202 protein-coding genes, 11 tRNA genes, 7 pseudogenes and 3 riboswitches (2 of these 223 only partly in view) are annotated in these 228,948 nt (G+C 72.4%); of the genes and pseudogenes, 105 read left to right on the forward strand and 115 right to left on the reverse strand.

Translation table 11 applies throughout. The features are described from left to right. Positions 1-193, forward strand: partial view of an SAM-dependent methyltransferase gene (locus OHA72_RS59075; protein WP_327004844.1) — the 3' end only. 614 nt of this gene lie to the left of the window's left edge; the window shows 193 of its 807 coding nt (coding positions 615-807); its start codon lies off the left edge, out of view; it ends in the stop codon at positions 191-193. Continuing rightward, positions 190-1,116 carry an RNA polymerase subunit sigma-70 gene (locus OHA72_RS59080; RefSeq protein ID WP_327004845.1) on the forward strand — a complete coding sequence of 309 codons (927 nt, stop codon included), beginning with the start codon at positions 190-192 and terminating at the stop codon, positions 1,114-1,116. Before OHA72_RS59075 ends, OHA72_RS59080 begins: the two co-directional genes overlap by 4 nt. Here OHA72_RS59080 and OHA72_RS59085 read toward each other — a convergent pair. Next, positions 1,104-1,694, reverse strand: a complete 591-nt coding sequence (locus OHA72_RS59085) for a TetR/AcrR family transcriptional regulator (RefSeq protein WP_327004846.1) — start codon at positions 1,692-1,694, stop codon at positions 1,104-1,106. The two genes, OHA72_RS59080 and OHA72_RS59085, sit on opposite strands and share 13 nt — an antisense overlap. Positions 1,695-1,757: 63 nt before the next feature. Between OHA72_RS59085 and OHA72_RS59090 the strand changes: the two genes are divergently transcribed. Further along, a complete protein-coding gene (locus OHA72_RS59090; RefSeq protein WP_327004847.1) occupies positions 1,758-2,696 on the forward strand; it encodes a hypothetical protein in 939 nt (312 codons plus the stop codon). 58 nt (positions 2,697-2,754) lie between these two features. Here the strand turns inward: OHA72_RS59090 and OHA72_RS59095 are convergent, their stop codons facing one another. Next, on the reverse strand, positions 2,755-4,347 hold the full coding sequence (locus OHA72_RS59095; protein ID WP_327004848.1) for a trypsin-like peptidase domain-containing protein: 1,593 nt from the start codon (positions 4,345-4,347) through the stop codon (positions 2,755-2,757). Between the two features lie 81 nt (positions 4,348-4,428). Continuing rightward, positions 4,429-4,758 (reverse strand): hypothetical protein, encoded by a 330-nt coding sequence (locus OHA72_RS59100; protein WP_327004849.1) that lies wholly within the window; start codon positions 4,756-4,758, stop codon positions 4,429-4,431. 16 nt (positions 4,759-4,774) lie between these two features. Here OHA72_RS59100 and OHA72_RS59105 point away from each other — a divergent pair, with 16 nt between their 5' ends. After that, positions 4,775-5,485: an SMI1/KNR4 family protein gene (locus OHA72_RS59105; protein ID WP_327004850.1), complete on the forward strand. Its 711-nt coding sequence runs from the start codon at positions 4,775-4,777 to the stop codon at positions 5,483-5,485. Positions 5,486-5,690: 205 nt separating this feature from the next. Then, complete coding sequence (gene tsaA, locus OHA72_RS59110; protein WP_327004851.1) at positions 5,691-6,101, forward strand: tRNA (N6-threonylcarbamoyladenosine(37)-N6)-methyltransferase TrmO; 411 nt, start codon at positions 5,691-5,693, stop codon at positions 6,099-6,101. 71 nt (positions 6,102-6,172) lie between these two features. Here the strand turns inward: tsaA and OHA72_RS59115 are convergent, their stop codons facing one another. From OHA72_RS59115 to OHA72_RS59125, 3 genes are all read right to left on the reverse strand, one after another. Beyond that, positions 6,173-7,492, reverse strand: a complete 1,320-nt coding sequence (locus OHA72_RS59115) for a class I SAM-dependent methyltransferase (RefSeq protein ID WP_327004852.1) — start codon at positions 7,490-7,492, stop codon at positions 6,173-6,175. Continuing rightward, positions 7,489-8,856: an FAD-binding oxidoreductase gene (locus tag OHA72_RS59120; protein WP_327011883.1), complete on the reverse strand. Its 1,368-nt coding sequence runs from the start codon at positions 8,854-8,856 to the stop codon at positions 7,489-7,491. Before OHA72_RS59120 ends, OHA72_RS59115 begins: the two co-directional genes overlap by 4 nt. A 160-nt stretch (positions 8,857-9,016) precedes the next feature. Continuing rightward, on the reverse strand, positions 9,017-10,384 hold the full coding sequence (locus OHA72_RS59125; protein WP_327004853.1) for a condensation domain-containing protein: 1,368 nt from the start codon (positions 10,382-10,384) through the stop codon (positions 9,017-9,019). An 80-nt stretch (positions 10,385-10,464) separates the two neighbouring features. Between OHA72_RS59125 and OHA72_RS59130 the strand changes: the two genes are divergently transcribed. Together OHA72_RS59130 and OHA72_RS59135 are read left to right on the forward strand one after the other, a co-directional pair. Beyond that, positions 10,465-11,103 (forward strand): class I SAM-dependent methyltransferase family protein, encoded by a 639-nt coding sequence (locus OHA72_RS59130; RefSeq protein WP_327004854.1) that lies wholly within the window; start codon positions 10,465-10,467, stop codon positions 11,101-11,103. A 70-nt stretch (positions 11,104-11,173) separates the two neighbouring features. Beyond that, entirely contained in the window at positions 11,174-12,262 is a 1,089-nt protein-coding gene (locus OHA72_RS59135; RefSeq protein WP_327004855.1) for a baeRF3 domain-containing protein, read from the forward strand. Positions 12,263-12,292: 30 nt separating this feature from the next. On the opposite strand, the gene OHA72_RS59140 is transcribed toward OHA72_RS59135, so the two are convergent. Next, positions 12,293-12,859, reverse strand: a complete 567-nt coding sequence (locus OHA72_RS59140; RefSeq protein WP_327004856.1) for a TetR/AcrR family transcriptional regulator — start codon at positions 12,857-12,859, stop codon at positions 12,293-12,295. Positions 12,860-12,942: 83 nt separating this feature from the next. Between OHA72_RS59140 and OHA72_RS59145 the strand changes: the two genes are divergently transcribed. Further along, positions 12,943-13,560: an NAD(P)-dependent oxidoreductase gene (locus OHA72_RS59145; RefSeq protein ID WP_327004857.1), complete on the forward strand. Its 618-nt coding sequence runs from the start codon at positions 12,943-12,945 to the stop codon at positions 13,558-13,560. Positions 13,561-13,704: 144 nt separating this feature from the next. Here OHA72_RS59145 and OHA72_RS59150 read toward each other — a convergent pair whose 3' ends face one another. The 4 genes from OHA72_RS59150 to OHA72_RS59165 form a co-directional block, all read right to left on the reverse strand. After that, a complete protein-coding gene (locus OHA72_RS59150; protein ID WP_327004858.1) occupies positions 13,705-15,474 on the reverse strand; it encodes an ABC transporter substrate-binding protein in 1,770 nt (589 codons plus the stop codon). Between the two features lie 265 nt (positions 15,475-15,739). Then, positions 15,740-16,171, reverse strand: a complete 432-nt coding sequence (locus tag OHA72_RS59155) for an RpiB/LacA/LacB family sugar-phosphate isomerase (RefSeq protein ID WP_327004859.1) — start codon at positions 16,169-16,171, stop codon at positions 15,740-15,742. 17 nt (positions 16,172-16,188) lie between these two features. Continuing rightward, positions 16,189-16,779, reverse strand: a complete 591-nt coding sequence (locus OHA72_RS59160; RefSeq protein WP_327004860.1) for a hypothetical protein — start codon at positions 16,777-16,779, stop codon at positions 16,189-16,191. A 21-nt stretch (positions 16,780-16,800) separates the two neighbouring features. Further along, positions 16,801-17,748 carry a DMT family transporter gene (locus OHA72_RS59165; protein ID WP_327004861.1) on the reverse strand — a complete coding sequence of 316 codons (948 nt, stop codon included), beginning with the start codon at positions 17,746-17,748 and terminating at the stop codon, positions 16,801-16,803. Between OHA72_RS59165 and OHA72_RS59170 the strand changes: the two genes are divergently transcribed. Both OHA72_RS59170 and OHA72_RS59175 read left to right on the forward strand, forming a co-directional pair. After that, on the forward strand, positions 17,747-18,247 hold the full coding sequence (locus OHA72_RS59170) for a GntR family transcriptional regulator (protein WP_327004862.1): 501 nt from the start codon (positions 17,747-17,749) through the stop codon (positions 18,245-18,247). The two genes, OHA72_RS59165 and OHA72_RS59170, sit on opposite strands and share 2 nt — an antisense overlap. Next, positions 18,160-19,131, forward strand: a complete 972-nt coding sequence (locus OHA72_RS59175; protein WP_327004863.1) for an aminotransferase-like domain-containing protein — start codon at positions 18,160-18,162, stop codon at positions 19,129-19,131. The genes OHA72_RS59170 and OHA72_RS59175 overlap by 88 nt, the downstream gene beginning before the upstream one ends. A 46-nt stretch (positions 19,132-19,177) precedes the next feature. On the opposite strand, the gene OHA72_RS59180 is transcribed toward OHA72_RS59175, so the two are convergent. After that, on the reverse strand, positions 19,178-23,458 hold the full coding sequence (locus OHA72_RS59180; protein ID WP_327004864.1) for a discoidin domain-containing protein: 4,281 nt from the start codon (positions 23,456-23,458) through the stop codon (positions 19,178-19,180). A 501-nt stretch (positions 23,459-23,959) separates the two neighbouring features. Between OHA72_RS59180 and OHA72_RS59185 the strand changes: the two genes are divergently transcribed. Continuing rightward, on the forward strand, positions 23,960-25,237 hold the full coding sequence (locus OHA72_RS59185; protein ID WP_327004865.1) for an ROK family protein: 1,278 nt from the start codon (positions 23,960-23,962) through the stop codon (positions 25,235-25,237). Here the strand turns inward: OHA72_RS59185 and OHA72_RS59190 are convergent. Further along, a complete protein-coding gene (locus OHA72_RS59190) occupies positions 25,215-26,330 on the reverse strand; it encodes a cytochrome P450 (RefSeq protein WP_327004866.1) in 1,116 nt (371 codons plus the stop codon). The two genes, OHA72_RS59185 and OHA72_RS59190, sit on opposite strands and share 23 nt — an antisense overlap. 104 nt (positions 26,331-26,434) lie before the next feature. Between OHA72_RS59190 and OHA72_RS59195 the strand changes: the two genes are divergently transcribed. Then, positions 26,435-27,064 (forward strand): alpha-ketoglutarate-dependent dioxygenase AlkB, encoded by a 630-nt coding sequence (locus OHA72_RS59195; protein WP_327011884.1) that lies wholly within the window; start codon positions 26,435-26,437, stop codon positions 27,062-27,064. Between the two features lie 83 nt (positions 27,065-27,147). Continuing rightward, complete coding sequence (locus tag OHA72_RS59200; RefSeq protein ID WP_327004867.1) at positions 27,148-27,513, forward strand: STAS domain-containing protein; 366 nt, start codon at positions 27,148-27,150, stop codon at positions 27,511-27,513. Between the two features lie 837 nt (positions 27,514-28,350). Here OHA72_RS59200 and OHA72_RS59205 read toward each other — a convergent pair. Beyond that, entirely contained in the window at positions 28,351-29,853 is a 1,503-nt protein-coding gene (locus tag OHA72_RS59205; RefSeq protein ID WP_327004868.1) for a dolichyl-phosphate-mannose--protein mannosyltransferase, read from the reverse strand. A 68-nt stretch (positions 29,854-29,921) separates the two neighbouring features. After that, complete coding sequence (locus OHA72_RS59210) at positions 29,922-31,334, reverse strand: MFS transporter (protein ID WP_327004869.1); 1,413 nt, start codon at positions 31,332-31,334, stop codon at positions 29,922-29,924. Between the two features lie 70 nt (positions 31,335-31,404). Between OHA72_RS59210 and OHA72_RS59215 the strand changes: the two genes are divergently transcribed. Further along, positions 31,405-31,974: a TetR/AcrR family transcriptional regulator gene (locus OHA72_RS59215; RefSeq protein WP_327004870.1), complete on the forward strand. Its 570-nt coding sequence runs from the start codon at positions 31,405-31,407 to the stop codon at positions 31,972-31,974. A 19-nt stretch (positions 31,975-31,993) separates the two neighbouring features. On the opposite strand, the gene OHA72_RS59220 is transcribed toward OHA72_RS59215, so the two are convergent. From OHA72_RS59220 to OHA72_RS59240, 5 genes are all read right to left on the reverse strand, one after another. Further along, a complete protein-coding gene (locus tag OHA72_RS59220; protein WP_327004871.1) occupies positions 31,994-33,205 on the reverse strand; it encodes a leucine-rich repeat domain-containing protein in 1,212 nt (403 codons plus the stop codon). A gap of 10 nt (positions 33,206-33,215) precedes the next feature. After that, positions 33,216-34,109 carry a carbohydrate ABC transporter permease gene (locus OHA72_RS59225; protein WP_327004872.1) on the reverse strand — a complete coding sequence of 298 codons (894 nt, stop codon included), beginning with the start codon at positions 34,107-34,109 and terminating at the stop codon, positions 33,216-33,218. Positions 34,110-34,116: 7 nt separating this feature from the next. Continuing rightward, a complete protein-coding gene (locus OHA72_RS59230) occupies positions 34,117-35,025 on the reverse strand; it encodes a carbohydrate ABC transporter permease (RefSeq protein ID WP_327004873.1) in 909 nt (302 codons plus the stop codon). Between the two features lie 4 nt (positions 35,026-35,029). After that, complete coding sequence (gene ngcE / locus OHA72_RS59235; RefSeq protein WP_327004874.1) at positions 35,030-36,442, reverse strand: N-acetylglucosamine/diacetylchitobiose ABC transporter substrate-binding protein; 1,413 nt, start codon at positions 36,440-36,442, stop codon at positions 35,030-35,032. A 255-nt stretch (positions 36,443-36,697) separates the two neighbouring features. Continuing rightward, complete coding sequence (locus OHA72_RS59240; protein ID WP_327004875.1) at positions 36,698-37,072, reverse strand: hypothetical protein; 375 nt, start codon at positions 37,070-37,072, stop codon at positions 36,698-36,700. Positions 37,073-37,084: 12 nt separating this feature from the next. Here OHA72_RS59240 and OHA72_RS59245 point away from each other — a divergent pair, with 12 nt between their 5' ends. Then, entirely contained in the window at positions 37,085-37,276 is a 192-nt protein-coding gene (locus OHA72_RS59245) for a hypothetical protein (RefSeq protein ID WP_327004876.1), read from the forward strand. Here OHA72_RS59245 and OHA72_RS65415 read toward each other — a convergent pair. Further along, positions 37,213-37,725, reverse strand: a pseudogene (locus OHA72_RS65415) (BadF/BadG/BcrA/BcrD ATPase family protein); the annotation flags it as partial. The gene OHA72_RS59245 and the pseudogene OHA72_RS65415 overlap by 64 nt on opposite strands. 35 nt (positions 37,726-37,760) lie before the next feature. Here OHA72_RS65415 and OHA72_RS59250 point away from each other — a divergent pair. Together OHA72_RS59250 and murQ are read left to right on the forward strand one after the other, a co-directional pair. Continuing rightward, positions 37,761-38,675, forward strand: coding sequence for a MurR/RpiR family transcriptional regulator (locus OHA72_RS59250; RefSeq protein WP_327004877.1), 915 nt, complete (start codon positions 37,761-37,763; stop codon positions 38,673-38,675). Beyond that, the gene (gene murQ / locus OHA72_RS59255; RefSeq protein WP_327004878.1) at positions 38,672-39,574 is read left to right on the forward strand and encodes an N-acetylmuramic acid 6-phosphate etherase; all 903 of its coding nucleotides are present in this window, start codon (positions 38,672-38,674) and stop codon (positions 39,572-39,574) included. Before OHA72_RS59250 ends, murQ begins: the two co-directional genes overlap by 4 nt. A 3-nt stretch (positions 39,575-39,577) precedes the next feature. On the opposite strand, the gene OHA72_RS59260 is transcribed toward murQ, so the two are convergent. Further along, positions 39,578-40,702 (reverse strand): hypothetical protein, encoded by a 1,125-nt coding sequence (locus tag OHA72_RS59260; RefSeq protein ID WP_327004879.1) that lies wholly within the window; start codon positions 40,700-40,702, stop codon positions 39,578-39,580. Positions 40,703-41,017: 315 nt separating this feature from the next. Here OHA72_RS59260 and OHA72_RS59265 point away from each other — a divergent pair. From OHA72_RS59265 to OHA72_RS59330, 14 genes and pseudogenes are all read left to right on the forward strand, one after another. Then, positions 41,018-41,090, forward strand: a tRNA-Trp gene (locus OHA72_RS59265). Between the two features lie 154 nt (positions 41,091-41,244). Further along, positions 41,245-41,317 (forward strand) — tRNA-Ala (locus OHA72_RS59270). Positions 41,318-41,322: 5 nt separating this feature from the next. Then, positions 41,323-41,394, forward strand: a tRNA-Phe gene (locus OHA72_RS59275). Between the two features lie 9 nt (positions 41,395-41,403). Next, a tRNA-Gln gene (locus OHA72_RS59280) sits at positions 41,404-41,474 on the forward strand. 9 nt (positions 41,475-41,483) lie between these two features. Next, positions 41,484-41,561: transfer RNA gene (locus tag OHA72_RS59285), tRNA-Thr, on the forward strand. Positions 41,562-41,570: 9 nt separating this feature from the next. Then, positions 41,571-41,643 (forward strand) — tRNA-Thr (locus OHA72_RS59290). An 81-nt stretch (positions 41,644-41,724) separates the two neighbouring features. After that, positions 41,725-41,797 (forward strand) — tRNA-Leu (locus OHA72_RS59295). Between the two features lie 12 nt (positions 41,798-41,809). Further along, positions 41,810-41,881 (forward strand) — tRNA-Arg (locus OHA72_RS59300). Positions 41,882-41,886: 5 nt separating this feature from the next. After that, positions 41,887-41,960, forward strand: a tRNA-Pro gene (locus tag OHA72_RS59305). Positions 41,961-41,969: 9 nt separating this feature from the next. After that, positions 41,970-42,042: transfer RNA gene (locus OHA72_RS59310), tRNA-Lys, on the forward strand. Between the two features lie 54 nt (positions 42,043-42,096). Beyond that, positions 42,097-42,169 (forward strand) — tRNA-Val (locus tag OHA72_RS59315). 366 nt (positions 42,170-42,535) lie between these two features. Further along, positions 42,536-42,847 (forward strand): annotated as a pseudogene (locus tag OHA72_RS59320) (MFS transporter); the annotation flags it as partial. Between the two features lie 92 nt (positions 42,848-42,939). After that, the gene (locus OHA72_RS59325) at positions 42,940-43,767 is read left to right on the forward strand and encodes a YbfB/YjiJ family MFS transporter (RefSeq protein ID WP_327011885.1); all 828 of its coding nucleotides are present in this window, start codon (positions 42,940-42,942) and stop codon (positions 43,765-43,767) included. Then, positions 43,757-44,107, forward strand: coding sequence for a hypothetical protein (locus OHA72_RS59330; protein ID WP_327004880.1), 351 nt, complete (start codon positions 43,757-43,759; stop codon positions 44,105-44,107). The genes OHA72_RS59325 and OHA72_RS59330 overlap by 11 nt, the downstream gene beginning before the upstream one ends. Positions 44,108-44,124: 17 nt before the next feature. Here the strand turns inward: OHA72_RS59330 and OHA72_RS59335 are convergent, their stop codons facing one another. Genes OHA72_RS59335 through OHA72_RS59345 form a run of 3 tightly spaced genes read right to left on the reverse strand, consistent with a single transcriptional unit; the run spans position 44,125 to position 46,813 of the window. Continuing rightward, positions 44,125-45,027, reverse strand: a complete 903-nt coding sequence (locus OHA72_RS59335) for a GlxA family transcriptional regulator (RefSeq protein ID WP_327004881.1) — start codon at positions 45,025-45,027, stop codon at positions 44,125-44,127. Continuing rightward, positions 45,027-45,599 (reverse strand): isochorismatase family protein, encoded by a 573-nt coding sequence (locus OHA72_RS59340; RefSeq protein ID WP_327004882.1) that lies wholly within the window; start codon positions 45,597-45,599, stop codon positions 45,027-45,029. Before OHA72_RS59340 ends, OHA72_RS59335 begins: the two co-directional genes overlap by 1 nt. Further along, a complete protein-coding gene (locus OHA72_RS59345; protein ID WP_327004883.1) occupies positions 45,596-46,813 on the reverse strand; it encodes an MFS transporter in 1,218 nt (405 codons plus the stop codon). Before OHA72_RS59345 ends, OHA72_RS59340 begins: the two co-directional genes overlap by 4 nt. Before the next feature lie 75 nt (positions 46,814-46,888). On the opposite strand from OHA72_RS59345, the gene OHA72_RS59350 reads away from it, so the two are divergent. Together OHA72_RS59350 and OHA72_RS59355 are read left to right on the forward strand one after the other, a co-directional pair. Beyond that, positions 46,889-47,674, forward strand: coding sequence for a methyltransferase domain-containing protein (locus OHA72_RS59350; RefSeq protein WP_327004884.1), 786 nt, complete (start codon positions 46,889-46,891; stop codon positions 47,672-47,674). 29 nt (positions 47,675-47,703) lie between these two features. Further along, the gene (locus tag OHA72_RS59355) at positions 47,704-48,039 is read left to right on the forward strand and encodes a hypothetical protein (RefSeq protein WP_327011886.1); all 336 of its coding nucleotides are present in this window, start codon (positions 47,704-47,706) and stop codon (positions 48,037-48,039) included. Here the strand turns inward: OHA72_RS59355 and OHA72_RS59360 are convergent. From OHA72_RS59360 to OHA72_RS59370, 3 genes are read right to left on the reverse strand one after another with little or no spacing between them, the layout of a single operon-like run. Further along, positions 48,030-49,550 (reverse strand): precorrin-2 C(20)-methyltransferase, encoded by a 1,521-nt coding sequence (locus tag OHA72_RS59360; RefSeq protein WP_327004885.1) that lies wholly within the window; start codon positions 49,548-49,550, stop codon positions 48,030-48,032. The genes OHA72_RS59355 and OHA72_RS59360 overlap by 10 nt on opposite strands. After that, positions 49,547-50,173 (reverse strand): precorrin-8X methylmutase, encoded by a 627-nt coding sequence (locus OHA72_RS59365; RefSeq protein WP_327004886.1) that lies wholly within the window; start codon positions 50,171-50,173, stop codon positions 49,547-49,549. Before OHA72_RS59365 ends, OHA72_RS59360 begins: the two co-directional genes overlap by 4 nt. Beyond that, entirely contained in the window at positions 50,170-51,357 is a 1,188-nt protein-coding gene (locus OHA72_RS59370) for a ferredoxin-like domain-containing protein (RefSeq protein WP_327004887.1), read from the reverse strand. Before OHA72_RS59370 ends, OHA72_RS59365 begins: the two co-directional genes overlap by 4 nt. A 45-nt stretch (positions 51,358-51,402) precedes the next feature. Further along, a riboswitch (cobalamin riboswitch) is annotated at positions 51,403-51,588 on the forward strand. A gap of 39 nt (positions 51,589-51,627) precedes the next feature. Between OHA72_RS59370 and cobN the strand changes: the two genes are divergently transcribed. Continuing rightward, positions 51,628-55,182: a cobaltochelatase subunit CobN gene (gene cobN / locus OHA72_RS59375; RefSeq protein ID WP_327004888.1), complete on the forward strand. Its 3,555-nt coding sequence runs from the start codon at positions 51,628-51,630 to the stop codon at positions 55,180-55,182. A gap of 12 nt (positions 55,183-55,194) precedes the next feature. Here cobN and OHA72_RS59380 read toward each other — a convergent pair whose 3' ends face one another. The 7 genes from OHA72_RS59380 to OHA72_RS59410 form a co-directional block, all read right to left on the reverse strand. After that, the gene (locus OHA72_RS59380; RefSeq protein WP_327004889.1) at positions 55,195-56,292 is read right to left on the reverse strand and encodes a Gfo/Idh/MocA family protein; all 1,098 of its coding nucleotides are present in this window, start codon (positions 56,290-56,292) and stop codon (positions 55,195-55,197) included. Further along, on the reverse strand, positions 56,277-56,894 hold the full coding sequence (locus OHA72_RS59385; protein WP_327004890.1) for a ThuA domain-containing protein: 618 nt from the start codon (positions 56,892-56,894) through the stop codon (positions 56,277-56,279). The genes OHA72_RS59380 and OHA72_RS59385 overlap by 16 nt, the downstream gene beginning before the upstream one ends. After that, positions 56,891-57,727, reverse strand: a complete 837-nt coding sequence (locus tag OHA72_RS59390) for an NAD-dependent epimerase/dehydratase family protein (protein WP_327004891.1) — start codon at positions 57,725-57,727, stop codon at positions 56,891-56,893. The genes OHA72_RS59385 and OHA72_RS59390 overlap by 4 nt, the downstream gene beginning before the upstream one ends. Continuing rightward, positions 57,724-61,650, reverse strand: coding sequence for a discoidin domain-containing protein (locus OHA72_RS59395; RefSeq protein ID WP_327004892.1), 3,927 nt, complete (start codon positions 61,648-61,650; stop codon positions 57,724-57,726). Before OHA72_RS59395 ends, OHA72_RS59390 begins: the two co-directional genes overlap by 4 nt. A 118-nt stretch (positions 61,651-61,768) precedes the next feature. Then, positions 61,769-62,674, reverse strand: a complete 906-nt coding sequence (locus OHA72_RS59400) for a carbohydrate ABC transporter permease (RefSeq protein WP_327004893.1) — start codon at positions 62,672-62,674, stop codon at positions 61,769-61,771. Further along, positions 62,671-63,633 (reverse strand): carbohydrate ABC transporter permease, encoded by a 963-nt coding sequence (locus OHA72_RS59405; protein ID WP_327004894.1) that lies wholly within the window; start codon positions 63,631-63,633, stop codon positions 62,671-62,673. The genes OHA72_RS59400 and OHA72_RS59405 overlap by 4 nt, the downstream gene beginning before the upstream one ends. After that, complete coding sequence (locus OHA72_RS59410) at positions 63,633-65,012, reverse strand: ABC transporter substrate-binding protein (RefSeq protein WP_327004895.1); 1,380 nt, start codon at positions 65,010-65,012, stop codon at positions 63,633-63,635. The genes OHA72_RS59405 and OHA72_RS59410 overlap by 1 nt, the downstream gene beginning before the upstream one ends. A 120-nt stretch (positions 65,013-65,132) precedes the next feature. Between OHA72_RS59410 and OHA72_RS59415 the strand changes: the two genes are divergently transcribed. Further along, positions 65,133-66,443: an enolase C-terminal domain-like protein gene (locus OHA72_RS59415; RefSeq protein ID WP_327004896.1), complete on the forward strand. Its 1,311-nt coding sequence runs from the start codon at positions 65,133-65,135 to the stop codon at positions 66,441-66,443. 9 nt (positions 66,444-66,452) lie between these two features. On the opposite strand, the gene OHA72_RS59420 is transcribed toward OHA72_RS59415, so the two are convergent. Both OHA72_RS59420 and OHA72_RS59425 read right to left on the reverse strand, forming a co-directional pair. Beyond that, on the reverse strand, positions 66,453-67,601 hold the full coding sequence (locus OHA72_RS59420; protein ID WP_327004897.1) for an ROK family transcriptional regulator: 1,149 nt from the start codon (positions 67,599-67,601) through the stop codon (positions 66,453-66,455). A 141-nt stretch (positions 67,602-67,742) separates the two neighbouring features. Beyond that, positions 67,743-69,104 carry a pyridoxal phosphate-dependent decarboxylase family protein gene (locus OHA72_RS59425; RefSeq protein WP_327004898.1) on the reverse strand — a complete coding sequence of 454 codons (1,362 nt, stop codon included), beginning with the start codon at positions 69,102-69,104 and terminating at the stop codon, positions 67,743-67,745. 233 nt (positions 69,105-69,337) lie between these two features. On the opposite strand from OHA72_RS59425, the gene OHA72_RS59430 reads away from it, so the two are divergent. The 6 genes from OHA72_RS59430 (at position 69,338) to OHA72_RS59455 (ending at position 74,892) form a co-directional block, all read left to right on the forward strand. Then, entirely contained in the window at positions 69,338-69,919 is a 582-nt protein-coding gene (locus OHA72_RS59430) for a hypothetical protein (RefSeq protein ID WP_327004899.1), read from the forward strand. Between the two features lie 212 nt (positions 69,920-70,131). Next, the gene (locus OHA72_RS59435; RefSeq protein ID WP_327011887.1) at positions 70,132-72,309 is read left to right on the forward strand and encodes a pectate lyase-like domain-containing protein; all 2,178 of its coding nucleotides are present in this window, start codon (positions 70,132-70,134) and stop codon (positions 72,307-72,309) included. Positions 72,310-72,390: 81 nt separating this feature from the next. Next, positions 72,391-73,131 carry a cobalt-precorrin-6A reductase gene (locus OHA72_RS59440; RefSeq protein ID WP_327004900.1) on the forward strand — a complete coding sequence of 247 codons (741 nt, stop codon included), beginning with the start codon at positions 72,391-72,393 and terminating at the stop codon, positions 73,129-73,131. Between the two features lie 12 nt (positions 73,132-73,143). Next, positions 73,144-73,968 (forward strand): PHP domain-containing protein, encoded by an 825-nt coding sequence (locus OHA72_RS59445; RefSeq protein WP_327004901.1) that lies wholly within the window; start codon positions 73,144-73,146, stop codon positions 73,966-73,968. A gap of 184 nt (positions 73,969-74,152) precedes the next feature. Then, the gene (locus OHA72_RS59450; RefSeq protein WP_327004902.1) at positions 74,153-74,392 is read left to right on the forward strand and encodes a hypothetical protein; all 240 of its coding nucleotides are present in this window, start codon (positions 74,153-74,155) and stop codon (positions 74,390-74,392) included. 20 nt (positions 74,393-74,412) lie between these two features. Then, positions 74,413-74,892 carry a hypothetical protein gene (locus tag OHA72_RS59455; protein WP_327004903.1) on the forward strand — a complete coding sequence of 160 codons (480 nt, stop codon included), beginning with the start codon at positions 74,413-74,415 and terminating at the stop codon, positions 74,890-74,892. A gap of 719 nt (positions 74,893-75,611) precedes the next feature. Here OHA72_RS59455 and OHA72_RS59460 read toward each other — a convergent pair. The 5 genes and pseudogenes from OHA72_RS59460 to OHA72_RS59480 all read right to left on the reverse strand — a co-directional run. Then, positions 75,612-76,004, reverse strand: a pseudogene (locus OHA72_RS59460) (cobaltochelatase subunit CobN); the annotation flags it as partial. 1,365 nt (positions 76,005-77,369) lie between these two features. Beyond that, the gene (locus OHA72_RS59465; protein ID WP_327004904.1) at positions 77,370-78,119 is read right to left on the reverse strand and encodes a hypothetical protein; all 750 of its coding nucleotides are present in this window, start codon (positions 78,117-78,119) and stop codon (positions 77,370-77,372) included. Between the two features lie 156 nt (positions 78,120-78,275). Next, positions 78,276-79,688 (reverse strand): ricin-type beta-trefoil lectin domain protein, encoded by a 1,413-nt coding sequence (locus OHA72_RS59470; RefSeq protein ID WP_327004905.1) that lies wholly within the window; start codon positions 79,686-79,688, stop codon positions 78,276-78,278. 169 nt (positions 79,689-79,857) lie between these two features. Beyond that, a complete protein-coding gene (locus OHA72_RS59475) occupies positions 79,858-81,054 on the reverse strand; it encodes an ROK family protein (RefSeq protein ID WP_327004906.1) in 1,197 nt (398 codons plus the stop codon). A gap of 80 nt (positions 81,055-81,134) precedes the next feature. Beyond that, on the reverse strand, positions 81,135-82,217 hold the full coding sequence (locus OHA72_RS59480) for a hypothetical protein (protein ID WP_327004907.1): 1,083 nt from the start codon (positions 82,215-82,217) through the stop codon (positions 81,135-81,137). Positions 82,218-82,394: 177 nt separating this feature from the next. Here OHA72_RS59480 and OHA72_RS59485 point away from each other — a divergent pair, with 177 nt between their 5' ends. Then, a complete protein-coding gene (locus OHA72_RS59485) occupies positions 82,395-83,201 on the forward strand; it encodes a LamG-like jellyroll fold domain-containing protein (RefSeq protein WP_327004908.1) in 807 nt (268 codons plus the stop codon). Positions 83,202-83,256: 55 nt separating this feature from the next. On the opposite strand, the gene OHA72_RS59490 is transcribed toward OHA72_RS59485, so the two are convergent. Further along, positions 83,257-84,681 carry an MFS transporter gene (locus OHA72_RS59490; protein WP_327004909.1) on the reverse strand — a complete coding sequence of 475 codons (1,425 nt, stop codon included), beginning with the start codon at positions 84,679-84,681 and terminating at the stop codon, positions 83,257-83,259. Positions 84,682-84,778: 97 nt separating this feature from the next. Here OHA72_RS59490 and OHA72_RS59495 point away from each other — a divergent pair, with 97 nt between their 5' ends. Beyond that, on the forward strand, positions 84,779-85,339 hold the full coding sequence (locus OHA72_RS59495) for a TetR/AcrR family transcriptional regulator (protein ID WP_327004910.1): 561 nt from the start codon (positions 84,779-84,781) through the stop codon (positions 85,337-85,339). Positions 85,340-85,387: 48 nt separating this feature from the next. After that, complete coding sequence (locus OHA72_RS59500) at positions 85,388-86,071, forward strand: TraB/GumN family protein (RefSeq protein WP_327004911.1); 684 nt, start codon at positions 85,388-85,390, stop codon at positions 86,069-86,071. Between the two features lie 43 nt (positions 86,072-86,114). Here OHA72_RS59500 and OHA72_RS59505 read toward each other — a convergent pair whose 3' ends face one another. Together OHA72_RS59505 and OHA72_RS59510 are read right to left on the reverse strand one after the other, a co-directional pair. Then, on the reverse strand, positions 86,115-87,035 hold the full coding sequence (locus OHA72_RS59505) for a class I SAM-dependent methyltransferase (RefSeq protein ID WP_327004912.1): 921 nt from the start codon (positions 87,033-87,035) through the stop codon (positions 86,115-86,117). Then, positions 87,035-87,325, reverse strand: a complete 291-nt coding sequence (locus tag OHA72_RS59510; protein WP_327004913.1) for a hypothetical protein — start codon at positions 87,323-87,325, stop codon at positions 87,035-87,037. Before OHA72_RS59510 ends, OHA72_RS59505 begins: the two co-directional genes overlap by 1 nt. Before the next feature lie 56 nt (positions 87,326-87,381). On the opposite strand from OHA72_RS59510, the gene OHA72_RS59515 reads away from it, so the two are divergent. From OHA72_RS59515 to OHA72_RS59525, 3 genes are all read left to right on the forward strand, one after another. Next, entirely contained in the window at positions 87,382-88,017 is a 636-nt protein-coding gene (locus OHA72_RS59515; protein WP_327004914.1) for a TetR/AcrR family transcriptional regulator, read from the forward strand. Positions 88,018-88,160: 143 nt separating this feature from the next. Continuing rightward, positions 88,161-88,418, forward strand: coding sequence for a hypothetical protein (locus tag OHA72_RS59520; RefSeq protein WP_327004915.1), 258 nt, complete (start codon positions 88,161-88,163; stop codon positions 88,416-88,418). 108 nt (positions 88,419-88,526) lie between these two features. After that, entirely contained in the window at positions 88,527-88,991 is a 465-nt protein-coding gene (locus OHA72_RS59525; protein WP_327004916.1) for a hypothetical protein, read from the forward strand. Positions 88,992-89,031: 40 nt separating this feature from the next. Here OHA72_RS59525 and OHA72_RS59530 read toward each other — a convergent pair whose 3' ends face one another. Beyond that, the gene (locus OHA72_RS59530) at positions 89,032-89,787 is read right to left on the reverse strand and encodes an AraC family transcriptional regulator (protein ID WP_327004917.1); all 756 of its coding nucleotides are present in this window, start codon (positions 89,785-89,787) and stop codon (positions 89,032-89,034) included. 53 nt (positions 89,788-89,840) lie between these two features. Here OHA72_RS59530 and OHA72_RS59535 point away from each other — a divergent pair, with 53 nt between their 5' ends. Together OHA72_RS59535 and OHA72_RS59540 are read left to right on the forward strand one after the other, a co-directional pair. Next, a complete protein-coding gene (locus OHA72_RS59535) occupies positions 89,841-91,082 on the forward strand; it encodes an MFS transporter (RefSeq protein WP_327004918.1) in 1,242 nt (413 codons plus the stop codon). A 333-nt stretch (positions 91,083-91,415) separates the two neighbouring features. Next, on the forward strand, positions 91,416-93,008 hold the full coding sequence (locus OHA72_RS59540; RefSeq protein WP_327004919.1) for a hypothetical protein: 1,593 nt from the start codon (positions 91,416-91,418) through the stop codon (positions 93,006-93,008). Here the strand turns inward: OHA72_RS59540 and cobM are convergent. The 5 genes and pseudogenes from cobM to OHA72_RS59565 form a co-directional block, all read right to left on the reverse strand. After that, the gene (gene cobM / locus OHA72_RS59545) at positions 92,988-93,728 is read right to left on the reverse strand and encodes a precorrin-4 C(11)-methyltransferase (RefSeq protein ID WP_327004920.1); all 741 of its coding nucleotides are present in this window, start codon (positions 93,726-93,728) and stop codon (positions 92,988-92,990) included. The genes OHA72_RS59540 and cobM overlap by 21 nt on opposite strands. Next, positions 93,725-95,275, reverse strand: a complete 1,551-nt coding sequence (gene cbiE / locus OHA72_RS59550) for a precorrin-6y C5,15-methyltransferase (decarboxylating) subunit CbiE (RefSeq protein WP_327004921.1) — start codon at positions 95,273-95,275, stop codon at positions 93,725-93,727. The genes cobM and cbiE overlap by 4 nt, the downstream gene beginning before the upstream one ends. Then, positions 95,266-96,604 (reverse strand): annotated as a pseudogene (locus OHA72_RS59555) (cobyrinate a,c-diamide synthase). The gene cbiE and the pseudogene OHA72_RS59555 overlap by 10 nt, the downstream one beginning before the upstream one ends. Beyond that, positions 96,598-97,200 (reverse strand): cob(I)yrinic acid a,c-diamide adenosyltransferase, encoded by a 603-nt coding sequence (gene cobO / locus OHA72_RS59560; RefSeq protein WP_327004922.1) that lies wholly within the window; start codon positions 97,198-97,200, stop codon positions 96,598-96,600. Before cobO ends, OHA72_RS59555 begins: the two are co-directional and overlap by 7 nt. 2 nt (positions 97,201-97,202) lie before the next feature. Beyond that, the gene (locus OHA72_RS59565) at positions 97,203-99,251 is read right to left on the reverse strand and encodes a VWA domain-containing protein (RefSeq protein WP_327004923.1); all 2,049 of its coding nucleotides are present in this window, start codon (positions 99,249-99,251) and stop codon (positions 97,203-97,205) included. Positions 99,252-99,307: 56 nt separating this feature from the next. Then, positions 99,308-99,433: riboswitch (cobalamin riboswitch) on the reverse strand. Positions 99,434-99,531: 98 nt separating this feature from the next. Between OHA72_RS59565 and OHA72_RS59570 the strand changes: the two genes are divergently transcribed. Further along, a complete protein-coding gene (locus OHA72_RS59570) occupies positions 99,532-99,777 on the forward strand; it encodes a hypothetical protein (RefSeq protein WP_327004924.1) in 246 nt (81 codons plus the stop codon). A 27-nt stretch (positions 99,778-99,804) separates the two neighbouring features. Here the strand turns inward: OHA72_RS59570 and OHA72_RS59575 are convergent, their stop codons facing one another. Beyond that, complete coding sequence (locus tag OHA72_RS59575; protein WP_327004925.1) at positions 99,805-100,551, reverse strand: copper resistance CopC family protein; 747 nt, start codon at positions 100,549-100,551, stop codon at positions 99,805-99,807. 85 nt (positions 100,552-100,636) lie between these two features. Here OHA72_RS59575 and OHA72_RS59580 point away from each other — a divergent pair, with 85 nt between their 5' ends. Then, positions 100,637-101,098 carry a hypothetical protein gene (locus OHA72_RS59580; RefSeq protein WP_327004926.1) on the forward strand — a complete coding sequence of 154 codons (462 nt, stop codon included), beginning with the start codon at positions 100,637-100,639 and terminating at the stop codon, positions 101,096-101,098. 5 nt (positions 101,099-101,103) lie between these two features. Next, positions 101,104-102,339, forward strand: a complete 1,236-nt coding sequence (locus tag OHA72_RS59585) for a hypothetical protein (RefSeq protein WP_327004927.1) — start codon at positions 101,104-101,106, stop codon at positions 102,337-102,339. A 230-nt stretch (positions 102,340-102,569) separates the two neighbouring features. Here the strand turns inward: OHA72_RS59585 and OHA72_RS59590 are convergent, their stop codons facing one another. Next, a complete protein-coding gene (locus tag OHA72_RS59590; protein WP_327004928.1) occupies positions 102,570-103,736 on the reverse strand; it encodes an MFS transporter in 1,167 nt (388 codons plus the stop codon). A gap of 404 nt (positions 103,737-104,140) precedes the next feature. Between OHA72_RS59590 and OHA72_RS59595 the strand changes: the two genes are divergently transcribed. Next, positions 104,141-104,617 (forward strand): hypothetical protein, encoded by a 477-nt coding sequence (locus tag OHA72_RS59595; protein ID WP_327004929.1) that lies wholly within the window; start codon positions 104,141-104,143, stop codon positions 104,615-104,617. Between the two features lie 83 nt (positions 104,618-104,700). On the opposite strand, the gene OHA72_RS59600 is transcribed toward OHA72_RS59595, so the two are convergent. Beyond that, positions 104,701-105,114, reverse strand: a complete 414-nt coding sequence (locus OHA72_RS59600; protein ID WP_327004930.1) for a hypothetical protein — start codon at positions 105,112-105,114, stop codon at positions 104,701-104,703. A 217-nt stretch (positions 105,115-105,331) separates the two neighbouring features. Here OHA72_RS59600 and OHA72_RS59605 point away from each other — a divergent pair. Both OHA72_RS59605 and OHA72_RS59610 read left to right on the forward strand, forming a co-directional pair. Continuing rightward, positions 105,332-106,168 (forward strand): annotated as a pseudogene (locus tag OHA72_RS59605) (SDR family oxidoreductase); the annotation flags it as partial. A gap of 72 nt (positions 106,169-106,240) precedes the next feature. Further along, positions 106,241-106,555, forward strand: coding sequence for a nuclear transport factor 2 family protein (locus tag OHA72_RS59610; RefSeq protein WP_327011888.1), 315 nt, complete (start codon positions 106,241-106,243; stop codon positions 106,553-106,555). Positions 106,556-106,573: 18 nt separating this feature from the next. Here the strand turns inward: OHA72_RS59610 and OHA72_RS59615 are convergent, their stop codons facing one another. Beyond that, positions 106,574-107,413, reverse strand: a complete 840-nt coding sequence (locus OHA72_RS59615) for a LysR family transcriptional regulator (RefSeq protein ID WP_327011889.1) — start codon at positions 107,411-107,413, stop codon at positions 106,574-106,576. A gap of 101 nt (positions 107,414-107,514) precedes the next feature. Here OHA72_RS59615 and OHA72_RS59620 point away from each other — a divergent pair, with 101 nt between their 5' ends. Beyond that, complete coding sequence (locus OHA72_RS59620; RefSeq protein ID WP_327004931.1) at positions 107,515-108,237, forward strand: SDR family oxidoreductase; 723 nt, start codon at positions 107,515-107,517, stop codon at positions 108,235-108,237. Positions 108,238-108,249: 12 nt separating this feature from the next. On the opposite strand, the gene OHA72_RS59625 is transcribed toward OHA72_RS59620, so the two are convergent. Further along, positions 108,250-108,900 carry a response regulator gene (locus tag OHA72_RS59625; RefSeq protein WP_327004932.1) on the reverse strand — a complete coding sequence of 217 codons (651 nt, stop codon included), beginning with the start codon at positions 108,898-108,900 and terminating at the stop codon, positions 108,250-108,252. After that, positions 108,890-110,947, reverse strand: coding sequence for a sensor histidine kinase (locus OHA72_RS59630; RefSeq protein ID WP_327004933.1), 2,058 nt, complete (start codon positions 110,945-110,947; stop codon positions 108,890-108,892). Before OHA72_RS59630 ends, OHA72_RS59625 begins: the two co-directional genes overlap by 11 nt. 174 nt (positions 110,948-111,121) lie before the next feature. On the opposite strand from OHA72_RS59630, the gene OHA72_RS59635 reads away from it, so the two are divergent. Further along, positions 111,122-111,757 (forward strand): hypothetical protein, encoded by a 636-nt coding sequence (locus OHA72_RS59635; RefSeq protein WP_327004934.1) that lies wholly within the window; start codon positions 111,122-111,124, stop codon positions 111,755-111,757. 3 nt (positions 111,758-111,760) lie between these two features. Here OHA72_RS59635 and OHA72_RS59640 read toward each other — a convergent pair whose 3' ends face one another. Continuing rightward, positions 111,761-112,345 (reverse strand): TetR/AcrR family transcriptional regulator, encoded by a 585-nt coding sequence (locus OHA72_RS59640; RefSeq protein WP_327004935.1) that lies wholly within the window; start codon positions 112,343-112,345, stop codon positions 111,761-111,763. 95 nt (positions 112,346-112,440) lie between these two features. Between OHA72_RS59640 and OHA72_RS59645 the strand changes: the two genes are divergently transcribed. Next, entirely contained in the window at positions 112,441-112,923 is a 483-nt protein-coding gene (locus OHA72_RS59645) for a MarR family winged helix-turn-helix transcriptional regulator (protein WP_327004936.1), read from the forward strand. Next, positions 112,920-114,488 carry an MDR family MFS transporter gene (locus OHA72_RS59650; RefSeq protein ID WP_327004937.1) on the forward strand — a complete coding sequence of 523 codons (1,569 nt, stop codon included), beginning with the start codon at positions 112,920-112,922 and terminating at the stop codon, positions 114,486-114,488. Before OHA72_RS59645 ends, OHA72_RS59650 begins: the two co-directional genes overlap by 4 nt. A gap of 158 nt (positions 114,489-114,646) precedes the next feature. Here the strand turns inward: OHA72_RS59650 and OHA72_RS59655 are convergent, their stop codons facing one another. The 3 genes from OHA72_RS59655 to OHA72_RS59665 all read right to left on the reverse strand — a co-directional run bounded on the left by OHA72_RS59655 (position 114,647) and on the right by OHA72_RS59665 (position 116,559). Beyond that, on the reverse strand, positions 114,647-115,063 hold the full coding sequence (locus tag OHA72_RS59655; RefSeq protein ID WP_327004938.1) for a hypothetical protein: 417 nt from the start codon (positions 115,061-115,063) through the stop codon (positions 114,647-114,649). Between the two features lie 5 nt (positions 115,064-115,068). Beyond that, a complete protein-coding gene (locus OHA72_RS59660) occupies positions 115,069-115,875 on the reverse strand; it encodes an SAM-dependent methyltransferase (protein ID WP_327004939.1) in 807 nt (268 codons plus the stop codon). A gap of 87 nt (positions 115,876-115,962) precedes the next feature. Further along, on the reverse strand, positions 115,963-116,559 hold the full coding sequence (locus tag OHA72_RS59665; protein WP_327004940.1) for an ATP-dependent Clp protease proteolytic subunit: 597 nt from the start codon (positions 116,557-116,559) through the stop codon (positions 115,963-115,965). A 165-nt stretch (positions 116,560-116,724) separates the two neighbouring features. Here OHA72_RS59665 and OHA72_RS59670 point away from each other — a divergent pair, with 165 nt between their 5' ends. Beyond that, positions 116,725-117,225 carry a chemotaxis protein CheX gene (locus OHA72_RS59670; protein ID WP_327004941.1) on the forward strand — a complete coding sequence of 167 codons (501 nt, stop codon included), beginning with the start codon at positions 116,725-116,727 and terminating at the stop codon, positions 117,223-117,225. Between the two features lie 18 nt (positions 117,226-117,243). Here the strand turns inward: OHA72_RS59670 and OHA72_RS59675 are convergent, their stop codons facing one another. Both OHA72_RS59675 and OHA72_RS59680 read right to left on the reverse strand, forming a co-directional pair. After that, positions 117,244-119,577, reverse strand: coding sequence for a putative bifunctional diguanylate cyclase/phosphodiesterase (locus OHA72_RS59675; protein ID WP_327004942.1), 2,334 nt, complete (start codon positions 119,575-119,577; stop codon positions 117,244-117,246). Positions 119,578-120,015: 438 nt separating this feature from the next. Next, a complete protein-coding gene (locus OHA72_RS59680) occupies positions 120,016-120,681 on the reverse strand; it encodes a class I SAM-dependent methyltransferase (protein ID WP_327004943.1) in 666 nt (221 codons plus the stop codon). A gap of 117 nt (positions 120,682-120,798) precedes the next feature. Here OHA72_RS59680 and OHA72_RS59685 point away from each other — a divergent pair, with 117 nt between their 5' ends. From OHA72_RS59685 to OHA72_RS59695, 3 genes are all read left to right on the forward strand, one after another. Then, entirely contained in the window at positions 120,799-121,146 is a 348-nt protein-coding gene (locus OHA72_RS59685) for an MmcQ/YjbR family DNA-binding protein (protein ID WP_327004944.1), read from the forward strand. A gap of 171 nt (positions 121,147-121,317) precedes the next feature. Beyond that, positions 121,318-121,812 carry a sigma-70 family RNA polymerase sigma factor gene (locus OHA72_RS59690; protein ID WP_327004945.1) on the forward strand — a complete coding sequence of 165 codons (495 nt, stop codon included), beginning with the start codon at positions 121,318-121,320 and terminating at the stop codon, positions 121,810-121,812. Between the two features lie 3 nt (positions 121,813-121,815). After that, on the forward strand, positions 121,816-122,643 hold the full coding sequence (locus OHA72_RS59695) for a hypothetical protein (protein WP_327004946.1): 828 nt from the start codon (positions 121,816-121,818) through the stop codon (positions 122,641-122,643). 93 nt (positions 122,644-122,736) lie between these two features. Here OHA72_RS59695 and OHA72_RS59700 read toward each other — a convergent pair whose 3' ends face one another. Next, the gene (locus OHA72_RS59700) at positions 122,737-123,528 is read right to left on the reverse strand and encodes a class I SAM-dependent methyltransferase (protein WP_327004947.1); all 792 of its coding nucleotides are present in this window, start codon (positions 123,526-123,528) and stop codon (positions 122,737-122,739) included. Positions 123,529-123,579: 51 nt separating this feature from the next. Here OHA72_RS59700 and OHA72_RS59705 point away from each other — a divergent pair, with 51 nt between their 5' ends. The 4 genes from OHA72_RS59705 (at position 123,580) to meaB (ending at position 129,468) form a co-directional block, all read left to right on the forward strand. Continuing rightward, the gene (locus tag OHA72_RS59705; protein ID WP_327004948.1) at positions 123,580-124,470 is read left to right on the forward strand and encodes a tetratricopeptide repeat protein; all 891 of its coding nucleotides are present in this window, start codon (positions 123,580-123,582) and stop codon (positions 124,468-124,470) included. Between the two features lie 120 nt (positions 124,471-124,590). Beyond that, positions 124,591-126,372 (forward strand): methylmalonyl-CoA mutase family protein, encoded by a 1,782-nt coding sequence (locus OHA72_RS59710; RefSeq protein ID WP_327004949.1) that lies wholly within the window; start codon positions 124,591-124,593, stop codon positions 126,370-126,372. Between the two features lie 74 nt (positions 126,373-126,446). Further along, entirely contained in the window at positions 126,447-128,498 is a 2,052-nt protein-coding gene (gene scpA / locus OHA72_RS59715; protein WP_327011890.1) for a methylmalonyl-CoA mutase, read from the forward strand. Continuing rightward, complete coding sequence (gene meaB, locus OHA72_RS59720) at positions 128,491-129,468, forward strand: methylmalonyl Co-A mutase-associated GTPase MeaB (protein WP_327004950.1); 978 nt, start codon at positions 128,491-128,493, stop codon at positions 129,466-129,468. The genes scpA and meaB overlap by 8 nt, the downstream gene beginning before the upstream one ends. Positions 129,469-129,502: 34 nt before the next feature. On the opposite strand, the gene OHA72_RS59725 is transcribed toward meaB, so the two are convergent. Further along, positions 129,503-129,721, reverse strand: coding sequence for a ferredoxin (locus OHA72_RS59725; RefSeq protein WP_327004951.1), 219 nt, complete (start codon positions 129,719-129,721; stop codon positions 129,503-129,505). 140 nt (positions 129,722-129,861) lie between these two features. Here OHA72_RS59725 and OHA72_RS59730 point away from each other — a divergent pair, with 140 nt between their 5' ends. Then, positions 129,862-131,271, forward strand: coding sequence for a condensation domain-containing protein (locus OHA72_RS59730; protein ID WP_327004952.1), 1,410 nt, complete (start codon positions 129,862-129,864; stop codon positions 131,269-131,271). 941 nt (positions 131,272-132,212) lie between these two features. Here OHA72_RS59730 and OHA72_RS59735 read toward each other — a convergent pair. Further along, positions 132,213-132,686 (reverse strand): HPF/RaiA family ribosome-associated protein, encoded by a 474-nt coding sequence (locus tag OHA72_RS59735; protein ID WP_327004953.1) that lies wholly within the window; start codon positions 132,684-132,686, stop codon positions 132,213-132,215. A gap of 214 nt (positions 132,687-132,900) precedes the next feature. Continuing rightward, a riboswitch (cyclic di-AMP (ydaO/yuaA leader) is annotated at positions 132,901-133,038 on the forward strand. Between the two features lie 3 nt (positions 133,039-133,041). On the opposite strand from OHA72_RS59735, the gene OHA72_RS59740 reads away from it, so the two are divergent. Further along, positions 133,042-134,058, forward strand: coding sequence for a coiled-coil domain-containing protein (locus OHA72_RS59740; RefSeq protein ID WP_327004954.1), 1,017 nt, complete (start codon positions 133,042-133,044; stop codon positions 134,056-134,058). On the opposite strand, the gene OHA72_RS59745 is transcribed toward OHA72_RS59740, so the two are convergent. After that, complete coding sequence (locus tag OHA72_RS59745; RefSeq protein WP_327004955.1) at positions 134,055-134,909, reverse strand: LysR family transcriptional regulator; 855 nt, start codon at positions 134,907-134,909, stop codon at positions 134,055-134,057. The genes OHA72_RS59740 and OHA72_RS59745 overlap by 4 nt on opposite strands. Before the next feature lie 192 nt (positions 134,910-135,101). Between OHA72_RS59745 and OHA72_RS59750 the strand changes: the two genes are divergently transcribed. Beyond that, positions 135,102-135,773 carry a cyclase family protein gene (locus tag OHA72_RS59750; protein WP_327004956.1) on the forward strand — a complete coding sequence of 224 codons (672 nt, stop codon included), beginning with the start codon at positions 135,102-135,104 and terminating at the stop codon, positions 135,771-135,773. Beyond that, positions 135,770-136,045, forward strand: coding sequence for a CBU_0592 family membrane protein (locus OHA72_RS59755; RefSeq protein ID WP_327004957.1), 276 nt, complete (start codon positions 135,770-135,772; stop codon positions 136,043-136,045). The genes OHA72_RS59750 and OHA72_RS59755 overlap by 4 nt, the downstream gene beginning before the upstream one ends. Here OHA72_RS59755 and OHA72_RS59760 read toward each other — a convergent pair. The 10 genes and pseudogenes from OHA72_RS59760 to OHA72_RS59805 all read right to left on the reverse strand — a co-directional run bounded on the left by OHA72_RS59760 (position 136,006) and on the right by OHA72_RS59805 (position 154,915). After that, entirely contained in the window at positions 136,006-137,379 is a 1,374-nt protein-coding gene (locus OHA72_RS59760) for a hypothetical protein (RefSeq protein WP_327004958.1), read from the reverse strand. The two genes, OHA72_RS59755 and OHA72_RS59760, sit on opposite strands and share 40 nt — an antisense overlap. 24 nt (positions 137,380-137,403) lie before the next feature. Further along, positions 137,404-140,934, reverse strand: a complete 3,531-nt coding sequence (gene dnaE, locus OHA72_RS59765) for a DNA polymerase III subunit alpha (protein ID WP_327004959.1) — start codon at positions 140,932-140,934, stop codon at positions 137,404-137,406. 196 nt (positions 140,935-141,130) lie between these two features. Next, a pseudogene (locus OHA72_RS59770) lies at positions 141,131-143,118 on the reverse strand (hypothetical protein). After that, positions 143,115-144,260 (reverse strand): VWA domain-containing protein, encoded by a 1,146-nt coding sequence (locus OHA72_RS59775; RefSeq protein ID WP_327004960.1) that lies wholly within the window; start codon positions 144,258-144,260, stop codon positions 143,115-143,117. The pseudogene OHA72_RS59770 and the gene OHA72_RS59775 overlap by 4 nt, the downstream one beginning before the upstream one ends. Continuing rightward, the gene (locus OHA72_RS59780; RefSeq protein WP_327004961.1) at positions 144,257-146,737 is read right to left on the reverse strand and encodes a DUF5682 family protein; all 2,481 of its coding nucleotides are present in this window, start codon (positions 146,735-146,737) and stop codon (positions 144,257-144,259) included. Before OHA72_RS59780 ends, OHA72_RS59775 begins: the two co-directional genes overlap by 4 nt. A gap of 10 nt (positions 146,738-146,747) precedes the next feature. Further along, on the reverse strand, positions 146,748-147,821 hold the full coding sequence (locus tag OHA72_RS59785; protein WP_442788795.1) for an ATP-binding protein: 1,074 nt from the start codon (positions 147,819-147,821) through the stop codon (positions 146,748-146,750). Positions 147,822-147,841: 20 nt separating this feature from the next. Next, on the reverse strand, positions 147,842-148,888 hold the full coding sequence (locus tag OHA72_RS59790) for a DUF4132 domain-containing protein (RefSeq protein ID WP_327011891.1): 1,047 nt from the start codon (positions 148,886-148,888) through the stop codon (positions 147,842-147,844). Beyond that, a complete protein-coding gene (locus tag OHA72_RS59795) occupies positions 148,858-151,515 on the reverse strand; it encodes a hypothetical protein (protein ID WP_327004963.1) in 2,658 nt (885 codons plus the stop codon). Before OHA72_RS59795 ends, OHA72_RS59790 begins: the two co-directional genes overlap by 31 nt. After that, positions 151,512-153,392: a DUF4132 domain-containing protein gene (locus tag OHA72_RS59800; protein WP_327011892.1), complete on the reverse strand. Its 1,881-nt coding sequence runs from the start codon at positions 153,390-153,392 to the stop codon at positions 151,512-151,514. Before OHA72_RS59800 ends, OHA72_RS59795 begins: the two co-directional genes overlap by 4 nt. Beyond that, entirely contained in the window at positions 153,392-154,915 is a 1,524-nt protein-coding gene (locus OHA72_RS59805; protein ID WP_327004964.1) for a hypothetical protein, read from the reverse strand. The genes OHA72_RS59800 and OHA72_RS59805 overlap by 1 nt, the downstream gene beginning before the upstream one ends. Positions 154,916-155,086: 171 nt before the next feature. Here OHA72_RS59805 and OHA72_RS59810 point away from each other — a divergent pair, with 171 nt between their 5' ends. Further along, positions 155,087-155,452 (forward strand): MmcQ/YjbR family DNA-binding protein, encoded by a 366-nt coding sequence (locus tag OHA72_RS59810; protein WP_327004965.1) that lies wholly within the window; start codon positions 155,087-155,089, stop codon positions 155,450-155,452. A 20-nt stretch (positions 155,453-155,472) separates the two neighbouring features. On the opposite strand, the gene OHA72_RS59815 is transcribed toward OHA72_RS59810, so the two are convergent. Beyond that, positions 155,473-155,595, reverse strand: a complete 123-nt coding sequence (locus OHA72_RS59815) for a hypothetical protein (RefSeq protein ID WP_327004966.1) — start codon at positions 155,593-155,595, stop codon at positions 155,473-155,475. Between the two features lie 106 nt (positions 155,596-155,701). Between OHA72_RS59815 and OHA72_RS59820 the strand changes: the two genes are divergently transcribed. The 8 genes from OHA72_RS59820 to OHA72_RS59855 all read left to right on the forward strand — a co-directional run bounded on the left by OHA72_RS59820 (position 155,702) and on the right by OHA72_RS59855 (position 163,516). Further along, a complete protein-coding gene (locus OHA72_RS59820; protein WP_327004967.1) occupies positions 155,702-156,496 on the forward strand; it encodes an AfsR/SARP family transcriptional regulator in 795 nt (264 codons plus the stop codon). 133 nt (positions 156,497-156,629) lie between these two features. Next, on the forward strand, positions 156,630-157,439 hold the full coding sequence (locus OHA72_RS59825) for an ATP-binding protein (protein ID WP_327011893.1): 810 nt from the start codon (positions 156,630-156,632) through the stop codon (positions 157,437-157,439). 93 nt (positions 157,440-157,532) lie between these two features. Further along, on the forward strand, positions 157,533-158,279 hold the full coding sequence (locus OHA72_RS59830) for an NUDIX hydrolase (protein WP_327004968.1): 747 nt from the start codon (positions 157,533-157,535) through the stop codon (positions 158,277-158,279). Then, a complete protein-coding gene (locus tag OHA72_RS59835) occupies positions 158,276-159,223 on the forward strand; it encodes a BUD32 family EKC/KEOPS complex subunit (protein ID WP_327004969.1) in 948 nt (315 codons plus the stop codon). Before OHA72_RS59830 ends, OHA72_RS59835 begins: the two co-directional genes overlap by 4 nt. Positions 159,224-159,238: 15 nt before the next feature. Then, the gene (locus tag OHA72_RS59840) at positions 159,239-160,201 is read left to right on the forward strand and encodes a hypothetical protein (protein WP_327004970.1); all 963 of its coding nucleotides are present in this window, start codon (positions 159,239-159,241) and stop codon (positions 160,199-160,201) included. Positions 160,202-160,203: 2 nt separating this feature from the next. After that, a complete protein-coding gene (locus tag OHA72_RS59845) occupies positions 160,204-161,421 on the forward strand; it encodes an adenylosuccinate synthetase (RefSeq protein ID WP_327004971.1) in 1,218 nt (405 codons plus the stop codon). 88 nt (positions 161,422-161,509) lie between these two features. Next, positions 161,510-161,905, forward strand: a complete 396-nt coding sequence (locus tag OHA72_RS59850; RefSeq protein WP_327004972.1) for a hypothetical protein — start codon at positions 161,510-161,512, stop codon at positions 161,903-161,905. A 570-nt stretch (positions 161,906-162,475) separates the two neighbouring features. Next, the gene (locus tag OHA72_RS59855; protein ID WP_442788399.1) at positions 162,476-163,516 is read left to right on the forward strand and encodes an IS30 family transposase; all 1,041 of its coding nucleotides are present in this window, start codon (positions 162,476-162,478) and stop codon (positions 163,514-163,516) included. A 363-nt stretch (positions 163,517-163,879) separates the two neighbouring features. On the opposite strand, the gene OHA72_RS59860 is transcribed toward OHA72_RS59855, so the two are convergent. Next, positions 163,880-165,646 (reverse strand): DEAD/DEAH box helicase, encoded by a 1,767-nt coding sequence (locus OHA72_RS59860; protein ID WP_442788456.1) that lies wholly within the window; start codon positions 165,644-165,646, stop codon positions 163,880-163,882. 91 nt (positions 165,647-165,737) lie between these two features. Between OHA72_RS59860 and OHA72_RS59865 the strand changes: the two genes are divergently transcribed. Then, the gene (locus OHA72_RS59865) at positions 165,738-166,175 is read left to right on the forward strand and encodes a hypothetical protein (protein ID WP_327004974.1); all 438 of its coding nucleotides are present in this window, start codon (positions 165,738-165,740) and stop codon (positions 166,173-166,175) included. Here OHA72_RS59865 and OHA72_RS59870 read toward each other — a convergent pair. The 4 genes from OHA72_RS59870 to OHA72_RS59885 are packed head-to-tail and all read right to left on the reverse strand — an operon-like array spanning position 166,162 to position 169,512. Next, positions 166,162-166,701 carry an RNA 2'-phosphotransferase gene (locus OHA72_RS59870; RefSeq protein ID WP_327004975.1) on the reverse strand — a complete coding sequence of 180 codons (540 nt, stop codon included), beginning with the start codon at positions 166,699-166,701 and terminating at the stop codon, positions 166,162-166,164. The genes OHA72_RS59865 and OHA72_RS59870 overlap by 14 nt on opposite strands. A gap of 8 nt (positions 166,702-166,709) precedes the next feature. Further along, positions 166,710-166,841 (reverse strand): hypothetical protein, encoded by a 132-nt coding sequence (locus OHA72_RS59875; RefSeq protein WP_327004976.1) that lies wholly within the window; start codon positions 166,839-166,841, stop codon positions 166,710-166,712. A gap of 17 nt (positions 166,842-166,858) precedes the next feature. Next, positions 166,859-168,091, reverse strand: a complete 1,233-nt coding sequence (locus tag OHA72_RS59880) for a bifunctional 3-(3-hydroxy-phenyl)propionate/3-hydroxycinnamic acid hydroxylase (RefSeq protein WP_327004977.1) — start codon at positions 168,089-168,091, stop codon at positions 166,859-166,861. A gap of 14 nt (positions 168,092-168,105) precedes the next feature. Continuing rightward, a complete protein-coding gene (locus OHA72_RS59885) occupies positions 168,106-169,512 on the reverse strand; it encodes a cellulase family glycosylhydrolase (protein WP_327004978.1) in 1,407 nt (468 codons plus the stop codon). 162 nt (positions 169,513-169,674) lie between these two features. On the opposite strand from OHA72_RS59885, the gene OHA72_RS59890 reads away from it, so the two are divergent. Further along, complete coding sequence (locus OHA72_RS59890) at positions 169,675-170,169, forward strand: YciE/YciF ferroxidase family protein (protein ID WP_327004979.1); 495 nt, start codon at positions 169,675-169,677, stop codon at positions 170,167-170,169. 55 nt (positions 170,170-170,224) lie between these two features. On the opposite strand, the gene OHA72_RS59895 is transcribed toward OHA72_RS59890, so the two are convergent. Both OHA72_RS59895 and OHA72_RS59900 read right to left on the reverse strand, forming a co-directional pair. Then, entirely contained in the window at positions 170,225-170,983 is a 759-nt protein-coding gene (locus OHA72_RS59895) for a S1 family peptidase (RefSeq protein WP_327004980.1), read from the reverse strand. 58 nt (positions 170,984-171,041) lie between these two features. Next, positions 171,042-171,815: a putative protein N(5)-glutamine methyltransferase gene (locus OHA72_RS59900; RefSeq protein WP_327004981.1), complete on the reverse strand. Its 774-nt coding sequence runs from the start codon at positions 171,813-171,815 to the stop codon at positions 171,042-171,044. 30 nt (positions 171,816-171,845) lie between these two features. Between OHA72_RS59900 and OHA72_RS59905 the strand changes: the two genes are divergently transcribed. The 3 genes and pseudogenes from OHA72_RS59905 to OHA72_RS65420 form a co-directional block, all read left to right on the forward strand. Further along, entirely contained in the window at positions 171,846-172,814 is a 969-nt protein-coding gene (locus tag OHA72_RS59905) for a zinc-binding dehydrogenase (RefSeq protein ID WP_327004982.1), read from the forward strand. Next, complete coding sequence (locus tag OHA72_RS59910) at positions 172,811-173,533, forward strand: methyltransferase domain-containing protein (RefSeq protein WP_327004983.1); 723 nt, start codon at positions 172,811-172,813, stop codon at positions 173,531-173,533. The genes OHA72_RS59905 and OHA72_RS59910 overlap by 4 nt, the downstream gene beginning before the upstream one ends. 53 nt (positions 173,534-173,586) lie before the next feature. After that, positions 173,587-173,712, forward strand: a pseudogene (locus OHA72_RS65420) (hypothetical protein); the annotation flags it as partial. Positions 173,713-173,904: 192 nt separating this feature from the next. On the opposite strand, the gene OHA72_RS59920 reads toward OHA72_RS65420, so the two are convergent. Further along, positions 173,905-175,149 carry an MFS transporter gene (locus tag OHA72_RS59920; protein WP_327004985.1) on the reverse strand — a complete coding sequence of 415 codons (1,245 nt, stop codon included), beginning with the start codon at positions 175,147-175,149 and terminating at the stop codon, positions 173,905-173,907. A gap of 22 nt (positions 175,150-175,171) precedes the next feature. Continuing rightward, positions 175,172-176,518, reverse strand: a complete 1,347-nt coding sequence (locus tag OHA72_RS59925) for an aspartate aminotransferase family protein (protein ID WP_327004986.1) — start codon at positions 176,516-176,518, stop codon at positions 175,172-175,174. Positions 176,519-176,597: 79 nt separating this feature from the next. On the opposite strand from OHA72_RS59925, the gene OHA72_RS59930 reads away from it, so the two are divergent. Further along, on the forward strand, positions 176,598-177,212 hold the full coding sequence (locus OHA72_RS59930) for a pyridoxamine 5'-phosphate oxidase family protein (RefSeq protein ID WP_327004987.1): 615 nt from the start codon (positions 176,598-176,600) through the stop codon (positions 177,210-177,212). A 53-nt stretch (positions 177,213-177,265) separates the two neighbouring features. Here the strand turns inward: OHA72_RS59930 and OHA72_RS59935 are convergent, their stop codons facing one another. Genes OHA72_RS59935 through OHA72_RS59945 form a run of 3 tightly spaced genes read right to left on the reverse strand, consistent with a single transcriptional unit; the run spans position 177,266 to position 179,378 of the window. Continuing rightward, complete coding sequence (locus OHA72_RS59935) at positions 177,266-177,520, reverse strand: DUF4240 domain-containing protein (protein ID WP_327004988.1); 255 nt, start codon at positions 177,518-177,520, stop codon at positions 177,266-177,268. Beyond that, positions 177,517-177,972: a hypothetical protein gene (locus tag OHA72_RS59940; protein WP_327004989.1), complete on the reverse strand. Its 456-nt coding sequence runs from the start codon at positions 177,970-177,972 to the stop codon at positions 177,517-177,519. Before OHA72_RS59940 ends, OHA72_RS59935 begins: the two co-directional genes overlap by 4 nt. Further along, a complete protein-coding gene (locus OHA72_RS59945; RefSeq protein WP_327004990.1) occupies positions 177,969-179,378 on the reverse strand; it encodes a M48 family metallopeptidase in 1,410 nt (469 codons plus the stop codon). Before OHA72_RS59945 ends, OHA72_RS59940 begins: the two co-directional genes overlap by 4 nt. Positions 179,379-179,478: 100 nt before the next feature. Here OHA72_RS59945 and OHA72_RS59950 point away from each other — a divergent pair, with 100 nt between their 5' ends. The 3 genes from OHA72_RS59950 to OHA72_RS59960 are packed head-to-tail and all read left to right on the forward strand — an operon-like array spanning position 179,479 to position 182,368. Next, positions 179,479-180,441, forward strand: a complete 963-nt coding sequence (locus tag OHA72_RS59950) for a hypothetical protein (RefSeq protein WP_327004991.1) — start codon at positions 179,479-179,481, stop codon at positions 180,439-180,441. 50 nt (positions 180,442-180,491) lie between these two features. Then, positions 180,492-181,781: a sensor histidine kinase gene (locus OHA72_RS59955; RefSeq protein ID WP_327004992.1), complete on the forward strand. Its 1,290-nt coding sequence runs from the start codon at positions 180,492-180,494 to the stop codon at positions 181,779-181,781. After that, positions 181,733-182,368, forward strand: coding sequence for a LuxR C-terminal-related transcriptional regulator (locus OHA72_RS59960; protein WP_327004993.1), 636 nt, complete (start codon positions 181,733-181,735; stop codon positions 182,366-182,368). Before OHA72_RS59955 ends, OHA72_RS59960 begins: the two co-directional genes overlap by 49 nt. On the opposite strand, the gene OHA72_RS59965 is transcribed toward OHA72_RS59960, so the two are convergent. After that, the gene (locus OHA72_RS59965) at positions 182,358-182,777 is read right to left on the reverse strand and encodes a hypothetical protein (RefSeq protein ID WP_327004994.1); all 420 of its coding nucleotides are present in this window, start codon (positions 182,775-182,777) and stop codon (positions 182,358-182,360) included. The genes OHA72_RS59960 and OHA72_RS59965 overlap by 11 nt on opposite strands. A 106-nt stretch (positions 182,778-182,883) precedes the next feature. Between OHA72_RS59965 and OHA72_RS59970 the strand changes: the two genes are divergently transcribed. Then, the gene (locus tag OHA72_RS59970) at positions 182,884-183,759 is read left to right on the forward strand and encodes a PfkB family carbohydrate kinase (RefSeq protein ID WP_327004995.1); all 876 of its coding nucleotides are present in this window, start codon (positions 182,884-182,886) and stop codon (positions 183,757-183,759) included. Here OHA72_RS59970 and OHA72_RS59975 read toward each other — a convergent pair. The 8 genes from OHA72_RS59975 to OHA72_RS60010 form a co-directional block, all read right to left on the reverse strand. Further along, the gene (locus OHA72_RS59975; protein ID WP_327004996.1) at positions 183,734-184,867 is read right to left on the reverse strand and encodes an ABC transporter substrate-binding protein; all 1,134 of its coding nucleotides are present in this window, start codon (positions 184,865-184,867) and stop codon (positions 183,734-183,736) included. The genes OHA72_RS59970 and OHA72_RS59975 overlap by 26 nt on opposite strands. 17 nt (positions 184,868-184,884) lie before the next feature. Next, a complete protein-coding gene (locus OHA72_RS59980) occupies positions 184,885-185,643 on the reverse strand; it encodes an ABC transporter permease (protein ID WP_327004997.1) in 759 nt (252 codons plus the stop codon). After that, entirely contained in the window at positions 185,640-186,398 is a 759-nt protein-coding gene (locus OHA72_RS59985) for an ABC transporter ATP-binding protein (RefSeq protein WP_327004998.1), read from the reverse strand. Before OHA72_RS59985 ends, OHA72_RS59980 begins: the two co-directional genes overlap by 4 nt. Positions 186,399-186,483: 85 nt before the next feature. Then, the gene (locus OHA72_RS59990) at positions 186,484-187,344 is read right to left on the reverse strand and encodes an ABC transporter permease (protein WP_327004999.1); all 861 of its coding nucleotides are present in this window, start codon (positions 187,342-187,344) and stop codon (positions 186,484-186,486) included. Continuing rightward, positions 187,341-188,351, reverse strand: a complete 1,011-nt coding sequence (locus OHA72_RS59995; RefSeq protein ID WP_327005000.1) for a TIGR03842 family LLM class F420-dependent oxidoreductase — start codon at positions 188,349-188,351, stop codon at positions 187,341-187,343. The genes OHA72_RS59990 and OHA72_RS59995 overlap by 4 nt, the downstream gene beginning before the upstream one ends. A gap of 3 nt (positions 188,352-188,354) precedes the next feature. Continuing rightward, a complete protein-coding gene (locus OHA72_RS60000) occupies positions 188,355-189,839 on the reverse strand; it encodes a CoA-acylating methylmalonate-semialdehyde dehydrogenase (RefSeq protein ID WP_327005001.1) in 1,485 nt (494 codons plus the stop codon). Between the two features lie 16 nt (positions 189,840-189,855). Beyond that, a complete protein-coding gene (gene hydA / locus OHA72_RS60005) occupies positions 189,856-191,259 on the reverse strand; it encodes a dihydropyrimidinase (protein ID WP_327005002.1) in 1,404 nt (467 codons plus the stop codon). Beyond that, positions 191,256-192,095: a nitrilase-related carbon-nitrogen hydrolase gene (locus OHA72_RS60010; protein ID WP_327005003.1), complete on the reverse strand. Its 840-nt coding sequence runs from the start codon at positions 192,093-192,095 to the stop codon at positions 191,256-191,258. Before OHA72_RS60010 ends, hydA begins: the two co-directional genes overlap by 4 nt. 144 nt (positions 192,096-192,239) lie before the next feature. Between OHA72_RS60010 and OHA72_RS60015 the strand changes: the two genes are divergently transcribed. Together OHA72_RS60015 and OHA72_RS60020 are read left to right on the forward strand one after the other, a co-directional pair. Continuing rightward, the gene (locus tag OHA72_RS60015) at positions 192,240-193,628 is read left to right on the forward strand and encodes an aminotransferase-like domain-containing protein (protein ID WP_327005004.1); all 1,389 of its coding nucleotides are present in this window, start codon (positions 192,240-192,242) and stop codon (positions 193,626-193,628) included. Between the two features lie 20 nt (positions 193,629-193,648). Continuing rightward, positions 193,649-194,521 (forward strand): CPBP family intramembrane glutamic endopeptidase, encoded by an 873-nt coding sequence (locus OHA72_RS60020; RefSeq protein WP_327005005.1) that lies wholly within the window; start codon positions 193,649-193,651, stop codon positions 194,519-194,521. Here OHA72_RS60020 and OHA72_RS60025 read toward each other — a convergent pair. Next, positions 194,518-195,621, reverse strand: a complete 1,104-nt coding sequence (locus OHA72_RS60025; RefSeq protein ID WP_327005006.1) for an acetate/propionate family kinase — start codon at positions 195,619-195,621, stop codon at positions 194,518-194,520. The two genes, OHA72_RS60020 and OHA72_RS60025, sit on opposite strands and share 4 nt — an antisense overlap. A gap of 18 nt (positions 195,622-195,639) precedes the next feature. Here OHA72_RS60025 and pta point away from each other — a divergent pair, with 18 nt between their 5' ends. Further along, positions 195,640-197,712: a phosphate acetyltransferase gene (gene pta / locus OHA72_RS60030; protein ID WP_327005007.1), complete on the forward strand. Its 2,073-nt coding sequence runs from the start codon at positions 195,640-195,642 to the stop codon at positions 197,710-197,712. Then, positions 197,709-198,059 (forward strand): VOC family protein, encoded by a 351-nt coding sequence (locus tag OHA72_RS60035; RefSeq protein ID WP_327005008.1) that lies wholly within the window; start codon positions 197,709-197,711, stop codon positions 198,057-198,059. Before pta ends, OHA72_RS60035 begins: the two co-directional genes overlap by 4 nt. A gap of 11 nt (positions 198,060-198,070) precedes the next feature. Here OHA72_RS60035 and OHA72_RS60040 read toward each other — a convergent pair whose 3' ends face one another. Together OHA72_RS60040 and OHA72_RS60045 are read right to left on the reverse strand one after the other, a co-directional pair. Further along, on the reverse strand, positions 198,071-198,820 hold the full coding sequence (locus tag OHA72_RS60040; RefSeq protein WP_327005009.1) for a M23 family metallopeptidase: 750 nt from the start codon (positions 198,818-198,820) through the stop codon (positions 198,071-198,073). 1,119 nt (positions 198,821-199,939) lie between these two features. After that, entirely contained in the window at positions 199,940-200,689 is a 750-nt protein-coding gene (locus tag OHA72_RS60045) for an AraC family transcriptional regulator (RefSeq protein WP_327005010.1), read from the reverse strand. A 66-nt stretch (positions 200,690-200,755) separates the two neighbouring features. Between OHA72_RS60045 and OHA72_RS60050 the strand changes: the two genes are divergently transcribed. Beyond that, positions 200,756-201,319: a TIGR03086 family metal-binding protein gene (locus OHA72_RS60050; RefSeq protein WP_327005011.1), complete on the forward strand. Its 564-nt coding sequence runs from the start codon at positions 200,756-200,758 to the stop codon at positions 201,317-201,319. Between the two features lie 43 nt (positions 201,320-201,362). Here the strand turns inward: OHA72_RS60050 and OHA72_RS60055 are convergent, their stop codons facing one another. Further along, complete coding sequence (locus OHA72_RS60055; protein ID WP_327005012.1) at positions 201,363-203,048, reverse strand: protein kinase domain-containing protein; 1,686 nt, start codon at positions 203,046-203,048, stop codon at positions 201,363-201,365. Positions 203,049-203,163: 115 nt separating this feature from the next. After that, a complete protein-coding gene (locus tag OHA72_RS60060; RefSeq protein ID WP_327005013.1) occupies positions 203,164-203,694 on the reverse strand; it encodes a MarR family winged helix-turn-helix transcriptional regulator in 531 nt (176 codons plus the stop codon). 140 nt (positions 203,695-203,834) lie between these two features. Between OHA72_RS60060 and OHA72_RS60065 the strand changes: the two genes are divergently transcribed. Next, positions 203,835-204,431: an FMN-dependent NADH-azoreductase gene (locus tag OHA72_RS60065; protein ID WP_327005014.1), complete on the forward strand. Its 597-nt coding sequence runs from the start codon at positions 203,835-203,837 to the stop codon at positions 204,429-204,431. A 6-nt stretch (positions 204,432-204,437) separates the two neighbouring features. Here the strand turns inward: OHA72_RS60065 and OHA72_RS60070 are convergent, their stop codons facing one another. Further along, a complete protein-coding gene (locus tag OHA72_RS60070; protein WP_327005015.1) occupies positions 204,438-204,833 on the reverse strand; it encodes a MerR family transcriptional regulator in 396 nt (131 codons plus the stop codon). 37 nt (positions 204,834-204,870) lie between these two features. On the opposite strand from OHA72_RS60070, the gene OHA72_RS60075 reads away from it, so the two are divergent. Then, positions 204,871-205,659, forward strand: a complete 789-nt coding sequence (locus tag OHA72_RS60075) for a sporulation protein (RefSeq protein ID WP_327005016.1) — start codon at positions 204,871-204,873, stop codon at positions 205,657-205,659. A 68-nt stretch (positions 205,660-205,727) separates the two neighbouring features. Beyond that, a complete protein-coding gene (locus OHA72_RS60080) occupies positions 205,728-206,429 on the forward strand; it encodes a bifunctional nuclease domain-containing protein (protein ID WP_327005017.1) in 702 nt (233 codons plus the stop codon). 19 nt (positions 206,430-206,448) lie between these two features. Here OHA72_RS60080 and OHA72_RS60085 read toward each other — a convergent pair whose 3' ends face one another. Both OHA72_RS60085 and OHA72_RS60090 read right to left on the reverse strand, forming a co-directional pair. Beyond that, positions 206,449-207,882, reverse strand: coding sequence for an SDR family NAD(P)-dependent oxidoreductase (locus OHA72_RS60085; protein WP_327011894.1), 1,434 nt, complete (start codon positions 207,880-207,882; stop codon positions 206,449-206,451). 388 nt (positions 207,883-208,270) lie between these two features. Continuing rightward, positions 208,271-209,413: an MFS transporter gene (locus OHA72_RS60090; protein ID WP_327005018.1), complete on the reverse strand. Its 1,143-nt coding sequence runs from the start codon at positions 209,411-209,413 to the stop codon at positions 208,271-208,273. A gap of 77 nt (positions 209,414-209,490) precedes the next feature. Here OHA72_RS60090 and OHA72_RS60095 point away from each other — a divergent pair, with 77 nt between their 5' ends. From OHA72_RS60095 to OHA72_RS60120, 6 genes are all read left to right on the forward strand, one after another. Next, positions 209,491-210,807, forward strand: coding sequence for an NAD(P)/FAD-dependent oxidoreductase (locus OHA72_RS60095; protein WP_327005019.1), 1,317 nt, complete (start codon positions 209,491-209,493; stop codon positions 210,805-210,807). Positions 210,808-210,898: 91 nt separating this feature from the next. Next, on the forward strand, positions 210,899-211,687 hold the full coding sequence (locus OHA72_RS60100) for a lytic polysaccharide monooxygenase (RefSeq protein ID WP_327005020.1): 789 nt from the start codon (positions 210,899-210,901) through the stop codon (positions 211,685-211,687). After that, a complete protein-coding gene (locus OHA72_RS60105) occupies positions 211,684-212,280 on the forward strand; it encodes a DUF305 domain-containing protein (protein WP_327005021.1) in 597 nt (198 codons plus the stop codon). Before OHA72_RS60100 ends, OHA72_RS60105 begins: the two co-directional genes overlap by 4 nt. 293 nt (positions 212,281-212,573) lie before the next feature. Beyond that, entirely contained in the window at positions 212,574-212,819 is a 246-nt protein-coding gene (locus OHA72_RS60110) for a hypothetical protein (RefSeq protein WP_203851168.1), read from the forward strand. A 201-nt stretch (positions 212,820-213,020) separates the two neighbouring features. Beyond that, on the forward strand, positions 213,021-215,030 hold the full coding sequence (locus tag OHA72_RS60115) for a glycoside hydrolase family 6 protein (RefSeq protein ID WP_327005022.1): 2,010 nt from the start codon (positions 213,021-213,023) through the stop codon (positions 215,028-215,030). 82 nt (positions 215,031-215,112) lie between these two features. Beyond that, positions 215,113-216,360, forward strand: coding sequence for a hypothetical protein (locus tag OHA72_RS60120; RefSeq protein ID WP_327005023.1), 1,248 nt, complete (start codon positions 215,113-215,115; stop codon positions 216,358-216,360). 73 nt (positions 216,361-216,433) lie between these two features. Here OHA72_RS60120 and OHA72_RS60125 read toward each other — a convergent pair whose 3' ends face one another. The 3 genes from OHA72_RS60125 to OHA72_RS60135 form a co-directional block, all read right to left on the reverse strand. Next, complete coding sequence (locus OHA72_RS60125) at positions 216,434-218,200, reverse strand: GMC oxidoreductase (protein WP_327005024.1); 1,767 nt, start codon at positions 218,198-218,200, stop codon at positions 216,434-216,436. Positions 218,201-218,323: 123 nt separating this feature from the next. Then, the gene (locus OHA72_RS60130; RefSeq protein WP_327005025.1) at positions 218,324-220,138 is read right to left on the reverse strand and encodes a hypothetical protein; all 1,815 of its coding nucleotides are present in this window, start codon (positions 220,136-220,138) and stop codon (positions 218,324-218,326) included. 33 nt (positions 220,139-220,171) lie between these two features. Then, entirely contained in the window at positions 220,172-221,734 is a 1,563-nt protein-coding gene (locus OHA72_RS60135) for a sugar transferase (RefSeq protein WP_327005026.1), read from the reverse strand. Positions 221,735-221,954: 220 nt separating this feature from the next. Here OHA72_RS60135 and OHA72_RS60140 point away from each other — a divergent pair, with 220 nt between their 5' ends. Continuing rightward, positions 221,955-223,175: an LCP family protein gene (locus OHA72_RS60140; RefSeq protein WP_327005027.1), complete on the forward strand. Its 1,221-nt coding sequence runs from the start codon at positions 221,955-221,957 to the stop codon at positions 223,173-223,175. A gap of 364 nt (positions 223,176-223,539) precedes the next feature. On the opposite strand, the gene OHA72_RS60145 is transcribed toward OHA72_RS60140, so the two are convergent. The 5 genes in view from OHA72_RS60145 to OHA72_RS60165 are tightly spaced (at most 46 nt apart) and all read right to left on the reverse strand, a layout consistent with a single transcriptional unit that may run on beyond the window. Further along, positions 223,540-224,943: a glycosyl hydrolase family 28-related protein gene (locus OHA72_RS60145; protein ID WP_327005028.1), complete on the reverse strand. Its 1,404-nt coding sequence runs from the start codon at positions 224,941-224,943 to the stop codon at positions 223,540-223,542. 46 nt (positions 224,944-224,989) lie between these two features. Next, the gene (locus OHA72_RS60150) at positions 224,990-226,207 is read right to left on the reverse strand and encodes a hypothetical protein (protein ID WP_327005029.1); all 1,218 of its coding nucleotides are present in this window, start codon (positions 226,205-226,207) and stop codon (positions 224,990-224,992) included. A gap of 3 nt (positions 226,208-226,210) precedes the next feature. Further along, complete coding sequence (locus OHA72_RS60155; RefSeq protein ID WP_327005030.1) at positions 226,211-227,599, reverse strand: O-antigen ligase family protein; 1,389 nt, start codon at positions 227,597-227,599, stop codon at positions 226,211-226,213. Continuing rightward, positions 227,596-228,756 carry a glycosyltransferase gene (locus tag OHA72_RS60160; RefSeq protein WP_327005031.1) on the reverse strand — a complete coding sequence of 387 codons (1,161 nt, stop codon included), beginning with the start codon at positions 228,754-228,756 and terminating at the stop codon, positions 227,596-227,598. The genes OHA72_RS60155 and OHA72_RS60160 overlap by 4 nt, the downstream gene beginning before the upstream one ends. A gap of 8 nt (positions 228,757-228,764) precedes the next feature. Continuing rightward, positions 228,765-228,948: the final stretch of a glycosyltransferase gene (locus OHA72_RS60165; RefSeq protein ID WP_327005032.1), read on the reverse strand. It continues 935 nt past the right edge of the window; 184 of the gene's 1,119 nt are visible here — the last part of the coding sequence; its start codon lies beyond the right edge, outside the window — the gene reads right to left on this strand; the stop codon is at positions 228,765-228,767.

Genomic DNA, 228,948 nt, shown 5'->3' on the forward strand with positions numbered 1-228,948 from the left:
GGACCTGTACGTGCGCACCGGCACGCCGCTGGTGCTGCGCGACCGGGAGGCGATCCTCGACCTGTTCGACGGCTGGGAGGTGCTCGACCCCGGGCTGGTCCACCTGCCGCTGTGGCGCCCCGACCCCGGCGACCCGCCGGTCGGGGACCCCGGCACCTACGCCGCCGTGGCCGCGGTGGGTGTCCGGCCGTGATCTCCGGACCCGACCTCGACGCGCACCGGGTGGCCCTCACCGGCTACTGCTACCGCATGCTGGGCTCCGCGTTCGACGCCGAGGACGCGGTGCAGGAGACGATGCTGCGGGCCTGGCGCGCCGCCGGCCGGTTCGACGAGCGTCGCGGCAGCCTGCGGACCTGGCTGTTCTCGATCGCCACGAACGTCTGCCTGGACGTGCTGCGTGCCGCCGGCCGCCGCGCCCTCGCCGTCGACCTCGCCCCGGCCGGCGCGCCCGGCGGGGACTTCGGGGCGCCGCTGCCGGAGTCCGCGTTCGTCGGTCCCGTCCCCGACGGCCGGGTCCTGCCGGCCGGCGATCCGGCTGAGCTGGCCGTGCAGCGGGAGACGATCCGGCTCGCGTTCGTCGCGGCGCTGCAGCTCCTGCCGCCGAAGCAGCGCGCGGTGCTGATCCTGCGCGAGGTCCTGGCGTGGTCGGCGGCGGAGGTCGCCACGCTGCTGGAGACGTCCGTCGCGTCGGTCAACAGCGCCCTGCAGCGCGCCCGCGCCGCCCTGCCCTCGATACCGCAACCGCGCCACGAAGGGGAGCTCGACCAGGAGCTGCTGGACCGGTACGTGCACGCCTTCACCAACCACGACGTCGACACGCTGGTGACGCTGCTGCACCAGGACGCGACGATGTCGATGCCGCCGTTCTCGTGGTGGCTGTCGGGCCGCGACGCGATCGGCGCGACGATGCGCGCCTCGGACGCCTGCCGCGGCGACGTGCTGCTGCAGGTGCGGGCCAACGGCGGGCCGGCGTTCGGTCAGTACCGCGACGGCCGGCCCTTCGCACTGCTCCTGCTCACCGGCGGCCCCCTCATCACCTCGTCGGTCGCGTTCCTGGGCCGCGCGGACCTGTTCCCGCTGTTCGACCTGCCCGCCGGCCTCGTTCACGCCACCTGATCCAAGGCGCGGGCCAGGGCGGCGTACGCGGTCTCGGCCTCCGCCCGCACGGCGGCGCGCACGGCGCCGGGGTCGTCGCCGGCACGCATCCGGTCGCGGATCTGCGCGTGCAGGGCCCGGTCGACGCCGGCGAGCACCGCGGCCCGCCACCGCGCACCGCCGAGCGCCTCGGCGAGGGCCTCCTCCGCCCGTTGCGACAGCAGGCGGGCCCGCGCCTGCAGCGCCGCCGAGTCCTCCACGACCTGCCAGAACGCGCCCACGTCGGGGCTCAGGCCGAGGGTCGGCTCGCCGCGGTCGAGCTCGTCGAGGAACAGCCGGCGCACCGCCGCGACCGGCGACTCCCCCGGCCCGCGGCCGCGCACCGCGCCGGCGAGGCGCTGCACGACCTCGTCCTGCCGGTCGAAGAACAGATCCTCCTTGGTCGGGAAGTAGTTGAACGCGGTGTTCACCGAGACCCGCGCCGCGTCGGCCACCTCCGCGACCGTGACCCGGTCGAATCCCTTGGTCAGGAACAGGGCGAGTGCCGCGTCCGCGATCGCCGTCCTGGTCGCCGCCTTCTTCTCCGCCCTCAGTGCCACGCCCACAATCATAGCGTCACATCAAATTTGGTGTCACACCAAGTTTCGCCGTACCGTGGCGGCATGTTGCACTTCGGGATCTATCCGGGCGGCCTCGGCGCCGATCTGAACGGCGTGGTCACCCCGGGGCCACGCGAGGACGCGGCCCGCATCGACGAACGGCTCGACGAGCTGAGGCCACACCTCGTCCGCGGTTACGTGCACTACAGCGACGCGCTCGGCGGCCATCAGGAGGCGCCGCCCCGACCGGCCCGGCACGCGACCAACGGCCGGCGGCTCGACCTGGTGGCCTGCTTCCACGAGCCCGGCGAGGACCTGAGCGGCTGGCTGGCGTTCCTGCGCGGGCTGGTCCGGGAGCACGGCGACACCCTCGCGACGCTGCAGGTCGGCGAGGAGGCCAACCACGACGGCCCCGGCGGCGACGGCGGGTTCCCACAGGTGCGGCGGGCGATCGTGGAAGGCGTCCTGGCCGTGCGCGACGAGGTGGACCGGCTCGGCCTGGACGTGCTGGCCGGCTGCAACTCCACCCCCGTGTTCGACCCCTCGCAGGAGTTCTGGACCGCCCTGGGCCGGCTCGGGGGTCGCGAGTTCATCGACGCCCTCGGCTATGTCGGCCTGGACTTCTTCCCAGACGTTTTCCGTCCGGTACCGGTGGGCGCCTTCGGCGGCGCCGTGGCGGCGGTGCTGCGCGGGTTCCGCGAGCGCAGCCTGGCCGCGGCCGGCGTCCCGGCCACGACACCGATCCACGTGACCGAGCATGGCTGGGCGACCGGCCCGGACCGTTCCTACGCGCGCCAGGCCGACGTCCTGGAGTCCGTCGTGCGCACCGTCGACGCGCTGTCGGAGCCGCTGCACGTCACCACGTATGAGCACTTCTCGCTCCGGGACGCCGACTCGGACAATCCGGACGTGATGTTCCAGTTCGGCCTGGTCCGCTCCGACTACACGCCGAAGCCCGCGTTCGCCCGGTTCGGTTCGCTGATCGCCGAACTCGGCCGCTGACACACAACGGCCCGCGCTGTGGCGAGCGCGGGCCGTTGCTGCGAAAGGGTGCTGCTTGTTACGGCGACTCGCCCAGGGTCACAGTCACCTGCTGCTCGGCGCCGTTGCGGGTGATGGACATCGTGACCTTGTCGCCGACCTTGGCGGCCTGGATGGCGTTGATGAGGTCGGTCGCGCCGTTGATCTGCGTGTTGCCGATCTTCGTCACCAGGTCGCCGGTCTTGATGCCGGCCTTGTCCGCCGGCCCCGCGGCCACGACCCCGCCGATCAGGGCGCCGTTCTGGCCGTCGCCGAGCTGCACACCGAGGTACGGGTGGCTGACCTTGCCGCCCTTCGCCAGCTGGTCGGCGGCGGAGCGGGCCCGGTTCGCGGAGATGGCGAACCCGACGCCGATGTTGCCGCCGCTGTCCTGCCCGGCGGTGAGGATCGCGGTGTTGATGCCGACGACCTCGCCGGCCAGGTTCACCAGCGCGCCACCGGAGTTGCCCGGGTTGATCGCCGCGTCGGTCTGGATCGCGTCGGCGATCGACTTGGCGCCCTGCTCCCCGGTGCTGATCGTGCGGTGCAGCGCGCTGACGATGCCCGCCGTCACCGAGCCCTGCAACCCGAGCGGGCTGCCGACCGCGAGGACCGTGTCGCCGACCCGCAGCGCGTCGCTGTCACCGAACTTCGCCGCGGTCAGCCCCGACACGTTCTGCGCCTTGATGACCGCGATGTCCCCGGCCGGGTCCGTGCCCACGACGGTCGCGGTGGCCGTCTTGCCGGTGCTGAAGGTGACCGTCAGCTTCGTCGCGCCCGCCACGACGTGGTTGTTGGTGATGATGGTGCCGTCGGTGGTCATGATGACCCCGGAGCCCTCGCCCTCCTGGGTCGTGATGTCCACGACGCTCGGCAGGACCGCCTCGGCGACCGCGCCGACCGAGCCCCGCTCCAGGTTCGGCGCGGCGTTGCGGGTGACGACCGTCGTCGGCCCGTCGCCGTCGCCGGCGAAGTTCGTCGCGACCAGCCCGCCACCGAACGCCGACACGACCGCGATGACCACGCCCGCCACGATGAGCCCGGCGACCCGCCCACCACGCACGGGCTGCTGGCCGTGGTATCCGGGCTGCTGGCCGTTGTACCCGGGCTGGCCCGACACCGGGTAGCCGAGCGGGCCGGGCTGGCCGTTGTACGTGTGCTGGCCGTTGTACCCGGGGTGACCGCTCACGGGCTGCTGCTGCCCGGGCGGGGCGACCGCGGGGAACGCCGCCGTGGTCGAGCCGATCCCGGGCGCCCCCGTGGCCGGGAAGGCGCCGGTCCGCTGCGTCATCGGGGTGGTCGGCCACGTCTGCGTGCCCGGCGCGGCCCGCCCCGGCTCCGCGCCGCGGACACCGGCGACGTGCTGCGGGTGACCCGGCAGCGGCGTGGTCGAGGCACCGGGCGAGCCCTGCAGCGTCGGCGGGAACGGTCCCGTGCGCGGCTCGGTGACGTCAGAGCCGACCGGCTTCGCCCAGACGGGAGCGGGTGACGACCCCGGCTCCGGCTGCGTGGGGGCGGGCGAGGAGGCGAGCTCAGAGGTCCCCGGCGAGCCGTCCGCACCCGGCGGCTGGCCAGGCGTCGCGGGGCGTGCGGCGGTGGGCGGTGCGCTCCACTGGCGGTCCTCGTCACTCATGATGTCCACCTTGCACAACGCACCTCCGCCCAAACTGGACTTCGCCTGGGAACTCGCCGTGAGCCTCGCGATCATCCCGAACTAGGGCAGACCTTTGAGGCTCCTGTCAACTCTGACCGGCCAGACCTCGGCGAACGTGACCCCACGCTCAGCCGCGAGCGCCTCGACCAGTCTCCCCGAAAAGAACGCGGGGCCGGTGGCGAGCTGAGGAACCCGGAACGTGGTGACCTCCGCCAGGCCCGCGCCGCCGAACGCGTATCGCGTCGCGTACATGATCCTGCCGCTGTCGAACCGCGCGACGCAGGACCGCGCCTCGTCCAGCAGATCCCTGACGTGCGGCACGAACATCCAGAGCTCGCCGTCGTCGCTGGGCAGTTCGGCGAATTCGCCCCGGCCACAGTACCGGCGCACCGCTTACGCTGTGCCGGTGCTGATCGACTGGCCGGGGGTCCGGGCACGGGTGCTCAGGCTGACGCCGTCGACGGATTTCACCTGGCGGGAGCTCGAAGCGCCCCTCACACCGGCCGAGGTGGACGCGGTGCAGCGCCAGCTCGGCGTCGAGCTTCCGGCCGACTACCGGCAGTTCCTGCTGCACGTCGGCCGCGGCGGGCCGGGACCGGGCTACGGCGTGATCCCGGTGCGCAACGTCGAAGGGCGGTGGCGGTGGGCCTACGACCGGTTCGACCCTGACGACCTGACCCATCTGGCCGAGCCCTTCCCGCTGCGCACCTCGGACTGGCGCGTCACGGAGGACCTCGAAGCCGGCGAGCCGGACTGGTTCGCATTCGCCCGGCAGGACCGGTACCAGGAGGCGGTGCAGGCGTGGCGGGACCGGCTCACCACCACGGTGTTCGACCCCCGCCGCACCTACGGCGCGCTCTACCTCTGCCACGAGGGCTGCGGCCTGCGGCAGTGGCTGGTCGTCACGGGGGCGGAGCGTGGCCACGTCTGGCTCGACCACCGCATCGACGGCCGTGGGCTGACGCCGGCGTGGTTACCGCACCACCGCCGGGTCACCTTCGGGCAGTGGTACCTGCACTGGCTCGGGTCGGTCGAGGGGCCGGCGGGACACCAGGAGCAGACCGGCGGCGGCGAAGAGGACGACGTTGCGCCGGGCGCGGGACATCGCTCTCCCTGAAGGGTGCCGAGGCATTCGGCGGCCCAGGCGACCGCGGCCCGGGCGTGGTGGATCCCGGCGAGGATGGTCATGCGGATGTAGGGCCGGTCCGGCGTGTCGCATACGCCGTCATCGGCTCGACGTTCAGGGCGCCCGGGACCGTGACCTGGGTCTGACTGGACCTGCTCATGTCCAAGCCATGCGGCTCCGTGTACGGTCCAGCGGCATGACCGACTTCGTGATCCGACCCGTCGGCTGGGTCGAGTCGCCGCTGCGCGACCGGGCCGGCGCACCGAGGCAGGGCGATGAGGGCGCTCCCGACGCCTGGCTGCGGTTCACCGCGGACATGGCGCCGGCGCTGCGGGACCTGACCGCCGGCACTGAGGTGCTGCTGCTCACCTGGCTCGACCGCGCCGACCGCGACACCCTGGCCGTGCACCCGCGCGGCGACCTGAGCCGCCCGGCGACCGGCGTGTTCAGCACCCGCTCCCCCGACCGCCCCAACCCGGTCGGCCTGCACCGCGTCACGGTCCTCGCCGTCGACGGCACCCGCGTCCACGTCGACGGCCTGGAGGCCCTGGACGGCACCCCGATCGTCGACGTCAAGCCCATCCTCGACCCGGTGGCCGATCGCTGACCCCGGTGCACAACGAGACGCCCCGCCGGTCGCGAACGGCCGGCGGGGCGAACTGGGTCGCAGGAACGGGGTTACGCGGTCCAGTCGGGCCGCAGCGGGTAGGACGACTCACCCAGGCGGGTGGTCTTCGTGGCGAGGATCTGGTGCAGCTGGATCTGGTTGCGCTCGAAGGCGAACCGGGAGCCCGCCATGTACAGGCCCCAGACCCGCGCCGTGCCGACGCCGACCTCGTCGACGCAGGCGTCCCAGTGCTCGACGAGGTTGCGGTTCCAGCCGGCGAGGGTGTGCGTGTAGTGCATCCGCAGGTTCTCCTCGTGCTGCACCTCGAACGCCGCGTCGTGCACCGAGGAGACGAGCTTGCCGGGGCTGGCCAGCTCGCCGTCGGGGAAGACGTAGCGGTCGATGAAGGCGCCGGTCTTGTGCGAGGTGCGGTTGTCGGCGCGGGTGATGCAGTGGTTGAGCAGCCGGCCACCGGGCTTGAGCCGGTCGCGCAGCGTCTTGAAGTATTTCGGGTAGTTGCGCAGCCCGACATGCTCGGTGAGGCCGATGGAGCTGATCGCGTCGAAGTGCTCCAGCGGCGCGTCGCGGTAGTCCAGGTGACGGACCTCGGCGAGGTGGGAGAGGCCCTCGCGTTCGATCGCGGCCTGCGCCCACGCGGCCTGCTCGCGCGACAGCGTCACGCCGAGGGCCTTGACGCCGTACTCGCGGGCCGCGTGCCGGACCATGCCGCCCCAGCCGCAGCCGACGTCGAGCAGCCGCATGCCGGGCTTGAGGGCGAGCTTGCCGGCGACCAGGTCGTACTTGTTGGACTGGGCCTGCTCGAGGGTGTCGCTCGGCGAGCGGTACACCGCGCAGGTGTAGGTCATCGAGGGGCCGAGAACCTTCTCGTAGAAGGCGTTGGAGACGTCGTAGTGGTGGTGGATGGCCTCGGCGTCGCGGCCGCGGCCGTGGCGCAGGCCCTGGATGGTGCGCTTCCAGGCGGGGACGTGCTCCTGGGGCGGTGGCGGCGGCGGGCGCAGCCGGTCCCAGCCGAGCCCGCGCACCAGCCGCAGCGCGTCGGCGGGTGACGGCAGCCGCAGCTGCAGGCCGCCGTCGATGCCCTTGAGCGCCTCGTAGGGGTCGCCGGGGTGCACGCCGCGGACCTCGAGGTCGCCGGTCACGTAGGCGCGGGCCATGCCGAGGTCACCGGGGGCGGTGAGCAGGTAGGACAGCCCACGTTCGGAGGCGACGTGCAGGCCGATCGCCGCCGTGGCGGGTCCGACGGCGCTGCCGTCGTACGCGGTGATGCGCACGGTCGGCTCGCCGGTGGTGACGGCGCGGACGATGTCCGCGACGGTGGGCATCGGCGGCCGCTGCCGCGGCGCCGAGGAACGCTTGTTGGTGATGGTCATCGTCGCCCCACTACCTTGTCGTAGAGGTCGGTCAGTCTGTGGTCGGGGTCGTAGTGGTCCTTCGCGGCACGGTACGCGGCGGCACCGTAGAGCCGGTCGAAAGTCTCACGGTCGTAGTACGCGTCGGAGTACAGCGACTTGTGGCCGCCGAACTCGGACACCTTGGCCTCGATCGCCCGGTTGACGTCGCCGTCGCCGGCGCCGGGCACGATCGGGACGGTGCCCCAGAATCCGACGTTCACGTAGGGCTCGCCCGCGTGCATCGGGTAGAGGGGCCACGCCGTGCCGGAGCGCAGCCGCAGGGGGCACAGCCAGACCGGCGCCATCGGCACGTTGTCGGCGAACCAGTGCAGGAACTTGCCGGTCAGGGCCAGTGGCAGCTCCACGTCCTGCACCACCCGCTCCCGGTCGGGGTTGCCCCGCAGGCGGTCGATCCTGGCGGCCACACCGTAGCGGTTCTCCAGCCGCACGATGCGGTGGTAGACGTCGCTGCGGCGCAGCCTGGTCGGCCACAGCCGCCGCAGCAGCGGCTGCTGCGCGCCGAACGCGGCCGAGCACCAGAACCAGTCAGTGTCCCACCGCCACAGGTAGTCGTAGGCGGTGAGCTGGTCGGTCGCCTTGGACCGCAGCGACTGGTAGTAGATCGACTGCCCGGTGTAGTCGCTCGTCCGGCCGGTGCCGCCGAACTCGCCCAGGACCAGGTAGGACTCCCCCGGCCGGAACATGACGCCGTCCATGACGTCCACGTCCACGCCGTCCCACCGGCCGGTGCGCATCACCTCCCCGACGGCCTCGAGGAGATCCTCGACGTCGTCGAAGCGGATGTTGCGCAGCGCGACCTGCGGCGCGATGGGCTGCAGCTCGATCCGCAGCCGGGTGGCGTACCCGAGGCTGCCCAGCGAGTTGGGGAACGCCGCGAACAACGCCGCGTGCTCGTTGTCCGGGCGGGCGGTGACGATCTCACCGGCGCCGGTGAGGATGTCGAGCTCGATCACCGACTCGTGCGGCAGTCCGTGCCGCCACGACGTGGCCTCGATGCCGAGGCCGGTGACCGCGCCGCCGAGGGTGATGGTGCGCAGCTGCGGCACGACCAGTGGCATCAGTCCGTGCGGCAGGGTCGCGTCGACCAGGTCCTCATACGTGCACATCCCCTGCACGTCGGCGGTGCGGGCGAGCGGGTCGATCTCGATGACGCCGTCGAGGCCGCTCACGTCGAGACCGGCGGGTCCGGCCGCGGATCTGGGCCGGAACAGGTTTGACGTCTTCTTTGCCAGGCGGACCGGGCTGCCGTCCGGCACCGCCGCGTACGAGGCTCGCAGCACGGCCACCGCACGCTCGTGCTCCGGTCTTCCCTTCGGGTTGATCCGTTTCACTCGATCACCTCCTTTCCTGTGAAGGTCCCCGTGACCTTGCACATTCCAGGTGCTCAAGAGTTGAAACTTGCACATTAGGCAAGATCAACCAATGCCGGGTGATCAACCTCACGGCACGCGCAGGTAACTTGACTCAGCGAGATCCGCAGACTCAGGCGGAGACGGTGGCCGGAGCGGTCGCCGCGGACACCAGCAGCGCCTCGATGCCGCGCAGGTGGGCCTCGACCGCGGCGGCGGGCAGCACCGACGTGTCCGCGAACAGCGTCAGGTCCATGCTGCCGGGCACGGCGTTGACGTGCAGGAAGTAGCGGGCGCCGTAGTGCTCGACGCGTTCCCAGCGCAGCGCCGTCGCCGGCAGCAGCGTCTCGATCGCGGCGGCCGTCACGGCCTCGCCGGCGGCGACCGGGGTCTGCGCGTCGAAGCGGCGGTCGTTGAACGACACCGAGAGGTCGACCTCGCCACCGCGGGCCGCGCCGATCGCCGCCACCAGGTCGTCGAGGGCGGCCGGGTCGTACTGGGCGTGCAGGTACGCCTGCAGCGACGCCTGCATCGTCCGGCCGATGACCGCCGGCAGATCCGCGTCGCCGGCCTCGATGACGCACAGGCCGTCCTGCGACGCGGGCCCGACCGAATCGGCGAGGCCGGGGCGGAACCGGTTGCTGACGATCACCTGGAGCACCGCGGCGCCGGTACCCGTCTGCCGGGCCAGCTGCACGGCGGCCGCGGCGAGGATGACCGCCGAGGTGCTGACCTGTTCCCGGCCGGCCAGCCGCGTGACGGCGAGATCCCCGGCGGGCGAGCTGAGCGTCGCCGCCCAGAACGGCGGCTCCCCCTCCGGTCGCTCGCCGGCCTCCGGGAACCGTTGCAACGCAACGGTTTCCAGGTGCCGGGCCCAGTACCGCAGGGCCTTCTCGCTCTGCCGGCGGCCGGCGGCGGACTGCTGGTGCAGGGCCTGGTCGTACGGCTGCCGGTCCTGCGCCGCGGCGAGAGGTTCGCCGCGCAGGCACAGCACCACGTCACGGACGAGGGCGGTCAGCCCGCCACGGTCGGTGACCAGGTGGCAGATGCCGAACACGGCGTGGGTGACGACGTCGCCGACCCGCACCGCGCCGACCCGCAGCGGCCACTCGCGCGGGTAGTCGTACGCCGGATCGGTGAGCCGCGCCTGCAGCGCCGACGCCTGCGCGGCCGCGGTCCCGGCGGTCGCGTCGACGACGTGGACCTCGATCGTGCCGGTGGCGGCGAGCACCTGCTGCGGCGCGCCGTCGTCGCTGGCGCGGACCCGGGTGCGCAGCGACTCGTGCCGCTCCACGACCGTGCGGACGGTGTCGGTGATCCGCGACAGCGGCGTGCCGGACGAGATGCCCTCGCCCTCCAGGTCGGTCACCCAGCTCATGTTGAGCACCGCGTCGTCGGGCACCATCCGCTGGATCGCCCGCCAGATCGCGACCTGTCCCCAGCTCAGCGCGCAGACCCCGCCCCGGCTGCCGCTGAACTCGACCAGCGTCCGCTCCGTCATCGTTGGAATTCAAGCTTCGCGCTTCAACGACTGTCAATATGTGGCCATCCAGAGCATGGCGGTACTGATTGAATGGCGCGGTGAGCAGAGACTGGGTCGGCTGGCACCAGGAGTACGACGCGAAGGGCTCCTCCCTGGGCCGCCGGCTCGAGGTCGTGCAGCGGGACCTGCGCCGGGCGCTGGGCACCTCCCCGAGCGAGCCCGACGGGACGCGGCAGCTCATCAGCATCTGCGCCGGCGACGGCCGCGACGTGCTGCCGGTCATCGCCGAGCACGACCGCCGGGTCCGCGCGCTGCTGGTGGAGCTGGACCCGGCCCTCGCCCGGCGGGCCAGGGAGACCGCCGACGACCTCGGGCTGTCCAGGGTCGAGATCCGCACCGCCGACGCCGGCGACGCGGGCACCTACCTCGACGTGCGCCCCGCGCACATCCTGGTGGTGTGCGGGGTCTTCGGCAACATCGCCGACGACGACGTGCGGCGCACTGTGGCGGCCCTGCCGACGCTGCTGGTCGCGGGCGGCATCGTGATCTGGACACGCGGCCGGGGCGACGACGCGGCCGACCCGAGCCGGTGGGTCCGCACGCTGTTCGCCGAGCACGGCTTCACCGAGCTGTCCTTCACCGCCCCCGACGACGCCCGCTTCCGGGTCGGCATGCACCGGCTCGCCGGCGCGGTGCGTCACGGCGCGCTGAGCGGGCGGCTGTTCACGTTCCTCTGATTTCACCTGCCTCTGATTTCACCTGGCCCGGGCGAGCCGACCCGACGCCCCGCAGCGCAACCGTGGGCCCATGACGGTGAAGGACCTGGCCACCCTCACGCCGAGCGGCTACCCGGCGGTGTCCCTGCTGATGCCGACCCACCGCACGCCGCCCGCCAACCAGCAGGACCCGATCCGGCTGCGGAACCTCCTCACGGAGACCCGCCGCCGCCTCGAAGCCGACGAGGCGGTGCCCGCGGACGTCGCCGCCGCCGTGTACGACGAGATAGCCGAAGCCGCCGCGCACGTCGACCTGCGGCAGGTGGGCGAAGGGCTGGCGCTGTTCGCCTCGCCGGGCCAGGTGCACATCCGCGTCCTGGAGAGCCCCGTCAACGAGCGGGTCGTGGTCGCCGACACCTACGAGATCCGCGACGTCGTCGCCGACGCGGCCCGCCGGCACCGGTACTGGGCGCTGGTGCTGTCCGAGCAGCCGACCCGCCTGTGGAGCGGCGACGGCACCAACCTCGTCGAGGTGACCACGCACGGCTTCCCGTTCACGCACGAGGGCCCCGGCGGCGCGCTCGGCCTGCCCCGCGACTACGGCCAGAACCCCAGCGCGCACCGCGACGAACGGCACCGCCAGTTCTTCCGCGACATCGCCACCGCCCTCGCCCAGGTCGACGCCATCGACGCACGACCGGTGTTCGTCCTGGGCGTCGAGCGCTACCTGGCCTTCTTCGCCGCCGAGTGGACCGGCCCGATCGCCGGCACGGTCCCCGGCAACTACGACCATTCAGGCCCGCACGACCTGCACCGCATCCTCGCCCCGCACCTCGCCGCCCACCAGGCCTTCGAGCAGATCGCCGCGCTCGAACACCTCGACGTGGCCCGCGGCGCGAACCGCTTCGCCGCCGGGCTGCCCGAGGTCTGGCAACTGGCCCGCCAGGGCCGCGGCGCCCACCTGCTGGTCGAGGAGGATTACCACAGCCCCGCCTGGATCCACGAGGACCACCTGCACCCCGCCGAGCAGCAGCCGACCCGCGCCCCCGCCGGCACCCTCGTCGACGACGCCGTCGACGACGTGGTCGAACTCGTCGCCCGCCAGGGCGGCGAGGTCACCTTCGTCGGCGACGGCAGCCTCGCCACCGACGGCCGCATCGCCCTGATCCTGCGCTACTGAACGCCGGCGCGGGTAGGCGTCACCGGAACATCAGAGCCTGAGCTGGGAGACGAAGGCGGCGGCGGACTCCAGGTCGGCTCGGCGCTGGGAGAAGTGGCTGATGAAGGCGAGCTGGAAGCAGGCGCCCAGCAGCAGGCCGGCGATCGCCTCGAGGTCCGCGTCCGGGGCGATCCGGCCGAGGCGCTGCTCGGCGCGCAGGTAGTCGGCCAGGCTGTCGTTGGCGCGGTGCGGGCCGAGGTTCTGGGTGCGCAGCTGGTCGCGGTGGGCGTTGAGGATCGCGGGGTCGGAGAAGATCGAGGCGAACATCGGGAAGCCGTCGCGGTAGAAGCCGATGGCGACGGCGGCGAGCTCGGTGAGGGTGTCGCGGACGGTGCCGGTGCCGGCGCGGTCCGGCAGGGTCTGCAGCATCGGGATGAACTGCTGGCCGCGCTCGTGCAGGACGGCCACCATCAGATCGATCTTGTCACGGAAGTGCTTGTAGAGCGTGGCCTCCGAGTAGCCGGCGGCGCGGGCGATCTCTTTGGTGGTGGAGTTGGCCAGGCCCCGCGTCCGCAGCACCGAGGCGGCGGCGTCCAGGATCACGTCGCGCGTGCCCAATCCGGCTCCCTTGACAGGTTAGTGAACACTCACCCACGATTGTAGTGGTTAGTAAGTGCTCACTCACCACTGAGGGGGACGACATGAAGGTGACCGTGTTCGGGGCGACGGGCGGGATCGGGCGGCAGCTGATCGAGCAGGGGCTGCGGCTGGGGCACGAGATGACGGCGGTGGTCCGGCGCGACGTCGGCATCCCCGGCGCGACGGTGGTCCGCGCGACGCTCGACGACGCGGCGGCCCTCGAACAGGCCGTCGCCGGCCGCGACGCCGTGCTCACCGCTCTCGGCCATCGCAGGGGCGGCCCGCCGACCGTGCAGGCCGACGGCGCACGTGCCGCCGTCGCCGCGATGCGCGCGACGGGCGTGCGGCGCATCGTGTCCGTCGACGCGGCCGGCCGGGTCGCCGACCGCGGCGACAGCCTGCTCATGCGCGTGGTGGCGAAGCCTCTGGTACAGCTGGCCCTGAAGGCCAGCTTCGAGGACCTTGCCGAGGCGGAACGGGTCCTGCGGGCCAGCGGCCTGGACTGGACGCTGATCAGCCCGCCCCGCCTCACCGACGGCGGCCACCGTCCATATCGGACGGTCGTCGACCGCAACGTCCGCGGTGGACGGACGCTGTCCCGCGCCGACGTCGCCGACGCGATGCTCAAGTCGCTCAACGACGACGCCCACATCCACCGCCGCGTCAACATCGCCTACTGAGGCGGAGGAACAGCACCGCGGCCCGGATCCGGCGGGCACCGGATCCGGGTCGGACGCTCGCGGTCGCCCCAAGGAGGCCAGGCGGCCGCGAGCGTCACCGCATGCCCGGGAAGTCCCTCGTCAACCCGGGCACTCCCGGTGCGGTCAGCTCACGCCGAGGCTGCCGAAGTCCACCATGCCGTAGTACTGGCTGATGAAGACGTTGGTGAGCCGCGGGTTGCGGTAGTTGAGCGCCTTGTCGTAGGTGAACGGCACGAGCACCGCCTCATCCATGACGATCTTGTTGATCTGGCCCCAGATGGCGGCGGACTTCTTCGGGTCCGACTCGGCCTTCGCCTGGTCGATGAGCTTGTTGACCTCGGCGTTGTCGAGCTCGGAGAAGTTGTTGTTGCCGCTGGGCAGGATCTGCCGGCCGTCGACGAGCACCGCCAGGAAGCCCGACGCGGTCGGGAAGTCGGCACCCCAGCCGGCCATTATCAGGCCGTAGCCCTTGGACTTGGTGTTCGACGGCGCGCCGACGGTGGAGCGGAAGTACAGCGACGCGTCGCTCGGGTCGAGCCGGGCGTTGATGCCGATGTTCTTCAGCGCGGCCTGCAGCGCCTCCGCGGTCTTCGGCTCCTTGCCGGAGTTGCGGGTGGCCAGCACGGTGTCGAAGCCGTTGGGCTTGCCGCACGCGGCGAGCTCCTCCTTGGCCTTGTCGAGCTGCGGCTTGCCCGACTTGGTGTTGAACGGGTCGAGGTTCGGGTCGTGGCCGGCGATGTTCGGCGGCAGCATGTTGGTGGCGATGTCGCCGCCGGCGTCCGGGCCGCCACGGGCCGTCTGCATCGCGATCTTGTCCGTCGCGTACTGCACGGCCTTGCGGCAGTGGATGTTGTCGAACGGCGCGACCTTGGTGTTGATGGCGAAGTAGCGGATGAAGCCGGTGGTCGGCGCGTCCGCGTTCTTCTTCACGTCCGGGTTGAGCAGGACCTTCGCCTGCGAACCCTGCTGGACACCGGTCTGCGCCAGGTCCAGGTCGACCTCACCGGCGATCAGCTGGTTGTCGATCTCCTCGACGGCCGTGCCGAACGTGACCTCGATGCGGTCCGGCAGCGCCTTGCGGATCGAGTCGGTCTTCGGGTCCCACTGGTCGTTGCGGACCAGGATGGCCTTCTTGCCCTCGTCGTACGACTCGAACTTGTACGGGCCGGAGGAGACCGGGTGGTTGGAGTACCGCTCGCCGGTGTCCTTCGCCTTCGGCACGGGGCCGGCGCCGGGCATCGCGAGCAGGTACGGGAAGTCGCTCAGCGGCTCCTTGAGGGTGAACACGATGGTGCTGTCGTCGGGGGTCTGCACCGACTTGAGGCCCAGCTTCTCGGGGTCGGTGTCCTTGTACGGCCCCGGGTACTTCTGGCCCTGGTCGAGCACGTCGATGAGGTAGCTCGGGCCGCCGGACAGCACGTCGGAGGCGAAGACGCGCTCGACGCCGTACTTGACGTCCTTCGACGTGATGGGGGTGCCGTCCTCGAACTTCAGCCCGCTGCGCAGGGTGAAGGTGTACTTCCGGCCGCCGTCCTCGATCTTCGGCAGGTCGGTGGCCAGGTCGGCGGTCAGCACCAGCCCCTCGTCGCCGGGCTTGGCCTGGTTGGTCAGCAGGGTACGGACGTAGTACCCCTTCATGAAGTTCCAGATGTTGGCGTAGTAGGCGCGCACCGGGTCGTAGGAGTCGGGGTTGTCGTGGTTGGTGACCTTCAGCGTGCCGCCCTTCTTGTCCGAAGGGTTGACCACACCGGTCAATGCCGCATTGAACCCGGCGGTGCCTTTCTGACCGCTGTCCTTGCTGGTATTGTCGCTGCTTGAGCCGCTGCCACAGGCGGACAGCACAAGCGTCGCGGTGACCGCCCCGGCCACCAGCGCACTCGTTCTGATATTCACGTGTGTAGAACCTTCCCGGATGCCACGACTGTGCGGTCGTGGACGGCGTTTCGGCACGCGGGCAGCACACATCGCCAGCCGTCCTCTGTGGACCCTCTACTGTGGACGGGCACGGGCATGCACCGCGCCCACCATGTGGGTCGTCGAGTCGTCTGTCGGTGTTGGTCGGCAATGCCGCTCGCGCAACGGCGATGTGCGTCGCCGTTCATTGAGCAAAGACCTCGGGCACCGCGAAGCGGTTGCGATCGTTCAGGTCACGCTTTGGTCAAGCACCGTCACCAGTCACTCGATCGAGCAGGGCGATGTTCGCGGCCTCGGACGCGTCCGGGCCCTCGACGGCGAGAAAGGCGATGAGCACCTCGACGGCCACGTCGGGCGCGAGTCGCTTGAGACTCATCGCGAGGACGTTCGCGTCGTTCCAGAGCCGGGCGCCACGGGCGATCCACGGGTCCCACGCGAGCGCGGCCCGCACGCCGGGCACCTTGTTGGCGGCGATCGCCGTGCCGGTGCCGGTCCAGCACATCACCACGCCGAGGTCGGCGCGGCCGTCGACTACCGCGCGGCCGACGGCCGTGCCGAGGTCCGGCCAGGTCGCGCCGGACACAGCGACGTCCAGCACCTCGTGCTGCTCGGTGAGGTGCCGGACGACGGCTGCGGTGGTCTCGTTGGAGTCGTCTGCCGCGAACGCGATACGCACGCAACCAAAGTACGGCGTCAGTCGTCCCAGTCGCTGCCCGACGACGTGCTTTCCAGGGACGACATCAGCGACCTGCCGACGACGAGGAGGTCGGCGCGGACCTTGTCCGGGGTGAGGGTGGTGCCGGTCGGGGCGGTGAGGTTGAGGCTGACGTAGAGGTTGCCGTCGTAGAAGTCGAGCTCGTACATGAGCGCGCCGCCGGCCGTGGTGTACATGGCGAACGCCTTGGTGCCGATGCCGTCGACGCCGGCGACGGTCGCGCCCGCCGCGGTGCTGGCGTCGGCGAGCTTCTTCACCGCGTCGTAGTGGGTGCGCACGTCCGACGCCGACGACGGCACATCGATCATGACGGTCAGCGTGCCGGTCGCCTCGAACGTGACAACGCAGCCCGGGTACGTGCGGCCGAAGGCGGTGGTGTCCTTCGGCTGCTTGTCCTTGACGGTGCCGAACGCCGGCACGCCCTGGGCACCGGTGACGGTGCTGCAGGCGTCGGCGGGCCTGGCGTAGGTGTTGCTGTCAGCAAGGAAGTACAGGGCCACGCCGCCGCCACAGCACAGCAGCAGCAGCGAGCCCGCGATGATTCCGATGATGATGAGGGCCTTCTTCACGCGCTCATGCTGGTGCCCGGTTCACCGGAGGTCAGTCGCGTACCGGCCAATGTCATCAATCGGGCTGGCGACCTTCGCCGCGCGCAGCCGCTGGGTGAGCGCGACGCAGGCCAGGACGGCGACCGCGGCGACGATCGCGCCGGGCGGCACGGCCTCGTGCAGCAGCAGCGCCGACCACGCGAGGGTCAGCACCGGCTGGGAGAGCTGCAGCTGGCCGATCTTCGCGACCCCGCCGCGGGCGAGCCCGCCGTACCAGGCGAAGAAGCCCAGGAACATCGAGATGACGGTCACGTAGGCGAAGCCGGCCCAGCCGGAGGCCGACGCGTGCGGGGTCTGGCGCAGCACGGAGGCGACGCTGACGGCGAGCGTGACGGGCAGCGACAGGACGAGGGCCCAGCAGATGGTCCGGGCACCGCCGAGGTCGCGGGCCAGGGCGCCGCCCTCGGCGTAGCCGAGCCCGCAGAGCGTCACTGCGGCGAGCAGGAACAGGTCGGTCACGCTGACCGCGCCACGGACCGCGCCGCTGGCGACGAGGAACACCAGGACGGCGGCCAGGCCGGCGCCGCCGGCGACCCAGAACGCGGGGGTCGGGCGCTCGCCGCTGCGCAGGACGGCGAAGCCGGCGGTGATCGCGGGTAGCAGCGCGACGACGACGGCGCCGTGCGACGCGGTGCTCGTCACGAGCGCGAGGGAGGTGAACAGCGGGAAGCCCACGACGACGCCAAGGGCCACGACCGCGAGCCGCCGCCACTGCGCGGGCGTGGGCCGCGGCGCCCGGGTGACGGCGAGATATGCCAGTGCGAGCAGCCCGGCGCCGACGGCGCGGCCGAACGCGACGAACCACGCGTCGAGGTCGCCCACGGCGACCCGGGTGGCCGGCAGCGACATGCTGAACGACAGCACGCCCAGCAGGCCCAGGACCACGCCCGTTATCGCCTTCGGGCGAGTAACGCTATTCTCGTCTCTCATGAATGACGATAACGCAGCGGCCCGCGTTATCCAAGATCTCCGGGCCGCGGCCGACGCGGCCGCACCGGGGTCTCGGCTGCCCACCGTGCGCGAGCTCAGCGCCCGCCATCAGGCGTCGCCGGTGACCGTGACCCGGGCGATCCGCACGCTGACCGCGGAGGGCGTCCTGGACGCGCAGCCCGGCCGCGGCACCTTCGTCACCCACCGCCGGCACCTGGTGGACAAGGAGGACCTCAGCTGGCAGTCGATCGCCCTCGGCGCGCGGCCACCCGGCGAGGACGCCATGCAGGCGCTGCTGGCCATGCCGCGGCCCGGCATGATCCCGCTGTCCAGCGGCTATCTCGACGCGGACCTGCAGCCCGTCGCGGCGCTCGGCGCGGCGCTGTCCCGGGCGGCCCGCCAGCCCGCGTCGTGGCAGCGCGGCCCGGTGGAGGGCGTGAGGACCTGCGGGCCTGGTTCGCCCGCACCTCCGGCGGCGCGCTGCGGGCCGAGGACATGAGCATCTGCCCCGGCGGGCAGTCGGCGCTGTCGACGGCGTTCCGGGCCCTCTGCGCGCCCGGCGACGCGATCCTGGTGGAGGCGCCGACCTACCTCGGCGCGCTCGCCGCCGCCCGCGCCGCCGGCCTGCGGGTCGTGCCGGTGCCCACCGACGCCGAGGGTGTGCGCCCGGACCTGCTGCGGGCCGCGTTCCTGCGCACCGGCGCCAGGCTGTTCTACTGCCAGCCGCTGTACGCGAACCCGCACGGCGCGACCCTGTCCGCGGCCCGGCGGCCGGACGTGATGGCGGCGGTGCGGGCCGCGGGCGCGTTCCTGCTGGAGGACGACTACGCCCGGGACCTCGCGATCGACGACGATCCCCCGCGCCCCCTGGTCGCCGACGACCCGCACGGGCACGTCGTGTACCTGCGGTCGCTGACCAAGTCCGCCGCTCCGGGCCTGCGGGTCGCCGCGATCGGTGCCCGCGGTGCGGCCGGTGCCCGGCTGCGCGCGGCGCGGGTCCTCGACGACTTCTTCGTCGCCGGGCCGCTGCAGCAGGCGGCCCTGGATCTGGTGACGTCGCCGGCGTGGCCCCGGCACCTCAAGGCGTTGCGCGCGGAGTTGCGGGCCCGCCGCGAAGTGCTCACCGAAGCCCTTGCGGTGGACGTACCAGAGCTGCGGTTGGCGCTGGTTCCTGCGGGAGGGCTGCACGTGTGGGCGCGGCTGCCGGAGGGCGCCGACGACGTCGCCGTGACCAACGCCGCCGCGGCGAGGCTGGTGGTGGTGTTCCCCGGGCGGCCGTGGTTCGCGGCCGAGCCCGACGGCGCATATCTGCGGCTGACGTTCGCCGCCGCCGCGCCGGACCAGCTGCGCGAGGGCGTCCGCCGGCTTGCGGCGGCATTGTGAAAGGGCCGCCGGCGCGACAGCACCGGCGGCCCTCCACAGTGGAGTGTTACGGGTTGATCACCAGCGTGAAGGTGCTGGTGGTGTTGCGGATGTTCTCGGCGTTGTTCGAGAACGTCAGGTGGTTGAACGTCGCGGAGCCGACGGCCGGGCCCTGGTTGGGTTCGGGCATCTCGTTGACCCAGATGCCGATGCCGGACTTGGCGTCGAACGCGTCACCGCTGCGCCGCGCACCACTGATGTTGATGTTCGTGAAGATGGTGTCGGTCACCGGGAACTCCGGGCCGCCGTTGTACTTGGTCTGGAACATGATGCCCGAGTAGGTCGGGTCCACGATGTCCACATCGGACACCCTGATGCCGCGGAACTCCTTCGAGGCCGAGAAGACCCAGATGGCGCCGAAGGCCTGGTTGCCCCAGAAGTGCCCGCCGGCACGCACCAGCGAGATGTTCTGGAAGACCGTCGGCTGCGTGCCGAAGCCCACGAACGGGTAGCCGAAGTCCAGCGAGCTGATCGTGATGCCGGAGTACGTCAGCATGTCCGCGATGTAGAGGTTGCGGAACGTGTTGTTGTAGCCGCCGTACACCGCGAGGCCCGCCGCACGCCAGGTCAGCGTCGCGGAGAGGTTCTCCCACAGGTTGTCGTGGTTGCCCACCGAGCCGCCGCCGTCGGTCGCGGAGAACAGCGCGAACGAGTCGTCACCCGTGGAGCGGGCGTCGATGTTGTTCAGGTGGGTGTTGGTGGTGTCGTTGGTGAAGTTGATGCCGTCCGCCCACGTGTCGCGGATCCGGCTGTTGGTGATGGTGATGTTGTTGTTCTTCACGCCCCAGTACATGCAGACGGTGTGCTCGACCCAGACGTTGTCGATGGTCAGCCCGTTGATGTCCTTGAGCTCGCCCCACACCTTGCCGGGGCCGTCGATGCGTGAGGTGTAGTTGCCGAAGAACGAGATGCCCGAGAAGGTGGAGCCGTTGGCGCTGGTCTCCAGGCGGAAGCCGGCGTCGGTGTTCTCCTGGCCCTGCGGCGTCTGGAACTTCGTGTACCACGGGCCGGCGCCGACGACCTTGACCGCCTTGCCGTACACCCCGAACTTGCTGTTCGTCTCGTACGTGCCGGCGGGCAGGTAGACGCCGACCGCGGTCGAGCTCTGGCGGGCCGTGTCGAAGGCGTTCTGCACGTCCTGGTGGGTGAAGCCGGCCGGGACGATGTACTTCGTCGGGTCCGGGTTCGCGATCGGCGACACCTGCTCGAGGTTGATGAAGTCCACCGCGAACGTGCCACCGTTGGCGGCGTCCTTCTGCAGCTTGATCGTGCTGCCTGCGGCCACCGTGCCGTTGAGCATCACGTTGGCCTCGTCGTAGATGTGACGGGGCCCGGCACCGGGCGAGTTCGTCGGCGAGGCCTCGTTGCCGTAGAGCCACGAGTACTTCGACGTCAGGTTGATCGCCTTGTGGAAGGTGCCGTTGACGTAGATGTTCAGCGACGTGGTGGTGCCGTCCGGGATGGACGCCCGCACGACGAGCGTGTTGGTGTTCGCCCGGGTCGTCCACTGCACGTAGGAGCCGGTCGAGTTGAGCGTGACCGCCCTGCGGCCCGACGCCTCGCCGGCGACGTCACCGATGGTGCGGTTCGGCCCGACGACCGCCGCGCCGCCGCCGACGCTGCCGTCCTCCGCCTCGTACATGTCGTACGGCATGTTCGCGCCGCGGCCGACGAACAGCTGCTGCACGGAGGTGTTGTTGGCCTGCTTGACCGACAGCTCGTTGGTGTCCGCGGCGATCACCGTGGTCACCGTGTACTTGCCGTTGGCGGCGGTCCACGTTCCCAGGCTGACCGGGGCGGTGGTGGCGCCGGCGTTGATGACGCCGGTGTAGGAGCCGGTCAGCGTCTTGACGGTCGCGCCGCTGGTGGCGTCCTTGACGGTCACGGTGATGCCGTGGGCGCCGCCGGCCGAGGCCTGCGTGCCCTGGTTCTTGATCGCCACGGAGAACGTGACCGTGTTGCCCGCCGACGGGTTGCCCGGCGACCAGGCCGACGGCGCGGCGAGCAGGTCGGACGTCTGCACCGGCGCGACGGTGAACGCGGAGCCGGTGAAGGTGTTGTTCGCCTCGTCCTGCTCGACGACGGCGTTGCCCTCGTCGACCTTCGCGATCGGCGTGTACGAGCCGGCGTCACGGGCGCCGATGCCGGCGGTGACGTTGGCGGTGGCGCCCGCCGCGAGACCCGCGACGTTCGCGGTGCCCACGAGCGTGGTGCCGAAGTAGAACTTGACGGTCGTCGCGCCCGAGGCCGCGGTGCCCTGGTTCTTCACCGTGGCGGTGAGGCTGACCGAGTCGGTCTCGATCGGGTTCGCCGGCGAGCTGGAGATGCCGGTGACGACGAGGTCCGGGTTCGGCGCGGCGACGCCGTAGATCTGGAACTCGGCGACCTGCCCCGACGGGGCACCCTGGTTGGCGGTGAACCTCAGCTGCACGTCCGCGACGCGGGCGGTCACCGTGATGTCCACGCTGTTGGCGCCGTTGGCCGGGTCGAACTGGTACTCCCGGGCCGGCACGAGGGTCGTGTAGCCGCTGGCGCTCTGCTCGCGGCCGAGGACCTCGATGGTCTGCTTGCGCGCGCCCCAGGCGGTGCTCGGGTCGAGCTTCAGCGTCAGCTTGCTGATGTCGTGGTTCGCGCCCAGCTGCGAGGTCAGGGTGGCCGGCAGGCCGGCGCCCTCCCAGTAGGTGGCGACGTTGTTGTCGTTGGCGTTGGCCGGCACGAACGTGAACACCGAACCGCTGGCCACCATCGTCTTGCCGAGCGCGACGTTGGTGCCGGCCGGCGGGTTGCCGGTGCCGGTGCGGGTGACGGTGTTGCTGGCGGCCGAGTTGTTGCCGGCGCCGTCGACGGCCTTCACCTGGTAGGACACCGTCGCCGTGTCGGGCTGGTTGTCGGTGTAGGTGAGGACGTTGCCGGCCACGTTGGCCCGGTAGGCGCCGTTGGCGTACACGTCGTACCGCGCGATGGTGCCGCTGTTGTCCGTGGAGGCGCTCCACGTCAGGCGGATCTGGCCGCTGGCCGGCTGGGTGTACGCGAGGTTCGACGGTGCCGACGGCGGCGTGGTGTCCACGACGGTGCCGGTACGGGTGACCGTGTTGCTGCTCGGCGACTGGTTGCCGGCGGCGTCGCGGGCCTTCACGAAGTACTGCACGGTGGCCGTGTCCGGCTGCGTGTCGGTGAAGGTCAGCACGGTGCCCGCCACGCTGGTGCGCAGCACGCCGTTGGCGTAGATGTCGTAGCCCGCGATGGTGCCGCTGTTGTCCGTGGAGGCGTTCCAGGTCAGGCGGATCTGGCCGCTGGCCGGCTGGGTGAACGCGAGGTTCCCGGGCGCGGTCGGCGCCTGGGTGTCACCGGTCGACGGCCCGTACACCTCCAGCTCGGACACCTGCGCGGCGGCCCAGCCCGTGTTCGCCGAGATGCTCACCCGGATGTAGCGGGTGGTCAGGGTCGTGAACGGGATGGTCACCGTGTTGCCGGTGCCCTGGTTGAACTCGTACTCGGCCGAGGCGAGGATGTTGCTGAACGTGCTGCCGGTGGTGCTGCCCTGCAGGGTCAGCGTCTGGCGGCGGGTGCCCCAGCCGGTGGGCAGCTTCAGCACGACGGAGCTGACCGGCACGGCCGAGCCGAGGTCGACCTGGACCCACTGCGGGAACGCGCCGCTGCTCTCCCAGTAGGAGGCCTGGTTGCCGTCGCCGGCGTTGGCCGCCGTGAAGCCGCCATTGGTGGTGCTGGAGGAGAACGTCTTGCCGGCGGCCAGGTTGGTCGTCGACGACGCGACGCCGTAGATCTCGAACTCGGAGACCTGCGCGGCGGGCCAGCCGGTGTTGGCGGTGAAGTTCAGCCGCACGTAGCGGGTGTTGACCGCGGTGAAGTTGATGGTGACGGTGTTCTGCTGGGCCGGGTTGAAGCTGTACCCGAGCGATCCGGCGATCGTGCTGAACGAGGCACCGTCGGTGCTGCCGGTCACCGACAGGGTCTGCTGCCGCGTCGCCCAGGCGGTGTCGTTGGGCAGCTTCAGCTTGATCTGGTCGATGTTCTTCGCGCTGCCCAGGTCGATCTGCGCCCACTGCGGGAAGGCGTTGTTGGCGCTCTCCCAGTAGCTGGCCTGGTTGCCGTCGTTGATGTTGCCGATCCCGTTGGCGCCGTTGGTGCTGCTCGACGTGGCGGGCCGGCCGCTGGCAAGGTTGGGGCCGCCGGCGGCGTTCGCCGGCAGGGTCTGAGCCGTAACCGCGACCAGGGCTGCCACGGCGAACGCCGAGAGCACCCTTCGCGTCACGTGCCTCTTACTCATCGCGATCCTTTTGTTCCAGGGACGGGTGTGGGGTGCGGGGAGTTGGCGGCTCCGCGAGGGACCACGTACTTGGCGGTCGGGCCCCTCGTGCAGTGGCGGTGCGGTGGCGCGTGACCCGTTGGCGGACCGGTCACAGCGTGAGTTGCGGAGAGTAGCGCGAGTCTGCCGTCAGCTTGTTGGAATCTTGCATAGCGTTGGCCCAAATGTTGCAGACTTGCTACCGGGAAGTCAACGGTTGTCACTGGAATCGGCGGCGGGCGGTTCTGTGGCATCTCGTGGAGTTCTTGCGTTGGATCGTGAGCACCTCGACACGGATGTTGAAAAGAGTTTCGAAACGTTCTGGATTCGTTGTCCGCAGGTCTGGTGTTGCCAGGATGTTTCGTGGTTGATTCGTCGGACTGACCGACGAATGAGCTGCGTCGATACCGACGCGGAGGCACCCGTCGGCGGTGGGCTCGACGTTCGACGTTCGATGGGAGTGCGGTCGAGGATGAGCGTCCGATGGTGAGCAAGGAGCGCGCCGGCGCCGGTTCCGTCGATGAGCCCACGGACCAGTTGGCCCTGCGCCGGGTCAACCTGAGCCGGACCCTGCGTCACATCCGCACCAACGGACCGCGCTCCCGTGCCGCGATCGCGGCCGCGACCGGCCTGCACAAGGCGACCGTGTCGAGCCTCGTCGACGAGCTGCTGAGCCGCCGCCTGGTCCGCGAGATCGGCACCGAGCACTCCGGCAGCGCCGGCCGCCCCGGCCGGGGCATCGCCCTGTCCCCCGACGTCGGCGCCGTCGGCATCGAGATCAACGTCGACTATCTCGCGGTGCACGGCAGCGACCTCACCGGCCGCACCGTCATCGAGAAGCGGGTCAGCTTCGACGCCAAGGGCCGCGACGTCGAGCGCTGCCTCGACGACCTCACCCAGGCCGCCCAGCGGACCCTCGCCGAGCTGGTCCGCCGCGGCGTGACCCCGGTCGGCCTGACCGTCGCGGTGCCGGGCCTGGTCGACGTGGCCCGCGGCGTGGTCGTGCTCGCCCCCAACCTCGGCTGGCGCGACGTCCCCGTCGCCACCCGCCTCGCCCACGGCCTGGACCCCGACCTGTGGATCGGGGTCGACAACGACGCCAACCTGGCCGCGCTGGCCGAATACACGTGGGGTGTCGCCGCCGGTACCGACGACCTCGTCTACCTCACCGGTGAGGTCGGCGTCGGCGGCGGCGTGATCGTCAACGGCCGCCTCCTGCGCGGCGCCGACGGCTTCTCCGGCGAGGTCGGCCACCTGCCGCTCGACCCGGGCGGCTCCCGGTGCGGATGCGGCCGCGTCGGCTGCTGGGAGACCAAGGTCGGCCTCGCCGAGCTGGTCCGCCGGGCCACCCCCGACGTCGCCTACGGCTTGGAACAGGGCCCGATCCCCGACCCCGAGGAGCGGATCGCGGAGGTCATGCGCCGCCTCGCCCGCGGCGACAAGGCCGTGGCGGCCGCGGTCGCCGAGGTCGGCCGCTGGCTCGGCCACGGCGGCGCGATCCTGGTCAACCTCTTCAACCCGCGCGTGATCGTGCTCGGCGGCTACTTCGCCGAGCTCGCCGACCACCTGATCCCGTCGGCGCAGGCGAACCTGGCCCGCATGGCGGTCGCCAGCACCGCGGCCCGCTGCCACTTCGTCGCGTCGCACCTGGGCTTCACCGCGGCCGCCCGCGGCGGCGCCGGCGTCGTGGTCGAGCGGATGATCGAGGACCCCACCGCGGTGTCCCTCGCGCCCGCGCCTACCCTGGCGGCCGCACGCTGACGATGAAGTCCCGCAGCTCGTAGCTGGAGATCTCCGGCTTCATCGCGACCCGCGGCGGCTTGACCATCCTGAGGCCCGGCACCGCGAACAGCCTGCTCAGGAAGATGTCCGCCTCCTGGATCGCCACGTGGGCGCCCGGGCACTTGTGCGGCCCGTCGCCGAACGCGAGCCCCGGCCCCTCGCCGGCCTCCTCCAGGTTTGCGACGCTGACGTTGACGTCGACCAGTGCGTCCTTCGGGATCACCCCGTCGCCGGTGGCCAGCTCCGCGGTCGTGCGCCGCTTGAGGTTGCCGACCACGGGCTCCAGTCGCAGCAACTCGTGCAGCAACGCGACCCTGTCCGGTTCTTCGCCGCCGGTGTACCGCTGCCGCAACGCCTCGTCACTGAACAGATGCCACGCCACGACGTTGACGAACTCCCGGGTCGTGACCATCCCGGCCGCGGCGAACGTCAGGCACTCGCCCAGGATCTCCCCGTCGCGGCACCCCTCGTCGATCAGGTGCGAGATGAGATCGTCGCGCCGCTCCTTGCGCCGCACGCGCACCGCCGGGCGCACGTCGGCGAGGTAGATGCCGAGGAACTGCAGATTCTGCCGCAACACCCAGCGGATCCCGTTGAGGCTGGTGAACCCGGGCTTGCCGAACTTCTCCGGGAAGAACGCGTCGAGCCGCTTGTCCAGGCCCGGCCGGCTCTCCGTCAGCCCGATCACCGCGGACACGACCTCGATCGCCATGCGGAAGCTGAGCTTCGCCAGGTCGGCGCTCTCCTGCCGCCGCAGGATCGCGACCTGCTCGTCGGCGACCCGCTCCATCAGCCCGCGGTAGTGCTCGTCGACCCGCCTCGGCGTGAAGAACCGCGCCGTCTGCCGGCGGTGCTCACGGTGCTCCTCGCCGTCGCGGTACAACACCGGGCGCCGGATGCTCGGTGGCAGCTTCTCCACCGTCTCCACCCCGAGACCCGCCTGCAGCGTGCCGGTGCTGCGCAGCACCTCCCGCCCCGCGGCGTAGCCCGAGACCTCCCAGACGCCGTCCTGCCGCTCGTGCACCGGGCAGCCACCGGCCGCGGCCCCGCGATCGATCTTCCTGCTGCTCATGGATCGGTCTTCCCGCTACTCATGGTGAGCTATACGATACGGCCTGGCTGACCGCCGCGTGTCACTCGTACGGGTGTTCGAAACGGTGTAGGGTTGATCGCATGATGACGGAGCTCGCGTACCAGCCCTCGATGCTGGACACGGTCATGCCCACGGTGGGGCCGCTCCCCGGCGGGATGGTGCGCCACCAGCTCAGCCAGGGCGCCTGGGTCGACCACCTCCCCGGCTGGGTCCTCGGTTCCGACGCGGTCCTGCAGACCCTGCTCCACGACGTCGACTGGCGCGCCGAGCGGCGCAAGATGTATGACGGCGTCGTCGACGTCCCGCGCCTCCTGCGGTGGTATGGCGAGCGCGACGAGCTGCCGCACCCGCTGCTCACCGAGGCCCGCCGCGACCTGACCCGGCACTACGTCGAGGAGCTCGGCGAGCCCTTCGTCACCGCCGGCATGTGCCTCTATCGCGACGGCCGCGACAGCGTCGCCTGGCACGGCGACACGATCGGGCGCGGCGCCCGCTTCGACACGATGGTCGCGATCGTCTCGTTCGGCTCTCCGCGCTCACTGCTGCTGCGCCCCCGCGGCGGCGGCGACAGCATCCGCTTCCCCCTCGGCCACGGCGACCTCGTCGTGATGGGCGGCTCCTGCCAGCGCACCTGGGAGCACTCCATCCCCAAGACCGCCCGCCCCGTCGGCCCCCGCGTCAGCGTGCAGTTCCGCCCCACCGGTGTCGCCTGATCGGGTTCGATCTCTCGATGGATGCGGGACGGCCGCGCAACCCGTATCGTGAGACCGGCTCGGATTATGAGAAGGTGAGCCAGATGAACCAGGGCGATCGTTTCGCGGTGTTCCCGGAGTTGCACATCACGGTCGACCCGATGCCCAACCAGGCGATCAGAGTCAGAGTGGCCGGCGAGGTCACCGTGGAGAACGTCGCCCAGCTGCGCACCGTGCTGCACCGCGCCATCGACGACGTCCGCGCCACCGGCGTCGAGGTCGACCTGAGCCTCGTGTCATTCATCGACTCGACCGGCATCGGCAAGCTCGTCGGCGCCCGCGCCCACGCCCGCAGCAACAACAGCGACCTGTGGATCGTCAACCCCAGCCCGGGCGTCCGCCGGGTGCTCAACCTGCTCGGCCTCATGGAAATCCTGAGCGCCCCCGACACCACGGGCACAGCCGCCTGACCTCCGCTGCGCCGCCTGCCATGCGATCGCTCTCCGCGTGCGTGTTCGGCATGCCCGCAATAGCGGCCATCCCCGCTGCGGCTGTCGCGGTTCCACGCGGCGCGGCTCTCCTCCGTGCCTGGGACGGTTCCACAGCGCCGTCGGCTTCGAAGAACAGACCGAATCACCCGCCTTGCGTTCGCCGATTCGCTTGTTGGCCAACGGTTGCGGTTCGCGTGCGTGATCGTCATCCCCGTAATAGAAAATCCATCACGGCTGCGGCCGTTTGTGGTTCCGCGCAGCCTCCGGCGGCGCGACGGGTAGCGCGGTCACCGTCCGTGCCGTAGTTGCGGTGATGCCAAGCCAGGTCCGAACTCACATGATCCAGCGCCGTCGAGGTCGTCATTCGGTGGTGCCACACCGTCGCTGGTTTCAAAACCATCGCAAATCACCCAAACCGCGGCGCGGCGCCGATCCGCGTTGATCCGCACCGACCCCGCTCATGATCGAAGGACCAGACTGGTCGCCCGGACGACCACGGCCGTCCTTCGATCATGGGCCGGGACGGAAGATCGCGGTCCGAGTGCTGGTACTACCCGGTCTAGTGATCGATGGTCTTCGTCTTTTTGACCAGCGGCGGTGTTGTAGCACCGAATGATGCGCTCGACGGCGCTGGATCATGTGAGTTCGGACCTGGCTTGGCATCACCGCAACTACGGCACGGACGGTGACCGCGCTACCCGTCGCGCCGCCGGAGGCTGCGCGGAACCACAAACGGCCGCAGCCGTGATGGATTTCTATTACGGGGATGACGATCACGCACGCGAAGAGCAACCACAAGGCAACACCGCATCGGGGTCACATCCAGCGCGAGCCGAGCCACATCCTCGACAGCCACTCAGCATTCGTGATGTCGACCCCGCTGTAGATCGGGTAGAAGTAGGCGAAGCACACCGCGACCAGCGACACGTAAGCGCCCGCGATGATGGCGCCGATCAGGCGGCGGTCGCTGCTGGGGTTCAGGTGGCGGGGCGGGCCGATGATGGCGCCCAGGACGTAGACGACGGCGAGGATCAGGAACGGCTCCGCCGGCAGGGCGTAGAAGTAGAACATCGTGCGGTGCGCCGGCATGTTCTGGAACCAGGGCACGATGCCGGCGAGGGAGCAGGCCATGATGAGCCAGGCGCGGCCGTCGCGGCGGGCGATGGCCAGCCAGGCGAGGGCGATCAGCGCCGGCAGGAACGACCACCACAGGACCGGCGTGCCGAGCAGCAGGATCTGGGAGACGCAGCTGGAGGCGTCGCACGGGCCGTCGGTGTTGACGTACATGCTGACCGGGCGGCCGAGCAGCAGCCACATCCACGGCCAGGACTGGTAGGGGTGCTTCGTGCTCAGGCCGGTGTGGAAGCCGTACGCCTCCTGGTGGTAGTGCCACAGGTTGACCAGCGGGTCGAGGAGGCCGTCCTGCGTGAGGCCGTGTGCCTGTGCGTTCCAGTGGCGGAAGTAGCCGTCGTCGGAGGCGAACCAGCCGGTCCAGGTGGCCAGGTAGGTGACCACGATGAGGGCGCCGAAGGCGAGGACCCACCGGCCGTCCTGGAGGATCGCGGCGTACACGGGCCGGGCGGCGCCGGCTGAGCGGCGGGCGCTGGCCTCGAAGATGACGGTGAGCGCGGCGAAGAGCAGCACGTACCACAGCGCGCTCCACTTGACGCCGCAGGCGAGGCCGAGGGAGACGGCGCAGGCCAGCCGGTACCAGGGAATCCCGAGCCGTGGGTGGTCGGGGTCGCCGCCGGTCTCCAGCAGGGTGAGCCAGCGGGCGCGGCGTTGCTCGCGGTCCAGGACGAGGAAGTAGAACGCGACCACGATCCAGAACATGAGGAAGATGTCCAGCAGCGCCGCCCGGGACAGCACGAAATGCATCCCGTCCAGCGACATCAGCAGCCCCGCCGTCGCCGCCAGGAGCGTGGAACGGAACAGCCGCCGCGCGGCCAGGACGATCAGCAGGATCGACACCACACCGACCGTGACCGCGGCGATGCGCCACCCGAACGAGTTGTACCCGAAGATCTGCTCGCCCAGCCCGATCATCCACTTCCCCAGCGGCGGGTGCACCACGTACTGCGGGGTGCCGTCCTCCGGGTTCCACTCGACCCCGTGCTGCAACAGGTCCCACGCCTCGTTGGCGTAATAGACCTCGTCGAACACCGTCTCCTTCGGGTGCGCCAGATTCACCATCCGCAGCAACAGCCCGATCCCCGTGACCAGGATCGCCGCCAACCAGAACCCGGGTGTGGCGGGTGCCGGCCGGGCGAGCCGGCGACGGGTCACGTCAGGCACGGTCCGGGCCTCCGACGAAGTCATCCGGTGATCGTAGGGGGAGATCGCCGGGGCGGAGGCCCCGCCCGTACCAGCGAAGCGCCGGCGGAGCGTCAGTGGTGCGTCTCGGCTGGTGCCTTGCGGGGCATCAGCGTGACGACCGGGACACTGGCGGCGACGAGCGCGAGGACCACGGCGAGGCTGATCGTCATGGCGTGGTCGAGGCCGCCGGCCGCGGCGTGGAAGAACAGCGAGGTGACGGCGGCCGAGCCGATGCCGGCGGCGAGTTGCTGGACGGAGCTGAGCGAGCCGCTGGCGCTGCCGGCCTCGTCGGGGTCGATGTCGCCGAGCGTCACGTCGAAGATGGTGCTGTAGCAGCAGCCCATGCCGACACCGACGACGAACAGCGCTGGTGCGAGGGCCCACAGGCCGGTGGTGGTACCCGAGGCGAGGACGAGTGCGAGCACCCAGCCGGCGCCCGCCAGTACCAGCGCGAGCCCGATGAAGATCAGGGTGCGGCCGAGCTTCTCGACCAGCCCGCCCATGGCGGCGAACGCCGAGGCGATGATGCCCAGCGTCAGCGGCAGCAGGGCGAGCGCGGCACCGCGCGGGGAGGCGTGCAGGCCGGTCTGGATGAACAGGGACAGGACGTAGACCAGGCCGGTGGTGGCGGCGAAGACGGCGAGGCCGACCAGCAGGCCGGAGGTGAAGCCCCGGTTGCGCAGCAGCGACGGCTTGATCAGCGGGTCGGTGGCGGTGCGCTGGCGGCGGGCGAACGCGGCGAAGCAGGCGAGGCCGCCGGCGACGGCCAGGACCGGGACCGTGGTCCAGCCGTTGGTGGAGCCTTCGATCAGGCCGTACAGCAGGCCGAACATCGTGGCGGCGAGCAGGCCGGAGCCCCAGCCGTCGACGGTGGTGGAGCGGTCGCCCTCGTCGCGGGGCAGGATCCGCACGGCGATCGCGAGGCCGGCGGCGCCGAGGATCAGGTTGACCAGGAAGATCGGCCGCCACGACAGGCCGAACAGGTCGGCGTCGATGACGAACCCGGCCAGGACCGGGCCGCCGACGGTGGCCACGCCCAGCAGCGGGCCGAACAGCCCGAACGCCTTGGTGAGCATGTCCCGGGAGAACGCCTTCGTCATGATCGCCATGCCCTGCGGGATCAGCAGCGCGCCGAAGGCGCCCTGGGCGATGCGGGCGAGGATCAGCACCGCGGGGTCGGGCGCGAGGCCCGCGACGGCCGAGGCGACGGTGAAGCCGGCCATGCCGGCCAGGAAGAGCCGGCGCTGGCCGAACTTGTCGCCCAGGCGTCCGCCGACGACGAGCAGGACGCCCATGGCCAGCATGTACGCGGTGCCGAGCCACTTGATCAGGCCCTCTCCGCCGTGCAGGTCCTGGGCGATGGTGGGCGCGGCGATGTTGGTGACGGTCGAGTCGATCATGTCCAGGCCGTCGGCGAGGAGCACCAGGGCGAGGATCGCCCACATGGCGTGGGTGGACAGGCCGCTGGTCGTTGTGGTGGTCATGCTCCGAGAATAATCAGAGTCACTACAAACTCAAAGTAATTCTACTTTCATAGTCGGTACGATGGTGCGCATGACGACGCCCACCGGCCGGCGGGAGCGCAAGAAGGCGCTGACCCGTCAGGCCCTCGCGGACGCGGCGCTGGAGCTGTTCCTGGAGCACGGCTACGACGGGGTCACGGTCGCCCAGATCGCCGACGCCGCCGACGTGTCGCTGGCCACGCTGTTCAAGCACGTGCCGGACGGCAAGGAGGCGCTGATCTTCGACGACGGCACCGAGCGGCGCGAGGCGGTGGTCGCCGCGGTCCGCGACCGTCCCGCCGGCACCTCGGTCCTCGCCGCGCTGCGGGAGTTCATGGCCGGCCGTGGCCCGTTCGCCACCGACCTGACCCCCGAGCTGCTCCGCAAGCGCGACCTGATCGTCGGCACGCCCGCCCTGGCCGGGTACCAGCGCAAACTGTGGATCGCCGGCGAGGGTGCGCTGGCGGCGGCGATCGCCGGGGAAGGCGACGCGCAGGATCCCGCCGTGCGCGCGCTGGCCCGCTACGTCCTGGAGGTCCCGGAGCTGGCCGGCACCGACCCGGACCCGCGCGCCTCCCTCGACGCGATCTTCGACCTGCTCGAGCGCGGCTGGACGGGCTGAGAACCTACTCGAGCGTGGCTCAACGGGTTGAGGACGGCCGCTCGTCGACGGTGATGGTCACGCCGTCATACGGCGACGGCGGCGGGACGTAACCGGGCGGCGGGACGTAGGGGTGCAGGCGCACACCGGGCCGCTCCTCGCGGAAGCGGTCCAGCGCCGCGTCGGTCACCGCCGTGCGGCGCAGGTCGAGCACCTGCAGGTCGAGCCGGTCGAGGACCGGGATGACCGCGTCGGTCACGGGTGTGCCGCTCAGATCCAGGGACCGCAGTCGCGTCACGCCGCCCAGGAGCCGTTCCACGTCCCGGTCCGTGCCGTGGGCGATGTGGAGGTCCAGGCTGTCCAGCCCGTCGGGCAACGTCGCGGGCCCGGCGACCTCGCCAGCGGTGATCCGCAGCGTCCGCAGGGACCGGGGCACGGCGCCGTCCAGCCGCAGGGCGCCCGGCGCGTGCAGGGCCATGGTGGTCACGGCCGGCAGGACCCCGGCGAGCGACCCCCACGGCGTCGCCGGCAGGCCGGTGATCGTCAGGTCTTCGAGGGCGTCGAGCGACCTCGCGGCACAGACCTGGACACCGTCCGCCGCCACGTGCAGCCGGAGCAACCGCAGCTTCGGGAAGCGGGCGAACGCCGAGAGGTCCCCGAGCGTCCACATCCGGTGGTCGAGGATCTCCAGGTTCGGCAGGTCCGGTAGTGCGGCGTCGAACCCGGCGGTCATCAGGTGCAGCGACTCCACCCGCTCCGGTGCGGCGGCGATCCGGCGCAGGTCCGCCGCGTCCCAGCACTCGGCGAGCGCGTGGATGCTGAACGGGACGTCGCGGCGCCCGAACGGCAGGACCGGCCCGCACACGTTGAACGGCGGCGGGCCCGTGGGGGCGTGATAGAGCATGTCCTCGTCGTCGAAGAACCGGCCACAGCAGACGGCCTCGACGAGGGTCGCGTCGCCGGTCTCGCTGACGACACCCAGGTTGATCCACTGCGGGACGCGGCCGTCGCGCCACAGCTCGGCCAGCGCGGTCTCCGCGTCGCACCGGTGCAGCGCCACGGCGCGGTCCCGGCTGCTGTCCTCGGGATACCGCACCTCGCCGGGCACCGGCGGGTTGCCGTCGTAGGACTGGTTGAGCCGCACCCGGAACAGCAGCCGCTCCGGCAGCGGCTCCAGCACGGCCGCGCGGGCGAGGTCCCGCGCGGCCGCCGCCGACGCCGCGAACCGGGCGGCGAACACGTCGCGATCCACGCCGCCGAATCTACTTGAGCTGGCCTGCCGTGAGGCCCGACTGGACCTGGCGCTGGAAGGCGAGGTACAGGATGAGCACGGGCAGCATCGCGATCGCCATGCCGGCGAACAGGGCGCCGTAGTCGCCGGCGTAGCCCTGGTTGATCGTGAGCGCGGTGAGGCCCTGGGTGAGGACCCACTTCTTCTCCGCGCCCTCGCCCTGCATGAGCACGATGGGCAGCACGTACTGGTTCCAGTGCCCGAGCAGGTTGAAGATGCCGACGCTGATCAGGCCGGGCCGGGCCATCGGCAGCATGATGCGGAAGAACAGGCCCCAGTGCGAGCAGCCGTCGACCATGGCCGCCTCGGCGACATCCGACGGCAGCGTCCGGAAGAACGCGGTGAGGAAGAAGACCGTGAACGGCAGCGAGTACGCGGTGTAGACCAGGATCAGCCCGAGGTGGGTGGAGAGCAGGCCGAGGTTCTTCACCACGAAGAACAGCGGCACCAGGGCCAGGAAGACCGGGAACATCATGCCGCCGACGAACAGGAAGTAGATGAACCGCCCGAACCTGATGGTGTACCGGGCCAGCACGTAGGCGGCCATCGCGCCCAGCAGCATGGTGAGCACCAGCGCGCCGCTGACGACGACCGCGGTGTTGAGGAAGTACAGGCCGATGTTCGCCTCGGTCCAGGCGCGGCTCCAGTTGTCGAAGTGCAGCTTCGAGGGCAGGCTCCAGGCGCTGGTGAGGATCTCGTTGTCGGACTTGAACGCGCTGAGCACCGCCCAGAGCAGCGGGAACGTGGTGAGCACCGCCCAGCCGACCAGGACCGTGTGGGAGAAGGCGTTGACCACGCCGAAGCGCCGGCGCGGCGGCACCTTCGCCGCCGCCGGGGTCTCGACGCGGTCGGTGACAGCGGTCATGCGGGCCTCACAGCTCGATCCGGTCGCGGCGGGTGATGCGCAGCGAGACGAACGCGACGGACAGGGTCAGGAAGAACATCGCGACCCCGATGGCGGAGGCGTAGCCGAACTTGGACTCGTTCATGGCGTCGCCGTAGAGCCGCAGTCCGATGACGTCGGAGCTGTTGCCCGGCCCGCCGTCGGTGATGATCTGCACGATGGCGAAGGCGTCGATCGCCAGGATCGCGAGGTACACCCACGCCACCTGGATCGTGTCCCACACCAGCGGCACGGTGATCTTGCGCAGGATCTCGCCGCGCTCGGCGCCGTCCAGCATCGCCGCCTCGTAGAGCTCCCTGGGGATCGACTGCATGGCGGCGTTGAACAGCACGACGTAGAAGCCGACGTTGCTCCACACCATGACCGCCAGGACGCACCAGAACGCCAGGTCCGGGTCGCCGAGCCAGGGTTTGGCGAGGCCGTCCAGGCCGATCGCGCGCAGGAAGCCATTGAGGATGCCGCTGCGCGGCGCGTACACCTCCTTCCAGAGCACGCCGATGATCGCCACCGACAGCACCTGCGGGAAGAAGTACACGATGCGGTAGAAGGCGGCGCCGCGCACGCCGCGCACGCCGGCTTTACCGGACCGGCCGCCGACGGTGAGCATCGAGGCGAAGAACAACGCCAGCACGATCGTGATGATCGGCAGTGCCACGAGGATGATGGCGTTGTTCTTCAGCGCGTTCCACACATAGTGGTCCTGCAGGAGCCGGCGGAAGTTCTCCGGCCCCACGTAGTCGTACGTCGGCGACAGCCCCCGCCAGTTGGTCAGCGAGATCTGGAACGCCTGCAGATACGGCGAGATGACGAACACGGCGTACAGCGCCAGCGGCGGTACGAGGAACGTGAGCACGAACAGGCGCCGACCGTGCCGCATCGCATCAGCTCCGCTTGTACTTCGTGATCGAGGTGTCCTTGGCGATCTCGTCGGCGCCCTTCTGGCACGCCTCGACGAACTGCGCCGCGTTGATCCGCTTGGTGAACAGGTCGCCGCAGGCCGCGTCGACGAGGTTGCGCTCCAGGCGGCGGTAGAAGGAGTTGTACACCCAGTTGAAGCCCTTGTCGCCGGACGCCTTGAGCGCCTTGGTGACGCTGGTGAGCCCCGGCGGCAGCTCGACGCCCTCCTCGGCGCCCGCGACGCAGGTCAGGCTGGAGGTCTTGCGGGTGAAGTCCGCGGCGCCCTTCTTCGACAGCATGATGCGCATGAGCTCCATGCCGCCGTTGGCGTTCTTCGCCTTCGCCGGGACGATGTACGGCTCGCCGGCGGTCCCGCGCAGCGCCTCGAACGGCAGCTTGTCGCCGCTGCTCAGGCTCGGGGTCGGCGCGACGGCCATCTTGAACGCGGGCGGCGTGACCTTCTTCTGCTCGCTCTCCAGCCACGAGCCGCAGGAGATGAAGACGGCCTTGCCCTGCGACCACTCGGTCTGCGACTGGATGTGGTCCAGGCCCTCGGAGCCCGGCAGGATGTAGCCGTCGACGGCCAGCTGCGAGTACGCCTCGGCGGCGGCCTTGATCGCGTCGTGCTTCCACGCGTTGGGTTCGAGGTTGTCGATGGCGAGCAGGATCTCAGGACCGGCCATCTTGGCCGCCGCCGACAGGATCAGCCAGCTCATGTACCGCGGGTGCTTGCCCTGGTACGTCCACGGCGCGATGCCGGCGGCCTTGATGGTCTTGCACAGGGCGATCATCTCGTCCCAGGTCTTCGGGTACTGCCAGCCCTTGTCTGCGAGGAGCTTCTCGTCGTACCAGACGCCGTACGCGGTGTAGGCGTAGTTGAGCGAGAACACCTTGCCGTTGTAGGTGCCCGGCAGCAACGACCCCGGCAGCAGCGTCTGGCGGACCGTCTTGCCGGCGATGTCGAGGCTCGGCGCGTCCAGCAGCGGGGCGAGGTCGGTGAGCGCGTTCTGCGAGACGAGGCCGTTGAAGTCGATCTGCGCCGAACCGGAGTTGTTGACCATGTCGGGCGGGCTGCCGTCGACGAACCGCGGCTGCAGCGTCTTGCTGATCTCCTGGGTGGCGGAGTGCTTGATCTCCGCCTTCGGGTACTTCTCCTTGTACATGGCCTCGTGGGCCTTGGCGTAGTCCTCGCCGAAGCCACCGTTGAAGATGACAACCTCGAGGGCGGCGTCGTCCTTGACACCGAGCGGGTTGGTGTTGGTCTTGTCACCCTGCTCGGTCTTGGTGTCCCCGTCGTTGCCGCCCGTGGCGCAGGCGCCCAGCACGGCCGGGGCGGTGGCCAGCAGCCCGGCGGCGGCCGCCGTCTGCAGGACGCCCCTGCGGGTCAACGTGTTCATCCGTCGTGCTCCTTCGTGGGGGTCGAGGGGCCGCTCGTTGCTGACGAGAATGAAGGTTTCCAACGGAAGTTTCAAGAGTCGGAAGATTCCTGCCAGGTGGCCTTCCGGGCGTGCCGGCGGGCGTGAACGAGCCCTTCGGCAGACGTGTCCACCTGCGCATATCCGCCGGAACGGCGGCGCGTACCGATGGGCGGGCACGCCCGCGGACCTCGGGAAATATTGACGAAATCGTTGCCGGAATATGAACGGGCGGCCCTACCCAGTGCTCGTGAGCCGTGCATGCACCGCGTCGCTGACCGGCTTGCCGGTGTACGCGGCGATGGCGAGGGCGGCGGCACCGGCGGCGCCGTCGCGGGCCTCGGCCGGTTCGATCGCGAACCGTTGCCGGATGCCGGTGCGGACCAGGCCGGCGACCGGGCCCGCGGTGAGCAGCACCGAGCCCGCCAGGACGATCGCGGCGCCGTCCGGCTGCCCGCCACCGCGGGCGACGACGTCGAGCGCGTGCAGCAGGTGAGCGGCGGCGGCCGCGACGATCTGGCCGGCCACCTCGTCACCCTCCTCGGCGGCGGCGCCGACGAGGGGCGCGAGCAGGCCGAGCGTCGCCGGCGGCCGGCGGTAGGCGACCCGCACCAGGGCCTGCGCGTGCTCGTCCGGGTCGCCGCGCCCGACGACGTCGTGCGGAACCGGATCGCCAGGGGTGCGGTCATGGCGGCCGTGACCGGGTCGGTGAGCAGCGTCGCCGGGCCGCGCCCGTCGAGCGCGCGCAGCACCGCCCGCAGCGCCTCGCGGCCCAGCCACACCGCCGAGCCCTCGTCGCCGAGCAGCCACCCGTAGCCGTCGCAGCGGCGGTAGGGCACGCCGTCGCGGAACGCCATCGCCGCGGCTCCGGTGCCGGACAGCAGCAGCAGGCCCTCCCGCCGCCCGGTGCCGGCGGCGAAGGCAACCTCGAGGTCGGTGACGCTGCGCGGCTCACCGGTCAGGCCGGCGGCACGCCACGCCTCCGCGGCGGCCGCCATCGCATCGGCCCGCCCGGCCGATGCCGCACCGGCCGCGCCGATCACGCCCGCCGCGACGGCCGCCGGGTCGAGCCCCTCCAGGGCCATGCGCAGCGCGGCGTGCAGGGCGTCGGCCGGGCGGCCACCGCTGGAGTTCTGGTTCGCGCCTGCCGCACGCCCACGCCCCAGCACCGTCCCATCGACGGTGCTCACCAGGCAGCGGGTGCTGGTCGCGCCCGCGTCCACGCCGACGACCAGGGGTACGCGCACCCGAACACCGTACTGCATTGACGAAAAGGTCGGGAGAACGGAAACTTTCCCACATGAAGGTGAGCCGGCAGTCCGCCGAGGGCGGCGCCACGTCCACCGCGGTGAAGGTCCGAGGGCTGCTGCCCTCCCTTTCCCCGGCGGAGCAGCGCGTCGGACGGATCATCGCCGACGAGTCCGCCACCGCCGCCCAGCTGACGATCACGGAGCTGTCGAAACGCGCCGAGACGTCCGAGACGACGGTCATCAGGTTCTGCCGCGCCATCGGGTTCTCAGGGTACCCGGAGCTCCGGCTCAGGCTTGCGGCGGAAGCCGGGCGGGCCCTCGACGACGGCGGCGCCGGCGAGGAGCCCGGCAGCGACATCAGCCAGACCGACGACCTCGCGACCGTCGTGAAGACCATCGCCTTCGCCGACGCCCGGGCCGTCGAGGACACCGCCGCCCAGCTCGACCTCGAGATCCTGCAGCAGGTCATCGACGCCGTCGCCAAGGCCCGCCGCGTCGACATCTACGGCGTCGGCGCCAGCGCGTTCGTCGCCCGCGACTTCCAGATGAAGCTGCACCGGGTCGGCCTGGTCGCCTACGCGTGGTCGGACCTGCACCTGGCACTCACCAGCGCCGCCCTGCTCGACGAGCGCGACGTCGCCATCGGCATCTCCCACACCGGCACCACCATCGACACGATCGAGACGTTCAGCGAGGCCGGCCGCCGCGGCGCCACCACCGTCGCGCTCACCAACTTCCCCAAGTCGCCGATCACCCGCATCGCCGACCTGACCCTGACCACCGCCGCCCGCGAGACCACCTTCCGCTCCGGCGCGATGGCCAGCCGGCTCGCGCAGCTCACCGTCGTGGACTGCGTGTTCGTCGGCGTCGCCCAGAAGACCTATGCACAGACGAAGGCGGCGGTGGAGAAGACCCGCGAGGCCGTCCGCAGCCGTCGGGTGCGACCGGAACGAGGCCCCTGGTGACCGTCCCTCCCCCGATCGCACCGACGGAGGAACGCAACGCGCGGACCCATCAGATCGACCGGCTGCCGACCCTGCGGATCCTCGAACTCATCAACGCCGAGGACTCGACCGTCGCCACCGCTGTCGCCGCCGTGCTCCCCGACCTCGCCGAGGCCGTCGACCACAGCGTCGACGCGCTGCGCTCCGGGCACCGCCTGCACTACTTCGGCGCCGGCACCTCGGGGCGCATGGCCGTCCTCGACGCGACCGAGCTGCGCCCCACGTACGGCGTCGAACCCGGCTGGGTCGTCGCCCACATCGCCGGCGGCACCCGCGCGCTCACCGACGCCGTCGAGGCCGCCGAGGACGACGCCGAGGCCGGCGCCGCCACCGCCGCCGGGGTGCTCACCGCCGGCGACGTCGCGTTCGGCATCACCGCCAGCGGCGGCACCCCCTTCGTCGGCGGCGCGCTGCAGGCCGCCCGCGACCGCGGCGCCCGCACCGTCCTGCTCTCCGCCAACCCGAAGGCCACCCTCGCCGCCCACGCCGACATCCACATCGCCGTCGACACCGGCCCCGAGGTCATCACCGGCTCGACCCGGATGAAGGCCGGCACCGCCCAGAAGCTCGTCCTCAACGCCCTGTCGACCGCCGTGATGATCCGGCTCGGCCGCACCTACTCGAACCTGATGACCGACATGGTCGCCAGCAACGCCAAGCTGCGGGTGCGGCAGGTCCGCATGCTGGTGCAGGCGACCGGCCTGCCCGCCGACACCTGTCAGACCGCACTCACCGCCGCTGGCGACGAGGCGAAGGTGGCCCTGCTGACCCTGCTGACCCGCGCCGACGTCGACCAGGCCCGCCGTGCCCTGCGCGCCGCCGGCGGCATCGTCCACCAGGCTCTGCACGCGGTCCGCTGAGTCTCAGGATGCCGGTGTACGGGGCAGCCCGGCGCCGGACCCCGGACGCGGGAGGACCCCCACGGCGAGATGCCGGGCGCTGAAGCGCGTGAGCGCGGGCGGCGTCACCGCCGTACCCACGAGATCGACGACAACGAGATCCAGCCGTTCGAGCACCGGGATGATCGCATCGGTGACCGGCGTGCCACGCAGGCTCAGGCGCATCAGTCCCGTCATGGATTCCAGGAGCCGCTCCACGTCCCGGTCCGTGCCGCCGGCGAGGTGCAGCCCCAGCCGCTCCGGGCGCGCCTCGAGCGGTGCCCGGCCGGCGACCGTGGCGGCGGTGAGGCTCAGCGCCCGCACCGGCGGCGCGAAGGGCCCGTCCAGCCACAGCGGCCCTTCGGCGCGCAGGTCCATTGTGGACACATCGGGAGCGGCGGCGGCGAGCTCCCGCTGCCCCCACGGGCGCGGCGGCAGGTTCGTCAGCGTCAGCTCCCGCAACGCCTCGAGCGGCCCGCCGTCGACCCGGAAGCCGTCGGGCGCCGCCACGTGCAGGACCCGCAGTCTGGGGAAGCGACGCAACGCCGCGGGAACCCCGCCGCCGGCGTGGTGTTCGAGGATCTCCAGGTTGGGCAGGTCCGGCAGATCCGGCGTCTCGCCGTCGCCGGTCATCACCCGCAGCGCCCGCACCGCGCCGCCGACGACCGCCAGCCGGCGCACGTCCGCCCGGTCCCAGCACTCGCTGATCGTGTGGATGCTGAACGGGGTGCTGTCGGTGCCGAACGGCCGCGGCGGTGCGTGCACGGTGAACGGCGGCTCCCGCCCGGCGTCGCGGAGGAACAGGTCCTCGTCGTCGGTGAACCGGCCGGTGCCGGTCACCTCGACGACCGTCGCGTCGCCGGTCTCGCCGACGACCCCGACGCCGACGACGTGCGGGACGCGACCGCCGCGCCACAACTCGCCGACCGCGGTCTGCGCGTCGCAGCGGTGCAGCGTCACGGCACGGCCGCCGGGCTCGTCCCACGGCGCGTCGATCCGCAGCCGGAAGACCAGCCGCTCCGGCAGCCGCTCGATCACCACCGGCCGGGCGAGCTCCCGTGCGGCCGCGGCCGACCGTGCGAACCGGCCGGCGAACTCATCCCTGTCCACCGGGCCAAGCTACCGGTTCCGCGCCATTCCGTATCCGCCCGGAAAATGGGTTGGCCACGGCGGCGCGGGCGCTTATCGTTGAATGCACAAGACAACGACACCACCCGATCAACAGGAGCCACGATGAGGAACTGGACCGCCACGCAGACCCGGCAACTGCCGGCGTTTGCCGCTGCGCTGCCCACGACCCGAGTCGCGGCGGCCCACCCGCACAGCATGCCGGCCATGCGCACCGCGGGACGGTGGAGAGGCTAGAGAATCAGCCTCCTCGACCGCCCGCCCCGCACAGGGACCGGGCGGTTTTTCATTTCCCATAGGGGTGTAGCTCAACTGGTTGAGCGTCGGTCTCCAAAACCGAAGGCTGCAGGTTCGAGTCCTGTCACCCCTGCGCACCACCATGCCCCAGCACGCTGCGGGCACATGGCTCCACATTGAAAACTCCACAGCGGATGGCATTTTCGGGAACGACCGGCTTGGTGACCGGACCTGGTTTGGGGCCAGGAAGCGCGGGGTTCGATTCCCCGGTTCCCGACGTGTTCCATGGGGTTGTAGCTCAGTCGGTAGAGCGTCGGTGCGGCAGACCGAAGGCCCGGGGTTCGATTCCCCGCTTCTCCACGCAGGTCCTTTTGGCGTAAGTGGTAGCGCGGCTGGTTGAAGCCCAGCGGGTCCCGGTTCGAGTCCGGGTGAGGACACCGGGCCGTTGGGAGCTCGGCTAACGGCAGGCCGCGAGGTTTTGGTCCTCGCTGTGGGGGTTCGAGTCCTCCGCTCCCAGCTTTCACATGCCGACGTAGCTCAGTCTGGTCAGAGCGCTGTCCTGGTACGACAGAGGTCACCGGTTCGACTCCGGTCTTCGGCTCCACTCACCTTTGCCAATGCAGCACGACTGGTCGTGCATCCGTTTCGTAATCGGAAGGTAGTCGGTTCGAGTCCGACCGTTGGCTCTGGGCTGAGCACTGGTGTGCAGCGTCGCTTTGCAAGCCTCGCCTGCTCGGTTCGATCCCGAGTCGGTCCACGCAGTACATACCCGGGTAGCCCAATGGGAGAGGCGTCGCGCTCAGATCGCGGAGGTTCAGGGTTCGAATCCCTGGTCGGGTACGCAGGAAACCAGCCCCTGTAGCTCAATGGATGAGCAGCAGTCTACGAAGCTGTGGCATGCGAGTTCGACTCTCGCCAGGGGTACGCAACGGGTTGTAGCGCAGTTTGGTAGCGCACTGCGTTCGGGACGCAGGGGTCGTGGGTTCAAATCCCGCCAGCCCGACTTTTGTATGCGCCGATAGCTCAGCGGCAGAGGCAGCCGGCTCTTACCCGGCGGGTCGAGGGTTCGAGTCCCTCTCGGCGTACTGAACGATTGACCTCATGAGCCGGAGGCGCCGTTCGAATCGGACACACGCCATGCCTGTGTAGCTCAATTGGAAGAGCGCCTGTCCTACAAACAGGATGTTGGGGGTTCGAGTCCCTCCGCGGGCACGCAAGAAATGCATGGCGTTCGTGGTGTACCGGATGTGCACGCCAGGTCGTGGCCCTGGTGGTTCGGGTTCGACTCCCGACGATCGCCCTGATGCCGTCCGCTGTGGAGCACCGTGGGTGCGGGCGCTGGCTGCCCGGCCGCTGCTCATAACGGCGGTGTGCCCGGATCGACACCGGGACCCACGACCGGTACGCGACACAGATGGTACCGATCGGTTCGATCATACGCTACGGTAGGTCGAACCGATCGGTACCATCTGCGCGGAGGCGGACTTGCGAACACGGTGGCGGTCCGCGGGGCTGGCGCTCGGCACGGCGTCCGCGCTGGGGCTGGCGCGCTTCGGGCACGGGCTGTTCGTGCCCGCGATGCGGGAGCGGCTCGGCTGGAGCCTCGCGGAGGCCGGCGGGCTGACCACCGCCAACAGCGTCGGCTACCTGCTCGGCGCGGCCGTCACCGCCGGCATCGCCCGCCGGATCGGGCCGGCGCGGACGTTCCGCGCGGGCATGCTGCTCACCGCCGCGTCGCTGGCCGGGACCGCCGCGACCGGCCGCTATCCGCTGCTGCTGGCCGCCCGCGCGCTCGGCGGGCTCGGCGGCGCCCTGGTGTTCATCGCGGGCGCGGTCCTCGCGGCACGGCTGAGCGCGACGGCCCGCTCGATCGCCCCGGTCACCGTCTACTACGGCGGCACGGGCCTCGGGGTCGTGCTGACCGGCGGCACGGTGCCGGTGCTGTTGGACGGGCACCGGAGCGGTGGCCGCTCGGCTGGGCGCTGCTCGCCGCCGCCGCCGCGCTCGCCGCCGCCGCCAGCTGGCGCGCCGCCGGGGCGGCAGGCGCACCCGCGGGAAGACCCTCGGGCGGCGGTCCCGTGCAGTGGCGCCTGTCGGTGGTGTACGTCATGTTCGGCGCGGGCTACATCGCGTACATGACGTTCCTGTCGACCTGCCTGGCGTCCCGGCACGCGTCGCTCGGGCTCGTCTGTCTCACGTGGACGGTGCTCGGTCTCAGCGCCATGGCCGCGCCGGTGCTGTGGAGCCGCCCGATCGCGGCGTGGCCCGGCACGCAGGCCCTGGCCGTGCTCCTCGCGACGGTCGCGGGCGCCGCCGCACTGCCGCTGCTCAGCTCCGCGCCCCTTGCCGTCGGCGGGTCCGCGGTGCTGTTCGGGTCGGCGTTCATGATGGTCCCCGCGGCCGTCACGGCCCTCGCCGCCGCGGCCCGCCCGCCCGGCGGGGCGACCGGCCTGATCGCCGCGCTCACCGTGCTCTTCGCGGCCGGCCAGTCCGCCGGCCCGTGGGCGTCAGGCTGGCTCGCCGACCGCACCGGGCCCGCGGCAGCCCTCTGGTGGGCCGCAACGCTGTGCGCCGCTGCCGCCCTCCTCGCCGCCACCGGCAGCCGGCCGCCTCATCGCCGCGCCGGCCGCGCCGCGCCACCGGCAACCGGCCGCCTCATCACCGCGCCGGCCGCGCCGCGCCACCGGCCTGAGCACGGCCCGGCCGGGGCGCCACGCGATCCAGGCGAGCCTGGAACCTTCACGGGACCGGCACAGGTCCTCCCCGAGCCGGCCCCCGTCGCGCCCATATGGTGCCTTCATGATCGATAACGGGCGCCCGTCGCCGTTCAGCGGATTCTGGGCCTGCCTCGCCGGCGGCGCGGCCATCGCGGCGCTGCTGCTGTACCTCGACCCGGTCGTGCGCTCCGAGGACTGCCCCAACTACGGCGGCAACGGCAACGCCAGCGCGTTCGACGATCCCGGCTGGGACCTGGGGCTGATGATGCTGCTGATCGGCTGGATGGCCGCCGTCCTCGTGGAGCAGACGCTGCCGCGGACCTGGCGGCACCGCAGCAGAGCCGGCGCGGCCGGGCGGGCGGTCGCCGCGCTGCTGCTGGTCGTCGCCAGTTCGTGCGGCCTGTTCCTCAACGTCGCGGTGCTCTGCCACTGACGAGCGGGCGCGGCAGGTCAGGGCCGGGCGCGCAGGCGGCGCAGCATGCGGGCGTCCTCGAACCCGGCGGCCCGTGCCGCGGCCTCGACCGTGGCGCCGTGCCCGATGAGGTGTTCGGCGCGCTCCAGGCGCAGCAGCTGCTGGTACCGCAGCGGCGTCAGCCCCGTCGCGTCGCCGAAGGCCCGGGTCAGGGTGCGTTCGCTGACGCCCGCGGCGAATGCGAGGTCGCGCAGCGGCAGCCGGTCGGTGAAGCGGGCGTCGATGAGGTCCTGGACGCGGTGGACGACGTCGGACAGGTGCGCCCGGTGCCGGAGCATGGCGCTGTCCTGGGGTTCGTCGCCGTTGCGCCGGGCGTAGACGACCATCTCGCGGGCGATCTGCGCGGCGAGGCCGGGGCCGTGCCGGGTCGCGACGAGGTGCAGGGCGAGGTCGATGCCGCTGGCGATGCCGGCCGAGGTGACGACCCGGTCGTCGATGACGAACAGGACGTCCTTGAGGACCTTCGCGCGGGGGTACCGCGACGCGAGCCGGTCCTGCAGCAGGTGGTGCGTCGTGCAGCGGCGCCCGTCGAGCAGGCCGGCCTGCCCGAGCGCATCCGCCCCGGAGCAGACGCTGGCGCAGGTGCCGCCGGCGGCGTGGTGGGCGCCGAGCCAGGCGCGCGCCGCCGCGCTGAGCCGGCCGTTGTCCGGGAACCCGTGGCTGCGCCAGCCGGGCACGACGACGAGATCGGCCGCGTCGAGGGCCGGCAGCGGGCCGGTGCGGCGGAACGAGACCCCCTGCGCGGAGGGCACGTCGTCCTGCTCGGCCACGTAGTGCAGTGCGTAGTCCAGGCCGAAGTCGCGGGCCGTGGAGAAGACCTGGGCCGGCCCGGCCAGGTCCAGCAGGTGCAGCTGCGGCACGAGCAGGAAGACGACCTTCATCAGCCGATGAGCTCCTTGACCGTGGCGATCGTGGCGAAGCGGCCGGCGAGGGCGTACTCGGTGCGGGCGATGACGTCGTCCGTGGACAGGGTGCGGGGGCTGGCGAGGATCTCGTCGTAGGGCAGGTGCTTCTCGTCGCGGTGCGGGATCGGGAAGGTGGCGGTGGCCTCGGTGACGAACGTGACGTCGTAGCCCAGGTCGCCGGCGACGCGGGTGGTCGTCTCGCAGCACAGCTCGGTCTGGATGCCGGTGACGATGAGGTGGCGGATGCCCTCGGTGGTGAGCAGCGCCTGCAGGCCGGTGGTGGTGAAGGCGTTCGCGGAGGTCTTCGTGAAGACGGGCTCGCCGGGCAGCGGTTCGAGGCCCTCGATGGGGCGGACGTGGCCGTTGCGGGGGTCGAAGACGTTGTCGACCTCGTGGTGCAGGACCCACACGATCAGGTCACCGCGGGAGCGGGCGGCGTCGATCAACGGGTTGACCGTCGCGACGATGTCGGGGTTGGAGACGGCGGCCCAGCTGGGGCGCTGGCGGAAGGACTCCTGGATGTCGATGACGAGCAACGCGCTTCTCATGCCGTCGATCCTGCGCCGTCGACGGTCTCCGCGACAGGCACCGCCTGGCCGGAGGCCGGACCGATCCGGTCACGTGCCGACAGGCGAAGGCTCATCCAGTACAACACGAGCAGCAGCAACGCCAGGGCCAGCAGGGTGGAGCCGAGGACGTTGACACCGGCACGGGTGAGCAGGACGCCGATGGCGGTCGGGACGAGGGCACCGCCGAGACCGGCACCGGCGATCTGCAGCCCGATCGCCCGGTCGGCGTGTGCGGCGCCGACGCGTTCGGCGGTGGTGAGCGTGAGCAGCGGGAAGACGGGTGCGGCGGCGAAGCCGATCAGGCCGAGGCCGGCGACGGCGAGCCAGCCGGGGCCGGGCAGCGCGACCAGGAACGCGCCGGCGGCCATGCCGAACAGGCAGCCGGCGATGACGCGGGACACGCCGAGGCGGTCGGCGACGGCGCCCTGCACGACCCGGCCCAGGAACAGCATGGCCCAGTAGCCGGACACGCAGATGCCGGCGACCGCGTCGCTGACCCCGCGACCCTCGGTGAGCAGCAGGAACGCCCACAGCCCGGCGCCGGCCTCGACGGCCACGTAGACGCCGAAGGCCACCACGCCGAGCCACACCGCGGGCAGTTTGAGCGTGTCGCGGCCGCGCTGCGGCGTCTCGTGGACGGGCACCGGCGCCCGCCCCCAGCTGCGGGCCTTGGTCACGAACGACAGGGCGAGGCACAGCTGGGCGGCGGCGACGAGGGCGTACCCGAGCCGCCACGGCGATCCGGCGCTGATGACCGAGGTCATGATGAGCGGGCCGATGGCGACGCCGAGCCCGAAGCAGGCGTGCATCCAGTTCATGTGGCGGGCGTTGAAGTTCGTGGCGGCGTAGGCGTTGAGCCCCGCGTCGATCGCGCCGCCGCCGAAGCCGCCGAGCAGGGCGCACGGCACGATGAACCACAGCCCCGGGGCGAGGGAGTACCCGGCCAGGGCGAGGCTCGTCGCGGCGGTGCTGGCGGCGAGGAGCCAGCCGACGCCGACGCGGGCGAGCAGGAAGCCGGCGGCGACGCTGGAGGTGAGGTAGCCGGTGGTCGCGGCGACGAGCAGGTAGCCGACCGACTCGGTCGGCACGTCGAAGGTGCCGGCCATGAAGGGCCAGCCGACGCCGAGGAGGCCGTCGGGCAGCCCGAGGCTGATGAACGCGAAGTAGGCCAGCACGAGCAGCGACGTTCTCACCGCGACGATCTTACGTGTTCCATCATCCGGGAAGTGGCTCCCAATATTAGAGACGGAAATATTAGAGTCTGGGACATGGCCAACAACGTCTACACCCACGGACACCACGAGTCGGTCCTGCGCTCCCACCGCTGGCGCACCGCCGGGAACTCCGCCGCGTATCTGCTGCCGGCGCTGCGGCCCGGCATGAGCCTGCTCGACGTCGGCGCCGGCCCCGGCACCATCACCGCCGACCTGGCCGCCGTCGTCACCCCGGGCGAGGTCACCGCCCTGGAGGCGACCGCCGAGGCCCTGGAGGTCACGAAGGCGGGGGTGCGGGGCGTCACCTACACCGTCGGCGACGTCCACGCCCTCGACTTCCCCGACGACACGTTCGACGTGGTCCACGCCCATCAGGTCCTGCAGCACGTCGCCGACCCCGTCCAGGCGCTGCGCGAGATGCGCCGCGTCTGCAGGCCCGGCGGCTACGTGGCGGCCCGTGACAGCGACTACGCGGCGTTCACCTGGTTCCCGCGGGTGCCGGAGCTGGACGAGTGGATGGCGCTGTACCAGCGGATGGCCCGCGCCAACGGTGGCGAGCCCGACGCCGGCCGCCGCCTGCTGTCCTGGGCCCGGGCCGCGGGCTTCACCGACGTCACGGCGACGTCGAGCACCTGGTGCTTCGCCGACGAGGAGGACCGCGCCTGGTGGGGCGGCATGTGGGCGGACCGCGTGCGCACCTCGGCGATGGCGGCGCAGGCGCTCGCCAGCGGGGTGACGCAGGAGGACCTGCAGCGCCTCTCCGACGGCTGGCGGACCTGGGCCGCCTCCCCCGACGGCTGGCTGTCCATCCTGCACGGCGAGATCCTCGCCCGCCCATGATCTAGGCTCGGCCGGTGGAACGACCGCTCGTGACCGTGTGCCGGGACTGCTGCTGTGGTTCGGCGCGCAAGCATCCCGGCGTCGACCACGCCGGGCAGGTGGCGCGGCTGCGCTCGGCGCTGGGGCTCACCGGCGTGCGGGTCAGCGGGTGCCTCGACGCGTGCGAGCGGTCCAACATCGTGGTCGTGCACCCGACCCCGGCCGCGCGGCGGGCCGGGGCGCGGCCGGTCTGGCTGGGCTATGTCCTGGACGACGCCGTCATCGGCGACCTGACCGCCTGGGTCGAGGCGGGCGGGCCGGGGGTCGCGGCGCTGCCGGAGATCCTGGAGCTGTACCTGACGAAGGCGCCCGCCGGTCAGGGGTAGCGGCGCGGGGTGAACACCACGGGGACCCCGTCGCCGCGGTCCAGGGCGCGGGTCTGCGACGAGCCGATGATGAGCAGCGTCCGCATGTCCACCTCGGACGGCTCCAGGTCGGCGAGGCGCACGACCCTGACCCGCTCCCCCGGCCCGCCCACGTCGCGGCCCAGCACCACCGGGGTGTCCCCCGACCGGTGCCGCAGCAGCACCTCCTTGGCCGCCTCGACCTGCCAGGTGCGGCTCTTCGAGCCGGGGTTGTAGACGGCGATGACGAGGTCGGCGCCCGCGGCGGCCTCGAGGCGGGCCGCGATCACGTCCCACGGCTTCAGCCGGTCCGACAGCGACAGCACGCAGAAGTCGTGGCCGAGGGGCGCGCCGACCCGGCTCGCCACCGCCTGCGCCGCGGTCAACCCGGGCAGGACCCGGACGGGGACGTCCTTCCAGCGGGGTTCGGCGGCGACCTCCAGGACCGCGGCGGCCATCGCGAACACGCCCGGGTCGCCGGAGGACACGACGGCGACGCGGCGGCCGTCCTTGGCCAGTGCCAGCGCGAACTCGGCCCGCTCCGCCTCGACCTTGTTGTCGGAGGCGTGCCGGCGCTGCCGCGGGTTCGCCGGGATCCGGGCCAGGTACGGGCCGTAGCCGACGAGGTCCTCGGCGGCCTCGACCGCGGCGTGGGCCTCCGGCGTGAGCCAGTCCCGGCCGGCGGGCCCGAGCCCGACGACGACGACCTCGCCGGTGGCGTCGGCCGGGGCCGCGGCCCGCAGCGCCGAGGCGGTCTTCTCGTGGACCCGGCTCGGCAGCAGCGCCAGGGAGAAGTACGGCACGTCGGCGGGGTCCACTGTGGACAGCGGCGCGACGCGTTCCCGGTCGGTGGTGGCGCGCTCGACGTACCAGGCGTCCTGCAGCCGGCCGGCCCGCTCCAGGGCGTCGCGGACGGTGCCGAACGTGCGGCCCAGCTTCATGACGGCGGCCGAGTCGGTGGCCGCGAGGCGCTCGGCGAGGACGTCCGCCGGCAGGGTGCCGGGCAGCACGGTGAGGATCTCGTCGCGCTCGACGAGCGGCCGGCCCAGCACCGCCGACGCGCCGGCGACGGAGGTGACGCCCGGCACGACCTCGGTCGGGTACCGGTGCGCCAGCCGCTTGTGCATGTGCATGTAGGAGCCGTAGAAGAACGGGTCGCCCTCGCAGAGCACGACCACGTCGCGGCCCGCGTCGAGGTGCGCGGCGAGCCGGGCCGCCCACGCGTCGTAGTGCTCCTCGATGACCGTGCGGTAGTCGCCGATCTCCTCGGTGGTGACCGGATAGACCAGGGCCTCCTCGATCTGGCCTTCGCGCAGGTACGGCGCCGCGATCGACCTCGCGATGCTGCGTCCGTGGCGGGCGCTGTGGAACGCGACCACGGGCGCGGCGGTGACGAGCCGGGCCGCCTTCACCGTCATCAGCTCCGGGTCGCCCGGTCCGAGACCTACGCCGTACAGCCGCCCCGTCACCCCTGCACCGTCCACTGTGGTCATTCCTTCTCGTCCGCGATCGCGTTGACGGCGGCGGCCGTCATCGCGCTGCCGCCACGGCGGCCGTGCACGACCAGGTGCGGCAGGTCCGACGCCGCCAGGGCCGCCTTCGACTCGGCCGCGCCGATGAACCCGACGGGGATGCCGAGCACCGCCGCCGGTCGCGGCGCGCCCGCCTCGATCATCTCCAGGAGCCGGAACAGCGCCGTCGGCGCGTTGCCGACCGCGACGACGGCGCCGGCGAGGCGCTCGCCCCACAGTTCGAGGGCGGCGGCGCTGCGGGTCGTGCCGAGCTCGGCGGCGAGCGCCGGCACCCGGGGGTCGCGCAGGGTGCACAGGACCTCGTTGTCGCGGGGCAGTCTCGCCCGGGTCACGCCGGAGGCGACCATCTGCGCGTCGCAGAGGATCGGGGCGCCGTCGCGCAACGCCGCGCGGGCGAGGCGGACCACATCGTGGCTGTAGCCGACGTCGGCGGCCAGGTCCACCATCCCGCACGCGTGGATCATGCGGACGGTGACCTGGGCGACGTCCGCGGGCAGGCCGGACAGGTCGGCCTCGGCCCGGATCGTCGCGAACGACCGCCGGTAGATCTCCGCGCCGTCCTTGACGTAGTCGTACGCGGTCACGAGACCACCAGGTAGCCGTCGGCGGTCGCGAGCATCTCCACGTGCCTTCCCTTCGGTGCGCCGCAGCGCCGTTCGCAGCCGACCCAGTGCACGGGCAGGTCCCCCGGCACCGTGCCCGCCTCGACGGCCGCGCGGGCGTCGGCCCGCACGTCGGCGAGGGCCTTGGCGCAGCCGGGCCGGCCGGCGCACGCGGTGACCCCGGCCCACGGGGAGGCGGGGTCGGTGCCGAGCCCCGCCGCCGTCAACAGTGCCTCGACGGGTCCAGCTTGTGCGACGGACACGTCCGGCACGACGACGGTCCGCCACGGCGTGACGATGATCTCCCCCGGCGCGGCTTCCACGAGCGCCGCGGACTGTGCCTGGGTGAGCAGCCCGAGGGGGACGACGACGGTCAGCGCGGCCAGCCCGCCGGTCTGCGGCGTCCACCCGACCACCGGGCCGGCGCCGCGGTGGACGAGCCCCGGGCCGGCACCGCGGTGGACGAGCCCCGGGCCGGCGCCGTCGTGGACGGCCCCAAGGCCGCAGGAGGCGCCGAGCCGCGCCGCGACCCGCGCCGGGCCGTCGGTCAGCTCCGCCAGGCGCCACGCCGTGCCGCCCTGCTCGGCCCGCTCGGCCAGGAACGCCCTGGTGGCCCGGATCAGCAGGTCGGCCGGGTCGTCCCCGCCGCAGGACGTCATCGTGCCGGCCAGGGTGAGGCGGTCGCCGTGCAGGCCCACGTCGCCGCCGAGCGCGGTCACGTCGCCGCGCCCGTCGTCGACGGTGACCAGGAACCGGCCGGGAAGTGCGGCCAGGGCGGGGTCGGCGCACAGCAGGGCGTCGTACGCGGCCACCACCGGCCGCACGTCCAGCGCGCCGAGGCCGTCGCGGCCGCTGAGCGGGCTGGCGATGATGTTGCGGACCCGCTCGTGCGTGTCCGACGGCAGCAGCCCCACGCCGGACAGCCGCGCGGCCAGCTCCACCTCCGCACCCGGCCGCAGCGCCCTGACCTGGATGTTTCCCCGAGACGTCAGCTCCAGCGCCGGGTCGCCGAGGTCGAGCGCCGCGCGGCGGAGCACGGCGAGCGCGTCCACGCCCAGCCTGCCGCCGGGCAGCCGGACCCGGGCCAGGCCACCGTCGGCCGCCGCATGGACCTGCACGGCGCCCGGGCACCGGTCCGGAGCGTCGCGTCCACTGGCAGCCTGCACGGGCCGGATACTACTGCGCAGCACCTCGCTTGACTCAAGACAGCGCTGTCCAGGAGAGTTGGCGGTGCTGTACGGCGACGTGTGGAGGAAGCCGGTGTCAATCCGGCGCGGTCCCGCCACTGTGACCGGGGAGTGGACCTCCGACGACGGCCACCGGGTGACACACCCGGGAAGGCCGGAGGCGAGCGCCGATCCGGGAGCCAGGAGACTCTCCGACGCCGGACCTTTCCCGACCGACTTGGGGCGCGGACCCCGAGGGAGGACCCTGGCGTGATCCTGCTCCTGTCGACGTCCGACACCGACCTGCTCAGCGCCCGCGCGAGCGGCGCCGCGTTCCGGCTGGCCAACCCGTCCCGCACCGCCGTGGAGGACCTGCCGGCCCTGGCCGAGGGCGCCGACCTGGTCGTCGTGCGGTTCCTGGGGGGCTACCGCGACTGGCAGGAGGGCTTCGACACGCTGCTGCGGCTGCCCCTGCCCGTGGTCCTGCTCGGCGGCGAGCAGCTGCCCGACGCCGAGCTGATGTCGCACTCGACGGTGCCCGCCGGGGTCGCCGCGGACGCGCACAAGTACTTCACCGAGGGCGGCCCGGCCAACCTGGGTGAGCTGCACAACTTCCTGTCCGACACGATCCTGCTGACCGGGCACGGGTTCGCGCCCCCGGCGACGACCCCGACCTGGGGGCCGCTGGAGCGCCCCGCAAAAGCTGACGGCCCGACGGTCGCGGTCATCTACTACCGGGCGCACCACCTCGCCGGCAACACCGCGTTCGTGGAGACGCTCTGCGAGGCGATCGAGGACGCCGGCGGCCGGGCGCTGCCCGTGTTCGCGTCGTCGCTGCGCACCGCCCCGGCGGAGCTGCTCGACACGCTGCGGCAGGCCGACGCGCTCATCGTCACCGTCCTCGCCGCGGGCGGCACCCGCCCCGCCGACGCGCAGGCCGGCGGCGAGGACGAGGCGTGGGACGTCGGCGCACTGGCCGCGCTCGACGTGCCGATCCTGCAGGGGCTGTGCCTGACCAGCGCCCGCGACACCTGGGACGCCAACGACGACGGCCTGTCGCCGCTGGACACCGCCACGCAGGTCGCGATCCCCGAGTTCGACGGCCGGATCATCACGGTGCCGTTCTCGTTCAAGGAGGTCGACGCCGACGGGCTGACCGTCTATGTCGCCGACCCCGAGCGGGCCGGCCGGGTCGCCGGGATCGCCGTCGGGCACGCCCGGCTGCGGCACCTGCCCGCCGCGCAGCGCAAGGTCGTGGTGATGCTCAGCGCATACCCGACGAAACACGCCCGGATCGGCAACGCCGTCGGCCTCGACACGCCCGCGAGCGTGGTCCGGCTCCTCGACGCGATGCACGCACAGGGGTATCAGGGCGCGGACGGCTTCCCGAAGGACGGCGACGCGCTCATGCACACGCTCATCGCCGCCGGTGGGCAGGATGTCAACTGGCTCACCGAGGACCAGCTGCGGGGCAACCCGATCAGGATCTCCGCCGGCCGCTACAAGGCCTGGTTCGCCACGCTGCCGGCCGACCTGCGCGCCTCGATGGAGCGGCACTGGGGCCCCGCGCCCGGCGAGCTGTTCGTCGACACGTCCCGCGACCCGGACGGCGAGATCGTGCTCGCCGCGCTGCGCGAGGACAACGTGGTGGTCATGGTGCAGCCGCCGCGCGGGTTCGGGGAGAACCCCGTCGCGATCTACCACGACCCCGACCTGCCGCCCAGCCACCACTACCTGGCCGCGTACCGGTGGCTCGCCGACGAGTTCGGCGCGCACGCGGTCGTGCACGTCGGCAAGCACGGCAACCTCGAATGGCTGCCCGGCAAGACCGTCGGGCTGTCCGCGTCCTGCGGCGCCGACGCGGCGCTGGGCAACCTGCCGCTGATCTACCCGTTCCTGGTCAACGACCCCGGCGAGGGCACCCAGGCGAAGCGCCGGGCGCACGCGACCCTCGTCGACCACCTGATCCCGCCGATGGCGCGCGCGGACTCCTACGGTGACATCGCCCGCCTCGAGCAACTCCTCGACGAGCACGCGACGATCGCGGCCCTCGACCCGGCGAAGCTGCCCGCGATCCGCGCCCAGATCTGGACGCTGATCCAGGCCGCCCGCCTCGACCACGACCTGGGCCTGGCCGACCGGCCCGGCGAGGACGGCTTCGACGAGCTGATCCTGCACATCGACGGCTGGCTGTGCGAGATCAAGGACGTGCAGATCCGCGACGGGCTGCACGTGCTCGGGGTGGCGCCGTCGGGTGAGGCCCGCGTCGACCTGGTCCTGGCGATGCTGCGGGCCAGGCAGATGTGGGGCGGCACCGTGGCCGCGCTGCCCGGTCTGCGTGAGGCCCTCGGCCTGACCGAAGGCGACTCGGGTCGCGTGTCGGTCGACGAGGCGGAGACGCAGGCCCGCGCGCTGGTCGCCGAGATGGAGTCGCGAGGCTGGCCAACGTCCGACATCTCGGATATTTCGGATTCGCCGGATGTGGTACGGGTGCTGGAGTTCGCGGCACGGGAGATCGTGCCCCGGCTGGCGCGCACCACGGACGAGCTGACGATGGTGCTGCACGCCCTGGACGGCGGCTACGTCCCGGCCGGCCCGAGCGGCTCGCCGCTGCGCGGCCTCATCAACGTCCTGCCGACCGGCCGCAACTTCTACTCCGTGGACCCCAAGGCCATCCCGAGCCGGCTCGCCTGGGAGACCGGTCAGGCGATGGCCGACTCGCTGCTCGCCCGCTACCGCGCCGACCACGGTGCCTGGCCGCGGTCGGTCGGGTTGTCGATGTGGGGCACCAGCGCCATGCGGACCGCCGGCGACGACATCGCCGAGGCCCTGGCCCTGCTCGGCGTCCGCCCCGTGTGGGACGACGCGTCCCGCCGGGTCGTCGACCTCTCCCCCGTCGACCTCACGGAGCTGGGCCGCCCCCGCATCGACGTCACCATGCGCATCAGCGGCTTCTTCCGCGACGCGTTCCCGCACGTCGTGGCGCTGCTCGACGACGCCGTGCAGCTGGTCGCGAGCCTGCCGGAGTCCGACGAGGACAACTACGTGCGCGCCCACGTCACCGCGGACCTCGCGCTGCACGGCGACGCCCGGCGCTCCACGCTGCGCGTCTTCGGCTCGAAGCCGGGCGCGTACGGCGCCGGCATCCTGCCCCTCATCGACAGCCGTAACTGGCGCGACGACGCCGACCTCGCCGAGGTCTACGCCGTCTGGGGCGGCTACGCCTACGGCCGCGGCCTCGACGGCCTCCCCGCCCGCGGCGACATGGAGGGCGCCTACAAGCGCATCAGCGTCGCGGTCAAGAACACCGACACCCGCGAACACGACATCGCCGACTCCGACGACTACTTCCAGTACCACGGCGGCATGATCGCCACCGTCCGCGCGCTCACAGGCCGGGCCCCGGCCGCGTACGTCGGCGACAGCACCAACCCCGACGCCGTGCGCACCCGCACGCTGAGCGAGGAGACCGCCCGCGTCTTCCGCGCCCGCGTGGTCAACCCCCGCTGGCTCGCCGCGATGCGCCGCCACGGCTACAAGGGCGCCTTCGAGCTCGCCGCCACCGTCGACTACCTGTTCGGCTTCGACGCCACCGCCGGCGTGGTCGCGGACTGGATGTACGAGAAGCTCGCCGAGGCCTACGTCTTCGACCCCGAGAACCGCAAGTTCCTCGACGAGTCCAACCCGTGGGCCCTGCACGGCATCACCGAACGCCTCCTGGAGGCCGCCGACCGCAACCTCTGGGAGCATCCCGAGGAGGCGACGCTGGACGCCCTGCGCCAGGTGTACCTGGAAACCGAAGGCGACCTCGAAGAGGGTAACTAAGGCACCGTCGCGTCACTGGTCGTCAGGGTCGGCGCCGAACGGGACCGGGGCGGGGATCTGACAGGTGCTGGCGACCTCGACGGCGGTGCCGGTGCCCGCGGCGGCCAGGAGGCATTCCATGACGTCGAGGACGTGGAACGCCAGCTCCCCGCTCGCGCGGGGCGGTGTGCCCGTCCGCAGCGCCCGGCCCAGGTCGGCGACGCCGCAGCCGCGGGAGGCGTTGCGGTAGCCGGCCCGCTCGGGGATCTCGGCCCAGTCGCCGCCGGGGGCGAACAGGCGGACCGGGCCGTCGAAGCCGTTCGGGTCGGGCAGGCTCAGGGTGCCCTCGGTGCCGTACACCTCGATCCGGGGCAGCCTGGCCTCCCAGACGTCGAAGCTCATCATCAGCGTCGTCAGGGCGCCCGAGGCGTGTTCGAGCACGCCGGTCACGTGGGTGGCGACGTGCACCGGGAAGACCGTGCCGGCGCGCGGCCCGTCGCCGATCGTGCGGGTCGGGCGCGGCGTCAACGACAGGCCGGTCACCCGCCGGACCGGGCCCAGCAGCGTCACCAGGGCCGTGAGGTAGTACGGGCCCATGTCGAGGATGGGGCCGCCGCCCGGCTGGTAGTAGAACTCCGGCGCCGGGTGCCAGCGCTCGTGGCCCGGGGTGACCATGAACGCCGACGCGGCGATCGGGGTGCCGATGTCGCCGGCGGCGACGCTGGCCCGGGCGGTCTGCACGCCGGTGCCGAGCACGGTGTCCGGGGCGCAGGCGACGACGCGGCCGGCCCGCGCCGCGGCGGCGAGGACGGTGCGCGCCTCGGCGGTGGTGGCGGTGAGCGGCTTCTCGACGTACACGTGCTTGCCGGACGCGATGGCGGCCAGTGTCACGGCGGTGTGCGCCTGCGGGACGGTGAGGTTCAGCACCACGTCGACGTCGTCGGCGGCGAGCAGCTCGTCCGGCGTCTCGGCCCGCGCTCCTGGATATTGCGCGGCCAGGGTTGCGGCGCGGCCGGCGTCGAGGTCGGCGACGCTGGTCAGGGTCACGGTCGACAGCCGGTCGAACGTCGTGGCGTAGGCACCGCTGATCTTCCCGGCGCCGATGATGCCGACGTTCAGCGCGTTGCCCATGCCAGCCCCCGCATGATGATCTCGTCGTGCTCGGGGACCTCGAGGTCCTTCAGCTCGTGCCCGACGGTGGTGATGAAGACCCGGCCGGCGCCGAACCGGGTGGTCCACACCACCGGCATGGCGACGCCGTCGACGTCGGCGACCGCATGCACCTCGATCGCCGGGTCGACGTGCACGGTGTACAGCTCGGTGTGGACCGTGAACGGGCCCGTCCCCGCGACCACCGGGTGCTCGGACACCGGCGTGACGTCGTAGGTCACGAACTGCGGCGGGTGGTGCACGAACTGGCCGCCGGTCATGCGCTGGTAGTCCGGGGAGGCGCGGAACGCGTCGATCATCCCGCCGTGCCAGCCGCCGAAGCCCGTGCCGGCCCGCACCGCCCCGGTCAGCCCGGCGAGCTGCTCGGCGGTGATGGTGCCCATCGTCCAGCACTGCACGATCAGGTCGGCGCGGCGCAGCAGGTCGGCGTCGAGATACGTGTCGAGCGTCTCCGAGGTGACGACCTCGTGCCCCCGGTCGCGGAGCTTGCCGGCGTAGCGGTCGGTCACCGCCACCGGGGAGTGCCCCTCCCACCCGCCGCGGACCATCAGGACGACGCTCACGGCTGCCGCCAGGCGTGGACCGGGACGAAGCCGAGCAGTTCGCGGCTCAGGCGGGTGGAGACCGGCACGGCAAAGTCCTTCATTGGCTCGGTGACGAGGGTCCCGGGATGGTACCGCCTGAGCAGCTCGGCCGTCGGCACCGGCGCGACGGTGTCGGGCGCGGCGACGTTGACGACGGCGTGGCCGTGCAGCCGCCGGGTCAGCCCGGCGACGACCGCGTCCACGGCGTCCCGCGTGTCGATCCAGCTCCACAGGCCGCCCCGGCTGCCGGCGAGGTCGGCCTGGACGTGCGCGAGGTGGTGGCGCAGCCGCTCGCCGGTGCCGATGAACGGGAAGCGCAGGCTGACGGCCGGGATCCCGAACCGGTTGCTGACCGTCGCCGTCACCAGCTCGCCGACCTGTTTGGACAGCCCGTACGGGTCGTCGCCGACGTACGGGTGGTCCTCGGTGACCGGCACCCGCAGCGGTGCGGCGCCACGCCCGGACCACGCCAGCCCGACGGCGGAGAGGCTGGACACGAACACGATCCGGTGCACGCCGAGCGCTCCCGCGGCCTCCAGGACGCGGTACGTCGAGCCGACGTTGTTGTCGAACACGTCGTCGTCCACCGGTGCGGGGATGGCGGCGGCGTGCACCACGGCGTCGACGCCGGCCAGCAGCCGGTCGAGGCCGGCGGGGTCGCGGAGGTCACCCACGACGACGTCGTCGGCGGGGCCGGCCGGCGGTGGCGTGCGGTCGTGCGCGCGGACGCCGTGCCCGTCGGCGCGCAACCGCGCGACCACCGCCTGTCCCAGCATGCCGCCTGCGCCGGTGACCAGGATCTTCAGCGTCATGCCGCATGGTCCGGGACGAAGTTGGCGGTCAGCACCTGATCGCCGGTGACCGTGAACGGGTACTCCCGGGCGGTGGACACCTCGGTCCCGCCGGAGGTCCAGTTCACGAAGCGGAACCCGGGTGCGGCCTTGGCCGACGCCGTGATCTGGCCACCGGGCTCGTAGTGGCCGGACCGGGTCTCGTTGCCCTGCAGCCCGACCGTGCCGGCGCCGTCCGGAGACGCGACCGCCGTGACCGCGCGCTCCACGATGTTGATCACCATCACGTTGTACAGCCTGACCCGTCCCGTGCTGGTGGTGCCGTTGTAGCGCATGAGGTTGACGACGGCGACGGTGCCGCCCGCCACCTTCACCGTGGCGCCGTCGGTCCCGAGGTTGTCGGTGCCCAGGTTGAAGACCCGCACGTCGCCGGAGGCCACGACGAGCCCGTTGTGCAGGCCGTAGCCGAACGAGTTCGCGACCGTCAGCCGGGTTGCGCCGTCGACGGTGACCAGGTCGGCGTACCTGCGCGTCCAGCCGTCGATCACCTGCGGGAAGAGGTCCTTGCCCAGGACCCAGTTGGGCAGGTGGAAGCCGGTCCGCACGAACGTGTTGCCGTTGCTGAGCACGCCCTCGATCCGCCCGCCGTCGCTCCTGCCGACGGTGACGCCGTGCCGCACGAACGTGCCCTTGATCTTGCGTACCAGGAAGCGGTCGTTGCGGTACGTGGCCATGTCGATGGCGTTCCACGCGTTCGGCAGGCCGATGTTGACCGCGTAGGTGCCGGTGCCCTGACCGCGGATGGCATACGGATACGGGACCAGGCCGCCCGGCGCCGCCGGGTTGTTCTCCGGGTAGAAGACGCGCAGGCCGCTGACCCCGGCCCGGTCGCCGCGCAGGGTGACGGCCGCCTGGGCGGTGTCCGGGTCGGCGGTGTTGCGCCCGGCGTAGGACAGCAGCACCGTGCCGCCGCTGCGCCCGTCCTCGTCCCGGTTCGGCACCGGGGACGCACCGCGCAGCTCGACGCCGGCCGGGACGACGAGGCGCCCTTCGAGGCGGTACCAGCCGGCCGGGAGGTAGACCACGCCGCCGCCGTCACGCCGGGCCCGGTCCAGCGCGCGCTGGATGCCCGCCGTCGCGTCCTGCGCCGGGATGTAGCCGTTGCCGCGCGGCGCGCCGCTCACGTCGTAGAGGACCTCACGCGCGGGCCTGGCGACGGCGGGTGCCGCGTCGTCGGTCGGCACGGTCCCGGCGAGCCGGTGCACCGTCCCCTGCACGGCGCCGACGAGCCTGGTGTCGCTGAGTTTGACGTAGCCGCCCCCGTGGTTCACCACCGCGGCCTGGCTGCCTTCGAGGTGACTGGCGGCCAGCGACAGCCCCCACCGCGAGTCGAGCTGGTCGACCAGCAGGGCGGTGCCGGTGCGCAGCAGCTGCACCCGCTGGAAGACGCCGGTGAACTCGGCCCGCAGCCCCGGCACGACGTGGATGCCGACGTGGTAGTCCGCCGCGGACAGGTCCGCGAACTGGTCCCATTCCAGGTCGCCCAGGATGAACCCGGTGCCGTGCGCGCGGGTCCAGGCGTCCAGCGCGGTCCGCCGCGGCGGGTGGTACGCCGCCGGGGCCTGGGCCCAGTAGGCGTTGCTCAGCGTGATGTTCTCCCAGGTGCCGACGTCGGCGCCGTTGTAGGCCTCGACGCCTGCCAGCAGCGCCGTGCCCTTGACGTTGCGCACGGTCGCCGATTCGTGGGTCTGGCCGTTGCCGGGCGGGCGGCCCCGCTCGTCGCGCATGGTACTGATGCCGATGCCCCGGTACGAGTTGAGCATGGTGACGTCCGAGACCGTGCTCATCATGTAGTTCTCGTCGCCGGCCCAGGCGCTGCCCGGGATCTCGAACGTGAAGTTGTAGGGCACCGGAGCGGTCGCGCTCTGCCGCGGGTAGTACGTGGTGACGCCCATGACGCCGGCGCTGCCGCCGATGCGGAACAGCACCGGGCCGTTGTCACCCGCGGGCAGGTCGGCGCTCACGACGGTGCCGTAGCCGCCGTGGCCCTGATCCGGGTCGCGGCGGTCGCCGCGCAGGGTGCAGAAGGCCGGCACCTCGACCGTGCCGGTGACCCGGTAGGTGCCCTCCGGCAGCCAGACCGTCCCGCCGCCCGCGTCGTAGCAGTCGTACAGGGCGGCCCTGATGGCAGCGGTCGCGTCCTTCCTGCCGGTCGGGTCGGCGCCGTACGCGCCCGCGTCGAAGTCGGCGACGACCACGTCGGCGGCCGGGTACCTGGTGGTGACGAGCTTCGGCGACGGCACGACGGTGCGCTGCTCACGGATCTGGAACCCGGCCACGTCGAAGCCGGTGAGGCCGGCGGCGTAGCCGGTGAGGCCGAGCCGGACGTACCGTGCGGTCGAGGTCGGGAACCGGGTGCGCGACGAGCCGTTGCCTCCGGCCGCGCCGGACCGCCCGACGGCGGTGTACGTGGTGCCGTCCGTGGAGACCTCCACGGTGTAGTCCGGCGAGTAGGCATTGCCCCACTGCACCAGCACCTCGTTGACCGGCCGCGCCGTGCCGAGGTCGGCCCGCAGCCACTCGCCCCCGCCGCCGTTGCCGCTGGTCCAGGCCGTCGCCGCGGCGCCGTCGTTGGCCGCGTCCGGGCTCGAACCGGCGGCGCTGCTGCTGGCGGTGAGCGTGCCGTGGCGGGCCAGGTCGGTGTCGACGGCCGAGGCGCGGAACGCCTGGTCGGTGTCGTACAGGGCCCGCAGCGCCGCCGTCACCCGCGCCTCGGTGGCCGAGGCGTCGTCGAGCACGGCCTGTGCCTGGCCGACGGCGGTCGCGAGGGCCGCCTTCGACCCCGGCGGGTACTGACCGTCGCGGGTGCCTTCACGTGCGGCGTAGAGCGCCAGGTTCGCGGTGGCGACGAGATCGCGCAGGCCGGCCTTGGCGTCGAGCCGGCGCGGCACGACGGTCACCCGCACCGCGGCGACCGTGAGCTCGACCGGGGATCCGTCGTGGGTGAGGCGGAAGTCGGAGCCGTTCGTGCGGTTGGTCAGGACGGCGTCGTCGAGGACGAAGTCGGCGGTCTTCCACGTCCCGCTGTCGCCGTAGGTGACGACCGGCGACGGCTTGAACATGTTCGGGATCTCGCCGCCCGGGGAGTCGTAGTGCAGGAAGAGCGTGCCGTTGCCCGCGTCGAGGTAGTCGACGCTGACCATCACGATGTCGGTGTTGTCGTACGCGTAGCTGTCGGCGACGTTCATGTACAGGTAGTTGGTCCCCGGCGCCGGTGCGGCGGCGTTGGTCCGCCAGTAGCCGCGGCCGGCGGCCGTGCCGGTGACGAGCCCCGCCTCGTTGTCGCCGGGCCTGGGACTGAGGCCGGTGTCGGTCGCGGTGGCGCCGAGGGTGGCCTGCGGCCCGGTCGTGGTGATGCGGACCTGGGCGACGGTGATGTCGGACGGTGCGCCGCCGGTGAGCCCGGCGATGCGCAGCTCTACCCCGCCGCCTGACAGCACGGCACCGTCGAGCCCGATCGCGGCCAGCCGCCAGGCGTTGGTGCCGGCGAGGTCGGCGACCGGCTGCGGGTCGCCCGACCCGGTGCGCAGCGTCAGCTGGCCGCTGCCGGTGTCGTGGTAGGTGATGACGACGACGATCGACGCCTGCGCCACGCTCGACGCGTAGCCGGCGTCGGGGGTGACGCCGACGTACGTCGTGCCCGCGGCGACCTGCGTCTGCCAGTACGCCCGGCCGTCCAGCGTGCCGGTGCGCAGCCCCGACGGGGAGTCGCCACCGCGCACCTGGACGCCGAGCGTGACCGGGTCCGGCCCGAGGTCCGCGCCGACGCCGCGCGGGTACATGACCGGGCCCGTCGCCGCGTGCGCCGCGCCGACGGGAACGACCAGAGCGGCCAGCAGCAGCAGGACCGGCCAGATGAGGAGCCGGCGTCTTGGGATGGTCACGGGTTGCCTCCGGGATCGTCCGATCGTGTGTCGGGGCTGTATCGAAGTGGGGGTCGGAGTGAGTCCGCCGCAGCCCGGCCATCCACTTCGATACAGCCCCGAGGCGGGTGCGCGCCGTTCACGCCTTCACCGCGCCCATCAGGCCGTTGACGAAGTACCGCTGCGCGGCGACGAACAGGATGATCACCGGCACCACGACGATCAGGGAGCCGGCCATCAGCACGTTGTAGTGCTGCACCGCGCTGGACTGCAGGTTCTGCAGCGCGATGGGCAGCGTGAACGTGCCGGGGTCGTTGAGCGAGACCCGGGTGAGCAGATACTCGTTCCAGGTCGGGATCGCGGTGAGCACGGCGATGGTGACCAGCACCGGCCGGGACAGCGGGAGGTAGATGGTGGCGAAGATCCGCAGCTCGCCGGCGCCGTCGACGCGTGCCGCCTCGCGCAGCTCGATCGGGATGGCGTCGAACGCGTTGCGCAGCATCAGGATCGACAGCGGTGCCGTGCCGTTCACGAACGGCAGGATCAGCCCCCAGTGCCCGCCGAGCAGCCCCAGCTTGTAGTCCAGCAGCACGATGGGCAGCAGCACGGTCACCCCGGGCACGAACAGCAGCACCAGGAACAGCCGGTAGAGCGCCGCGCGCCCGGGGAAGTGCAGCACCGAGAACGCGTAGCCGGCGGCCGAGTAGATCGCCAGCACCAGGAACACCGTCAGGCCGGTGACCTTCAGGCTGTTCAGGAAGTAGTCGAAGAAGTGCAGCTCGTTCCAGGTCTCGACGATGGTGTGCAGGGTCGGGTCGCGCGGGATCAGGTTGCCGCCGCGCACCACCTCGAACTGGTCCTTGAACGCTGCGGACACCATCCAGAGGAACGGGTACAGGCTGATCGCCGCGTACAGCACCAGCAGCGCGCCGACCACGACGCGGGCCAGCAGGCCGGGCAGCGACCGGTTGCCGCGGGCGCGGGGTGCGGACCGGTCGGCGGCGGGTGCGCCGGTGGCGGCCGGGCGCACGGTCTCGGTGCTCACGTGGCCCTCCGCATGACTCGCAGGTTGATCGCGGCGAGGATCACCGCCGCGACGAACAGCATCCAGCCGAGCGCGCTGGACAGGCCCAGGGTCGGATCGAGCTGGGACAGGAAGGCGAGCTTGTACGTCTGCAGGCCCAGGACGTTGGTGTGGTTGCCGGGGCCGCCGTTGGTCATGATGAGGAAGGTCTGGAACCCCTGCAGCGAGTCGCGCAGGGCGAGCAGGACGATGATCGCCGTGATCGGTCGCAGCAGCGGCCACGTCACGTGCCGGGTGATGTGCCAGGAGCTGGCGCCGTCGACCCGGGCCGCCTCGACGAGCGTCGGGTCGACCGCCTGCAGGCCGGCCAGGTACAGCATCATGGACACCGGGACCGCGGACCACACGGTGATCACGATGAGGGTCGGCAGCGCGGTCGCCGTGTTGCCCAGCCAGCCCTGCGGCTGCTGGAGGCTGCCGAGGCCGACCGAGCGCAGCATCAGGTTGACCGCGCCGTCGGGCTGCAGCACGTACATCCACGCGAAGTACACGGCGATGCCGCTGGTCACCTGGGGCAGGAAGTACACCGAGCGCAGCACCGTCTTCAACCGCCGCACCGAGTTGAGCAGCACCGCGAGGGGGAAGCTGACCAGGACGGTCAGCACGGGCACCGCGATCATCACCCACATCGTGTTGAGCGCGGCCTGGTGCACGATCGGCGCGTACTTGGGGTCGTTCCACAGCAGGTCGGAGTAGTTCTTCAGGCCGACCCAGCGCCAGTGCGGCGTGAAGCCGTTCCAGGTGGCGAAGCTGAGCGAGAGCCCGTACACGATGGTGTAGACGCCCATCACCCCGAACAGGGCGATCGCCGGCGCCACGAAACCGTAGCCCCAGGCGACGTCCGATCGGCGGTACCGCTTCCTGATGCGGGGGGCCCGCCGGGTCGGCGACGGGCCCTTCGCGATGGTGGGGGCGACCATTACTGCTTGGTCCAGTAGGCGTCGATCTGTTTGGCCATCTCCGCGCCGGTGTCCGCGGCGGACCGCTTCTTCAACGGGCTGTAGTCGATCAGGACGTTGGCGACGGGGGTTCCGTCGTACGCGCTGGGCTTGTAGGAGGTGTCACCGGGGTTGTACGCCGAGGGGCCGGAGCCGAACGCCTTGATCATGGCGCCCAGCGCCGGGCCGACCGCGGCCGTGGGGTCGGCGCCCAGGTCGGCCGGCGGGATGTCCAGCGCCTCCTTGGCGAACGTGGCCGCGGTGTCCGCCTTGGCCAGGTACTTGAGCCACTGGATGGCGCCGGGCCGGTTCTTGGTGGTCGCCGAAACCGACATGCCGGTCAGCGTGAACGGCGCCAGGCTCAGATTCTTGACGGCGCCGCCGGCCGGGGCGGGCACCGGGAACGTGATCACGTTGCTCGCGTCGAACCCGTTCTGCGACAGGAACGCCAGGGTGAAGGTGCCGCCGATGGCGAACGACGACTTGCCCTGGGCGAAGGCCAGGTCCGCCGCGTCGATGTCGAGGGTCTGCGTGCCCGGCATCCAGTACGGGGTGATCTGACCGTAGGTGTCCAGCACCTGGACACCCGTCGGGGAGGAGAAGTTGGCGGCCTTGTCCTTGCCGAACAGGGCGTGGAACTTGTCGGCGCCGAGCATCCCGTACGCCATGGGCTGCATCAGCCACTCCAGCCCGGTGGTGGGTGCCTTCAGCCCGAGGGTGACGCCGCCGTTGTCGGGGTGCTTCGCCTTCACCTTCTCCAGGGCGGCGACGAAGTCCTCCCACGTGGCCGGGGCGCTGGTGACGCCGGCGTCGGCGAGTCGCTGCTTGTTGGCGTAGACGATGCCGAACGTGCCGATCGTGAGGGGGACGCTGTAGCGCTGGCCGAGCTGGATGCCCTTGGTCTTGGCGTCCTGGGCCAGCGACTTCTTGTAGTACTCCTCGGTGACGGTGCCGTCCTGCTTGACCGTCGGCAGGTAGCTGCTCAGCCAGGCGTCGTCGACGTCCTTGGCCAGGTCGCTGAGCAGCCCGGCGGCGCCGAAGGCGAAGTCGTCGCCGGTGGTGTGCACCTCGAAGAGGTCGGGCAGGTTCTTGGTCTGGGCCGCCGCCTGCACCTTGGTCACGTACGCGTCGTCCGGACCGTAGGCCTCGACCTTGACCGAGATGCCCGTCTCCTTCTGGAAGCCTTCCGCGACCTTCTGCAGCGCCTTGAGATGGGACTGTTTGAAGGTCCACATCACCAGTGTCTTGCCGGACGAGCTGCCGTTGTCCGAGTCGCCGCCGCAGGCGGCGGTGGTGGCGCCGAGTGTCAGCGCCACCAGGACGGCCAGTGCTGGCCGCCACGCACGTCGATCATGTGTCATCACGGTGCCGCGCCTTCGCGTCCGGGGCGCCATTGACATGCGCCACTCTGTCCCGAGAAACTAAATCGAATTGATGGACTGTGTCAACCACGTCACATCGGCAAGGAGGTGGGTACCGCGGTGCAACAAACACCGGAGTCCGGCGGGCCGGACCCCGCGCAGGTCGGCGCCCCGGCACGCTCGCCCGACGTGCTGGCGCCGGCACCCTGGGCGGCGCCGGCGAGGGCGGCCAGGATCACCCGGGTCCGCACGTTCCTGTGCGCGCCGCAGGGCTGCCCGTACCTCATCGTCCGCGTCGAGACCGACCAGCCTGGGCTGTACGGGCTGGGCTGCGCCAGCGACCCGCAGCGCACGCTGGCCGTGCGCGCCGTGCTGGACGAGTACCTGGGGCCGCTGGTGCTCGGCCGCGACGCCGGCGACATCGAGGACATCCACCGCCTGCTGCAGAACAGCGGCTACTGGCGGGGTGGTTCGATCGCCAACAACGCCCTGGGCGCCGTCGACGTCGCGCTGTGGGACATCAAGGCGAAGGTGGCCGGACTGCCGTTGTACTCGCTGCTGGGCGGCCGGGCACGCCACGGCGCCGAGGCGTACACCCACGTCGACGGCGCGGACCCCGGGCAGATCGCGGACAGGGTGGACGCCGCGGTCGAGGCGGGGTTCCGGCACGTCCGCGTCCAGGTGGCGGTGCCCGGCGTGGACACCTACGGCGCCGGGTCCGGGGGCGGCACGCAGGGCCGCCGCGGCACCTGGGATCCGCTGGCGTACCTGCACCACGTCCCGCCGGTGCTCGCCGAGGTGCGGCGCCGGGTCGGCGACCGGGTCGAACTGCTGCACGACGTGCACGAGCGGGTCACGCCCGCGCAGGCCCGGCACCTGGTCGCCGCGGTCGCCGACGCCGGGCTGTACTTCCTCGAGGACGCGCTCGCGCCGGAGGACAGCGCGTACTTCGGCCAGCTGCGGACCGCCGGGCCGGTCCCCCTGGCCGTCGGGGAGCTCTACGACGAGGTGGGCCGGTACCTGCCGCTGCTGGAGCAGCGGGCCATCGACTTCGCACGCGTGCGGATACCGACCCTGGGCGGGCTGACCTCGACCCGCAAGCTGGTCGCCGCGTGCGAGCTGTTCGGGGTGCGCACGGCGCCGCACGGGCCGGGCGACGTCAGCCCGGTCGCCCAGGCGGCCAACGTCGCCCTCGACGTCTCCACCCCGGCCTTCGGCATCCAGGAGGCGGCCCGGTTCCACGACGCCACCCTGGAGGTCTTCCCCGGGGCGCCGACGCCGGACCGGGGCAGCCTGTACCCCGCCGAGGTGCCCGGCCTGGGCGTGGACTTCGACGAGGCCGCGGCCCGCCGCTACCCGGCGCCGCCTCCGCTGCGGCACGACCGCTGGGCACTGGTGCGCGGCACCGACGGCGCCGCGCACCGGCCCTGACCGGCCGGGTCAGCCCAGCAGCAGGGACTGCGGCTGCACCGAAAGGATCTGGTCGAGCACCAGGCAGGCGGCGCCGATCGCGCCGACGTCGATGCCCAGCGCGGTCGTGGTGACGGCGGTCGGGTGGATCCGCTCGACGAACGGGGAGCTCTCCACGATGCCCGGGACGATCGCCATGAACCGGTCCTCCAGCAGCGGCCAGATCGGCCCGCCGAACACGATCATCTCCGCGTCCACCAGCGTGGCGGCGGCACTCACCCCGCGACCGACCCTGACCGCCCAACGGTCGATGATCTCGCCGGCCGTCACGTTGCCGGCCGCCGCGTGCCGGCACAGGTGCCGCAGGCTCTGCTCCGCGTCGCGCGGGCCGGCCGGCTTGAACTCCGGGCCCAGCACCCCCTGCTCGATCGCCTCGGCGACCAGGGCGTTGGTGGTGCAGGCGGCGTAGAGCCCGCCGACCTCACCGGCGTTGCTGGAGTAGCCGCGCAGCACCACGTCGTCCACGACGAGGCCCATGCCCGAACCGGTGCCCAGGTAGAAGAACAGGAAGTTGCCCGTGTTCGTGGCCGCGCCGGCCCAGCGCTCGGCGACGGCGGCGGCGATCACGTCCTTGTCCAGCAGGACCGGCAGCCCGGTGGTCCCCGCCAGGTAGTCGCGCAGCCGCACCCGGCCCCAGCCCGTCAGCTCCGGCGGCGCGATGACCAGCCCGGACGTCACGTCCACCGGTCCCGGCGCGGCGATGCCCAGCCCCAGGATCTTCTCCCGCGGCACCCCCGAGTCACGCACGAGTGCGTTGATCGACTCGCTCATCTCGGTCAGCGTGTGGTCCGGGTCGGCCGCCTCGGGCGTGGGACGCTGGGCCCGCGCCACCACCTTGCCCAGCAGGTCGAGCACCACGAGCGTGACCACCGCTGGGTCGAGGTGCACGCCGACGGCATACCGCGCGCCCGCGTTGACCTGCAGCAGCCGCCGCGGCTGGCCGCTGCCGGAGCTGCGGGTGCCGGCCTCGTGGGCCAGGCCGGAGTCCAGCAGGCGGCGGCAGATGTTCGACACGGTCTGTGCGGACAGGCCGGTGGCCTCGACGAGCTCGACGCGACTCAGCCCGTCCGGCACCCGGCGGATGGCATCGAGGACCACCGACTCGTTGAAGTCGCCCATCCGTGGCAGGTTCGTGCCACGCCTGGTCGGCAACCGCTTGTCCACTGTTCTCCCAGGACGGCCGATGGTGCGGAGAGTTCATCCATCAAATCGATTTAGAATAGCATTCATCGGCGCACATCCCTCTGCCCGGCCCGCGGCTCATCGGCCGGCCAGCCGGAGAATCGTATCGACGGAGCGGTCGATGTCGGACTCGTCGGTGCTGAAGTTGCTGACGGAGAAGCGCATCGCGGGCTTGTCGTGCCAGGTGGTGCCGCTGACCCAGCAGGTGCCCTCGGCCTGGACCTGGCGCACGATGTCGGCCGTGTCGGGGCCGAAGCCGACCAGGACCTGGTTGAGCACGACGTCGTTGAGGACGTGCCCGGCCATCCGGGCGGCGAAGCGGGCCGCGAGGGCGCAGCTGCGGTCGATCAGCGCCTCGACGCCGTCGCGGCCGAGGGAGCGCAGCGCCGCGTACACGGCGAAGCCCCTGGCGCGGCGGGAGAACTCGGGGTTGTGCTCGAGCGCGTCGCGCTCGTCGCCGCCGGCGTGGACGAGGTACGCGGCCCGGATCCCCATCGCCGCCCGGTGCGCCGAGGGATGGGCGCAGAAGACCAGCCCGGAGTCGTAGGGGACGTTGAGCCACTTGTGCGCGTCGGTCGTCCACGAGTCGGCCCGCTCGACACCGGCGACCAGGTGCCGGTGGCGTTCGCTGGCGGCGGCCCACAACCCGAACGCGCCGTCGACGTGGACCCACGCCCCGGCCGCGTGAGCGGCGTCGCAGATCTCGCCGATCGGGTCGCACGCGCCGGTGTTCACGTTGCCCAGCTGGGCGCAGACGATCGCCGGCCCGTCCAGGCCGTCGAGGGCGTCGCGGAGCGCGGCGGTCACCATGCGCCCCTCCGCGTCGACCATCACCGGTACCAGCGCCGCCGTGCCGATCCCGAGGAAGCGCAGCGCCCGGTCGATCGTCGAGTGCCGGTCCGCGCCGGCGAGCACCGAGATCCGCGGCGCGCCGTGCAGCCCGCCCGTCTCCACGTCCCAGCCGACCCTGCGCAGCACCTCGTGCCGCGCCGCGGCGAGCGCGGTCACGTGGCTCATCTGCGCCCCGGTGACGAACCCGACCGACACGGTCGCGGGCAGCCCGAACAGCTCGCGCAGCCACTCGCCGGCGACCTCCTCGACGACGGCGGCGGCGGGCCCGGCCGCGTACAGCCCGGCGTTCTGGTCCCAGGTCGCGGTGAGCCAGTCGGCCGCGAGGGCGGCCGGCATCGCCCCGCCGATGACGAACCCGAAGAACCGCCCGCTCGGCGACGCGACCACCCCGGGGTCGGCCGCCTCGGCCAGCCGGGCGACGACCTCCCGCGCGCCGACCCCCTTCGCGGGCAGCGGCCCGCCGAGCGACGCCCGCAGCTGCTCCAGGGTGGCGCGGCTGCCGACGGGCCGGTCCGGCAGGCCGGTCAGGAAGCGGGTCGCCTGCTCGTACGCCTCGGTGAGCGGGCCCTGCCAGTCGGGTTTGTCCATGCCCACATATTCGCGCCTCCCCGCTGCGGTCAGGACCGCAACTGTCGACAACCCGCCCCGGAACTTCCCGCACGACCGGCCCTGGGGTGGTTCAACCGCAGGGCAGTGAGGTGGGCCACGTTCGTTGTCGGGTGGCATACATCAGGGATTCAACGGCTCGGCGGCGCGAATACGTTCTTGGCGTCACACCGAATCCCCTGTCGCACCACCACATACGAAGGAACCGAATCCCCATGAAGCGTCTGCTGATCGCCTCCGCCGTTGCCGGTGCCACCCTCCTGCTGACCGCCGCGTGCGGGGGTGACGACAAGAAGGCCGAGCCGGCCGCGGCCGCCTCCGCCGCGCCCGCCGCCGCCAGCGCCGCACCCGCCGGGAGCGCGCAGCCGTCCGGCAGCGCCAAGGCGTCGGGCAGCGCCGCCGCCGGGAAGGGGCTGCAGTTCGAGAAGATCGCGCAGCTGACCGGCGACCTGTTCACGAAGGACCCCCTCTGCCCGGTCGGCAAGTGGGACACCAACTCGACCGGCGTGCCCAGCAAGTACCGCTCGGCCGTGGCGAACTTCAAGCAGTTCGACTGCTACAAGAAGAAGGGCGACTTCATGCCGTCCCGCGGGCAGCAGTCCATCTTCGTGGAGTTCAAGGCCGCGAACGCGGCGAAGGCGTACGCGCAGGAGCAGGCCAAGATGTACCCGACGCTGATCGTCGGCAACACGGTCGTGGTCGCCGGCACGGGGCTGGAGAACACCGACATGAAGGCCTACCTGACCGCCGTGCAGGAGACCGCGGGCGGCGCCGGCGAGATCCTGGCGAAGTCTTAAATCCCCAGCTCACTGCCTTAATTCGGGTCGCGTATTGACTTGCGTACCGGGGCGGGAATAGCCTCCGATGGATCTGTAAGGCAACTTCACAGATCTGGTCCTCCGTCGTCACCCACCGACGCGGCGGAGGACGGCTCCCGCCCGCCCCGGACCCATCCCCCGACACGGGTCCTGCGCGGGCGCCCCGCCCAGAAGGGACCCCCGTGACCCCCATTTCCAGACGCCGGCTCGGGCTGGCGCTCGGCGCGATCGTCCTCGCTGTCACCGGCACCACCGTGGTCGCCATGACTACGGCCTCGGCCGCCGCCACCGGCCAGATCACCGGCTACGGCGGCAAGTGCGTCGACGTCGCTGCCGCCAGCAGTGCCAACGGCACCCAGGTCCAGCTGTACACCTGCAACGGCACCGGCGCGCAGCAGTGGACCGTCGGCGACGACGGCACCATCCGCGCCCTCGGCAAGTGCCTCGACGTCAACGCCGCCAGCACCGCGAACGGCACGAAGATCCAGATCTGGGACTGCAACGGCTCCGGCGCACAGCAGTGGTCGAAGCAGAGCGACGGCACGCTGCGCTCGCTCGGCAAGTGCCTGGACGCCACCGGACCCAGCTCCGCCGACGGCACCAAGCTCCAGCTGTGGGACTGTTTCGCGAGCGCCAACCAGCAGTGGACGCTTCCGGGAGGCACCACGAACCCGACCAGCAACCCGCCGACGAGCACCCCGCCGAACAACCCGAACAATCCGGACCTGGGTCCGAACGTGTCGGTGTTCGATCCGTCGATGTCGGCCTCGACGATTCAGAGCCGGTTGAACACGGTGTTCAACCAGCAGGTGCAGAACCAGTTCGGCAATGCGCGGTTTGCGTTGTTGTTCAAGCCGGGGACGTACAACGTGAACGCGAACGTGGGGTTCTTCACCCAGGTCGCCGGTCTCGGCATGTCGCCTGACTCGGTGGTCATCAACGGTGCGGTGCACGCCGAGGCGGACTGGTGGCCGGACGGTTCGCAGAACGCGACGCAGAACTTCTGGCGTTCGGCGGAGAACCTGTCGGTGACCCCGTCCGGCGGCCTGGACCGGTGGGCGGTGTCGCAGGCGGCGCCGTACCGGCGCATGCACGTGCGTGGCAACCTCGCCCTGTCCGACGGCGGCTGGTCCTCGGGTGGCTGGATCTCCGACAGCAAGATCGACGGGCAGATCCAGTCGGGTAGCCAGCAGCAGTGGATCACCCGCAACTCGCAGATCGGCTCGTGGAACGGCTCCAACTGGAACCAGGTCTTCGTCGGCACCAGCGGCGCACCCGCCAACAGCTTCCCGAGCCCGCCGTACACCACCATCGGCAGCACCCCGGTAGTGCGGGAGAAGCCGTTCCTGTACGTCGACAACGCCGGCGCCTACCAGGTGTTCGTCCCCGCGTTGCGCACCAACTCCTCCGGCAGCAGCTGGTCGACCGGCACCACCGCCGGGTCGAGCCTGCCGATCAGCCAGTTCTTCATCGTGAAGGCCGGCGCGACCGCCGCGTCGATCAACGCCGCCCTCGCCGCCGGGCAGAACCTGCTGTTCACCCCCGGCGTGTACCACGTCAACGACACCATCCGCATCACCCGCGCGAACACCGTCGTGCTCGGCCTGGGCCTGGCCACGATCGTGCCGGACAACGGCGTCACCGCGATGAGCGTCGCCGACGTCGACGGCGTCAAGGTCGCCGGCATCCTCTTCGACGCCGGCACCACCAACTCGCAGGTCCTGATGGAGGTCGGACCGTCCGGCTCGTCGGCCTCCCACGCCGCGAACCCCACCTCGCTGCACGACGTGTTCTTCCGCATCGGCGGCTCCATCGCCGGCAAAGCCACCGTGTCCCTGCGGGTCAACAGCAACGACGTGATCGGCGACCACATGTGGATCTGGCGCGCCGATCACGGCAACGGCGGCACCGTCGGCTGGAACACCAACACCGCCGCCAACGGCCTCGTCGTCAACGGCAACAACGTCACCATGTACGGCCTCTTCGTCGAGCACTACCAGCAATACCAGACCATCTGGAACGGCAACGGCGGCCGCACCTACTTCTACCAGAACGAAATCCCCTACGACGTGCCCAACCAAGCCAGCTGGACCAGCGGCGGCGGCGCACAGGGCTGGGCCGCCTACAAGGTCGGCGCGAACGTCACCAGCCACGAAGCGTGGGGCCTGGGCAGCTACTGCTACTTCAACACCAACCCCAGCGTCGTGCTCGGCCACTCCTTCGAAGTCCCCGTCACCCCCAACGTCAAGTTCCACAACATGGTCACCGTCTCCCTCGGCGGCACCGGCACCATCTCCCACGTCATCAACAACACCGGAGCCGCAGTCAACAGCGGACACCAGGTGACCAACCTGGTCAGCGGCCCGTAGTTCCGCGCCGACCGGACCGGCGACGCTGCCTGTCGCCGGTCCGGTCGTCCGGCCGGCGGCCGTTCGTGACATCGTCTGCTGGTGCGGACGGTGCTCATCCTCGGCGGCACCGGTGAGGCCCGGCGGCTCGCGGCGGCGCTCACCGGTTTCCGCGTGATCAGTTCGCTCGCGGGCCGCGTCGCCGACCCGGCGCTGCCGCCGGGTGAGGTCCGGGTCGGCGGGTTCGGCGGCCCCGAGGGGCTGGCCGCGTATGTCCGCGGCGAGGCGGTCGACGTGGTGGTCGACGCGACCCACCCGTTCGCGGCGAGGATCAGTGCGTCGGCGGCGGCGTGTGGGGTACCCCTGCTGGTGCTGCGCCGCCCGGGCTGGACCGCCGCACCCGGCGACGTGTGGCACCGGGTGCCGTCGCTGTCCTCGGCGGCGGCGTTCATCGCGGCGTCCCCGTATGACCGGGTGTTCCTGACCACGGGACGGCAAGGGCTGGGCGCGTTCGCGGACCTGGCGGACCGCTGGTTCCTGGTCCGCAGCGTCGACCCCGTCGAGCCGCCGCATCCGCCGCGGCTGGAGTCGCTGCTCGACCGCGGCCCGTTCACCGTCGACGGGGAAACGGCGCTGCTGCGGTCGTACACCATCCAACTGCTCGTCACCAAGGACAGTGGCGGCGACATGACCGCCGCGAAACTCACCGCCGCCCGCCGGCTCGGCGTGCCGGTCCTCATGGTCGACCGGCCACCTGTCACCCCGGGCGTGCCGGTCGTTGCGGGCGTCGAGGAGGCCGTCACATTCCTGCGAGGGCTCTCCGGTGTCCCGGGCGGCGGCTGACACGATCGCCGCATGCTGCCCGCGGACCTGCACACGCACACCGAGTTCTCCTGGGACACCGCCACCGGGGACATGGAGGGCTCCTGCGCGCGGGCCGTCGAGCTCGGGCTGCCGGCGATCGCGTTCACCGAACACACCGACTTCGTGACGTGGCAGGTCACCCCCGACACCCTGCCGGACCGCCTGCGCCAGCACATCACCGACGACGTGCACCTCGTCCCGCCGCCGCTGGACGTCACCGGGTACCTGGCGGCGATCGACCGCTGCCGCTCCAGGTTCCCGTCGCTGCGCATCATCACCGGCGTCGAACTGGGCGAGCCGCACTGGTTCGCCGCCGAGACCGCCGCCCTGCTCGGCGCGGCCCCGTTCGAGCGCGTCATCGGCTCGCTGCACTCCCTGGCCGTCGCCGGCCGCCACCGCCTGGTCGAGGACGAGTTCGTCGTGCGCGGCGTCCCCACCGTGCTGCGCGAGTACTTCGCCGAGGCGATCCGCATGATCCACGCCTGCGACGCCTTCTCGGCCCTGACCCACCTCGACTACCCGGTCCGCTACCTCCCCGCCGGCGCCACCTTCGCCATCACCGACTTCGAGGAGGAGATCCGGGCCGTCCTGCGCGCCCTCGCCGGCACGGGCCGTGCCCTGGAGGTCAACACCCGCCGCGGCCCCGAGCCCGAGTTCGTCCACTGGTGGCGCCAGGAGGGCGGCCGCGCGATCTGCTTCGGCAGCGACGCCCACCGCCCCGACCTGGTCGCCACGGGCTTCGCCGACGCCGCCGCGATGGTCGAGTCGGCCGGCTTCCGCCCCGGCCGCCACCCCCACGACCACTGGCTTCTCTGAGCACATACGGACGGGGACGCCCGGTTCCCAATGGCGTCATGGCGATGAGCGAAATGGCGGATAGGCCGATACGTTCCGCCGCAGCGCTGCGCTGTACTGGCCGCGCCGGCCCGGCCAGAGTCGCCACTGCGTCCTGGCCTACAAGCAGGCGGAGGACTGCGAAAGCAGCGATCCGGCCGTTGACGTGGCGGCCGTCTGGTCCGGTAACGCATCATCATGCAAATTCGATTTCTCCATCAACTGGGCCGACGGGACGCCGGCAACCAGCACGAGCATCGTCGGCGGGCAGGCCGGGCAGACGATCATCGGCAGCCACACCTACGCCAAGCCGGGCACCTACGCGATCGTCGCGAAGGCCAAGGTCAGCTCCGGCAGTTGCTCCGTCGTCGACGGGCACTACCGGTTCACCTACAAGCAGGCTTGACAGGCGCATAGAGTCGTCGGATGGGTTGGAACACATCGGCACTGTTCGTTCGGGACGTCTCCGCCGCCGACGCCGTCGCCGTGCTGGCCCCCGCGACACAGGACCCCGGTGACGCCCCCGTCGGCGCGGACGAAGCGACCAGCGGCCTCGCCGACGGGGTGCTGTTCGCGGCGGAGGCCGGCGGCTGGGCGCAGGTCTGGGACCCGTCGATGGAGCTCGCCCCCGCCTGCGATCCGCCCGGCACCGCGCTGACCGTCGTGTTCTCCAGCGTCACCAGCAGCTACGCGTTCACCCTCTTCGCAGACGGCGAGGTGGTGCGGGAGCTGGTGTTCGTCGACGGCGAACCGGTCGTCGACACCGGGACCCCGCTGCCCGTCGAGGAATCCGTCGAGGTGCCGTCCTGGGGTCCCGACGAGGACTTCCTGTGGTCCGTCATCGAAGCCGTGACCGGCGCCGGCTACCAGGAAACCCAGCAGTTCCACCGGTGGCACCGGCGCTGAACAGCCGGTCGTCGCAGCGCCGTCGGTTCCAAATGTCGTGATCCCGGCCTCCGAGTGGGTCACTGCCCCACGTTGGTCCGGACCGCTCCAGGGTTCTCGGTCCGATCCCAGTCGCGAAGGCCATCAAGTCCGACCACGACGTGCGCCGCGCAGCACCATGCCCTTTGCCGACACAACGGGCATCGGCATCCCGACAGCGTCACCGCCAGTTGGTGCGACTCTGTTGTCAGGGGCGCGACAGTGAGCTTCGTCCCTGAGGAGTAGCCGCCACGTCCAGCTTGATCAGCGGGCGATGTTGCATCTACGAACGCAAGACCTGCCTCGGCGGGCAACCTGCATCCCTGACGGCGCCGCGATCGAGTGGTGCAGGAAGACCATGCCCGTCTGCAGTCACCGATTGGCGCGGATGAAGTGCGTCCACAACCTGCGAATGTGTGAGGAACGAGCGAGAGCATGTCGAACCGTATGCGGTCCGTTTTGATCGGTGTTGTGAGTTTCGTTTGGGCGGCAGGAAACCTGGCTCCGATCTTTGTCAAGGGTTACGTCCCGCCGAGCGAGGTCCACGCGGCATTCATGGGGTTCGTCGGAGGGCTGGCGGTGGGTTTTCGGCGTGACGAGAAGACGGACGGACGGTGACGGTCGTCCGGTGCGGAACGGTTCTGACGCGGGTTCTGTGCCACACGGAGAAGCGCCGTGGTCAAAGTCTGTGCTGGCCGATGCTAGGGAGAGCCTTCGAGGTCGCCTTCGGTTTCGAGGTACACCTGGCGCAGGGCGTCCAGGGTGGACTGCTCGGGGTGCTCCTAGAGGTTGCGGTCGGCGGCTTCCAGGAGGCGTTCGGTGATGCCGTGCAGGGCCCACGGGTTGGACTCGTCGAGGAACTTGCGGTTCTCGGGGTCAAAGACGTAGGCCTCGGCGAGCTTCTCGTACATCCAGTCCGCGACCACGCCGGCGGTGGCGTCGAAGCCGAACAGGTAGTCGACGGTGGCGGCGAGCTCGAAGGCGCCCTTGTAGCCGTGGCGGCGCATCGCGGCGAGCCAGCGGGGGTTGACCACGCGGGCGCGGAAGACGCGGGCGGTCTCCTCGCTCAGCGTGCGGGTGCGTACCGCCGTCGGCGCCCGGGAGACCCAGCAGTCCAGAGGTGGTACCGGCGCTGACCGACCCACCCGGCGGAGCACGCAAGCAGCCCCTGCGCCGACCAGACCCTGAATCGACCAGAGCTGGGCGCGCAGGACACCGCGACCGGTCTGCGCCGACAGCAGGATGCACGCGCCGCGCACCCGGACCGACGCGGCCCGCGCCGCTGGCGCCCGTGCCAGTCGCAACGCCGGCCTGCCGACCTCAGCTCTCGGAACACACACCGACACCGTCGGCGAAGTGCCGCAGCCGGCGCGCGCCGTTTGTCGCCGAGGGCGCCGTTCAAGCGGCGCGCAAGTTGAAACTCCGTCGGCGCCCGGCACGGGAGCGGTATGCCAGTCGTCGCCGGGCATTGCCACACCGACCCCAGCAACCGTCTCCGCACCAGGATGGCCGTCCACCGGACGAGCCGAGCTCACACGATCGGCCGCCGGGTAGGCCACACGAACAACCACCAGACGAACAGCATTGACGCGAACGGCCGCCAGACGAGCAATGTCCGGACCAGCCGCGTCCAGGCCAGCCGCGTCCGGGCGAGCAGGTGCCGCCGGCGTTGCGGGACGACCGGGCGCCGGCAGGGTCGCCGAACCAGCCACCGCCGGACGGGCAGGGATCACCGACCGAGCCGAACCAGTTGTCCCCGGACAAGCACGCACCGATGACAGCGCAGGACGAGCAGGCACCGACGGCACTGGAAAGTCAGCCGTTGCCGAGGTAACGGACGCCGGACAAGCAGGCACCGGCGGGAGTGCCGAGCGTGCAGGCCAAGGGGCAACAGGCACCGATGAGGTTGTCGGCGCGGCGACCCCTGGGCGGCCGGACGTGACATCCCATCCGGAACAACGGGCCTCGTCGCTCGCCGACGACCGCGACGGCCGTGGTGGCAGTGACGATGGCCCTGGCGGCAACGGCGGCCGTCGCGACGGCTGCCGCGGCGACGACGGCAGGGGCGACGGCTGCCGCGGCGACGACGGCAGGGGCGACGACGACGGTCCAGGTCCCACCTCGGCCAGCAACCGAGCGGTCCGCAGCCGGGCAAGCTTCGTCGCATGGCGAGCCGCCAGCCCATGTGCCCGCGCCTCGGCGAACTCCGCGCGGACCCGCAGCTTCTCGCCGTGCCGGCGCTGCCACTCGGCTTGCCGCGCGGCGAAACGAGCCTCCCAGTCGATCGACACGACATCCGCGGTCGACCCGGAATCCGGTGCGTCCAAAGAAAAGTACGGTCGTGGCACGCCCCGCCTCCCCCGGTAGGCGCTACCCCTCCATTTTCGAGGCTGCGCACCCGCCCGTCCAGCGCCATGACCAGAAGTGAACGGCACCACACGCCGAGTGATCCACGCGCGTCAGCGGCCGGGACCTGCCGCCACCGGGTGCGGGGCGGGCGCGAGCACATGTTGGGCGGCGACGACCACGGCGCACAGGGCGGTGGCGAGCGGGATGCTCAGCAGCCGCCAGTCCCCCAGCGGCAGCACGTCGGTCGCGAGGGCCACCCACTCCACGGCGATCGCGCCGGCACCGCCGAGCACGGCCACCGTCGTGGCGCGCCGGCGGCGGCCGGCACCGTTCGGGCCGGCGGCCTTGTCGAAGAGGGCGGCGAGCATCGTGGCGCCGAGGAGGGCCGGCACCACGACGAAGGCGGCCGCGAACACGCCGAGGAAGATGTACAGCGCGACGAAGACCCCGGTCACGGCGACGCTGACGGTGAGGCCGAGCAGCAGGGCGAGCCACAGGTGCAGCTGCCGGGACCCGGCAGGGGGCGGCTCGGGCAGGGCGTCGCGGCGCAGCCACGTCACCGCCAGCAGCGCGACGCCCGCCAGCAGCGACAGCGCCGCCACGGCCAGCAGGACCGCGCCGACGAGGGTGGTGCCGGACGAGAGGTACTCGAACGCCTGGCCGTCGTCGCGGACGCAGGTCGTGTGGGGCGGGAACTGCTGCTCGTGGGCCGTGAAGGTGCGGTCGACGTCGAAGCGGTACCTGCACGACCGCGCCGGGTCGAACCGGCTCGGGCCGGCGATCGCGAGCGCGAGGCTGCTGCCGAGCCCGAGCAGCACGCCCCCGCCCACGAGGGTCCAACCGCCTGCCAGAGTTTTCATGCGGACCATGGTGACAACCCTGCGCGAGAGCCCAGGCATCTGTTGTCGCCGATTTTCGCTGGTACAGCTGGATCTCCGCCCCACCGGCCGTCCGATGTATGACAGGACGAGGGGTGCCCCGGCCGTCCGCGTTCCGGGGCACCCGTCCGTGGTGGTTCAGCCCTGGTACTGGGCGATGATCCTGGTGAAGTCCCACGCGTTCTGGGAGACGCCGCTGCAGGTGTCGTCGCCGGTGCCGCCGCCGTTGCACGGGCGGTCACGGTTGGCCGACCAGAACGTGAACCGGGCGAGGTGGTGCTGCTGGGCGTAGGCCAGCATGGTGCGGAAGTCGGCCACGGTGACCGTCTCGCCGACGTCGGTGATGCCGTTCATCGAGGAGATGCCGGCGTGCCGGTAGGCCTGGTCGTCGGTGTACCCGTAGCCGTTCTTGATCGTGTTCTTCAGCCCTTCGGCGGCCTGGATGGTCAGCGCGCCCATGTTCTGGCCGGCGGCGCCGAAGTCGAAGGGCATGATGGTCCAAGCGTCGACGGTCAGCCCGGAGGCGGCCGCCCGGTTGATCATGGTGGCGTCGGGGCCGTTGCGGTCGCTCGGGAAGGTGACGTACACGGCGACGCCCGGGTTGTTGGCCTTGATCGTCTTCAGCGCGTCGATGGTGCGCTGCTGCAGCGTCGCGTTGTTGTAGACGCTGCCTTCGATGTCGATGTCGATCGCCTTGAGGCCGTAGGCGTTGATGACCTTCTGGTACGCGGCGGCGAGCGTCGAGGCGCTGCTGCAGGTCTGCTCCAGCCACGGCCCGGAGGCGCCGCCGAAGGAGACGGCGACGTTGCCGCCGGCCCCGCGGATGTTGTTGATGACGGTCTGGTCCTGCCCGCCGAGCAGTGGCCGGTAGCCGTCCCAGAGCGGGTCACAGGCGCCGTTGGACAGGATGAACGCCATGGTGAACCACTTGACGCCGGTCGCGGTCATGATCGTGCGCGGGTCGGGGAGGTTGCCCCAGCCGAGGTACGCGTACGGCGCGGCGCCCATGGCGGGGTTGGACGTCGGCGGGTTCGACGTCGGCGGGTTGGAGGTCGGGGGCGTGGTGCCGCCGCCGATCGTCCACTTCTGGTTGGCGGTGCCGCCGCACGCCCAGATCTGCAGCTGGGTGCCGTCGGCGGAGCTCTGGCCGGTCGCGTCGAGGCACTTGCCGGCGTTCGGGTTGGTGAGGTCCTTCGCCGCGCTGTACGTCCACCGCTGGGCGACGGTGCCGTTGCAGTCCCACAGCTGGACCTTGGTGCCGTTGGCGGTGCCGGCCGCGGCCACGTCCAGGCACTTGCCCAGGACGCGCAGCGTGCCGTCGTCGCCGAACGTGATGCGCTGGGCGGCGGTGCCGTTACAGGTGTAGAGCTGGATCTTCGTGCCGTTGGCGGTGCTTGCGGCGGCGACGTCGATGCACTTGCCGCCGATGCCGGTGATCGGGCCGGTGGTCGCGGCGGAGGCGGTGTTCATCGCGACGACGGTCACCGTGCCGAGCACCGCGACGGCGGCCGCCGCGGCAAGAAGGGAGCGACGGAGGCGGGGGCTGCTCATGGGGCGAGCCTTTCGGGAGGGAGAGGGCGATCTGTTAGCTGCCCTTCCAGATAGAGGGCAGGCTATGACCACCCTTTTTTCGAGTCAATGAAGAAGCCCGAAAAAAGAGGCACGCTTAAGGAACCGTTAGGGTCCGCCGCCGCGGCCGCCCGATGTCAGCGACAGCGAGTCACGGTCGCGACGCCCGGCGGAGCAGCTCCGCCATCGGCAGGGTCGCGGCGCCGAAGGCGACCGCGTCCGGGCCGAGCTCGCACAGCTCGATCGACACCTGTCCGAACGGGTGCTCCAGCGCCTGCTCGCCGGCCGCGGCCCGGATCTGCGGCAGGAGCTTCGCGCCGAGCGCGAGGCCCGCCCAGCCGCCGAGCACGACCCGCTCCGGGTTGAACAGGTTGACCAGGTTGCCGATGCCGGCGCCGAGCATCCCGGCGGTCTCGGCCAGGATGCCGTCGGCCTCAGGCGTGCCGGCCGCGATGAGCGCCGCGACGTCCGCGAGCTCGTCGGCGCTGCGCACCAGGGTCGGGTCGACCTGCAGGTACCGGTCGAGAATCCCCTCGGCACCGACATACGCCTCAAGGCAGCCGCGGGCGCCGCACCGGCACTGCCGGCCGCCGTAGACGACCGTGGTGTGGCCCCACTCGCCGGCGCTGCTGCTCGCGCCCCGGTACAGCGTGCCGTTGGTGATCACGGCGGCGCCGACCCCGGAGCCGACCAGGACGATCACGGCGTTGGCCGCGCCACGGCCGGCGCCGAACCACATCTCGGCCTGGCCGAGGGACTTCGCGCCGTTCTCCACGAACAGCGGCGCGGTCATGCCACCCTCGCGCAGCAGCCCGTCGAGGGAGATCCCGCGCCAGCCGATGGTCGGGGCGTGCACCCGCACGGGGTCGGACTGCTCGACGGTGCCGGGCACCCCGATGCCGATGCCGATCACGTCGGCCGCGTCGGTACCGCCGAGCACCTCGCGGATGCCGGCGAGGAGCTGCCCCGCGACCGCCTCTGGGTCGGGCCGTGACGACGGCAGCGGCTCGTCGACGGTGGCGAGCCGGGTCATCGACAGGTCGAACAGCTCGACCTTGACGCCGGTCTCGCCGACGTCGGCGCCGACGAGGCGGCCGAAGTCCGGGTTGACCCGCAGCAGCACCCGCGGCCGGCCGCCGTCGGAGTCGATCTGCCCGGCCTCGATGATGAGGCCCTCCTGCAGCAGCTCGGCGGTGACGCTGCTGGCGGTCGCCGCGCTCAGGCCGGTGATGCGGCTGAGGTCGTGCCTGCTCAGCGGCCCGCGGAAGAACAGCTCCGACAGCAGTGTCGACCGGTTGCGCCGGCGCATGTCACGGGTTGTGGCCCGCTCGACCTCGATGCGCACCACCGCCGCGAACCCCTCCCCCGACCCTGCCTGTGTCGGTGAATCGTGTCATGTGAGCGTTCCCGCGTCGACACCGTGGGTGCTTATCGCCGCCTGGCGCGTCTCGCCACGGCCGCGACCAGCATCAACGCGACCACGGAGAACGCGCCGAGCAGCAGCGGAGCCCTCGCCGCCGGCCGGGCCGGCTCCTTCGGCGGTGCCGCCGCGGCCTGGGTCTGCGCCCGTGCCGCCGACGGTGCGGCGCTGCTGGGCGGCGTCACCTTCAGGCCGCTGGCGTACTTCAGGATCACGGCCGGGCCGTTCTGGTCGGACACGGTCAGCAGCCCGGTCGCGTCGGCGGTGTAGGCGATCGCCTCACCCTGCGGCTCGTCCGGCAGCGGCGTGACCGTCGGCTTCCCGGACGTGATCGCCTTGGCGACGTCGCCGCCGGTGACCTCGAACTCGTACGCGTCGGCGTAGGTGCGCACCACGGCCCGCGTCCCGTCGGCCGACACGGCCGCGCCGGTGACCCAGGCGACGCCGAGGAAGCCCCACGGGTTGGACGTGCCGGTGCGCCGCGGCTCGAACGCGCCGACCTTGGTCAGTGCGGCGCCCTCGGTGTTGTCCGTCGGCAGCGGCGTGTCGAGGCGGAACACCTCGCCGTTGGGGTCCTTGGTGACGATCACCGGCCGCCCCTGCCCGTCGATGAGCAGCGCCTCGGCGTCGCGCGGCACCCCGTCGGGATACACCAGGCGATGGATCTTCAGGCTCTTCGAGCCGGCCGCCATGGTCCACAGCGCGACCGTGCTGCGCCGGGTGCCGGAGCCGCCGGTCATCGGGCCGTTGTCGCCGATGTCGGCCACCCACACGGTGCCCTTGCGGTCCACGGCGAGGTCCTCGGGGTCGCGGGCGGTGCGTGGATACTGCACGCTGCCGGTCACCTTGCACGCCTTGTCCAGCGTGAACACCCGGGTCTTGGCGGGGTCGGGATTGCTGTCGTTCTCCACCAGGTAGCCGGTGGCGGTGACGGCAAGGCCCGACACCTCGGTCACGGCGGGGTCGGTGATCCGGCAGACCTCGGTCGGCGCCGCGGACACCTGCGTCGGCGCGAGCGCGTGGGCCGCGACCGGAGCCGGCAGGAGCGCGCAGAGGACCAGCACCGCCGCCGCCCCCGCCGCCCACCGCATGTCACCAAGTCTTCCAGACCTGTGACGGTCGTTTCCGGACATCCGGCTTGGGTGACTATGCGTCAACCGTTCGGTTACGGATTGCGCCCGACACGTTGGGGGAAATGCGCGGAGGTTACGGCCCGAATATGACACATTTCGGGCATGAAGACATGGGGGAACATGCATGGCGGCCGGATGAGGTCCATCCGGCCGGCGATCCTGGCCGCCGCGGCGCTCGGCGTCGCACTCAGCGCGCTCGGTGGCGCCGGCCCCGCGTCCGCCGCCGCGGCCGGATCCGCGGCGGCAAGCCGGCCCGCCGCCGAGCCGGTCGAGGTCGCCGCGCCGGTGATCGTCGCCCGGTACACCTTCGACGCCGCGGCCAACGGTGCCGACGGCGCGACCGTCACCGACGACTCCGGGCACGGGCACACGCTCACCTCGTCGGCCGGGCACGGCGGCAGGGTCCGGCTCGCCGATCGCCCCGGGATGTCCACAGGCGGCCGGGCGGCGGACTTCCCGGCCCGCTGCGCGGGCAGGAAGTGCCCGCACGCGGTGCTGCAGGCGCCCGACGCCCCCGAGCTCAACCCGGGCACCGGCCCCGTGCGGTACGGCGCGACGGTGCGCCTGACCAAGAAGGACACCGGCTCCGGCCAGAACATCGTGCAGAAGGGGTACTCCGCGTCGGGCAGCCAGTACAAGCTGCAGATCGACGGCGCGGCGGGCCACCCGAGCTGCGTGTTCGCCGACGCCGCGGTCCACGCGATCCACGTGGCGATGTCGGACGTCTCGGTCTCCGACGGTGCCTGGCACCGCCTCGAGTGCCGCCGGGCCGGCACCACGCTGACCATGCTCGTCGACGACGCCGTGCGCGGCACGGCCGCCCTGCCGGCGGAGCTGTCGGTCGTCAACACCGTGCCGCTCAGCATCGGCGGCAAGGGCAACGGCAAGGACAACGACCAGTTCCACGGGACCCTCGACGACGTCTGGATCGCCCGCGGCTGAGTCCACGCAAACACCGACGCAGGGGTGCCCGAGGGCACCCCTGCGTCGCCGCGTCTCAGCCGCGCCGGGCGCGGGGCACGAAGATCGCGATGACCATGGCCGCCGCGAGCATCGCGGTCAGCACCGCGAAGGCGTACGTGTACCCCGACTCCAGGGGCAGGCCCGCCGGGGTCTCGTGGGCGGTGATGACCGCGCTGGCCACCGCCGCGCCGAGGGAGCCGCCGATGGTGCGGATGTTGGCGTTCATGCCGCTGGCCACGGCGGTCTGGCCCGCCGGGACGGTGTGCACGATGAGGTTCACCATCGCGGTGAACGTGAGGCCGAGCCCGATGCCGAACACCCCGGTCGCGACGGCGACCTGCCAGTACGCGGCGTGGAACAGGGTGAGCCCGCCGCAGGACAGCGCCGCGGTCATCGTGCCGAGCAGCAGCTGGACCTTCGTCGGCACGTACACGGTCAGCGGCCCGCTCACGAATCCGGCCACGGCCATCGTGACCAGCATCGGCAGCATCGCCAGCCCGGCACCGGTGACCGTGGTGCCGAACCCGTACCCCGTCGAGCGCGGCGTCTGCAGGAACTGCGGCAGGAACGCGTAGGTGGCGAACATTCCCGCGCCGAACAGCAGTGCGACCAGGTTCGTCGTCCAGACCGCCGGCAGACGCATCATCTGCATGTCGATGAGCGGCTCGGCGGAGCGAAGCTCCACCAGTACCCACGCGACGATGAGCACGACAGCGGCCAGGAGCGGCACGACGACCCGCGCCGAGGTCCACCCCCAGGCGGGTGCCTTGCTCAGTGGCAGGATCAGGGCGACCAGCCACCCGGACAGCAGCGCCCCGGCCAGCCAGTTGATCCGACGGCGCTCCTGAGGGGCCCGCGTGGGCGACTCGACCACGAACCGCAGCGTCAGTGCGAAGGTGGCCGCCACGACCAGGGTCGGAATCCAGAACAGCGCCCGCCAGTCCAGCGCGTCGACGATCGGCCCGGCGAGGACCACGCCGAGGCCACCGCCGACCGCGATCACCGCGGACAGCCCGCCGATCGCGGATGGCACCCTGGCCGGTGGCAGCTCGTCGCGGAGGATGCCGAACGCGATCGGGAACACGGCGCCGCCGAGCCCCTGCACCACCCGCCCGACGATGAGGACCCCGACGTTCGGCGCGACGGCGGCGATCACGCACCCGGCCGCGATGGCGGCGAGCGCGACGAGCAGCGTGCGGCGTTTGCCGTGCATGTCGCCGATACGCCCCATGATCGGCGTGGCGACGGCGGCGGAGAGCAGCCAGGCGGTCAGGACCCAGGTGACCGTGCTCTGGCTGGTGGAGAGGTCCCGCTGAATCGTCGGCAGCACCGGGCTGACCAGCGACTGGAGCATGGAGAACGACGCCGCCGCGGCGGCGAGCGCGACGAAGGTGAACCGGCCGGCCTTCCTCGGCGTGGTCGCGACGGGTGGCGGGCTGAGGGTGAGTGCGCGTGTCATCGGTTTCCCCCGGACGCGGTACATTAGTGGAGGTACGCCTCCACATTATCGGAGGGGTGCCTCCGGTTCAAACCGTTCACGTGTGTTGGAGAACACCATGTCCGCCGAGTCCCCCGTCGCCGTCCGCCGCCCGCAACGCGCCGACGCCAGGCGCAACTTCGACGCGCTGCTGTCTGCGGCCCGCGACGCGTTCGCCGAGCACGGCACCGACGCGTCGCTGGAGGACATCGCGCGGCGCGCGGGTGTGGGGATCGGGACGCTGTACCGCAACTTCCCCACCCGGCGGGACCTGTTCGAGACGGTCTACATCGGCGAGATCGAGCAGCTGTGCCAGACCGCCGACGACGTCGCCGACCTGCCGCCGTGGGACGCGCTGGTGTCGTGGCTGCACCGCTTCGTGGCGTACATCGCGACCAAGCGCGCCATCTACGAGGCCCTCAACCGGGACTCGGACATGTTCCGGCACTGCCGCGACGAGATCTACCGCGTCGGCGAGCCGCTGCTGGTCCGCGCCCAGGCCGCCGGCGCCGTGCGCACCGACGTGACGTTCGACGACACGCTGCGCATGATCAGCGGGCTGACCGCCGGCGGGTTCGTCGACGCCGCCCAGCGCGACCGGGTCCTGAGCGTCGCCCTGGACGGCCTGCGCAAGCAGTAGCCGACGGGTCCTACCCTGGCCGCATCGACGGGGCACCGGGGGGACGCCGTGCAGATCACCGAGGTCAGTTTCCTGGGCGTGCGCTCGGCCGTGGTGACGCTCCGGCACCGGACCGAGCCGCTGCGATTCGTCCTGTTCCCGATGCTGCACATCGGGCGGGCCGACTTCTACACGGCGGTCGCCGACCGGCTCCGGCGCTGCCACCTCATCGTCGCGGAGGGCTACGACGGGCCGAGCTCGACCGGCCGGGCCTACAGCGTCGCGCTCCGCCTCACCCGGCAACGCGGCCTCGGGCCGCTGGTGCACCAGGACATCGACTACGCCGCGCTCGGGGTGCCCGTCGTCTGGCCCGAGGGCGTCTTCCGCGACACCCGCCGCCGCGACCGCATGCCGCTGCTGGTCTGGCTCGACCTGGTGTACCTGGTGCCGTACCTGACCGTGACGATGGCCGTGGGCGGCACCCGCTGGCTGCTGCGCCGCCAGTTCGAGATCAGCGACGACACCGAGGTCCGCATGTCGCGGGAGTTCCTCACCAGGTGGATGGTCGAGGAGCGCGACCGTGAGCTGGTCGAGGCGCTCACCGAGATCCACCGCACCCGGGCGGCCGAGCCGATCGACGTCGCGGTGGTGTACGGCGCAGGCCACATGCCGGCCGTGGTGCACGCCCTGGCCGGCACGCTCGGCTACCGGCCGCGCCGCGGCGGCGAGTGGCTCACCGTCATCGACTTCTGAGCCCCGCGCCGCGCGAGGCCGCTTGGGGGCAGCCGCTTGTGTCTCAGCCCGGGACGACGGCCGTGACGAGCCAGAGGGCCGACGGGATCCGGTAGCCGGTGCCGGATTCGCGGAAGCGGGCGAGCAGCTTCGCGGCGCCCGCGCGGGCGGCGGCCTGGGCGTCCGGCGGGGCCTGCCGGTACGGCGCGCCCGCAGGGCCCAGCTCGATCAGCCACTCGGCGACGTCCTCGGGCTCGTCCGGGGCCTCCATGACCACGTCGTGCGGCTCCGCGGCCACGTCGACGAACCCGGCGGCGGTCAGGACCCGGTCGATGCGCCGCGGTTCGGCGAGCGCGAACGGCCCCGGCTCGTCGCCGACCGGCAGCGGCGGCAGCGCGCCGAGGTGCGGTGCGGCGCCGAGCATGGCCGCGGGCAGCCAGGCGTTGCCCGGCCCGGCGCGGAAGACGGTCGCGGCGAGCCGGCCGCCGGGGCGCAGTGAGCGGCGGACCGTCGCGCAGCCGGCGACCGGGTCGGCGAGGAGCATGAGGACCATCCGCGAGTACGCGGCGTCGAACGGGCCGCCGGGCACGACGTCGAGGCGTTCGATGTCGGCGTCGAGGAACCGCAGGCCGGCGTGCCGCCCGGAAGGGAACCGCGACCGGGCCGCCTCGATCATCGCGGCCGAAAGATCGACCCCGACCGCTCCGCCGCCTGTCGGGACTCCGGCGCCGGCCGCTTCCCCACCGCCGCCGTCGCCGCCCGCCGGGACTTCGACGCCGGCCGCCGTTGCGGCGGCGGCCAGTGCGGCGGTGGTGCCACCGCAGCCGCAGCCCACGTCGAGGACCCGCTCCCCCGGCCGCACCGAGAGCCACCGCAGCGCGACCTCACCGAGCGGCCGGCCGCGCACGTCGTGCCGGTCGGCGTGCCGGATCCAGCCGGGCGCCGCCGCGGCCCAGAACGCGGCCACCGTCGCGGCGGCGTCCATCAGAAGGGCATCTCTTCGCCGACGACGGTGAACGAGCTGAAGCCCGCCGCCTTGCCGGGGTCGAAGCCTTCCTCCTGCGCCGCGAGACCGGCCGCCTTCATCAGCCGCTCCGACTGGAACCGGCGGAACGCGGCCTCGTCGACCCAGATGTTCAGCACGCGCCAGCCGTCCTCGTACGGCCCCGAAACGTGCGCCACCAGGCCCGGCGGCCGATCGGGGCCGAGGTGGCGTTCGACCATGCGGTACTCGGGCTCCGACACGCCCGGCATCTGCTGCACCACTCCGTACACCGCGCACTCCTTTTAATAGAGTTAACCTCTATCCAATAGAACACTACGCTGACCGGATGGCTGTCAAGAGGCGGTACGACGCGTCGGGGCGGCAGCGACAGGCGCTGCGGACCCGCGCGGCGATCCTCGACGCGGCCGGCCGGCTGTTCGTCCGCGACGGTTACGCCGCAACGCCATTGACCGCCGTCGCCGCCGAGGCGGGCGTGGCCGTGCAGACCGTCTACGCGGCGTTCGGCTCCAAACGACAGCTGCTGTCCGACCTCGTCGACCGGACCATCGCCGGCGACGACGAGCCGGTCGCGCTGCCGGACCGGCAGTTCGTCGCCGACATCCAGGCGCTGCCCGACCCGCGCGCGAAACTGACCCGCTACGCCCGGCACCTGGCCGAGACCCACGCCCGGCAGGCGGAGGTGATGCTCGCCCTCGCCGGCGCCGCGACCGCCGACGGCGACGCGGCCGCCATCCTCGCCAAGAACGATCACGAACGCCGGCAGGGCATGGCCCAGTTCGCCGCCGAACTGGTCGCGACCGGCGGCACCGACCCCGCCCTCACCGTCGAGCAGGTCACCGACGTGCTGTGGCTCGCGATGGACTGGCACAACTACGACTGGCTCGTGCGGCGCCGCGGCTGGTCCACTGTGGACTTCGAGCGCTGGTACGTGCGCACCACCGCCGCCGCGATCCTGGTCTAATACGGCGTGACCGGCATCGAACACCGCATCGCGCGGATCCGGCGGCTGTTCACCCGCCTGCAGGACCTGGGCTGGCACGAGGCGGGCCCCATCGCACCCTCGCCTATGCGCCCCACGGCTGGTTCGCCCCGGCGGTGGACATGATGCAGGAGTTCGTCCCCTACCACTGGTGGCACCAGCTGCGCGACGAGCCGTGGTTCCCCGCCGTCGAGGAGTTCACCGACGGCCCGGACTTCCTGGATCTCACCGGGGACCGCCTGGCGCAGATCGTCCTACGGGCCGACGTCCACCGGACCCTGGACCCCGACACCATCCGCGCCGTGGGCAAGCGTCTGCAGCACAGCGACTCCTACGAGTTCCGCGACCTCATGCACACCGCGAAGCTCGCCCGTCAACAATGAGCCGTGATCGCGGGGCCCGCCGCCGGACGGCATCCGCCGTCTGTCCAATGTAGATGTCCGATGGACGACAACCACGCAAGGGCCGCAGGCGCAAGGATTCCGCGTGTGATGACACGAGCAGTGCTCCCGATCGCCTTCGCGGCGATCGCTCTGGCCGGATGTTCCTCCGAAGACCCGGCCGACACCGCAGCACCGGCGGGTGCGACGTCCGGCGCCGCGCCGGCCGCCGGCACGTCGAGCGCCGCGGCGCCGTCGAGTGCGGCACCGGGCAAGTCCAGCGCGGCGGCGACCGGCGGGGGTTGCCCCGTCGACGCGACCATGCTGCAGAAGGCGTTCCAGGCCAACGCCGAGGTCGCCGGGGCCATCATCCTCGGCAAGGGTTTCAAGGACATCAGCTGCTACCAGGGATACGCGACGGCCCTGACCCAGCCGGAGGCGATGGACACCGCCGTGGTCGTGTTCAAGTACGACACCGCGAAGAAGACGTGGGCCGCCGTCATGGGCGGCACCGACAATGTCTGCCAGGCCAACGTCCCCGCGGAGATCCGTTCGCACCTGAAGCACTGCACCTGAGTCTCCCGGCGGCGCAGGTCCGGGGACTGCGCCGCCCCGATCAGCCACCGGACTGCTCGCGGGCCCGGTACACGCCCGGGGTCTGGCCGGTCGCGCGGCGGAACGTGTCGACGAACGCGCTCGGGGTCGCGAAGCCGCACCGCAGCGCGGCGGTCGTGACGGACGTGCCGCCGGCGAGCAGGATCATCGCCTGGTAGACGCGGACGTTGGTGCGCCACTGCGGATACGTCATGCCGAACTCGGCGCGGAACAGGCGGGCGAGGGTCCGCTCGCTCGCGCCCGCCTCGCGGGCCAGGGACCGCAGGGTGCGCGGTTCGTCGAGCCGGGCGGCGGCGGACGCGCACGCGGCGGCGAGCCGCCCGTCCTGCGGCGCGGGCAGCGACACCGGCTCTTGCGGCGCCCGGTGCAGCCGGTCGCGGATCACCGCGCGCAGCCGCGACTCCTCGGCGGCGGGCAGGTCCGCGTCGGTACAGGCGACGAGCAGCTCCCGCAGCAGCGGGCCCACCGCGACGACGGTCGGCGCGCCGACCGGCAGCGGCGGGTCCGCGGCCGGGAAACCCACGGTGTGGAACGCGCTCGCGCCATGGAAGCGGTGCTCGTGCCAGCACCCGGCGGGGATCCACACGGCCCGGTCAGCGGCGGCGACCCACCCGCCGGCCTCGGTCTGCACGGCGATCACGCCCCGGCTGACGTAGACCAGCTGATGCTGGTCGTGGCGGTGCCGGTCGATGAACGCGCCGGAGCCGTGCTCGGTCGACTTCGTCGGCGCCACCGGCATGTGGCGGATTTTCGACATCGATCGGCAGAATACCGGAAGTCCGCACCGTCGGTCACTGCGATCTTGGATACGTGAGCACCGCCGAACTGACGACCGCGCCGGACGCGACCCGCGAACCGTCCCCGTGGCGGCGGATGCGCGTGTGGGCGGCCGCGCACGCCGTCGACGACTTCTACCAGGGCCTGGTGCCCGCCGCCGTGCCGTACTTCGTCCTCGACCGCCACTACGGCTACGTCGCGGCCGCGGGTCTGGCGATGGCCGCCGCGCTCGGCAGCTCACTGCCGCAGCTGGTGTTCGGCGTCATCGCCGACCGCCGCCGGCTGCCGTGGATGTCGCCGGTCGGGGTGGCGCTCGCCGGCACCGGCGCCGGGCTGGCCGGGGTCGCGCCGTCGTACCTCCTGGTGTGGGCGCTGCTGCTGCTGTCCGGGCTCGGCGTCGCGATGTTCCACCCCGCCGCGGGGCGCGACGCGCGGCTCGCCGCTGGGTCCAGCACCACCGCGATGAGCTACTTCGCGGCCGGCGGCAGCGTCGGGTTCTTCGTCGCGCCGGCCCTCGCAACCCCCGCGCTGGACGCGTGGGGTGTCGGCGCCACCGCCCTGTTCATCCCGCCGGCCGTGCTCATGGGCTTCGTCCTGCTGCGCCACCAGCGCCGCGTCACGGGCCGGGCCGCCGCGAGGACCGCCGCGCCCGGCCGGGACCGGCCCGGCATGTTCGCCGTGCTGACCGGGGTCGAGATCGTCCGGTCCGCCGTCTCGTTCGGCGTCAACACGTTCGTGGCGCTGTACTGGATCGACACGCTCGGCGCGTCCAGCACACTCGGCGGTGCCGCCCTCGCCCTGCAGCTCGGCGGCGGGGTCCTGGGCACGCTCGCCGGCGGGCGGATCGCGGACCGGATCGGCCTGGTGCGCACCGTGCGGCTCGGCAATCTCCTGCTCGGCCCGGCGATCGCCGCGATGCTGCTGTGCCCGGACAGGTACGCCGCGCTGCCGCTGGTCCTGCTCGTCGGCCTGGTCACGAACATCCCGTTCGCGGTGCTGGTGAAGCTCGGCCAGGACTACCTGCCCAGCCGCCCCGGCACCGCCGCCGGGGTCACCCTCGGCCTGGCCGTCAGCGCCGGCGGGCTCGGCATGCCGCTGCTCGGCCTCATCGCCGAGCAGCACGGCCCCCGCGGTGCGTTCGTCGCCCTCGCGATCGTCCCCGTGGTTGCCGTGGCCCTGTCCGCCGCGCTGCGCGAACCGGGCCAGGCGGCGTCCGCCGCGGCCAGCACCGGACCGCGGACGCCGTCGTCGACGCCGTCGTCGGCCCAGTTGTAGCGGGAGGTCGCGACCGCGGTGTCCGGCGCGGTCTGTCCCCAGACGCGTTCGACGACGTTGGTGGTGACCGGCTGCCATGTCGGCAGCGAGCCGTAGCCGGCCACCGTGATGACGTCCCCGGTCGCCAGATCCATCCGGGCGCGCCGCGGCAGAGCCGAATGGGCCGGTTCCAGGACCGCGGGCGTCCCGGGCGAGCACATCACGCCCCCCACGGTGATGAGGTCCGCGGCCCCGGCCCGGCACGATGCAGTGCACCGTCTTCCTGCCCCACCGCCGCCGTCCGCGGGCCGGCACTGAGCGCGCAGGTGGCGCACCCGGTCTAGGGTCGAGGGCATGGACGGCGCCGAGGCCGAGCGGCTGTTCGAGCGGTTCCGGCTCGAGGTGTGGAGCGACCGCCACTGGGACAGCGAGTTCACGCCGTCGCCGCACCAGCCGGACCAGAAGCTGCGCGAGTTCCTCGACGGCGCGGGGCCGGCGGCGGTGCCGCTGCTGCTGGACGCGCTCAGCGGTGACAGGGATCTGCGGTACTGGGCCTGCGTCGGCCTGGAACGGCTGGGTCCGGCGGCGGGCGACGCGGCGGCCGAGGCGCTCGTCGAGCTCGTCACGGCGCGCCGCGACCCGTGGCAGACGGCGGCGGTCTCACTCGACGCGGTCGCGCCCGACCGGGCCCGGGCGCTGGGCGTGCACCGGTGGCCGGAGACGATGGAGCGCGTCACCGACCGGCACCTGCGGCTCCCCGCCGGCGCCACCGCCCACGTCGAGCGTTTCGTCGCCGAGAAAGGCGGCAAGGAAGGCGGCGAGGAAGGCGGTGAGGACGGCGGCGAGACCGACGAGGACGTCGTCAGGTTCCTCGCCCAGCACCGACTGCGGGACTGGATCGTCCGCGACCGCCCGCCCGGCCTCGCGGACCTGTTGCGCGGCCTCCTGCACGGCGACCGGGGTGCCGGGGTGCGCCGTGCGGCGGCCGAGATCCTCGTGATGTCGGGGGTCGACACCATCGCCGCCGAGCACATCGAGGCGCTGTGCCACGGTGGGCCGCTGTCGCCCGGGATCGTCGAGCGGGTCGCCGCGCACCCGGCGAGCGAGCGGCTCGTCCCGTGGCTCATCTCGCGGCCGGGCGCCGCCGAGGCGCTCTCGGAGCTGACCCTGCGGCGGCGGTGCGCCGGTCTCGGCACGGATCCGGTGCCGCTGCGCGAGCTCCTGCGGCGCTGCGTGGCGCAGGCCCCAGACCGCTGGCCCGGCCCGCGGTTCGGTGCGGCGGTGCCGGACGCGGTGGCCGGCCTGCGCGACGAGACGATGCTCGTCCACCTGCTGCCGATGCTGCACGAGGACCGGCTGGGTCCGTCGGAGTTCAACGCCCTGGTGGCGGCGTTCGCGTCGTTCGGCGCTCCCGGCCGGGAGCTGCTGGATCAGCACCGGCGGCAGCATCCCGGCGTGGAACGGGTGCGGTGGGCGCTGGACGCGGTCGACGCGGCCCGCCCGGCCCGGCTGGACGACGCGGACGACGCCTTCCTACGCGGCAGGATCGAGTCCACCTTGGGCGGTGCGTTCACCGCCTACGGTGCCGTGCTGCTGGCCCGGCCGTCGGCGCACGCGGCGTTCCAGCTGGCCTGGATCGACCGGGCGTACGGCGCGCCCGTCACCGCCGACCGCGTCGCGTGGATCCGCGGGCTCGGCTTCGCCGACGACGGGCTCCTCGCCGAGCTGTCCCGCCCCGTCGAACGCCCCCTCGAAGGCCTGCGGTTCCAGTGGGACTGCGGCGGGTCGCGCCGGCACGACCCCGGGCGGGCCGCCCGGGCCGCGGCGGCCGGCCTGCCGTCCCTGGCCGCCCAGTGGTGCCGGGACGACGCCCTCGACCGCGCCGCCGCCGACCACGTCGCCCGGGTCCGCCGCGCGGCCGGAACCTCAGCGGGGCCGGGTGGTTGAGTACAGGTGGCTGTCGGGGAACTCCTCGGCGGTGAGGACCCGGCCGACGACGATGACCGCGGTGCGCAGGATGCCGGCCTCCCGCACCTGGCCGGCGATGTCGGCGAGGGTGCCGCGCAGGATCACCTCGTCGGCGCGGCTGGCCCTGGCGACGACCGCGACCGGGCAGTCCTCCCCGTACCAGGGGAGGAGCTCCTCGACCAGGACCTCGATGCGCTGCACGGCCAGGTGCAGCACGATCGTGGCGCGGCTGGCGGCCAATGTGGACAGTTCCTCGCCCGGCGGCATCGGGGTGGCCCTGGCCGCGGTGCGGGTGAGGATGAGGGTCTGCGCGACGCCGGGCACGGTCAGCTCCCGGCCGAGCGAGGCGGCCGCGGCGGCGAACGCGGGCACGCCCGGCACGATCTCGTACGGCACCGAAGCGGCGTCGAGCCGGCGCAGCTGCTCGGCCATCGCGCTGAACACCGACGGGTCGCCGGAGTGCAGCCGGGACACGTCGAGCCCGGCCGCGTGCGCGGCGGTCAGCTCGGCGAGGATCTGGTCCAGGTCGAGGTTCGCGGTGTCGACGAGCCGCGCCCCCGGCGGGCACACCTCGAGCAGCTCGACCGGCACGAGGCTGCCCGCGTACAGGCAGACCGGCGTGCGGGCGAGCACGTCACGGCCCCGCACCGTGATGAGGTCCGCGGCGCCGGGCCCGGCACCGATGAAGTACACCGTCATTTCCACACCACCCATTGGGTCACCGGCATCATCGGCCGCCAGGCGAGGAACCCGCCGACGGGCGCGGCACGCTGGACCGCGATCCGGGTCAGTTCACCGCCGTGCGTCGCGTGGAGGTCGGCGACGAGCCGCTCCGACTCGACGGTGACTGCGTTGACGACCAGCCGGCCGCCGGGGCGCAGCGCCGACCAGCAGCGCTCGAACACCCCGGCCGCGGTGAAGCCGCCGCCGATGAAGACTGCATCGGGTGGTGCCAGGCCGTCGAGAGCCTCGGGTGCCGCACCGACCACAGTGGACAGGTGCGGGACGCCGAGCGCGCCGGCGTTCGCGGTGACCCGTCCGGCGCGCACCGGGTCGCGTTCTACTGCGACGGCGCGGCACGACCGGTGCGCGCGCAGCCACTCGATCGCGATGCTGCCGGAGCCGGCGCCGACGTCCCACAGCAGCTCGCCGGGGCGCGGGCCGAGGGCCGCGAGGGTGACGGCGCGGATCTCGCGCTTGGTGAGCTGGCCGTCGGAGGTGTACGACCCGTCGGCGAGCCCGGGCACCACCGGGATCCCGCCGCCGCCGCGGCAGTCGACCGCGACGACGTTCAGCGGGCCGGCCCGGTCGGCGTCGTGGTGGACGCGCTCGTCCGGGCCGCCGAGCGACTCCAGGACGGTGACGTCGCTGCCGCCGAACCCGGTCTCCCGCAGGATCTGCACCACCTGCGCCGGGGTGCCGGCGCCGGCGCTGAGGATCAGGACCCGCCGCCCGTCGTGCAGGACCCGGCGCAGCGCATCCACGGACCGGCCGACGGCGCTGACGACCTCGACGTCGTCGAGGGCCCAGCCGAGCCGCGCGCAGGCGAGGGACACCGCCGACGGGTGCGGCACGACGTGCACGTGCGCGGCGCCGAGCAGCCGCACGAGCGTGGTGCCGATGCCGTGGAACATGGGGTCCCCGCTGGCCAGGACCACGACCCGTCCGGCGTGGTGCTCGGCGAGGAGCCGCGGCAGTGCCGGCACGAGCGGCGACGGCCACGCGACCCGATGGACACCGGCCCCGGTGACGATGTCGGCGCCGGTGACGTCGGTGACGAGGTCGAGCTGCCGGGCGCTGCCGAACAGCACCGTGGCGGCGGCGAGCGCGGCACGCCCGTCCGGGGCCAGGGAACCGAGGCCGTCGGCGCCGATGCCGACCACGGTCACGGCGGGCGCGAGCGCGGCGACGGCGACGGTGGCGACCGCCGAGGAACGCTTGTCCAGCAGCAGGAGCGCGGGACCGGTCGCGCGGGCGGTGAGCAGCGCCGCCGCCTCCGCGACGCTCGGGGTGCCGGCGTGGGCGGCGACGGTCGCCGACGGGGTCGGCACCTGCACGCCGGCGAGCGCCTCCGCCGGGTGGGTGACGACCTCCCAGCCGCGCCGGGATGCCAGCTCGCGAGCCAGGTCCGCCCGTCCGTCCACCGTGGACAGCGCGACGACGGCTCCGTCCAGCGGCGGCAGCAGCGCCGCCACGTCGTCGGCGGTGGCGGCGGAACGGGCGCCGAACCCGAGCACTAGACGCATGCGGCGACCAGCCGATGGGCCAGGCCGGGCGTGCCGGCCCAGTGCAGGTGCAGGTATGACGCGTGCACCGACCCGGCCGTGAACCCTTCCCGCACGGTGCCGCCCTCGCCCCGCCACGCCCACGCCGGGGTGGCGCCGGCCGGGGGGGTGACCGCGGTGCGGTGGAACTCGTGGCCGCTGACCCGGGTGCCGGCCGGGGCGAGGATGCTGTCACCGACGGCGACGGCGTCGCGGTAGCCGAGGGTCAGCTTCGGCGTCATGCCCGCGTCGACCGGCAGCACGCCGCACATCGGCCTGCCGTCCAGGGACTTCGCCAGCCACAGCAGCCCCGCGCACTCGGCCGCGACGGGCCCGCCTCGGGCGGCGAGGGCGGCGACCGCCTCGCGCAGCGGCGTGTTGTCGGACAGCTGCTGCGCGTACACCTCGGGGAAGCCGCCACCGACGACGAGCCCGCGGGTGCCGGGCGGCAGCGACTCGTCCCGCACCGGGTCCACTGTGGACACCTCGGCGCCGGCGGCGGTGAGCAGCTCGACGGTCTCGGCATAGCCGAACGAGAACGCGGGACCACCGGCGACCGCGACGACCGGGCGGCCGGGAACGGGCTCGGCCACCGACGGCGACCACGGCGCGAACGGCACGGGGGGCGGCGCGGGCAACGGCGAGGACCGCGTCGAGGTCGACGCCGGCGGTGACGACGGCGGCGAGGGCACGCACCGACGCCATGGCCTCGGCGTGCCGCTCGACGACGGGGACGAGGCCGAGGTGCCGCGACGGTGCGGCGACCGCGTCGTGGCGGCGCAGCACCCCGAGGACGGGGGTGCCGACCTCGCCGCACGCGTCGCGGAGGATCTGCTCGTGCCGGTCGGAGCCGACCCGGTTGAGCACGACGCCGGCGATGCGCACGCCGGAGCCGAACGAGCGGAAGCCGTGCACGACCGCGGCGATCGAGCGGGCCTGAGCGGTGGCGTCGACGACGAGGACGACCGGCGCCTGCAGGAGCTTCGCGACGTGCGCGGTCGAGCCGAACTCCCCCGCGCCGGTGCGCCCATCGAACAGGCCCATGACGCCCTCGACGACGGCGATGTCGGTGCCGGCCGCGCCGTGCGCGAACAGCGGCCCGATCCGGTCCTCGCCGACCAGCACGGGATCCAGGTTGCGGCCGGGCCGCCCGGCGGCGAGGGCGTGGTAGCCGGGGTCGATGTAGTCGGGCCCGACCTTGAACGGCGCCACCGTCAAACCGCGCGCCGCGAACGCCGCGAGCAGGCCGGTCGCCACGGTCGTCTTGCCGTGCCCGGACGCCGGTGCCGCGATGACGATCCTGGCTACCACTCGATGCCCTGCTGGCCCTTGCGCCCCGCGTCCATCGGGTGTTTCACCTTCGTCATGTCGGTGACCAGGTCGGCGAGGTCGATCAGGTCGGGGTGCGCGTCCCGGCCGGTGATGACGACGTGCTGGTTGCCGGGCCGGTCCCGCAGCGTGGCGACGACGTCGGCGACGTCGACCCAGCCCCACTTCATCGGGTACGTGAACTCGTCGAGCACGTAGAACCGGTGCGCCTCGGCGGCCAGGTCGCGCTTGATCTGCTCCCAGCCCTCGGCGGCCTCGGCGGCGTGGTCGCGGTCGGCGCCGGGCCGCTGGATCCAGGACCAGCCCTCGCCCATCTTCTGCCAGACGACCGGACCGCCCTTGCCGGTCTCGCCGAGCGCCTTGAGCGCGGTCTCCTCGCCGACCTTCCACTTCGGGCTCTTCACGAACTGGTACACGGCGATCGGCCAGCCGGCGCTCCACGCGCGCAGCGCCATCCCGAACGCGGCGGTCGACTTGCCCTTGCCCTGGCCCGTGTGGACGGCCAGGACGTGCTGCCTGCGGCGCTGGCGGGTGGTGAGCCCGTCGTCGGGCACGCTCTCGACCTTGCCCTGCGGCATGTTCAGCTCCCCACGGTGGACAGGGCCGACAGCGGGACGCAGTCGGCGGACAGGGCGCGGGCGAGGCGCCGGGCGAGGCCGAGCCGGACGGGTCCGGACTCGCAGTCCACGACCACGGCGGGGACGCCGGCGAGCGCGGGCGCGACGGTCAGCGGGTCGGCGCCGCTGGTCGCCCGGCCGTCGGTGACGATGACGAGCAGGGGCCGGCGGCGGGCGTCGCGGCGCCGCTCGCCGTGCAGCGCGCGGGCGGCCTGGCGAAGCCCGGCCGCGAGGGGCGTGCGGCCGCCGGTGCGCAGCTCGGCCAGGCGCAGCACGCCGACCTCGTGGCTGGCGGTCGGCTCGAGGACGGTCGCGGCCTCCGCACCGCGGAAGGTGATCATGCCGACCTTGTCGCGGCGCTGATACGCGTCGCGCAGCAGCGACAGCACGGCGGTCTTCACGACCGTCATGCGCTGCCGGGCGGCCATCGAGCCGGACGCGTCGACGACGAACAGCACCAGGTTGGCCTCCCGGCCCACCTTGACCGCCTCGCGGAGGTCCTGGGCGTGCACGCTGCGGGAGCCGCGCAACGCCGCGGCGCGCACGCTGTCGGGCAGGTGCAGGCTGACGAGCTTGCCGCCGGTGGGCTGCCGTGACCGCACGACCCGCCCGTGCCGCCCGTGCGCGGGTGAGCGCCGGCCGGCGTGGGCGCCCTGCTGCCGGTTGGCCCGGCCGCCGATCTTCAGCAGCCGCGTTTTGTACGGCGCCTGCGCGAACGCCAGCTCCCCCGCCGGCTGCGTGACCGGCCCGCCGGAGGATTCACCCGGCGTGGGTTCGACCTGCGAGGGCGGCGCCTGCGCGGCGTGATCGCCGGTGGGCGGCGGACCTGTCGGCGGCGGACCGGGGTTGTCCGGTGCGCCGCCAGGACCGCCGCCGCCGTCGCCGGAATCGGCCGGTTCTCCGGCGGTGGACGGGCCGCCGGTATCAGGGTCGTCGTCGGGATCGTCGGGGTTGGCGGGGTCGTCGTCGGCGTCGTCGTCCGGGTCGTCGGAGTCGTCGCCGAGCTCCTGGTCCAGGATCTCCTCCAGGCGCTCCTGATCCGCGCCCGGCGGGTCGAGCGGGTCGCGCCGGCGCCGGTGCGGCAGGGCGAGCCGGGCCGCGTCGCGCAGGTCGTCCTTCGTCACCACGGTCCGGCCGTGCCAGGCGGCCAGCGCGACCGCGGTGCGGGCCACGACGATGTCGGCGCGCAGCCCGTCCACCCTGTAGGCCAGGCAGATCCGCGCGATCCGGTCCAGCTGACGGTCCGGCAGCGTCACCCCGGGCAGCGCGCGCCGGGCGGTGGCGATCCGGGCGGCGAGCGCGGCGTCCTCCTCGATGAAGCGGGCCGCGAACGTCTCGGGGTCCAGCTCGTACGCCAGGCGCCGCCGCACCACCTCGGCCCGGGGTGCGGGCGTGGTCGGCGACGTGACCCCGACGACCAGGCCGAACCGGTCGACGAGCTGCGGGCGCGGCTCGCCCTCCTCCGGGTTCATGGTGCCGACGAGGAGGAACCTGGCGGCGTGCTTGACGGAGACCCCGTCGCGCTCGACGTGGGCGCGGCCCATCGCGGCGGCGTCCAGGAGCAGGTCGACGAGGTGATCGGGCAGGAGGTTGACCTCGTCGACGTAGAGCACGCCGCGGTGGGCGGCGGCGAGCAGGCCGGGCTCGTAGGCCTTGACCCCGTCGCCGAGGGCCCGCTGCAGGTCAAGGGTGCCGACGACCCGGTCCTCGGTCGCGCCGACGGGCAGCTCCACCAGAGCGGAGCGGCGGCGCGAGGCGGGCGTGTCCAGGGAGTGCGGGCCGTCGGGGCAGGACGGGTCGGGCGCGGCCGGGTCGCAGGCGAAGCGGCAGCCGGCGACGACGTCGACCTCCGGCAGCAGCGTGGCGAGGCCCCGCACGACGGTCGACTTGGCGGTGCCCTTCTCACCCCGGACGAGGACCCCGCCGATCGCCGGGGACACGGCCGTGAGCAGCAGGGCGAGGCGCAGGTCGGGCAGGCCGACCACGGCCGAGAACGGATACGGCGACGTCAACGGGCACATCCTTATCGAGCGGGTCCGCGCCCGCCGGTCATGGCATGAGCGGCCGGAGTCTCCTGACTCCCGGATCGCCGCCGCCCCCCGACCTTCCGGCCGTGTGCGGCCGTGGTCCGAGCCCTGGAGGGTGGCTCCCCGGTCACAGTGGCGGGACCGTCCCAGACTCGCACTGGGTTCCTCCCTATGACCGCTCGGGGTTCATCGTGTCCCACGGCTCCCAGTGACGTCAACGTGACCCAAATCCTTCGGTACCGCCGGACCGGGCCGAACAGGTGACGTGGGCAGGACCGTGGCGCACGCCCTCCTGTGTGTCGTGCTGACCGCAGGTCTGCTGGTCGCGGCCGTGCACCGGCGGCTGCCGCCGCTCGCGCCGGAGACGTCGGTGGCGCCGCCCGGCACCCGCGCCATGTGGCTGAGCGACGCGCAGGTCGAGCAGTACCAGCAGCGGGTCGTCGCCGACCCCGGGTTCGCCGACCGGCTCACCGGCCAGATCCAGCTGACCTGCGGATCCGCGACCAGCTGAGCGCCCCGATCGCGGCGGCCGTCCCCGTTACCGGAGGGCGGCCCTGCGGCGTTTCTTCTCCGGCTGCACCGGTGCCCGCCGGGCGGCGAGCCAGATCATGGCGCCGACACCCACGATGAGCAGCCCCGGCAGCAGCCAGTCGGTGAGCACGAACGGCGTCGCCGGGGTCGCGGGCGGCGGCAGCGCCTGCTGCGGCCCGGCGGTCGGCCCGGCGGTCGCCGCCGGGGCGCTCTCCTTGCTCAGCGCCCGGGTCAGCGCCTCGGACGGCCCGGCCGTCGGCGCGGTCCAGCCCGCCGGTGCCGCCGTCGCCGGGCCGCTGTAGGTGAACCGCAGCTGCCCCTTCACCGCCTCACCGTCGGAGGCGACCGACTGGTACGCCACGACGTACAGCCCCTGCTCCGGCCAGTGCGACACGGTGACCAGCGCCGGGAACCCGGTGTTGTAGACCTTCGGCTCGAACTTCCCGTCGACCAGGAAGTACTCCTGGACGGGCTTGTCCAGGCGCTTCGGCTCCCCGCCGCGCCACCCGCCGTCGACCCGCTGCCCCGACGGCGCGGTGACGGTGAACCACGCGAAGGACGCCGGCTGCTCGGTGAAGTACAGCGACACGTCGGCCCGCGGCTGGTCCACGGTGCTGTCCTGCACCGGGTCGGACATCGCCAGCTGCCCGTGCGCGGCCGCGGGCCCCGCCGGCAGCACGACGCCGAGCGCGGCGACGATCGTCAGCACCGCGAGCCGGATCGTAGTGACCGTTTTCGTGCTGCCCGATCGCATCGGCACATGATGCCGGGTTCCCCCGTGAGCGACAAGACGCTAAATTCACGTCCCTAACGAACCCGCCGCCCCGGGAGCCTGCTTCGTGCCTGCCGTCCGCCCCATCGTCGCCGCCGCCTGCCTGCTCGCGTTCCTCACCGCCGGCTGCGACTCGTCCCCTCCGTCCACCGCCGCCGGCACACCGGCGCCGGCCGCGTCGACCAGTATCGCGACCGTCCCGGGGACCGACGCGCCATCGCCGGCCGCCGCGTCGACGTCCGCGGCCGCCTCGCCGGTCTCCGCGGTCGACAAGGAGATCGTCGTCACCGTCGCGAAGCGGAAGGTCACCCCGCCGACCGGCCGGATCGAGGTCGGCAAGGGCGGCCTGGTGCGCATCACGGTCACCTCCGACGTGGCCGACGAGCTGCACGTCCACGGCTACGACAAGACCCTGACGCTGCCGGCCGGCACGCCGGCCTCGCTCGACCTGCGGGTCGACCGGACCGGGTTGTTCGAGGTGGAGACGCACTCGTCGCACCTGGTGCTCTTCCAGCTCGTGGTCCGTTGAACGCGGTGACCCCGGTCCTGGCGCACGGCGTCGGTGGCCGCCAGGACCTGCCGCTCACCCTGGGCCAGCTGCTCGTCGGCGCCGCCGCCGCGCTCATCGTGTCGTTCCTGGTGCTCGGTGTGGCGTGGCGCTCGCCGCGGCTCGACCCCGCCGCCGGACGACCGATCGGGGCGTTCGCCGTGCCCGCCGTCGTGCCGCGGCTGCTCGGCATCGCGCTGCTCGGGGTGCTGGCGTGGACGTTCACGCTGCCCGACAGCGCCGACAACCCGGCCGCCGGGATCGTGTACGTGCTGTTCTGGGTCGGGCTGGTCCCGCTGTCGCTGCTGCTCGGCCCGGTCTGGCGGTCGCTGAACCCGCTGCGGACCCTGTCGCTGGGCTTCACCGCCCGCCGCGCGCTGCCCGACGCCGTCGGCTACTGGCCGGCCGCGGCAGGGCTGTTCGCGTTCGCCTGGCTGGAGCTGGTGGCCCCGGACCGGGCGACCCTGCCGGTCATCGGCACCTGGCTCGCCGTGTACGCCGTGGCGATGCTCGCCGGCGCCTTCGTCTACGGCCCCGACTGGTTCACCCGTGGCGACGCGTTCGAGGTCCTCAGCGACCTCGTCGGCCGGCTCGCCGTCGTCGGCCGCCGCCCCGACGGCACCCTGGTGTGGCGCAACCCCCTGGACGGGATCGCCGGCCTGCGCCCCGCCCCCGGCCTGGTCGCGGTCGTCGTCATCCTGCTCGGCGCCACCTTCTACGATGCGATGTCCGGCGCCCTGTTCTGGCTGCGCTTCACCCAGGAGAACGGGCTGCCCGCCCCCGTCACCGGCACCCTCGGCCTGCTCGCCGTGATCGGCGCGGTGGCGGTCGCGTACACCGTGGCGACCCGCACCGCGGGCAGGCGCGGTCACACGTCGGCGGAGCGCACCCCGGGCGAGCTGGCCCACTCGATCGTGCCGATCGTCGTCGGCTACGTCGTCGCCCACTACTACTCGCTGTTCGTCCTGGAGGGCCAGCGCACCGTCGCGCTGCTGCTCGACCACCCCGACTTCGACCCGTGGACCGGCGTCATCACCCCGACGGGCGTCGCCAACGTCCAGATCACCGCCATCATCCTCGGCCACCTGGTCGGCACGGTCCTCGCCCACGACCGGGCCCTGAAACTCTTCCCCCGCGCGCAGGCCATGACCGGCCAGGTGCCGCTGCTGGGGCTGATGGTCGCCTACACGGTCGCGGGCCTGCTGCTGCTCTTCACCGGCTGACGTGCGGTGAATGCTTGGTAGAGCGGCGCGAGGGAGGAGCGCCGCTCTACCGGTCCAGCGATATATGTGTATCGAAGGGGGGCCTTCGAGCTAGTCCGTGCGAGGGCCGGTACGACCCTTTCGGTTGCTGCTGAGAAGAGCATGCCGGGTGGGACTTGGCGCCCACTTGGCGAACACTTGCGCCGACCTGTCACCCACCCGACACCCCCGAGCGGTATCAGCACGGACCCTTACGCGCTCGTGAAGGCCAGGACGACCACGGCGACGAGCATCGAGGCGACGCCGGCGGTGATCAGGGCGCCGCCGCCGCCGAGCCAGGCGACGAGGGGTGCCGCGGCCGCGGTGCCACCGCCGATCGCGGTCCAGGTGACGGCTCCGACGGTCGCGAAGAGGCGGCCGTGCCGCTCCGGCGGGGTGCGGGCCGTGACGAGCGCGCTCTGTGCGACGTTCAGCATCCCGTTGCCCACGCCGCCGACGACGGCCGCGGCGTAGGCGACCAGCAGGCCGGGCGCGACGCCGATGCCGGCGATCCCGGCGCCCATGGCCAGGCACGCGACGGCGACCGCGCCCCGGTGGCTGGTCCGGACGTGGGGCAGGACCTGCGAGCCGGCGAGCGCGCCCACGCCCCACAGCGTCAGGTACAGCCCGTACTGGCCGTCGGTGGCGCCGAGCTGGCCGATGAAGCGGAACGGCGCCGCGACGTTGTCCACGACGGCCGCGCCGACGCTGACGGCGGCGCCGAGGACCGCGACGGCCAGGACCCGGTCGGCGAGCAGCAGCCGCAGCCCACCGGACCGGTCGTTGGCCGCGGCCGCCGGGTCGGGGCGGCGGCGGACGGTGAGCAGCGCGCACGCGCCGGCGAGCACCGCGAACGTGGCCGCGTCGGCGAGCACCGCGGTCCGCACGCCGAACCACCCGGTGAGCAGGCCACCGGCGGCGGGTCCGGCGATCCAGCCGAGCCCGAACCCGAGGCCGAGCCGCGCGAAGCCGCGCTCCCGCCCGTCGGGGCCGGTGATGGCCGGGACGAGGGAACTGGTCGCCGGCCGCACGAACGCCGCCAGCCCCGCGAGCGCGGCGAACAGCAGCACCGTCGGCACCGGCCCGTCCAGCAGCGCGAGGGGCACCGCGACGACCGCCTGCCCGAGCAGCGCGACGATGAGCACGGCGCGGGTCTCGACCCGGTCGACGACCCGGCCCACCACCGGTGCCAGGACCACGAACGGCACCAGCTCGGCGGCCAGCAGCACGGCGACCCAGCCGCTGCCGTGCGGCTGGAGCCGCAGCAGCAGGGCGATGAACGCGGCGGCGTCGCCGGCCGTCGACACCGCAAGACCAGCCGTGAGGATGCCCAGGTCCAGGCGCCCACGCCGGGCATCGACCGTTCTCGTGGCCGCCATGTCCGCCACGGTACCGTCGGCGGCCCCCGACGCACGGCCCCGTCCGCGGTGGCGGGCTCCCGTATTCTGCGCCGGTCCGATGTTCCGACGGTGGGAGTCGCAGTGGTCGCGCCCGTGCCCAGCTCGCAGTGGCACCCGCCCGACGGGCCCCCGGCCACCGGCGCGCCCGGCGTGCCCGAGCCGGTCGAGCCGGTCGAGCCACCGGAGCCCGGGCCGCCGCCCGCCCGGCCGGCCCGGCGCCCGAACCGGGTGGCACTGCTGACGGCCGGTGTGACCGTGGTGACTGCCTGCTTGAGCCTGTACGGCTACGCCCGGCACGGCCCGGCGGCGCCGTCCCCGGCCGCGCGGCGGCGCGGTCCGCGGCACCCAGCAGCAGCGCGACGGAGGCTGCGGCCCGCAGGTGGGTGCTCGTCGCGCCGGCGAAGGCCGGGCCGCTGCGCCGGGCGGACGACGCCGCGACGGTCAGTGTGGAGCTGGAGCGGCAGCGGGTCGCCGGGGTCGCCGAGCCGTACGCGGCGGTCTACGAGCTCGCCCTCGACCCGCGGCAGCGGGTGGTGGTGACCGGCCAAATCGGGCAGCGGTTCACCGAGGAGGGCCCGCGGTGGTCGGTCGAGATGTGGCTCGCCGCGAAGGACCCGGAGCGCTCGATCACGGCCGCCTGGCCCGGCGAGCTGGTCCAGGTGGATCCCCCGGCGTTCGGCGGCGTCGCCCTGTGCCGCGACGCGACCGGCCCGGGCGTGACCGCGCAGGACCCGGCCGGGGCGTGGTGCGCGTGGGCGGCCGGCGGCATCATCGTCGAGTTCGTCTTCGCCCGGACGCCTGCGTCTGCCGCGCGGGACCGGGTGGCGCAGCTGCTGCCGGACCTGGTCACCCGGGCGTGACCCCGGCCGGACAGCGCGGAACGCCGGCCAGCGGAGGCTGACCGGCGTTCCTAGCGCAGTCGAGACGCACCCGTGCGGGTGGGTCAGGCGCTGCTGTCGGAGATCTCGTAGTTCGGGCCGTCCAGGACGTCACCGAGGAAGCTCTCGAACCGCTCCGTCAGCGACATGACCTGCGAGTCCGAGGAGGCGTCGGTCGCCTCGACCTCGGCCGCGCCGAACCCGGCGGAGCCGTCCTGGCCGTACGCGGCGTAGGTGTGCTCCGACTCGATCTCGGTGTGCTCGTAGTGCGTGTACTCGGTGACCTCGTAGTGGTTGCCCGCGGCGTCCGTGTACTCGATGTGCTTGACGTTCTCGTATTCGGTGTGCTCGATGCTCTGGTGGTCCTGCTCGAGGATGCCGTACTGCGAGCTGTAGTCCTGCTCGCTGCCGGCCTCCGCGTGCGCCTCGGAGAGGCCGCTGTGGCTCTCGCCGGTCTCGATCTCGCCGTACTCGCTCATGGGGGGTGGTCCTCTCGGATGCGTATCTCGGTGTTGCGCTGTTGGACCTAACGGTACGGCCACCCGACCCACCCAAAATCCCGGAAACGTGCCACCCCCACATCAGCCGAACCGACTGATGGCGACCCGCCTGCGCCACCAGCGCCGGCTTGCGGTGGATCACCGGACCGGCGCGGCCCTTGACCTCAACCTTGGTTCACGGCGAACCATGGCCGGCATGACGGACATCAAGCGGGCCCTGGTGATCGGGGCGACAGGCAACATCGGGCGGCACGTGGTGGCGTCGCTGCACGACCGGGGTGTCGCGGTGCGCGGGATGGCCCGCGACGCGAGCGGCCTGCCCGACGGCGTCGACCGGGTCAGCGCGGACGTGCGGGATCCCGGCGCCTTGCACGCCGCGGCGCAGGACGTCGACGCGGTGCTGCTGGTGTGGCCCTTCATGACCGCCGACGGCATCGACGACGTCGCGGCCGCGATCGGCCGGCCGGGGCGGCGGGTCGTGTACGTCTCGGCGATGAGCGTGCGCGATGACGCCCCGCCGGAGCGCAACGGCGTGTGGGGCCAGGTCGAGGACGCGATCCGGCGCAGCGGTGCCGACTGGACGTTCCTGCGGGCCAGCGGCTTCGCCACCAACACGCTGCAGTGGTCCCCGGCGATCCGGGCGGGGCGGCCGGTGCGGGCACCGTACCTGCGGGCCGCCCGGTCGCTCATCCACGAGCGGGACCTCGCCGACGCCGCAGTCGTGGCCATGACCTCGCCCGGGCATGCCGGGCGCGCCTACGTCCTCACCGGGCCGGCCACGGTCACGCAGGCCGAGCAGGTGCGGCTGATCGGGGCGGCGGCCGGTGTGCCGGCACGCGCCGAGGAGGCCGGCCACGACGAGGCCCGCGCGGAGATGCTGAGCTGGGCGGAGCCCGGGTTCGCCGACGCCGCCCTGGGCTACTGGGCCTCGCTGGTCGCCGCGCCGGAGCCGGTGACGGACACCGTGCGGGACCTGACCGGGTCGCCGGCCCGCCCGTTCGCGCAATGGGCCCGCGACCACGCCGCGGACTTCCGGCCGCTACCGGTCGAGGAGGTCGCCCGGCGCTACGTCGAGGCGTTCCGCGCCGGGCGGACGGACCGCGCGGTGGCGCTCATCGACCCGGGCGTGGTCCGCGTCGCGCCCGCCGAGACCGGTGGCGAGCGCACGGAGCTGCGCGGCCTGCCCGCCGTCATGGCGAACGCCGAGCGGCTGACCGCCGACCTGGAGATCCACGCCGTGGCCGCCGACGGCCCGTTCGTCGGCGGCGACCGGTTCGCCGTCCGGTTCACCTTCGACCAGACCCACCGCCCGACCGGGCGGCGCGCCGAGGCGACGAAGGTGTGCCTGTACACCGTGGCCGGCGGCGCGATCGTCCGTGAGGAGGTCAGCTACTTCGATCCCCCGGCGGAGCCACGCTGAGCCGCGGCCCCGCGCGCCTCACAACCGGGCCGCCGTGCGGACCAGGCCGGCGACGGCCCGGGAGCGGCTGTGCGCGGGCCAGGCGAGCACGGTGGTGACGTGCGGCGCGTCGGTCAGGTGCACCGCGGCGTGCGCGCTCCACAGCCATGACCGGGACGAGGCGCAGAGCACCGCCGCGGTGTGGCCGAGGGCGATGAGCTGGGCCAGTTGTGACTGGTCGTGGATCTCGGGGCCCGGGCCGGGTTCGTAGGTGCCGTCCTGACGGGGCCAGCGGGCGAGCGGCAGGTCCGGCACCGCGCCGATGTCGGCCATCGTCAGGGACGTGCGCGCGGCGAGGGGATGCTCGGCGGGCAGGATGGCGACCTGCTGCTCGGTCAGCAGGTCCTCGGTGTCGAAGCCGGCGAGGGCGTCGAAGGGCCGCTGCATGAGCGCCACGTCGGCGCGGCCGTCGCGCAGCATCCGGGCCTGGTCGCCCAGGCCGCACAGCAGCACCTCGATCTCGGCCGCACCGGGCTCGGCCGCGTGCGCGTCGAGCAGCTTGCGCAGCAGCTCATGGTTCGCGCCGGCCTTCGTGGCGAGCGTCAGCCGGCCGGTGAAGGTCGCGGCGCGGCGGGTACGGCGAGCGGCCGCGGCGGCGCTGTCCAGGATCGCGCGGGCCTCGTCGAGGAGCACCTGACCCGCGCCGGTGAGCGTGACGCCGCGGCGGTTGCGTTCGAGCAGGGTGACGCCAAGGCGTCGCTCGAGCTGCTGGATCGCCCGCGACAGCGGCGGCTGGGCGATGCCGAGCCGCTCGGCCGCCCGGCTGAAGTGCAGCTCCTCGGCGACCGTGACGAAGTACCTGAGCTCGCGGGTCTCCAGCGTGTCCACCGACCGACCATACCGCTGTGATACCGCCCGGGTATCACAGCGCACCGAACCGGTGTAACGACACGGCCCACCGCCGAGCGAGCATCGGCGTCATGAGCGACACGAAGACCGCGCTGGTGACCGGCGCGAACAAGGGACTCGGCTACGAGATCGCGGCGGGGCTGGGCGCGCGGGGGTACCGCGTGGCGGTCGGCGCCCGCGACAGGGCCCGGGGCGAGGCGGCGGTGAAGACGTTGCACGCCGCCGGCGTGGACGCGTTCGCGGTCCCGCTGGACGTCACCAGCGACCGGAGCGTCGCCGAGGCCAGGCACCTGCTCGACCGGCTCGACGTCCTCGTCAACAACGCCGGCATCTCGGGCGAGACGGGCCCGGGCTGGGTGCAGGACCCGACCACGCTCGACCTCGACATGGTCCGCGGCGTCGTGGACACCAACGTCTACGGCGTGATCCGCGTGACCAACGCGATGCTGCCGCTGCTGCGCAGCTCGCCGGCACCGCGCATCGTCAACGTCTCCAGCAGCGTCGGCTCGCTGACCTGGCAGTCCGACCCGGCCGTCGAGGTCGGCCCGGTCATGGCCGCCTACTCCCCGACGAAGTCGTACCTCAACGCGATCACCGTGCACTACGCGCGGCAGCTCGCCGGCACGGGCATCCTCATCAACGCCGCCTGCCCGGGCCTGGTCGCGACCGACTTCACCGGCTTCCAGGGCCGCCCGCCGCACGAGGCGGCCGCGACGCCGATCCGCCTCGCCACCCTGCCCGACGACGGCCCGACCGGCGCATTCTTCAACGACGCCGGCGTCGTCCCCTGGTGACCCCGGGGGGTGTCAGCGGCCGAGGCCGGCCTCGCGGGCCCGGACGATGGCCTCGGAGCGGTCGGCGACCTGCAGCTTCGCGAAGACGTTGGAGACGTTGTTGCGGACCGTCTTCTGGGACAGGAACAGGGTCTGTGCGATCTGGGCGTTGGAGCGGCCGGCGGCGAGCAGTTCGAGGATCTCCCGCTCGCGGGCGGTGAGCTCCGGGAACGCGGTCGTCGCCGTCGGGGGGCCGGCGGCGAAGAACTCGGCGATGCGGCGGGCGAGGGTCGCGCCGAAGACCGCGCCGCCGGAGGCGACGGTTCTGATGGCGCGGACGATCTCGTCCTGCTCGGCGCCCTTGACCAGGTAGCCGCGGGCGCCGGCGCGGACGGCGCTGAAGACGGTGCCGTCGTCCTCGGACATGGTGAGCACGACGACGCCGACGGAGGAGGCCTCGGTGGCGAGGCGGCGGGTGGCCTCGATGCCGTTGAGGCCGGGCATCTGCACGTCCATGACGACCACGTCGGGCAGCAGGTCAACGGCGAGGGTCACGGCCTCCGCGCCGGTTGCCGCGGTGCCGACGACCTCGATGCCGTCGACGGAGCCGAGCAGCACGGCGAGGCCGTCGCGGAAGATCGGGTGGTCGTCGGCGACCAGGACCCGGACCGGCTCATCGGCCATCGGGCACCTCCTGAAAAGAAGATCCTAACGGCAGCGCGGCACGGACCGCGGTGCCGCCGGCGGGCGGGCACTCGACCTCGCAACGGCCGCCGAGTTCGGCGGCGCGTTCCCGCAGCGAGATCAGCCCGACGCCGGACGGCGTGCCCACGGCGATGCCGGTGCCGTCGTCGACGACGGATACGACCAAGCTGTCCGAAACAACGGAGAAGTCCACCACGCACAGCGACGCCCGCGCGTGCTTCGACACGTTGGCCAGCGCCTCGGAAGCGATCCGGTACGCCGCCACCTCGACGGCGGCGGCGAGCCCGGCAGGCAGCACACCGGCGACCCGGATCGTCAGGGCAGGGGTGCGCAGCCGGTCCGCGACCTGGTCGACGGCGCCGACCAGGCCCACGTCGTCCAGGGCCGGCGGGCGCAGGTCGTGCACGAGCCGCCGCACGTCCGCCAGCGCCGTCGACACGTCCTCGCGGGCCTGCCGCAGCACCTCGTCGGCCCGGGCCGGCGACGCGGTGAGGAGGTTGCGGGCGGTCTCGATGCGCAGCGCCACCCCGCCGAGCGCCGGGCCGAGGCCGTCGTGCAGGTCGCGGCGGACCCGGCGGCGCTCCTCCTCGCGCGCGCCGACCAGGCGCTCCCGGCTGTGCTGCAGCTCCGCGGCGAGGTGGCTGGAGCGGGCCGCGGCCGCCGCCTGCCGGACCACGTCGGCGAGGAGCCGCTCGTCCCGCGGCGACAGCACGGTGCGGGGCCCGCCTGCGGGCAGGATCAGCCGGCCGACGGTTTCGCCACGGTACGTGATGGGCAGCGTCTGCGTGTCCGTCACGGGGTGCCCGTGCTCGGCGAGCAGCGTCGAGTCCCCGCCGCGGTGGACCTCGACCGCCACGTACGGGGCGTTGAACGCCTCGGCGACGCTGCGCGCGACGGCGAGCAGCTGGTCCTCGGGGCTGTCGGTGCGCTCCAGCTGTTCCGCGAGGCCGGAGACCACGCGGTACGGGTCGTGCCGCCGCCCCAGGACGACCCGCTGCACCAGTTGCCAGAGGCGGTGCCGGAGCGGGCCGTACACCAGCATCACCACGAGCAGACCGGCCAGTGCCGCTCCCTGCTCGCCGAGCAGGGTCGTCGCCGCGGCGAGCAGGACCGCGTCGACGGCGACAACCAGCGTGGCCAGGGCGCCGTAGAGGACGGTGCCGCCGAGGAGCCGGTCGATGTCGACGAGGCGCGGGCGCAGGATGCCGATCGCGACGGCGGCGCCGGTGACCACGACGGCCACGACCAGGCCGAGGGACAGCGCCGACTGGGGCAGCAGCAGCGCGGACAGCATCACCAGCACGTCGACCACGCCGGCCCAGACGAGCCACCGCATGCGGGTCTTGTCCAGGCCGGTGGCTTGCCGGTACCGGCGGAAGACGACCGCGAACGGGACCAGCATGCTCAACGGCAGGGCCGTGTAACCCAGTCGCAGCAGCACCTCCCACACGCTGTCGGGCAGCGGGAGGCGCAGCAGGTCGACCGAGAGGTCCTGCAGCGCCGTCGGCTCGGCCGAGGTGTCGACGGCACCGGCGATGCGGGCCGGCACGAACAGCAGGGTGACCGGCATGATCGCGGTGAAGCCGAGGCTGATGAACGCGGCCCAGCGCCGCCGGCCGGCCGGCGGGCGGCCGTCCGGGTAGAAGATCAGCAGCAGCGGCAGCGAGAACAGCAGCGCCGCGCCCAGCCGCTGGTAGAGCCACCACGCGATGGTCACGCCGGGCAGCCACGGGTCCTGCGCGGTGGCGTAGGCGACCCAGGCCGCGCAGGTGCCGTCGAAGGACCAGTGCAGGCCGCTGACGCACAGGATCCAGGCGACCGGGTTGCGGGGGAACCGGCGGGCCACGAGCGCGCCCGGCACGGCGAGGCCCAGGCCGGCCAGCCCGGAGATCCAGCCCGCCTCGATGCCGTCGGTGGCGCGCTGCCCGGCGTCGAGCGCGACCTCCAGGACGATCGAGGCGACCGTCGAGGCGAGGGCGAGCAGGGCGAGGAGCCCGGCCGCGAGCGTGGGGAGCCGCGTGCGCATGCGGCCATGGTGTCAGCCGGCCCGTCCCGCAGTCCCGAGGACTGCGGTCCCGTTCCGGCCGGGACATTCGCGGGGACGGCGTCCGGGGCGCCGGGCCCTGCCGCCCGGGTCGCCGAGGGACGCAGGATGCACGGCATACCCGGCGAGCCGCGCCGTTCACATAAAGGACCTGCCATGACGATCCGCACCGAACCCGTCCCCGCCCGTACCGACGTCCTCGACAACCACCAGCCGCCGGCCGCGATCTCCGCCCGCGGCGTGCGGGCCCTGGGCCTCGCCCTGACCGTCGGCACGCTCTCGTGGGCGACCAGCATGTTCACCGTCGGCAACAACCCGACCGACTCGCTGGGCCTGACCATCACCGACACCACCGGCGGGCTGTTCCAGCTGGGGCTGTTCGCGCTGCTGGCGATCCAGGTCCGGACCCGCGCGACCGGCCTCACCAAGGTCGCCCGGGGCATGCTGGTCGTCGAGCACTTCCTGCTCGCCGTCGCCACCGTGTGGAGCTTCCTGCACGCGGTCCCGTCGCTGCGCGACGCGGCGTGGCTGATCCCGATGGACATCTTCTGGCCGCTGTCGATGCTCGGCATGGCCGTCATCGGCGTGAAGATCCTGTTCGCGCGCCGCTGGAAGGGTGCCGCCCGGGTGTGGCCGACGGTCGCGGAGAGCTGGGCCGTCGTCACCGTCCCCGTGTTCGGGATCTTCGGCTCGCCGGTGGCGGACTACATCGGCGGCGCGCACCTGCTCATCGGCTACGTCACGCTGGGCGTCATCCTGATGCTGCGCCCGCAGCTGACCGGCGCCCGCTGACCCTCACCCGCACTGGAAGCCCTTGCCGGTCTCGGCGAGGGCTTCCTGCATGACCGCGGTCAGCGCGGCGCCGCTGGTGCGGTCCGGATACGCCTGGACGGCGACCCGCAGCGCGGTCAGGAACGCCGCGGCCATCAGGCGGGCGCGCATCGGGGCGCCGACCCCCCGCGCGGACAGCTCCGCGGTCAGGCCGTCCTCCATCGAGGTGTACGTGGTGACCTGCTGCGCGGCGAGCGCCGGGTGCCGCCGGACGAGCCGGACCTGGGCGAGCCATCGCGGGTCGCGGGCGCCGAGCTCCTGGAACACCTCGACCGCGGCGGCGGTCAGCACCGGCCACGGCGCCTCGCTCGCCGGGCGGGAGCGCACCGCGTCGAGCAGCTGCCGCATGCGGGCCAGGTCGCCGTACAGGAGGGCCTCCTCCTTGCTGGCAAAATAGTTGGAGAACGTCCGCCGCGACACGTCCGCCGCGTCCGCGATCGCCTCGACGGTGACCCGGTCGGGACCGTGCTCGATCGCCAGCCGGACGGCGGCCTCATGCAGGGCCTGCCGGGTGGCGGACTTCTTCCGTTCCCGCAGGCCTGTGCTCACGCTCCGAATGTTACCCACTTCTCACTGCGCAAACTTGCGCACTGGGCAACTTTTTAAGATGCTTGCACAAGGCAAGTAATTGGGGAGGTGTACCGGTGGAGCTGCGCGACGAGCTGTACGAGTTGATGAAGGTCCTCCGCGTCATCAAGCAGCAGCGGCACCCGGTCCTGCCGGCCGGGACCGTCGGGCTGCTGCAGGCGGTGGACCGCGGCGGCCGGCTGAAGGACGTCGCCGCCGCCTGCGCCCTGGACCAGTCCACGACCAGCCGTGCGGTCAGCGCCGCCGAGCGGGACGGGCTGGTCCGCCGCGTCGCCGACCCGCACGACGGGCGGGCCAGCCTCCTGGAGCTGACCGACGCCGGCCGGCGCACCCTCGCCGACGCCGTGGTCTGGTACGACGCCCTGCTCGCCGACGCCCTGCGCGACTGGAGCGGCGAGGACGTCGAGCAGTTCGGGGCGTACCTGCGCCGTTTCACGACCGCCCTGAGCAGTTCGCATGTTTCGCACGCTTCCCAGGTTTCGCACGCTTCGCAGGTTTCGCACGCTTCGCACGCTTCGCACATGGAGGCATCACGATGAGTCAGACGAGGACCGAGGAGCCGATGACCCATCGGCAGATCCTCGAGGCGCTGAGCGGCCTGCTGCTCGTGCTGTTCGTGGCGATGGTGAGTTCCACCATCGTCTCCACCGCCCTGCCGAAGATCATCGGGGCGCTCAACGGCACGCAGGGCCAGTACACCTGGGTCGTCACCGCGACCCTGCTCACCGCCACCGCCTCCACGCCGATCTGGGGCAAGCTGGCCGACCTGTACAGCAAGAAGCTCCTCGTCCAGATCTCGATCGTCATCTTCGTCGTCGGCTCGATCGTCGCTGGTCTCGCGCAGAACGCCGGCGAGCTGATCGCCGCGCGCGCCTTCCAGGGCATCGGCGTCGGCGGCCTGCAGGCCCTCGTCCAGGTCGTCATCGCCGCGATGATCCCGCCGCGGGAGCGTGGACGGTACAACGGCTACCTCGGCGGCGTGATGGCCGTCGCGACCGTCGGCGGCCCGCTGCTCGGCGGCGTCATCGTCGACACCTCCTGGCTCGGCTGGCGCTGGTGCTTCTTCGTCGGCGTGCCGATCGCCGTCATCGCGCTGTTCGTGCTGCAGAAGACCCTGCACATCGCCACGCTGCGCCGCGACAACGTCCGCATCGACTACCTCGGCGCATCGCTCATCGCCGCCGGCGTCAGCGTCCTGCTCATCTGGGTGTCGTTCGTCGACGGCTCGTTCGCGTGGCTGTCGTGGCAGACCTTCACCATGGTCGGCGCCGGCCTGGTGCTGCTCGCCCTCGCCGTCTTCGTCGAGGCCCGGGCTGCAGAGCCGGTCGTGCCGCTGGACATCGTCAAGCAGCGCACCACCGCCCTGTCGATCATCGCGAGCCTCGCCGTCGGCATGGCCATGTTCGGCGGCGCCGTCTTCCTCGGCCAGTACTTCCAGATCGGCCGCGGCTACACCCCGACCGAGGCCGGCCTGCTCACCATCCCGATGATGGCCGGCGTCCTCGGCGCCTCGATCGTCGTCGGCCGGCTCATCACGAAGACCGGCAACATCAAGCCGTACATCGTCGCCGGCACCGTCATCCTCGTCCTCGGCTTCGGCGCCCTGGCCACCATCGACCACGAGACGTCCCTCGTCTTCGTCGGCGCGGCCATGCTGCTCGTCGGCGTCGGTGTCGGCTCCTCGATGCAGAACCTGGTCCTCGCCGTGCAGAACACCGTGCCCCTGAAGGACATCGGCGCGGCCAGCTCCACGATCGCGTTCTTTCGCTCGCTCGGCGGCACCATCGGCGTCTCGGTCCTCGGCGCCGTCCTCGCCCGCCGGGTCGCCGACAACATCACGCACGGTCTGGCCGCCGCGGGGGTACCGGCCGGCTCCGGCTCCGGCGGTGCCAGCAACCTCAACCTCAACGCCCTCCCGCCCGCGATGCAACACATCGTCCGCGCCGCTTACGGCGACGCGACCGGCCACATCTTCCTCATCTCGGCCGGCATCGCGGTCGTCGGCGTCGTGGCGGCGGCACTGATGAAGCCGACCGCCCTGCGCAGCACCCTGGACCTGGCCGCCCCCTTGCCCGAGGAGAAGGTCCCGGTCACGACCCGCTGAGGCTATGACGTGGGCGGGGCGGCCACCCCTCGGGCCGCCCCGCCCACCGGCGTCTCCGGCTCAGGCGCGACTGAGGAACTGCGCGTTGGGGTCGGGGCCTGCGTGGTGATCGGCATCGGTCTGGCCCGGGATGCGTTTGGGCTGTGCGGTCGTGCCGCTCATTCGACGGCCTCCGGCTCGTCTCGCAGTGACTGCACCGGCACGAACCAGTATCGCTCGCTGCCGCTGTTGCCGTTGATGTCACTGTGCCAGGCCAGCTCCATCTCCAGGCCGTCCCGGGCGATGCGCCCGGCGTAGGAGACGTTGCCGTACGAGCTCGACGCGACGAACCGGACCTCGTCGCCGTCGTGCTCGCACCGGCCCGCCGAGACGTAGCGGTGCCCGGGCGCCAGCCAGCGGGCGACCTGCTCCGCCAGCGTGGCCGGGTCGTCCGTCGATCCGACACCGGCGGTGACCACCTCGCCGGAGGCCAGGAACCGCACGATGCTGCGGCCCTCGTCCTCCGCCTGCTGCCCGGAGATGTAGAGACCGTCGCGGCGGGCATACGGCCGGTCGTCATCCGTCGAGGGCGCCATGGGTGTTACGGCTTGCGGCCGACCACGCCGTAGATCTGCAGGTCCGCGCTGACGGGGCGGTCGCTGGAGGCGTCCGGGCGCCAGTCGCCGACCGGGACGATGCCGGGCTCGACGATGTCCAGGCCGGCGAAGTACTGCTCGATGATGGCCTTCGGCCGGGCCCGCACGTCGGTGCCGCCGGCGGCGAACATCTTCTCGTAGGCGGCGACGCCCTCCGGCGTGCTGAAGTCCATCGTGCCGTGGGTGATGACCAGGTAGCTGCCGGAGGGGACCGCGTCGAGCAGGTGCCGGACCACGGCCGCGACCTGCGCGTCGTCGTGCACGAAGTGCAGCGTGGTGACCAGCAGCAGCGCGACGGGCTCGGTCAGGTCGAGGGTCTCGCGCAGGCTCGGGTGGGCCAGGATCGCCGCGGGGTCGCGGACGTCGGCCTCGAGGTAGGCGGTCCTGCCCCGCGGGTCCCCCTGCAGCAGCGCGCGGGCGTGGACCATCACGATCGGGTCGTTGTCGACGTAGACGACGTGGGCGTCCGGGGCGACGCGCTGCGCGACCTCATGGGTGTTGTCCGGTGCGGGCAGGCCGGTGCCGAGGTCGAGGAACTGGCGGACGCCGGACTCGGCGAGGAACCGCACGGCGCGGCCCAGGAAGGCGCGGTTGGCGCGGGCCAGGGCGACGACCGCGGGGAATGCCGCGGCGATCGCGTCACCGGACTCCCGGTCGGCGGCGAAGTGGTCCTTGCCGCCGAGCCAGTAGCTGTAGCGCCGGGCCGGATGCGGGACCGAGGTGTCGATCCGGCCGTGTTCCGTGCTGCTCACCCAGCATTTCCTCTCGTACGGGCCACCCACCGCCGTCGCGATCGAACCTAGTAGATCACGCGCGGGCAAACCAGCAACGGACGGCGGCTACCGGGAGGTGATCGACGCGATCAGGCCGTATTCGACGGCCTCCTCGGCGGACAGGACGCGGCCGGTGGACAGGTCGTCCTCGACGCGCGACCTGGGCTGGCCCGTCGCGGCGGCGACGCGCAGCACCAGGTCCTCCAGGTCGCGCAGGTAGCGGCCGGCCTCGGCGACGACCTGGTCGGCGGTGCCGCCGGGGCTGGTCACCTTCGGCTCGGACAGCCGGAACCTGGCATGGGCGAACGCCGAGCGGGTCTGCGCGGCGCAGAACACGCCGATGGCGGCGCCGCCGATCTGACCGACGGCGGTCGCGTGGACCGGTGCGTGCACCGCGTCGAGGGCGTCCACGAGCGTGAAGACCGCCGCGAGCTGGCCCTCCTCCGCCGACAGGTGCAGCGTGATCGGGTCGGGGCCGAGGGCGTCGAGGGCGAGGAGGGTCGCCGCGGCGCGGCCGGCCATCTCCGGCTCGATCACGCCGCGCAGGAACACCATGCGGCGGCCGAACAGCTGCTCGTCGAGCCAGGGTGCGTGCTGGGGCGGCTGGACCGGCGGATCGTCGTCGGGGCGCCGGTCGTAGCGGAACCGCGAGCTGTGCTCCATGCGCCCGACCCTAGGCGACGGCACGGCCGGTCACCGAACACCGAGGGCGCATTCCGCTGCGGGCGGAAGCAGCCCGGGCAGATTTTCCTGTTTCTGGCGGAACTGCCACTTTCGGCTGGCACCATGCGGGTGACAGGTACAGCCCTCACGACCTCTGGAGTGCGCATGGTGGACGCCTCGCTCACCGAGTCCGGCCTCGTCGACCGGGACCTCGTCGAGATCGTCAACGAGGTCTGGGACGCGTACCTGCAGCAGCCGGACGCCCAGCCGACGGACCTCGAACCGGGCCTGGACCTGCGGCCGGTCACCGCCGCCGTGTCGATCACGGGCGCCTGGGAGGGTCACGTGCGGGTGCTCGTACCGGCGGCGGCGGCCACCGACATCACCGGCCTGATGCTCGCCATGGAACCCGACGAGGTCACCGACCGCGACGTCACCGACGCCATGGGCGAGCTCATCAACGTCGTCGGCGGCAACCTCAAGAACCGTGGCGCGCAGCCGGCGAAGCTGGGCCTGCCGGTCGTGGCGACCGGCAAGATGCTGTTCCCGTCGACGCGGGAGACGCTGCGGCTCGCCGTCGGCTGGCAGGACAAGCCGGACCAGCCGATCACGTTCAGCGTCCTGCACGTGCACCGGGACCGGCCGATCACCACCCGGATGCCGTGACCGGCCAGTTGAGCGGCGTCACCAGGTCCTCTGGCGCACCAGCGCGGCCTCGATGCGTTCCGCCGGTGCGGGCGTGCCGTAGTAGTGGCCCTGGCCGTACCGGCAGCCCGCGGTCCGCACGACCTCCAGGTGCCGCTCCGCCTCCAGACCATGGGCGACGACCGTCACGTTGAGCCGCCGCGCGAGCTTCACCACGACGTCGATGATCGGCGCCGCCGGTCCCCCGGCCGACGGCTGCGACGCGAACAGGGCGCCGTCGACCTTCAGCATGTCCGTCGGCAGGCGGCGCAGGTGCGCCAGCGACGTGGTGCCGGCGCCGAAGCCGTCCAGCGCGGTCCGCACGCCGATGGCCCGCACCGTGGCCAGTGGCTCGACGGCCCGCTCGAGGTCGACGCCGAGCTCCCGCTCCGACAGCTCGACGACCAGGTCCGCCGGGTCGATCTGGTGGCTGTCCAGGGTCAGGCTCAGCCGGCCGGCGAAGTCCGGGGCGACGAGGTCGTCGATCGCGACGTTGACCGACATCCACAGCACGTACCCCTCGTGCTGCCACGACGACAGCTGCCGGCACGCCCGGTTGAGCACCCAGTCGTGCAGCTCACGGGTGATCCCGAGCTCCCGCGCGACCTCCAGCGCCTCCTTCGGCGGGACGGTGCCGAGCGTCGGGTGCCGCCAGCGCAGCAGCGCCTCCACGCCGATCGGGTGGCCCTCGACGAGGTCGTAGACCGGGTGGTATGCGAGGTCCAGCTCGCCGCGCTCCCCCGCCTGCGGCAGGTGCTGCTCGAGCGTGGCCCGCCGCACGTAGGCGTCCTCGACCTCGGCGTCGTGCCACTCGACCTTGCCGCGCCCGCCGCGTTTCGCCCGCCGCAGCGCCAGCCCGGCGCGGCGCAGCGACTCCTCCGCGCCGCCGCAGACCGGGGCGAGCCCGATCCCCGCGGACAGCTGCAGGTCGGCGCCGGGCAGCGGGTACGGCTGGCCGAGGTCGCCGAGCAGCCGGGTGGCGAGCGTGAACGCGTGCACCTTGTCGGCACCGGTGTACACGGCGAACTCGTCACCGTTGAGCCGTGCCGCGACGTCGCCGCGGTTGACCGCGTCCCGGATGCGCGCGGCGACCTGGACGAGCATCGCGTCGCCGACGTCGGAGCCGTGCAGGGCGTTGACGCCCGCGAACCCGTCGAGGCCGATCGTGAGCAGGTGACCGCCGCCGTCGTTGAGGTGGGCGAGCAGCGTCCCGCGGTTCGCCAGGCCGGTCAGCGGGTCGACCCGCATCGTGCGTTGCAGGCTGTGCTCCAGCTCCTGCTGCGCACTGGCGTCGCGCAGGTGCACCACGACGCCGGCGACCTCCGGGTTGCCGCGTTCGTCGGTGACGGTGACGTCGACCGGCCGCCACACCCCGAAGCCGTCCTGGATCCTGGCCCGCACCGGCACCGGCCGCGGCCCGGCCCGCTCCGGCGCCACCAGGTCCAGGTCGTCGGGGTGGACGAGCTGCTGGAACGGCCGCCCGACGACCTCCTGGTCCGACAGGCCGAACTGGCGTGCGGCGGCGGCGGACTGCCACCGCACCGACAGGTCCGGGTCCAGGACCACGATCACGTCGCTGGATCCGGCGACCAGGGTGCGGAACGTCGCCTCCTGCGCATCGAGCCGGCCGCTGTACCGGCGCAGCGCGACCGCCTCCAGCAGCTCCCGCACCGCGACGGCGAGGACGGCGAACGTGCCGATCACCATCGCGGTCAGGCCGAGCTGTCCCCGGCTGACCAGCGCGTACAGCACGGCGGCGGCGCCGGCGAGGACCGGGGCGACCAGCAGCGGGTCGCCGATCAGGGTGCCGTCGGTCGCCGGTCGGGCCGGCCGGCGGTCGGCGTCCACGGACCGGCACGCGCCGGCCCAGACCAGCACCGAGCCGAGCACCAGCAGCCCGCCCGCGGCCAGCAGCCAGACGCCGTCGCCGGTGGGGTGCAGCGGCAGGACCGCCAGGCCGAGCACGATCAGCGCCACCCCGCCGGCGGCGGTGACGGCGGCCCAGCGCGGGAACGGCGCCCGGACCCCGCTCACGACGGCGACCGTGATGCCGATGACGGCGAGCAGGCAGGTGGTGAACACGGTGCGGCTGGGCCCGCCGTCCTGTTCGAGCACGAGGACCAGCAGCGCCAGGAACTTCCACAGCGCGACGCAGATCCCGTCCAGGGCGCGGCGCAGCGCGCCGCCGGTGTCGACGGTGACGCCGGGCAGCTTGAGCAGGCCGGCGACGAGCGCGACCCCGGCGGCCGGCGCCAGGTATGCGGCGACCGGCGTGGCCACGGCCGAGACGCCGGCGGTGAACACGCCGAACGCGAGGGCGGCGAGGCTGAACACGGTCCCTGCGGGCGCGGCGCGGCCCCGGGGCAGCGGCGGCGCCGGTGCCCGTCGCGAGGCGCAGCAGCCAGGCGGCGTGCAGTGCGGTGGCGGCCGCGGCGGCGACGAGCACGGCGAGGTGCGGGGGCAACCCGAGCGGAGGCCCGCCGACGAGGACCGCCGCGGCGACGGCCAGTGTGAGCGGTGCCGAGGCCATGAGCATCCGGCCTCGTGATCTGTGCGCGCCACCGATACCCGGTCTCATGGCTGCGATCCATTCGCTCGGCAGGGGGACTGCTAGCTGCCCCCAGCAACGACGCCCACCGCCGCCGGTGACGTCGGCGTCACCCGTTCGAACGACATCCCGCACCTATTGTCTGCATTTATCGTGATTTATCTTTGCATCGGGGTGAGCGCCTCGGCCCGGCGTTGGTACCCAGGCAGGCTCCGCCCGGCCGATCAGGCCGCCGCGGCGGCCCGGACGAGCTCGGCGCGCCAGCGGTGCAGGCCGGGTTCCTTGAACTCCTCCAGCTCGGCGAACCGCAGTCGCGCCGACTCGAAGGCGGCGACCTCCGCGCGCGTCAACGGCCACGGCGGCCCCTCGTCGGACTCCTGGCCGTCCTCGATCGCGGCGGCGATCACCAGCAGCGTCCCGCCCGGCGCCACCAGGTCACGCACGGCGCCGATCGCACGCGCCCGCAGGTCCCTCGGCAGTGCCTGCACCGTCATGCTCTCCAAGACCAGGTCGAACCGGCCGTGCCAGGCGTCGGGCAGCTCGAACAGGTCCGCGACCGTGTAGTCGACCGCCGAGTCCGGGAAGCGTTCACGGGCGGTGCGGACCGCCGCCGGCGACACGTCGAACGCGACCGTCGCATACCCGCGCCCGGCGAGGAACTCCGCGTCGCCGCCCAGCCCGCAGCCGACGACGACGGCCCGGCGCCCGCCGCCGTCGCGTCCGGCACCGGGCCACGACGCGAGCAGCCGGTGCGGGCCGCCGCCCCGGTCCCACGGGACCTCGGTGACACCGTTGCCCGCCGCCACGTACAGGGAGTCCCACCAGCCGACGGCGTCACCGCGTCGCAGCGAGTCGGCGGCCAGACCACGGATGTACTCGTCGGGTTCCACCCGGATTGCCTATCACGCCGACGAACCCGCCGCCCGCCGGCGCCACCGGCCGCGTCGGCGGCATCGGCACGGAATCGGTGCCCCGTGCGGCGGCCGCGGCCGTGCCAGGATGTGCGGATGGGCACCGTCGATGAGGTGCGCGGGGTGGCGCTGAGCCTGCCGCGGACCACCGAGCACCTGATCCGCGACCGGGTCAAGTTCCGGGTCGGCAGCATCGTCTATCTGGCGCTGTCGCAGGACGAGACGACGCTCGGCTTCGCGTTCCCGAAGGAGGAACGCGACGCGCTCGTGGCCACCGATCCCGCCCGGTTCTTCCAGCCGCCGGTGTCGGACCTGCGGTTCAACTGGGTCTGCGGGCACCTCGCCACCCTCCACGGCGCCGAGCTGCGCGACCTGATCGTCGAGGCGTGGCGGATGGTCGTGCCGAAACGCGTCTACGCCGCCTGGCACCAGGGGGTGTCATGAGGTACCTCATGATCTGCGGCACCGTGGCGATGCGGCGTCCCGCACGGCGGCGGCGCTGACCCTCGACACCTTGGAGCGCGACCACCTCAGCAACCGCTGACCCGGCGGCAACCCTTCCGGCCGGCCCGTGCGACGTCCAGGTGTGAAGGCCACATCGGAGGGGGCGCGTGCGTGAAACGTGCTGACGAGATCGCATACCGGGACTACGTGCAGGCGCGGCTGGACCCGTTGCGCCGCAGCGCGTTCCTGCTGTGCCGGGACTGGGACGCCGTCGACGACGTCGTCGCGGTCACCATCGGGAAGCTGTACCGGCACTGGCACCGCGCGCAGCAGGCGGACAACCTCGACGCGTACGTGCACGGGATCCTCACCCACACCTGGCTCGACGAGCGACGCCGGCCGTGGCGACGGCGGGAGAGCCCGGTCGAGCTGCTGCCGGAGCCCGCGACCCACGACGCCGAACCCGGCGACGGGCAGCTGCTGGCGCTGCTGTCCAGGCTGCCGCCGCGCCGCCGGGCGTGCGTCGTGCTGCGGTTCTACTGCGACCTGTCGGTCAGCCAGACCGCGGACATCCTCGGGGTGTCCGAAGGGACCGTGAAGAGCCAGACCGCGCGCGCCCTCGCCACGCTGCGCGTCCTCGCCACCGCCGATCAGGAACAGGAGTAACCGATGCGTGAGTTGCTTGACGAGGCCATCGGCGTGGCCCCGCCCACCCGGATCGACGTCGACGCCACGATCGCCCGCCAGCGCAGGATCCTGCTGCTGCGCCCGGCCGGCGTGCTCGTCGCCGCGTTCGCCACCGTCGCCGCGATCGTCGTGGCGGGCAACGGCCTGGCCGGACCTATGCGGCGGGACGGGGCACCGCCGGCCGCACCCGGGCCGAGCGTGTCACCGCACCCGGGTTCACCGGCCCACTCGGCCGAACCACAGGATCAGGTGCTGCGCCGGCAGAGCGCCGCGATCAACGAGCTGCTGCGCGCCGGACCGGCCGGGGTGACGGTCGCGGACCTGCGGACCAGAGCCGCGGCCGTCGAGGTGATCCCCAGCAAGGACTACCCCGGCTACATGGCCGGCGACGCCCACATGACCATCGCCGCGCTCACCACGGCCGGCGGCACCGCCGACTTCTCCTTCACCGCCGACGCGAGGCCAGGCACGGGTTCCTCGCCGCTGCCGTCGGAGACGGCGCCGGCACCCGGGTCGTGCGACGAGTGGCGGGCCGCGTTCAAGCCGGAAGGGTCCGGCTACAGCCCACCCGAGTGCACCGACAGCACGGGCCCCGGCGGCGAGACGGTCCTCGCCCTGTCCGTGCGCAACGGCCAGATCGTCATGTACGCCGTGCTGGTGTGGCGCCCGTACTCGCTGGTCTCCGTCAGCGTCCGCAACTGCTGGAACGGCTGGGACGGCAACCAGGCCCCGGCCGTGTTCCTGCCGGCGCCGCCGCTGACCCTCGACCGGCTCACCACCATCGCCCTCGACCCGCGCCTGGCGATGTGAAACCCCGCGGCGGCACGGTCGGCGGTTCCTCGGACCCGCCAGGTGGAACTGGCCGTGCCGCCGCGGCGCGGCCCTACCCGCGCTGAACGGCGCTCACCACCAGTCCGGCCGCTGCCTGGCCGGGTCCGGGCCCGGCGGGTCGAGCTGCAGGACCAGCAGGTCCGAGTCCTCCTCGATCGGCACCGGTACGGTCTCCGCGGCGGCGGCCGTGCGCAGGGCGGCGAACCCGGCCTCGATCTCGGCGTCGGTGAGGTGCTCGAAGACGGAGATGGCCCGCAGCTCCAGCCGGGCGGCGTAGGCGCGCAGCCCGGGCGCGAGGCGCTCCCGGACCTTGTCGAGCCCGACCACCGGCAGCTCGAACAGGTCCATGGTCTCCTGCAGGGTCGGGAACATCCGCCGCTCCACGGCGCGCGCACCCGGGAAGTACCGGTGCCAGGTGAGGTCGGGCAGCCGGTCGGCGAACGTGCTGCGCACCAGCAGCCGGCCACCGGGGCGCAGCACCCGGCGGATCTCCGCGGCGGCCGCCGGCCGGTCCGTGACGTGCTGCAGGACGAGGAACAGCAGCACCAGGTCGCAGGAGCCGTCCGGCAGCGGGATGGCGGTGGCGCTGCCGTCCAGGTACCGCACCGCCGGGTGCGTGGCATCGCGCTCGGCGGCGGTGCGCATGCCGTGGGACGGTTCGACGCCGTACACCTGGCAGGGTTTGCAGGCCTCCGCCAGGATCGGCGTGAACCGGCCGGTCCCTGAACCGAGATCCAGGACGGTCGTCGTGTCCGCGGGTGCCCACCGCCGGAACGCCTCCGCCCACGCCTGCGCCGCCTCCGGGGTGAGGGCCCTGCCCTGGGCGTAGACGGTGTGCTGGTAGCCGTTGTAGTCGGTCGTCATGCTCCGATCTTCATACAGCCGCACCACCGGCGGCGCTGGTATCTTGCCGCGATGGATCTCGACAGCGGCCACCTGTTGGCGATGGCGGCGGGGCAGCTGGCCGCCGACGACCCGGACCTCGACCTGGTGGAGACGGCCTGCACCACCCTCGCCGGCCGGATCGACCGCGGCGACATGATGATCGGCATCCTGCCCGTCGAGGCCGCCGCCGTCGTCGTGGCCGGCCTCAGCGCCGTGGGCACCGCCACCGCCTGGATCACGCTGGGCCGCTGCTACCTGGGCGTCGACGGCGCCCTCCTGCCGGGCGCCGAGGGCGACACCCAGCTGGACCGGGCACGGCACTGCTTCGCGCGGGCCGCGACGCTCGGCGACCGCGACGGCGCGCTGCTGTTCGCACGCGCCTGCGCCGACGGCCCGGTCGAGGCGCAGCGGGAGGCCCGCGAGCACCTGCGCCCGCACGCCGCCACCGACGCCGAGGCCCGCTACCGGCTGGGCCTGGTCGAGCAATGGCTCGGCGACCCGGCCGCCGCCGTGGAGCATCACCTGTGGGCCGCCGGGCAGGGCAACGCCGACGCCGCGTTCGAGCTGTACGTGCTGTATTCCACCGGCGAGGGCGTCCCTCGCGACGACGACACCGGCCGCACCTGGCTGCTGCGCGCCGCCGACCTCGGCCAGCCACGCGCCCTCTACAACGTCGGCGCCGCCCACGCCACCGGCACCGGCTTCCCCGCCGACCTCACCCTCGCCGCCGACTACTACCGCCGCGCCGCCGACGCCGGCAACGCCCGCGCCGCGGCGATGCTCGGCTACATGCACCTGGTCGGCGAGGGCATACCGGCCGACGAGGCCACCGCGGCCCGCTGGTTCGACACCGCCGAGGACCTCGGCCACCCCGTCGACGACTGGCTCGACCAGCTCGACCTGGACCGCCCCCGCGCCTGACCCCGCCCTGCGGTAGGGGTCGTTAGGGGAGCCGAAGTGCGTGCGCCGGTGAGATATTCAACTGGTGGACGATTTCACAACGGGAACGGGGGCGCTGTCACACGCCCTTAACATCCGGTCATGAGTGAGCCTGTCAGGTCTGGACCTGAGGAGGCGGGCGGGTTGCGGCTGGGGGCCGACTTCGCCGGCGGTGACCTGGAGCAGTGGCAGCGGCTGGCCCTTGCGGTGTTACGCAAGTCCGGCGGCGCCGATGATGCCACGCCCCCCGAGGCGGTGCGGGAGCTGCTCGGCAGCGTCTCCTACGACGGGATCGCGGTGGCGCCGCTGTTCACGGCCGACGACACCGCCGGCCTGCCGCCGGTCGGGTGGCCCGGGCAGACGCCGTTCATCCGCGGTGGCAGCGCGCAGCCCCGGGCGTGGGACGTGCGGCAGCGGCACGCCGACCCCGACGCGAAGGCCACACGGGAGGCGATCCTCGCCGACCTGGAGAACGGGGCGACCTCGATCTGGCTGGACGGGATCGCGCCCGGCAGCATCCCCGAGGTCCTCGACGGCGTGTACCTCGACCTCGCCCCCGTCGTGCTGGACTGCGGCGCCGACACCGAGGCCGCCGCGAGCGCGTTCCTCGAGCTGCCGGGTGAGGACAAGCGCGGCAACCTCGGCGCCGACCCGCTCGGATGGCAGGCCAGGACCGGGCAGCCCGCCGACCTCGGCATGCTGGGCCGGCTCGCCAAACGCGCACCTGAGACGGTGCCGGTGGCGACCGTCGACGCGACGCCCTATCACGAGGCGGGCGGCAGCGACGCCGAGGAGCTGGGCTTCGCCGCGGCGACCGGGGTGGCGTACCTGCGGGCGTTCGTCGACGCCGGGCTGAGCGCCGGGATGGCGCTGCGCCAGCTGGAGTTCCGCTATGCGGCCGGCGGCGACCAGTTCGCCACCATCGCGAAGCTGCGGGCGGCGCGGCGGATCTGGGCGCGCATCGCCACCGTCTGCGACGTGCCGCACCTCGGCGCGCAGGTCCAGCACGCGGTGACGAGCGCGGCGATGATGACGGCCCGCGACCCGTGGGTGAACCTGCTGCGCACCACCGTCGCCTGCTTCGCCGCCGGGGTCGGCGGCGCGGACGCGGTGACGGTGCTGCCGTTCGACGCGCGGCTCGGGCTGCCCGACGGCTTCTCCCGGCGCATCGCGCGCAACACCTCGACGCTGCTGGTCGAGGAGGCCAACGTGGCCAGGGTCCTGGACCCGGCCGGCGGCTCATGGTTCGTGGAGTCGCTCACCGACGCCCTCGCGCACGCCGCCTGGGACGTGTTCATCGACGTCGAACGCGCCGGCGGGATGCGCGCCGCCCTGGACAGCGCGCTGGTCGCGGACCGGGTCGCGGCGACCTGGCAGCGCCGCGCCGACCGGCTCGCACGCCGGCTCGACCCGATCACCGGGGTCAGCGAGTTCGCCAGCCTCGAGGAGCGCCGCCCGGCCCGCTCCCCCGCCCCGCCGGCACCGTCGGGTGGTCTGCCGCGGCACCGGTACGCCGAAGCCTACGAAAACCTCCGCGACGCCGCCGACGGCTCGGACAAGGTGGTCAGCCTGGTGACGCTCGGACCGGTCGCGGCGCACACGGCGCGGGCGTCGTTCGCGGCCAACCTGTTCGCGGCCGGCGGCATCCGCACCGTCCACAATGGACCCGTCACGGAGGTCGTCTGCATCTGCGGGTCCGACCGCTCCTACGCCGAAGAGGCGGCGCAGACCGCGGGGCGGCTGAAGGCCGAGGGCGCGCGGACCGTCTGGCTGGCCGGGAAACCCGCCGGCTACGAGCACGTCGACGACTACCTGTACACCGGCTGCGACGCCCTCGCGGTGCTCCGCCGGACACACGCTGACCTGGGACTGGTGGCGCCGTGATCCCCGACTTCACCGAGGTCTCCCTCGGCACCCCCCGCGTCGACCCCGCCGCACCGGAGCCGGGCGAGGCGTGGCTGACGCCCGAGGGCATCGACGTCGCCGGCGTCTACGGCGCGGCCGACCTCGCCGGCCTCGACTTCCTCGACACGTACCCGGGGATCGCGCCGTACCTGCGCGGCCCCTACCCGACGATGTACACCACCCAGCCATGGACGGTGCGCCAGTACGCCGGGTTCTCCACCGCCGAGGAGTCCAACGCCTTCTACCGGCGCAACCTCGCCGGCGGGCAGAAGGGCCTGTCCGTCGCGTTCGACCTCGCCACGCACCGCGGCTACGACTCCGACCACCCGCGCGTCGCCGGGGACGTCGGCATGGCCGGCGTCGCCATCGACTCGATCCTGGACATGCGGCAGCTGTTCGACGGCATCCCGCTGGACAAGATGAGCGTGTCGATGACGATGAACGGTGCCGTCCTGCCGGTCCTGGCGCTGTACATCGTCGCGGCGGAGGAGCAGGGCGTCGCGCCGGAGCAGCTGTCCGGCACGATCCAGAACGACATCCTCAAAGAGTTCATGGTCCGCAACACCTACATCTACCCGCCGGCACCATCGATGCGGATCATCAGCGACATCTTCCGGTACACCTCGGAGAAGATGCCGAAGTTCAACTCCATCTCCATCTCCGGCTACCACATCCAGGAGGCCGGAGCCACGGCCGACCTGGAGCTCGCCTACACGCTCGCCGACGGCGTCGAATACCTGCGCGCCGGCCGCGACGCCGGCCTGGACGTCGACGTGTTCGCGCCCCGGCTGTCGTTCTTCTGGGCGATCGGCATGAACTTCTTCATGGAGGTCGCCAAGCTGCGCGCCGGGCGGCTGCTGTGGGCGAAGCTCGTGCGCGAATTCGGCGCGAAGAACCCGAAGTCGCTGAGCCTGCGCACCCACTGCCAGACCTCAGGCTGGTCACTGACCGCACAGGACGTGTTCAACAACGTGGTCCGCACCTGCGTCGAGGCGATGGCCGCCACCCAGGGCCACACCCAGTCGCTGCACACCAACGCCCTCGACGAGGCCCTCGCCCTGCCGACGGACTTCTCCGCCCGCATCGCCCGCAACACGCAGCTGCTGCTGCAGCAGGAGTCCGGCACGACCAGGGTCATCGACCCGTGGGGCGGCAGCGCCTACGTGGAGAAACTCACCCACGACCTCGCCGCCCGCGCGTGGCAGCACATCCAGGAGGTCGAGGCGGCCGGCGGCATGGCCCGCGCCATCGACGAGGGCATCCCGAAGCTGCGCATCGAGGAGGCCGCGGCCCGCACCCAAGCCCGCATCGACTCCGGCCGGCAGCCGGTGATCGGCGTCAACAAGTACCGCCCCGACGCCGACGAACCCATCGAGGTGCTGAAGGTCGACAACTCCTCGGTCCGCACCCAGCAGCTGGCGAAACTCGCCCGCCTGCGCGCCGACCGGGACTCTTCCAGGACGCAGGCGGCCCTGCAGGCCTTGACAGCCGGCGCCGCGGGCAACGCGAACCTCCTCGAGCTCGCCGTCGAGGCGGCCCGCGCCCACGCCACCGTCGGCGAGATCTCCGACGCCCTGGAGCAGGTGTTCGGGCGGCACACGGCGCAGATCCGTACCATCTCCGGGGTGTACCGCGACGAAGCCGGGTCCGCCGGCAACATCGAACGGGTGCGTGCCGCCACCGCCGAGTTCGCCGAGGCGGAGGGCCGCCGCCCCCGCATCCTGGTCGCGAAGATGGGCCAGGACGGCCACGACCGCGGCCAGAAGGTCGTCGCGACCGCGTTCGCCGACCTCGGCTTCGACGTCGACGTGGGCCCGCTGTTCCAGACCCCGGGCGAGGTGGCCCGGCAGGCAGTCGAGGCCGACGTGCACATCGTCGGCGTCAACTCCCTCGCCGCCGGTCACCTCACCCTGGTCCCGGCGCTGCGCGACGAGCTCGCCGCGCTCGGCCGCGACGACATCCTCGTCATCGTCGGCGGCGTCATCCCCCAGCAGGACTTCGACGAGCTGCGCGCCGCCGGCGCCGCCGCGATCTTCCCGCCCGGCACGGTGATCGCCGACGCCGCCCTGGACCTGCTGGCGCAGCTCCGCTCCCGGCATGGATGACCTCTACGACGGCGTCCTGGCCGGCCGGCGCGCCGCGATCGGGCGGGCGATCACCCTCGTGGAGTCGACCCGCCCCGACCACCGGGCCCGGGCGCAGGAGCTGCTCGTCGCGCTGACCCCGCACGCCGGCCGCGCACGCCGCGTCGGCGTCACCGGCGTACCGGGGGTCGGCAAGTCCACGTTCATCGACGCGCTCGGCGTCACCCTGACGGGCGCCGGGCACAAGGTCGCGGTCCTCGCCGTCGACCCGTCCTCGACCCGCACCGGCGGCAGCATCCTCGGCGACAAGACGCGCATGGCCCGCCTCTCCGTCGACGACGCCGCGTTCGTACGACCATCGCCGACGTCCGGCACCCTCGGCGGCGTCGCCCGGGCCACCCGCGAGGCGATGACGGTCGTCGAGGCGGCCGGCTACGACGTCGTCCTCGTCGAGACCGTCGGCGTCGGCCAGTCCGAGACCGCCGTCGCCGGCATGGTCGACACCTTCCTGCTGCTCGCCCTCGCCCGCACCGGCGACCAGCTGCAAGGCATCAAGAAGGGCGTCCTCGAGCTCGCCGACGTCATCGCCGTCAACAAGGCCGACGGCCCCGGCGAACCCGACGCCCGCAAGGCCGCCCGCGAACTCGCCGGCGCCCTGCGCCTCCTGCAGAGCGGCAGCGCCGGGCGCGACTGGCAGGTGCCGGTCGTGACGTGCAGCGGCCTCACCGGCGCGGGCCTGACCGAGCTGTGGTCCCGGCTCGAAGCGCACCACGAGCACCTGTCCACCTCCGGCGACTTCGACCGCCGCCGCGAGGCGCAGCAGGTCGCCTGGATCTGGGAGACCGCCCGCGGCACCCTGCTCGACCGCCTCAACGCCGACCCGGCCGTCCGCGCCCTCGCCCCGGACCTGGAACGCCAGGTCCGCGCCGGCACGATGACCCCCGGCCAGGCCGCCGACGCCATCCTCGCCGCGTTCCACGCGGCTTCGTAGCGCCGTTCCACGCGGCTTCGTAGCGCCGGGGCCGTCAGACCTCGACGGGTCTGCCGGTCTCCAGGTCGACGACGCTGATCGCCTCCATGGGGCAGGAGGCGAGCGCGTCCAGGACGGCCTCGTCGTCCGGGGCGACGTCCGGGTTCACCGGATACGCCCGGCCCTTGACCTCGTCGAGCTCGAAGCGGTCCGGGGCGATCCCCGTACAGCTGCCCGACCCGATGCACGTGTGGTCCACGGTGATCCGCCACATGCAACCAACCTATCGAACTCCGCCATTGTTTGCAGACCTGGCACCGTTGCGCAATATTCGTACGGCTGATTGAAAAAGAGCAACAGCGGTCGTAGCTTTTAGGCGCTCACCCTGACCCCGTTCCGGCAGAAGGTGACTCGATGCCCTTACACCCCACCACCGTGCACTTCCGCACCGACCGCGCCGCCGAAGGCCCGCTCATCTGGGCGCAGCTTGCGATCTGGGACGTGTTCCGCTGGCTGCCGCCCCACGACTCGACCCTGAACCTCCTCGTCCAGTGCCCGGTCCCCGCCGGCCGCGACCTGCGCGACGTCACCACCGCTGTGCGCCGGCTCGTCGAGCGGCACGACTCGCTGCACACCGTGTACGTCGACACCCCCGACGGACCACGGCAACGCGTCATCGGCGAGGGCGACATCCCGCTGCGGATCCACGACGTCGGCGACCGCGGTACCGAGGAAGCCGCCGCCGAACTCGGCGAAGCGCTGCGCAGACCCTGGTTCGACATCGGCGCCGACCTGCCGCTACGGGTGGCGGTCCTCACCCGCGACGACACCCCGGTCGCCGTCCTGCTCGCCGCCAGCCATATGGCCGTCGACGGCTGGAGCTTCGCGATCGTCCGCGGCGACCTGCTCAACCTGCTGCAGGACCCGCCGATCGCCGTCGAACCCGGCCAGCAGCCACTGCAACGCGTCGAGTACGAGACCTCCCCTATCGGCCTGCGCCGCGAGGCGAAGGCGCTCAGCTACTGGTCGAAGCACCTCACCGGCGTCCCCACCCGCATGATCGAGAGCAACCGCGACGGCCGGCCGCCCAACCTCGACTGGGGCCAGATCCAGTCCCCCGCCCTCGCCCTGGCCACCAACGGCCTCGCCGCCCGGTTCGGCGTCCCACCGGCGACCGTCCTGCTGGCCGCGATCACGCTGCAGCTCGCCGCGTACACCGGCGAACGCGAGGCCCTGCTCCGCATGATCGTGTCGACCCGCTTCCGGCCGGCGAGCCGCGCCCTGGTCGGCGCCTTCAACGAGAACGCCCTCTTCCGGCTCGACTTCCCCCAGCACCCCGGCTTCCCCCGGCAGCCCGACGAGACCATCGGCGGCCTGCTGCACCGCGCCTCCGACGCGGCACTGCTGGCCTACGCCCACTGCGAGTACGACCCCCGCAAGCTCGACGCCATCTTCACCGAGATCGCCACCCAGCGCTCGATCACCCCCGACGGCTACTGCTTCTTCAACGACACCCGCTTCTCGGTCCAGGACCAGACCCCGCCGCCCCCGCTCCCCGACGCCGACCTCGCCGACGCGATCCACGCCGCCCTGCCGGCGACGAAGCTCCGCGCCCCGGTCATCGACCGGCTGCCGAAGCACGCCAACTTCTTCCTCTTCCTGACCGACCTCAGCGACACGGCGGAGCTGATGCTGTGCGCGGAGCACGGCTTCCTCGGCGAACGCGGCCCGCTGGGCTTCCTCGACGGCCTCGAACGCCTCGTCGTCAAAGCTGCCGTTGACGGGGGCGTCACCACCGCACAGCTGTACCACGACGCCTGCTGAGGCGTTGCGACGTCTTCGCCGATGCGCTGGCTGCCTTCCGTTGCTGTTCGCGTGCGCGTTCGTCATGCCCGTAATAGAAAATCCGGCACGGCTGCGGTCTTTGTGGCTCCGCGCAGCCTCCGGCGGCGCGACCGGTAGCGCGGTCACCGTCCGTGCCGTGTCGAGGTGATGCCAAGCCAGGTCCGCGCTCACATGATCCAGGTCCGTCGAGGTCATCATTCGGTGCTACAACACCGTCGCTGGTTCAAAGACACGAACAAATCACCCATACCGCAGCGCCGGCTTCGCCCGCGCCAAGATCTACGATCTTGGCGCTTGATCAAAGGATCCGGGTGGCCGTCCGGACGACCACAGGGCGCCTTCGATCATGAGCCAGAACGGAAGATCGCCGTTCGAGCGCTGGCACTACCCGGTCTAGTGATCGACGTTGGTAACTTGCATTGTCGGCGGCTTCGACTTCTCGCAAATCGCCCAAATCGCTGCGCTGCGCCGATCGGCGTCGATCGGTGCCGGCCCCGCTCATGATCGAAGGACCGGACTGGTCGTCCGGGCGACCGCGGCTGTCCTTCGATCACGGGGCGGGGCCGGAAGATCGCCGTCCGAGCGTTGGTACTACCCGGTCTAGTGATCGATGGTTTCGTTTTTTGGCCAGCGGCGGTGTTGTAGCACCGAATGCTGCGCCCGACGGCGCTGGATCATGTGAGTGCGGAACTACGGCACGGACGGTGACCGGGCTACCGGTCGCGCTGCCGCAGGCTGCGCGGAACCACCAAGGCCGCAGCCGTGATGGATTTTCTATTACGGGCATGACAAACACGCACGCGAAGAGCAACCAGCGCATCGGAGCTGCCCGAGAAAAGCGGAAAGCCCGGCCGCCGGCGATCGGCGACCGGGCTGAGCGTCAGTGCGGGCGGCACGCGCCAGGCGTTACGCGCCAGGCGTTACGCGCCCCGGGCCGCACCCTCGTCGCCGGCGGCCGCCGTCTCGGCGGGCACCGCCTCGGGCGACGCGTCGTCGAGGGCCGGGGTCAGCTCCGGGGAGATGACATCCGTGATGGTGCTCTCGCGCAGGTGCCGGTTGTTGCGCGGCTCCTGCCGGGTCTTCGCGTCGTTCAGCCGCCGGCGCAGGTCGTCGCGGACGTCGTTGAGCGCCGCGTGCAGATCCTCCTCCGCCGAGGTCGTCACGATCTTCTGCTGGCCGGCGATCCAGCATTCGAGGGTCACCTTCTGCCCCCGGGCGGCGCGGTCCTTCACCGACACCTCCAGCTCGGTGGCGTCGACGGGGAACGCGGCCAGGCGGCTGTCGAGCGTGGCGAACTGCTCGGCGATCCAGGCCCTGTCCCCCAGAGAGAAGCCGGCACCGACGCGCAGGCAGTCCTCGACGGTGGCCGGTGTGCTCGTAGCACTTCTCGACATGTCCGAGACCCCTTCCGTTGCTTACCTTGACGATCACCGCATACCCCGCGATGACCCTGTTCATGTCCCCCAAACCTTCCTAGGAGGCTAGCCTACCACCCCGAAACCGCCCGGCTGCAGAACGCCGCCGGGACGTTACCGAGGGTCCGCAGGGGGATGAAATCGCAGGTGGTTAGGGTCGGCGGCGGCCCGCTCGTAGGCACTCACCGTGCCGGCGCGGCCGCCGCTGAGCCGTGCTCCAACGGGCCGGGGAACCAAGTTTCTGGGGTGAATCCGCGCTTTTTGCGCGGTAGGGGCGACTGTTCCGTCCCGAATCCGTCAGCTCACCCGGTAAGCGGCCGATGGAGGGAACAGTATGTCCAGACCTCCGTGGATCGTCGCCGTCGTGACGGCGCTCGCGATCCTCCTGACCCCGACCGTGGTGCTCGGCACTGCCTCACCGGCGAACGCCAGTGAGGGCGGCGACCCGGCGCTGATCAAGAAGCTCGACGAGACCAACCGCGCGTACATCGACGCGCAGAACGCCCTCACCGCGTCGTTGCAGCGGCAGAAGGACCTGGCCGCGCAGCAGACGGCGATCGAGCCGAGGTACGCGAAGCTGCACGAGGAGACCCAGTCCATCTCGATCGCGGCGTATCAGAACGGCGGCGGGCTGCGCAGCGCGGCGACGCTGCTCAACAGCGGGACGCCTGGGGCGTTCGCCGACCGGGTGAGCACGCTGGAGGTCATCGCGCGCGGCAACGCCGAGCAGCTGCGGCAGGTCGCGGCGCTGCGGGACGAGCTGAGCAGGACGAAGGCGACGATCGACGCCGAGGTCGCCAAGCAGCAGGCGAGCATGGCGGTGATGTCGAAGCAGAAGGCCGAGCTGGAACGGGCCCTCGCCCAGTCCAAGGACGCCGTCGACGCCTCCACCACCTTGAGTGGCGGCACCACGAGCAAGGCGGCGGAGCCGGCGCCTCGCAGGGCCGACGGATCCTGGCCCACCGAGTCGTGCGCCACCGACGACCCCACCACGAAGGGATGCCTGACCCCGAGGACGTTGCACGCGCTGCAGCAGGTACAGAAGGCAGGCTTCACGCACTTCGTGTCGTGCTGGCGTCCGCCGGGCGAGCCGTATGAGCACCCGAAGGGCCGGGCCTGCGACTTCGCCGCCGACGCGAAGGGCTTCGGCGGGGTGGCGACCGGCGCGTCCAAGGAGTACGGCACGCAGCTGGCCGCCTGGCTGGTGAAGAACGCGACGGCGCTCGGGGTCATGTACGTGATCTGGTTCAAGCAGATCTGGACGCCGGCGGGTGGCTGGCACGCGTACCGCAGCGGTCAGGGCGACCCGAGCAGCGACCACACCAACCACGTCCACATGTCGATCTACTAGAGGGCGCGGAGCGCACCGAGCAACGCCTCCACCGCCGGCAGGGCCGCCCTGCCGGCGGTGACGAGCGCGTCCAGCCGGCGCGCCCCGGCGACCGGCAGGTCGGTCACGCAGAGCCCCGGGGAGGCGACACCCCGCAGCGCCAGGTCCGGCGCGATCGTGGCGCCGTGCCCCGCCGCGACCAGGGCGAGGACGGCGGGATAGTCCACGCACAGGTGCACCCGCCGCGGGGTGAAGCCGCGCTCCCGGCCGAGCCGCTCCAGCACCTGCCCGGTCGTCGAGGTCGGCGGCCCGCAGATCCACGGCCGGTCGGCAAGGTCGCCGTAGGAGTGCACCGGCGGCCAGTCCGACGGCACGACCACCCGGTACGGATCCTCGGCGAGCGGCACCACGTGCACCTGCCGGCGTGACTCCAGGCCGAGGCTCGCGTCGCGCTCCGTGATGGTCAGGTCGAGGCCGCCGAGGCGCAGCTCGCGCAGCGCGGGCGGGCCGTCGAGCTCGGTGATCGAGCAGGTCACGTCCGGGTGGTCGCGGGCCAGGCGCTCCATCGCCGGGATGAGCAGAAACCGGATCACGGTCGGGAACGCACCGACGCGGACCAGTCCCGCGGCCCGGCCGGACATCGCGGTCAGCTCACGCTCCGCCTCGGCCAGCTCACGCTCGATCGCCTCGGCGCGGGCGGCGAGGATCCGGCCGGCGGCCGTGAGCACGGCCCGCCGCCCGGAACGGTCGACGAGCGGCCGGCCGACGGTGTGCTCCAGCTGCGCGAGCTGCTGCGACACCGCTGACGGCGTCACGTGCAGCGCGGTGGCGGCGCCGGCGAGGGTACCCCGGCGGGCGATGGCGGCAAGCACCGCAAGACGACGGGGATCAAGGTTCACTGTGCAGCCCTGCTTCAGTGCAACTGTAGGAATTCTCGTTCACACGTTAGCTGTGCTGTCTGCCAGGATCGAAGGCGCGAGCGGTCCGAAGCGCAGCGGAGGAGCCGCGAGCCAGAATGGCAGTGTGGGCTCAGGCCGACACCGGAGCGCAGCGGAGGTGGCGGCGTGAGCCGTTTCGTCGAACTCAACCATCCGATCCACGCGGGCCAGGTCACGTACCCGGGCATCCCCGGACCGCAGATCACCGACTACCTGTCCAGGGACGACTCCCGTGGCCGCTACGCGCCGGACACCGACTTCCAGATCGGCCGCATCGACCTGGTCGCCAACACCGGCACCTACCTCGACACGCCGGCGCACCGGTTCGAGGGCCGCGGCGACCTCACCGACGTGCCCCTGGACCGCGTCGCGGACCTGCCGGGGCTGCTGGTCGACGCGACCGGCGAGCGCGGGGTCGGCGCGGCACTGCTCGCCAAGGCGCTGGGTGACGGCACCGATCTCGCCGATGCCGCCGTCCTCGTGTGTACAGGCTGGTCCAGGCACTTCGGCACCCCCGCCTACGGCGCGGCGGACGCGCCGTTCCTGGCCCGCGACGCCGTCGAGTGGCTGGTGCAGCGACGCCCGGCACTGGTCGGGATCGACTCCGTCAACATCGACGACGTCGCGGACCTGACCCGACCCGCGCACACCGGGCTCCTGGACGCCGGCATCTATGTCGTGGAGCACCTTGCCGACCTCGACCGGCTGCCGCTGGACGGGTTCCGCTTCTCCGCGGTGCCGCCCCGGATCGCGGGCATGGGCACGTTCACCGTCCGCGCGTTCGCGGTGCTGCCGTGATCGCGCTGCTCGGCTGGGCGGGTGCGGGTGTGCTGCTCGCCGCGTACGCGCTGGTGTCCTCGAAACGGATCACCGGCGACGGCGCCGTGTTCCAGAGCCTCAACATCGCCGGCGGCGCGGCCCTCGCGCTCAACTCCGCCGCCAACGGCGCCTGGCCGTCGGCCGTGCTCAACGTGATCTGGGTCGCGATCGGCGCGGTGGCGATGTTCCGCCTGGCCCGCCGCAGGGCCCGTCAGAGCCGCCCCGAATACCAGGGCGTCCTGACGCGGTAGAACACGAACCGTCCGGGCACCTCCGCCGCGCAGGCCAGATACGTGTGGCTCCAGGTGCACGTCTCGAGCGCCACGTCGATGTCGCCGAGGTCGCGGGTCGCGCCGCTGTCCGCCTGCACGCCCAGCAACGGGAAGGGGCCGGCGGGCACGTCGACCGGCAGCAGCAGGTAGCTGCCGTCGTCGAGGCGGGCGGCCCGCTTGCCGGGCCAGCGCCGCACGACGTGCCCGGCGGCGTCCAGCAGCAGCGCGCCGCCGGCGTCGCGCAGCATGAGCCGGTCACCGACCGGCAGGAGGGTCCTGGCCCCGTCGACGTCGACGCGGAACTCGACCTTGCCGGTGCGGATGTCCAGCGCCGTCACCCGGCCCTGCTCGACCGCGCAGATGCGCCGCTCCCCGCAGGCGGCCAGGTGCTCCAGCTTGGCCTGCGGGTCCGGTGACGTCCACGTCCACTGGGTCTTGGCCAGCTTCAGGCGGTCGTGGGCGCGGATCCGGTACCCGGCGCCGGGTTCGGCGACGAAGACCTGCTCCGCGTACGGGTACACGAAGTCCTCGGGCCCGGCGATCCCCGGCGCGCTGTCGTCGGGCTTGCCGCTGGACAGGCTGAGGACCTCCAGGCCGCGGTCGGCGACCGCGCGGACCAGGTGCGGGTCGACGGTCAGCGGCTCGTCGAGCACGGCACCGTCGACCGAGGTCGCCACCTGCTGGTGGCTCCAGTTGTCGGTCAGCCAGAAGCTGTGGTCGCCGCTGGGCTGGTCCAGCTTGGCGATCTCCTTCTGCGTGCCGACGTCGGTGATGACCAGATGGTGATCCGCCGCCCTGTACCGGAGGAAATACTTCCCGATCAGCTCCCACCGGTCGTCCACATGGGTGTCGAAGCTGATGAACGGCACCCCGTTGGAGGCGTTGAGCAGGGTGATCGTGCGTTTCCCGGCGCGGTCCGGTGCGCCGGTGACGACCACCGAGCCGCGGGCGAAGGCGAAGGACTCGACGTTGCTGAGCGACGTGTTGGTCCAGATCGGTGCCGCGCCGGGCTCGTCGACGTCGACGGCGCGCAGCTGGAAGCGGCCGTCGGCGGCCGGGTAGCCGATGAACGCCCGGCCACCGTCCAGGAACGCACGGATGCTGGAGTCGTCGACCGCGTCCGGGAAGGTGACCGTGTCGATGCGTGAGAGCCGGTCGAACGCGTACGGCCGCTGGTTGAGCCGGTAGACGAACGCACCGGCCAGCACGGCGACGACCAGCACGGCGACGATGGCCGCCGACCACCGGGCACGCCGCGAGAGCCACAGCGACCGACGCGGGCGCAGGCCGTCGGCTAAGGCGTGCGTATGCACCCGCCGACCCTATCGCGGGTCCGTCTAGGAGAAGCTGTTGGGACCTAGCAGCGCCTTCAGGTCGCCCTTGAGCGCGGTGGTCGGGGCTACGTGGTAGGGCCCGAGGCGCAGCAGGGTGATCCGCGAGCCGTGGCTGAGCTTCACGTGCACCTCGGCCTTGCCCGGGTGATTGAGCAGGATCTCCTTGAGCCGGTCGACCAGCGGCGGCGTGCACCGGTTCGCGGGCAGCGACAGCACCACCGGCCGGTTCTCGTCGGCGACGGTGACGTCGGGCATCGTCATGTCCATCGCCATGAGGCGGGGCGTCTCGTCGCGCCGGTCGACGCGGCCCTTCACCACGACGATGGCGTCCTCGGCGATGTACTGCCCGATCAGCTCATACGTGTTGGGGAAGAACAGCGCCTCGACGGCACCGCCGAGGTCCTCCAGGGTCGCCGACGCCCACGGCTTGCCCTGCTTGGTGATGCGCCGCTGGACGCCGGTGAGCATGCCGGCGAGGGTGACGACGGCGCCGTCCTGCACCGCGCCTTCCTCCGACAGGCTGCTGATCACGGTGTCGGCGGCCTTGGCGAGGACCGACTCCAGGCCGAACAGCGGGTGGTCGGACACGTACAGGCCGAGCATCTCCCGCTCGAAGGTGAGCAGCTCCCGCTTGTCCCACTCGATCTGCGGGATGGCCGCGGTCATCGTCGGTCCGGCGGTGCCGGCGTCGCTGGCGAACGCGTCGCCGAAGAGGTCGAACTGGCCGATGGCCTCGTTCTTCTTGATGTCGGCGTACGCGTCGATCGCGTCGGCGTGGATGGCCAGCAGCCCGCGGCGCGGGTGGTCCATCGAGTCGAACGCGCCGGCCTTGATCAGCGACTCGATGGTCTTCTTGTTGCAGGCCACGGCGTCGACCTTGGACAGGAAGTCATGGAAGTCCTTGTACGGCGCGGCCTGCCGGCACCGCACGATCGCGTCGACGACGTTGTGGCCGACGTTGCGCACGGCGGCGAGACCGAAGCGGATGTCCTTGCCGACCGGGGTGAACGGCCCGGCGGAGGTGTTGACGTCCGGCGGCAGCACGTCGATGCCCATCCGCCGGCACTCCGACAGGTACAGGGCCATCTTGTCCTTGTCGTCGCCGACGCTGGTCAGCAGCCCGGCCATGTACTCCGCCGGGTAGTTCGCCTTGAGGTACGCCGTCCAGTACGACACCAGGCCGTAGCCGGCTGTGTGCGCCTTATTGAACGCGTAGTCGGCGAACGGGACGAGCACGTCCCAGAGCTTCTTGATCGCCTCATCGCTGTAGCCGTTGGCCTTCATGCCGTCGCGGAACGGCACGAACTCCTTCTCCAGGACCTCTTTCTTCTTCTTGCCCATGGCCCGGCGCAGCAGGTCGGCCTGGCCGAGGGTGTAGCCGGCGAGCTTCTGCGCGGCGCGCTGGACCTGCTCCTGGTAGACGATCAGCCCGTACGTGGGGCCGAGGATCTCCTTGAGCGGCTCCTCCAGCTCCGGGTGGATCGGGATCATCTCCTGCTGCCCGTTCTTGCGCAGCGCGTAGTTGGTGTGCGAGTTCGCACCCATCGGGCCCGGCCGGTACAGCGCCAGCACGGCGGAGATGTCCTCGAAGTTGTCGGGCTTCATCAGCCGCAGCAGCGAGCGCATCGGCCCGCCGTCGAGCTGGAACACCCCGAGCGTGTCGCCGCGGGCGAGCAGCTCGTAGGCGGGCTTGTCGTCCAGGGACAGGCCGAGCAGGTCGAGCTTGATGCCGTGGGTGCGTTCGATGTTCTTGAGCGCGTCGTCGATGATCGTCAGGTTGCGCAGGCCGAGGAAGTCCATCTTCAGCAGCCCGAGCGTCTCGCACGTCGGGTAGTCGAACTGCGTGATGATCGCGCCGTCGGCGTCGCGGCGCATCAGCGGCACGTGCTCGATCAGCGGCTCCGCGGACATGATGACGCCGGCAGCGTGCACACCCGTCTGGCGGATCAGGCCCTCGATGCCCTTCGCGGTCTCGACGACCTTCTTCACGTCGGGGTCGCTGTCGTACAGCGCGCGGAACTCGACCGCCTCGGAGTAGCGCGGGTGGTTGGGGTCGAAGATCCCCGACAGCGGGATGTCCTTGCCCATGACGGCCGGCGGCATCGCCTTGGTGATCCGGTCGCCGACCGCGAACGGGTAGCCCAGGACCCGGGCCGAGTCCTTGATGGCGGCCTTGGCCTTGATCGTGCCGAACGTGGCGATCTGCGCGACCCGGTCCTCGCCCCACTTGTCCGTCACGTACCGGATGACGTCGCCGCGCCGGCGCTCGTCGAAGTCGATGTCGATGTCGGGCATCGAGATCCGGTCCGGGTTGAGGAACCGCTCGAAGATCAGTCCGTGCGGCAGCGGGTCGAGGTCGGTGATGCCCATCGCGTACGCGACCAGGCTCCCCGCCGCCGAACCACGGCCCGGTCCGACCGCGATGCCCTGGTTCTTCGCCCACAGGATGAAGTCGGACACGACCAGGAAGTACGCCGGGAAGCCCATCTTCACGATCATGTCGGCCTCGTAGTCGGCCTGACGCTGGTGCTCCTCGTCGATGCCGCCCGGGAACCGGCGCGCCATCCCCCGCGCGACCTCGGCCCGGAAGAACGACTCCTCGGTCTCCCCCTCGGGGACCGGGAAGCGTGGCATCAGGTTGCGCTCGACGAACATGCCGTCGATGTCGACCTTCTCCGCGACGAGCAGCGTGTTGCGGCAGCCCTCCTGCCACAGCTCGGAGCTGTCGACGGCGCGCATCTCGTCGGCGGACTTCAGGTAGTAGCCCGACCCGCCGAACCGGAACCGGTTCGGGTCGTTGATGTTGGCCGCGGTCTGCACGCACAGCAGCACGTCGTGGGCCTCGGCCTGCGACTGGTGCGTGTAGTGCGAGTCGTTGGTGACGACCGGCGGGATGTTGAGCCGCTTGGAGATCTCGGTCAGGCCCTCGCGGACGCGGCGCTCGATGTCCAGGCCGTGGTCCATGACCTCGAGGAAGTAGTTGTCCTTGCCGAAGATCTCCTGGTATTTCGCGGCCGCCTTCACCGCCTCGTCGAACTGGTCGAGCCGGAGCCTGGTCTGCACCTCGCCGGACGGGCAGCCGGTCGTGGCCATCAGCCCCTCGGCGTGCTCGGCGATGATCTCCATGTCCATCCGGGGCCACTTCACGAAGTGCCCCTCGATCGACGCCCGCGAGTTGAGCCGGAACAGGTTGTGCAGGCCGGTGCGGTTCTTCGCCCAGATGGTCTTGTGCGTGTAGCCGCCGGAGCCGGACACGTCGTCGTCCTTCTGGTCCGGCCGGCCCCACTTGACGCGCTGCTTCGTCAGCCGCGACTCGGGCGCGACGTACGCCTCGACCCCGAGGATCGGCGTGACACCGGCAGCCTTCGCCTGCTTGTAGAAGTCGTACGCGCCGTGCATGTTGCCGTGGTCGGTGATCGCGACGGCGGGCATGCCGAGACGGTTCGCCTCCTTGAACATGTCCTTCAGTCGCGCCGCTCCGTCGAGCATGGAGTACTCGGTGTGCACATGGAGATGCACGAACGAGTCAGCCATGCTGCGCCCCCTATTTTGCTGTCCCCTACGGTTCCGGCGAGCAGCCTAACCACGGATCATGATCGACACGCCGTCGAGACGATGTGATCCCTCTTCCGTCGGTCACAGACCGGGCAAAACGACGCTCCAAGGGGATCGACCTGTCGCCCTGTCCCGACAAGTTTCCGCTGCTCATCGACGATGCGTGACGGTCAGCTCACTGCAGTTCCAGCGTGACCAGCAGCCGGAGGTAGGCGTCGACCCACAGCCCGGCGGTCGCGGCGTCCGGGTCCGGCCCAAGCCCGGCGCGCAGCGCGCCGAGGGCGGACGCGGAGCGGTGCAGCCCGGCCCGCGTCAGGGTCTGCCCGGCGTCGCGCAGCCGGTCGCCGAACGAAGGCGGCAGCATCCGCAGCCCCGGTGCGGCACCTCGGCGAGCAGCGCCACCGCCGCGTCGACCGCGTGCCGCAGCGGGTCGCCGTCGACGACCATCCCGCCGCCGACCCGGAACCCGCCCGCCGCCGCCAGGTCGGGCACCACGACCTCGTCGTCGCCGACCGCGAGCCCGAGCGGTTCGATGACGATCTCGCCTCTCGTCCGGCCGACGGTACCGGCGACGGCACGCACCGGACCGGACAGCGCTGCCGCGATCGCGTCCAGGGCGCCGGGCGCCGCCGCCGAGTGGGTCGCGGTGACGGTCGCGACGCCACCGGCCGGGTCGGCGATCTCCGCGTCGAGCCGCTGGGCGCCCGGGGTGTACCGCACCGACCGGACCTCCGCGACCTGCACGACCCTGACCAGTTCGGCCTCGACCCTGGGCCGCACGACCCGCGGCGGCAACCGGTCCAGCTCCTCGGCGAGCGCCCGCAGGTCCCGCACGACGAGCGCGTCCGGCAGCGACGTCCACATCCCCTGCGACGGCGTCACGGTGGTCTTCGCGACCCGGCTGGTCGCGAGCCGGACGGTGCGGCTGGCGCTGCGGATCGCGGACTCGGTGACGACGTTGCCGGCCGCGAGCTGCGCGACCGTCGCCCCGCCGACGCGGCGCGCCGCGACCCCGGCGCCGGCGGCCGTGGACGGGTCGGCGAACGTGCGCCGCAGCACCAGGACCGTGGCGCTGTCCGCGTGGGCGAAGTAGACCTCGACCTGCCGGTCGGTGTCGCCCACGGCGCGGACCCTGCACCCGAGCCCGTCGAGGCGGGCCCGGCGCATCGGTGTCTCGGCCGCCTCCTGCGTGCCGAGGACCCTGGCCCGCAGGCTCGCCCCGCGGTTGGCGACCGCCCGGTGCCTGGCGTGCAGCTCGGCGAGGATCCCGGCGAGCCGTTCGTGACTGTACGAGCTGCCGCGCTGCTGATACGCGCCGAGCTGCTCCTCGAGGTCGCCGACGGCGAGCAGCGGCCACCGCAGGCCGCCCCGGTCCAGCCGCTGCCGCACCTCGGCGAGCGGGCCGGCGAGGCCGGGACCGACGTGGGTCGCGCCGGTCAGCAGGACCTCGTCGGCGAGGCGCAGCGCCGCTTCCAGCGACGCGTCGCCGCCCGCGTGCTCGGCCTTTTCCGGTCCGCCGACGTCGACCTGCACGTCCGGGTCGTCGGGGGCCTTGACGTCGGCGACCCGGAACGCCCACACGGCCAGGGCGATGACGTCGTCACGGGATCCGGCGACGGCGTCGGTGTGCACGAACCCGAGGTCGTCCGGGACCAGGAACCGCACCGTCGCCGATCCCAGCTCCACCCGCGGCGCCGGGTCGGCCGGCGACGGGCGGTGCACGCGGGCGGCGTACCCGGCCCGGTGCGCCCGCCGCGCGGCCCCCAGCTGCCGGACGCCGATCCTGCCTTCGAGCTGCTCGTCGGTGAAGTTCCCCGGCGACCACACCACCACGGCGGCTGGCTGTTCCTGCCCGCTCCCCTGCCCGTTGCCCTGGTCGCTTTCCTGACTGCTTTCCTGGCCGCTTCGTTGGTACGCCAGCACCAGTCCCACCACGTGCCGGCAGATGCCGGTGGCGCCGCAGGTGCAGGTGCCGCGTTCGAGCCCGCCCGGCGGCAGCGCCGTCCCGGGCCCGTCCTGGTATGTGCCGCGCACCGTCCCGTCCGGGTCCGTCGTGACGGCCGGCGGCGCCGCCTCCACCTCGCGCGTCGCCCGCTTCACCAGGCCACGGTTGGTCAGCGCGGCGAGCGCGTCCGGGGTCAGCGCCAGCAGGTCCGCTCTCATCGGCCCACCTGCTCCGCCACGAACGCCGCAAGCTCCCCCGGGGTCATCGCGCCGACCGCCGCACCGGCGTCGGCGAGGCGCTGACCCATGTCCCGGTCGAACACCGGGTCCGCGTCCTCGTCCAGCGCCGCCAGGCACAGCACCTTCGTGCCCTGCTCGACGATGCCGCGCACCAGTTGCACGAGCCGGTGCTCGCCGCCGCCCCCCTCGTACAGATCGCTGATCAGCACCAGAATCGTGCGCCGCGGCTGCTCGATCAGCCCCGCGCCGAACGCGACCGCCTTCGCGATGTCGGTGCCGCCGCCGAGCTGGACCTTCATCAGCAGCTCGACCGGGTCGTCGACGTCCGCGGTCAGATCCACCACCGCCGTGTCAAACGCCACCAGGTGTGTCTTGACGCCGGGCAGCCCCCACAGGCACGCCGCGGTCACGGCCGAATGGATGACGCTGCCCGTCATCGACCCCGACTGGTCGACCAGCAGGATCACCTGCCACTGGTCCAGGTGCCGTCTGGTCCGCGCGACGAAGTACGCCGTCTCCACGTACACCTTGCGCTCGTCGGGCCGGTAGCGGCCCAGGTTCGCCCGCAGCGTGCGACGGATGTCGAAGTTCCTGGCGACCTTGAACCGGCTCGCCGTGCGGGACCTCGCGCCGGAGAACGCGTGCCGCACCTCCGTCGCCAGCTTCTCCACCAGCTGCCGCACCACCGCCTCGACGATCCTGCGGGCCAGCAGCAACACGTCGGGGTTCATCAGGTGCTTGGTGCGCAGGACCGCCTTCAGCAGCGTCGGGTTCGGCTCGATCCGCGCCAGCACCGCCGGGTCCGTGACGACGTCGTGGATCTCGTACCGCTCCACGGCGTCACGCTGCAACCGCTCGATCGTCTCCTTCGGGAACAGCATCGTGATGTCGTCGAGCCAGTCCACGGTCGTCACCACCGACGGCCCGTCACCACCGTGCCGCGGCTGCCGGATGCCGCGGCGCCCGAGGCTCTCGTCGCGCCCGTACAGCCAGTCCAGGGCCGCGTCCCGCCCCGCGCCGGCCTCGCTGAGCTGCCCATCGGCCAGGACCGACTGCCCCGGCTCCCCGAGCACCAGCCGCCACCGCTCCAGCTCCGCCGCTTCCCGCTCCTGCGCGCTCATGTCAGAAGTCCTTCACGGATGAGCACCGCATCGACACGCGCCTCCAGGTCGGCCGCCGCGGCGACCAGCACGGGGTCGACGCCGTGCGACCGCAGCAGCGACCGTCCCGTCCCGCTGAGCCCACGGCGGGCGAGCAGGTGCCCCGCGACGGTCTCCCGTTCCCGCGGCGGAAAGTACGTGAACGCCTGCCGCAACGCCGGCAACGCGATCAGGAACTCGGCCTCGCCCATGCCACTGACGAGTTCGTCGAGCACATCCAGCACCCGTGGCGCATGCAGCACCTCTTCCCGCGCAACGGCGAACAGCCCAGCCAGCCAGTCACCGACCGTGCCCGGCGCCGCCGCACCCCGCACCGCCCGAACCGGATCGTCCGCCACCTCCCCGCCCGCCGAGCCTCCGCCCGCCGAGCCTCCGGCGCCCGCCGGATCCGCGGCGCCTGCGTGGACTGTCCCGTCACCAGCACCCGCAGCGCCTCCAGCACCCGCCGGACCCGCACCGCCCGCCAGACCCGCAGCGCCCGCGTGGACTGTCCCGTCACCAGCACCCGCAGCGCCGGCCGCGGCTCCGGCCTCCGTCACGCCGGTCGTGGTGCCCGCGGACCAGCCGAAGCCGAAGGCGGCACCGCGCAGATCGGGTGGGGCGTCGCGGTCCTCGGCGATGCGGCGCATCACCGCGAGCGCGACCTGCGGGTCCAATCCCAGCCGCCGCCCGGCGTGCACCATCGTGTTCCGCACGGCGACGACCGCGTCGATGCGGGCCGGTTCCGCCGGTGCGGTGCCGCCTCGGACCCCTTCGGCCAGCCACAGCGCCCGCTGCTGCGCCGCGGCGATCACGGTCCCGAGGGGTGCGCTGCCGGCGGTGCCGAGCAGCCGGTCGTGCCGCCACAGCGTCAGCACGACCGCGAGCAGCCGCCCGAGCGCGCCCAGGTCCGCGGCGGTGCCGACGGCGGCGTCGAGGTCGTGCAGCACCTGGTCCGACAGCCGGACGGTGCCGCACAGCGCGGCGTCGAACAGCGCGTCGGCGAGCCCCGCGACGTCCGCGTCACGGATCCGCCCGGCGAGCGCGGCCGCGGCCGCCTCTTCGAGGGTCGCGCCGTACGCCCCGGCCTCGATCAACGCCACCAGCCGATGCTCGTGCACGGTGACGTCCCACTGCTCGTCCAGCACCGGGTCGACCCCGGTGCGCGGCCCGCGCTGCCGGTTGAACCCCGGGATCCCCAGCACCCGCAGCCGGTGCAGCAGCCGGCTGCGGCGCAGCCCGTCGTCGCTGGTCAGGGCGAGCGTGACGGTGCGGTCGCCGCTCAGCCCTTCCCGTTCGAGGTCGGCGTCGGCGGCGTGGACGAGCGGCGGCAGCGGTGTCGACGGGTGCAGCCGACCGACCCTCGACCCGCTCAGCGCGGCGACCATCTCCACGACGACCGGGTGGGTGCCGGCCCGCAGCCGCCCCCGGGTCGCCCACGGCAGCGGCTCGTCGAGCGCGTCGTGGACGAGCGCCCCCGCGAGCCCGTCGAGGATGTCGGTCCGGCCGGGATGCCGGTGCCCCCGCACCAGCGCGAGCCCGGCCGCGGACGCGCCGGCGGCGATGAGGTCGGCCGTGGACGCCCGTTGCTTGCGCCCGCGGAGCCGCCCGACGACGGCGCCGACGAGCCGGTCGGCGGCGTGCTGCGGCCCGCCCTCCCACAGCTGTTGGTAGTACTCCGGCGACGGCATCCCCGACTGGTACCCGTCGAAGGCGTCGAGCCGCCGGAACGAGTACGGCACCAGGTAACTGCCGCCGACGGCGTCCTCGGGCAGCGCGGGCACGTCGGGCCAGCCAGCGTCCCCGGTGTCCTTGGCGGCCCCGGAGGTGAGCCGGATCAGGGCCGGGCGGTGGAAGCCGCCGGTGACCACGACGACGGGCCGCTCCCCCGCATCGGCGGCAGCCGCACGGATCCACCGGGCCATGTACGCCTCCCGGCGCTCGTCGCCCTCGCTCGCCGGGGTCTCGCCGCGCAGCAGGTCGAAGTAGGCGGCGAGGCGTTCGGCGAGCCCGTCCTCGTCCGGGATCTCGAACAGGTGGTCCCACAGCGCATCGACGTTGTCCACGGCGAACGCGGCGCAGAGCCGGTCGACGACGTCGGCGTACCGCTGCTCGGCGTCGGCGTACCGGTTCTCCCGCTCGGCCAGGGCCGGGTCCCACGACGGCAGGTCGATGAAGCGCACCCGGGCGCCGACGCAGTGGCCTTCCTGCAGCGCGACCCACTCCGGCGAGTACGCGCAGAACGGCGCCCACGAGCCGGACTGCCGCTCGTCGTCGCGGTAGCTGCTGAACACCGCGACCGGCAGGTCGTGCCCGAGGAGCAGCTCGCCGACGCGGTCGTTCATGTCGGCGGGGCCTTCGACGAGCACGTGCGCCGGCCGCAGCGCCGCGATCGTGCCGGCGACGAGCCGGGCGCACGCGGGGCTGTGGTGCCGCACGCCGATGAACGTCGTGGTCATCGCACCGGCCCTAGCCCGGCAGCTGGTGGCGGGCGGCGTGCAGGGCCTTCCACTGCGCACCGTTCCGCCAGGTCAGCTGCTGCTCCAGGTACCGGCGCAGCTTCGCGAGGTCGTCGCCGTTGTCCTTGGCGGCGGTGCCGGCGAGGCAGGTGACCAGGTCCTCGGCGGTGCCTGCCTCGCGGCGCAGGAACCAGCCGCGCAACCCGACGGCGTGCGCGACCGACACCGCCTCGGCGGTGCTCATCACCGCGGAGAGGCGCTCCATCGTGTCGCCGCGCGCCGACTGCCCGGTCCGCAGCTCCCGGAACGTGGTGACGAGCACCTCCAGCACGTCGCGGCGGGGCGCGGCGGTGACGCCGGAGCGGCGCAGCAGCGCGCCCGCCTCGGCCTCGACGAGCGCGAGCTCCGTGTCGAAGTCGGCGATCGGGAAGACGGTCTCGAAGTTGAACCGGCGTTTCAGCGCGGCGCTCATCTCGTTGACGCCGCGGTCACGGGTGTTCGCGGTCGCGATGACGTTGAACCCGTCGCGGGCGAACACCATCGCGTCGGGCCCGGTCAGCTCGGGGATCGCGAGGACCCGGTCGGACAGCGGCGACAGCAGGCAGTCCTGGACCTCCAGGGGGCAGCGGGTGATCTCCTCGAACCGCACGACTTTGCCCTCGGCCATTCCCCGCAGCAGTGGCGCGCGGACGAGCGAGCGCTGGTTGGGTCCTTCGGCGACGAGGAGGGCGTAGTTCCACGAGTACTTGATCTGGTCCTCGGTCGTCGCCGCGCCGCCCTGCACGGTCAGCGTCGATTCGCCGCTGACGGCCGCGGCGAGCAGCTCCGACAGCAGCGACTTGGCGGTGCCGGGCTCGCCGACCAGCATCAGCCCGCGGCTGGTCGCGAGCGACACGAGGGCTCGGTCGATGAGCGACGGGTCACCGACGAACTTGCGGCTGACGCCCGCCGACGGGTCACCGACGATGAACCGCCGCGCGGCGGTGAGGCTCAGCGCCCAGCCGGGTGGCCGCTCACCGGCGTCGGTGTCGCGGAGCCTGGCCAGCTCGTCGGCATACCGGACCTCTGCCGGTGGCCGCTGCACGGTGGTCCCGTCACGCTCACTCACTGCACGACCTCCCGCAGGTCTCTGATGATCTCGGACACGGTAACGGGGTCGAGCTCGCCGAACGTGTGCGGGCGGTCCCGGGTCCATCTGGTCCCACCGGCGCCGACGATCCACACCTCGATCAGCGCCTGCTCCGACAGCATCGACACGTCGCCGACGGCGATGCCCGGGTCGAGCTCCGCGAGCAGCAGCGCGCCGCCAGGCAGGGGACGCTCCATCGCCGGCTGGACACCGCCGTCCTCCGCCGCGGCGCGACGCCAGCCGCGCCGCTCCAGGCCCAGGACCTTCGTCGTCGGCACCTTCACGCCGTGGTACCGGGCGAAGTCGGTCGCGGCGCGTTCCGCGTCGGTCAGCGTGTGCGTGTCGCGGGCCAGCTGCGGGAACGGCTGCAGGATCTCGTAGTCGGCGAACACCTCCGCCCACGCGCCGAGCGTGCCGGCGAGGTGCACGGGGTGCGCGACGCCGACACTCGCATCGCCGGCGAGGGTGACGGTGGTGTCGTCGACGTCGGCGAGGGTCCTGTCCTCGGCCAGCCGCATCGTGCCGAGCGCCGCGCCGGACGCGTCGAAGGTCGCCCACACCAGCCGCCGCGCGACGTGCCAGACGAGGGGATGCTCGACGATGAACTGCCGGAACTCCGCGCCACTCCAGCGTCGTTGCATGACCATCGCCTGCTCGAAGCGGTGCAGCTGGTCGGCGGCGACGGTCCGCACGTCCTTCTTCAGGGCCGCGAACCGGGCCGCGCCGGCCGGCGCCAGGTCCGGGTCGTCCTTCGCGCCGGGCTTCGGCAGGTCCTTGCGCCGGGCGCCGGTCTCGTCGGCGACGAACGGTTTGAGCTGCTCGTCGAAGCCGACGGTGAACCGGCGCGGCCCGTAGTCGATCCGCAGCGTGCCGTCGGCGTCGAGCCCGAAGTCGGGCACGAGCCGGTCGGCGAGCTGCTCGGGTGTCAGCTCCAGGGACGCCGCGACCTCGGCGATCTTCTCCTTGGCGCGGTCCTTGAGGCCCTTGAACTTCACCTTCTCGGAGATGCCGTGCAGGTGCATGAGGGCGACGTCGGTGCCGATCTCGGCGAGGACGTCGAGGGCGGCGACCGCCTTGCTGTGCCCGCCTTCGCCGGGCCACGCCCGGATGACGGGGGCGAGCCGCCGCACGGTGTCGTCGTCGCCGAGGAACGCCAGCGCGTCGAGCGCCCAGGCCTCCTTCGCGGGAGCGCCGACATGCCGCCACTGCTCGAACACGACCAGCCGAACCGTGCCAGCGAAGCCGGTGTGCACGCCGCCACGACCTGGGCGAGCCCGGCATACGGCTCACCGAGCTTCGACATCGCGAGCATCGTCAGCAGGTGCCGGACCGCGTCCGCGGACAGGGCGCCGGCGTCGCCGGTGAGCTCGACCGGGGCGAGCAGCGCGGGATCTGCCCAGTCGGGCACCGCCGGGATCTTCGTGGGCAGTTGCAGCAACGGGTCGGCGTCCAGCAACTGGCCGATCCCGTCGGCCGCGGCGTCGCCGTGGTCACGGGCGGCGGCCTCGACGAGGTCACGGTGCCCGGCGGCCGCGACGACGAGCAGGGCGCGTTCGGCGTACCGGCGGGCAAGGCCCGGCTTGCCGAGCGCCGGTGGGACGAGAGCTCTGGCCGCCGCCGCGGGGTGCCGCAGCAGCCATTGCGTGGCGGCCGGGCGGAGCGTCTTGAGCCGGCCGTGCCATTCGGCCATCAGCTGCGCCGGCTCCGGACCGGCGAACGCCATCAGCGCCGGCGCCACCTCGGCGGGGCCGCGCCGGGCCGCGTCGAGGACCACGGGCCACGCGTCCATCTCGAAGCGCCCGACGATGATCCGCAGCCACGCCTCGGCGTCCCACAGGTCGCGCGGCCGCCACGCCGCCAGGTGCGGCCGGGCCATCGACTCGGGCGCCTCGACGAAGAAGGTCAGCTGACGGTACGGGTCGCCGCCGCCGGAGCGCAGCTGCACCTCCACCCGCCAGGTCTCGGCGGCGCTGAGCGTGCCGCCGCCGATGCGCCGCAGCCGCTGCCACGCGAGCCGCTCCCCCGGCTCCCACCGCAGGACGGTCTCGTCGGTGCAGGTGAGGCCCGCGACGACAGCCGGTTTGCGGGCCTTGGCCGCGCCGAGCCATGGCGGGTCGGCGAGGACCGGCGGCAGCGCCCCGGACGGCGCGACCCGCACCGCGTCGAGCTTGGCGGCGGCGGCCGCGACCCGGGCGGCCGCGCCCGCGGGCAACTCGTCGGCCATCGCCTCGGCGAGAGCCCCGTGCCGGCTGATGTGCGACTGGAGCAGCGCACCGCCCCTGCCGGCCGCCGAGAGCAGCCGCAGCGCGCGGCGCGGGAACCGGTCGGCCGCCTCGATGAGGAACGGCATCGCGGTGCGCTCGTCGGGCCAGTCGAGCAGCAGCTGGAACGCCTCGTCGGTCGGCACGGCCGCAACGAGCTCGAACACCGCACGCACCCCGTCGGCCCAGCCGGTGTGACCGTCCAGCAGCGCCCGATACACCGGCATCCCGCCCGCGCCGAGCCCTTCGGCGAGGGTGTGCAGCCGCTGACCGGACCGCATCAGATGCGACAGAACATGCCCCATCCGCAGCCTGTCGAACTGCGCCGGCTCCGTGATCGACGCGAACATCAGCAGCGCGGCCCAGTCGGCGTGACGGTCGGCACCGACTGCCGCGACGTCGGCGGCGACCCAGTCGTGCCTGGCCGGCGCGAGGAACGAGACCGCGGCCCGCTGCCCGGTCGTCAGGTGCCCTTCCCGCAGGCCGGCGAGTGCGTCGACGGCGGCGGCGTGCTCGTCGTCGGGCGCGGCGGCCATCGCAACCCGCAGCCGGTGCAGCACCATCGTGGTCCCGTCGGTGTTGCGCTGCAGCGACGCGGACAGGTCACCGAACCTGCGCAGTGCCTTCGGCCCGAGGTCGGCCCGATACGGCGTCACGAGGAGCAGGTCGGCCAGCTCCACCCCGGCGCGGACGGCGAACGCCAGCCCGTGGGTGGCGATCCAGCCGTCGGCATGGGCCGAGCTGATCGCGCTGGACCAGTGCTCGGACGACCCGACCGCGGTGACGGTGACAGCGGCCGCCCCAAGCGGCGTGACCCCCGCACCGAGCACACCCCCGCCGACGCCGGACGATGCGCCACCCACATCAGCCGACGCAGCGCCACCCACACCGGCCGACGCAGCGCCACCCACACCGGCCGACGCAGCGCCATTCACACCAGCCGCCGCAGCGCCACCCCCACCAGCCGACGCAGCGCCATTCGCACCGGGCGGCGTGCCACCGACACCGAACGGCGCGCTGCCGGCACCCGGCGCGGTGTTACCCACGCCGGCCGCCGTGCCGCCCGCATCGGGCACGGCACCCCCGGCGCCATGCGGTGCGCCGCCAACACCAGGCACAGCACCGCCCGCGCCGAGCGGTGGGCCGGCTGCGGCTGGCGGGGAGAGGTGGGCGAGAGCGGCGTCGAGGTAGGCGAGGCCCGCGTCGCGCAGGTCGGCCTGGGTCGACGGGTGGGTCAGCGCGGCGCGCGGATCGACGGTGCCGGACAGGCTTGCCGCGACCGTGTCCTTCCAGCCCGCCACCGGCCGGTGCGTGACCGGCAACCCGCCGCGGCGCGGCAGGAGGCTGCGGCGCCACGAGTCCGGGGTGGTGAAGGTGTCCTCGGTCATGCGGTCGCTTCCTCCAGGTCACGGACGAGTTCGAAGGCGCTGATCGGGTCGAGGTCGGCGAACGGCACCCGCTGCCACCCGCGCCCGTCGGCGTGGCGGGTGCCGGCCCGCACGCCGGTGATGGTCTGGACCGGGTCGACGGAGACGTCGCCGTAGTGCAGGCCGGGGTCCAGCTCGACGACGGCGATGCGGTCGCCTGGAAGGTCCCGCACGATGCCGCCCCAGCCGCCGTGCTGGCCGTCGGTGCGGCGCCAGGCGCCGTGGGTCAGCCCGGCGAAACGGCCGCTGGGCGCCTTCACCCCGGCGAACCTGGCCAGCACGTCACGCTCGCGCTCCTCGGCCGTGAGCCCAGGCCCACCCGCCCCCGGCCGCGAGAACCAACCAGTGAGCCCAGGCCCACCCGCCCCCAGCTGCGAGAACAACGCGGTGAGGGCGGGGCTCGCGCGGCCCAGTTGGGGGAACGGCTGCAGGATCTCGTAGTCGGCGAACAGCTGTGCCCACGCGACGAGCGTGCCGCCGAGGTGCAGGGGGTGCGCGACGCCGACCGGCGCGTCGTCGGCGAGCGTCACCGGCGAGTCGTCGAGGCCGGCGAGGGTCCTGTCCTCCGCGACCCGCATCGCGGCGAGCGGCGCGCCGGAGGCGTCGAAGGTGTCGAAGGTCGCCCACACCAGTCGCCGCGCGACGTGCCAGACGAGCGGGTGCCCGACGATCAGGCGGTGGAAGTCGGCGCCGGTCCAGCGCCGGCCCATCACCATCGCCCGCTCGAAGCGGGGGATCTGCTCGGCGGCGACGAGCCGCACGACCTGCTTCAGCAGGGTGAAGCGTTTCACGGCGGCGGGTGCCAGGGCCGGGTCGTCGCGCACGCCCGGCTTCGGCAGGTCCTTGCGCCGGGTGCCGGTCCCGTCGGCGACGAACGGTTTGAGCCGCTCGTCGAAGCCGGCCGTGAACCGGCGCGGCCCGAAGTCCAGCTCCAGCGTGCCGGCGGCGTCGAGGCCGAGGTCGGGCACGAGCCGGTCGGCGAGCTGATCGGGGGTCAGCTCCAGCGACGCCGCGACCTCCGCGAGCCGCTCCTGGGCGCGGGCGCGCACCGACGGGGTGCGGACCTTCGTGGTGAGGCGGTGCAGCTGGATGAGGGCACCCTCGGTGCCGATCCTGGCGATCACGTCGACGGCCGCGCCGGCCCTGGCGAGGGCACCCTCGGACGGCCAGGCGCGGACGTGCGCGGCGAGCCGGCGGGCGGTCTCGTCGTCGCCGAGGACCGCCTGGGCCTCCAGGACCCAGCCGGCGCGGCCCGGGGCGCCCGCCTCGAGCCAGCGATCGAGCAGCGACATCGCGAACCCGGCGAGCGACGCCGCAGTGCACGCCTCCCGGACGACGGTCAGGCCGGCATACGGCGCGGCCGGCTTGGACATGGCGAGCATCGTCAGCACGTGCCGGGCCGCGTCGACCGGCAGCGTCCCGGCGCCGCCGCGCAGCTCGATCGGGGTCAGCACGGCGGGGTCGGCCCAGACCGGCAGCGTCGGCGGGCGGGCGGGAAGCGCGTCGAGCGGGTCGGCGTCGAGCAGGTCGGTCACCGCCGCGGCGGCCCCAGCACCATAGGCGCGGGCGGCGGCCTCGACCGCGTCGCGGCGGCCCAGATCGGCGACGGCGCGCAGCGCCTGCCCGGCGAGTCGGCGGGCCGGGCCCGCCCGCCCGAGCGCCGCGGGAACCAGGGCCCGGGCGGCGGCCTCGGGGTGCCGGCGCAGCCAGGCGAGGGCGTCCCCGCGCGCCGCACGGCCGCCGTCGAGCCACCGGGCGGCGACGGCGGCGACCTCAGGCCCGGTGAACGGCAGCAGCAGTGGCATCCCGGCCGGGCCGCGGCCGGCGAGCGACAGCATCAGGGGCAGGACCAGGACCCCGAACCTCGCGACGAGCGCCGGTGACCAGCGCTGCTCGTCCCAGGGCCGGTTGGGGCGCCAGCGGGCGGCAACCGGCCCGGCGAGGTCGATCGGGGCGTGCATGAAGAAGCCGAAGGTGTCGAACCAGGAGCAGGTGCCCGCGTCGATGTCCCGGGCGAGCGCGGGCCAGTCCGAGCGCAACCGGCCCCACTGGCCGGCGCCGCCGGCCCGGTCGAGCCACTCCGCCTGCTCCCCGGGCTCCCAGGCCACGGCGGGCTCGTCGGTGCAGCGCAGCCCCTCGACGACGACCGGTTTGCGGGTGGACCGGCGCGCGGCGGTCCACGGGGCGTGACGAGCAGCGGCGGCAGCGCCTTCGGCGGCGCGACGACGCGGCGGTCGAGCTCCGCGAGCACGGCGGCGACCCGGGCAGCGGCGGCGCGGGTGCCGGCCGCACCGCTGAGCGCCGGCAGCACCTCGGCGGCGGCGTCGCGGTGCGCGGCGACGTGGGTGCGCAGCCGCTCGGCGATGCTGCGCCGCGAGGCGGCCGAGGCCAGCAGCCGCACCGCCCGCCGAGGGAACCGGTCGCTCGCCTCGCTCAGCGCGGCGGGGACGTGGCGGCCGTCCACGCGCTCCACGAGGGCCTGGAACGCCTCGTCGGTCGGCATCGCGGCGATGACCGGCAGCAGGGACCGCCGGGCGTCGGCGGACGACGCGAACCGGTCCAGCCACCGCACGAGCATGGGCGCCGCGGCGACACCCAGCCCGTCGACGATCGTGTGCAGCAGCCCGGCATCGGTGAGCAGACCCCACGGCGGGTGGCCGCCCACGAGGGTCTCGGCGTGCTCCACGGTCGTCACGGACGCGAGCATCAGCAGGATGCGCCAGTCGTCGCCGCCGAAGTGGCCGCCCATCTCCTCCTCGACCCAGGCCGCCTCGCTCGGCGCGAGATACGCCGCCACGATCCGGTGCGTCGCCGTGCGCTCCCGCCAGTGCCCGAGCAGGTCGACCAGCGACCGGTAATCCTCCTCGGGTGCCGCGGCGACGGCGGCCCGCACCCTGGTCAGAACCGCTCCGGCGCCCTCGGTGCCGCGCACGCGCCGGACCACGGGCTCCCCGGCGCTGGACGAGGAGTCCCAGCGGGCGCCATAGCCCAGGCCCTGCAGCTCCATGGCAGCCTCGACGGCGAACCGCAGCCCGTGCCCGGCGACCCAGCCGTCGGCGAAGACCGCGGCGGCGGACCGGCTGAACTCGTCGGGCGGCCCGACATAGGCGGCGACGACCGCGGCAGCGCCGAGCGGGGTGCCGCCGCCGTCGAGGTGCGCCAGGCCGGCCTCGCGAATGTCGGTGGGAGTCTGGGGGTCGGTGAGCGACGTGCGCAGGCTGGGGCGCTTGGCGACCAGCGTGGCGACGTCGGCCGCCCAGGTCGTGGCCGGGCTGAACTCGACGGGCACCCCGCCGCGCCGCGGCCTGATGGCGCGCAGCCAGGAGGACGGCATGACGAACGTGTTCTCGCGCATGGCCATGTGCCGCCTCCCCGTGATCCGGATTCGGATGGGCGCCACCATAGCCACGCCCACCGACAATTTCGGTGGCACGGCCGCACGCTGCAAGAACACATTTGATCATGAAAATGAGCAAATGGGGAAAATCGGATCCTCGGAAAAGTGTCGGATCCTCCTGTTACACCTACAGACATGGGATTCCGAACCAGCCGCGGGGTGAGCGTCGACGAGGCGCTCCGGATGGTCCTGACGCTGCCCGAGGTCGAGCAGCGCCTGCACGGCAACCATCTCGGCTTCCGGGTGCGCGATCGCGGATTCGCCTATCTGTGCGAGGACGACTGGACCATGCTGGTCAAGACGTCCCGCGAGGAGCAGGCGGCCCTCGTCGAGGACGACCCGCGGGCCTACAAGAAGTCACGCGCGTCCGGCCGGGTCGGCTGGGTGCAGGTGCGTCTGCGCAAGGCGCACGAGGACGAGCTCTGCGACCTCATCACCGAGGCGTGGCGCATGACCGCACCACGGCCGATCGTGGCGCGCCTGGATCTCGCACTGCGTTGACGGGGGTGCACAAGAAGGCTCTATCGCAGCGCGGACACGACCATGGTCACGAGTCCTGCACTGAGCGCAGCGACGAAGCATGCCGCGAGCACGATGCGCGACGAGAGACGGGCCGCCGGGACGACACTGGCCATGATCTTCATGAGCCGCACGAAACCACGGCGGCATGAAGCCGGCCTGTGGTCCGCCTGAAGGGAACCGCTCAACCCACGCGGGACCCTGCCGATTGCGGCGGCTGTGGACGTGCGCGTGCTCGGACAGATCGAGATCATCGACGGTGACGGCCGGCGGATGACCGGCGACGACCTGCCCAGGCGGGCCCGGCAGGTGCTGGGGGTGCTCGCCGCGCGGCATGACCGGGTCCAGTCCAAGGACGCCCTGGCCGACGCGGTCTGGGGCGCGGACCTGCCCGGCAACGCCACGGCGGCGCTGGAGCACTACGTGTCGGTGCTGCGGCGCGCGCTGCAGCCGGGCGTGCCCACGGCCCGGTCATTCATCGTGACCAGGGCCGGCGGCTACGTGTTCGCCACCGACCGGGCCCGCCTCGACCTCGCCGACCTGCGGGCCGCGGCGAAGATCGCCGAGCGCCGCCCGGGGCAGCTCGACGTGCGGGAGCACATCGTCGAGCTCGCGCCGGAGCTGCCGTTCGCGGAGGACGAGTACGCCGACTGGGCCGCCCCCGCCCGCGCCGAGGTCAAGGCCGTCCTGGTCGCGGCCCTGCTCGACCTCGCCGAGCCGGCCGCCGCCGCCGATCCGGCCAGGGCGCTGCGCCTGGCACGCGAGGCCACGGAGCTGGAGCCGTTCACCGAGCGCGGGTACCGCCTGGCGATGGTGGCCGGCGCGGCCCTCGGGCGGGCCGACGAGGTCGTCCGCTGGATCGACCTGTGCCGCCGCGCCCTCGCCGACGACCTGGGCATCACCCCGTCCGCCGACACGACGTCGCTGCGCGACCGGCTCCTGGCCGAGCTGCACACGCCCGGCACCCGGACCAGCGCTGCCCCCGACAACAACGACACCGCCGACACCCACACGCGCGCACGGTGACCGCCGCACGGCGGACCGCCGCAAGACCGACCGACGCAGGAACACGACCCGGTCCACCGGCGCGGCAGCGGACGACGCGGCGTTCGTCGGGCGCGCGGCCGAGCTGGCGGTCCTCGCCGACGGCCCCGGTGTCATCCACGTCGTCGGGCCGGCAGGTGCCGGCAAGTCGGCGCTGCTGGCCCGGCTGCGCGAGGAGGCGCCGCGACGCGTGGGCCTGGGACGCGGACCGGGCCCGGGCGGCGCGCTGCGGCTCGGCTGGCTGCGCACCGTACTCCACCAGCTCGGCCACCCCGCCGACCAGGTCCTCGACGCGGCCATGGGCGAGCGGCGCTGCCTGCACCCCGCCGAGCTCGACATGCTCGCCGGCGAGCTGCGAGATTGTGTCATCGCCGTCGACGACGCGGAGCACCTCGACGCAGACTCCGTCAGCGAGCTGCGCTGGCTGCGGGAGCGCGGCCCGCGGGTCGTGGTCTCCTACCGCTACCCGTCGGCCATCGCCGACCGTCCGCTGCACGCGCTCGACGTGGACCTGGTGCTGCGGCTCGACCCGCTCGACGAGCGCGACCTGCCGGTCGACGCGCTCACCGCCAGCGGCGGCATCCCGGCGCTCGTGCGGCCCGGCGCCGGCGATCCGGCGCTGGCCGAGGCGGTCGCGATGCACCTGGCCCGGCAGCGGACCCGGTGGATGTCGCCGGCGGCCTGGGAGATCCTGCGGCTGACGGCGGCGCTCGGCCCGCTGCGGGTCGAGCAGCTCGCCACGACCGGCGGCCTCGACCTCGCCGAGGTCCTCGCGGCGGTCGACGGGCTGGTCCACGCCCATCTGCTGGTGGAAGGTACCGCCGGCAGCGTCCGGCACCGAAGCGAGCTGGTCCGGTCCGCTGTCGCCGCACAGATCACCGACGCGCACGGCCATCATCTGCGCGACCGGCTCGCCAGCGCCTGACGGAGGGCCGACAGAAAACGACGTTGCGTCGCAGACACCCCGGACGTATGTTGTTCTCAGATCGAGAAATACTCTATCTGAGAAGGACTCCAGGTGAACGACGCCGACTTCCTCGCCAGCTACGACCCGCGTGCCTACCCGCCGGTGGCAGTGACCGTGGACATCGTGGCGTTCACGATCCGCAACGGTGCGCTCAACGTGCTGCTGGTGCGCCGTGCCTGCCCGCCCAGCGAGGGCATGTGGGCACTGCCCGGCGGGTTCGTCGGCCAGTGGGAGGACCTGCCGACCGCCGCCGCGCGGGAGCTCGCCGAGGAGACCGGCGTCGCCACCGCCCACCGGCGGCTGCACCTGGAGCAGCTCGGCACCTACGGTGCGCCCGACCGGGACCCCCGCATGCGGGTGTTCTCCGTGGCGTACGTGGCGTTCGCGCCGGACCTGCCCGATCCCGTCTCCGGCTCCGACGCCCGCGAGGCCGCCTGGGTGCCGATGGACGAGCGCCCCTCGGACCTCGCCTTCGACCACAGCACGATCGTCGCCGACGGCCTTGAGCGGGCCAGGTCGAAGCTGGAATACACGCCTCTGGCGACCCGGTTCGTCGGCGAGGAGTTCACGATCGCCGACCTGCGCGCCGTCTACGAGACGGTGTGGGGCGAGCAGCTGCACGCCGGCAACTTCCACCGCAAGGTGCTGTCGGTGCCCGGGTTCGTCGAGAGCACCAACACGACCACCGAGCGCGGCGGCGCGCGGGGCGGCCCCAGGGCCAAGCTCTACCGCGCCGGCGACGCCCGGCTGCTGCACCCAGCCCTGCTCATGCCCAGCCGTGAGGAGACGGTCCGATGACGACCACTGCTGAGGCGATCACGCTGATCGAGTCCGCCGGTGCGGACCTTTTCGACGGCGACGACCCGGCCGGCACCTACCGGCGGCTGGCCCGCCTCACCCACCCGGACACGGCCGGACCGCAGGGCGCCGCGGCGTTCGCCCGGCTCACCGACCTGTGGCGCAACCGCGGCACGATCCGCAGTTCGAGGGGCGTCTACTCCACCGCCGTCCTCGCCTTCGAGGGCGACCTCGCCAACCTGTACACGGTGCCGGAGGGGCACCTGAAACTCGTGCGCGACCCGGCGTGCAACGACCTCATGGCGCGCGAGGCGACCGCCCTGCGGCTGATCGCCGAGAAGGGCGACCCGCGGTACCTGCCTTACGTGCCCCGCCTGGTCGACTCGTTCCGGCACCAGGACGGGACCGTGAAACGACGCGGCAACGTGCTCGCCACGACCGCGAAGGGGCTGCACAGCCTCGCCGAGGTCGCCGAGCGCCGCCCCGACGGGCTCGACCCGCGCGACGCGGCGTGGATGTGGCGGCGGTTGCTCGTCGCGCTCGGCCTCGCGCACCGCGCCGGTGTCGTGCACGGTGCGGTCCTGCCCGAGCACGTCCTCATCGAACCCGGCGACCACGGCGTGGTGCTCGTCGACTGGTGCTACAGCACCACCGATCCCAGCGACCACATCCCCGCGATCGTGCCGCACCGCCGCGACCACTACCCGGCCGAGGTCCTCAACCGCGAGACCCCCGGCCCCTACACCGACCTGGCCATGGCCGCCCGGCTCATGGCCGACCTGATGGGCGGGCGCGCACCGCAGGCGCTGCGGCGCTTCGCCGACGGCTGCCGGCTCAGCTCGCCACGGCAGCGACCCGACGACGCCTGGAAGCTGCTGGGCGAGCTCGACGACCTGCTGCACCGGCTGTACGGCCCCCGCAAGTTCCGACCGTTCACCCTGTAGAAAGGGGACCTCCCCATGGGAAGTGGAATCTGGTCGACCGACGTCTACGACGCCGCCGACCGCTACCGTCGCGCCACCGGCGCCAGCGCGTTCGCCTACAGCGACTCCGGCGCCCGCACCGTCCACAGTGCACTCGACCCGAAGGACGTCGGCATGCGGGAGAGCCGCGACTCCGACGAGCACCCCGACTCGGTCGCCATCGCCGTCATGTTCGACGTGACCGGCTCGATGGGTTCCGTGCCGCGGGTCCTGCAGCAGAAGCTGCCACAGTTGCTCGGTCTGCTGCTGCGCAAGGGGTACGTCAAGGACCCGCAGATCCTCTTCGGCGCGATCGGCGACGCCACGTGCGACCGGGTGCCGCTGCAGGTCGGGCAGTTCGAGTCGGACAACCGCCTCGACGAGGACCTCGGCCGCTTCGTGCTCGAAGGTGGCGGCGGCGGGCAGATGACCGAGTCCTACGAGCTCGCCATGTACTTCATGGCCCGCCACACCAGCATCGACTGCTACTCCAAGCGCGGCAAGCGCGGCTACCTGTTCATCATCGGCGACGAGCAGGCCTACGGCCGGGTCAAGCCCGGCGAGGTCCGCGACGTCATCGGCGACAAGCTCGGCGAGCCGATCGCGCTGCGGGCCATCGTCGACGAGGTCCGCCGCATGTACGACACCTACTACATCCTGCCCGCCGGCTCCTCGTACGCGGGCAACACCGCCATCCTCGACTTCTGGAAGGATCTGCTGGGGCAGAACGTCATCGCCCTGGACGACCTCGACGCGGTCTGCGAGACCATCGCGCTGACCGTCGGCCTCGGGGAGGACACCATCGACCTGGACGAAGGCCTCGAGGACCTGCGTGAGGTCGGCTCGGCGGCCACGGCGACCGTCGGCAAGGCCCTGGCCCGCATCGGCGACGGCCGCGCCCCGCTCGCCTCCGGTTCGGCGCCCGCGATGACCGGCACCACCAGCGTGGAACGGCTGTAACCATGGGGCACGTCATCGTGGTCGACCTGGGATACGGGGACTGCGGCAAGGGGACCGTCGTCGACCACCTCTGCGCCACGCGTGACGTGCACACCGTGGTGCGGTTCAACGGCGGCGCCCAGGCCGCGCACACCGTCGTGCTCGGCGACGGGCGCAAGCACACGTTCGCACAGTTCGGGTCGGGCACGTTCCGGCCCGGCGTGCGGACCCACCTGTCCCGGTTCATGGTGGTGGACCCTCTCGCCCTGGCCGCCGAGGCCGACCACCTGGTGGGCCTCGGCGTCCACGACGTCTGGCAACGCCTCACCGTCGACCGCGCCGCGCTGCTGTCCACCCCGTACCACCGGGAGGCCAACCGGGCGCGCGAGCTCGCCCGCGGCGCCGACCGGCACGGCTCGTGCGGGATGGGCGTCGGGGAGGCCATGGAGTACGCACTGTCCCATGTGGACGACGCACCCCGGGTCGGCGACTGCCTCACCCCGTCGGTGTTGCGGGCGAAGCTCGAGCGCCTGCGCGCCGCCCTGGGCGTCGCCGGCCCACCGGTCGACGCCTGCGTCGAGGCCTACACGGCCTTCGCCGCCACGGTGTCCATCGTGGACGGCCTGCGGATCGAGGGGCCGTGCGTGTTCGAGGGCGCGCAGGGGGTGCTGCTCGACGAGTGGCACGGCTTCCACCCGTACATCACCTGGAGCACGACCACGTTCGCCAACGCCGAGGCGCTCCTGGGCGGCGAACCCGCCTACCGCCTCGGCGTGCTGCGGACCTTCACCACCCGCCACGGCGCCGGCCCCCTCGTCACGGAGGACCCTTCACTGCCGATCACCGACGTGCACAACCCCACGAACCCGTGGCAGGGCGCGTTCCGCGTCGGCCACTTCGACGCCGTCGCACACCGCTACGCCCTCGACGTCTGCGGCGGCGTCGACGGCCTCGCCCTCACCCACCTCGACACCGCCGCGCAGCACCCGGGCCTGCAGCTGTGCGTCGACTACGACGGCACCGTCCCCACCCGCGGGGTCACCGGCGACCTCGACCGGCAGGAGCGGCTGACCCGCGCCCTGCTGGCCAGCCGCCCCCGGCTCACACCGGTGCACGACTGGACCACCGCGGTCTCGGAGCAACTGTCGACACCCGTGGTGCTGGAGTCGCGTGGCCCCCGCTCGGAGGACAAGACCTCCACCGATTCGGCGGCGATGACCACCGGTCAGCTGACATGCTGAAACCAGCACCTCAGTCGCACCACAGTTGAACCTCAGACCGCCGTGTGACGCTGCAACCCGCACGAGGCGGCAACGAGGGGGACACGGCATGGGATTCGATCGCGGCGCGCTCAACGCGGTCCTGCTCGCCACCACGGCGGGCCTCGCGATCGGCGGCGCGATCGGGGTCGTCTCCCCCACGTTCGCGGAGGCCGGCCCCGCAGCGCGCTCCCGCCCACCGGCGACGGTGGTCACGGACGTGGACGTGCTCGGCTCCGACCACATGGCCATCACGGTCCGCTTCGGCAACACCGGTCGCGTGGTCCGGCACGTCGCCGCGTCGGACGTCAGCGTGTCGGCGGGGTCCGTGGTGCTTCGCCCGCGTACGTCCGGCGCCGTCGACGTGCGTCCCGGTGCGGTCGTCGTCACCACGTTCGAGTTCGACCCGCCGCCGGTCGGGGCTCGGTTGACGCTTGTCGTTCCTGGTGAGTCGCTGCCGCTCTGATGCGCTGGTCGCTCTTCGCGTACGGGTTGTCATGCCCGTAATAGAAAATCCATCACGGCTGCGGCCTTGGTGGTTCCGCGCAGCCTGCGGCAGCGCGACCGGTAGCCCGGTCACCGTCCGTGCCGTAGTTGCGGTCATCCCAAGCCAGGTCCGCACTCACATGATCCAGCGCCGTCGGGCGCAGCATTCGGTGCTACAACACCGTCGCTGGCCAAAAAACGAAACCATCGATCACTAGACCGGGGAGTATCAGCACTCAAACGGCGATCAGTCGTCCCGCCCCGTGATCGAAGGACGGCCGTGGCCGTCCGGACGACCAGCCTGGTCCTTCGATCATGACCGGGGTCGGCGCGGATCGGCGCCGCACGGCGTTTTGGGTGATTTGCGGGGATTGAAGCTGCCGACAAGGCAGAGTTACGAACATCGATCACTAGACCGGGTAGTACCAGCACTCGAACGGCGATCTTCCGCCCCGACCCATGATCGAAGGACGGCGGTGGCCGTCCGGGCGGGCTCAAGAGGTGGTTGCAACACTCCGAGTCATGATCGATAGATGGGTGTGTGCAGCTAGTGGCGTCTCGGTTGTCGTTCGCGGAACGGGAAGAGATCTCGGTGGGGCTGGCCCGGGGTGAGTCGAGGCGGGTGATCGCGGCCCGGTTGGGTCGGGCGGCGTCGACGGTGTCCCGGGAGATCTTCCACCATTCCAACCACCGCTGGTCCGGGCTGGGTCAGCCGGGTCTGGTGTACCGGGCGACGCGGGCGCAGGTGTCTTCGGACGCGTTCAAAGCGAGGTCGAAAGCGGGGAAACTCACCGCGGCGTCGCCGTTGCGGGACGCGGTGATCGCCCGGCTCGAGGACCGGCATTCCCCGCAGCAGATCGCTCTACGGTTGCGGGAGGACTTCCCGGACGACAGGACGATGTGGGTGTCACACGAGACGATCTACCACGCCATCTACCTGCAGGCCCGCGGCGGTCTGCGCGCGGAACTGACCCGGCAGAAGGCACTGCGGTCCGGGCGCGTCAACCGGCGCCCCCGTGCGGCCGAGGCCGGCGCGGTCCGCTCCAACCGGCCCTGGCTCGGGCTGCGCATCAGCGACCGACCGGCCGAAGCAGCGGACCGGGCCGTGCCCGGGCACTGGGAAGGTGACCTCCTCATCGGCAAGCACGGCACCACCGCGATCGCGACCCTCGTCGAACGCACCACCCGGTTCGTGATCCTCGTCGCCCTGCCCGACAGCCGCGTCAGCGAACACGTCATCGCCCAGCTGACCGCGAAAATGACGCAGCTGCCCGAGGAACTCCTGCGGTCGCTGACCTGGGACCAGGGCACCGAAATGGCCCTGCACGCCCGGTTCAGCATCGCGACCGGCTGCCCCGTGTTCTTCTGCGACCCGCACAGCCCCTGGCAACGCGGCTCGAACGAGAACACCAACGGACTGCTCCGCGAGTACTACCCCAAAGGCATCCACACCTTCACCACCACCAGCCAGGCCGACCTGGACGCCACCGCCGCCCAACTCAACCGCCGACCCCGTGAAACACTCGGATGGCGAACCCCCGCAGAAAAGCTCGCAGAACTCCTGACCAGCAACGTTGCAACCACCTCCTGAAACCGCCCCGGACGGCCACCCGGATCCTTTGATCAAGCGCCAAGATCGTAGATCTTGGCGCGGGCGAGATCAGTGCTGCGGCATGGGTGATTTGCTCGTATTTTGTGCCAGCGACGGTGTGGCACCACCGAATGACGACTTCGACGGCGCTGGATCATGTGAGCGCGGACCTGGCTTGGCAGAACCCCAGGCACGGCACGGACGGTGACCGCGCTACCCGTCCGCGCCGCCGGAGGCTGCGCGAAACCACCGAGCCCCGAGGACCGACACCAGGAACCACTCCAAGCGGCGTACCCCCAAGCGGACGCTCAACCGCAAGACGACCACACGATCCTGGGGGGGGGGGTGAAAACAGGAAACCCCTCAACCCTGGAACCGCTCCCGACGCACCACCGGCCGACGCCCCTTCAACGTGGTCCGCCGCAGCGTGTCGATGACCTCGTCAACCGACCCCTCCGGCACCTCAACCAGCGAGAACCGGTCAGTGATCTCGATGGCCCCGATGTCACGCCCGCTCAGGCTCGACTCGCCGGTGATCGCCCCGACCAGGTCCTGCGGCCGGATCCCCGCGGCCCGCCCCGCGCCGACGAAGAGCCTGGTCATGCCGCCCGCCGGGACGCGCCGACCGCCCGCCTCGCGGCCACGCCCCCGGCCGTCGGCGTCGCGGACCGCGACGCGGCGGCCAGGGCCGGAACGGTCGCCGGACCCGGGCCGGTCACCGAAGCCGGCGTCGCGGGGCGCCCGGAGGGTGATCTCGGGGATCTCCTCCTGGTCGCCGTCGCCGATGCTGGTGGCGTCGTGAGCGATCTTGACCGCGGCGATGGCGATCTCCATCAGGTCGAACTCGTCGCTGAGGGTCTCCACGACGACGCGGAACTGCGACAGGGCGGCGTCGTCGGCGACGAGGCTCTCGTGCAGGGCGGCGCGGGTCAGCTCGAGGCGGCGGGCGCGCAGGTCCGCGACGGTCGGGACCTTCTCGATGAGGATGCGCTGCTTGGTGATGCGCTCGATGGTCTTGAGCATGCGGTGCTCGCGGGGCTCGGCGAGGGTGATCGCCACGCCCTCGCGGCCGGCGCGGCCGACACGGCCGATGCGGTGCACGTAGGACTCGGGGGCCGACGGCACGTCGTAGTTGACGACGTGGGTGAGGTGCTCGACGTCGAGGCCGCGGGCGGCGACGTCGGTGGCGACGAGCAGGTCGGCGGTGCCGTTGCGCAGGCGGGCCATGACCCGGTCGCGCTGCTCCTGGCCCATGCCGCCGTGCAGGGCCTCAGCGCGGTAGCCACGGCCGTTGAGGGTCTCGGTGAGCTGGTCGACCTCGTCGCGGGTGCGGCAGAAGACGAGGGCGGCGCCGGGGGCCTCGACGTCCAGGACGCGGCCGAGGGCGGCGGGCTTGTGCGCGCGGGTGACGACATAGGCGACCTGGCGCACCAGCGGCGACTCGCCGGCGGCGGTGGGCTCGCGGCCGATCTGGATGCGGACCGGGTCGTTGAGGTGGCTGCGGGCCAGGCCGTCGATGCGGGGCGGCATCGTGGCGGAGAACAGCACCGTCTGGCGGTCCTCGGGGGTCTCCTGCAGGATCGCCTCGATGTCCTCGGCGAAGCCCATGTCGAGCATCTCGTCGGCCTCGTCGAGGACCACGACGCGCAGGTCGTGCAGGTGCAGCGTGCCACGGCTGATGTGATCGAGGGCCCGGCCCGGGGTGGCGACGACGACGTCGACGCCGTGCTCAAGGGCGCGCAGCTGGCGGCCGATCGGCTGGCCGCCGTAGATCGGCAGGACGCGAGTGCCGAGGTCCTTGCCATACCGGTGGATCGCCTCGGACACCTGCACGGCCAGCTCACGGGTGGGCACGAGGATGAGCGCGGAGGGGTTGTCGCCGCCGGGCGAGGGGATCGTCTGCAGCAGCGGCAGCGAGAACGCGGCGGTCTTGCCGGTGCCGGTGGCGGCCTGGCCGAGCAGGTCACGGCCGGCGAGCATCGGCGGGATCGCCTCGCGCTGGATCGGGGTGGGCTCCTCGTAGCCGAGGGTGGTCAGTGCCTTGAGCAGTTCGTCCCGCAAGCCCAGTTCGGCGAAGCCGGTATCTTCGTTGGTGCCTGCGGTCACGGTGGTGCTCCTCAATCGTGGCATTCGTGGCGTCTCTATCATCCCAGGCCCGGCCTACCGCCGCCGGTGCGGTGCGCCCGGGTGTGATCTGCGACCAGCCCCGGGCGCAGGGCCGGTGCCGGTCGACTGGTACAACGAGCGGGTGGCCGACGACGACTGGCAGTCCCAGCGGGCCCGTGCGGTGGCGCACCACGGCGCGGAGCTCGACCGGCGGCGCGCCGCCGAGGCCGAGCAGGCGATGGCCCTCATCGAGCAGTTCGTGACGGACGCCCGCAGCAGAGGACTGCCGACCGAGCCGTTGCGCGCCCATTCATACAGTGGACGCTCCTACCGTACGCCGTTGCACGGCTGGCACCTCAACAGTGACCGCACCATTGCTGTGGGTGACGACGGCCGGTACTACTCGCTGCTGGTGCCGCCGAGCGCGACGGGCTGGCTGACCGGGGTGACGCCGCAGCCGCAGGCACCGCGGCTGATCGTCGGCGAGGGCGCCCGCGACGGCGAGTCCATCCCTCTGGCGAAACTGCTTGAGCAGAAGCTCAAGAGCGGATGAACGCGGGCGGCACCGCGTCGGTGAGCCAGACGCCGTTGCCGGAGACGTAGAACACGTGGCCCGCCCGCGCCATCTCCCCCGCCAGGACGGTGAGGATCGCGACGGCGCCGCCGCGGCGGGTGCCGACCCGGCGGGCGGTGGCGGTGTCGGGTGAGAGGTGCACGTGGTGGCGGCCGCCACGGTTGAGGCCGGTCGCCTGGATCGACGGCACGGCCGCCGCGCCGGTGCCGTGGAAGAGCACCTCCGGCGGCTCCTGCGGGACCAGACCCAGCTCGACCGGGACCGAATGGCCCTGGTTCGCACGGATCCGCTCGACTCCGTCGGGCCCCGTCTCCACCGCGTAGCGCTGCTTGTCGTTGCCGGCGACGACCTCGTCGAGATCGGACCGGGAGATGCCCATCGCGCTCAGGAACGCCTCGACGGGGACCCAGCCGGCCGGGTCGAGGGTCAAGCCGACCCGCGCGGGGTCGTGGCGCAGCGCCTTCGACATCCGCTTGCTGAGCTTGACGAGCTGCTGATGGTCCATCGCAACTCTCATTCTGCGGCAGGCGTCCAGTCATTTAGGCCGGCCACGACACGGTCGGGGCGCAGCAGGACCGCGCGCCGGCGGCCCATCCAGCGGCGCAGCGCCCCGCTCGGGTCGAACCCGGGCGTCACGGCGATCACCCGCGCACCGCCGTGCTTCATGAGCACGCCCGGCCGGCACAGCAGCGCCCACCCGTCGCCGAGGGCCTCGTCGAGCGGCACCGTGCGGCCCTGCCACACGACGGCCGGCTGCGGCGCGAGGGTGCCCACGCGCCACCCCGGCCGACGCCCTTCAGCGGCGGGCTGGTGGAGCGCAGCGCGAGGCCCTTCAGCCCGGGCAGCCGCCAGACCGCGCCGAGCACGACCCGCCGCACCGCCGCCGCCCGGTCCTGACCCCCTGTCATCGCCCAGCCCGCCACGATCGCCAGCCGGATCTGGGCCCGTGCGTGTGGTCTGCGTTCGCGCTGGTACGACTCCAGCAGGGCCGGGCTGCCCGCGGCCAGCTTCCAGGCCAGGTTGTGGGCGTCGCGGAGCCCGGCGCCGAGCCCCTGACCGATGAACGGCGGGGTCTGGTGCGCCGCGTCGCCGAGGAGGAAGACCATGCCGCGGCGCCACGTGGAGGCGATCCTGGCCCGGAAGGTGTACTGCGCCGAGCGCAGCACCTGCACATCGGTGTCGCCGAGCCACGGTGCCAGCAGCGCCGGGACGTCGAGGTCGGACTCGCCGTCGTGCAGGCGGAACTCCCACCGGTACCGCCGCGGACCCAGCTGCATGAAGGTCGCCGCGCGGCGCGGGTCGCAGATCTGGTGCACGCCGCCCCAGGCGTCCAGGTCGCGGCCGGTGACGCCGTCGACGACCAGCCACCGCTCCTCGAACCCGAGGTCGTCCAGGGTGGCGCCGATGAGCGTGCGGACGGTGCTGTTGGCGCCGTCGCAGCCGAGGACCGCCGACGCCGCGATCGTCGCGCCGTCGTCAAGCGTGACCGATGTGGAGGTGACCCCGGTGACGGTGACGCCGCCGCGGAACTCGATCAGCGGCAGCTGCGCGACCCGCTCCCGCAGCAGCCGCTCCAGGTCGGGCTGGTCGAACATGTTGGCCTGCGGCCAGCCGTGCGGCCCGGGGCCGGGGTCGCGGCGGAACTCGGCCATGACCCGGTGCCGGCCGTCGAGCAGCCGCAGCCCCAGACCGGGGCGGCTCAACCCGGCGAACCCGGCCGCGACCCCGAGCTCCTGCAGGATCCGCATGACCTCGTCGTCGACGTGGACGGCGCGGGGCAGCGGGTACGGCGTGGCATAGCGGTCCAGCAGCAGGCAGGGCACACCACGCTGGGCGAGCAGGATCGCGGAGGCGGCACCGACAGGTCCCGCCCCCACGATCACCACTGGATCCACGCGGCGACACTACGTCATGTGCAGCGGGTCCCGTTGAGCGTGAACACGGCCGGCGCGGTGTTCGTGCCGTTCCAGTTGGACAGGAACCCGAACGTCACGGTGCCGCCGGCGGGGATGTTCGCCGTGTAGCTCTCGTTGGTCATCGTGACCGCCGCCCCGGACTGGGCGTACTTGGCGCCCCACGACTGGGTGAGGACCTGGCCGTTGGCGTAGGTCCAGGTGAGCTGCCAGCCGTTGACGGCGGTGGTCCCGGTGTTCGTCACCTTCACGTCGCCCTGGAAACCGCCCGGCCACTGCCCGGCGACGCTGTACGCGACCTTGCACGTGCCCGCGGGCTGCGAACCGGACGGCGACGGGGACGTGGAGCGCGACGGCGACACGGACACCGACGGGGAGGCCGACGACCGCGACGGCGACGGCGAGGTCACTCCCCCGTAGACGGTCGCCTCCTTCGCGGTGGCCTTGATGCCGTTGGCGCCGTTGAAGATGCGCTCGCCCCAGCTGGTGAGCTGGGCCGGGTTGAAGCCGGTCACCATGTCGAGGTACTCGACACCGCCGCCGTTGCCGCTCCACGACCAGCCGAGGTAGCCGATCTTCAGCGACTGGGTGGTCGCCATGATGGTGTCCTCGTCGGGGTTTCCGTCGGAGTGGTTGAAGCCGAACTCGCCGACCACGATCGGCAGCTTCGCGGTGACGAACCGGTTGAGGTAGTCGTTGATCTCCGCGGCGGTGTCGAAGACGCCGTACATGTGGATCGAGAACACGGTGTTCTTCACCGGGTCGGCGGCGAAGACGGTCGCCGCGTTGTCGCGCATGGTGAAGGACCAGTCCTGGCCCCAGTTGGGCGCGTCGATCATGATGGTGTGCTCGAAACCGTTGCTGCGCAGGCGTTTGATCGCGTTCGCCGAGTCGGTGGCCCAGTTGGCGACGGTCGCGGCGTTGTTGCCGTACGGCTCGTTGCCGATGTTCACGATGACGTACTTCTCCTGGCCGACCAGGGCGCTCTTCACGCTGAGCCAGTAGTCGACGGCCTTGTCGAGGGTGATCGCGCCGCTCTGCTCGCCGTAGCCGGTGGTGTCGTGCGCCTCCAGCACGCAGATCAGCCGGTTGGCCTTGCACAGCGACACGACGTTGGCGACGTCGGCGGTGTCGTTCTTCGTCCACCGGTCGCCGGTGGCGAGCACGACCCGGACGCTGTTGGCGCCCAGCGCCTTGATGTTGGCGAACGAGCTGGTCTGCGTCGGGTACCAGGTGTGTGCGTGGCTGACGCCGCGCATGACGAACTCGGTGCCGTTGGCGTCGTAGAGCCTGCCGTTGCTGACGGTGAAGCCGGTCGCCGCCTGCGCCGGCTGCACGGCGACGAGCACCGACACCACGACCGCCAGCGCGGCGGCGGCCGCGAGGGTGATCCGCGTCCTCATGAAGTGCCTCCCTAAAGTCGGGGGCACCGTATGAAGCGGTTCAGTTGGCCGTCAACGATGTCATCAAACGGCCGCAGGTCGGCGGCGTGAGCGGTGTGAAAGTTCCAGCGCCGGGTAGCTGCCGCCCCGTACGCACGGATCGCACCCAGGCAGGAGAAGTAGATGGCCATCGACAACCCGTCCGACCTGTTCCTCTACGAGCTGTCCGGCATGTACGACGCCGAACGCAAGAGCAACCACCTCGTGGGCGAGATGCTCAGCCAGGCCGAGCAGAGCCCCCTGGCCCAGATCCTGCGCGCCCAGCAGCAGCAGGGGCAGCAGAAGATCCAGAACATCGAGACGTGCTTCGCGATGATGGAGATGGAGCCGGCTGAGGTGCCGTGCATGACCCTCGACGGGATGCGTGCGGAGTTCCAGGCGTTCACGGGGCAGCGGCCCTCCACGGAGGCGATGGAGATCTACGCCGTCGACGCGGAGACGAAGCTGGCCCACTTCGGCATCGCCGGCTACCGCGGGCTGATCGACAAGGCCCTGCTCATGGGCGAGATGCAGTGTGCGCAGATCCTGCAGACCAACCTGGTGCAGAAGCAGGAGAACGCGGGCACGTTCGAGCGGATCAGCCACGAGCTGGGCCAGCGCGTGGCGATGAGCGTCTGAGCTTCGGCAAGGCCCGGAGGGGGCCCCGACATCGGGCCCCCTCCGGTCCCCACACTCAGCCCCCGAGTGACGCGGCGGCCGAGGCGATCGCCGAGGCGAACGTGCTCACCTGGCTGTACACGCCCGGGTAGTTCGGGCGGGCGCAGCCGTTGCCCCAGCTGACGATGCCGACCTGAATCCAGGCGTTGGACGCGTCGCGGCGGAACATCGGGCCGCCCGAGTCACCCTGGCAGGTGTCGGTGCCACCGGCCGCGTAACCGGCACAGATCTCGTCGTTCGGGATCAGGTCCGGGTAGGAGTTGTCGCAGGTGGAGTCCGCCACGTACGGCACGGTCGCCTTGAGCAGGTAGCGCTGCTGTGCGCCGCCCTCCCGCGCCGCGCCCCATCCCGCGACGGTGAAGGTGCCGGTGTTGTAGGTGGTGTTCGTCGCGATCGGCAGCGTGGCGAGGCCGCTGACGGGCGAGGCGAGCCGGATCAGCGCCCAGTCCTTGCCGTTGCCGTTGTACCCGGGCGCCCGGTACACGTAGTTCGACCGCACCTGGATCCGGCTGGACGACTGGAGGTCGACCACGCCGAGCGTCGCGGTGATGCTGGTATTGGTGCCGGTGCCACCGACGCAGTGCGCCGCGGTCAGGACCAGCCGGGGGCTGTACAGCGCACCGCCGCAGCCCATCGACAGGCGCACCATGAACGGGAACTCGCCCTGTGCCGCGCGGGTGCCGCCGACGACGTCCTGCTGGGCGTGCGCCACGCCCGGCAGGACACCGAGCACGGCGATGACGGCGGTCAGGACCGCCAGGAGCCTACGTACCATCCGGGAGCCTCCCCAACGAGTTGGATGATGGGGAGGATGATAGCCATCGATTCGATATCTATGGATATATCGTCCGGCTCATACTGCCGACGACAATGCTGGTCTCGGTCTCCGGATCGGTGACGGTGCGGGGCTCCAGCCCGGCGTCGCGCAGGATGCCGTGCGCGGCGTCCAGCTGCGCGTCGCCGGCCTCGGTGAGCAGGTGCCCGCCGGGCGCCAGCCAGCCCGGCGCCTGGGCCGCGACCCGCCGCAGCACGCGCAGCCCGTCGTCGCCGCCGTCGAGGGCCGCCCGCCGCTCGTGCACCCGGAACTCCTCCGGCAGGAACGCGATCTGGTGCGTCGGCACGTACGGCACGTTGGCCAGCAGGACGTCGACCCGACCGCGCAGGTCCCGCGGCAGCGCGTCGAAGAGGTCCCCCTCGTACACCTCGAAACCCGGCAGATTGCGGCGCGCGCAGGCGACCGCGACCGGGTCGATGTCGGCCGCGACGAGGCGGACGCCGGGGATGCCGCGGGTGGCGGTCGCGCCCAGCGCCCCGGTGCCGCAGCACAGGTCGAGCACCGTGTGTCCACTGTGGATCATATCGTGGGCGGTCATTGCCAGGAGTCCGGTGCGGTGCCGCGGGATGAACACCCCGTCGGCGACGGCGAACCGCTCCCCCGCGAACAGCGCCCACCCGACGAGGTATTCGATCGGGTGACCCGCGACGCGCCGCTCGACGAGCCCCTCCAGGGACGCGGCGTCACCGGCGGCCGCCTCCGTGAGCAGCGCCGCCTCGTCCTCCGCGAACACGCAGCCCGCGGCCCGCAACCGCTCGATCACAGTGGGCACGCCGCACTGTAGCCGTTGCTACGCTGACGTGTGCGCGCTGTCATGCTGTCCGGCCCCGGTCCCGTCGAAAACCTCCAGGTCGTCGATGTGCCCACACCCGAGCCGCCGCCCGGCTGGGTCCGCATCCGGGTGCGGGCGTTCGGGCTCAACCGCTCCGAGCTGCACACCCGCCTCGGGCTCGCCCAGGGTGTCGTCTTCCCCCGGATCCCGGGCATCGAGGCGACCGGCGTCGTCGACGACCCCAACGGCACCGACCTCGCCGTCGGCCGGCAGGTCGCCACGATGATGGGCGGCATGGGCCGCACGTTCGACGGTGGCTACGCGCAGTACACGGCCGTGCCCGCCGGCCAGGTCATCCCGTTCGTGTCCGAACTGCCCTGGTCGGCGATCGGCGCCGTGCCCGAGACGCTGCAGACGGCGTACGGCTCGCTCACCACCGGCCTGGACCTGCGCTCCGGTCAGACGCTGCTGATCCGCGGCGGCACCTCATCCGTCGGCCTGGCCGCGGCGGCGCTGGCCCGCGACCTCGGCGCGACCGTGCTGTCCACCACGCGCAGCGCCGCCCGGCTGGACTCGCTCGCGGCCGTCGGCGTCACCCACCCGCTCGTCGACGACGGCACGGTCGCCGCGCAGGTCCGGGCCCTGTTCCCGGACGGCGTCGACGCGGCCCTCGAGCTCGTCGGCACCCCCACGCTGCCGGACACCCTGGCCGCCACCCGCGTGCACGGCACCGTCTGCTTCACCGGCATGCTGTCCAACGAGTGGCTGGTCCGCGACTTCTACCCGATCGGCTACCTGCCCACCGGCGTGCGGCTGACGGCCTACGGCGGCGAGGCAAGCGACCTGCCCGGCGCGGTGCTGCAGCGGTACCTGGACCGCATCGCCTCCGGCGAGGTCACGCTCGGCCCGGTCCACACGTATCCGATGGACGACATCCGGCGCGCCCACACCGACCTGGAGCAGGGCGCGAAGGTCGGCAAGCTCGTCGTCCTGCCGTGAGCACCTACGAGGAGCTCATCGCCGAGGCCCTGGCCGCGCCGGTCGCCGGCTGGGACTTCGGGTGGCTGCGCGGCCGCACCCACGGCGACGACCTGCCGTGGTCGTACACGGCCATCGCCCGGGACCTGATCAGCCGCTCCTCCTCGCTGCTGGACGTCGACACGGGCGGCGGTGAGCTGCTGCTCGACCTGGCACCGCTGCCCCGCACCACCGTCGCGGTCGAGGCGTGGCCGCCGAACGTCCGGGTCGCCACGGACCGGCTCGCCCCGCTCGGCGTGACCGTGCACGAGTCCACCGCTCCCCTGCCGTCCGCCGGTTTCGACCTCGCCCTCAACCGCCACGGCGCCTGCGACGCCGGCGAGCTGGCCCGCGTCCTGCGCCCCGGCGGCCTGCTGCTCACCCAGCAGGTCGGCAGCGACGACTGCGCGTCGCTGAACACCGCGCTCGGCGCGCCACCGGCGTACCCACCGGGCAGCTGGGACGCGGCGGTGGCCGGCGCCTCCTTGACCGCGGCCGGGTTCACGCTGCTGGACGTCCGCGAGGAGCATCCGGCGCTGACGTTCGCCGACGTCGGCGCCCTGGTGTTCCAGCTGCGCATGGTGTCCTGGCAGGTCCCGGACTTCACCGTCGAGCGCTACGACGAGGCGCTGCGCCGCCTGCACGCGGCCGGCCCGATCGTCACGCACGCCCACCGCTTCCTGATCCTCGCGGCCCGGTAGCCGTGGAGTACCCGGACCTGTCGCCGTACACGTACTACCCGTTCCCGGTCGCGATGCGGAACATCGGCTGGCTGGGCCGCGCCCACGGCGTGCCCGGCGGTCCCGCGCCCACCGCCGCCGACCTGCGGCTGCTGCGGGCCGCCTCCCGGTACATCTCGAACGTCATGCTCGGGGTGCACCAGTGCGACTGGTGCCCGGAGCACGCCGTGGTCGAAGGCAACGGCGAAATCCACTGCACCACCAGTGGTGATGACGGGCCGGGAACCGGGGCGGGCGCTGCCGTCCCGGATGACGGCCCAGGCGACCACGGCGGCACGGCTGTGCGTGGGGGTGTCATACGACGACGGCGCGCGGCTGGGTGTCGCCGCGGGTCACGGCCGAGGGACTGGAACAGACGGCGCCGCGGGCGTATCCGTTCGGGCCCTGACGAGGAACGGCAGGGCGCACGCGGACAGCGCGGAGGAGACGAGGAACGAGGCCGGGTAGCCCCACACATCGGCGACCCGGCCGAGCGCCGGCTGGGTGACGACGCCACCGGTGGAGGCCATCAGCGAGTCGAACGACAGGATCGTCGCGCGCTGCTGCGAGGGGATGAGGCTGTTCACGTACGCCTGCCGCAGCGGCATCCCCGCCGCGCTCAGCAGCGCCCACAGCACGATGAGCAGCAGCGCCGCCCAGAACTGCCCGGCGAGGCCGAGCCCCACCAGCGCGAGCACGCCGGCCGCCTCCAGGGACAGGTACGCGGTGAGGCGGTGCGGGAACAGCCGGCCGATCCGCTGTGCCAGGAGCCCACCGGCGATCTGGGCGCCGGCGACGGTGGCCGCGGCGACCCCGGCGATGCCGTAGGCGCGTTCGTCGTGGTACAGGTCGAGCAGGTGCGGCTGCAGTGCGTAGAACACGTAGACGCCGACCCCGCCGGTGAACGGCGCGGCGAGCATCAGCAGCCGGATCTGGCGGACCCGCCAGCCGTAGCGGACCGAGTCGGCGGCGATGCGGCGCATCCTCGCCACGGGCGGCAGGCTCCGGTCGGGGGTGAAGCCCAGGTCGCGCATGAGGACCGCGGCGAGCACGAACATCAGCGCGTACACCCCGGCGCGGACGAGGAACGGCACCCCGAGGTTCGTCAGCTGGGCCAGGTAGCCACCGGCGATGGAACCGGTGAGCATGGCGACCCCGCCGACGACCTGCCCCCGCGCGAAGACCGCCTCCAGCGGCCCGTCGTCACCGGTGGCGGCCAGGGCGTCGACCAGCCACGCCTCGACGGCGCCGGAGAAGAACGTGAAGCCCAGGCCCAGCAGCAGCGACACAGCCGCCCACGGCCAGAACGGCGCGTGCAGCTGCCACAGCCACACGTACAGGCCGGTGGTGACGGCCAGGGTCACGGTGCCGAGCAGGAACGACACCCGCCGCCCCCACAGGTCCGCGACGATGCCGGTCGGCACCTCGAACACGACCATGCCGGCGGTGAAGCAGGCGTTCGCCGCGAACGCCGCCAGGTTGGACAGGCCCGCGTCGAGCAGGAAGATCGTGTTGATGCCCCAGATGAGCGACCCGGCGAGGGTGTTGCCGGCGGTGAGCAGGTAATAGGTCCGCCGGACCAGGGATGCCGTCAACACCCTCGCCACTGTGCCATGCGGATCAGGCCACGTACGCGTCGGCGGCGTCGAGGGCGTCGTCGATCGCGTCGATGCCGCGCAGCAGCTCCTCCTCGGTGACGACCAGCGGGGGTACCACGTGCACCCGGTTGAAGTGGGTGAACGGCCAGACCCCACGGGCCTTGCACGCGGCGATGACGTCGGCCATCGGCTTCGCGGCGGCGCCGGACGCGTTGTAGGGCACCAGCATCTCGCGGGTCTCCCGGTCGCGGACGAGCTCGATCGCCCAGAACAGGCCGAGGCCGCGGACCTCACCGACCGACGGGTGCCGGTCGCGGAGCTTCTCCAGGCGCGGCCCGACGACCCGCTCGCCGAGGTCACGGACCCGCTCGGGGATCTTCTCGTCCCGCATCACCTCGATGGTGGCGATCGCGGCGGCGCACGCGAGGGGATGCCCGGAATACGTGAGGCCGCCGGGGAACGGGCGCTCCGCGAACGTCTCGTACACCTTCTCGCCGAGCACGACCCCGCCGAGCGGGACGTAGCCGGAGTTGACGCCCTTCGCGAACGTGATGAGGTCGGGCACCACGTTCCAACGGTCGACGGCGAACCACTCGCCGCACCGGCCGAACCCGCTCATCACCTCGTCGCAGATGAGCAGCGCGCCGTGCCGGTCACACAGCTCACGGACCCCCTGGAGGTAGCCGGGCGGCGGCACCAGGATGCCGTTGGTCCCGACGACCGACTCGACGATGACGGCGGCGACGGTGTGCGGCCCCTCGAACATGAACACCTCCTCGAGGTGTGCAAGTGCCCGCTGGGTCTCCTGCTCGACGCTGTCGGAATGGAACGACGACCGGTAGGGGTACGGCCCGAAGAACCGCACGACCCCCGGCATCGCGGGCTCGTTGGCCCAGCGGCGCGGGTCGCCGGTCAGCGTGATGGAGCCGGTGGTGGCGCCATGGTACGACCGGTACGCGGCCAGGATCTTGTGCCGGCCGGTCGTCAGCCGGGCCATCTTCACGGCGTGCTCGTTGGCCTCGGTGCCGCCGTTGGTGAAGAACACGTGCGACAGGTCGCCGGGCGCCACCTCCGCGATGAGGCGGGCGGCCTCGCTGCGGGTCGGGTTGGCGAAGCTCGGCGCGATCGTGCACAGCGCCGCCGCCTGCTCCTGGATCGCGGCGACGACCTTGGGGTGCTGGTGCCCGAGGTTCAGGTTGACCAGCTGCGAGGAGAAGTCGAGGTACCGGGTGCCGTCGGCGTCCCAGAACGTGCTGCCGAGGCCGCCGGTGACGACGACCGGGTCCAGCGCCCGCTGCGCCGACCAGGAGTGGAAGACGTGCGCGCGGTCGTCACGGTAGGCGTCGCCTTCGGAGGTGTGTCCCGTCATGAGCCGACGCTAATGGCACACGTCGGCCCGTACAATATCTTCACTGTTACAGCTTGTTACTCGCCCTATGCTGAAACCCATGCAGATCACCTCGATCGCCGAACTGGAGGACCTGCTCGGGTCGCCGATGCCCCGGGCCGTGACCAAGGAACGCGACACCCTGACGCAGACCGACCGGGACTGGCTGGCGCTGTCGCCGTTCGTCCTCGTCGCCACCTCGGACGCGGACGGCAACTGCGACGTCTCGCCCAAGGGCGACCCGCCCGGCTTCGTGCACGTGGTCGACGACCGCACGATCGCGATCCCCGAGCGCCCCGGCAACCGCCGCGCGGACAGCTTCCACAACATCCTCGCCAACCCGCACGTCGGCCTGATCTTCCTGATCCCCGGCCGCCGCGAGACGCTGCGCATCAACGGCCGCGCCCGCCTGCTCAGCGCCGCACCGTGGTTCGACGAAATGATCGTCGAGGGCCACCAGCCGATCCTCGCCCTGGTCGTCGACATCGACACGATCTTCTTCCACTGCCAGAAGGCGTTCATGCGCTCGCAGCTGTGGAAGCCGGAGACCTGGACCCCCGAGGCCCTGCCGTCGCACGCCAAGCTCATCAAGAGTGTCCAGAACACCGCGGAAACGGTGGAGGAACTCGAGGCTTACTACGCCGAGGACCGCTACCGCCAAGGCCTCTACGCCTGACGAGCTGCCGCGGCACGACCCGGTGGGTGCGTGACACCGCACCGGGTCGTGCCTCACCGCCGCGCCAGACCGGCCAGCTTCACGATCCTCGGGTGCTCCGCCAGCAGGTCGGGATCGTCCAGCGCCTCGTCGAACGTCTGACTGCCCTGCGCCACCAGCAGCGTGTGGAAGTCGGCGATCTGGGGCACCGGCAGCCGGGCCAGCCTCGGCACCAGCGCGTGTGCGATCCGCCCGCCGCGCCGGTCGTCCTCGCCGACCTGGTCGATCAGGTCCCAGAACCGGTCCTCGTCCATCACGGCGGAGGTCACGTCGTGGCGGCGTGCATGGCTTTGGAGAAGACGTTCTCGGCGTCGGCGTGCTCCTCGCTCTGGCCGCCGTTGCGCAGCTCCATCACCGTGCCGTCGTGCATCGTCAGCTCCCAGCGGAAGCGGAGCTTGGTGGTGCGCACGGCGGTGGCGATCTCCTCGTACGGGATGAACCGGCTGCCGGGCGTGGCGGCGAGGGCCTGCGCGTCGCCCTCGGACAGCCAGCGGCGCATCCGGTAGCGGGCCATGCCCGTCTTGTACCGCGGCATCCCCGGCATCAGCAGCAGCCCGTGGCTGAGGATCAGCAGATCGGCGCGCTTGCCGTCGACGATGGCGGTGGTGATCCCGGCGAGGATGCCGGCGTGTTCGGTGCTGACGCGGCGCCGGACGTGCTTGGCGGCGGTGACGTCGATGCCCCGGTCCCGCAGCTGCTGGCGGGCTGCCGGCAGCGTCACCGGGTCGCAGGCCAGCGCGGCGACGTCGGACAGGTCCAGCGGGGTGCCGTCGGTGCCGAGCAGCGCGGTCGGGGCGGTCCAGGAGTGCTGCCAGCGCGCCGCGCCGGAGCGGACGGCGGCGAGGGCGAGCAGCGTGGCGAGGGGTCGGCGAAGCGCTTGCGGGCCTCGCGGCGGGTCGCGTCGGGCAGGATCGGGGCGGCGAGGTCGTCGATGCGGCCGGCGCCGATCAGGTCCAGGACCGCGCCGACGTCCTCGACGGGCTGGCCGGTGGCGCGGGCGAAGACCCGCAGCATCGCGTCGGACTCCTCCTGCAGAGCGGCGGCCGCGGCGGCGGCGTGGAACTCGTCCCACGGCAGCGCGACCGCGCCGTCGAGCCGCACCGCCCGCGCCTGCAGGGCCCGGCCGGCGGCGCCGAGGTCTGCGACGAGGCCGGCCGCCGGGCTGTCGTCGATGGTGGCGGTCGTCTCGGGGGCGGCCATGATGGCGGCGACCCGGGTGCCGAGCGGCGGGTGCGTGTCCCACCGGCTCGGCGCGGCGGCGTCACGGGCCGAGACGCCGGCGCGCATCGCCGAGATCTCCTCCGCGCGGGCGCGCAGCATCGCGGCGAACCCGCCGAACAGGTCCTCGGGCACGTACCCGGCCTCCAGGCCGGGGCCCACGAACCGGTGCATGTAGAAACCGAACGCGGCGTCGAGGACCTCGACCTCCCGCAGCGCGCCGGCCGCGGCGTAGCGGCCCGCGACCCGCACCGACGACAGGTCGGCCTCCAGCTCCTGGCGGCGGCTGACCGCGTGCTCGACCAGGACGTACAGCTGGGCGTAGCCGCGGAAGACCCACCCGGCCAGGTTGGACGGGCTGATGTGGCTGATCGTGCGCTCCAGGGCCAGCCGCCCCCGGTACGCGATGCCGGCGAACCTGGTGTGCCTGCCCGAGTAGTGGCCGAGCTCGTGCGCGATGACGGAGCGCAGCTGCGCGACGGTGAACGTCTGCAGCAGCGGCATCCCCACGTACAGCTGCCGGCGGCCGCCGATCAGGCCCATCAGCCGGGTCCGTTCGCTGACGGCGGCGTTGACCTCGGCGACCAGGAGGATCTCGTCGGGCGCGCGGGTGCCGACGACCTTGGACAGCTCGTAGACCGCCTGCCACAGCAGCGGCGCGTTGTGCAGGGTGAGCGGGATGCCGGGCGGGCCGTCACGGCCTGCGCGCAGGGCCTTCCACGTGCCGTAGCCGACCGCCCACACGGTGCCGAGGAACACCGCGACGCCGACCTTCGCACCGACGACGCCGGTGGTGACAGATGTCACCCAGACGGCGAGGGCGATCCCCGCGACGAACTGCACGACGGCCAGCACGTAGAACCCGGCCAGCATGACGATCGACAAGAAGGCGCGCACAGCGACGGCCATCGGTGGTTCCTTCCCCGTGTCACCACGGCGATAGCGGCCGCGGCGAACGGGACCCTATAGTTCGGGGCCATTGACCGCAACGGGGGAAGGAACGATTTCGATGTGGCCATTCCGGCGAAGAGCGGCGGACAGGATCGAGCGGCTCGAGGTCGACCCCGCGCAGGGCGACCCTGAGGCGACCCGGCTGATCGCGGCCGCGAAACGCGGCGACTGGCAGGCCGCGGCGGAGTTCCTGCGCGACGTCGAGCACCCCGACGACCGGTACTTCTACTGCCGCACCCTCGGCGACCACGCCGGCGACGGCGCCTGGATCGACGAGTGGATCGCCGCGGAGACCGGCAAGGCCAAGGCGACGGCGCTGACCGTCAAGGGCCAGTACGCGATCGACTGGGCGTGGCAGGCCCGCGGCAACGGCCGGGCCAAGACGGTCAGCGAGGAGTCGTTCAAGCTCTTCTTCCGGCGGTTGAAGGTCGCCGAGGACTGCCTCGACGACGCCACCGACCTCGACGCCGACGACCCGACGCCGTGGGCGGGGCTCGTCACGCTCGGCCGCGCCCGGCAGCTCGGCCTCGACGAGACCCGGCGCCGCTTCGACGAGGCGGTCCGCCGGTACCCGTGGCACCGCGACGCGCACTACCACATGCTGCAGCAGCTGTGCCGCAAGTGGAGCGGCTCGCACGAGCTGATGCACGAGTTCGCGGAGTCCGCCGCGGCCGGCGCGCCGCCCGGCTCCACACTGGGGGTGCTGGTCGCCGACGCCCACATCGAACACTGGCTGGACCTGCCCGAGGGCGAGGACGGCGAGTACATGGGCAGCCCCGAGGTCGGCGAGCGGCTGCGGCTGGCCGCGGACCGCTCGGTGCGCCATCCCCGCTACGAACGCCGCCCCGGCTGGGCCGCCGGCGACAACGCGTTCGCGATGGCGTTCACCCTCAACGGCGACCGCCCCGCCGCCGCGGAACGCTTCAACGTCCTCGGCGACCGGGTGACCCGCTGGCCGTGGTCCTACCTGGCGACCCCGGACGTCGCCTTCACCCGGGCCCGCTCGGCCGCGAAGGGGTAGGTAGGGCTAGGCCTACTGCCTCAGCCCTCTGTCGCCGGAACAATGGCGACATGAGGGTGAAGGCGTTCGTGCGGGCCGGGCTCACCGCCATCGGCCGGGTGGCCCTGCTCGGGCTGCTGTCACCGCCGGTCAAGCTTGCCCTGTTCATCCTGTCCGTGGTGTCCCTCGTCTCCACCGTCGCCGGGGTCGGGCTGGTCCTGGCGCCGCTGGTCGCGATGCTCGTGCGCGCATACGCCGACGTGCACCGGCGCGCCGCTCGCGACTGGTCGTGGGTCGAGATCCCCCGGCCCTACCGGGAGCTGCCCGCGGGTGCGTTCCTCGGCAACCCGCGCCGGTGGTGGTGGCTCGTCCGGGACCCCGCGACCTGGCGGGACCTGCTGTGGCTGCTGGCCGGCGCGCCCGCGGGGCTGCTGCTGGGCATCGCCGGGCCGGTGCTGCTGGTGTACGGGCTGCACGGCGTCCTCGCGATGCCGGTCCTCATCGCCGCCGCCGGTGACTCCTACGGCTACGGCGTCACGTGGCCGATCGAGGACACCCTCGACATGCTCAGCGTGCCGCCGCAGGGTGCCCTGGTCACCGCCGGTGCCCTGTACGCCGGGCCGTGGCTGCTGTGGGCGCTCGCGCACTTCGACCGGGCGCTGCTCGGCCCGACCCGCGGTGCGGCGCTCGCCCGGCGGGTCGACCGGCTGACCGAGACCCGCACCCAGGTCGTCGACGCGCAGGCCGCCGAGCTGCGCCGCATCGAACGGGACCTGCACGACGGCGCCCAGGCCCGCATCGTGTCCCTCGGCATGAGCCTCGGCATGGCCGAGGACCTCGTCACCCGCGACCCCGCCGCCGCGCAGGCGCTCATCGCGGAGGCCCGCCAGGCCAGCGGCCTCGCCCTCGCCGAGCTGCGGCACCTGGTGCGCGGCATCCACCCGCCGGTCCTCGCCGAGCGCGGCCTCGACGGCGGGCTGCGCGCCCTCGCGCTGACCCTGCCGATCCCGGTGACCGTCGAGGTCGACCTCGGCGGCCGGCCCGACGCGCCGGTCGAGTCGGCGGCCTACTTCGCCGTCGCGGAGGCGCTCACCAACGTGGTCAAGCACGCGCACGCATCGACGGCGTGGGTATGGTTGAGCCACTTCGGGGGCGCGCTGGCGATCATCGTCGGTGACGACGGCACCGGCGGGGCCACACTGAGCGGTGGCTCCGGGCTGGCCGGCGTCGCCCGCCGGCTGGAGGCGTTCGACGGCAGCCTGCGCGTCGACAGCCCCTCCGGCGGCCCCACCGTGCTGACCATGGAGCTGCCGTGCGTGTTGTCATCGCCGAGGACCTCGCCCTCCTCCGCGACGGGCTGATCCGGCTGCTCAGCGCCTACGGCTTCACCGTCGTGGCCGCCGTCGACACCGGCGACGCGCTGCGCGCCGCGCTGCTGGAGCACCGCCCCGACGTGGCCGTCGTCGACGTGCGGCTGCCCCCGACGTTCACCGATGAGGGACTGCGCGCCGCGATCGCCGCTCGGGCCGAGGCGCCGGGCCTGCCGGTGCTGGTGCTCTCCCAGCACGTCGAGCAGCTCTACGCCCGGGAGCTGCTCTCCGACCGCCGCGGCGGCGTCGGATACCTGCTCAAGGACCGGGTCGCCACCGTCGGCGAGTTCGTCGACGCGGTCCGCCGCGTCGCGGGCGGCGGCACCGCCATGGACCCCGAGGTCGTCTCGCAGCTCCTCGCCCGCAGCGCGCCGACGGCGGCGCTCACCCCGCGTGAGCGTGAGGTGCTGGGGCTGATGGCGGAGGGCCGCTCCAACGCCGCGATCGCCGCCAGGCTGTTCGTCACCGACAAGGCCGTCGGCAAGCACATCAACAACATCTTCGCCAAGCTGGGCCTGCCCCCGTCGGAGGACGACAACCGGCGGGTGCTGGCGGTGCTGGCCTACCTCAACGCGTGACGGCGGGGACCGTGCCGGTCCGCATCGCCGGGACCTCGTCCTGCCAGTGCCGCCGTGACCTGGGCGGCGGCATCTCCACGTCGGCGATCGCCGCCGGCGCGCTGAACTCGTCCCGCAGCCGGCCCATCAGGTCACCGGCCTGCGCCCGGACCAGCGGCGAGTCGTCCGGGTCGTCGATGCTGAGCCCGAGGACCGTCGCGCCGTCGTCGGTGAGGGTGATCATCGCGAAGTGGTGCTCGCGGCCCCGCAGGTACAGGGTGTGCCCGTCGACGCCGGCGCCGGTGTCCAGCAGCGCCGTCAGCTCCTCGTCGGCGCTGTCGGCGGCCGCGACGTAGCGGTCGGCGAACGCCCGCAGCACCTCCGGCGGGCGCAGCGGCACCCACACGTAGACATCCCAGCACGGCTGCACAGGCATCAGCCTACGTGCGGGCTCCCTCCGGCGCCGGGGTGGCATGCCGCCGTCGTGCGGCACCGGGTACGCGTGAACCGCCGCCGGGGCGGGTAACGGAGCCGGCATGGGTGCGGTCGTGGTCGGGCAGTTGGCCCGCGATGTCGTCATGGTCATGGAGCGGCTGCCGGACGCCGGGTCGTCCGGCCCGGTCCGCGAACGGCTGGAGCAGCTCGGCGGGAAGGGCGCCAACCAGGCGGTCGGCCTGTCGCAGCTCGGGGTGCCGGCCGCGCTCGTCGCGGTCGCCGGTGACGACCCCGTCGGCGACGCGCTGCTGGCCCGGGCCGCCGTCGACGGCGTCGACGTGTCGCACGTGGTGCGCCGGGCGGGCACGCCGACGGGGCTGATCGTCGAGGTCCTGGAGGACGGCGGCCGGTGGCGCTACCTGGAGCACCTGCCGCAGGGTGTCCTGCTGACCGAGGCCGACGTCCGCGCCGCCGAGGGGGCGCTGCGCGCCGCGGACGCGGTCCTGGTGCAGCTGCAGCAGCCGCTCACCGCGGTCCGCGCGGCCGTCGAGGTCGCCGGCGGCCTGGTGGTGCTCGACGGTGTCGTCACCGACCGGGCGCTCCTGCGCGGCGCGGACGTGCTGCGCGCCGACGCCCGCGAGACGGCGATGCTGCTGGGCGTACCCGCTCGGGAGAAGGATGTCCTCGATGCCGCACCGGGGCTGCTGGACGCGGGCCCGAAGCTGCTGGCGTTCGCGCTGGAGGAGGGCGGCGACCTGTTCGTGTGGCGCGGCGGGCACGAAACGGTCCCGCACGCTGGCGGCACCGTCGTGGACACCACCGGCGGCGGCGACGCGCTGACCGCCGCGCTCACGGCGGCGCTGCTGTCCGGGTCGTCGCCGCGGGAGGCGGGACGGTTCGCGGTGGCGGCCGCCGGCGACGTGGTCACGCGCGCCGGCGGCCGCCCGGCGTTTACGCGCCGCCCGCCGTCAGGGTGACCGTCTGCGGTGCGAACGCGGTGCCGAGCACGTCGACACCGGCGGCCTTCGCCGCGTCGACGGCCTTCTGCATGTACTCGTTGGTGTAGGACAGGCCCTCGGGCTTCTTCTTCAGCACCGTGTCACCGACCTGGTTCTTCGTCGTCATCGAGATGTCGACGGTCTGGTTCCAGGCGGCCTCGTCGATGATGCCGATGCCCTTCGCGGCCGGCCACACCAGCTTGTTGACCTCGTTCATCTGCCACAGCTGGTGGCTCTTGCCGAGCTTGGAGCCCTTCGCGACGACCATGTCGCGGCACTCCTCGGGCTTGTCACGGCAATACGCCCAGCCCTTGATCGTTGCGGTCAGGAACTTCACCGTCTGGTCCTGGTACGCCTGGTCCTTGAGCTTGTCGGTGTTGGCCCACACCGCGTCCTGCAGCATCGAGGAGCCGACGGTCTTCCAGTCGATGATCGAAAAATCTGAAGGCTGGTACAGCGCGCCGGTGGCCGGGTTCGTGGCCTCCAGCAGCTGCGCGTACTCGTTGTAGGACATGGCCTGCGCGACGTCGATCTCCTTCTTCAGCAGCGCCTGCATGTCGAACTGCTGCTGCACGAGGGTGACGTCCTTGCCCGGGTCGAGACCGGCCTTCGTCATGCCGGCGAACAGCTCGAACTCGTTGCCGAAGCCCCAGTTGCCGACCTTCTTGCCCTTGAAGTCCGCCGGGGACTTGATGTTGCTGCTGGCGAACGCGACCTGGTAGGTGCCGGAGCGGGCGAAGATCTGGCCGACGTCGGTGATGCCGGCGCCCTGCTCCCGCGAGGCCAGGGCCTTCGGCACCCACGCGACGGCGTAGTCGGCCTTGCCGGTGGCCAGGACGGTCTGCGGCACGATGTCGACGCCGCCCTCGACGAGTTGCACGTCGAGGCCCTGCTCCTTGTAGAAGCCCTTGTCGACGGCGGCGATGTAGCCCGCGAACTGGGCCTGGAAGAACCACTGCAGCTGCAGCTTCACGGTGGTGACGCCGCCACTGGTGGTGGTGGCGGGTTTGTCGGAGTCGGCGGTGCCGCAGCCGGTCAGCAGCAGGCTGGCGACGGCGGTGCCGATGATGAGGGACCTGGTTCTCATGGGGGGTTCCTCCGGCTTTATGAACGGGCCTTCCAGGGCATTGCGAGACGCTCCAGCAGGAGCGTGGTCAGGTAGAAGACGAGCCCGAGGGCGCAGGCGCCGACCACGAACGCCCACGCTCGGGGATACGCGGTGAACGCGGCGGCGGAGGTGATCCGCGCCCCGAGCCCGTCCTGCAGGCCGCCGAAGTACTCGGCGACGACGGCGGCGATGACCGCGAGGGACGACGCCTGCCGTAGACCGGTGAAGACGTAGGGCAGCGCGCCGGGCAGGCGCACCAGACGCGCGAAGGTCCAGCCGCTCGCCGCGTAGCTGTCCATCAGTTCGCGGTGGGTCGGGTCGACCTCCCGCAGCCCCCGCAGCGTGTTGATGAAGACCGGGAAGAACGCGATGATCCCGGCCACGACCCGCCGCGGCAGGCTGCTCGTGGAGTCGAACATGTTGTTGAGGATCGGGGCGAGGGCGATGATCGGCAGCGCGTTGACGACCGCGGCGTAGGGCACCGCGATGTCGCTGAGCAGCTTCGACCGGCTGGACACGAGCGCGGCGAGGATCGCCACGACCGTGCCGCCGATGAGTCCGACGAGGGCGTTGGCGCCGCTGGCCAGGGCCGCGTCGACGACGTTGTCGCGCTGCTCGACCAGCTGCGCCCAGATCGCCGACGGCGCGGGCAGGATGAACGGCGCGATCCGCCCGGCCTTCACGACGAGTTCCCACAGGGCGATCGCGGCGACGCCGACCAGCACCGGGGGCAGGATCGACCGGACGTATCTCATGCCCGGAGCGCTTTCCGGACCGCGGTCACGTGTTCGAAGTAGGCCGGGGACTGCCTCGCCGCCTCGTCGCGGCCCGGCAGGTCGATGTCGATCGTCGCGGTGATCCGGCCGGGGCGGGCCGACATGACGACGACCTTGTCGGACAGGAACACCGCCTCGGAGATGGAATGCGTGACGAACACCGTGCTGGTGCCCGTCTTCGCGCAGATCTGCAGCAGCTCGCCCTGCAGCCGCTCCCTCGTCATCTCGTCGAGGGCGCCGAAGGGTTCATCCATCAGCAGCAGCGGCGGGTGTACGGCCAGGGCGCGGGCGATCGCGACCCGCTGCTGCATGCCCCCGGACAGTTGCGCCGGATAGTGCCCCGCGAAGTCGGACAGGCCGACCAGCTTGAGCATCTCCTCGGCCTTCTCCTTGCGGGCCGCGCGACCCATCTTGCGCAGTTCCAGGGGCAGCTCGACGTTGCGGCGCACCGTGCGCCACTCGAAGAGGCCCGCCTGCTGGAAGGCGATGCCGTACTCCTGGTCGCGGCGGGCCTGCGCGGCCGGTTTCCCGGCGACGGTGACGGCGCCCGCGGTAGGGTCGATGAGGTCGGCGATGAGCCGCAGCAGGGTGCTCTTGCCACACCCCGACGGCCCGATCAGCGACACGAACTGTCCACTGTCGACGGTCAGGTCCACATCGGACAGTGCGGTCACCTCGTCGGGGCGGCCCGCGTTGAACACCTTGCTGACACCGGCGATCGACACGGCGGTCATGCCACCACCTCCGCTGCGCTCCGGCGTCGGCCTGACCCAAGTCCTGCAATGCTGATTCGCAACCCTCCGCTGCGCTGCGGGCCGCTCATATCACGTTCACCTCGACCCGACGCCGATGACGCATGAGGGGAAGTTCGAGCAGGCTGACGACACCGGCGACGACGAGGCCGAGGACGGCGGCGCCAAGCATGGCGGTGTAGACCTTCGCGGGGTCAGAGGTGGCCTCCCTGGAGTATTCGATGACGAGCCGGCCGATCCCGCCGCGCGTGCCGGTGGAGATCTCGCCGACGACGGCGCCGACGACGGCGGCGGCGCCGGCCAGCCGCAGCGCCGGGAACAGGAACGGCAGCGCCGCGGGCAGCCGCAGCTTCGCGTAGGTGCGCCACCAGCCGGCCGCGTAGCTGCGCATCAGCTCGACGCCGCTGGCCGTCGGTGACTGCAGGCCGCGCAGGAGCCCGACGGCGACGGGGAAGAACGCGAGGTAGGCGGCGATGACGGCGACCGTCATCCAGTCCTGCCACGGGTAGGGTCCGAACGACAGCGCGCCGCTCCAGCCGGCGACGAGCGGGGCGAGCGCGACCAGTGGCACCGTCTGCGACAGCACCACGTAGGGCAACAGGCCCCGTTCGACGACCCGGAACCGCTGCATCAGCGTCGCCAGGACGAAGCCGATGGCCGTACCCACGACGAAGCCGACGGCGGTCACACCGAGGGTGAACAGGCACGCGTCGAGGACCACCTGCCACACGGGCCGGCCGCCGGTGAGCTCCGGCTTGCCGAGCCGCTGCGCCACGGTCCACAGGTGCGGCATCGACAGGTCATCGGCGCGCGGCAGGATCTTCACCCCGAGGACCGCGGTGCCCTCGGGGTTGCCGACCGCCTTGTACCCCTCCCACAACAGGGCGAAGGCGATCAGCCCCCCGAGGGCGCCGACGATTTTCTTCATCTGGTGACAGCCGGGATGATGTGCTCGCCGTACGCCTGCAACGTCGACTCCTTGGCGTCGTGCTGCAGGTACACGGCGAACTGGTCGACGCCGAGCTCCTTGAGCTCCGCGAGCCGCTTCAGGTGCTCCTCGACCGGGCCGAGGAGGCAGAACCGGTCGACGATCTCGTCGGGCACGAAGTCGGTGTGCGTGTTGCCGGCGCGGCCGTGCTCGGCGTAGTCGTAGCCCTTGCGGCCGGCGATGTAGTCGGTCAGGGCCGTCGGGACCGCCCCGGAGCTGCCGTAGCGTTCGACGATGTCGGCGATGTGGTTGCCGACCATCCCGCCGAACCAGCGGGTCTGCTCCCGCTGGTGCGCCATGGATTCGTTTGAGTCATCGCCGACGTACGCCGGTGCGGCCACGCAGAACTTGATCGCGGCCGGGTCGCGGCCCGCCTTCTCCGCCGCCTCCCACACCGCCTTGATCATCCAGGCGGCGATGTCGGGGTCGGCGAGCTGCAGGATGTAGCCGTCGCCGACCTCGCCGGTGAGCGCCAGGGCCTTCGGCCCGTAGGCGGCGACCCACACCTCGAGCCGGCTGTCGGGTGCCCACGCGAACTGCAGGTCCCGGTCGCGCAGGTGGACCTGCCGGCCGTTGCCGAGCTCCCGGATCACCTGCACGCACTCGCGCAGCTCCGCGAGGGTCGTCGGCCGGCTGCCGAGGACCCGCACGGCGGAGTCGCCGCGGCCGATGCCGCACACGGTGCGGTTGCCGTACATCTCGTTGAGGGTGGCGAACAGCGACGCCGTCACGGTCCAGTCGCGGGTGCCGGGGTTGGTCACCATCGGCCCGACGATCACCCGTTCGGTGTCGGCGAGGATCTTGCTGTAGATGACGAACGGCTCCTGCCACAGCACGTGCGAGTCGAACGTCCACACGTGGCTGAAACCGGCGGCCTCAGCCTGCTTCGCCAGCTCGACCGTCCGTGTTGCCGGCGGGTCGCACTGGAGCACCACCCCAACGTCCATCCGTCACCTCACCTTCGGGAATCCGAGGTCGACCTCCGAGGTGGCCGGGTCGGGCCAGCGGGAGGTGACGACCTTGCTGCGCGTGTAGAACTGGATCCCTTCGGGCCCGTACATGTGCAGGTCGCCGAAGAGCGAGGACTTCCAGCCGCCGAAGCTGTAGTAGGCGACCGGGACCGGGACCGGCACGTTGACGCCGACCATGCCGCAGACGACGTCGTACTGGAACTGCCGGGCGGCGCCGCCGTCGCGGGTGAAGATGGCGGTGCCGTTGCCGTACTCGTTGTCGTTGACGAGTTTCAGGGCTTCGTCGTAGCTGTCGACACGGACCACGGACAGGACCGGGCCGAAGATCTCGTCGGTGTACAGCGGCGAGTCGGTGCTGACCTTGTCGACCAGCGACGCGCCGAGGAAGAAGCCGGGGCCGCTGCTGACCGGGGCGTCCCGGCCGTCCACGACGACCTCCGCATCGCCTGCGTTCGCCAGGTATCCGGCGACCTTGTCGCGGTGCTCACGGCTGATCAGCGGGCCCATCTCCGCGGACGGGTCGCTGGCCGGGCCGACCGCGATCCGGCCGATCCGTTCGCTGATCGCCGCCACCAGGGGGTCGGCTGAGGCACCGACAGCGACGACGACCGAGATCGCCATGCAGCGCTCCCCCGCCGAGCCGTACCCGGCGGAGACCGCGGCGTCGGCGGCACTGTTGATATCCGCGTCGGGCAGCACCACCATGTGGTTCTTCGCGCCGCCGAGAGCCTGGATCCGCTTGCCGGCCTTCGTGCCGGCCTCGTAGACGAGCTTCGCGATCGGCGTGGAGCCGACGAAGCTCAACGCCTGCACGTCGGGGTGGCTCAGCAGGGTCTCCACCGCGACCCGGTCACCCTGCACGACGTTGAACACGCCGTCGGGCAGCCCTGCCTGGCGCAGCAGGTCCGCCAGGAGCAGCGAGACGGACGGGTCCTTCTCGCTCGGCTTGAGCACGAACGTGTTGCCGCAGACGAGCGCGTTGGCGAACATCCACATCGGCACCATCGCCGGGAAGTTGAACGGCGTGATCCCGGCGACGACCCCCAGGGGCTGGCGGATCGAATACACGTCGACACCGGTCGACGCCTGCTCGCTGTAGCCGCCCTTGAGCAGGTGCGGCGCGCCGGTGGCGAACTCGATGTTCTCCAGGCCGCGGGCCAGCTCGCCGCCCGCGTCGGCAACGGTCTTGCCGTGCTCCTGGCTGACGAGCGCCGCGATCTCCTTGCGGTTGGCGTCGACCAGCTCCCGGAACCGGAACATCACCTCGGCGCGGCGGGACAGCGACGCCGCCCGCCACGCCGGGAACGCCTTGAGGGCGCTGGCGACGGCCCGGTCGGTCTCTTCCTTGGTCGCGGCGACGACGTACGCCTGCTGCTCACCGGTCGCCGGGTCCCAGACCGGCAACTGGCGGCCGCTGGTGCCGGCAACCGCGGCACCGTCGAGCCAATGCTTGATCTCACGCATGGTGTTGCCCTCTGTTTCAGATCAGGTAGTCGGAGAGTCCGCGGCGGACGAACTGCCCATGCCCCTTGCTGCCGTGGTAGGCACCGTCGGAGACGATGACCCGGCCGCGGGACATGACGGTGTCGACCTTCCCGGCGATCTCGTAGCCTTCCCAGGCGGAGTGGTCCATGTTCATGTGGTGCGTCTCGACGCCGATGCGGGTGCGGGCCGCCGGGTCGTACAGCACGATGTCCGCGTCGGACCCGGGCGCGATGATGCCCTTGCGCGGGAACAGGCCGAACATGCGTGCCGGGGTGGTGGCGATCGTCTCGACCCAGCGGGCGAGGCTGAGCTTGCCGTCGACGACGCCTTGGTACAGCAGGTCGACGCGGTGCTCGACGCTGCCGATGCCGTTGGGGATCTTCGAGAAGTCCCCGATGCCGAGCTCCTTCTGGTCCTTGAAGCAGAAGGGGCAGTGGTCGGTGGACACGACCGACAGGTCGTTGCTGCGCAGGCCCTTCCACAGGTCGGCGCGGTGGGTCTCGTGCTTGCTGCGCAGCGGCGTCGAGCAGACCCACTTCGCACCCTCGAAGCCGGGCGCGCCCAGCTGGTCCTCGAGCGTCAGGTACAGGTACTGCGGGCAGGTCTCGGCGAACACGTTGCGGCCGAGGTCGCGGGCGGCGGCGACCTGCTCCAGGGCCTTGCTCGCCGACAAGTGCACGATGTAGAGCGGGCAGTCGGCCGCGACGCCGGCGAGCCAGATAGCGCGGCTGGTTGCCTCCGCCTCCAGGGCCTCGGGGCGGGTGAGGCCGTGGTGGATCGGGTCGGTCTCACCCCGCTCCAGGGCCTGCTTGACGAGCACGTCGATCGCCGGCCCGTTCTCCGCGTGCATCATGATCATGGCGCCGTTGTCGCGGGCCTTCTGCATGGCACGCAGGATCTGGCCGTCGTCGCTGTAGAAGACACCGGGGTACGCCATGAACAGCTTGAAGCTCGTGATCCCCTCGTCGGCCACCAGGGTGTCCATGGCCTTGAGCGACTCGTCGTCGACGCCGCCGAGGATCATGTGGAACGCGTAGTCGACGTGGCAGTTGCCGTCGGCCTTGCCGTGCCACGCGGCGAGCCCGTCCTGGACCACCTCACCGGTGCGTTGCACGGCGAAGTCGATGATGGTGGTCGTGCCGCCCCACGCGGCGGCGCGGGTGCCGGTGTCGAACGTGTCGCTGGCGAAGGTGCCGCCGAACGGCAGCTCCATGTGGGTGTGCGCGTCGACGCCGCCGGGGATGACGTACTTGCCGGTCGCGTCGATCGTCTCGAAGTCGCCCTCCTGCGGCCCCTGATCCGGCGCGAAGATCGCGGCGACCTGCTCCCCGACGACGAGCACGTCGGCGGGGATCGCCCCTGTGGGACCGACGACGGTCCCGCCCTTGATCAGGATCACGGCTTCACCAGGTCCCCGTAGGCGTCGGGACGGCGGTCCCGGTAGAACTGCCATCGGTCCCGCACCTCGGCGAGGAGGCCCAGGTCGAGGTCGCGGACGATCAGCTCCGGGTTGTGCGCGTCGCCGACCTCACCGACGAACTTGCCCTCCGGGTCGACGAAGTAGGAGGTGCCGTAGAAGTCGTTCTCGCCGAGGTCCTCGATGCCGGTGCGGTTGATCGCACCGATGAAGTACTCGTTGGCCACGGCACTGGCCGGCTGCTCCAGCTGCCACAGGTACGCCGACAGGCCACGGCTGGTCGCGGACGGGTTGAACACGATCTGCGCGCCGTTGAGGCCGAGCGCCCGCCAGCCTTCCGGGAAGTGCCGGTCGTAGCAGATGTAGACGCCGACCTTGCCCACCGCCGTGTCGAAGACGGGGTAGCCGAGGTTGCCGGGGCGGAAGTAGAACTTCTCCCAGAAGCCCTTGACCTGCGGGATGTGGTTCTTGCGGTACTTGCCGAGGTAGCTGCCGTCCGCGTCCACCACGGCGGCGGTGTTGTACAGGACGCCGGGCTGCTCCTGCTCGTACATCGGCAGCACCATCACCATGCCGAGCTCTGCGGCGAGCGCCTGGAACCGCTCCGTCGTCGGCCCGGGGATGGACTCGGCGTACTCGTAGTAGGCCTTGTCCTGCACCTGGCAGAAGTAGGGCCCGTAGAACAGCTCCTGGAAGCAGATCACCTTCGCACCCTGCGCCGCTGCCTGCCGCGCGTAGTCCTCATGGGCCTTGATCATCGATTCCTTGTCGCCCGTCCAGCCTGTCTGGACGATGGCGGCGCGGATGACATCTGCCATGGCTGCCCCTCTCTGGTCAGTCCACTGTGTCCTTCGGCGGCTTCCGCGGTTGACCTTGTATTGGGTCGGATGCCGTAGGACACTAACGACACAAATCTAGGCGGACAATGGTCCAAGCGTTACAGAATGTTTCGGAGATGTAATTTGCTCGCGCTCATCGCCGGGGCGGTCGACGACCGCAGCGCCCGCGGAATCGCCGCCGCCGTCAGCCGCCTGGTGACCGCCGGGACGCTGCCGGCGGGCTCCCGCCTGCCGACCGTGCGGGACGTCGCGCGCGAGCTCGGGATCAGCCCGACCACCGTCTCCGAGGCGTGGCGCAGCCTGGCCCGCGCCGGCGCGATCCAGACCCGGGGCCGCTCCGGCACGTTCGTCGCCACCCCGTCGCTGCCCCGGCAGCGCCTGCGATACGCGCAGCTCGGCGGGCGCGTCGGCGAGCTGGGTGCGGGCCTCGTGCGGGACTACTCCACCGGCGTGCCCGACTACGACCTGCTGCCGTCACTCACGGACGCGCTGCGCCGCATCGGCGACGCCCGGCTCACCACCAGCTACCTCGACGGCGCGGTCCTGCCGTCGCTGGAGGCGGTGCTGCGGGACCGCTGGCCGTTCCCGCCTGCGCAGCTGACCGTGGTCGACGGCGCCATGGACGCGCTCGACAGGATCACCGGCACCGTGGTCCGCTTCGGCGACCACGTCCTGGTCGAGAACCCCGCGTTCCCGCCGATGCTGGACCTGCTCGAAGCCGTCGGCGCCACGGTCGTCGGGGTCGCCATCGACGAGCACGGGATGCGCCCCGAGGACCTCGCCACGGCCCTCAAGAGCTACGAGCCCGTCGCCGTGTACCTGCAGCCCCGCGCCCACAACCCGACCGGCGCGAGCATGACCCAGGCCCGCGCCGACAAGCTCGCCCGCGTCCTGGCCAAGCACCCGGCCGTGACCGTCATCGAGGACGACCACGCCGGCGGGATCGCGACCGCGCCTCCCGTCAGCCTCGGCCGGCGGCTGCCGGACCGGACCGTGCACGTGCTGAGCTTCTCCAAGAGCCACGGCCCCGACCTGCGCCTCGCCGCCATCGGCGGCCCCGCCGACGTGGTCACCGCCGTCACCGACCGCCGCCTCCTCGGCCCCGGCTGGTCCAGCCGCCTGCTGCAGGCCGTCCTCGTCGAGCTGCTCACCGATCCGTCCACAGTGGACCAGATAGCGCACGCCCGCGACGAGTACGCCCGCCGTCGCACCGCCCTGCTGGACGCCCTCGACGCCCGGGGCGTGACCGCCACCGCCGCCGACGGGATCAACCTGTGGATGGCCGTCGCCAACCAGCAGGTGGCGATGCTGACCCTCGCGGCGCACGGGATCGCGGTCGCGCCCGGCGCGCCGTTCGAGGTCAGCCACCTCGACAGCGACCACGTGCGGGTCACGGCCGGCCTGGTCCGCGACGGCTACGACGAGCTCGCCGACGTGCTGGCCGAGGCCGCGGGCGCGACGGTCCGCGGCAGCGGACCCCGCACCGCCAACCACCCCCGCGGCTGGCGCTGAAAACTGCTCTACTTGCGCCCATGCTGAGCCTGCCCGAGCCGGGTGCGCCGTTCCACCGCCTTGCCCGCACCGCCGCGCACCGCTGGTGGCGTCCGGTCCTCGGCACGCTCGCCCTGGCCGCCGCCTACCTCCTCATGGAGCGGCTGGGGAGCGTGCTGAGCTTCGAGGAGCCCGGCAACACCTGGGTGTACCGGATGGCGGCGGGGCTGCTCTGGGCGGCGGCGCTGCTGGCCGTCCTCTCCATCCAGGCCCGGCCGGCCGGCACGCTCGCGTCGGTGCTCGGCCGCCCCCGCTGGCGCTGGCTCGGCAGCTGCCTGCTGGAGGCGGCGACGACGGCATTCGTCCTGTCCATCGGGTACGGCGTCGTCGCCTTCGCGACCGGCGTGGACTACGGCTCGTCGATCGGCACCCGCCAGGTGGTGCTCACCTTCCTGGCCTTCATCGCGCCGACCGTGCTGGTGGCGGTCGCCGCGGAGCTCGTCTTCCGGGGCTGGCTGCTGCAGGCCATGGCCGCGTTCGGCGGCGGGCCGTGGCCGGCGAACGCGGTCCAGGCGGTCCTCTACGCCGCCGTGTTCTGCACCTTCGGGCCCTGGTCCTTCACGGAGGGCCTCGTGCTCAGCGCGGTGCTGGGCTGGCTGGCGGTGCGCACGGGCGGCCTGGAGGCGGGCGTCGCCCTGGTGGTGTTCCTGGATCTGCGCACCAGCTTTGACGAGGCGAGCTTCGGGTTGCTCACCTCCGACGAACCCTGGATCGACGCGCAATGGCAGTTCGTCGCGCTGGACCTGGTCATGATCCTGGTGTACGCCTCGATCGTCGCCGACCTCGCGCGCCGCCGCGGCCTCAGCACCGTCGCACCGGGGCCGTCCCAGGCGGCGGTGCCGGCACCTGTCTAACCCGCCACGGCGCGGACCTGCTCGGCGATCGCCAGTTCCTCGTCCGTGGGCACCACGCACACCGTCACGCGGGCACCGTCGGGGGAGATGACCGGCGCGTGCGCCGCGTTGCGGTCGGCGTCCACCGTGATGCCCCACATGTCCAGGCCGTCGAGGGCGGCGGCGCGGACCGGGGCGGCGTGCTCCCCCACTCCCGCCGTGAACACGATCGCGTCGAGCCGGCCGAGCACCGCGTGATACGCCCCGACGTACTTCTTGAGACGGTGGCAGTACACGTCGAAGGCAAGGGCCGCGTCGGGGTCGCCGGCTTCGCGCCGCGCGAGCACCGTGCGCATGTCGTTGGCGCCGGCGAGGCCGAGCAGGCCGCCGTGGCGCTGCAGTTGCTCCTCGGCGGCCGCACCGGAGAGGCCGGCGGCGCGGTGCAGGTAGCTCAGGACGGCCGGGTCGACGTCGCCGGAGCGGGTGCCCATGACGAGGCCTTCGAGCGGGGTGAGGCCCATCGACGTCTCGACGCTGCGGCCGCCCCGGACCGCGGTCGCGCTGGCGCCGTTGCCGAGGTGCAGCACGATCAGGTTGAGCTCGGCGAGGGGACGGCCGAGCAGGTCTGCGGTGCGGCGGGAGACGATGTCGCAGGAGGTGCCGTGGAAGCCGTACCGGCGGATCCCGTGCCGTGCGGCAAGGTCGCGGTCCAGGGCGTAGGTGCGGGCCGGCGGCGGCAGGGTCGCGTGGAAGGCGGTGTCGAACACGGCCACGTGGGGCACGCCGGGCAGCGCCGCGCGGGCGGCCTCGATGCCGGCGATGCCGCCCGGGTTGTGCAGCGGCGCGAGCGGGGTCAGCTCCCTCAGCACGGCGAGCATCGCGTCGTCCACGGCGGCCGGCGCGGTGAACGTGGCACCGCCGTGCACGACGCGGTGCCCGACGGCGGTGATGCCGGCGGCGTCCAGGCCGCCGAGGATCTGCGCCAGGGCCGCGCCGTGGTCGGGCACGCCGCCCGGCTCGCCGATCCGCTCGACCGAGCCGCGGTCGCCGGCTGCGGCGTCGGTGAGGTCGACGACCCGGAACTTCACCGACGACGAGCCGCTGTTGAGCACGAGGATCATGACAGGCAGACTACTGCTGTGGCACGCATCGTGTACCTGGTCGAACACGGATCCGGCTCCGGGAAGTCCGCCGTCGCGCTCGGTCTCGCCGAGCTGTTGTCGCGGAAGGTGCCGAGGATCGGGGTGTTCCGGCCGTTCGTCGACGGTGCGACCCCGGACCCGACGTTGTCGTTGCTGCGCTCGCGGTACCACATCCGCAACGAGCATCACGAGCTCTTCGGGGTGACGTCGGCGGAGGCGGCCGCGATGCTGTCGGCCGGTGACGCCGAAGGGCTCGTCGGGCGGATCGTGGAGCGGTTCCGACCGATCGCCCGCGACCATGACGCCGTGGTGGTGATCGGCAGCGATCTCGACGACGAGCAGTCCCCGACGCTCGCGCTCAACGCCCGGCTCGCCAACGAGTTCGGCGCCGTCGTGGTCGCCGTCGTCAACGGCGCCGGCCTGGACGCCGAGACCGTCGCCTCGGTGGCGCGGCAGGCGTACCACGCTCTCGTCGAGCTCGACACGACCGTCGCCGCGGTGGTGGTCAACAAGTCCTCGGTCCCGCCGCCGAAACTGCCGGTGCCCTGCTACGCCATCCCGAACGTGGCGACGGTCGCGGCGCCGACGGTCGCGGAGGTCGCCGCGTCGCTGGGCGCGAGCGTGCTCAGCGCCGGGCCGGCCTCGCTCGAACGGGACGTGCTCGACTACGTCGTCGGTGCGGCGCAGGTGCCCGCGCTCCTGTCGCACCTGACGGACAACTGCCTGCTCATCACCCCGGGCGACCGGGCGGACCTGCTCGTGGCGGCGGCCGCGGCCCACGCCTCCGGCACGATGCCGCTGGCCGGGATCGTGCTGACGCTGGGGATCGCCCCGGACCCGGCGGCGCTGGCGTTGTTCGAGCGGCTGAACACGGGTCTCGCGGTGTTGTCGGTACCGACGGCGAGCTACGACACGATCGCGGCCTCGACGCGGATGGAGCACCGGCTGGGGCCGGACAACCCGCGGAAGGTGGCGGCGGCGCTCGGGGCGTTCGAGTCGCACGTGGACACCTCGGCCCTCGCCGCCGCGCTGGAGCTGACGGCGTCGACGCGGGTCACGCCGCTGATGTTCGAGTACGACCTGATCGACCGTGCCCGCGCGGCCCGGCGGCACCTGGTGCTGCCGGAGGGGACGGAGGAGCGGATCCTGCGGGCGGCGGACATCCTGCTGCGGCGGGGTGTGGCAGCGTTGACGCTACTGGGGGATCCTGCGGTGATCGCCGCGAAGGCGCGGGACCTGGGTCTGGACATTTCGGATGCTTCGGTCATCGATCCGGCGACTTCGCCGCTACTGGAGCGCTTTGCGCCGATTTACGCGGAATTACGCGCACATAAGGGTGTAACGCTGGACCTGGCGCGGGATGTGGTCCGCGACGTCTCCTACTTCGGCACGATGATGGTCCACCTGGGCCTCGCCGACGGCATGGTCTCCGGCGCCACGCACACCACGGCGGCCACGATCCGGCCCGCGTTCGAGATCATCAAGACGGTGCCGGGTCTTGGCGTCGCCTCCAGTGTCTTCTTCATGCTCCTGCCCGACCGTGTCCTGGTGTACGGCGACTGCGCCGTCAACCCGGACCCCGACGCGGAGCAGCTCGCCGACATCGCGTCGTCCTCCGCGACGACGGCTGCGCAGTTCGGCATCGAGCCACGCGTGGCGATGCTGTCGTACTCGACCGGGACGTCCGGCGCCGGCGCCGACGTGACCAAGGTGGCCTCGGCGACCGCGCTGGTGCGTTCCCGCCGCCCCGACCTGCCGGTGGAGGGCCCGATCCAGTACGACGCCGCCGTCGACCCCTCGGTGGCGGCCACCAAGCTGCCGGGCAGCACCGTCGCCGGTCAGGCCACCGTCTTCGTGTTCCCGGACCTGAACACGGGCAACAACACGTACAAGGCGGTGCAGCGCTCCGCGGGCGCGGTCGCCGTCGGCCCCGTCATGCAGGGCCTGCGCAAACCCGTCAACGACCTGTCCCGCGGCGCGACCGTGAAGGACATCGTCAACACCGTGGCCATCACGGCCATCCAGGCACAAGGTTTTTTGTCAGACCCCTCGGGCACGATGGAGGCATGACGGCGAAACTCACCGCAGTGGTCCTCGATTCCCCAGACCCGCAGTCCCTCGCCCGGTTCTATTCCGAGCTGCTCGACCTGCCGGTCACCCGCGTCGACGGCGACTGGGTCGACATCGGCGACGGCACCACGAAGCTCAGCTTCCAGCACGCCCCGGAATTCCGGGCGCCGCTGTGGCCCGACCCCAACTTCCCGCAGCAGATCCACCTCGACATCCAGGTCGACGACATCGACGCCGCCGAGGCCAAGGTGCTGCGGATGGGCGCGACCCTGCTGTCCACGAAGGAGGCAGGCTTCCGTGTCTACAGCGACCCGTCGGGCCACCCGTTCTGCCTGTGCTTCGACTGAGCCGGCCTTCGTCAGGGGTTCGTGAGCGGCTTGGCCGGGCAGCCGTGCTGCTGCTGCCACTTCTCGACCTCGGCGACCGGCGACTTCTCGGTGCCGGCCTTCCACGCGTCCAGGTAGGACCACGGCCAGATCACGCCGCGCCGGGTCCACCAGTCGCCGGTCTTCTGGCACGCCGGCCCGATCCCGAAGTGGATGTGGCAGGCTCCGGCGTCGCCGGTCCTGCCCACCTTCGCCACGGGCTGCCCCGCCTTGACCGCGGTGCCCGCCTCGACGCCCTGGTCGATCGTGGAGAAGTGCGACATGTAGTAGCGCACCCCGTCCCCGCCGAGGATCGACACGGACAGCCCGCCGCGCGTCGCCCCGTCGTTGACCTTCGCCGTCCAGGTGTCGGTCCGCGTGACCTCGAGCACCGTGCCGTCGACGGGCGACACCGCCGTCAGCCCGCACGCCGCGATGATGTCGCTGGCCGGGTAGTCGTGGTGGGTCCGCGCGTAGGAGGCCTTGCCCTGCACCGGGAACGCGTGCTTGACCTTCTGCCCGACGGCCGCACCACCGCTGACCGCCGCGCTGGCCCCGCCCGCCGCACTGGCACTGCCTGACGGCGGGAGCCCCGACGCGCCTTCGGCGACCTGCCGCCCGGGCGACTCGGAGGCGCCGGTGCTGGTCGACGTGCTGGTCGGGTCAGGGTCGCCGCCACAGCCGGCGACGCCGAGCGCCACCAGCACGACGACACCGGCAAGCCTGGTGCGCAGCGCAAACATCGCCCGCCACCCTACGCCCCCACAACAACCCCCCGCACCACAGCCATGCCTTCGGCGCACACCGCCGCCCCGCCGCACCCATCCAGACCGGCCACGAACTGCCCTGGACGATCGCCATCCCCACCTCCCAGCCCCCACTTCCCGGCCCCACCACACCCACCCCCGACTACGTCGCGCCCCAACCCGCCGCCGGCCACACCACCGCCCGACACCACTCCCCAGCTCCGCCGCCAACCAGCCACACCACCAGCACCACGCCCCGACTCCAGCACCTCGCCCTACTCCACCGCCGCCCGGCCACACCGCAACCTGGCCACGCCACCGCCCAGCCACCACGTCCCGGCACCACCGCGCCCGCCTCCCGCCACCACCTCCCGACTTGTCGCGCCCCGGCACACACCGCGCCGCCCAGCACCACGTCCCGGCCCATCGCCGCCCCGGCCACGCCACCGCCCCGGCCACCACGTCCCGGCACCACCGCGCCCACCTCCCCGCCACCACGCCCCACCACCTCCCGACTTGTCGCGCCCCGGCACACACCGCGCCGCCCAGCACCACGTCCCGGCCCATCGCCGCCCCGGCCACGCCACCGCCCCGGCCACCACGTCCCGGCACCACCGCGCCCACCTCCCCGCCACCACGCCCCACCACCTCCCGACTTGTCGCGCCCCGGCACACACCGCGCCGCCCAGCGCCACGTCCGGGCGCCACGTCCAGCGCAACGTCCCAGCCCCATTGCCGCCCCGGCCACACCACCGCCCGGCCACGCCGCCGCCCAGCCACGGCGTCCTGGTGCCACCGCGCTCGCCCTTCCCTTCCGACTTCGCCGCGGCCCGGCACACGTCGCCGCGCGGCGCGCACCGCTGCTCAGCGGACAGCGGCCGACGTCGCGTGCGTCCAGTGGGTTTGATCTTGCTGCCATGATCGAAGGACGGCCGCGGTCGCCCCGACGAACCGGACGCGCCTTCGATCACCGGTGAGTTCCGCCCCGTATACAGGACCAGCGGGCAAAAGGTTCTATTCGGACATGGCAAAGGGTGCGGTGCGGCGAAGATTGCGGTCCCGTGGGTGGTGCTTCTCGGTCCGGCGTCGGCTCCGGCCGCTTTCCAGCGCGTGGGGTCAGTACCGGGCGGCGTACGTCGTCGGGGGTTCGCCGAACATGGCGGCGAAGTCCCTGCTCAGGTGGGCCTGGTCGACATAACCGAGGTCGGCGGCGAGGCCGGCCCAGTCGACCGGTGCGCCGGGCGCGGCGGCGAGGGTGTCGGTCACGTCCTGCAGGCGGAAGCGGCGCAGCAGCCACTTCGGGCTCACCCCGACGTGGTCGGCGAAGAGGCGTTGGAGGCGGCGTACGCCCACGCCGCACAGCGCGGCCAGGTCGTCCACGCGGCGCAGGTCGGGGGTGGTGGACGCGCGGCGGACCCAGGACGCGACCTCGTCGCCGGTCGGGTCGGGTGGCAGGTGGTCGGCCAGGAAGGCGTCGACGGCGGCCATGCCGGTGGTGGGCAGGTCGGGGCCGAAGATCGTGGTGGCGGGCACGGTGCGGTCAGTCAGGGAGCTGACGGGGGCGTCCAGGAAGCGGCGGAACGTGCCGGGCACGAACGCGACCCCGAGGACGCCGCCGGCGCCGGACAGGACGCGGTGGAAGTGGCGGCGGTGCACGCCGCGCAGCAGGGGCTCGCCGTCGCTGGGGAAGGTCAGGTGGACGCCCGGGGTCGGTGGGAGCAGTTGCCGGTACGGCGGCTGCCCGCGCAGGTCCCAGCTCGCCCACCAGTAGCGGCCGACGACCCCGGTGAGGGCAGGGCTCGGCGGGGCGGAGCCGTGCTGCTGGAACGCCGCCCACGCCCCGGACAGCTCCCTCGGGTCGCGCACGAGTGCACAGCGTAGCCGTCGCGTTTGTCCAAGACCTGCCGCGGCGCGGGCCCTACCGTCGGGGTGATGGACGGACATCTGCTCATCGGGATCGCCACTCCGGTGACGTTGAAGATCGTGGACGGCATCGACTCGCTCGACGCACCGACACCGTGCACGGGGTGGGACGTGCGCGCGCTGGTGAACCACCTGCTGCACTGGGGCCCGGTCCTCGCCGCGGCGGCGCGCAAGGAGGCGCTCGCGCCGGGGCCGGCGGTCGACCGCACCGGAGGCGACTGGCGGGCGCTGCTGCGGGCGCAGATCGACGCCACCGCCGGCGCGTGGAGCGACCCGGCGGCGTGGGAAGGCACGACCCGGATGGGCGGACCGATGGAGCTGCCCGCGGACCTGATCGGTGGCATGGTGCTCGGCGAGCTGGTCCTGCACGGCTGGGACCTGGCTCGCGCCTCACGGGTCGACCCGCACTGGGACGACACGCTTGTGCTGCGGGTGTACGACGAGATCGCCCGCTGCGCCGTCATGGGCCGCGAGATGGGTGTGTACGCCGCCGAGGTCCCCGTGCTGGCATCCGCGCCGACGCTGGCCAGGGCCCTCGGTCTCAGCGGCCGCGACCCGGCCTGGACCCCCTGACCCGGACCCGGGTCACCCGGCCTGGCCTCCTGAACCGGACCGATCACCGGGTGTGCAGGCCTACTCGCCGGCGGGGGACGCCGCCGGGGAGGCGCTCGGGGAGGCAGTGACCGACGCCGACGGAGACGTCGACGGCGATGCCGAGCCCGACGGCGACGCGGAGGGCGACGCGGACGGGGAGGCCGACGCCGACGCGCTGGCCGATGGCGACGTCGACGGGCGGGTGGAGGTCGGGCGGGTCGTCGGCGGGCGCGTGGCCGGCTGGGTGTGCGGCGGGGCGGTCGTCGCCGCCGGGGCGCCGGGGCCCGGGTCGTCGTGACGGCCGGGACGGGGCTGGCGGCGGCCGTCGCGGTCTGCAGCGAACCGCTCGACGGGGGCGCCCCTCCGCCTGTGGCTGGCCGAGGGCGGCGACGGCGGCGAGGGACACGATCCCCGCGACGACCGAGCCGACGGCGGCGCGGATCGCCCAGCGGCGGCCGCTGCTCGGCGCCGGGGTGACGGGGCGCGGCGGTGGGGCGGTCCGGGCGGAGCGCAGGTCGACGAGGGTCACGTCGTTGAGCGCCGCCGCGCCGGAGCGGGAGTGCGCGCCGCGGGACTGCGCCCCGAACGGCAGCTTCGCCAGCACGACGCGCGTGTGCGCGGCGGAGCGGGCGCCGAGCTGCGCGGCGGGCCGGATCCACGGCCTGGGCCCACCGGGCTGAGCAGCATGACCGGAAGCAGCCCCACCGGAAGCAGCGCCACCAGATGCAGCGCCACCAGATGCAGCGCCACCGGAAGCAGCGCCACCGGAAGCGGCCCCTCCCGCAAAAACAGCACCACCGGCAGCGGCACCACCCGCAGCAGCACCGTCGACGGCATCGCGGCGCAGGCGCACCGGCGGGAACGCCCGTGCCAGCACCGACGGGCGGCGGGAGGAGAACGGCCGGCCGGCGGACAGCCTGACCGCGGCCAGGCGGCTGGCGGTGATCCGGGCCGCGGACTGGCGGGCCGGGATCTGTCCCGCCGGCGCGGCAAGGTCCTGGGTGACGGCGGACAGCGTGTACCAGGCGGGCAGGTCGACCCGGGTGCCGGCGATGCGGGCGAAGGCGAGCGCCGCCTCGTCGCTGCCGGGGCGCAGGACCGGGTCCGGGTCCAGGCACCGCGCGATGAGGGTGGCCAGGGCGGACGGCGCGACGAGGTCGAGCTGCGCGGAGGTGGGTGTCGTGAGGGCTGCGTGCAGGAGGGCGCCCAGGGCGTACACGTCGAGGCTGACGTCGTGCGGGTCGTCTCCGCGGCGGTCGGTGAAGCCGAACACCTTCGCGCCGACGTCGGTGAGGGCGACCTTCGCGGTGGTGAGCGCGCCGTGGGTGACCCACTGGCCGTGGGCGTGGGCGAGGGCGGCGCCGACCTCCGCGCCGACCTGGGCGGCCTCGTCGGGGGTGAGGGGGCCGTGGCGGAGGCGGTCGGCGACGGTGCCGCCGTCGACGAACTCCATCACCACGTACGGCACGTCGCCGCGGGAGGGCAGCTCGACCGTGCCGACGTCGTAGACGGCGGCGACGTTGGCGTGGGTGAGCCGGGCGGCGGCGCGGCCCTCGGCGAGGAACGAATCGGCGAGCTCGGCACGGTCGTCGCGCAGCAGACGGATGGCCACCTGGCGGCGCAGGAGCTCGTCGTGGCCCTGCCAGACCTCGCTGGTGGTGCCCGCACCGATCAGCCGCTCGAGCCGATACCGGCGTTGCAGCATCATCGCGACCCGAGGTTCCTTACTGCTCGCCCAGTGGTCCGCTCCAAGTATGCCGACCTCAGGACCTCAGACGCGCCGATGAGACCAGAACGTTGTCAGACACGCCGAAGCGTGACATCTAGGGCCTGCGGCGGCGGGTCCTGGCGGTCGGTGGGGCGTCGGTGAGCTCCTCGACCACGGTGCAGGCGTCGGCGAGGGGGTCGTGCTCGTCGACGCGGGTGGCGGCCTTGCGCAGCAGGTCGCGGAAGAGCTCGCGCTCGGGCTCGGCGAGGGCGCTCAGGACGCGGGTCTCGACGTGGGCGAGCTTGCCCTGCAGCTCGCACATCGTGGCGCGGCCGGCGTCGGTGGCCACGACGCGCCGGGCGCGGCGGTCGGCGGGGTCCGGGCGGCGCTCGATGAGGCCCGCCTGCTCCAGATCGTCCAGGAGGTAGGTCATGACGGTGCGGTCGACGCCGAGCTTGTTTGCCAGGGCGAGCTGGGTGCCCTCGGCGCCGGAGGCGGCGGCGGCGAGGACCTGGTAGCCACGGGGGCCGCCGGGGACGCCGGCGATCACGTTGCCGGCCCCTTTGGCATAGGCGCGCAGGATAACGCCCAGTGCCCAGCCGAGGTCCGACTGAAGCTCGTCGCGAACCTCCGGCACCTGCGTCATGCCGCAATGATAAGCGGCTCACTCACTCTTGCGGGAAGATGTTCTGCTGTGCAGACTATCTACACAACAGCCGAACTCTGTGGGGGTACCACACCATGCACCTGTTCCGTCTCGATGCCAGCATCCGTATTGCAGGATCGGTGAGCCGCGCCCTCGCGGACACCGCCGAGCAGGCGTGGCTCGCCGAGCACCACGACGGCGTCGTGACCCGGCGCGACCTCGGGGTCCAGCCGCTGCCGGCGGACGCCTGGGGCGCCCTCGCCCGCGCCGCCGTCGACCCGACCGCACCGCCCGCCGACGAGGCCCGTGCGCTCGTCGACCGCCTCGGCGCCGAACTGCTCGACGCGGACGCGTTCCTGTTCGCCGTGCCGCTGTACAACTGGAACCTCCCGGCACAGGTCAAGTCCTGGATCGACCTCGTCGTGATGCACCCCAGGCTGGGGCTGCACGGTGACCGGCCGCTGGAAGGCAAGCCCGCGGTCCTGACGCTGAGCCGGGGCGGCGGCTACGGGCCCGGCACCCCGAAGGAGGGCTGGGACCACGTCACGCCGTACCTGCGCAGGATCCTGGGCGAGGTCTTCGGCCTGGACCTGCACATCGCCGAGGCGGAGCTGACGCTCGCGGACGTGACGCCGGCGATGGCGCCGCTGCGCGGGCTGGCCGCCGAGTCACTGAAGGCCGGGCACGAGAAGGCGGCCGCGCACGGGGTGCGGGTCGCGGAGCTGGTCAGGGTCTGACGACCCTCACATGGGGGGCAGGCTGCCCGTGACCTCGATGGCGGTGGCGATCAGCGACTGCAGGCGCGCGGTGAGGGCGAGCAGCAACTGGTGGGCGGCCGGGCCGGAGTGCGCGGCCGCCTCCCGCAGCGTGTCGAGGTCGACCTGGAGCTGGGTCAGCTGGCCCGGCAGGTCGCCCTTGCCGGGGACGAGGGCCTCCGCCATGTCGGCGAGGCTGACCCCGTTGGCCTCCAGGGCCCTGATCGCCGCGATGCGGTCGACGCAGTCCGCGCTGTAGAGCCGGAAGTTGCCGGCGGTACGCTCAGCAGGCTCGATGAGGCCGAGCCCGGTGTAGAAGTCGACCGTGCGGGTGGACACTCCAGCGAGGTTCGCGAGCTCCCCGATCCGCAGCAGTCTGGACACCAGCCAACCCTACAGTGTTGCGTGTTAGTCTCCGCGGATGGTCTTCAAGAGCCTGCGACGCGCACTCGGTGTGGGTGGTCCGAGCGTCGACACCGTGCTGGACAGCCCCGACGTTCAGCCGGGTGGGTATGTGTCGGGTCAGGTCCGTTTCGCCGGTGGTGAGCACGAGGTCGAGGTCGAGCGGATCGTCGTGGCGCTGCAGACCCGCGTCGAGGTCGAAGGCAGCGACAGCGAGTATGACGCGACCGTGGAGTTCCAGCGGCAGCAGCTGACCGGCGGCTTCCGGCTCGGGCCCGGGCAGCAGCACGCGGTGCCGTTCCAGCTGCCGGTGCCGTGGGAGACCCCGATCACGCACATGTACGGGCAGCGCCTGCCCGGCATGACTATGGGCGTGCGCACCGAGCTCGAGGTCGCCAGGGCGCTCGACAAGGGCGACCTGGACGCGATCAACGTGCACCCGCTGCCGGTGCAGGGCGCCATCCTCGACGCGTTCGTGCAGCTCGGCTTCCGGTTCAAGGCCGCCGACCTGGAGCGCGGGCACATCCACGGCGTGCACCAGACGCTGCCGTTCTACCAGGAGATCGAGTTCTACGCCGCGCACCAGTACGCGGGACGCATCAACGAGGTCGAGGTGACCTTCGTGACCGACCCGCACGGCACGCAGGTGATCATCGAGTTCGACAAGCGCGGTGGATTCATCAGCGAGGGACACGACACGATCAGCCGGTTCCAGGTCGGTCATGCGCAGGCCGCGGGCGTGCACTGGCCCACGCAGGTCGACGGCTGGGTCCGCCAGGCGACGGAACGACGGGGCTGGCATTTCTGAAAGCAAGCCCCCGCCCGGTACCGTTAGCGGCACATCAAAGTTGACCGTCGGACACGGGAGGCCCGGGCATGCGAGAGCTCGTCGTCGTTGGTGTGCGGGCTCAGACCTGGCAGAGCCGTCCGATGGTGCTGCTCAAGGACGAGCAGACCGGCCGCCACCTGCAGTTCGCGGTCGAAGGCGGACCGCGGGACCTGGTCGAGCCGGTCAGCGCTGAGCTGTTCCAGCGAGCGCTGACCGCACTGCGCGCCCCGCTGCGCGCGATCGAGGTCGTCGCCGCGCATGGGCCGTTCCAGCTCGTCCTCGGCGACGGCATCCGGGTCCCGGCCGCGCCGCTGGAGGCGATCGCCCTCGCCCGCCACTGGCGGGTGCCGATCGTGACCAGCGAGGAGCTGCTCGCCCAGGCGTCCGTCGCCGCCCCCGAGGGCGCGACGCAGCCCCTCGACCTGACCGCGCACATGGAGAAGCTGCCGTCCGGCCGGGCGACGCTGCTGATCCGCAAGGGTGCCGAAGCCGGCGCCGAGTTTGCGCTCGACGGCGAGATCTGCCGCTGCGGGCGCGACTCCGCCAACCAGATCGTCCTGGACGACAACACGGTGTCGCGCAAGCACGTCGAGTTCCACCGCAACCCGAGCGGCTTCGGCTATTCGACGCTGGACCTGGGCAGCCTCAACGGCACCTATGTCAACGGCGAGCGGGTCAAGAGCGCCACGCTGAAGGACGGCGACGAGGTCCAGGTCGGCAAGTTCACGCTGTCCTACCAGATGCGCTGAGGCACCGCCCCCGCCCGCCCTACCAGGCGGACGGGTTGTAGTCCTTCAGGAAGCAGCCGTAGAGGTCCTCGCCCTGCTCGCCGCGCACGATCGGGTCGTAGACCCGGGCCGCGCCGTCGGTGAGGTCCAGCGGGGCGTGGAAGCCCTCCTCGTGCAGGCGCATCTTCGTCGGGTGCGGGCGCTCGTCGGTGATCCAGCCGGTGTCGACGGCGGTCATCAGGATGCCCTCGGTGAGCATCTCCTCGGCGCTGGTGCGGGTCAGCATGTTCAGCGCGGCCTTCGCCATGTTCGTGTGCGGGTGGCCGGGCCCCTTGTACCTGCGGCTGAACTGGCCCTCCATCGCCGAGACGTTGACCACGTACTTGCGGCGGGCCGGCGCCGCCGCGAGCGCCGGGCGCAGCCTGCTGACCAGGATGAACGGCGCGGTCACGTTGCACAGCTGGACCTCGAGCAGTTCCAGCGGGTCGACCTCGTGCACCCGCTGGGTCCAGCTGTTGATCGACGCGAGGTCCGGCACCAGGCCGCCGGCGTCGATGGCGGTGAGGGCCGCGATCCGCTCCGGGGTGGCGGAGCCGGTGGTCAGCGCGAGCGCGGCGAGGGCGTGCGGCGGGATGAGCGCGGCGGGGCCCACCTCCAGCGTCAGCTCGGCGTGCGGGTCCGCCTTGTGGAAGGTCAGCATCTCCGGCACCGGCCCGTCCAGCTCGACCGGGACCGACTCGGCGGCGACCAGGTGCGAGTAGGAGCCGGCCGCCCGCTTCACCGTCTGCGCGGCGTTGTTGATGAGGATGTCGAGGGTGCCCTGCGCGGCGACGTCGTCGGCGAGGGCGACGACCTGGGCCGGGTCGCGCAGGTCGATGCCGATGATCCGCAGCCGGTGCAGCCAGTCGGCGCTGTCGGGCATCGCGGCGAAGCGGCGCACGGCGTCGTTGGGGAACCGGGTGGTGATCGTCGTGTGGGCACCGTCGCGCAGCAGCCGCAACGCGATGTACATGCCGATCTTCGCCCGCCCGCCGGTGAGCAGCGCCCGCCGGCCGGTCAGGTCGGTGCGGGCGTCGCGGCGCTGCCGGTTGAGCCGGGCGCAGGACGGGCAGAGCTGGTGGTAGAACGCGTCGACGTCGACGTAGCGGTCCTTGCACGTGTAGCAGGACCTGGCGCGCTGCAGGCGGCCCGCGGTCGCGCCGATCGTGGGCGACACCAGTGCGAGGCCCTGCGTCTCGTCGTCGATGCGGCCGGGTGCCCCGGTCGCGGTGGCCGCGGTGACGGTGCGGTCGGCCTCGGTGATGGCGGCCCGCCGGTCGCTGCGCCGTTGCCGCTTGACGCTCTTGTACAGGTGTGACGTCGCCCTGCGCACACGCTGCACGTCGGGGTGGTCGGGCGGCAGGTCCTGCAGCTCGTCGAAGACGGCGAGGCAGATCGCGAGGCGCTCCGGGTCGACGCCGGGCCCGAACGGCACCCCGTCGCTGTCCAGCCCGTCCCCGCCGTCGCCGAAGCCGGCGTCGAGGTCTGCGCCGTGGTCGGGGCCGGTCGCGGCACCGTCCGGACCGGCGGCGTCGGAGGCCCTGGCGTCGGCGAACGCGCCCGTCAGGGCATCGACCGCGGCGCCCTGCGGATCGCCGGAGGAGGACCGGCCGGCCCGGGGAGCAGGGGCGGAGACGAGGGTGGGGTCGTGCGGAGTCACCCCGGAACTGTACGCGAAACGCCGAACGGGTCCGGGTGGCGCCATTGCCGCCCCGGACCCGCCGCTGCCGCGACGTCCACCGTCCCCCGTTGTTCTGCCGGTGGCCGCCGCGCTGCTTTCGACACTATCCAGTAAACCCGATTTTCCGGTTATTTCGGACAAATCAGTTCATCGCCGCCCGAACGTGTTTGGCGATCGGGATCAGCAGCGGCGCGGCGAGCATGATGACCAGCGGGGAGAGCAGGAAACCGATCCGCGGCCCGGTGGTCACGTCGAGGATCGCGCCGTCCACGGCCGCGCCGGTGGCCGCGCCGACCGAGAACGCCGTCGCCACCCACGCGAACGCCTCCGCCGCCGTCCCTGCCGGGGCGATCCGGTCGACCGTGACGAACGTCGCGGCCAGGAACGGCGGCAGGAACAGCCCCGAGACCATCGCCAGGAGCAGCAGCAGCACCGGCGAGGACGGGGTGAGCAGCAGCGGCGCGAACCCCAGGCCGAGGCACAGCGCGAGCAGCGGCAGCCGGCGCCCGTCGACCTTCACCCGGGTGTTGATCAGACCGCCGGTGAGCGCGCCGGTCGCCTGGGCCGCCAGGATCCAGCTCGACCAGCTCCGGCTGCCGGCCGACTCCGCGTAGTCGATCACCGCGACGGGAAGGCTGCCCACCCCCGTACCCACGAGAACGACCGCGACCAGGAGCAGCCTGAGCCGCCCCGAGCGCAGGGCACCGGCCCAGTGCCGCTCGGCGTGCTCGCCGCGCCAGCCCCGCACGACCGGGGTGGTGACGAACCACACGGTCCCGAGCAGCTGCAACCCTGCCGTCACCCACAGGCCCGCGACGGGACCGCCGATCGCGACCGAGGCGCCGGCGACGAGCGGGCCGAAGATGAAGATGAGCTCCTGCACCGCGATGTCCAGGGTGTACGCCGTGGGCACCTGCTCCTCGTCGAGCAGCGTGCGCCACAGCACCCGCAGCCCCGCCTCGAACGGCGGCGCGCCCAGCCCGGCCAGCAGGGCGGCCAGCAGCACCCCGGAGGCGAGCAGCAGGAACCCGGCGGTGGACACGGCCGCGCCGGCGAGCATCACCGGCGGCTGCCGCAGCCGGTCCGCGACGCGGGCGAGGACCGGCCCGCCGACCGCGACCCCGGCCGTGTACACCCCGACGAGCGCCCCGGCCGCGCCGATCGACAGCGTCTCCCGGGCGAACAGCAGCAGCGCGACCGGCGCCGCACCGAGCGGCAGGCGACCGAGGGTGCTGGCCGCGAGGACCCTGGCGACCTGCGCGGTCCGCAGCACGACGGTGAGCATGCCCGCGATCATGCGCTGCGGGCGTGAGTCGCGTCGACACGGGTATCGCGGTGTGACGCTCATGACTGGAGGCGAAGATGGCACCGCACATCGTGGTGGTCGGCGGCGGGTTCGCGGGGTTCCGCGCGGCCCGGCGGTTGTCCCGGATGTCCCGCGGCAACGCGCGGATCACGCTGCTCAACCCGACGGACTACTTCCTGTACCTGCCGCTGCTGCCGGAGGTGGCGGCCGGCGTCCTGGAACCGCGCCGGGTGACGATCTCGCTGCCGGCGTCGCTGCCCGGGGTCCGGGTCCTGCTCGGCGAGGCGGAGCGGGTCGACCCGCAGCGGGCCGAGGTGCGCTACCACGACCCGGACGGGCAGGTCCGGCGGCTCGGCTACGACCGGCTCGTCCTGGCCGCGGGCAGCGTCAACAAGCTCCTGCCGATCCCCGGGCTCGCCGAGTACGCGCACGGCTTCCGCGGCGTGCCGGAGGCGCTGTACCTGCGCGACCACCTGATCCGGCAGGTCGAACAGGCCGCGGTGGCCGACGACCCGGCGGAGCGCGCGGCCCGGCTGACGTTCGTCGTGGTCGGCGCCGGCTACACGGGCACGGAGGTCGCCGCGCACTGCCAGCTGGCCGTGCGTGACCTGCTGCGCCACCAGCCCGCGCTCGCCGGCGAGCAGGTCCGCTGGCTGCTGCTGGACACCGCGCCACGGGTGCTGCCGGAGCTGTCGCCGCGGCTGTCGCGCACCGCGGACCGGGTGCTGCGCGAACGCGGCATCGAGGTGCTCACCGGCTGCTCCGTGGCCGAGGCCCTCGCCGACCGGGTCCGCCTCACCGACGGCCGGGTCCTGCCGACGCGGACCCTCATCTGGTGCGTCGGTGTGCGGCCCGACCCCCTCGTGGAGGCCCTGGGGCTGCACACCCGGCAGGGCCGGCTCGTCGTCGACGAGTACCTGACGGTGCCCGGATACCCGGACGTGTTCGCGTGCGGCGACGCCGCCGCCGTGCCCGATCTGACCCGGCCCGGCATGCTGACCCCGATGACGGCGCAGCACGCCGTGCGGCAGGGCGAGCTCGCCGCGCACAACGTCGCCGCGTCGTTCGGCATCGGGCGGCGCCGGCGGTACAAGCACAGGGACCTGGGGTTCCTGGTCGACCTCGGCGGCACCGACGCCGCCGCGAACCCGCTGCGGGTGCCGCTGTCCGGGCTGCCGGCGAAGGCCGTCACCCGGGCCTACCATCTGTTCTCGCTGCCCGGCAACCGCCGCAGGGTCGTCGCCGACTGGGTCCTGGACGCCGTGGCGGGGCGGCCCGCGGTCGAGCTCGGCCTGGTCCGCGGCGCGCACGTGCCCCTCGATACGGCCACCCCGGAACGCGCCTCTCTTAACGCCCCCATAAATACGCGTTAGGCGGGATTTGCAAATCACAGAAGGGCTCGTTAAGCGCCCTTCCGATACGTTTTCCACACCCCGCGAACAATGGTGTGGAAGGTGTTTGCAAATGCGTAGATCCGTGGTCTATCCGCTGGTCGCCCTGGGTGCGGCGGCCAGCACCCTGTGGTTCGGCTCACCTGCGTCGGCACACGGATACGTGTCGTCCCCACCGAGCCGCCAGGCACTGTGCGCGCAAGGGAAGGTCGCCGACTGCGGCGCCATTCAGTACGAGCCGCAGAGCGTCGAAGGCCCGAAGGGTCTCAAGACGTGCAACGCGAACAAGCCCGAGTTCGCGGTGCTCAACGACAACAGCCGCAACTGGCCCGCCACCGCCGTCGGCACCTCGGTCACGTTCAACTGGGTGCTCACCGCCCGGCACTCCACCAGCACGTGGGACTACTTCATCGGCAACACCCGCATCGCGCAGTTCAACGACGGCGGCAAGCAGCCGAACGCGACCGTGGCGCACCAGGTGAGCCTGGCCGGCTACTCGGGCCGCCAGACGGTCCTCGCGGTGTGGAACATCGCCGACACCGCGAACGCCTTCTACAACTGCGTCGACCTGCAGATCGGCGGCGGCTCCACGCCCACGCCCACCGCGACCGCGACGTCCTCACCGAAGCCGACGGCAACCGCCACCACGAAGCCGACGCCGACCGCTTCCAAGACGCCGACCAAGGCTCCGACGACGACGAAGCCGCCCGCGCCGAGCGGCGCCGCCTGGGCCGCCGGCGTCACGTACCGCGTCGGCGACGTCGTCACCTACGACGGCCGCCGGTACCAGTGCCGCCAGTCGCACACGTCGATCTACACGTGGGAGCCGATCTACACCCTCGCGCTCTGGCTGCCGGTGTGACCGTCGTGACGCGCATCCGCACCGTCGCCGCCGTCCTGGTCGCCGCCGCCGTCCTGCTCACCGGCTGCAAGGACGTCAACAAGCCCGCCGCCGCCACCCCGCAGGGCGTCGCGGCCGTCGCCGAGGGGCCGCACAACGCCTACGACGTGCTGTTCCTGCAGATGATGATCGGCCATCAGCGGCAGGGTCTGGAGATGTTGAAGCTCGGCAGGGACAAGGGCGTCCGTGAGGACGTCGTCAACCTCGCCGGCGCCATCGACGTCACCGAGGCCGAGGAGGTCGGCCGGATGACCGGCTGGCTCACCGGCTGGAACGAGCAGGCCACCGGCTCCGACGACCACAGCAGCCACGCCGCGCACGGCGGCCAGGCCGCGACCGGCGAGGAGCAGCTCAGGGCCCTGCGGGACGCGTCCGGCGCCGACTTCGAGATGAAGTTCCTCAACCTGCTCATCGCGCACCAGCACAACGCGGTCGAGATGGCGCAGCAACTGAAGACCAACGGCCAGAACACGACCGTGAAGCAGTTCGCGGAGCGCATCGAACTGTCGCGCACCCAGCAGATCAAGCAGATGCTGGCGCTCGTCAGCGGCTGAGATGTTCGGGGAGGCCGGGCGAGGGGAATCACTTCCCTCGTCCGGTTCTTCGTTCTGTGAGGTACGCGATGTCATCCTCGGAAGCCACGAGCCGCTGCCCGGTCTGCGACGCGCGGGTCAACGTCAATGCCGGCTCGCCAACCCCCGCCCATCAGGCCGACGGCGCCGCGACCCAGTGCGCGGGCACCGGCAGGCCGTCCCATTGACCCCGGCGCCGGGTGATCCACCGCACGCAGGCATTTCACCCGTTTTGCGCACCGATCGGCCGGGGTACCGGCGGCACGATCGTCGGCATGTTGCACCTCGACCCTGACAGCGTCCTCGTCACCACCGCCGCTGAACTCCAGACCCGCCACCTCGAACGCGACCCCGACGACCCGGCCCGCTGCGGCGCCTGCGGCGCCCTGCTCCCCTGCCCCGTCGAGGCGGCCGCCGCACTGGTCTGCCGCGCCGGCGGCCTCTGGCTGGAGGGCGACACACTCGTCGACGCCCTCGAACCCCCGACCCAGCTGATAGCGATCCTCCCGGCCCCCGTATGACGCCGGCTCCACGCCCGATCACACCCCCGCCGGGCGCGAACACGCAGGTCGGCGGGGGGTTCGCCGAGTAAGTTTCAGAGAAGTTACGGCTGGCCCCCGAGGTGAGCGGCCTGCCCGCCGGTGGCCGCCTTGACGCAAGACCCTGCCTGTACGGACGGTGATTAGGTCGTTAATTGCAGTTCGTCAATGTAGGGAGACTCGATGAGGCGCAAGTTCGCCCTCATATCGGCCGCCACACTCGTGGCGACCGGCGGGGTCGTCGTGCTCGCCAACCAGGCGTTCGCGGCAGCCGGCTGCTCGGCCAAGTACACGATCACCAACCAGTGGCCCGGCGGTTTCGGGGCCCAGGTCGACGTCACGAACCTCGGCGACCCGCTCACCAGCTGGAACGTCGGCTGGGACTTCGGCAACTCGGGGCAGACGATCACGCAGATCTGGAACGCCAACAAGACGCAGTCGGGCGTGCACGTCAACGCCACCAACCTGAGCTACAACGGCAACGTCTCCACCGGCGGGACGATCTCGTTCGGGTTCAACGGCGCCTGGACCAGTGCCAACCCCGCCGGCACCAACTTCACGGTGAACGGCACGGCCTGCACCGGCACGCCGACCTCGCCGTCGGCATCGGCGTCGTCCTCCACGTCGACGAACCCGACGGCGCCGACCGTGGCGCTGACGAGCCCGTCGTCCGGCTCCTCGTTCACCGCCCCCGCCACCGTCGGCCTGGCCGCGACCGCGACCGCCCCCGGCAGCACGGTCAGCAAGGTCGACTTCTACAACGGCACGACGCTGCTGGGCACCGACACCAGCTCGCCGTACACGTACAGCTGGACGAACGTCGCCGCCGGCTCGTACACGCTGACCGCCAAGGTGACCAACGCCGCGAACGCGACGGCCACCAGCACCTCGGTGCCGATCACGGTCACCACCGGGGGCAACAACGGCACCCACGTCGACAACCCGTACGTGGGCGCCAAGGTCTACGTGAACCCGGACTGGTCGGCCAAGGCCTCCGCCGAGTCCGGCGGTAGCCGGATCGCCAACCAGCCGACGGGCGTCTGGCTCGACACGATCGACGCCATCACGGCGCCGTCGGGCTCGGGCTACACCACGAGCATGCGCAAGCACCTCGACAACGCGCTCGCCCAGGGTGCCACGCTCGCCCAGTTCGTGATCTACAACCTGCCCGGCCGGGACTGCGCGGCGCTCGCCTCCAACGGTGAGCTCGGCCCGACAGAGATCGACCGCTACAAGACCGAGTACATCGACCCGATCGCCGCGATCGAGGCCGACCCCAAGTACGCGTCGATCCGCATCGTCAACATCGTTGAGATCGACTCGCTGCCGAACATCGTGACCAACGCGGGCGGCGAGGCCGGCGCGACCGCGGCCTGCGCGGTCATGAAGGCCAACGGCAACTACTCGACGGGCATCCAGTACGCCCTGAGCAAGCTGCACGCGGCCGGCACCAACACCTACAACTACATCGACGCCGCGCACCACGGCTGGCTCGGCTGGGACAGCAACTTCGGCCCCGCCGCGACGCTGTTCGCCCAGGTGGCGCAGGGTGCCACCGGCGGTTTCGCGACCGTTGACGGCTTCATCACCAACACCGCGAACTACTCGGCGCTGACCGAGCCGTTCGTCACCATCGGTGCCACCGTCGGTGGCCAGTCGGTCCGGCAGTCCAAGTGGGTCGACTGGAACTTCTACACCGACGAGCTCACCTTCGCCCAGGCGTTCCGCACCAAGCTGGTCTCGCTGGGCTTCAACTCCAACATCGGCATGCTGATCGACACCTCCCGCAACGGCTGGGGCGGCACCGCCCGGCCGACCGCGGCCAGCACGTCGACCGACATGAACACCTGGGTCAACGCCTCTCGCATCGACCGGCGCATCCACGCCGGCAACTGGTGCAACCAGAGCGGCGCCGGCCTCGGTGAGCGGCCGCGGGCGACCCCGGCCACCGGCATCGACGCGTACGTCTGGATCAAGCCCCCGGGCGAGTCCGACGGTTCCAGCTCGCTGATCCCCACCGGCCCGAACAACCCGGGCGGCAAGGGCTTCGACGGGATGTGCGACCCGACGTACACCGGTAACGGCCGTAACGGCAACAGCATGAGCGGCGCGCTGCCCAACGCCCCGGTCTCCGGTGCCTGGTTCTCCGCGCAGTTCCAGCAGCTGATGCAGAACGCGTACCCGGCGCTGTAACAGGCCGATCGCACGCCGGAGGGTCCCCGAGGTTTCGGGGGCCCTCCGGTCTTTGTGCGCTCCGGCGTGTACAACAGACGCCATGGACGCGAAGCGGGCGCAGGGAATCGGGTTCGCCGCCCTGATGGGCGCGGCGGCCGGTGCGGCCCTCGCCGCGCACCGGGGGCCGCGCGGCGCGGTCAAGGGCGCACTGCTCGGCGCCGGAGCACTCGCCGCCGTCGACGCCGCCGCGCGGGCCGTACAGCGGCCGAACGAGATCCCGGCGGTCTGGTCCCGGATCGCGGCCAGCGGGGCCGTCGCGGCGCCCGCCGGATGGGCGGCCGGCAAGGCGGGCGCGAGCTCCCTCGCCGTGGGCGTCGCCAGCGGGGCGGTCGCCGGGGCGATGGGGATCCGGCCGCACAAGGTCGCGCTCGGACCCGTCGTCGGGCTTGCCGTCGGCGCGGCGATGCGCGGGCGGCCGCCGGCGCAGGTGGCCGCGGCGAGCGTGGTCGCGTTCCGCACCCTGTCGCAGCTGGTGTTCCGGGAGCCGCAGGTGACGCTCGTGGCGGAGAAGGCACCGGCGGAGCGGCTGCCGTTCGTGGTGCCCCTCGAAGCGCGGACCCGCTACGTCGGCACCGGCTACGTCCGCGCGCTCGCCGAGGCGACCGGCGGCGTCTACGGGGAGGCCGCACCCGACGTCGGCATCGTCGCGGACCTCGGCCGGCTCGCCGGCCCGGAGTTCGACCCGGCCGGCGTCGACCCCCTCGTGCGGGAGTTCTACGAGCACACGACCCGGTTCACGCTCGACATCGTGCCCCGCTGGCGGCCCTGGGTGCGCCCCGGGTACCTGCTCTACCGCACCCTCGTCGCCCGGCCGCTGGGGCAGGCGAACGTGCCGATGAACCAGCGCGAGGCGCTGCGCGGCGTCCGCAGCCGCATCGACACCGTCACCGCCGGCGGCGTGGAGACCCGCGGCTGGATCCGCAGCTTCGCCGACACCGACGAGCCGATCTACGTCGGCATCTACACCACGTACCGCCACGGCGACCGCGGCTACGTCAGCGTCGGCTTCCCACTCCCCCAGGCGAACTTCACCGCGACGCTCGCACCGCGGCAGCGCGAGGACGGCGGGCTGCGCCTGACCAGCCGCGGCGCCGACGGCCAGACCGGCCACTACCTCAGCTACATCGACGCGGACAGCCGCGACCTGTCCACCCTCGCGGTGCACGGCTTCGCCGAAGCCCTCGACGTGTACGTGGAAGACGGCGAACTGCGCGCCGACCACGCCTTCACGCTGTTCGGCCTGCCGTTCCTGACACTCGAATACCGCATCACCCGCAAATCCGCGTGACCGAGCCGTGCTGTGAGCGGTGTCCGGGACCGCGCGAGGCCGCGCTCGTTGCACGCACCGCACGTGGTCGGACTCAGCCTTTGGTGAGGTGCCGGGCCAGGCGCAGGCTCAGCGCGGCGAGGGTCAGCGTCGGGTTCGCCGCCGGTGAGCTGGGAAAGACCGAGTTGTCGCACGCGAACAGGTTCTCGTACGCGTGGAAGCGCAGGTCGGCGTCGACCACCGACGCGCCGTCGGCGCCCATGCGCAACGTGCCGACCTCGTGCGCCACCCCGCCGAGCTTCGCGGTCGCCAGGTCGAGGTTCTCGCCCGCGAGGGGTTCGGCGCCCAGGCCGGCGAGGACCGTGCCGGCGAGGTCACGCACCTCCTCCAGGAGCGCGGCCGGCAGCGGGTACGGCTGGACCTCCACCCGCACCGGCCGGTCCGGCGGGCCGTCCAGCTGGACGAGGTTCGTCTCCACGAGCGGCGCGTTGAACAGGAACACGATCTCGCCGAGGGTGGCGTCGGCCTTGGCCTCCCGGTGCCGGCGCAGGTTGTCCGGGTCGATGTAGCGGCCCTGGTTGAAGTCGGCGCCGAGCTCCACCACCACGTTGTACGGATGGTTGTCGGGGCTGGTGGCACGGTGCCGGGACCACACCTTCGCCGAGGCCTGCGCGGCGGCGGACGGCGATCCGGCCGGCAACGAGAAGTGGGTGAACATGATCGGGTGGTCCGTGATCCCGCGCCCGATCAGCCCCGCCGGGTCGGCCAGCTGCGACTGCAGCGCGATCTTCGCCGACTCGATCGTGCCGGCGCACAGCACCACCGTGTCCGCCCGGTAGCTGCGCTGCCGGCGGCCGAGCAGGTCGTAGCAGACGACGCCGGTGGCGCGGGCGCCGTCCACGAGCACCCGCTGCACGGCGTGGTTGAGGTTCACCGTGGGCCGGCGGGCGCCGGCGTCGACGGCGAGACGGTCCTCGCTGAGCAGGTCCGCGGTGGAGAACATCCCGCCGGGCACGGACAGCGGCGTGTACCCCTGGTACTGCACCGCCACCGGGGCGTCCAGGTGGTCGAAGTCCGGCAGCAGCTCGGCGAGGCGCCGCTTGGTCTGCTCCTGGAACGGCGAGCCGAGCGGCCCGTTGCGGTTGAGCGCGTCCTCGGCGAGGCGGTAGCCGGTGGTGCCGAGGTACTCCGCGACCGGCGCCGGCCAGCCCACCAGCTCCCACGCGCCCATCCGGGGGATCAGCCCGCCCCAGAACACCGAACGCCCGCCGAGGTTGAACGCCTGCGCCCCGCCGAAGAACGACCCGGGCGCGTTGACGTAGTTGGCGACGCTGAAGTCGCCGAACAGCCCCCACACGTTCTTGTCGAACTGCCCGATCCGCAGCCGGCGCGGCAGGTTCGCCACATGGGTGGGGAACAGCAGCGAGCCCGCCTCCAGGACCAGCACGTCCGCGCCCGCGTCGGCGAGCTGGTCGGCGAGCAGCCCGCCGCCCATACCCGAGCCGACCACGATCACGTCGTAGACGTGCTCCTCGTCGTGCGCGGGCGGGAACAGCAGCTGCTGCACGCGGCCGTTCTCGGTGACCACCGCGGGTTGCGGTGCGAACGTCACCGCCGCGTCGGTGAAGTCGTACCGGCCGCCCGGGACCGGCTCCACGACGAGATCGGCTCCCGCCATCCAGGCCGTCCCGTCGAGCACGAACTTGAACACGAACGGGCCGGGCCGGTCGGCGAGCGCGAACGTCCACGCGCCGTCGGTGAAGATCCCGGGATGGTCGGCGATCCAGCCGTCGTCGGCGGTGCGCAGCACCACGTCCTCGTCCGGCCGGTGGATGTCGGTCAGGAAGCGCACCTCGAACACGGCGACAGCCTCGCAGCGCATTGTTGCGCTCAGGTGTCCGGCGTCCGTCCGTGTCGCGACGGCCCTCGGCGCGGTCAGGAGCCCAGGACGGCGTGCCTCGCCGGCCGGACTGTCAGCGGGTCGTCACGGTTGCAGATGGAAGATGATCGCGTCGGGCTGCTCCTCGCGGGTGATTCCCAGACCCTCGCCAGTGGCGGTCAGCGCGTGCTGCGAGAGGATCGCACCCTCCGGCGGGTTCTGCCGAAGGCCGGCGTGCGGCTCTCGGAGCACGACCACGGTGCGCACGCCGAGCGAGCGCAGGTGGGTCACACTGGTCTCGTCCGGGAAGTTGCGGGTGACCTGCCGGGTCTTCTCAAATCCGACCGGGGCGAAGCTGCTCGAGCCGTTTGCCAGCTGCACGAAGTTGGTCGTCGACCACAACATGTACAGCTCGTCGTCCATCCAGTCCGACGGCAGGACCAGGATCGGCCCCTTGAGACTGGCGAACGCGGCGGGCGCCTTGGGCACCGTCGGGTACTGCGCCGTCTGGATGCCCTCGAGCAGCACCAGCGACACCGGCAGCAGCATCCCGAGCGCCAGCAGCGCCCGGGATGACGCCGGTCGCAGGGTGCGCAGCCATGGGCCCAGACGTTCACCGACGGCTGTCACCGCACCCGCCGCCAGCATCGCCAGGAGCAGCGTCACCCACACGACCAGCCGGCCCGGCGTGCGGATCGCATCCCAGCCGGGCAGGTACTCGAACGCCAAGCGGTAGAAGACGCTGACCGGAGCTCGCAGGCCCATGGCGAGGGTGACTGCCCCGGCCAGCGCGACCCCCAGCCACAGCCGCCGCCGCCAGGACCACGTCGACAGCAGCAGTCCGATCGCCGCGAGGGCGATCAGGGCATATCCCGGCAGCAGGATCGCCTCCCAGCCGCCGCGCCCCTCCAGTTGCGCGCGCAACCCCTGGTGGGCGTCGCCCCACAGCCAGTCGTCAGGTGACGCGGTGAGGAACCCCTCAATCGGCGGCGAGTAGAACAGCACGTCGGTGAGGGTGCGGCGGCCGTACGGGTAGATCTCGATCACCTTGAGGTAAGGCACGGCCATGGCGCCGCTGACCGCGACGAAGATCAGCCCACCAACGGCGTCGAGGCGCAGCAACCGCTTGTCGAAGCGTGGCCGGCGGCGGAGCCAGCACGCGAGCGCGAACACACCGAGCGCCGCGAGGGCGTAGCCGAAGGGCAGGCCGATGCCGAAGCCGAGGGTCACCTGCCACGCGGCGACCGACCAGCCGGCCAGCACCCAGCGCGGCCGGGCGGCCTCCGGGCGGTAGCCGTGTCGCAGCGAGTAACCGTGGCCGCGGGCCAGCATGGCCAGGGCCAGCGCGATGCCGCCGGTCGACAGCACGTGCAGGTGGAACATCTGCACCCAGCGCCACGGGGCGTATGCGAAGGCCGCGCCCGCCACGGCTGCGCCGGCGACACGCGAACCGAGCTGACGGGCCAGCATGTAAGCGCCGAAGAAGGCCAGCGCGAAGGCCAGCTCATACATGATGTTGTACCGCAGGATCGCGGCCTGCGGCCCGGACCCGATCAGGCTGGCCGGCAGATAGCCGAGCAGGGTGTCGGAGAACGCGAAGGCATACTGCTCACCGAGGGATGTGTTGGTCTGCCACAGCCGACCCGGGTCGTGCAGGACCGCCCAGCCGCCCCACGACATCTCCCACGCCTGCAGCGAAGGGTCCCACGTGTCGCCGGGCAGCGTGTGCAACGGGTCGCGCATCGTCGGCCACGTCATCGCCACCGACAGCAGGATCGAGCACAGCGCCGCGAGCGTCCACTCGTGCGACAGGAGCCGGCCGGCGGCGCGCAGGATCCCGGCGGGGCGGGGTGGCTGCGCCTCGGGGGCGTCGGACCCGTGCTGCGCGAGTTGGACGCCGGCTTCCGACCGATCTGACATGTTCATCCTATTCGATCGAATTGCGGTGCGAGGCTATCGGCCGCCGCCACGCAGCACCTCACCGACGGTCCGCAGCAGAACCTTGACGTCGAGCCAGATCGACCAGTTCTCGATGTAGTAGTTGTCGAACCGGGCGCGGTCGGAGATCGGGGTGTCCCCACGCAGGCCACTGACCTGGGCCAGGCCGGTGAGCCCGACCGGTACGCGGTGGCGCATCGCGTAGTCGGGGTAGTTGGCGGTGAAACGGTCGACGAAGTACGGCCGCTCCGGGCGCGGGCCGACGACGGTCATGTCACCCCGCAGGATGTTCCAGAGCTGGGGCAGCTCGTCGATGGATGTGCGCCGCATGAACCGGCCGACCGGGCCGATCCGGGGGTCGTCGGCCACCGACCACTTCGTCTGCGACTCCGTCTCCGAACTGGGCCGGATCGAGCGGAACTTGAGCACCTCGAACGGCTTGCCCTGGAAGCCGATGCGCTGCTGGCGGAAGAAGATGCCGCGGCCGCCCTCGACGAAGGTCGCGATCGCGGCGAGCAGCAGCACCGGACTCAGGATGGTCAAGGCCACGGAGGCGAAGATCACGTCGAAGGCGCGCTTGACGACGCGGCGCGTGACGGACAGCGTCGGGCGGTGCACCCGGACCAGTGGGATCGCGCCGACGTGGTCGGGCACGCCGCCGTCGGACGGGAACTCGCGCATCCTTGGCACGATCCAGAGGTCGCACCGCCGCATGGCGGGCGAACGGGCGATCTCGATGAGGCGGCCTTCTGCGCAGGTAGGGTCGGCGATGATCACGACGTCGCAGTCGACGGTTCCTAACAGCGTCTCGATGTCGTCGAGCGTGCCGACGAACGGCATGATGTCGCGGCGGTCGTGCGTGCCGGGGTCCTCGTCGACGAAGCCGACCAGCCGCAGTCCGTATTGCGGATAACGGCGCAGCAGACGGGCCAGCTCGACCGAGACCGGGCCGCCGCCGATGATGACCACGCCGTGCTCGACCCAGCGTCGGCGCCGCGCGAAGATCACGGCGTTGGTGGTGATGGCACGGCCGATGAGCACCGCGAGCACCGAGACGCCCATCTGCCGGAAGAGCCCGGCGAGGTACGCCTGGGGGCCGTGCCGCTCGGCGAAGATGATCCCGACCATGGCACAGGCGATCAGCGTGCGCCCGAACAGTGCGGGCGCCAGGTCGAGGAAGCTCAGGTGCCGCCGGCCACGGTAGAGCCCGCCGAAGGCGAACAGCAGCACGCTGAACAGAGCCGCGACGCCGAGGCCCTTCCAGTGCTGCAGACTCCACAGCAACGGCACGAGAAACGCGAGCAGGTCGATCGGGACGGAGATCATCCAGGCCCGCAGCGGCCGGGTCGACCGGGCGAGCCTGGAGCCGAGGTAGGGCTGCACGACAGTGGGGCCGTCGATGTCGGCGTACTGACGTCTGCCGGAACCGGAGCTGGAACCGGAGCTGGAACCGGAGCTGGAACCGGAACCGGAGTCAGCTGTGCGCTGCTCGGGCACCCACCACTGGAATGGCCCGGCCTCTGCGTCGACGCCCGCCTTGGGTTCGACGCCGACGGTCGGCTGCCGCGGATATGACACGTTCTCCCCCGAATGCCGGGCGACTTTCTGCCACCGCGGACGAACAGCATGCTAGTGGCTTCCCCGACACTTCCGCAGCCCGCGGGACGGCCCGAAATGCGGCCGTAACAGGGTCGTCATGGGATAATTCACCTTTATCTTCAAAACAGGTTATTTCGGAGATACAACCCGGCCCGATGCAGGACCCCGCGGCATGCGGGGGATCAGTAGCATGGCGGCTATGCCAGCACGGGAGCCGTTCATCGACCCTGACGCCACGAGAGAGGTGGACGCTCGGGCCGTCCCGCGGCAGCGCTCCGAGCCGGCCTCGGACGACGCACTGGACCTGGAATTCGACCCTCCGGAGCGCAGTTCGAGTTCCCGGCAACGAATGAAAGCCAGGACGAAAACCGCGACGGCGACCGAGCCGGAGACCGACCCGAAAACCAGGCGACCGCCGATGCGGCGTGGCAAGCGAATCCTTTTGATCTGTCTGGCTTCGCTGGTTGTCGTAATCGGTTTGCTCGCTGCAGGTGGCGCGATATACGTCAATTCAGTCGAAAATCGGGTGAAGCGGGTCGAAGCGTTCGATCAGGTGCCCGAGGACGACCGTCCGCCGAAGGTCGAGGCCGCGAAGAACGCGATGAACTTCCTGGTACTCGGCAGTGACACCCGCGATCCCAACACCCCGGGCGGCTCGCGCAGCGACACGATCATCCTGATGCACCTGACCAAAGACCACTCCGCAGCGGACCTGATCTCGATCCCCCGCGACACGTGGGTGCACGTGCCGAAGTCCGCGAACGGCAAGTTCGGCAACACCGACGCGAAGATCAACGCGGCCTACGCGTGGGGTGGCGTGCCGCTGACCGTGCAGACCGTCGAGGCGTTCACCGGGGTGCGGATCGACCACGTGGCGATCATCGACTTCGCCGGGTTCAAGGAGATCGTCGATGCGCTCGGCGGTGTGGAGATCGATGTCGAATCGACCTTCACCTCCACGCACTCGCTGAACAAGGACAGCATCCGGCACTTCACCAAGGGTTTGCAGACCATGGACGGCGCCGCGGCGCTGGACTATGCCCGCGAGCGCTACGCGTTCGCCGACGGTGACTTCGCCCGCATCCGCCACCAGCAGCAGGTGATCAAAGCCATCCTGAACAAGGCTGTCTCCGGCGGGCTGCTCACCGATCCGGGCCGGCTCAACGCGTTCCTGAAGGCCACCGCCGACGCCATCACGGTCGACAAGGACCTGGACATGTTCTCCATGGCCAACGACCTGCGGCACCTGCGCGGCGAGAACCTCACGTTCCTCACGAACCCGAGCAAGGGCACCGGCATGATAGGCAGCGAGAGCGTGGTCCTGCCCGACCTGCCGGCCGGCAAGGCGCTGTTCGACGCGGTGCGTCAGGACCTGCCATTGCCCGGAGCGCCGGCGGCGCCGGCCGTCACACCGAGCTGACGTTCCCCGCGGCCGGCGCGGTGGCCGACGCGGCGGGCGCTGCCACGGCGGGCGCCGCGGCAGGTTCGCCCGCCGCCGCGTGCGACTGAGCCGGTGGCCCACACCGATCGAGGGCGGCTCAGTGGGGATCACGTATCCGCTGACCAGGAAGAACGCCACGACACCGACGCGACCGAGGTCGACCCAGTCGTGGCTCCACGCCCGGTATCCCGGGTACTGGTCGGCGATCAGGTGCTGCGCGAGCACCATGAACGCGGCGACCCCGCGGCCCCTTCGAGAAACGTGATCCGCCTGGTGCGGTCGACCGCCGCCGTCGGCAGCGCCTGCTGCGTCTGCATGTCTTCTCGCTCCGTGTGCCGACCGGTCAGCCGTCGGCGAGCACTTTGATCGCCCCGCCCGGAAAACGCGCGCACAGCTGGGTCTGGCCGCCGACGGTCCGCACGAACAGCCGCACCGCGCCCGCGTCCGGCGGTGGCGGCGTCTCCTGCGCGCGCAGGTCGAACGCCGGGCGCACGACCAGGCTCTTCGTCGTGTCGCCGATGCCGGAGACGAGCTCCACCTGGGTCGACGGGGCCGGCTTGCCGATCCAGCCCAGGCCGGTGCCCGGGGTGGTGCCGCCGCCGTCGGACACCGCGCCCGGCTGGCTGAGCAGAGCGCGGATGCTGGACAGGCCCCGGTCGGCGCCGAAGTCGACGGCGGCGGTCCCACAGTTCATGATCTTCGTGTCGACGAGGATGCCGGCGGGCTCGGTCGGCTTCGGACCGGCGAGCAGCTGCAGGCCGACCTCCTGCGGGTGGTTGTAGCCGGCGATCAGGCCGCCGACCCAGCGGCAGTCGTTGCGCGAGACCCGCACGCCGATGCCGCCGTTGAAGTCGGCGAAGCAGTTCATGCAGTTGATCGCACCGGCGGCGAGCTCGAACGCGACGTTCTGCTCCAGGCCCCAGGCGTGGCAGTTGACCATCGACGTGCCGGTGCTCTCGCCCGCGAGCCGGAAGCCGGTCACGTTGTTCTGTGACGACACGCAGTTGAGGAACATCGAGTCGTGCGGGCCGTTGAAGTTGACGCCGTGTCCGTCGTTGTCATGGGTGCGCAGTGCGGTGAGACGCGCCTCCATCTGATGCGACGGCGGAGGCAGGGCCGCAAGAGTGCCCCATTCGCTGTAGATACCATCGTTGCGGCAGTTGTACGCGATCACCTCGGTGAGCTCGTAGCCGTAGGCGTAGAGACGCAACCCATACCCACCGTTGGGGTTGTGCTGCTTGTTGCCGTCCAGAGCAAGGTCACGGACGCTGAAGTTGCCGATGCCGCCTTCGCCACGGCTGCCGGAGAGCTTCTCGAAGCGGTCCGACTCGATGATCGCGCTGTTGGCGCCCGGTCTGAGCCGCAGCAGGGTCGCGTCACCACCCGCGCCGCGCAGGTGCACGCCGGAGTACACGGTGAGCTTCCCCGTGAGGTAGACGCCCGGCGGCACATACACGATGCCGCCGCTCTGCCGGGCGGCCGCGATCGCACGCTGCAGGGCGTCGGTGTCGTCGGTCTTGCCGTCGCCGTGGGCGCCGAGGTCCTGGGCGTTGAAGACCATCGCCGCGGACGGTTCCGCGCCGCCGGCGGGGTCGCTCCCGTCCCGCATCAGCGCGCCGACCGCGGCCGCGCCCAGGAGGGTGGCTCCGGTGCCCGCGACCAGAGCGCCACGCCGGTTGAACAGCGCACGCCGGGTGACCGACGTGCGCCAGTCGGCGTCGAACCGGCTGGCGGAGTCGTCGATCATCGGGACCTCATCTGCTGAAGGAATGAAGCGCGCACGGTCGATGCAATCATGCCGATGCCGCCGGGTCCAAAGTCGTCATCCGCTCAGGCTCGAGCTTCGGCGGCGTGCCGCGGGCCCGCAGCGCGTACCAGACCACCACGGCCGCCTCGGTGGCAGCCAGTTGCAGGAACAGCCCGGACACCCGGTGCACCACGGCGATCGACACGGCGAGTCCTCCGAACGCGACCACCCGCGAGCCGACCGCCGAGACCAGGAACCGGCGCGGGGCCGCCCGGATCATGTGCCGGACCGACAGCCACGTCGACACTGCCAGCATCGCCTTGTACACGCAGAACAGCGCGATCACGCCGACGGCGACCCGGGTGAGCTCGTCGGCAAGAACGCCGCGCACCCACGAGCTGCCCAGGACAGCCGCGCTGACCGCCACCAGCAGCACACCGGTGAACATGCGGGTACCGGTGAGGAACCTGCTGGCAGACCCGCCGACGATGTCCTCCCGGGTGCTCGCCGACAGGGCCACGTGGAACGGCCCGAACGCGAGCTCCATGGCCCGCAGCACCACGATCGCGTCGACGCCCACGATGCGGCCCGCGACGGAGGGCAGCGCGACCGAGTACGACAGGTCGACCCCGGCGGCTAGGCAGTACGTGGACCCGACCCGCACGCTGGCCAGGTACGGTGGCCGGACCGTCCGGCCGGGCGAGCCGCCGCGGCGCAGCCACACCCAGCCGAGCACCAGCAGCTGCGCGGGGACCGCCGCGACGTCCAGGCGCTGGTGCGTCAACGCCAGGACCGCGCCGGCGACGAGGGTGCCGGCAGCGGTGAGCTGCGGCACCAGGTTCGCCAGCTGCCGGGACCGGGTGCGTGCGGTCGACCAGAACGCCGCCTCCAGGGGCAGCTGCAGCAGCACCGGCGCGATCATCGCGAGCCGGCTCCACGGCGTGACGTCGGGCAGCGCGATCAGCGCCGACAGGTACGCGACGGCGCCGACCGGCACGATCGTCACCACCGCGGCCCGGCGCGCCCAACGTTCGAGGTCCCAGCCGGCCGGCACCAGGCCCGCCGAGAGCGGCCGGCCGACCAGGGCCTCGATCAGGGTGTACGGGATGGCGAGCAGCGTGCCCTGCAGCGCGACCAACGCGAGGTGCGACTGGTCGGTCCACGACGCGAGGAGGAAGATCACGACGCTGCTGAGCCGGGTGAGGGCCTGCACCGACAGTTGCGAACGCTGCAGCGCAGCTACCGTGCGTCGCGCGAAGCGCATCGCTCAGGCCTCCTCAGCCGGGACGTCCGTGGGCCCGGCGACAGGGGCGGACGATACGGTCGTGGCCACGACGAACGCGGCCAGGCACAGCATGGCGCCGTCGTACTCCCATGCCTCCAGCACCAGGAACGACGCGGCGAGCCCGGCGAGCGCCGCGACCGGCACCACGGCGGCGGGTCGGGTGGCGGTGTCCCTGGCCAGACGCACCAGCAGCACACCGATCAGCACCACCGTCGCGAGGGCGACGATCGGCCCGAACTGCAGGGCCAGGCTCACGTAGTAGTTGTCGACGAAGACCTGCTCGCCGTGGGCGAACCGTGAGTTCGACGCGGCACCGACCGCACCCACCCCGCGGCCCCACCACGGCAGGTCGTGGCGCAGCAGGTCGGCCCACACGTCGAAGCGCTGGAACAGGCTGTTGGCGCCGGTCGCCCCGACGGTCACGAAGCCGACCGCGACCAGCGCGAGCACGCCGAGTCCCAGGAACCGCGCCCGGCGCCGGCGGGCCGCACCGCCACCCCGGTTGAGGACGACCGCGGCGATCACCCCGCCGGCCAGCAGTACCGCGCCGGACCGGCTGGTGCTCAGCGCGAGGCACAGCCCGGCGGCGATCGCGCCGGCGTGCCAGGCGCGCTGCCGTGGGCGGCTGGCCGGATCGAGCCACAGTCCCACGTAACCGAGCAGGTACGCACCGGCGAGCATGCCGAGGTCGGCGTTGAAGTCGGTGAGGCCGGGCGCCCGGAAGTTGCCGTCGATGTACCGGATGGCCCGGCCGTGATCGAGACCCCACGCGGCGAGCCTTCCCGGCCCGAGCATCACTTCGAGGAGCGCCGCGACACCGTTCGCGACGAGCAACCATGCGAGAACCGTCGCGAAACGCAGCCGGTCGCGTGCCGGCTGGGCGGCGACCAGACCCAGCAGCAGCAGCGGGAACACCACGTATCGCACCCCGAGCAGGCTCTGCACGACGCCGTGATGCGCCATACCGACCGCGAGGCCCAGCAGCAGCACCGCGCACACGACGCCGCCGGCCACCAGCCGGCCACGGCCGGGCCGCTGCCCGCCGCGCAGCACCGCGACCGCGGCCACAGTGCAGTGGACCAGCACCACGAGCACGGTGGACTGATCGAGCAGATATTCACGCCCGCCGAACGCCGCGCCGAAGACGTGCTCGACCCCCGCCGCCCACAGCCCCAGGGAGGTGGTGGCCACGATCGCGACGTACACCAGGCCGGCGAACGGCTTGGCCAGCACGTAGCCCAGCAGGGCGACGACCGGCGGCAGCCACGGCGACAGCCCGGCCAGGGCGCAGCCCACGACCGCGAGCACCGCCGCGACCACCGCGACCCCGACCTGCCATGAGGTCTCGCGCATGCGCTCGCGGATGCTCACCCATGCTCCCTGAGCGTGCCGGGCCGCCCGGTCCGCGCCCCGGCGACCGCGTGGTATGCCTCGAGCACCGCGTCCACATGGGCCGGCCAGTCCAGCCTGACCCCGTCCTCGGCGGCGGAGGCGGCGAACGCCGCGTATTGCGCGTCGGTGCTGAGGACCGCCTGCCGCACGGCCCCGGCCAGCGTGGCCGTATCGGTGAACTCGACGACCGAGCCCGCCGACGCCATCGGCGGCCGGGCGATGGCGCTGCTGATGATGGGCCGACCGGCGCGCAGCGCCTCGACGCAGGAGATCGGGAAGTTCTCCACCCACTGGCTGGGAAACACCAACCAGCCGGCCTCGGCCAGGGCGGCGGCCTTCCCTGCGGCGTCGAGGAAACCCAGGTAGCGCAGCGTCGGGTCGGCCGCGGCGGCCGCCTCCACGGCGGCGCGGGCCGGGCCGTCGCCCGCCACGAGCAGCGTCCCGCGGACCTCGCGGCCGACCGCCCGCCACGCCTCCAGCAGCACCTCGATGCCCTTGTGCGGGCTCAACGCGCCCATGAACAGCAGCACGTCACGGCGTCCCGGCGGCCAGTCGCTGCCCATGCTCTCCGGCACCGCGAGGGGCACCACCCGGCCGGGCAGCCGCCGGGCGCCGGGCACGTGCGAGGCGAGCAGGTCGCGGGTGCGGGCGGCCGGCCACAGCACGGTGACCCGGCGCAGCCTGCGGACCAGCCAGGCGGAGCGCAGATCGAGCAGCCGGTCCAGCGGCCCGGAACGGCCGCGGTTGGCGAGCGAGTTGTTCGGGTCGGCGATCGCATAGTCGTGCACGGTGTGCACGGTGGGGTGGACCCTCGCGAGGGCCGCGACCGGCAACGCTCCGACGCCCTGCCAGTTGTGCACGTGCACGACGTCGGGGGCGAAGTCGCGCAGATCGGCCGGACCGGCCCCGGTCGGGTCGAACACGTCGCCCAGGTGCGTGAACAGCTTGCGCGCCCCGGGCACACGCGCGGACATCCGGGTGCTCAGGACGCCGTCGCCGGGCTGGGCGTTCGCCGACGCGCGCGCGAAGACCCGCACCTGGTGGCCGCGTGCCTCGAGGTCGCGGGACAGATCCCGGACGTATTGCTCAGCGCCGCCGAGCAAGGCGAACGACGAGTGGACCATGGCGATACGCACGCGGAACCTTACCCTTCACCGGGTTGGGGCACCGCCTCGGGAACCGGCTGCCGGCGCGCCGTCGCGAACCGCACGCCGACGTGCCCGGCCAGTTCCTCGGCCGCCTGCCGCCAGCCGCGATGTGCCGCCGCGGGCGGCGCCTTCCACGTGTCGAGCGCGCGCAGCGCCGCCGCCAGTGCCGCGCCGGTCCAG

It is taken from the genome of Dactylosporangium sp. NBC_01737, from assembly GCF_035963215.1.
Classification (GTDB): Bacteria; Actinomycetota; Actinomycetes; order Mycobacteriales; family Micromonosporaceae; genus Dactylosporangium.

Bases quoted from the DNA above. Each gene is read 5' to 3' on its own strand.
- OHA72_RS59115 (WP_327004852.1), bottom strand. From the start codon at position 7,492: ATGACCATCACCAACAAGCGTTCCTCGGCGCCGCGGCAGCGGCCGCCG.
- OHA72_RS59850 (WP_327004972.1), top strand. From the start codon at position 161,510: ATGGGATTCGATCGCGGCGCGCTCAACGCGGTCCTGCTCGCCACCACG.
- OHA72_RS59800 (WP_327011892.1), bottom strand. From the start codon at position 153,392: ATGCTGTCGCTCGCCGGCCGCGGCCCGGCCGGGATGCCACTGCTGCTG.
- OHA72_RS60095 (WP_327005019.1), top strand. From the start codon at position 209,491: ATGGCACCGCACATCGTGGTGGTCGGCGGCGGGTTCGCGGGGTTCCGC.
- OHA72_RS59810 (WP_327004965.1), top strand. From the start codon at position 155,087: ATGGGATTCCGAACCAGCCGCGGGGTGAGCGTCGACGAGGCGCTCCGG.
- OHA72_RS60025 (WP_327005006.1), bottom strand. From the start codon at position 195,621: ATGATCCTCGTGCTCAACAGCGGCTCGTCGTCGGTGAAGTTCCGGGTC.
- OHA72_RS59165 (WP_327004861.1), bottom strand. From the start codon at position 17,748: ATGAGAGACGAGAATAGCGTTACTCGCCCGAAGGCGATAACGGGCGTG.
- OHA72_RS59180 (WP_327004864.1), bottom strand. From the start codon at position 23,458: ATGAGTAAGAGGCACGTGACGCGAAGGGTGCTCTCGGCGTTCGCCGTG.
- OHA72_RS59775 (WP_327004960.1), bottom strand. From the start codon at position 144,260: ATGAGCGCGCAGGAGCGGGAAGCGGCGGAGCTGGAGCGGTGGCGGCTG.
- OHA72_RS59480 (WP_327004907.1), bottom strand. From the start codon at position 82,217: ATGCGGTGGGCGGCGGGGGCGGCGGCGGTGCTGGTCCTCTGCGCGCTC.
- OHA72_RS59840 (WP_327004970.1), top strand. From the start codon at position 159,239: ATGGGAAGTGGAATCTGGTCGACCGACGTCTACGACGCCGCCGACCGC.
- OHA72_RS60040 (WP_327005009.1), bottom strand. From the start codon at position 198,820: ATGTTTGCGCTGCGCACCAGGCTTGCCGGTGTCGTCGTGCTGGTGGCG.
- OHA72_RS59995 (WP_327005000.1), bottom strand. From the start codon at position 188,351: ATGGACGTTGGGGTGGTGCTCCAGTGCGACCCGCCGGCAACACGGACG.
- OHA72_RS59795 (WP_327004963.1), bottom strand. From the start codon at position 151,515: ATGACCGAGGACACCTTCACCACCCCGGACTCGTGGCGCCGCAGCCTC.
- OHA72_RS59455 (WP_327004903.1), top strand. From the start codon at position 74,413: ATGGGTTGGAACACATCGGCACTGTTCGTTCGGGACGTCTCCGCCGCC.
- OHA72_RS59970 (WP_327004995.1), top strand. From the start codon at position 182,884: ATGGGTGCGGTCGTGGTCGGGCAGTTGGCCCGCGATGTCGTCATGGTC.
- OHA72_RS59710 (WP_327004949.1), top strand. From the start codon at position 124,591: ATGAGTGAGCCTGTCAGGTCTGGACCTGAGGAGGCGGGCGGGTTGCGG.
- OHA72_RS59665 (WP_327004940.1), bottom strand. From the start codon at position 116,559: ATGGAGCACAGCTCGCGGTTCCGCTACGACCGGCGCCCCGACGACGAT.
- OHA72_RS60060 (WP_327005013.1), bottom strand. From the start codon at position 203,694: ATGACGCAGGTGCCGGAGGTTCGCGACGAGCTTCAGTCGGACCTCGGC.
- OHA72_RS59630 (WP_327004933.1), bottom strand. From the start codon at position 110,947: ATGCGCACGCGGCTCCCCACGCTCGCGGCCGGGCTCCTCGCCCTGCTC.
- OHA72_RS60120 (WP_327005023.1), top strand. From the start codon at position 215,113: ATGGACGCGAAGCGGGCGCAGGGAATCGGGTTCGCCGCCCTGATGGGC.
- OHA72_RS59955 (WP_327004992.1), top strand. From the start codon at position 180,492: ATGAGGGTGAAGGCGTTCGTGCGGGCCGGGCTCACCGCCATCGGCCGG.
- OHA72_RS60035 (WP_327005008.1), top strand. From the start codon at position 197,709: ATGACGGCGAAACTCACCGCAGTGGTCCTCGATTCCCCAGACCCGCAG.
- OHA72_RS59590 (WP_327004928.1), bottom strand. From the start codon at position 103,736: ATGGCGGCCACGAGAACGGTCGATGCCCGGCGTGGGCGCCTGGACCTG.
- OHA72_RS60140 (WP_327005027.1), top strand. From the start codon at position 221,955: ATGCCAGCACGGGAGCCGTTCATCGACCCTGACGCCACGAGAGAGGTG.
- OHA72_RS59465 (WP_327004904.1), bottom strand. From the start codon at position 78,119: ATGAAAACTCTGGCAGGCGGTTGGACCCTCGTGGGCGGGGGCGTGCTG.
- OHA72_RS59890 (WP_327004979.1), top strand. From the start codon at position 169,675: ATGGCCATCGACAACCCGTCCGACCTGTTCCTCTACGAGCTGTCCGGC.
- OHA72_RS60010 (WP_327005003.1), bottom strand. From the start codon at position 192,095: ATGGCAGATGTCATCCGCGCCGCCATCGTCCAGACAGGCTGGACGGGC.
- OHA72_RS59600 (WP_327004930.1), bottom strand. From the start codon at position 105,114: ATGAGCGAGTACGGCGAGATCGAGACCGGCGAGAGCCACAGCGGCCTC.
- OHA72_RS60055 (WP_327005012.1), bottom strand. From the start codon at position 203,048: ATGATGCTGCAACGCCGGTATCGGCTCGAGCGGCTGATCGGTGCGGGC.
- OHA72_RS59700 (WP_327004947.1), bottom strand. From the start codon at position 123,528: ATGACGACCGACTACAACGGCTACCAGCACACCGTCTACGCCCAGGGC.
- cobM (WP_327004920.1), bottom strand. From the start codon at position 93,728: ATGACGGTGTACTTCATCGGTGCCGGGCCCGGCGCCGCGGACCTCATC.
- OHA72_RS59515 (WP_327004914.1), top strand. From the start codon at position 87,382: ATGGCTGTCAAGAGGCGGTACGACGCGTCGGGGCGGCAGCGACAGGCG.
- OHA72_RS59525 (WP_327004916.1), top strand. From the start codon at position 88,527: ATGACACGAGCAGTGCTCCCGATCGCCTTCGCGGCGATCGCTCTGGCC.
- cobO (WP_327004922.1), bottom strand. From the start codon at position 97,200: ATGCCGCAGGGCAAGGTCGAGAGCGTGCCCGACGACGGGCTCACCACC.
- OHA72_RS60100 (WP_327005020.1), top strand. From the start codon at position 210,899: ATGCGTAGATCCGTGGTCTATCCGCTGGTCGCCCTGGGTGCGGCGGCC.
- meaB (WP_327004950.1), top strand. From the start codon at position 128,491: ATGGATGACCTCTACGACGGCGTCCTGGCCGGCCGGCGCGCCGCGATC.
- OHA72_RS59445 (WP_327004901.1), top strand. From the start codon at position 73,144: ATGCTGCCCGCGGACCTGCACACGCACACCGAGTTCTCCTGGGACACC.
- OHA72_RS60150 (WP_327005029.1), bottom strand. From the start codon at position 226,207: ATGCGCTTCGCGCGACGCACGGTAGCTGCGCTGCAGCGTTCGCAACTG.
- OHA72_RS59625 (WP_327004932.1), bottom strand. From the start codon at position 108,900: ATGGCCGATGAGCCGGTCCGGGTCCTGGTCGCCGACGACCACCCGATC.
- OHA72_RS59725 (WP_327004951.1), bottom strand. From the start codon at position 129,721: ATGTGGCGGATCACCGTGGACCACACGTGCATCGGGTCGGGCAGCTGT.
- OHA72_RS59980 (WP_327004997.1), bottom strand. From the start codon at position 185,643: ATGAGATACGTCCGGTCGATCCTGCCCCCGGTGCTGGTCGGCGTCGCC.
- OHA72_RS59425 (WP_327004898.1), bottom strand. From the start codon at position 69,104: ATGGACAAACCCGACTGGCAGGGCCCGCTCACCGAGGCGTACGAGCAG.
- OHA72_RS60020 (WP_327005005.1), top strand. From the start codon at position 193,649: ATGCTGAGCCTGCCCGAGCCGGGTGCGCCGTTCCACCGCCTTGCCCGC.
- tsaA (WP_327004851.1), top strand. From the start codon at position 5,691: ATGACCGACTTCGTGATCCGACCCGTCGGCTGGGTCGAGTCGCCGCTG.
- OHA72_RS59705 (WP_327004948.1), top strand. From the start codon at position 123,580: ATGGATCTCGACAGCGGCCACCTGTTGGCGATGGCGGCGGGGCAGCTG.
- OHA72_RS59685 (WP_327004944.1), top strand. From the start codon at position 120,799: ATGGGCACCGTCGATGAGGTGCGCGGGGTGGCGCTGAGCCTGCCGCGG.
- OHA72_RS59740 (WP_327004954.1), top strand. From the start codon at position 133,042: ATGTCCAGACCTCCGTGGATCGTCGCCGTCGTGACGGCGCTCGCGATC.
- OHA72_RS59790 (WP_327011891.1), bottom strand. From the start codon at position 148,888: ATGCACCTGCACGGCATCTCCGAGAAGGTGAAGTTCAAGGGCCTCAAG.
- OHA72_RS59670 (WP_327004941.1), top strand. From the start codon at position 116,725: ATGGTGGACGCCTCGCTCACCGAGTCCGGCCTCGTCGACCGGGACCTC.
- OHA72_RS59730 (WP_327004952.1), top strand. From the start codon at position 129,862: ATGCCCTTACACCCCACCACCGTGCACTTCCGCACCGACCGCGCCGCC.
- OHA72_RS60050 (WP_327005011.1), top strand. From the start codon at position 200,756: ATGGACGGACATCTGCTCATCGGGATCGCCACTCCGGTGACGTTGAAG.
- OHA72_RS59520 (WP_327004915.1), top strand. From the start codon at position 88,161: ATGCAGGAGTTCGTCCCCTACCACTGGTGGCACCAGCTGCGCGACGAG.
- OHA72_RS59170 (WP_327004862.1), top strand. From the start codon at position 17,747: ATGAATGACGATAACGCAGCGGCCCGCGTTATCCAAGATCTCCGGGCC.
- OHA72_RS59655 (WP_327004938.1), bottom strand. From the start codon at position 115,063: ATGGCGCCCTCGACGGATGACGACCGGCCGTATGCCCGCCGCGACGGT.
- OHA72_RS60110 (WP_203851168.1), top strand. From the start codon at position 212,574: ATGTTGCACCTCGACCCTGACAGCGTCCTCGTCACCACCGCCGCTGAA.
- OHA72_RS59205 (WP_327004868.1), bottom strand. From the start codon at position 29,853: ATGACTTCGTCGGAGGCCCGGACCGTGCCTGACGTGACCCGTCGCCGG.
- OHA72_RS59490 (WP_327004909.1), bottom strand. From the start codon at position 84,681: ATGACACGCGCACTCACCCTCAGCCCGCCACCCGTCGCGACCACGCCG.
- OHA72_RS59530 (WP_327004917.1), bottom strand. From the start codon at position 89,787: ATGTCGAAAATCCGCCACATGCCGGTGGCGCCGACGAAGTCGACCGAG.
- OHA72_RS59215 (WP_327004870.1), top strand. From the start codon at position 31,405: ATGACGACGCCCACCGGCCGGCGGGAGCGCAAGAAGGCGCTGACCCGT.
- OHA72_RS59945 (WP_327004990.1), bottom strand. From the start codon at position 179,378: ATGGCCGTCGCTGTGCGCGCCTTCTTGTCGATCGTCATGCTGGCCGGG.
- OHA72_RS59925 (WP_327004986.1), bottom strand. From the start codon at position 176,518: ATGACGGGACACACCTCCGAAGGCGACGCCTACCGTGACGACCGCGCG.
- OHA72_RS59330 (WP_327004880.1), top strand. From the start codon at position 43,757: ATGATCGATAACGGGCGCCCGTCGCCGTTCAGCGGATTCTGGGCCTGC.
- OHA72_RS59470 (WP_327004905.1), bottom strand. From the start codon at position 79,688: ATGAGCAGCCCCCGCCTCCGTCGCTCCCTTCTTGCCGCGGCGGCCGCC.
- OHA72_RS59495 (WP_327004910.1), top strand. From the start codon at position 84,779: ATGTCCGCCGAGTCCCCCGTCGCCGTCCGCCGCCCGCAACGCGCCGAC.
- OHA72_RS59835 (WP_327004969.1), top strand. From the start codon at position 158,276: ATGACGACCACTGCTGAGGCGATCACGCTGATCGAGTCCGCCGGTGCG.
- OHA72_RS59420 (WP_327004897.1), bottom strand. From the start codon at position 67,601: ATGGGCGACTTCAACGAGTCGGTGGTCCTCGATGCCATCCGCCGGGTG.
- OHA72_RS59380 (WP_327004889.1), bottom strand. From the start codon at position 56,292: ATGGGCAACGCGCTGAACGTCGGCATCATCGGCGCCGGGAAGATCAGC.
- OHA72_RS59815 (WP_327004966.1), bottom strand. From the start codon at position 155,595: ATGAAGATCATGGCCAGTGTCGTCCCGGCGGCCCGTCTCTCGTCGCGC.
- OHA72_RS59190 (WP_327004866.1), bottom strand. From the start codon at position 26,330: ATGAGCAGCAGGAAGATCGATCGCGGGGCCGCGGCCGGTGGCTGCCCG.
- OHA72_RS59860 (WP_442788456.1), bottom strand. From the start codon at position 165,646: ATGCCACGATTGAGGAGCACCACCGTGACCGCAGGCACCAACGAAGAT.
- OHA72_RS59090 (WP_327004847.1), top strand. From the start codon at position 1,758: ATGTTGCACTTCGGGATCTATCCGGGCGGCCTCGGCGCCGATCTGAAC.
- OHA72_RS59230 (WP_327004873.1), bottom strand. From the start codon at position 35,025: ATGCGGCACGGTCGGCGCCTGTTCGTGCTCACGTTCCTCGTACCGCCG.
- OHA72_RS60075 (WP_327005016.1), top strand. From the start codon at position 204,871: ATGGTCTTCAAGAGCCTGCGACGCGCACTCGGTGTGGGTGGTCCGAGC.
- OHA72_RS59895 (WP_327004980.1), bottom strand. From the start codon at position 170,983: ATGGTACGTAGGCTCCTGGCGGTCCTGACCGCCGTCATCGCCGTGCTC.
- OHA72_RS60080 (WP_327005017.1), top strand. From the start codon at position 205,728: ATGCGAGAGCTCGTCGTCGTTGGTGTGCGGGCTCAGACCTGGCAGAGC.
- OHA72_RS59225 (WP_327004872.1), bottom strand. From the start codon at position 34,109: ATGACCGCTGTCACCGACCGCGTCGAGACCCCGGCGGCGGCGAAGGTG.
- OHA72_RS59650 (WP_327004937.1), top strand. From the start codon at position 112,920: ATGAGTCAGACGAGGACCGAGGAGCCGATGACCCATCGGCAGATCCTC.
- OHA72_RS59095 (WP_327004848.1), bottom strand. From the start codon at position 4,347: ATGAGTGACGAGGACCGCCAGTGGAGCGCACCGCCCACCGCCGCACGC.
- OHA72_RS59210 (WP_327004869.1), bottom strand. From the start codon at position 31,334: ATGACCACCACAACGACCAGCGGCCTGTCCACCCACGCCATGTGGGCG.
- OHA72_RS60115 (WP_327005022.1), top strand. From the start codon at position 213,021: ATGAGGCGCAAGTTCGCCCTCATATCGGCCGCCACACTCGTGGCGACC.
- OHA72_RS59200 (WP_327004867.1), top strand. From the start codon at position 27,148: ATGAACCAGGGCGATCGTTTCGCGGTGTTCCCGGAGTTGCACATCACG.
- OHA72_RS59350 (WP_327004884.1), top strand. From the start codon at position 46,889: ATGGCCAACAACGTCTACACCCACGGACACCACGAGTCGGTCCTGCGC.
- OHA72_RS59250 (WP_327004877.1), top strand. From the start codon at position 37,761: ATGAAGGTGAGCCGGCAGTCCGCCGAGGGCGGCGCCACGTCCACCGCG.
- OHA72_RS59990 (WP_327004999.1), bottom strand. From the start codon at position 187,344: ATGAAGAAAATCGTCGGCGCCCTCGGGGGGCTGATCGCCTTCGCCCTG.
- OHA72_RS60145 (WP_327005028.1), bottom strand. From the start codon at position 224,943: ATGATCGACGACTCCGCCAGCCGGTTCGACGCCGACTGGCGCACGTCG.
- OHA72_RS59870 (WP_327004975.1), bottom strand. From the start codon at position 166,701: ATGGACCATCAGCAGCTCGTCAAGCTCAGCAAGCGGATGTCGAAGGCG.
- OHA72_RS59780 (WP_327004961.1), bottom strand. From the start codon at position 146,737: ATGACCACGACGTTCATCGGCGTGCGGCACCACAGCCCCGCGTGCGCC.
- OHA72_RS59735 (WP_327004953.1), bottom strand. From the start codon at position 132,686: ATGTCGAGAAGTGCTACGAGCACACCGGCCACCGTCGAGGACTGCCTG.
- OHA72_RS59950 (WP_327004991.1), top strand. From the start codon at position 179,479: ATGTGGCCATTCCGGCGAAGAGCGGCGGACAGGATCGAGCGGCTCGAG.
- OHA72_RS59485 (WP_327004908.1), top strand. From the start codon at position 82,395: ATGAGGTCCATCCGGCCGGCGATCCTGGCCGCCGCGGCGCTCGGCGTC.
- OHA72_RS59430 (WP_327004899.1), top strand. From the start codon at position 69,338: ATGAAGCGTCTGCTGATCGCCTCCGCCGTTGCCGGTGCCACCCTCCTG.
- OHA72_RS59185 (WP_327004865.1), top strand. From the start codon at position 23,960: ATGGTGAGCAAGGAGCGCGCCGGCGCCGGTTCCGTCGATGAGCCCACG.
- OHA72_RS59195 (WP_327011884.1), top strand. From the start codon at position 26,435: ATGACGGAGCTCGCGTACCAGCCCTCGATGCTGGACACGGTCATGCCC.
- OHA72_RS60000 (WP_327005001.1), bottom strand. From the start codon at position 189,839: ATGCGTGAGATCAAGCATTGGCTCGACGGTGCCGCGGTTGCCGGCACC.
- OHA72_RS59335 (WP_327004881.1), bottom strand. From the start codon at position 45,027: ATGAAGGTCGTCTTCCTGCTCGTGCCGCAGCTGCACCTGCTGGACCTG.
- OHA72_RS59575 (WP_327004925.1), bottom strand. From the start codon at position 100,551: ATGCGATCGGGCAGCACGAAAACGGTCACTACGATCCGGCTCGCGGTG.
- OHA72_RS59805 (WP_327004964.1), bottom strand. From the start codon at position 154,915: ATGGCCATGCGCGAGAACACGTTCGTCATGCCGTCCTCCTGGCTGCGC.
- OHA72_RS59975 (WP_327004996.1), bottom strand. From the start codon at position 184,867: ATGAGAACCAGGTCCCTCATCATCGGCACCGCCGTCGCCAGCCTGCTG.
- OHA72_RS59845 (WP_327004971.1), top strand. From the start codon at position 160,204: ATGGGGCACGTCATCGTGGTCGACCTGGGATACGGGGACTGCGGCAAG.
- OHA72_RS59405 (WP_327004894.1), bottom strand. From the start codon at position 63,633: ATGGTCGCCCCCACCATCGCGAAGGGCCCGTCGCCGACCCGGCGGGCC.
- OHA72_RS59340 (WP_327004882.1), bottom strand. From the start codon at position 45,599: ATGAGAAGCGCGTTGCTCGTCATCGACATCCAGGAGTCCTTCCGCCAG.
- cbiE (WP_327004921.1), bottom strand. From the start codon at position 95,275: ATGCGTCTAGTGCTCGGGTTCGGCGCCCGTTCCGCCGCCACCGCCGAC.
- OHA72_RS59135 (WP_327004855.1), top strand. From the start codon at position 11,174: ATGACGGTGAAGGACCTGGCCACCCTCACGCCGAGCGGCTACCCGGCG.
- OHA72_RS59360 (WP_327004885.1), bottom strand. From the start codon at position 49,550: ATGACCACAGTGGACGGTGCAGGGGTGACGGGGCGGCTGTACGGCGTA.
- OHA72_RS59985 (WP_327004998.1), bottom strand. From the start codon at position 186,398: ATGACCGCCGTGTCGATCGCCGGTGTCAGCAAGGTGTTCAACGCGGGC.
- OHA72_RS59635 (WP_327004934.1), top strand. From the start codon at position 111,122: ATGACGATCCGCACCGAACCCGTCCCCGCCCGTACCGACGTCCTCGAC.
- OHA72_RS60130 (WP_327005025.1), bottom strand. From the start codon at position 220,138: ATGTCAGATCGGTCGGAAGCCGGCGTCCAACTCGCGCAGCACGGGTCC.
- OHA72_RS59695 (WP_327004946.1), top strand. From the start codon at position 121,816: ATGCGTGAGTTGCTTGACGAGGCCATCGGCGTGGCCCCGCCCACCCGG.
- dnaE (WP_327004959.1), bottom strand. From the start codon at position 140,934: ATGGCTGACTCGTTCGTGCATCTCCATGTGCACACCGAGTACTCCATG.
- OHA72_RS59540 (WP_327004919.1), top strand. From the start codon at position 91,416: ATGGACGGCGCCGAGGCCGAGCGGCTGTTCGAGCGGTTCCGGCTCGAG.
- OHA72_RS60090 (WP_327005018.1), bottom strand. From the start codon at position 209,413: ATGCTCACCGTCGTGCTGCGGACCGCGCAGGTCGCCAGGGTCCTCGCG.
- OHA72_RS59125 (WP_327004853.1), bottom strand. From the start codon at position 10,384: ATGACGGAGCGGACGCTGGTCGAGTTCAGCGGCAGCCGGGGCGGGGTC.
- OHA72_RS59410 (WP_327004895.1), bottom strand. From the start codon at position 65,012: ATGACACATGATCGACGTGCGTGGCGGCCAGCACTGGCCGTCCTGGTG.
- OHA72_RS59145 (WP_327004857.1), top strand. From the start codon at position 12,943: ATGAAGGTGACCGTGTTCGGGGCGACGGGCGGGATCGGGCGGCAGCTG.
- OHA72_RS59390 (WP_327004891.1), bottom strand. From the start codon at position 57,727: ATGACGCTGAAGATCCTGGTCACCGGCGCAGGCGGCATGCTGGGACAG.
- OHA72_RS59885 (WP_327004978.1), bottom strand. From the start codon at position 169,512: ATGAGGACGCGGATCACCCTCGCGGCCGCCGCCGCGCTGGCGGTCGTG.
- ngcE (WP_327004874.1), bottom strand. From the start codon at position 36,442: ATGAACACGTTGACCCGCAGGGGCGTCCTGCAGACGGCGGCCGCCGCC.
- OHA72_RS59620 (WP_327004931.1), top strand. From the start codon at position 107,515: ATGAGCGACACGAAGACCGCGCTGGTGACCGGCGCGAACAAGGGACTC.
- OHA72_RS59505 (WP_327004912.1), bottom strand. From the start codon at position 87,035: ATGGACGCCGCCGCGACGGTGGCCGCGTTCTGGGCCGCGGCGGCGCCC.
- OHA72_RS59930 (WP_327004987.1), top strand. From the start codon at position 176,598: ATGCAGATCACCTCGATCGCCGAACTGGAGGACCTGCTCGGGTCGCCG.